The 224,730-nt window shown below is 65.7% G+C and carries 217 protein-coding genes and 1 tRNA gene (2 of these 218 only partly in view); 80 read left to right on the top strand and 138 right to left on the bottom strand.

Annotated elements, in window-relative coordinates:
• From Ga0102493_RS07430 to lexA, 6 genes are all read left to right on the top strand, one after another.
• Positions 1-597, top strand: the 3' portion of a protein-coding gene (locus tag Ga0102493_RS07430; RefSeq protein ID WP_034901618.1) for an anthranilate synthase component II. Its footprint begins 27 nt before the window's first position; only the last 597 of its 624 coding nucleotides appear in the window; its start codon lies off the left edge, out of view; it ends in the stop codon at positions 595-597.
• Positions 594-1,586, top strand: a complete 993-nt coding sequence (trpD, locus tag Ga0102493_RS07425) for an anthranilate phosphoribosyltransferase (RefSeq protein WP_034901621.1) — start codon at positions 594-596, stop codon at positions 1,584-1,586. The genes Ga0102493_RS07430 and trpD overlap by 4 nt, the downstream gene beginning before the upstream one ends.
• An 89-nt stretch (positions 1,587-1,675) precedes the next feature.
• Positions 1,676-2,464 carry an indole-3-glycerol phosphate synthase TrpC gene (gene trpC / locus Ga0102493_RS07420; RefSeq protein ID WP_034901624.1) on the top strand — a complete coding sequence of 263 codons (789 nt, stop codon included), beginning with the start codon at positions 1,676-1,678 and terminating at the stop codon, positions 2,462-2,464.
• Between the two features lie 113 nt (positions 2,465-2,577).
• A complete protein-coding gene (moaC, locus tag Ga0102493_RS07415) occupies positions 2,578-3,069 on the top strand; it encodes a cyclic pyranopterin monophosphate synthase MoaC (RefSeq protein WP_034901627.1) in 492 nt (163 codons plus the stop codon).
• Positions 3,069-4,289 carry a molybdopterin molybdotransferase MoeA gene (locus Ga0102493_RS07410; protein WP_034901629.1) on the top strand — a complete coding sequence of 407 codons (1,221 nt, stop codon included), beginning with the start codon at positions 3,069-3,071 and terminating at the stop codon, positions 4,287-4,289. The genes moaC and Ga0102493_RS07410 overlap by 1 nt, the downstream gene beginning before the upstream one ends.
• A 182-nt stretch (positions 4,290-4,471) precedes the next feature.
• Complete coding sequence (gene lexA / locus Ga0102493_RS07405) at positions 4,472-5,170, top strand: transcriptional repressor LexA (protein WP_034901632.1); 699 nt, start codon at positions 4,472-4,474, stop codon at positions 5,168-5,170.
• Positions 5,171-5,358: 188 nt separating this feature from the next.
• Here lexA and Ga0102493_RS07400 read toward each other — a convergent pair whose 3' ends face one another.
• Complete coding sequence (locus Ga0102493_RS07400; protein ID WP_081845546.1) at positions 5,359-6,684, bottom strand: ComEC/Rec2 family competence protein; 1,326 nt, start codon at positions 6,682-6,684, stop codon at positions 5,359-5,361.
• Positions 6,685-6,851: 167 nt separating this feature from the next.
• Between Ga0102493_RS07400 and istA the strand changes: the two genes are divergently transcribed.
• Positions 6,852-8,354 (top strand): IS21 family transposase, encoded by a 1,503-nt coding sequence (gene istA, locus Ga0102493_RS07395; RefSeq protein ID WP_034901634.1) that lies wholly within the window; start codon positions 6,852-6,854, stop codon positions 8,352-8,354.
• Complete coding sequence (istB, locus tag Ga0102493_RS07390; RefSeq protein ID WP_034901636.1) at positions 8,351-9,187, top strand: IS21-like element helper ATPase IstB; 837 nt, start codon at positions 8,351-8,353, stop codon at positions 9,185-9,187. The genes istA and istB overlap by 4 nt, the downstream gene beginning before the upstream one ends.
• 286 nt (positions 9,188-9,473) lie before the next feature.
• On the opposite strand, the gene Ga0102493_RS07385 is transcribed toward istB, so the two are convergent.
• Positions 9,474-10,148: a DUF4131 domain-containing protein gene (locus Ga0102493_RS07385; protein WP_069297484.1), complete on the bottom strand. Its 675-nt coding sequence runs from the start codon at positions 10,146-10,148 to the stop codon at positions 9,474-9,476.
• Positions 10,149-10,321: 173 nt separating this feature from the next.
• Here Ga0102493_RS07385 and gltX point away from each other — a divergent pair, with 173 nt between their 5' ends.
• Genes gltX through Ga0102493_RS07370 form a run of 3 tightly spaced genes read left to right on the top strand, consistent with a single transcriptional unit; the run spans position 10,322 to position 13,312 of the window.
• Complete coding sequence (gene gltX / locus Ga0102493_RS07380) at positions 10,322-11,737, top strand: glutamate--tRNA ligase (protein ID WP_034904631.1); 1,416 nt, start codon at positions 10,322-10,324, stop codon at positions 11,735-11,737.
• A gap of 55 nt (positions 11,738-11,792) precedes the next feature.
• Positions 11,793-13,079 (top strand): citrate synthase, encoded by a 1,287-nt coding sequence (locus Ga0102493_RS07375; protein WP_069297483.1) that lies wholly within the window; start codon positions 11,793-11,795, stop codon positions 13,077-13,079.
• A 20-nt stretch (positions 13,080-13,099) separates the two neighbouring features.
• The gene (locus Ga0102493_RS07370) at positions 13,100-13,312 is read left to right on the top strand and encodes a hypothetical protein (RefSeq protein ID WP_034904634.1); all 213 of its coding nucleotides are present in this window, start codon (positions 13,100-13,102) and stop codon (positions 13,310-13,312) included.
• Here the strand turns inward: Ga0102493_RS07370 and Ga0102493_RS07365 are convergent.
• The 4 genes from Ga0102493_RS07365 to Ga0102493_RS07350 all read right to left on the bottom strand — a co-directional run bounded on the left by Ga0102493_RS07365 (position 13,309) and on the right by Ga0102493_RS07350 (position 17,374).
• Positions 13,309-14,739, bottom strand: coding sequence for a sensor histidine kinase (locus Ga0102493_RS07365; protein WP_034904636.1), 1,431 nt, complete (start codon positions 14,737-14,739; stop codon positions 13,309-13,311). The genes Ga0102493_RS07370 and Ga0102493_RS07365 overlap by 4 nt on opposite strands.
• Entirely contained in the window at positions 14,736-15,719 is a 984-nt protein-coding gene (locus Ga0102493_RS07360; RefSeq protein ID WP_034904639.1) for a hypothetical protein, read from the bottom strand. Before Ga0102493_RS07360 ends, Ga0102493_RS07365 begins: the two co-directional genes overlap by 4 nt.
• A gap of 40 nt (positions 15,720-15,759) precedes the next feature.
• Positions 15,760-16,971 carry a hypothetical protein gene (locus Ga0102493_RS07355; protein ID WP_034904641.1) on the bottom strand — a complete coding sequence of 404 codons (1,212 nt, stop codon included), beginning with the start codon at positions 16,969-16,971 and terminating at the stop codon, positions 15,760-15,762.
• Between the two features lie 91 nt (positions 16,972-17,062).
• Positions 17,063-17,374 carry a hypothetical protein gene (locus Ga0102493_RS07350; RefSeq protein WP_034904644.1) on the bottom strand — a complete coding sequence of 104 codons (312 nt, stop codon included), beginning with the start codon at positions 17,372-17,374 and terminating at the stop codon, positions 17,063-17,065.
• 182 nt (positions 17,375-17,556) lie between these two features.
• Here Ga0102493_RS07350 and Ga0102493_RS16375 point away from each other — a divergent pair, with 182 nt between their 5' ends.
• On the top strand, positions 17,557-19,122 hold the full coding sequence (locus Ga0102493_RS16375; protein ID WP_236922325.1) for a hypothetical protein: 1,566 nt from the start codon (positions 17,557-17,559) through the stop codon (positions 19,120-19,122).
• A 900-nt stretch (positions 19,123-20,022) separates the two neighbouring features.
• On the opposite strand, the gene Ga0102493_RS07340 is transcribed toward Ga0102493_RS16375, so the two are convergent.
• The 23 genes from Ga0102493_RS07340 to Ga0102493_RS07235 form a co-directional block, all read right to left on the bottom strand.
• Positions 20,023-20,307 carry a DUF1467 family protein gene (locus Ga0102493_RS07340; protein ID WP_034904647.1) on the bottom strand — a complete coding sequence of 95 codons (285 nt, stop codon included), beginning with the start codon at positions 20,305-20,307 and terminating at the stop codon, positions 20,023-20,025.
• 5 nt (positions 20,308-20,312) lie between these two features.
• On the bottom strand, positions 20,313-21,962 hold the full coding sequence (locus Ga0102493_RS07335) for a ribonuclease J (protein WP_034904648.1): 1,650 nt from the start codon (positions 21,960-21,962) through the stop codon (positions 20,313-20,315).
• Between the two features lie 15 nt (positions 21,963-21,977).
• Positions 21,978-22,769, bottom strand: coding sequence for a type III pantothenate kinase (locus Ga0102493_RS07330; RefSeq protein ID WP_034904649.1), 792 nt, complete (start codon positions 22,767-22,769; stop codon positions 21,978-21,980).
• Between the two features lie 18 nt (positions 22,770-22,787).
• Positions 22,788-23,513 carry a biotin--[acetyl-CoA-carboxylase] ligase gene (locus tag Ga0102493_RS07325; RefSeq protein WP_236922324.1) on the bottom strand — a complete coding sequence of 242 codons (726 nt, stop codon included), beginning with the start codon at positions 23,511-23,513 and terminating at the stop codon, positions 22,788-22,790.
• On the bottom strand, positions 23,510-24,988 hold the full coding sequence (gene nuoN / locus Ga0102493_RS07320) for an NADH-quinone oxidoreductase subunit NuoN (RefSeq protein WP_034904651.1): 1,479 nt from the start codon (positions 24,986-24,988) through the stop codon (positions 23,510-23,512). The genes Ga0102493_RS07325 and nuoN overlap by 4 nt, the downstream gene beginning before the upstream one ends.
• Positions 24,988-26,538, bottom strand: coding sequence for an NADH-quinone oxidoreductase subunit M (locus Ga0102493_RS07315; RefSeq protein WP_034904653.1), 1,551 nt, complete (start codon positions 26,536-26,538; stop codon positions 24,988-24,990). Before Ga0102493_RS07315 ends, nuoN begins: the two co-directional genes overlap by 1 nt.
• Positions 26,539-26,552: 14 nt before the next feature.
• Positions 26,553-28,631 (bottom strand): NADH-quinone oxidoreductase subunit L, encoded by a 2,079-nt coding sequence (nuoL, locus tag Ga0102493_RS07310; RefSeq protein ID WP_034904656.1) that lies wholly within the window; start codon positions 28,629-28,631, stop codon positions 26,553-26,555.
• Between the two features lie 6 nt (positions 28,632-28,637).
• Positions 28,638-28,943 carry an NADH-quinone oxidoreductase subunit NuoK gene (nuoK, locus tag Ga0102493_RS07305; protein ID WP_034904657.1) on the bottom strand — a complete coding sequence of 102 codons (306 nt, stop codon included), beginning with the start codon at positions 28,941-28,943 and terminating at the stop codon, positions 28,638-28,640.
• Positions 28,940-29,563, bottom strand: coding sequence for an NADH-quinone oxidoreductase subunit J (locus tag Ga0102493_RS07300; protein ID WP_034904659.1), 624 nt, complete (start codon positions 29,561-29,563; stop codon positions 28,940-28,942). The genes nuoK and Ga0102493_RS07300 overlap by 4 nt, the downstream gene beginning before the upstream one ends.
• A gap of 143 nt (positions 29,564-29,706) precedes the next feature.
• Positions 29,707-30,195 (bottom strand): NADH-quinone oxidoreductase subunit NuoI, encoded by a 489-nt coding sequence (gene nuoI / locus Ga0102493_RS07295; RefSeq protein WP_034904662.1) that lies wholly within the window; start codon positions 30,193-30,195, stop codon positions 29,707-29,709.
• Positions 30,192-31,337 (bottom strand): NADH-quinone oxidoreductase subunit NuoH, encoded by a 1,146-nt coding sequence (nuoH, locus tag Ga0102493_RS07290; RefSeq protein ID WP_034904664.1) that lies wholly within the window; start codon positions 31,335-31,337, stop codon positions 30,192-30,194. The genes nuoI and nuoH overlap by 4 nt, the downstream gene beginning before the upstream one ends.
• Positions 31,334-33,367, bottom strand: coding sequence for an NADH-quinone oxidoreductase subunit NuoG (nuoG, locus tag Ga0102493_RS07285; RefSeq protein WP_034904666.1), 2,034 nt, complete (start codon positions 33,365-33,367; stop codon positions 31,334-31,336). Before nuoG ends, nuoH begins: the two co-directional genes overlap by 4 nt.
• Positions 33,367-34,659 carry an NADH-quinone oxidoreductase subunit NuoF gene (nuoF, locus tag Ga0102493_RS07280; RefSeq protein ID WP_034904668.1) on the bottom strand — a complete coding sequence of 431 codons (1,293 nt, stop codon included), beginning with the start codon at positions 34,657-34,659 and terminating at the stop codon, positions 33,367-33,369. Before nuoF ends, nuoG begins: the two co-directional genes overlap by 1 nt.
• Positions 34,646-34,858 (bottom strand): hypothetical protein, encoded by a 213-nt coding sequence (locus Ga0102493_RS07275; RefSeq protein ID WP_034904670.1) that lies wholly within the window; start codon positions 34,856-34,858, stop codon positions 34,646-34,648. The genes nuoF and Ga0102493_RS07275 overlap by 14 nt, the downstream gene beginning before the upstream one ends.
• Positions 34,855-34,995 (bottom strand): hypothetical protein, encoded by a 141-nt coding sequence (locus Ga0102493_RS16245; protein ID WP_169739057.1) that lies wholly within the window; start codon positions 34,993-34,995, stop codon positions 34,855-34,857. The genes Ga0102493_RS07275 and Ga0102493_RS16245 overlap by 4 nt, the downstream gene beginning before the upstream one ends.
• Before the next feature lie 3 nt (positions 34,996-34,998).
• Positions 34,999-35,667, bottom strand: coding sequence for an NADH-quinone oxidoreductase subunit NuoE (gene nuoE / locus Ga0102493_RS07270; protein WP_034904673.1), 669 nt, complete (start codon positions 35,665-35,667; stop codon positions 34,999-35,001).
• A complete protein-coding gene (locus Ga0102493_RS07265) occupies positions 35,667-35,879 on the bottom strand; it encodes a hypothetical protein (protein ID WP_069297482.1) in 213 nt (70 codons plus the stop codon). Before Ga0102493_RS07265 ends, nuoE begins: the two co-directional genes overlap by 1 nt.
• Complete coding sequence (locus Ga0102493_RS07260) at positions 35,879-37,090, bottom strand: NADH-quinone oxidoreductase subunit D (protein WP_034904675.1); 1,212 nt, start codon at positions 37,088-37,090, stop codon at positions 35,879-35,881. The genes Ga0102493_RS07265 and Ga0102493_RS07260 overlap by 1 nt, the downstream gene beginning before the upstream one ends.
• Positions 37,087-37,959, bottom strand: coding sequence for an NADH-quinone oxidoreductase subunit C (locus tag Ga0102493_RS07255; protein ID WP_034904676.1), 873 nt, complete (start codon positions 37,957-37,959; stop codon positions 37,087-37,089). Before Ga0102493_RS07255 ends, Ga0102493_RS07260 begins: the two co-directional genes overlap by 4 nt.
• 10 nt (positions 37,960-37,969) lie before the next feature.
• Entirely contained in the window at positions 37,970-38,509 is a 540-nt protein-coding gene (locus Ga0102493_RS07250) for a NuoB/complex I 20 kDa subunit family protein (RefSeq protein ID WP_051698191.1), read from the bottom strand.
• A gap of 50 nt (positions 38,510-38,559) precedes the next feature.
• Positions 38,560-38,934, bottom strand: coding sequence for an NADH-quinone oxidoreductase subunit A (locus Ga0102493_RS07245; RefSeq protein ID WP_034905099.1), 375 nt, complete (start codon positions 38,932-38,934; stop codon positions 38,560-38,562).
• Positions 38,935-39,053: 119 nt separating this feature from the next.
• Entirely contained in the window at positions 39,054-40,292 is a 1,239-nt protein-coding gene (locus tag Ga0102493_RS07240) for an SMP-30/gluconolactonase/LRE family protein (protein WP_034904677.1), read from the bottom strand.
• The gene (locus Ga0102493_RS07235) at positions 40,289-41,719 is read right to left on the bottom strand and encodes a coniferyl aldehyde dehydrogenase (protein WP_034904678.1); all 1,431 of its coding nucleotides are present in this window, start codon (positions 41,717-41,719) and stop codon (positions 40,289-40,291) included. Before Ga0102493_RS07235 ends, Ga0102493_RS07240 begins: the two co-directional genes overlap by 4 nt.
• Before the next feature lie 189 nt (positions 41,720-41,908).
• Here Ga0102493_RS07235 and Ga0102493_RS07230 point away from each other — a divergent pair, with 189 nt between their 5' ends.
• Entirely contained in the window at positions 41,909-43,105 is a 1,197-nt protein-coding gene (locus Ga0102493_RS07230; RefSeq protein ID WP_034904679.1) for a thiolase family protein, read from the top strand.
• A 153-nt stretch (positions 43,106-43,258) separates the two neighbouring features.
• Here the strand turns inward: Ga0102493_RS07230 and Ga0102493_RS07225 are convergent, their stop codons facing one another.
• The gene (locus Ga0102493_RS07225; protein WP_034904682.1) at positions 43,259-43,753 is read right to left on the bottom strand and encodes an SH3 domain-containing protein; all 495 of its coding nucleotides are present in this window, start codon (positions 43,751-43,753) and stop codon (positions 43,259-43,261) included.
• A gap of 106 nt (positions 43,754-43,859) precedes the next feature.
• On the opposite strand from Ga0102493_RS07225, the gene Ga0102493_RS07220 reads away from it, so the two are divergent.
• Positions 43,860-44,870 (top strand): 2-hydroxyacid dehydrogenase, encoded by a 1,011-nt coding sequence (locus tag Ga0102493_RS07220; RefSeq protein ID WP_034904684.1) that lies wholly within the window; start codon positions 43,860-43,862, stop codon positions 44,868-44,870.
• A 131-nt stretch (positions 44,871-45,001) separates the two neighbouring features.
• Here Ga0102493_RS07220 and Ga0102493_RS07215 read toward each other — a convergent pair whose 3' ends face one another.
• Positions 45,002-46,405, bottom strand: a complete 1,404-nt coding sequence (locus Ga0102493_RS07215) for an NAD(P)H-dependent flavin oxidoreductase (RefSeq protein WP_034904686.1) — start codon at positions 46,403-46,405, stop codon at positions 45,002-45,004.
• Positions 46,406-46,524: 119 nt separating this feature from the next.
• The gene (locus Ga0102493_RS07210; protein ID WP_034904689.1) at positions 46,525-47,250 is read right to left on the bottom strand and encodes a class I SAM-dependent methyltransferase; all 726 of its coding nucleotides are present in this window, start codon (positions 47,248-47,250) and stop codon (positions 46,525-46,527) included.
• An 86-nt stretch (positions 47,251-47,336) separates the two neighbouring features.
• Between Ga0102493_RS07210 and Ga0102493_RS07205 the strand changes: the two genes are divergently transcribed.
• Positions 47,337-47,951: a hypothetical protein gene (locus Ga0102493_RS07205; RefSeq protein ID WP_034904692.1), complete on the top strand. Its 615-nt coding sequence runs from the start codon at positions 47,337-47,339 to the stop codon at positions 47,949-47,951.
• Positions 47,952-47,957: 6 nt separating this feature from the next.
• On the opposite strand, the gene prfB is transcribed toward Ga0102493_RS07205, so the two are convergent.
• From prfB to Ga0102493_RS07185, 4 genes are all read right to left on the bottom strand, one after another.
• Positions 47,958-49,085, bottom strand: a complete 1,128-nt coding sequence (gene prfB, locus Ga0102493_RS07200; RefSeq protein WP_034904695.1) for a peptide chain release factor 2 — start codon at positions 49,083-49,085, stop codon at positions 47,958-47,960.
• A 92-nt stretch (positions 49,086-49,177) separates the two neighbouring features.
• Positions 49,178-49,708 carry a peroxiredoxin gene (locus Ga0102493_RS07195; RefSeq protein ID WP_034904697.1) on the bottom strand — a complete coding sequence of 177 codons (531 nt, stop codon included), beginning with the start codon at positions 49,706-49,708 and terminating at the stop codon, positions 49,178-49,180.
• A gap of 41 nt (positions 49,709-49,749) precedes the next feature.
• Complete coding sequence (locus tag Ga0102493_RS07190) at positions 49,750-52,263, bottom strand: penicillin-binding protein 1A (protein ID WP_034904700.1); 2,514 nt, start codon at positions 52,261-52,263, stop codon at positions 49,750-49,752.
• A 131-nt stretch (positions 52,264-52,394) separates the two neighbouring features.
• Positions 52,395-53,264 carry an N-acetylmuramoyl-L-alanine amidase family protein gene (locus tag Ga0102493_RS07185; RefSeq protein ID WP_034904702.1) on the bottom strand — a complete coding sequence of 290 codons (870 nt, stop codon included), beginning with the start codon at positions 53,262-53,264 and terminating at the stop codon, positions 52,395-52,397.
• Positions 53,265-53,718: 454 nt separating this feature from the next.
• On the opposite strand from Ga0102493_RS07185, the gene Ga0102493_RS07180 reads away from it, so the two are divergent.
• The gene (locus tag Ga0102493_RS07180; protein ID WP_034904703.1) at positions 53,719-56,550 is read left to right on the top strand and encodes a ribonuclease E/G; all 2,832 of its coding nucleotides are present in this window, start codon (positions 53,719-53,721) and stop codon (positions 56,548-56,550) included.
• 99 nt (positions 56,551-56,649) lie between these two features.
• Here the strand turns inward: Ga0102493_RS07180 and Ga0102493_RS07175 are convergent, their stop codons facing one another.
• Positions 56,650-57,285, bottom strand: coding sequence for a class I SAM-dependent methyltransferase (locus Ga0102493_RS07175; protein ID WP_034904704.1), 636 nt, complete (start codon positions 57,283-57,285; stop codon positions 56,650-56,652).
• A 154-nt stretch (positions 57,286-57,439) separates the two neighbouring features.
• On the opposite strand from Ga0102493_RS07175, the gene Ga0102493_RS07170 reads away from it, so the two are divergent.
• A complete protein-coding gene (locus Ga0102493_RS07170) occupies positions 57,440-58,456 on the top strand; it encodes a D-alanine--D-alanine ligase family protein (RefSeq protein ID WP_034904706.1) in 1,017 nt (338 codons plus the stop codon).
• Here the strand turns inward: Ga0102493_RS07170 and Ga0102493_RS07165 are convergent.
• Positions 58,453-59,916, bottom strand: a complete 1,464-nt coding sequence (locus Ga0102493_RS07165; protein ID WP_051698124.1) for a hypothetical protein — start codon at positions 59,914-59,916, stop codon at positions 58,453-58,455. The two genes, Ga0102493_RS07170 and Ga0102493_RS07165, sit on opposite strands and share 4 nt — an antisense overlap.
• 86 nt (positions 59,917-60,002) lie before the next feature.
• Here Ga0102493_RS07165 and Ga0102493_RS07160 point away from each other — a divergent pair, with 86 nt between their 5' ends.
• Positions 60,003-61,028, top strand: a complete 1,026-nt coding sequence (locus tag Ga0102493_RS07160) for a D-alanine--D-alanine ligase family protein (protein ID WP_051698127.1) — start codon at positions 60,003-60,005, stop codon at positions 61,026-61,028.
• 44 nt (positions 61,029-61,072) lie between these two features.
• Here the strand turns inward: Ga0102493_RS07160 and Ga0102493_RS07155 are convergent, their stop codons facing one another.
• Entirely contained in the window at positions 61,073-61,828 is a 756-nt protein-coding gene (locus Ga0102493_RS07155) for an SDR family NAD(P)-dependent oxidoreductase (protein WP_051698129.1), read from the bottom strand.
• 156 nt (positions 61,829-61,984) lie between these two features.
• Between Ga0102493_RS07155 and Ga0102493_RS07150 the strand changes: the two genes are divergently transcribed.
• Genes Ga0102493_RS07150 through zapE form a run of 3 tightly spaced genes read left to right on the top strand, consistent with a single transcriptional unit; the run spans position 61,985 to position 64,398 of the window.
• Positions 61,985-62,767, top strand: coding sequence for a succinate dehydrogenase iron-sulfur subunit (locus tag Ga0102493_RS07150; RefSeq protein ID WP_034904708.1), 783 nt, complete (start codon positions 61,985-61,987; stop codon positions 62,765-62,767).
• A gap of 42 nt (positions 62,768-62,809) precedes the next feature.
• Positions 62,810-63,280, top strand: a complete 471-nt coding sequence (locus Ga0102493_RS07145) for a PaaI family thioesterase (RefSeq protein WP_034904711.1) — start codon at positions 62,810-62,812, stop codon at positions 63,278-63,280.
• A complete protein-coding gene (zapE, locus tag Ga0102493_RS07140; protein ID WP_034904712.1) occupies positions 63,280-64,398 on the top strand; it encodes a cell division protein ZapE in 1,119 nt (372 codons plus the stop codon). The genes Ga0102493_RS07145 and zapE overlap by 1 nt, the downstream gene beginning before the upstream one ends.
• Here zapE and Ga0102493_RS07135 read toward each other — a convergent pair.
• The 13 genes from Ga0102493_RS07135 to Ga0102493_RS07075 all read right to left on the bottom strand — a co-directional run bounded on the left by Ga0102493_RS07135 (position 64,395) and on the right by Ga0102493_RS07075 (position 80,707).
• A complete protein-coding gene (locus Ga0102493_RS07135) occupies positions 64,395-65,321 on the bottom strand; it encodes a crotonase/enoyl-CoA hydratase family protein (protein ID WP_034904714.1) in 927 nt (308 codons plus the stop codon). The genes zapE and Ga0102493_RS07135 overlap by 4 nt on opposite strands.
• A 208-nt stretch (positions 65,322-65,529) precedes the next feature.
• Positions 65,530-67,428 carry an XrtA/PEP-CTERM system amidotransferase gene (locus Ga0102493_RS07130; RefSeq protein WP_034904716.1) on the bottom strand — a complete coding sequence of 633 codons (1,899 nt, stop codon included), beginning with the start codon at positions 67,426-67,428 and terminating at the stop codon, positions 65,530-65,532.
• A gap of 13 nt (positions 67,429-67,441) precedes the next feature.
• Positions 67,442-68,398 (bottom strand): exosortase A, encoded by a 957-nt coding sequence (gene xrtA, locus Ga0102493_RS07125; RefSeq protein ID WP_236922323.1) that lies wholly within the window; start codon positions 68,396-68,398, stop codon positions 67,442-67,444.
• Between the two features lie 46 nt (positions 68,399-68,444).
• The gene (locus tag Ga0102493_RS07120; protein WP_034904719.1) at positions 68,445-69,671 is read right to left on the bottom strand and encodes a TIGR03087 family PEP-CTERM/XrtA system glycosyltransferase; all 1,227 of its coding nucleotides are present in this window, start codon (positions 69,669-69,671) and stop codon (positions 68,445-68,447) included.
• A gap of 19 nt (positions 69,672-69,690) precedes the next feature.
• Complete coding sequence (locus tag Ga0102493_RS07115) at positions 69,691-70,758, bottom strand: FemAB family XrtA/PEP-CTERM system-associated protein (protein WP_034904721.1); 1,068 nt, start codon at positions 70,756-70,758, stop codon at positions 69,691-69,693.
• Positions 70,755-71,669 carry an XrtA system polysaccharide deacetylase gene (locus Ga0102493_RS07110; protein WP_034904723.1) on the bottom strand — a complete coding sequence of 305 codons (915 nt, stop codon included), beginning with the start codon at positions 71,667-71,669 and terminating at the stop codon, positions 70,755-70,757. Before Ga0102493_RS07110 ends, Ga0102493_RS07115 begins: the two co-directional genes overlap by 4 nt.
• A gap of 2 nt (positions 71,670-71,671) precedes the next feature.
• Positions 71,672-72,823: an XrtA/PEP-CTERM system-associated ATPase gene (locus Ga0102493_RS07105; protein ID WP_034904725.1), complete on the bottom strand. Its 1,152-nt coding sequence runs from the start codon at positions 72,821-72,823 to the stop codon at positions 71,672-71,674.
• Positions 72,824-72,840: 17 nt separating this feature from the next.
• On the bottom strand, positions 72,841-74,484 hold the full coding sequence (locus Ga0102493_RS07100) for a porin family protein (protein ID WP_034904727.1): 1,644 nt from the start codon (positions 74,482-74,484) through the stop codon (positions 72,841-72,843).
• Positions 74,485-74,488: 4 nt separating this feature from the next.
• Positions 74,489-75,454: a P-loop NTPase gene (locus Ga0102493_RS07095; RefSeq protein ID WP_034904730.1), complete on the bottom strand. Its 966-nt coding sequence runs from the start codon at positions 75,452-75,454 to the stop codon at positions 74,489-74,491.
• A gap of 10 nt (positions 75,455-75,464) precedes the next feature.
• Positions 75,465-76,988, bottom strand: coding sequence for an XrtA system polysaccharide chain length determinant (locus tag Ga0102493_RS07090; RefSeq protein ID WP_034904731.1), 1,524 nt, complete (start codon positions 76,986-76,988; stop codon positions 75,465-75,467).
• Positions 76,989-77,003: 15 nt separating this feature from the next.
• Complete coding sequence (locus Ga0102493_RS07085; RefSeq protein WP_051698133.1) at positions 77,004-77,669, bottom strand: XrtA/PEP-CTERM system exopolysaccharide export protein; 666 nt, start codon at positions 77,667-77,669, stop codon at positions 77,004-77,006.
• Between the two features lie 219 nt (positions 77,670-77,888).
• Positions 77,889-79,115 (bottom strand): pyridoxal-dependent decarboxylase, exosortase A system-associated, encoded by a 1,227-nt coding sequence (locus Ga0102493_RS07080; RefSeq protein ID WP_034904733.1) that lies wholly within the window; start codon positions 79,113-79,115, stop codon positions 77,889-77,891.
• Complete coding sequence (locus Ga0102493_RS07075; protein ID WP_081845680.1) at positions 79,112-80,707, bottom strand: acyl-CoA ligase (AMP-forming), exosortase A system-associated; 1,596 nt, start codon at positions 80,705-80,707, stop codon at positions 79,112-79,114. Before Ga0102493_RS07075 ends, Ga0102493_RS07080 begins: the two co-directional genes overlap by 4 nt.
• Before the next feature lie 56 nt (positions 80,708-80,763).
• On the opposite strand from Ga0102493_RS07075, the gene Ga0102493_RS07070 reads away from it, so the two are divergent.
• The 4 genes from Ga0102493_RS07070 to Ga0102493_RS07055 all read left to right on the top strand — a co-directional run bounded on the left by Ga0102493_RS07070 (position 80,764) and on the right by Ga0102493_RS07055 (position 83,711).
• Entirely contained in the window at positions 80,764-81,786 is a 1,023-nt protein-coding gene (locus Ga0102493_RS07070; RefSeq protein WP_034904735.1) for a GNAT family N-acetyltransferase, read from the top strand.
• Positions 81,787-81,856: 70 nt separating this feature from the next.
• Entirely contained in the window at positions 81,857-82,189 is a 333-nt protein-coding gene (locus tag Ga0102493_RS07065; protein ID WP_081845681.1) for an acyl carrier protein, read from the top strand.
• Positions 82,190-82,221: 32 nt separating this feature from the next.
• The gene (locus tag Ga0102493_RS07060; protein ID WP_034904737.1) at positions 82,222-82,932 is read left to right on the top strand and encodes a hypothetical protein; all 711 of its coding nucleotides are present in this window, start codon (positions 82,222-82,224) and stop codon (positions 82,930-82,932) included.
• Positions 82,929-83,711 (top strand): hydrolase 1, exosortase A system-associated, encoded by a 783-nt coding sequence (locus tag Ga0102493_RS07055; RefSeq protein WP_034904738.1) that lies wholly within the window; start codon positions 82,929-82,931, stop codon positions 83,709-83,711. Before Ga0102493_RS07060 ends, Ga0102493_RS07055 begins: the two co-directional genes overlap by 4 nt.
• A 3-nt stretch (positions 83,712-83,714) precedes the next feature.
• On the opposite strand, the gene Ga0102493_RS07050 is transcribed toward Ga0102493_RS07055, so the two are convergent.
• The 7 genes from Ga0102493_RS07050 to Ga0102493_RS07020 all read right to left on the bottom strand — a co-directional run bounded on the left by Ga0102493_RS07050 (position 83,715) and on the right by Ga0102493_RS07020 (position 91,807).
• Positions 83,715-84,926 carry a class I SAM-dependent RNA methyltransferase gene (locus Ga0102493_RS07050; RefSeq protein ID WP_034904739.1) on the bottom strand — a complete coding sequence of 404 codons (1,212 nt, stop codon included), beginning with the start codon at positions 84,924-84,926 and terminating at the stop codon, positions 83,715-83,717.
• Positions 84,923-86,329 (bottom strand): bifunctional ADP-dependent NAD(P)H-hydrate dehydratase/NAD(P)H-hydrate epimerase, encoded by a 1,407-nt coding sequence (locus Ga0102493_RS07045; protein ID WP_034904740.1) that lies wholly within the window; start codon positions 86,327-86,329, stop codon positions 84,923-84,925. Before Ga0102493_RS07045 ends, Ga0102493_RS07050 begins: the two co-directional genes overlap by 4 nt.
• Complete coding sequence (locus Ga0102493_RS15915) at positions 86,330-86,674, bottom strand: hypothetical protein (protein WP_150132440.1); 345 nt, start codon at positions 86,672-86,674, stop codon at positions 86,330-86,332. It abuts the gene before it with no gap.
• A complete protein-coding gene (gene ilvD, locus Ga0102493_RS07035) occupies positions 86,661-88,382 on the bottom strand; it encodes a dihydroxy-acid dehydratase (RefSeq protein ID WP_034904741.1) in 1,722 nt (573 codons plus the stop codon). The genes Ga0102493_RS15915 and ilvD overlap by 14 nt, the downstream gene beginning before the upstream one ends.
• A 43-nt stretch (positions 88,383-88,425) precedes the next feature.
• Positions 88,426-89,160, bottom strand: a complete 735-nt coding sequence (locus Ga0102493_RS07030) for an N-formylglutamate amidohydrolase (protein WP_034904744.1) — start codon at positions 89,158-89,160, stop codon at positions 88,426-88,428.
• Positions 89,157-89,963 (bottom strand): 4-(cytidine 5'-diphospho)-2-C-methyl-D-erythritol kinase, encoded by an 807-nt coding sequence (locus Ga0102493_RS07025; protein WP_034904745.1) that lies wholly within the window; start codon positions 89,961-89,963, stop codon positions 89,157-89,159. The genes Ga0102493_RS07030 and Ga0102493_RS07025 overlap by 4 nt, the downstream gene beginning before the upstream one ends.
• Before the next feature lie 197 nt (positions 89,964-90,160).
• The gene (locus Ga0102493_RS07020) at positions 90,161-91,807 is read right to left on the bottom strand and encodes an electron transfer flavoprotein-ubiquinone oxidoreductase (protein ID WP_034904746.1); all 1,647 of its coding nucleotides are present in this window, start codon (positions 91,805-91,807) and stop codon (positions 90,161-90,163) included.
• A gap of 119 nt (positions 91,808-91,926) precedes the next feature.
• Here Ga0102493_RS07020 and Ga0102493_RS07015 point away from each other — a divergent pair, with 119 nt between their 5' ends.
• The 7 genes from Ga0102493_RS07015 (at position 91,927) to Ga0102493_RS06985 (ending at position 98,388) form a co-directional block, all read left to right on the top strand.
• On the top strand, positions 91,927-92,697 hold the full coding sequence (locus tag Ga0102493_RS07015) for a uracil-DNA glycosylase family protein (protein ID WP_034904748.1): 771 nt from the start codon (positions 91,927-91,929) through the stop codon (positions 92,695-92,697).
• Between the two features lie 35 nt (positions 92,698-92,732).
• On the top strand, positions 92,733-94,472 hold the full coding sequence (locus tag Ga0102493_RS07010; RefSeq protein ID WP_418251665.1) for a lytic transglycosylase domain-containing protein: 1,740 nt from the start codon (positions 92,733-92,735) through the stop codon (positions 94,470-94,472).
• Positions 94,473-94,487: 15 nt separating this feature from the next.
• Positions 94,488-95,018 (top strand): molybdenum cofactor biosynthesis protein B, encoded by a 531-nt coding sequence (gene moaB / locus Ga0102493_RS07005; RefSeq protein ID WP_034904753.1) that lies wholly within the window; start codon positions 94,488-94,490, stop codon positions 95,016-95,018.
• A 64-nt stretch (positions 95,019-95,082) separates the two neighbouring features.
• Positions 95,083-96,117: a sodium:calcium antiporter gene (locus Ga0102493_RS07000; protein ID WP_034904755.1), complete on the top strand. Its 1,035-nt coding sequence runs from the start codon at positions 95,083-95,085 to the stop codon at positions 96,115-96,117.
• A 63-nt stretch (positions 96,118-96,180) separates the two neighbouring features.
• Complete coding sequence (locus Ga0102493_RS06995; protein ID WP_034905117.1) at positions 96,181-97,245, top strand: PA0069 family radical SAM protein; 1,065 nt, start codon at positions 96,181-96,183, stop codon at positions 97,243-97,245.
• Between the two features lie 58 nt (positions 97,246-97,303).
• Complete coding sequence (locus Ga0102493_RS06990; RefSeq protein WP_034904758.1) at positions 97,304-97,816, top strand: YbjN domain-containing protein; 513 nt, start codon at positions 97,304-97,306, stop codon at positions 97,814-97,816.
• A 38-nt stretch (positions 97,817-97,854) separates the two neighbouring features.
• Positions 97,855-98,388, top strand: a complete 534-nt coding sequence (locus Ga0102493_RS06985; protein ID WP_069297480.1) for a type III secretion system chaperone family protein — start codon at positions 97,855-97,857, stop codon at positions 98,386-98,388.
• 27 nt (positions 98,389-98,415) lie between these two features.
• On the opposite strand, the gene Ga0102493_RS06980 is transcribed toward Ga0102493_RS06985, so the two are convergent.
• Entirely contained in the window at positions 98,416-98,853 is a 438-nt protein-coding gene (locus Ga0102493_RS06980; protein WP_034904760.1) for a DUF1330 domain-containing protein, read from the bottom strand.
• A gap of 6 nt (positions 98,854-98,859) precedes the next feature.
• The gene (locus tag Ga0102493_RS06975) at positions 98,860-100,464 is read right to left on the bottom strand and encodes a long-chain fatty acid--CoA ligase (protein ID WP_034904762.1); all 1,605 of its coding nucleotides are present in this window, start codon (positions 100,462-100,464) and stop codon (positions 98,860-98,862) included.
• Between the two features lie 213 nt (positions 100,465-100,677).
• Between Ga0102493_RS06975 and Ga0102493_RS06970 the strand changes: the two genes are divergently transcribed.
• A complete protein-coding gene (locus Ga0102493_RS06970) occupies positions 100,678-101,808 on the top strand; it encodes an OmpA family protein (protein WP_034904765.1) in 1,131 nt (376 codons plus the stop codon).
• An 83-nt stretch (positions 101,809-101,891) separates the two neighbouring features.
• On the opposite strand, the gene Ga0102493_RS16370 is transcribed toward Ga0102493_RS06970, so the two are convergent.
• From Ga0102493_RS16370 to Ga0102493_RS06940, 6 genes are all read right to left on the bottom strand, one after another.
• A complete protein-coding gene (locus Ga0102493_RS16370; protein WP_236922322.1) occupies positions 101,892-102,359 on the bottom strand; it encodes a DUF4019 domain-containing protein in 468 nt (155 codons plus the stop codon).
• Between the two features lie 335 nt (positions 102,360-102,694).
• Positions 102,695-106,219, bottom strand: a complete 3,525-nt coding sequence (dnaE, locus tag Ga0102493_RS06960) for a DNA polymerase III subunit alpha (RefSeq protein WP_034904768.1) — start codon at positions 106,217-106,219, stop codon at positions 102,695-102,697.
• A gap of 74 nt (positions 106,220-106,293) precedes the next feature.
• The gene (locus Ga0102493_RS06955; protein WP_034904770.1) at positions 106,294-106,773 is read right to left on the bottom strand and encodes a glutathione peroxidase; all 480 of its coding nucleotides are present in this window, start codon (positions 106,771-106,773) and stop codon (positions 106,294-106,296) included.
• A gap of 81 nt (positions 106,774-106,854) precedes the next feature.
• On the bottom strand, positions 106,855-107,136 hold the full coding sequence (locus Ga0102493_RS06950; RefSeq protein ID WP_034904771.1) for a hypothetical protein: 282 nt from the start codon (positions 107,134-107,136) through the stop codon (positions 106,855-106,857).
• Positions 107,137-107,188: 52 nt separating this feature from the next.
• A complete protein-coding gene (locus Ga0102493_RS06945) occupies positions 107,189-107,878 on the bottom strand; it encodes an ABC transporter ATP-binding protein (RefSeq protein WP_034904772.1) in 690 nt (229 codons plus the stop codon).
• Positions 107,871-109,145 (bottom strand): lipoprotein-releasing ABC transporter permease subunit, encoded by a 1,275-nt coding sequence (locus Ga0102493_RS06940; RefSeq protein WP_034904773.1) that lies wholly within the window; start codon positions 109,143-109,145, stop codon positions 107,871-107,873. The genes Ga0102493_RS06945 and Ga0102493_RS06940 overlap by 8 nt, the downstream gene beginning before the upstream one ends.
• 221 nt (positions 109,146-109,366) lie before the next feature.
• Between Ga0102493_RS06940 and purF the strand changes: the two genes are divergently transcribed.
• The 3 genes from purF to Ga0102493_RS06925 all read left to right on the top strand — a co-directional run bounded on the left by purF (position 109,367) and on the right by Ga0102493_RS06925 (position 112,170).
• Positions 109,367-110,896 carry an amidophosphoribosyltransferase gene (purF, locus tag Ga0102493_RS06935; protein WP_051698139.1) on the top strand — a complete coding sequence of 510 codons (1,530 nt, stop codon included), beginning with the start codon at positions 109,367-109,369 and terminating at the stop codon, positions 110,894-110,896.
• 42 nt (positions 110,897-110,938) lie between these two features.
• Positions 110,939-111,652 (top strand): SDR family NAD(P)-dependent oxidoreductase, encoded by a 714-nt coding sequence (locus tag Ga0102493_RS06930; protein ID WP_034904775.1) that lies wholly within the window; start codon positions 110,939-110,941, stop codon positions 111,650-111,652.
• A gap of 170 nt (positions 111,653-111,822) precedes the next feature.
• Positions 111,823-112,170 carry a PilZ domain-containing protein gene (locus Ga0102493_RS06925; protein WP_034904777.1) on the top strand — a complete coding sequence of 116 codons (348 nt, stop codon included), beginning with the start codon at positions 111,823-111,825 and terminating at the stop codon, positions 112,168-112,170.
• A 27-nt stretch (positions 112,171-112,197) separates the two neighbouring features.
• Here Ga0102493_RS06925 and Ga0102493_RS06920 read toward each other — a convergent pair whose 3' ends face one another.
• From Ga0102493_RS06920 to Ga0102493_RS06900, 5 genes are all read right to left on the bottom strand, one after another.
• A complete protein-coding gene (locus Ga0102493_RS06920; RefSeq protein ID WP_330658986.1) occupies positions 112,198-113,418 on the bottom strand; it encodes a serine hydrolase domain-containing protein in 1,221 nt (406 codons plus the stop codon).
• 17 nt (positions 113,419-113,435) lie between these two features.
• Positions 113,436-114,698, bottom strand: a complete 1,263-nt coding sequence (locus Ga0102493_RS06915) for an SAM-dependent methyltransferase (protein WP_034904780.1) — start codon at positions 114,696-114,698, stop codon at positions 113,436-113,438.
• 117 nt (positions 114,699-114,815) lie between these two features.
• Positions 114,816-116,207: a cryptochrome/photolyase family protein gene (locus Ga0102493_RS06910; protein ID WP_034904783.1), complete on the bottom strand. Its 1,392-nt coding sequence runs from the start codon at positions 116,205-116,207 to the stop codon at positions 114,816-114,818.
• A gap of 15 nt (positions 116,208-116,222) precedes the next feature.
• On the bottom strand, positions 116,223-117,179 hold the full coding sequence (locus Ga0102493_RS06905; RefSeq protein ID WP_034904785.1) for a metal-dependent hydrolase: 957 nt from the start codon (positions 117,177-117,179) through the stop codon (positions 116,223-116,225).
• A 21-nt stretch (positions 117,180-117,200) separates the two neighbouring features.
• Positions 117,201-117,581 carry a hypothetical protein gene (locus Ga0102493_RS06900; RefSeq protein ID WP_034904787.1) on the bottom strand — a complete coding sequence of 127 codons (381 nt, stop codon included), beginning with the start codon at positions 117,579-117,581 and terminating at the stop codon, positions 117,201-117,203.
• Between the two features lie 120 nt (positions 117,582-117,701).
• On the opposite strand from Ga0102493_RS06900, the gene Ga0102493_RS06895 reads away from it, so the two are divergent.
• Both Ga0102493_RS06895 and Ga0102493_RS06890 read left to right on the top strand, forming a co-directional pair.
• Positions 117,702-118,646, top strand: a complete 945-nt coding sequence (locus tag Ga0102493_RS06895; protein ID WP_034904790.1) for an alpha/beta hydrolase — start codon at positions 117,702-117,704, stop codon at positions 118,644-118,646.
• A 6-nt stretch (positions 118,647-118,652) separates the two neighbouring features.
• The gene (locus tag Ga0102493_RS06890) at positions 118,653-119,144 is read left to right on the top strand and encodes an RNA pyrophosphohydrolase (RefSeq protein WP_034904792.1); all 492 of its coding nucleotides are present in this window, start codon (positions 118,653-118,655) and stop codon (positions 119,142-119,144) included.
• Positions 119,145-119,156: 12 nt separating this feature from the next.
• On the opposite strand, the gene Ga0102493_RS06885 is transcribed toward Ga0102493_RS06890, so the two are convergent.
• The 6 genes from Ga0102493_RS06885 to Ga0102493_RS06860 form a co-directional block, all read right to left on the bottom strand.
• On the bottom strand, positions 119,157-119,831 hold the full coding sequence (locus Ga0102493_RS06885; protein WP_034904794.1) for a glutathione S-transferase family protein: 675 nt from the start codon (positions 119,829-119,831) through the stop codon (positions 119,157-119,159).
• A 23-nt stretch (positions 119,832-119,854) separates the two neighbouring features.
• Positions 119,855-120,361 carry a tetratricopeptide repeat protein gene (locus Ga0102493_RS06880; protein WP_051698194.1) on the bottom strand — a complete coding sequence of 169 codons (507 nt, stop codon included), beginning with the start codon at positions 120,359-120,361 and terminating at the stop codon, positions 119,855-119,857.
• A gap of 59 nt (positions 120,362-120,420) precedes the next feature.
• A complete protein-coding gene (locus tag Ga0102493_RS06875; RefSeq protein WP_034904799.1) occupies positions 120,421-121,611 on the bottom strand; it encodes an RsmB/NOP family class I SAM-dependent RNA methyltransferase in 1,191 nt (396 codons plus the stop codon).
• Positions 121,612-121,620: 9 nt separating this feature from the next.
• The gene (guaB, locus tag Ga0102493_RS06870) at positions 121,621-123,075 is read right to left on the bottom strand and encodes an IMP dehydrogenase (protein WP_034904801.1); all 1,455 of its coding nucleotides are present in this window, start codon (positions 123,073-123,075) and stop codon (positions 121,621-121,623) included.
• Positions 123,076-123,205: 130 nt separating this feature from the next.
• Positions 123,206-124,699: a M20/M25/M40 family metallo-hydrolase gene (locus Ga0102493_RS06865; RefSeq protein ID WP_150132439.1), complete on the bottom strand. Its 1,494-nt coding sequence runs from the start codon at positions 124,697-124,699 to the stop codon at positions 123,206-123,208.
• Complete coding sequence (locus Ga0102493_RS06860) at positions 124,696-125,448, bottom strand: 3-hydroxybutyrate dehydrogenase (protein ID WP_081845698.1); 753 nt, start codon at positions 125,446-125,448, stop codon at positions 124,696-124,698. Before Ga0102493_RS06860 ends, Ga0102493_RS06865 begins: the two co-directional genes overlap by 4 nt.
• Positions 125,449-125,583: 135 nt before the next feature.
• On the opposite strand from Ga0102493_RS06860, the gene ypfJ reads away from it, so the two are divergent.
• Entirely contained in the window at positions 125,584-126,444 is an 861-nt protein-coding gene (gene ypfJ / locus Ga0102493_RS06855; RefSeq protein WP_034904804.1) for a KPN_02809 family neutral zinc metallopeptidase, read from the top strand.
• Positions 126,428-127,024, top strand: a complete 597-nt coding sequence (locus Ga0102493_RS06850; protein ID WP_174544534.1) for a hypothetical protein — start codon at positions 126,428-126,430, stop codon at positions 127,022-127,024. The genes ypfJ and Ga0102493_RS06850 overlap by 17 nt, the downstream gene beginning before the upstream one ends.
• Positions 127,025-127,088: 64 nt before the next feature.
• On the opposite strand, the gene Ga0102493_RS06845 is transcribed toward Ga0102493_RS06850, so the two are convergent.
• Entirely contained in the window at positions 127,089-128,792 is a 1,704-nt protein-coding gene (locus Ga0102493_RS06845; protein ID WP_051698141.1) for a M56 family metallopeptidase, read from the bottom strand.
• The gene (locus Ga0102493_RS06840) at positions 128,789-129,121 is read right to left on the bottom strand and encodes a BlaI/MecI/CopY family transcriptional regulator (protein ID WP_236922335.1); all 333 of its coding nucleotides are present in this window, start codon (positions 129,119-129,121) and stop codon (positions 128,789-128,791) included. The genes Ga0102493_RS06845 and Ga0102493_RS06840 overlap by 4 nt, the downstream gene beginning before the upstream one ends.
• Positions 129,122-129,318: 197 nt before the next feature.
• On the opposite strand from Ga0102493_RS06840, the gene Ga0102493_RS15710 reads away from it, so the two are divergent.
• The gene (locus tag Ga0102493_RS15710; RefSeq protein ID WP_081845683.1) at positions 129,319-130,884 is read left to right on the top strand and encodes an esterase-like activity of phytase family protein; all 1,566 of its coding nucleotides are present in this window, start codon (positions 129,319-129,321) and stop codon (positions 130,882-130,884) included.
• On the opposite strand, the gene Ga0102493_RS06830 is transcribed toward Ga0102493_RS15710, so the two are convergent.
• The 4 genes from Ga0102493_RS06830 to sdhC all read right to left on the bottom strand — a co-directional run bounded on the left by Ga0102493_RS06830 (position 130,850) and on the right by sdhC (position 134,716).
• A complete protein-coding gene (locus tag Ga0102493_RS06830) occupies positions 130,850-131,872 on the bottom strand; it encodes a C13 family peptidase (RefSeq protein WP_069297478.1) in 1,023 nt (340 codons plus the stop codon). The genes Ga0102493_RS15710 and Ga0102493_RS06830 overlap by 35 nt on opposite strands.
• Positions 131,873-132,137: 265 nt before the next feature.
• A complete protein-coding gene (gene sdhA, locus Ga0102493_RS06825) occupies positions 132,138-133,991 on the bottom strand; it encodes a succinate dehydrogenase flavoprotein subunit (RefSeq protein ID WP_051698143.1) in 1,854 nt (617 codons plus the stop codon).
• Positions 133,991-134,377, bottom strand: a complete 387-nt coding sequence (gene sdhD / locus Ga0102493_RS06820; RefSeq protein WP_034904807.1) for a succinate dehydrogenase, hydrophobic membrane anchor protein — start codon at positions 134,375-134,377, stop codon at positions 133,991-133,993. Before sdhD ends, sdhA begins: the two co-directional genes overlap by 1 nt.
• Positions 134,378-134,380: 3 nt before the next feature.
• Positions 134,381-134,716 (bottom strand): succinate dehydrogenase, cytochrome b556 subunit, encoded by a 336-nt coding sequence (gene sdhC, locus Ga0102493_RS06815; RefSeq protein ID WP_236922321.1) that lies wholly within the window; start codon positions 134,714-134,716, stop codon positions 134,381-134,383.
• A 162-nt stretch (positions 134,717-134,878) separates the two neighbouring features.
• Between sdhC and Ga0102493_RS06810 the strand changes: the two genes are divergently transcribed.
• The 4 genes from Ga0102493_RS06810 to Ga0102493_RS06795 all read left to right on the top strand — a co-directional run bounded on the left by Ga0102493_RS06810 (position 134,879) and on the right by Ga0102493_RS06795 (position 138,063).
• Positions 134,879-135,616 (top strand): SDR family NAD(P)-dependent oxidoreductase, encoded by a 738-nt coding sequence (locus tag Ga0102493_RS06810; protein ID WP_034905137.1) that lies wholly within the window; start codon positions 134,879-134,881, stop codon positions 135,614-135,616.
• Positions 135,606-136,532, top strand: a complete 927-nt coding sequence (locus Ga0102493_RS06805; protein ID WP_236922320.1) for a 50S ribosomal protein L11 methyltransferase — start codon at positions 135,606-135,608, stop codon at positions 136,530-136,532. Before Ga0102493_RS06810 ends, Ga0102493_RS06805 begins: the two co-directional genes overlap by 11 nt.
• Entirely contained in the window at positions 136,522-137,187 is a 666-nt protein-coding gene (locus tag Ga0102493_RS06800) for a TIGR02117 family protein (protein ID WP_236922319.1), read from the top strand. Before Ga0102493_RS06805 ends, Ga0102493_RS06800 begins: the two co-directional genes overlap by 11 nt.
• A 204-nt stretch (positions 137,188-137,391) precedes the next feature.
• Positions 137,392-138,063 carry an SDR family oxidoreductase gene (locus tag Ga0102493_RS06795; protein WP_034904810.1) on the top strand — a complete coding sequence of 224 codons (672 nt, stop codon included), beginning with the start codon at positions 137,392-137,394 and terminating at the stop codon, positions 138,061-138,063.
• Here Ga0102493_RS06795 and Ga0102493_RS06790 read toward each other — a convergent pair.
• The 4 genes from Ga0102493_RS06790 to recN form a co-directional block, all read right to left on the bottom strand.
• Positions 138,060-138,563, bottom strand: a complete 504-nt coding sequence (locus Ga0102493_RS06790) for a CinA family protein (RefSeq protein WP_051698145.1) — start codon at positions 138,561-138,563, stop codon at positions 138,060-138,062. The genes Ga0102493_RS06795 and Ga0102493_RS06790 overlap by 4 nt on opposite strands.
• Positions 138,560-140,686, bottom strand: coding sequence for an NAD-dependent DNA ligase LigA (ligA, locus tag Ga0102493_RS06785; protein WP_034904811.1), 2,127 nt, complete (start codon positions 140,684-140,686; stop codon positions 138,560-138,562). Before ligA ends, Ga0102493_RS06790 begins: the two co-directional genes overlap by 4 nt.
• 68 nt (positions 140,687-140,754) lie before the next feature.
• Positions 140,755-141,273, bottom strand: a complete 519-nt coding sequence (locus Ga0102493_RS06780) for a hypothetical protein (RefSeq protein WP_034904812.1) — start codon at positions 141,271-141,273, stop codon at positions 140,755-140,757.
• Positions 141,273-142,940, bottom strand: a complete 1,668-nt coding sequence (gene recN, locus Ga0102493_RS06775) for a DNA repair protein RecN (RefSeq protein ID WP_034904813.1) — start codon at positions 142,938-142,940, stop codon at positions 141,273-141,275. The genes Ga0102493_RS06780 and recN overlap by 1 nt, the downstream gene beginning before the upstream one ends.
• Before the next feature lie 113 nt (positions 142,941-143,053).
• On the opposite strand from recN, the gene Ga0102493_RS06770 reads away from it, so the two are divergent.
• Positions 143,054-143,497 (top strand): DUF1499 domain-containing protein, encoded by a 444-nt coding sequence (locus Ga0102493_RS06770; protein WP_051698146.1) that lies wholly within the window; start codon positions 143,054-143,056, stop codon positions 143,495-143,497.
• 13 nt (positions 143,498-143,510) lie between these two features.
• Here Ga0102493_RS06770 and Ga0102493_RS06765 read toward each other — a convergent pair whose 3' ends face one another.
• On the bottom strand, positions 143,511-144,305 hold the full coding sequence (locus Ga0102493_RS06765) for an outer membrane protein assembly factor BamD (RefSeq protein ID WP_034904814.1): 795 nt from the start codon (positions 144,303-144,305) through the stop codon (positions 143,511-143,513).
• A gap of 201 nt (positions 144,306-144,506) precedes the next feature.
• Between Ga0102493_RS06765 and Ga0102493_RS06760 the strand changes: the two genes are divergently transcribed.
• Entirely contained in the window at positions 144,507-145,013 is a 507-nt protein-coding gene (locus Ga0102493_RS06760) for a CC0125/CC1285 family lipoprotein (RefSeq protein WP_051698148.1), read from the top strand.
• A 77-nt stretch (positions 145,014-145,090) separates the two neighbouring features.
• Here the strand turns inward: Ga0102493_RS06760 and lepA are convergent, their stop codons facing one another.
• The 4 genes from lepA to Ga0102493_RS06740 all read right to left on the bottom strand — a co-directional run bounded on the left by lepA (position 145,091) and on the right by Ga0102493_RS06740 (position 154,424).
• Complete coding sequence (gene lepA, locus Ga0102493_RS06755; RefSeq protein WP_034904815.1) at positions 145,091-146,908, bottom strand: translation elongation factor 4; 1,818 nt, start codon at positions 146,906-146,908, stop codon at positions 145,091-145,093.
• Between the two features lie 97 nt (positions 146,909-147,005).
• Entirely contained in the window at positions 147,006-149,291 is a 2,286-nt protein-coding gene (locus Ga0102493_RS06750; RefSeq protein WP_236922318.1) for a putative bifunctional diguanylate cyclase/phosphodiesterase, read from the bottom strand.
• Positions 149,292-149,413: 122 nt separating this feature from the next.
• A complete protein-coding gene (locus tag Ga0102493_RS06745; RefSeq protein WP_051698150.1) occupies positions 149,414-152,125 on the bottom strand; it encodes an EAL domain-containing protein in 2,712 nt (903 codons plus the stop codon).
• Between the two features lie 100 nt (positions 152,126-152,225).
• The gene (locus Ga0102493_RS06740) at positions 152,226-154,424 is read right to left on the bottom strand and encodes a putative bifunctional diguanylate cyclase/phosphodiesterase (RefSeq protein ID WP_236922317.1); all 2,199 of its coding nucleotides are present in this window, start codon (positions 154,422-154,424) and stop codon (positions 152,226-152,228) included.
• A 190-nt stretch (positions 154,425-154,614) separates the two neighbouring features.
• Between Ga0102493_RS06740 and Ga0102493_RS06735 the strand changes: the two genes are divergently transcribed.
• Both Ga0102493_RS06735 and Ga0102493_RS06730 read left to right on the top strand, forming a co-directional pair.
• Entirely contained in the window at positions 154,615-156,309 is a 1,695-nt protein-coding gene (locus Ga0102493_RS06735; protein WP_034904816.1) for a PHA/PHB synthase family protein, read from the top strand.
• Between the two features lie 123 nt (positions 156,310-156,432).
• Complete coding sequence (locus tag Ga0102493_RS06730; protein ID WP_236922316.1) at positions 156,433-157,302, top strand: alpha/beta fold hydrolase; 870 nt, start codon at positions 156,433-156,435, stop codon at positions 157,300-157,302.
• Positions 157,303-157,353: 51 nt separating this feature from the next.
• Here Ga0102493_RS06730 and Ga0102493_RS06725 read toward each other — a convergent pair whose 3' ends face one another.
• The 3 genes from Ga0102493_RS06725 to Ga0102493_RS06715 all read right to left on the bottom strand — a co-directional run bounded on the left by Ga0102493_RS06725 (position 157,354) and on the right by Ga0102493_RS06715 (position 159,762).
• Positions 157,354-158,073, bottom strand: a complete 720-nt coding sequence (locus tag Ga0102493_RS06725; protein WP_236922315.1) for a COG3904 family protein — start codon at positions 158,071-158,073, stop codon at positions 157,354-157,356.
• A gap of 2 nt (positions 158,074-158,075) precedes the next feature.
• Positions 158,076-158,657 carry a hypothetical protein gene (locus Ga0102493_RS06720; RefSeq protein ID WP_051698152.1) on the bottom strand — a complete coding sequence of 194 codons (582 nt, stop codon included), beginning with the start codon at positions 158,655-158,657 and terminating at the stop codon, positions 158,076-158,078.
• A 163-nt stretch (positions 158,658-158,820) separates the two neighbouring features.
• Positions 158,821-159,762 (bottom strand): glycerophosphodiester phosphodiesterase family protein, encoded by a 942-nt coding sequence (locus tag Ga0102493_RS06715; protein WP_051698156.1) that lies wholly within the window; start codon positions 159,760-159,762, stop codon positions 158,821-158,823.
• A 114-nt stretch (positions 159,763-159,876) separates the two neighbouring features.
• Between Ga0102493_RS06715 and Ga0102493_RS06710 the strand changes: the two genes are divergently transcribed.
• Entirely contained in the window at positions 159,877-161,643 is a 1,767-nt protein-coding gene (locus tag Ga0102493_RS06710) for an N-acyl-D-amino-acid deacylase family protein (protein WP_034904819.1), read from the top strand.
• Between the two features lie 22 nt (positions 161,644-161,665).
• On the opposite strand, the gene Ga0102493_RS06705 is transcribed toward Ga0102493_RS06710, so the two are convergent.
• The 5 genes from Ga0102493_RS06705 to Ga0102493_RS06685 form a co-directional block, all read right to left on the bottom strand.
• A complete protein-coding gene (locus tag Ga0102493_RS06705; protein ID WP_034904820.1) occupies positions 161,666-162,748 on the bottom strand; it encodes a DUF2855 family protein in 1,083 nt (360 codons plus the stop codon).
• A gap of 69 nt (positions 162,749-162,817) precedes the next feature.
• The gene (gene dnaN, locus Ga0102493_RS06700; RefSeq protein ID WP_034904821.1) at positions 162,818-163,945 is read right to left on the bottom strand and encodes a DNA polymerase III subunit beta; all 1,128 of its coding nucleotides are present in this window, start codon (positions 163,943-163,945) and stop codon (positions 162,818-162,820) included.
• A gap of 183 nt (positions 163,946-164,128) precedes the next feature.
• Complete coding sequence (fabG, locus tag Ga0102493_RS06695) at positions 164,129-164,881, bottom strand: 3-oxoacyl-[acyl-carrier-protein] reductase (RefSeq protein WP_034904822.1); 753 nt, start codon at positions 164,879-164,881, stop codon at positions 164,129-164,131.
• A 74-nt stretch (positions 164,882-164,955) separates the two neighbouring features.
• Positions 164,956-165,897 (bottom strand): ACP S-malonyltransferase, encoded by a 942-nt coding sequence (gene fabD, locus Ga0102493_RS06690; RefSeq protein WP_034904825.1) that lies wholly within the window; start codon positions 165,895-165,897, stop codon positions 164,956-164,958.
• A 149-nt stretch (positions 165,898-166,046) separates the two neighbouring features.
• Complete coding sequence (locus Ga0102493_RS06685; protein WP_034905162.1) at positions 166,047-166,877, bottom strand: LD-carboxypeptidase; 831 nt, start codon at positions 166,875-166,877, stop codon at positions 166,047-166,049.
• A 56-nt stretch (positions 166,878-166,933) separates the two neighbouring features.
• On the opposite strand from Ga0102493_RS06685, the gene Ga0102493_RS06680 reads away from it, so the two are divergent.
• From Ga0102493_RS06680 to Ga0102493_RS06670, 3 genes are all read left to right on the top strand, one after another.
• The gene (locus Ga0102493_RS06680) at positions 166,934-168,376 is read left to right on the top strand and encodes a glutamate ligase domain-containing protein (RefSeq protein ID WP_034905165.1); all 1,443 of its coding nucleotides are present in this window, start codon (positions 166,934-166,936) and stop codon (positions 168,374-168,376) included.
• A complete protein-coding gene (locus tag Ga0102493_RS06675; protein WP_034904826.1) occupies positions 168,373-168,651 on the top strand; it encodes a hypothetical protein in 279 nt (92 codons plus the stop codon). Before Ga0102493_RS06680 ends, Ga0102493_RS06675 begins: the two co-directional genes overlap by 4 nt.
• A gap of 74 nt (positions 168,652-168,725) precedes the next feature.
• Positions 168,726-170,270: a class I adenylate-forming enzyme family protein gene (locus Ga0102493_RS06670; RefSeq protein WP_034904827.1), complete on the top strand. Its 1,545-nt coding sequence runs from the start codon at positions 168,726-168,728 to the stop codon at positions 170,268-170,270.
• Between the two features lie 135 nt (positions 170,271-170,405).
• On the opposite strand, the gene Ga0102493_RS15705 is transcribed toward Ga0102493_RS06670, so the two are convergent.
• From Ga0102493_RS15705 to Ga0102493_RS06650, 4 genes are all read right to left on the bottom strand, one after another.
• Complete coding sequence (locus Ga0102493_RS15705; protein WP_081845686.1) at positions 170,406-171,275, bottom strand: energy transducer TonB; 870 nt, start codon at positions 171,273-171,275, stop codon at positions 170,406-170,408.
• 249 nt (positions 171,276-171,524) lie between these two features.
• Positions 171,525-172,184, bottom strand: coding sequence for a glutathione S-transferase family protein (locus tag Ga0102493_RS06660; RefSeq protein WP_034904830.1), 660 nt, complete (start codon positions 172,182-172,184; stop codon positions 171,525-171,527).
• Between the two features lie 10 nt (positions 172,185-172,194).
• Complete coding sequence (locus Ga0102493_RS06655) at positions 172,195-173,142, bottom strand: DUF808 domain-containing protein (RefSeq protein WP_034904831.1); 948 nt, start codon at positions 173,140-173,142, stop codon at positions 172,195-172,197.
• A gap of 22 nt (positions 173,143-173,164) precedes the next feature.
• On the bottom strand, positions 173,165-173,545 hold the full coding sequence (locus Ga0102493_RS06650; RefSeq protein WP_150132438.1) for a hypothetical protein: 381 nt from the start codon (positions 173,543-173,545) through the stop codon (positions 173,165-173,167).
• 178 nt (positions 173,546-173,723) lie between these two features.
• On the opposite strand from Ga0102493_RS06650, the gene rpsF reads away from it, so the two are divergent.
• The 6 genes from rpsF (at position 173,724) to Ga0102493_RS06620 (ending at position 178,275) form a co-directional block, all read left to right on the top strand.
• Positions 173,724-174,089 (top strand): 30S ribosomal protein S6, encoded by a 366-nt coding sequence (gene rpsF, locus Ga0102493_RS06645; RefSeq protein WP_034905167.1) that lies wholly within the window; start codon positions 173,724-173,726, stop codon positions 174,087-174,089.
• Positions 174,089-174,313, top strand: a complete 225-nt coding sequence (gene rpsR / locus Ga0102493_RS06640) for a 30S ribosomal protein S18 (protein WP_034904833.1) — start codon at positions 174,089-174,091, stop codon at positions 174,311-174,313. The genes rpsF and rpsR overlap by 1 nt, the downstream gene beginning before the upstream one ends.
• A 14-nt stretch (positions 174,314-174,327) precedes the next feature.
• Positions 174,328-175,005 (top strand): 50S ribosomal protein L9, encoded by a 678-nt coding sequence (gene rplI / locus Ga0102493_RS06635; protein ID WP_034904837.1) that lies wholly within the window; start codon positions 174,328-174,330, stop codon positions 175,003-175,005.
• Between the two features lie 120 nt (positions 175,006-175,125).
• A complete protein-coding gene (locus tag Ga0102493_RS06630; protein WP_034904839.1) occupies positions 175,126-176,574 on the top strand; it encodes an AMP nucleosidase in 1,449 nt (482 codons plus the stop codon).
• 198 nt (positions 176,575-176,772) lie between these two features.
• The gene (locus Ga0102493_RS06625; RefSeq protein ID WP_034904842.1) at positions 176,773-177,384 is read left to right on the top strand and encodes a hypothetical protein; all 612 of its coding nucleotides are present in this window, start codon (positions 176,773-176,775) and stop codon (positions 177,382-177,384) included.
• 111 nt (positions 177,385-177,495) lie between these two features.
• Positions 177,496-178,275: a methyl-accepting chemotaxis protein gene (locus tag Ga0102493_RS06620; protein ID WP_051698158.1), complete on the top strand. Its 780-nt coding sequence runs from the start codon at positions 177,496-177,498 to the stop codon at positions 178,273-178,275.
• A gap of 175 nt (positions 178,276-178,450) precedes the next feature.
• Here the strand turns inward: Ga0102493_RS06620 and rimK are convergent, their stop codons facing one another.
• The 20 genes from rimK to Ga0102493_RS06520 form a co-directional block, all read right to left on the bottom strand.
• Positions 178,451-179,356, bottom strand: a complete 906-nt coding sequence (rimK, locus tag Ga0102493_RS06615; RefSeq protein WP_034904844.1) for a 30S ribosomal protein S6--L-glutamate ligase — start codon at positions 179,354-179,356, stop codon at positions 178,451-178,453.
• Between the two features lie 49 nt (positions 179,357-179,405).
• On the bottom strand, positions 179,406-179,873 hold the full coding sequence (locus Ga0102493_RS06610; protein WP_257784823.1) for an ATP-dependent zinc protease family protein: 468 nt from the start codon (positions 179,871-179,873) through the stop codon (positions 179,406-179,408).
• Positions 179,870-180,901 carry a YncE family protein gene (locus Ga0102493_RS06605; RefSeq protein WP_236922314.1) on the bottom strand — a complete coding sequence of 344 codons (1,032 nt, stop codon included), beginning with the start codon at positions 180,899-180,901 and terminating at the stop codon, positions 179,870-179,872. The genes Ga0102493_RS06610 and Ga0102493_RS06605 overlap by 4 nt, the downstream gene beginning before the upstream one ends.
• 259 nt (positions 180,902-181,160) lie before the next feature.
• Positions 181,161-181,925: an alpha/beta fold hydrolase gene (locus Ga0102493_RS06600; protein ID WP_034904845.1), complete on the bottom strand. Its 765-nt coding sequence runs from the start codon at positions 181,923-181,925 to the stop codon at positions 181,161-181,163.
• Entirely contained in the window at positions 181,922-182,383 is a 462-nt protein-coding gene (locus Ga0102493_RS06595) for an SAM-dependent methyltransferase (RefSeq protein ID WP_034905176.1), read from the bottom strand. The genes Ga0102493_RS06600 and Ga0102493_RS06595 overlap by 4 nt, the downstream gene beginning before the upstream one ends.
• A complete protein-coding gene (locus Ga0102493_RS06590; protein WP_034904846.1) occupies positions 182,380-183,039 on the bottom strand; it encodes a 2-hydroxychromene-2-carboxylate isomerase in 660 nt (219 codons plus the stop codon). Before Ga0102493_RS06590 ends, Ga0102493_RS06595 begins: the two co-directional genes overlap by 4 nt.
• A 13-nt stretch (positions 183,040-183,052) precedes the next feature.
• Positions 183,053-183,607 (bottom strand): hypothetical protein, encoded by a 555-nt coding sequence (locus Ga0102493_RS06585; RefSeq protein WP_034905178.1) that lies wholly within the window; start codon positions 183,605-183,607, stop codon positions 183,053-183,055.
• A gap of 5 nt (positions 183,608-183,612) precedes the next feature.
• The gene (locus tag Ga0102493_RS06580) at positions 183,613-184,638 is read right to left on the bottom strand and encodes an aspartate-semialdehyde dehydrogenase (RefSeq protein ID WP_034904847.1); all 1,026 of its coding nucleotides are present in this window, start codon (positions 184,636-184,638) and stop codon (positions 183,613-183,615) included.
• A 120-nt stretch (positions 184,639-184,758) separates the two neighbouring features.
• A complete protein-coding gene (locus tag Ga0102493_RS06575; RefSeq protein WP_034904848.1) occupies positions 184,759-186,984 on the bottom strand; it encodes a S9 family peptidase in 2,226 nt (741 codons plus the stop codon).
• A gap of 137 nt (positions 186,985-187,121) precedes the next feature.
• Positions 187,122-187,490, bottom strand: coding sequence for a 50S ribosomal protein L19 (gene rplS / locus Ga0102493_RS06570; RefSeq protein ID WP_034904849.1), 369 nt, complete (start codon positions 187,488-187,490; stop codon positions 187,122-187,124).
• Positions 187,487-188,236, bottom strand: a complete 750-nt coding sequence (gene trmD, locus Ga0102493_RS06565; RefSeq protein WP_034904850.1) for a tRNA (guanosine(37)-N1)-methyltransferase TrmD — start codon at positions 188,234-188,236, stop codon at positions 187,487-187,489. Before trmD ends, rplS begins: the two co-directional genes overlap by 4 nt.
• A complete protein-coding gene (locus Ga0102493_RS06560) occupies positions 188,233-188,562 on the bottom strand; it encodes a hypothetical protein (RefSeq protein ID WP_034904852.1) in 330 nt (109 codons plus the stop codon). Before Ga0102493_RS06560 ends, trmD begins: the two co-directional genes overlap by 4 nt.
• Positions 188,563-188,657: 95 nt before the next feature.
• Positions 188,658-189,557: a methyltransferase domain-containing protein gene (locus Ga0102493_RS16240; RefSeq protein ID WP_236922313.1), complete on the bottom strand. Its 900-nt coding sequence runs from the start codon at positions 189,555-189,557 to the stop codon at positions 188,658-188,660.
• The gene (locus Ga0102493_RS16235) at positions 189,547-190,365 is read right to left on the bottom strand and encodes a glycine/sarcosine N-methyltransferase (protein WP_034905183.1); all 819 of its coding nucleotides are present in this window, start codon (positions 190,363-190,365) and stop codon (positions 189,547-189,549) included. Before Ga0102493_RS16235 ends, Ga0102493_RS16240 begins: the two co-directional genes overlap by 11 nt.
• Positions 190,366-190,678: 313 nt before the next feature.
• Positions 190,679-191,371: a DUF5818 domain-containing protein gene (locus tag Ga0102493_RS06545; protein ID WP_034904854.1), complete on the bottom strand. Its 693-nt coding sequence runs from the start codon at positions 191,369-191,371 to the stop codon at positions 190,679-190,681.
• 39 nt (positions 191,372-191,410) lie between these two features.
• Positions 191,411-191,911, bottom strand: coding sequence for a ribosome maturation factor RimM (gene rimM / locus Ga0102493_RS06540; RefSeq protein ID WP_034904857.1), 501 nt, complete (start codon positions 191,909-191,911; stop codon positions 191,411-191,413).
• Between the two features lie 59 nt (positions 191,912-191,970).
• Positions 191,971-192,468 carry a 30S ribosomal protein S16 gene (gene rpsP, locus Ga0102493_RS06535; protein ID WP_034904858.1) on the bottom strand — a complete coding sequence of 166 codons (498 nt, stop codon included), beginning with the start codon at positions 192,466-192,468 and terminating at the stop codon, positions 191,971-191,973.
• Positions 192,469-192,514: 46 nt separating this feature from the next.
• Positions 192,515-193,957, bottom strand: a complete 1,443-nt coding sequence (gene ffh, locus Ga0102493_RS06530; protein ID WP_034905186.1) for a signal recognition particle protein — start codon at positions 193,955-193,957, stop codon at positions 192,515-192,517.
• Between the two features lie 132 nt (positions 193,958-194,089).
• Positions 194,090-194,165, bottom strand: a tRNA-Ala gene (locus tag Ga0102493_RS06525).
• Between the two features lie 163 nt (positions 194,166-194,328).
• The gene (locus Ga0102493_RS06520; RefSeq protein WP_034904859.1) at positions 194,329-194,664 is read right to left on the bottom strand and encodes a TIGR02300 family protein; all 336 of its coding nucleotides are present in this window, start codon (positions 194,662-194,664) and stop codon (positions 194,329-194,331) included.
• Between the two features lie 210 nt (positions 194,665-194,874).
• Here Ga0102493_RS06520 and aroA point away from each other — a divergent pair, with 210 nt between their 5' ends.
• Genes aroA through Ga0102493_RS06495 form a run of 5 tightly spaced genes read left to right on the top strand, consistent with a single transcriptional unit; the run spans position 194,875 to position 197,854 of the window.
• A complete protein-coding gene (gene aroA / locus Ga0102493_RS06515) occupies positions 194,875-196,197 on the top strand; it encodes a 3-phosphoshikimate 1-carboxyvinyltransferase (RefSeq protein WP_034904860.1) in 1,323 nt (440 codons plus the stop codon).
• 35 nt (positions 196,198-196,232) lie between these two features.
• On the top strand, positions 196,233-196,676 hold the full coding sequence (locus Ga0102493_RS06510; protein ID WP_034904861.1) for a DUF411 domain-containing protein: 444 nt from the start codon (positions 196,233-196,235) through the stop codon (positions 196,674-196,676).
• 16 nt (positions 196,677-196,692) lie between these two features.
• Entirely contained in the window at positions 196,693-196,983 is a 291-nt protein-coding gene (locus Ga0102493_RS06505; protein ID WP_034904862.1) for a CBU_0592 family membrane protein, read from the top strand.
• A complete protein-coding gene (locus Ga0102493_RS06500) occupies positions 196,980-197,222 on the top strand; it encodes a hypothetical protein (protein WP_034904863.1) in 243 nt (80 codons plus the stop codon). The genes Ga0102493_RS06505 and Ga0102493_RS06500 overlap by 4 nt, the downstream gene beginning before the upstream one ends.
• Entirely contained in the window at positions 197,219-197,854 is a 636-nt protein-coding gene (locus Ga0102493_RS06495) for a (d)CMP kinase (RefSeq protein ID WP_034904864.1), read from the top strand. The genes Ga0102493_RS06500 and Ga0102493_RS06495 overlap by 4 nt, the downstream gene beginning before the upstream one ends.
• Positions 197,855-197,884: 30 nt before the next feature.
• On the opposite strand, the gene Ga0102493_RS06490 is transcribed toward Ga0102493_RS06495, so the two are convergent.
• Entirely contained in the window at positions 197,885-198,493 is a 609-nt protein-coding gene (locus tag Ga0102493_RS06490) for a hypothetical protein (RefSeq protein ID WP_150132436.1), read from the bottom strand.
• Positions 198,494-198,794: 301 nt separating this feature from the next.
• Here Ga0102493_RS06490 and rpsA point away from each other — a divergent pair, with 301 nt between their 5' ends.
• From rpsA to Ga0102493_RS06475, 3 genes are all read left to right on the top strand, one after another.
• On the top strand, positions 198,795-200,498 hold the full coding sequence (rpsA, locus tag Ga0102493_RS06485) for a 30S ribosomal protein S1 (protein WP_034904866.1): 1,704 nt from the start codon (positions 198,795-198,797) through the stop codon (positions 200,496-200,498).
• 182 nt (positions 200,499-200,680) lie between these two features.
• Positions 200,681-201,436: a hydroxyacylglutathione hydrolase gene (gloB, locus tag Ga0102493_RS06480; RefSeq protein ID WP_034904867.1), complete on the top strand. Its 756-nt coding sequence runs from the start codon at positions 200,681-200,683 to the stop codon at positions 201,434-201,436.
• Between the two features lie 6 nt (positions 201,437-201,442).
• Entirely contained in the window at positions 201,443-202,417 is a 975-nt protein-coding gene (locus Ga0102493_RS06475; protein WP_034904868.1) for an NADPH:quinone oxidoreductase family protein, read from the top strand.
• A gap of 56 nt (positions 202,418-202,473) precedes the next feature.
• On the opposite strand, the gene Ga0102493_RS06470 is transcribed toward Ga0102493_RS06475, so the two are convergent.
• From Ga0102493_RS06470 to Ga0102493_RS06435, 8 genes are all read right to left on the bottom strand, one after another.
• Complete coding sequence (locus Ga0102493_RS06470) at positions 202,474-203,001, bottom strand: F0F1 ATP synthase subunit B family protein (RefSeq protein WP_034904876.1); 528 nt, start codon at positions 202,999-203,001, stop codon at positions 202,474-202,476.
• A complete protein-coding gene (locus Ga0102493_RS06465; protein ID WP_034904879.1) occupies positions 202,994-203,488 on the bottom strand; it encodes a F0F1 ATP synthase subunit B family protein in 495 nt (164 codons plus the stop codon). Before Ga0102493_RS06465 ends, Ga0102493_RS06470 begins: the two co-directional genes overlap by 8 nt.
• A gap of 73 nt (positions 203,489-203,561) precedes the next feature.
• Positions 203,562-203,789 (bottom strand): F0F1 ATP synthase subunit C, encoded by a 228-nt coding sequence (locus Ga0102493_RS06460; RefSeq protein WP_027442220.1) that lies wholly within the window; start codon positions 203,787-203,789, stop codon positions 203,562-203,564.
• 51 nt (positions 203,790-203,840) lie between these two features.
• Entirely contained in the window at positions 203,841-204,599 is a 759-nt protein-coding gene (locus tag Ga0102493_RS06455) for a F0F1 ATP synthase subunit A (protein ID WP_034905189.1), read from the bottom strand.
• Between the two features lie 51 nt (positions 204,600-204,650).
• On the bottom strand, positions 204,651-205,019 hold the full coding sequence (locus Ga0102493_RS06450; protein WP_034904881.1) for an AtpZ/AtpI family protein: 369 nt from the start codon (positions 205,017-205,019) through the stop codon (positions 204,651-204,653).
• 194 nt (positions 205,020-205,213) lie between these two features.
• Positions 205,214-205,606 (bottom strand): YdbL family probable chaperone protein, encoded by a 393-nt coding sequence (locus Ga0102493_RS06445; protein ID WP_034904882.1) that lies wholly within the window; start codon positions 205,604-205,606, stop codon positions 205,214-205,216.
• 32 nt (positions 205,607-205,638) lie between these two features.
• Complete coding sequence (locus Ga0102493_RS06440; RefSeq protein WP_236922312.1) at positions 205,639-205,815, bottom strand: YnbE family lipoprotein; 177 nt, start codon at positions 205,813-205,815, stop codon at positions 205,639-205,641.
• A gap of 89 nt (positions 205,816-205,904) precedes the next feature.
• Positions 205,905-209,129 (bottom strand): intermembrane phospholipid transport protein YdbH family protein, encoded by a 3,225-nt coding sequence (locus tag Ga0102493_RS06435; RefSeq protein WP_034904883.1) that lies wholly within the window; start codon positions 209,127-209,129, stop codon positions 205,905-205,907.
• 37 nt (positions 209,130-209,166) lie between these two features.
• Between Ga0102493_RS06435 and radC the strand changes: the two genes are divergently transcribed.
• The 4 genes from radC to pyrF all read left to right on the top strand — a co-directional run bounded on the left by radC (position 209,167) and on the right by pyrF (position 212,526).
• The gene (gene radC, locus Ga0102493_RS06430) at positions 209,167-209,964 is read left to right on the top strand and encodes a RadC family protein (RefSeq protein WP_081845689.1); all 798 of its coding nucleotides are present in this window, start codon (positions 209,167-209,169) and stop codon (positions 209,962-209,964) included.
• A gap of 70 nt (positions 209,965-210,034) precedes the next feature.
• Complete coding sequence (gene purB / locus Ga0102493_RS06425) at positions 210,035-211,345, top strand: adenylosuccinate lyase (RefSeq protein WP_034904885.1); 1,311 nt, start codon at positions 210,035-210,037, stop codon at positions 211,343-211,345.
• Positions 211,346-211,438: 93 nt separating this feature from the next.
• Positions 211,439-211,849, top strand: a complete 411-nt coding sequence (locus Ga0102493_RS06420; RefSeq protein WP_051698164.1) for a DUF1049 domain-containing protein — start codon at positions 211,439-211,441, stop codon at positions 211,847-211,849.
• Positions 211,850-211,851: 2 nt separating this feature from the next.
• Complete coding sequence (pyrF, locus tag Ga0102493_RS06415; protein WP_034905200.1) at positions 211,852-212,526, top strand: orotidine-5'-phosphate decarboxylase; 675 nt, start codon at positions 211,852-211,854, stop codon at positions 212,524-212,526.
• Between the two features lie 22 nt (positions 212,527-212,548).
• Here pyrF and Ga0102493_RS06410 read toward each other — a convergent pair whose 3' ends face one another.
• Positions 212,549-213,052 (bottom strand): hypothetical protein, encoded by a 504-nt coding sequence (locus Ga0102493_RS06410; protein WP_034904888.1) that lies wholly within the window; start codon positions 213,050-213,052, stop codon positions 212,549-212,551.
• A 106-nt stretch (positions 213,053-213,158) separates the two neighbouring features.
• Between Ga0102493_RS06410 and Ga0102493_RS06405 the strand changes: the two genes are divergently transcribed.
• Positions 213,159-213,803: a phosphoribosylanthranilate isomerase gene (locus Ga0102493_RS06405; protein WP_034904889.1), complete on the top strand. Its 645-nt coding sequence runs from the start codon at positions 213,159-213,161 to the stop codon at positions 213,801-213,803.
• A gap of 62 nt (positions 213,804-213,865) precedes the next feature.
• On the opposite strand, the gene Ga0102493_RS06400 is transcribed toward Ga0102493_RS06405, so the two are convergent.
• Entirely contained in the window at positions 213,866-214,324 is a 459-nt protein-coding gene (locus tag Ga0102493_RS06400; RefSeq protein WP_161490048.1) for an outer membrane protein, read from the bottom strand.
• A gap of 193 nt (positions 214,325-214,517) precedes the next feature.
• Between Ga0102493_RS06400 and trpB the strand changes: the two genes are divergently transcribed.
• The 4 genes from trpB (at position 214,518) to Ga0102493_RS06380 (ending at position 218,875) form a co-directional block, all read left to right on the top strand.
• Positions 214,518-215,735: a tryptophan synthase subunit beta gene (gene trpB, locus Ga0102493_RS06395; protein ID WP_034904890.1), complete on the top strand. Its 1,218-nt coding sequence runs from the start codon at positions 214,518-214,520 to the stop codon at positions 215,733-215,735.
• 177 nt (positions 215,736-215,912) lie between these two features.
• Positions 215,913-216,710 (top strand): tryptophan synthase subunit alpha, encoded by a 798-nt coding sequence (trpA, locus tag Ga0102493_RS06390; RefSeq protein WP_034904891.1) that lies wholly within the window; start codon positions 215,913-215,915, stop codon positions 216,708-216,710.
• On the top strand, positions 216,707-217,558 hold the full coding sequence (accD, locus tag Ga0102493_RS06385) for an acetyl-CoA carboxylase, carboxyltransferase subunit beta (RefSeq protein WP_034904892.1): 852 nt from the start codon (positions 216,707-216,709) through the stop codon (positions 217,556-217,558). Before trpA ends, accD begins: the two co-directional genes overlap by 4 nt.
• 9 nt (positions 217,559-217,567) lie before the next feature.
• Positions 217,568-218,875 (top strand): bifunctional folylpolyglutamate synthase/dihydrofolate synthase, encoded by a 1,308-nt coding sequence (locus Ga0102493_RS06380; RefSeq protein ID WP_034904897.1) that lies wholly within the window; start codon positions 217,568-217,570, stop codon positions 218,873-218,875.
• Here the strand turns inward: Ga0102493_RS06380 and Ga0102493_RS06375 are convergent, their stop codons facing one another.
• Complete coding sequence (locus tag Ga0102493_RS06375) at positions 218,876-220,591, bottom strand: AmpG family muropeptide MFS transporter (RefSeq protein WP_034904900.1); 1,716 nt, start codon at positions 220,589-220,591, stop codon at positions 218,876-218,878.
• An 88-nt stretch (positions 220,592-220,679) separates the two neighbouring features.
• On the opposite strand from Ga0102493_RS06375, the gene Ga0102493_RS06370 reads away from it, so the two are divergent.
• The 3 genes from Ga0102493_RS06370 to rsmD are packed head-to-tail and all read left to right on the top strand — an operon-like array spanning position 220,680 to position 223,192.
• Positions 220,680-221,852, top strand: coding sequence for an aromatic ring-hydroxylating oxygenase subunit alpha (locus Ga0102493_RS06370; protein ID WP_034904904.1), 1,173 nt, complete (start codon positions 220,680-220,682; stop codon positions 221,850-221,852).
• A gap of 18 nt (positions 221,853-221,870) precedes the next feature.
• Positions 221,871-222,647, top strand: a complete 777-nt coding sequence (locus Ga0102493_RS06365; RefSeq protein WP_034904905.1) for a pseudouridine synthase — start codon at positions 221,871-221,873, stop codon at positions 222,645-222,647.
• Positions 222,644-223,192, top strand: a complete 549-nt coding sequence (rsmD, locus tag Ga0102493_RS06360) for a 16S rRNA (guanine(966)-N(2))-methyltransferase RsmD (RefSeq protein ID WP_034904906.1) — start codon at positions 222,644-222,646, stop codon at positions 223,190-223,192. Before Ga0102493_RS06365 ends, rsmD begins: the two co-directional genes overlap by 4 nt.
• A 51-nt stretch (positions 223,193-223,243) precedes the next feature.
• On the opposite strand, the gene Ga0102493_RS06355 is transcribed toward rsmD, so the two are convergent.
• On the bottom strand, positions 223,244-223,528 hold the full coding sequence (locus tag Ga0102493_RS06355) for a hypothetical protein (RefSeq protein ID WP_034904910.1): 285 nt from the start codon (positions 223,526-223,528) through the stop codon (positions 223,244-223,246).
• Positions 223,529-223,701: 173 nt separating this feature from the next.
• On the opposite strand from Ga0102493_RS06355, the gene Ga0102493_RS06350 reads away from it, so the two are divergent.
• Positions 223,702-224,730, top strand: the start of a protein-coding gene (locus tag Ga0102493_RS06350) for an ATP-dependent helicase (RefSeq protein ID WP_034904913.1). The gene runs 1,278 nt beyond the window's last position; the window shows 1,029 of its 2,307 coding nt (coding positions 1-1,029); it begins with the start codon at positions 223,702-223,704; its stop codon lies off the right edge, out of view.

Below are 224,730 nucleotides of genomic sequence, written 5' to 3'. Positions count from 1 at the left end.
GACAATTACGACAGCTTCACCTTCAATCTAGTCCATTACCTGATGGAACTGGGCGCCGACGTGCGCGTGGAACGCAATGATGCGATCTCGGCGAGCGAGGCGCTGGCTACAGGTGCAAAGGGGTTCCTGATCTCGCCCGGGCCCTGCACCCCCGACGACGCAGGGGTAAGCCTCGATCTCGTCGCCGCCTGCGCGGACGCGAACGTACCCTTGCTCGGCGTCTGTCTCGGCCATCAGGCGATCGGACAGCATTTCGGCGGACGAGTCGTGCGCGGCGGGCTGATGCACGGCAAGACCAGTCCGGTAACTCATGACGCCAGCGGCGTGTTCGCTGGCCTCCCCTCTCCGTTCATAGCGACGCGCTATCACAGCCTGGAGGTTGTGGATGCGCCGGCCGTCCTCATCGCCAACGCCCATGCAGAAACGCCGGGCGGCGACCATGCATCGGTCATGGGCTTTCGCCATTCCGAATTGCCGATCCACGGGGTCCAGTTCCATCCCGAAAGCATCGCGACCGAGCACGGCCATGCCCTGCTTGCCAATTTCGCGAGGATCTGCGGAATCGAGGCGACCTTGCCGGAGCGGATCGCCTCATGAGCCTGCTGCCCGACATTTCCAGACCTCTTTCGGAGAACGAGGCCGAAACCGCTTTCGGTATCCTGCTGGACGGCAAGCCATCGGAAGACGAAATCGAGAGCTTCCTGATCGGACTCACCGAACGCGGCGAGACGTCAAACGAGATTGCGGGTGCCGCCCGGGCGCTGCGTGCGCGTCTGATCCCGATCGATGCGCCCGATGACGCGATCGACGTCTGCGGCACGGGCGGCGACGGGCACCACACGCTCAATGTATCGACCGCTGTCAGCCTGGTGGTCGCAGCCTGCGGCGTGCCGGTGGCCAAGCACGGCAACCGTGCGGCTTCATCCAAGGCGGGCGCGGCAGATACGCTCGAAGCTCTTGGCCTCGACATGGATGCAGCCGGACGCACGGCCGAAAAAACGCTGGCCGAACTCGGCATCTGCTTCCTCTTCGCAAAGAACCACCATCCCGCAATGGGACGCATTCAGCCCATCCGCAGAAAGATCGGGCGGCGAACGATCTTCAACCTGATGGGTCCGTTGTCCAATCCCGCGCGGGTCTCTAGCCAGCTGATCGGCATCGCCCGTCCGGCCTATGTTCCGATCTATGCGGGCGCGATGGCCAAGCTCGGCACGGGCCGTTCTCTGATCGTATCGGGTGATGAAGGTCTCGACGAGCTGTCCCTTGCCGGCGGAAACGAGGTCGCGGTCGTGACCGGGCACAATTTCGAGATGCAGCGTGCCGCGCCCGAGGATGCAGGCCTCCCCCGCACGCCGATCGAGGCGATCCGCGGCGACGATGCCATGCACAACGCGGCGGCCTTGAAGGCGCTCCTCATGGGCGCGCCCGGCCCATACCGCGACGCGGTGCTGTTCAACGCAGCCGGAGCCCTGCGCGTCGCAAAGCGCGGTCAGGATTGGCACGAGCGGGTCGCAATCGCTGCCGAAGCGCTTGATTCGGGCGCGGCGCATGGCCTGCTCGATCGCTGGATCGCCATGGCAGTGTGAAGTTTCCTCGGGCCTGAGAAACGCGATCGACACACGATTTTCCAAGCGCCTCTCGACTTCGCGGGGCGCGAACGGCAAAGGCTTCCTGCATGAACAAGCTCGAGGAAATCTGCGCGGCCAAGCGCGAGATCGTTGCAGCTCGCAAGAATGCGATCGCGCTTTCCGAACTCGAAACGGCCGCCTCGCGCGCCGCGCCGCCGCGCGGTTTCGAGACCGCCCTGCGAGAAGCGAGCGCCACGGGCTTCGGGCTCATCGCCGAGATCAAGCGCGCCAGCCCGTCCAAGGGCCTCATACGCGAGGATTTCAGGCCGGGCGACCATGCCCGCGACTACGAAGCGGGCGGCGCAGCCTGTCTCTCGGTCCTTACCGACGCGCCCTATTTCCAGGGCCATGAGGATTATCTCGTCGCTGCCCGGAGCGCCTCCGCGCTGCCGGTTCTGCGCAAGGATTTCATGGTCGATCCGTGGCAATGCATCGAGGCGCGCGCGATCGGGGCGGATGCAGTGCTGGTGATAGTCGCCGCGCTCGAGGACGGGCAGATGTCGCAAATCGAAGCCGCAGCTCTGGATCTCGGCATGGATGTGCTGGTCGAAGTGCACGACGAGCGCGAGTTGGAACGCGCGGCGAAGCATCTGAAATCGCGTCTCATCGGCGTCAACAATCGCGACCTGCGCAGTTTCGAGACCTCGCTCGCGGTGACCGAACGCCTCGCCCCGCTCGCGCCGCAGGATGCGCTGATCGTCGGCGAGAGCGGGATTGCCACCGCAGCTGATTGCGAACGGCTTGCCAGATCAGGTGTGCGCTGCTTTCTCGTGGGTGAAAGCCTGATGCGCGCGAGCGATATCGCCGCCGCCACACGCGAACTGCTCAGGGCCTGACACTTCCCCAAAAGCGCCACTGTTCCGGCTCGCCGCTTCGTGGCATTTTTCCATCCCTATCGCCTGATGCGATCGGGAGCGCTTGCTGCAAGCCGACGAGGGGAGCCGAAGATATGAGCGAAAACTCAAGCCGTCTCACGCATCTGGGAGATGACGGCGCAGCGCGGATGGTCGATGTGGGGGGCAAGCAGTCAAGCAATCGGGTCGCGGTGGCATCGGGCCGCATCGCGATGTCTGCTCAAGCTCTTGCAGCGATACGCGGGGGCGAGGCGCCCAAGGGCGATGTCCTCGCGGCCGCGCGCATCGCAGGCATCATGGCAGCCAAGCGCACGGGCGAGTTGATCCCGCTTTGCCACCCCCTTGCCCTCGATGCGATGACGGTCGAGTTCGACTTCGAGGAAAACGCGATCCGCGCTACCGGTACCGCTTCGCTGACCGGCAGGACCGGGGTCGAGATGGAAGCGATGGTCGCGGTCTCGGTCGCTTTGCTGACGATCTACGACATGGCGAAATCGATCGACAAGGCGATGGTCATTGGCGAGGTCCGCCTGCTCGAGAAGCAGGGCGGCAAGAGCGGCCACTGGCGTGCACCCGGGAGCGATTGATGAACGGCCCGCTTGCCCTGGAGGAAGCGCAGGAACGATTGCTTGCACTCGCTCCACCCGTTCGCATCGAGGAGGTGTCTGTCGACCAAGCGCACGGGCGAGTGCTCGCCGTCGACCTCCGGGCCGCGCGCACGCAGCCTCCGGCCGACCTTTCCGCGATGGATGGATATGCGCTGAGCGCCGACGCCGACGCTCACAGCGACAGCGGCAGCGGACCGTGGCGAATTGTCGGCGAGAGCCGCGCCGGGGTGCCGTTCGGCGGCGCGCTCGGCCCCGGAGAAGCGGTCCGCATCTCCACCGGTGCCCACATGCCCGAGGGTGCCGACCGGGTTCTGCTGCAGGAGGATGCGAGCGTTGAGGAGGCAACCTTGCGGGCCGGGGAAATTCCGCCGCCGGGACGTCATGTGAGGAAACGCGGCTTCGATTTTGAGGAAGGCGCGCAGGTGCTCTCGGCAGGCTCCATGCTCGGCCCGGCGCAGATCGCGCTCGCGATCGCCGCCGGCCATGCGAGTTGCATGGTCGCCGCCGTGCCGCGCATCGCGGTGCTCGACAGCGGAGACGAATTGGTGCGAGATCCAACGCGATGCGGGCCGGGCCAGATACCTGCCTCGAACGGCCCGATGCTCGCCGCACAGCTCGCTCCCCTCGGCGTGCGCGCGGCCCGGCTCGGTCCCGTCGCCGATGATATGGAAGCGCTCGCCCGGGCGCTGTCGCAGGCCGAGCAAGCCGATATCCTCGTTACCAGCGGCGGCGCCTCAGTCGGCGATCACGACCTACTTCAGGACGCTCTGAAACGCTGGGGGGCTGACATCGCATTCTGGAAGGTGGCGATCAAGCCGGGCAAGCCGCTGCTTGTCGCAACCCGTGACCGCCCGGATGCACCGCCGCAAGTGATCGTCGGGCTTCCCGGCAATCCCGTTTCGAGCTTCGTCACAGCGTTCCTGTTCGTCCTACCGCTGGTTCGCGCTGCGATGGGCGCTGCCGAGCCGCTGCCGCATTCCCTTTCGGTCCGCACGAGGGAAGACCTTCCGCCCGGCGGCAAACGCCGCGAATTCCTGCGCGCCGTCATGGAAGGGCAGCAGGTCCGGCGCTGCGCTACTCAGGATTCAAGCGCACTCATGGCTCTCGCCGGAGCGGATTGCCTGATCGACCGCCCCGCCGGGGCCGATCCGGTCGAGGCCGGAGAGGAAGTGTCGGTCTGGTCACTGCGAACCGGCTGAAAAGTCCAACTCTTGCGCGGTCAAGCGTCTTGACTTGCATTGCCGAGTTTCCTATTCGTTCCGCATTCGTTCACCTTTTCGGTGGCGAAAGCACGCGCAACGCACCAGTCAATCGGTGCCTCTTGCAGTTGCGTCTTTTCAGCATCCGCACCCATTGCGGATGCACCCGTGGGAGAATCCGCATGCTGACCGCAAAGCAGCACGAACTGATCCGCTTTATCCAGCAGAGGCTGGAAGAAACCGGCGTTTCGCCCAGTTTCGAGGAGATGAAGGAAGCGCTGGACCTCAAGAGCAAGTCGGGGGTTCACCGCCTGATTTCAGCGCTTGAGGAACGCGGCTTCATCCGCCGGTTGCCCAACCGTGCGCGCGCACTTGAAGTGATCCGACAGCCCGAAGATGCCGTGCCCGCCTCGCGCGGCGCTGCCGGGCTCGATGCGGCGAACGATGCAGTGGCCTCGGTTTCGCGCACGCTGCGCGACGCTCCGGAACCTGCCAATGACGTGATCGAGATCCCGCTCCATGGCCGGATCGCCGCGGGCGCCCCGATCGAGGCACTCGAGGGGCAGAACTCGCTCCCCGTACCCGCGGCCCTGCTCGGTCCGGGTGAACACTACGCGCTTGAAGTATCCGGCGATTCGATGATCGAGGCCGGCATCTTCGACGGCGATTTCGCGCTCGTAAAGCGAACCGACACGGCACGTGACGGGGAGATCGTGGTGGCGCTGGTGCGCGGCGAGGAAGCGACGTTGAAATACCTCCACAAGGATGGCGGGGCAGTCCGGCTCGATCCGGCCAATGCTGCATATGCACCGCAAGTCTACCGGTCCGAGGAAGTGCAGGTCCAGGGCAGGCTTGCCGGGTTGCTGCGACGCTATCACTAGGACCGGGAACTCCTGACACGGTGACATGGCGGTTTGCTGTTGCCCGCCAGAAGTCCCGCTGCTTCGTGAATGGCCGTGTTGGCAGGTGGCCAATCGGTCCCTGTTTCATGCAGCGTCCGCGTGCCGATTGTCGAAATCGGCACGCGGCTCTTCTTTGAAGCCTGCTTTGGGCGCCGGGAGCAAGGTGGTCAATCGCGCTCGCCGCGCCACCATCCGTGTTGGCCCTGCCCTTCGGCGACGCTCGTCATGCGGCCCTCATCAAGGTCGAGCGCAAGGCCGCCGCTTCGCAAAAGCAGCTTGCGGTCCGCCTTGAGCCAGGCGGGACGGCAGGAGCGTGGCAGAAACCTGTCGGCCACAACGATATCGGCCTGTGCGCAGGCCGCGGCGAGCCTGCGCTCCTCGATCCGGTCGCGATTGCGGGCCATCATGAGAGTCCAGGTCCGCCCGCCGCGCTCGATCCCGATCACGCAGAACGACCGGGAACATCGCGCGCCGGGCCACTCGGCAAGGGGGATCGGTTCGGCGGTGACGCTGGCGAGTTCAAGCAGGTTGTCGCGGCTGTAGGACGAGCGGGTATCCCGTAGGGAAAGCAGTCGGCGTTCCCCTTCCGGCGTTACCATGGTGATGCCGACATGACGGCCTTCGCGGCCGATGAGGATGTCCGGAATGGGGGTCGCGATCAGCATGACAGTGGCGAGCGCAGCAGGCGCGAGGCCCAGCAGCCGCGCCCGCCCGGTCCACAATGCGAGCCACAAGCCGCCGGCGGTGAAAAGTGCGATCGTCAGCCCGTCCATCTGCGGCATCAGCTTGACAGCGCCGGGCTGGCTTGCGGTGAAATGGGCAATGGCGAGGAGAAGGTCGAGCGATGCCTCCACCAGGTACCAGACTGGCGCTCCGAGACCGGCGAGATCGAGCAGGAGCGCCAGCGCGATCAGAGGCATCGATACGAATGTAACGAGCGGGATGGCGATCACATTGGCGATTGCGCCGTACAATCCTGCCCTGTGGAAATGATAGAGGACGATCGGCATCAGTGCGATTTCGATCACCAGGCCGGTGATGAACAGCATCGCGACGCGCCTTCCGGTGTGCTGCCACCATGGCTCCTCGCGCGGGGCGAGGAAGGCCCTTATCGGCTGCGAAGTGTGTAAGGCGACGATTGCGAGCACGGCGCAGAAGCTCATCTGGAAACTCGGTCCGATTACGCTCTCAGGCCACAGCAGCATGACGACGAGAGCGGCCGCGGCGACCATTCGCAGCGAAAGCGCATCGCGGCCCATTGCCAGCGCGATCAGGACCAGCAATGCGGCGACACAGCTTCGCACGGTGGGAACCTGGGCCCCCGTCAGCAAGGTGTAGGCGACGCCGGCCAGCGCGCCTGCACCTGCTGCAAGGACCGGCAGGCGGGCGCGCAGGGCTATCGCCGGAAACAGCGCGAGCAGCTTCAGCGCGGCGAGATAGGCGGCTGCGATCACCGCGCTGACATGCAACCCGCTGATGGTGTCGCGCGACAATCAGGATGAGAAAGCGCGACAATCAAGATGAGAATCCGGTGTGGGGGAACCGGCGCAGGGCGTAGCCCGTAGCCGGTTCCCCCACACCGGGGCGCCCTTTGCTGGGCTGCCGAGATGATCGCGGTGTCAGGTATGGTTGGGTTTTCCTTCTGCGGAGGACCTGCCGTGTGCCTGGCCGTCACATAACCGATCATCAGATGAGGCTGTTCATGACATTGAGGAAAGATCACTCGGTAGCGCAGGCTGCGGTGAAGGCCGGGATGAGTCCCGCGACGGGCTATCGGCTGTTGCAGGATCCGCAGCGGCCGTTGCAGACGAAAGCGCCGCGCGGGCGGCGGCGTCCCGATCCGCTGGCAGGATACTTTGACGAGGAGGTCGTGCCGTTGCTGGAAGCAGCGCCCGGGCTTCGTCCGATCGCGATCTTCGAGGAGCTGCGCCGCCGGCATGGCAGCCTGCCGTTTGCGCGCCGGACGCTCGAGCGACGGATCAGGGCCTGGCGTGCGCTGCATGGGCCCGAACGCGAGGTCATCTTCCGGCAGTTGCATGAGCCTGGCAGACTTGGCCTGTCGGACTTTACCGATATGGGCGATTTTGATGTCACGGTCGCCGGCGTGCCGCTTGAGCACATGCTCTATCACTTCCGGCTGACCTATGGCGGGTTCGAGCACTGCCATGTGATCCTGGGCGGCGAGAGCTTTGTTGCCTTGGCCGAGGGGCTGCAGAATGCCTTGTGGTCAGCGGGCGGCGCACCGCGGCTTCACCGGACGGACAGCCTGTCGGCGGCGTTCCGCAATCTTGCTGCTGATGCCCGGGCTGATCTGACCACGCGATATGATGCGCTGTGCCAGCATTACGGGATGGAGCCGACCCGCAACAACACAGGGGTGGCCCATGAGAACGGTTCGATCGAGAGCTCTCATGGCCATATCAAGGCTGCGGTGAGGGATGCCTTGCTGCTGAGGGGAAGCAGCGACTTTGCCGATCTGGCGGCGTATCGCTGCTTCATCGATGAGGTCGTGACCGCGCGCAACCGGCGTCATGCTCCCTCGATCGATGCCGAGCGCCGCACCTTGCAGCCGCTGCCTGACACGCGCACGAGTGATTACGAGGAGGTGCTGGTCGCGGTCACCTCATCGGGCGGCTTCACCTTGCGCAAGGTGTTCTACACCGTGCCCTCGCGGCTGATCGGACACAAGCTGCGCGCGCGGCTTTACGATGACCGGATCGACCTGTTCCTGGGCGGCACCCAGCTGATGACCCTGGTGCGCGGCCGCGCTGGCGACAATGGCAAGCATGGTCATATCGTCGATTACCGGCATGTGATCCACTCGCTCAGGCGCAAGCCGATGGCGCTCATGGGGCTGGTCTATCGCGACAGCCTGTTCCCCCGCGAAGCCTACCGGCGGATGTTCGAGCATCTGCTGGAGCAAGAAGGCGAGCGCTCGGCTTGCAGGATCACCGTTGATCTGCTGGCCATGGCGCACGAGCGGGCCTGCGAGGCTGAACTTGCCGGACTGCTCGAAGCCGATCTTGCCGCGCGACGATGCCCTGACATCGGCGCCCTGCGAAGCCGGTTCTCCCCCGATCCCGCTCAGCTGCCCGCGGTCACGGTCAAGCTCGGCGGGCTTGCATCCTATGACAGCCTGATCGGATGGGGAGAGGCGGCATGAGCACAGGTCCGATGATCGATGCCCAGCGCCTCAGCCTGATGCTGAACGAGCTGCGCTTGCCGGCAATCAAGCATATCTGGGGCGACTTTGCCGCGCGCGCAGACAAGGAAGGCTGGCCTGCGGCCCGGCTTCTGGCCGCGCTCGCCGAGCATGAGATCGCCGAACGGGATCGGCGGCGGACCGAGCGGCATCTGGCCGAAGCCAAGCTCCCTGCCGGAAAGACCCTCGATACCTTCGCGTTCGATGCCGTGCCAATGGTCTCCAAGGCGCAGGTCATGGCGATGTGCGCCGGCGACGGATGGCTCGAGCAGGGTGCCAACCTCATCCTGTTCGGCCCTCCTGGTGGCGGCAAGACCCATCTGGCCGCTGCCATCGGCCTCGCGCTGGTCGAGAATGGTTGGCGCGTCCTGTTCACGCGCACGTCCGATCTGGTGCAGCGGCTCCAGATCGCCCGGCGCGAACTGGCGCTCGAATCCGCGCTGGCAAAGCTCGACAAGTATCATCTGCTGGTGCTCGACGACTTCGCTTACGTCAGCCGGGACCAGGCCGAAACCTCGGTCCTGTTCGAACTGATCAGCGCCCGCTACGAACGTCGCTCGCTGCTGATCACCGCCAACCAGCCCTTCGGCGACTGGAACAGTGTCTTCCCGGATCCGGCCATGACGCTCGCCGCGGTGGATCGTCTGGTCCATCACGCAACAATCTTCGAGATGAACGTCGAAAGCTACCGGCGACGAACCGCCGAAGCGCGTCGCTCAGGCCCAGGCCGACCAGCGACCTACACGACGCCCAAGGTCCTCGAAGCCGTCCGCGACAATCAGGACGACAAATAGCCCTTGCCAGCGACAATCAGAATGCGCACAAACTGTCGCGCCGCGACAATCAACTTCTCATCCTGATCGTCGCGCAACTCTCACCTTGAATGTCGCGCTACATGATGGACAGGAGGTGCGTGAGGCCGGCATCGCGCATGGCTTCGTCGTCGGTCTTTGCGATCGCCCCGCGATCGCCGCTGGCGAATGCAGCGGCAATGGTGCCTGCCGATCCATCCACCCGCGCCCGCACATGCCGGGAAAGCCCACGCTGCACGGGGGCTATGCCCAGATCGCGCGCAGCAGGCTATACGATCTCGAGATCCCCGATCAGCCTTCCGGTCGCAGCGAGGCCCCGAAACCAGGCGGTGCGGGCGAAATCGTAGGCCCCGGGCAGCATCGGGCTGGCCGGAGGCATGAGCCGAACCCGCATTCGCACCACCGCCCCTTCCGCGGCGGCCCCCTCGCCCGCTTCGGCCCCCGCTTCTGCGAGCGCATCGAGCGGGACGTTGACGCGGATCTTGCGGCTCTCGCCTGTGGCGGCATCGCGGACCGCCAGGGTCAGGCGGACCCGCTCGTCGGAGGGCTGGTCCTCGCGATCGAGGACATAACCCTGCACGCGCTCGATCAGCGGGCGTTCGATCGGCTCGGCCCCGATGATTTCCGAGCGGGCCCAGATCACGGTCATGCCTGCGGCAAAGACGATGCCGAGCGCGATCATGGCGCGGCGCAGATGACCTCTCTCGTCGGCAATTGCCGATCCGCTCGGCCAGATCGCCAGCGCCGCAAGGGCAACGAGCAGGCTTGAACCGATGGCGGCGATCCATTGCCAGGGCCCAGGCAACGAGAACCAGGTGAGAATGCCGCAGGCAAAGGCCACCGCAAGCCACGGCGCACGGTCGAAACCGGCCTCCGCCAGGAACCTTTCGGCCTGCGAAAGGGCTATTCCGAACCATCCTGCGTTGCCACCGGTGCTGGACAAGCCGGGATGCGTTTGCCAAGGGCGCGCGGGAGAGTTTCCGGCGGCAGCCACGGCAGCATCGCTGCCATCGGCACCGTCCCCAATCGGTATGATCGGCGTGTTGCCCATCGGCCACCTCCCCCCAGGGTCCAGGCCAGTCGGATGACGCCGTATTGAAAAGGAATTCGGACCCCATGGCAAGCGAAAGCATCGCGCCCGTCATTACCCGCTTCGCCCCGTCGCCGACCGGCTTCCTCCATATCGGCGGTGCCCGTACCGCGCTGTTCAACTGGCTTTATGCGCGCCATCATGGTGGCAAGGCCCTGCTCAGGATCGAGGACACCGACAAGAAGCGCTCGACGCAGGAGGCGATCGACAAGATCCTGGAGGGTCTCGAATGGCTGGGCCTCGACTATGATGAGGAGCCCGTATTCCAGTCCGAGCGGGCCGAGCGTCATGCCGAGGTGGCACTCAAGCTGCTTGAGGCCGGCCATGCCTACAAGTGCTTCGCCACGCCCGAGGAACTTGAGGAAATGCGCGCCGAACAGCGCGCGCAGAAGAAGCCGATGCGCTACGACGGCCGCTGGCGCGACCGCGACCCTTCGGAGGCCCCGCAGGGTGCGCCCTACACGATCCGTCTCAAGACCCCGATCGCTGGTGTCATGACGATCGAGGACAAGGTCCAGGGCCGCGTCTCGGTCGCCAACGAGGAGATCGACGACTACATCATCCTGCGCGCCGACGGGACGCCGACCTACATGCTCGCCGTGGTGGTCGACGACCACGACATGGGCGTCACCCATGTCATCCGCGGCGACGACCATCTCAACAACGCCTTTCGCCAGCTGCCGATCTATGGCGCGATGCAGGAAATCGAGGGCGGCTGGGAGGATCCGGTCTATGCCCACATCCCGCTGATCCACGGGTCCGACGGAGCGAAGATGTCGAAGCGCCACGGCGCAGTCGGGGTGGCGAGTTATCGCGACGAACTCGGCATCCTACCCGATGCGATGTTCAACTACCTGCTGCGGCTCGGCTGGGGGTACGGCGACCGCGAGGAAATCAGCCGCGCCGAAGCGATCGAGCTGTTCGACCTGTCCGGTGTCGGCAAGAGTCCTTCGCGCTTCGACCTCAAGAAGCTGGAGAATCTCAACGGACATTACATCCGCGAGGCAGACGATGCGATGCTGGCCGATCTGGTCCTGCCGCGCCTGCCCGAAGGCGCTGACCGGGCGCTGCTCGTCGAGGCCATGTCAGTCCTTAAAGTGCGTGCGAGGAACCTGAACGAAATATCTGAAGGTGCAGGGTTTCTCTTCGCCACCCGGCCGCTTGAGATGACGGAGAAAGCGTCAAGCCTTCTGGATGATGAGGCACGTGCGCGGCTTGCACTGGTTTCCCGTGCTTTGGCGCAGGAAAATCACTGGACAAGCGAGGCTCTCGAAGCCACTACGAAGGCGCTTGCGGAGGAACTGGGATTGGGCCTCGGCAAGCTTGCGCAACCGATGCGCGCCGCACTCACCGGGACGACGACCTCGCCCGGTATTTTCGATGTTCTGGTCCTCTTGGGACGGGAAGAAGCCCTTGCACGGCTCGACGCGCAGGCGGCCTGACAGTCGCCGCAGCGCGAAGGCGCGAAGGGGCAAAGGATAGAGCAGGAGACACATCTTGGCAGACAAGCACGCGACACTCGAGCTTGGCGGCGAAACCCACGAATTTCCCGTCCTCAGCGGCAGCACCGGACCGGATGTCGTCGACATCCGCAAGCTGTACGGGTCGACCGGCCATTTCACCTTCGATCCGGGCTACAAGTCGACCGCCAGCTGCGAAAGCGCACTGACCTACATTGACGGCAATGAAGGCGTTCTGCTGCACCGCGGGTATCCGATCGGCCAGCTGGCCGAACATTCCTCCTTCATGGAGGTCGCCTATCTCCTGCTGAACGGCGAGCTTCCGAGCAGTGAGGAATTCGACGACTTCAATTACACCATCACCCGTCACACGATGCTGCACGAGCAGCTGCGCCAGTTCTACCAGGGCTTCCGCCGCGACGCGCACCCGATGGCGATCATGTGCGGCGTCGTCGGCGCGCTGTCGGCGTTCTACCATGACAGCACGGACATCTCGGACCCCGAGCACCGCAAGATCTCATCGCACCGCCTGATCGCCAAGATGCCGACGATCGCTGCGATGGCCTACAAGTACGCCGTCGGCCAGCCCTTCATGCAGCCGGACAACAACCTCAGCTATACCGGCAACTTCCTGCGCATGACCTTCGGCGTTCCGGCCGAGGAATACGAGGTCATTCCGGCGGTGGAAAAGGCGATGGACCGGATCTTCATCCTCCATGCCGACCATGAACAGAACGCCTCGACCTCGACCGTGCGTCTCGCCGGTTCGTCGGGCGCGAACCCGTTCGCCTGCATCGCCGCCGGCATCGCCTGCCTGTGGGGTCCGGCGCATGGCGGCGCGAACGAAGCCGCGCTCAACATGCTGCGCGAGATCGGTACGCCGGACAAGATCCCGCACTATATCGAGCGCGCCAAGGACAAGAACGACCCGTTCCGCCTGATGGGCTTCGGTCACCGCGTCTACAAGAATTACGACCCGCGCGCGACCGTCATGCAGAAGACCGTGCGCGAAGTGTTCGAGGCGCTGAACGTGCAAGACCCCGTGTTCGAAACCGCGCTCCGGCTCGAGGAAATCGCTCTCAGCGACGACTACTTCAAGGAAAAGAAGCTGTTCCCGAACGTGGACTTTTATTCCGGTATCATCCTGTCGGCGATCGGTTTCCCGACCACCAGGTTTACCGCGCTCTTCGCCCTCGCTCGCACGGTTGGCTGGGTCGCACAGTGGAACGAGATGATTTCCGATCCCGCCCAGGTTATCGGCCGCCCGCGCCAGCTGTACACCGGCCCGACAGAGCGCGATTACGTGCCACTCGACAAGCGCTAGGCGCTTACCGGTAAGGCACGATGGGGCGGTCCTTTCTGGTGCTTGCTGTGCAGGTGCTGGGGGCCGCCCTTGCCTTTTCGGGCGCGTTCTGGGCGCTACAGGGACTTGGAATTGTCATGTGGCCGCCGGGCAGCTTCATGCTCGCACAGCGCGAATGGGCGCTCTATGGCGGCATTGCAGCAGTGATCGGAGCGCTGTTAATCTGGGCGGGAAGCCGGATCGGCCGACGCTAGGCAGGCTTTCCGGCAGGATAGGCGGGAAGGTCGAGCCGAAAGACCGCACCACCCACTTCGGCCCCGCTCTCAGGTCCGGATACCGTAAGATCGCCGCCCATTGCCCGGGCAAGTCGGCGCGAAATGTAAAGTCCCAGTCCGGAACCGCCATCATTGTCGCGCCCAAGGCGCTCGAACTTGTCGAAGATGCGAGTTGCCTGCTGCTCGGTTACGCCCGGTCCCTCGTCGGAGACCGTGACGGCAACACGGTGCTGCCCTTCCTCGCCCTCAGCCCGGTGCGTGCGCACCGTCACGCGGCTCCCGGCAGGCGAATAGGCGATCGCATTGCCGATCACATTCATCAGGACCTGCAGCACCCGCCGGAACTCTGCCGTTGCAAGGCAATCGTCGCCTTCCCCCGGCAGGTCGAGGACGATATCGCGGCCCTGCGCCCGCACGCCCAGGATCCCTGCGGCCCGGCGCGCCGCATCGGCGAGATCGACCTTTTCCCGCGCGGTCGAGAAGCCAGGCGCCTCGACCACCTCGAGATCGGCGAGATCATCGAGCATGCCCGACAGGTGCTGGCCCGCTGCGGCTATGGTGCCGGCATATTCGGTGTATTCCTCGCGCAAGGGCCCCGCGAGGCGGGCGCGGATCGTCTCGGCATTGGCGATGATGCGCGCGATCGGCTGGCGCAGGACCGGGGTCAGCGCGCTGCCGATGAGTCTGCTGTGCCCAGAAGCCGCTTGCTTCTCCTCGTCCCCGTGTCCGAGCGATTCGGCCAGCGGCTCTTCGGGGACAAGCAGCCACTCGAACCCGGCCGGTGCAGTGCTCACGGAGCCCAGCGGGAGCAGTCGGATGCGCCAAGACCGCTGTGATCCGGGCAGAAGACAGTGCGCTCCGTCCAGCAGGCGCCAGTGGAGCGGTTGGCGGTGCGCGATACCCTGGAGCGTCACGTAATCGGTCCACACCCGGCCCGGCTCGCGCGCGATCGCCTGTTCGAGCTCTTGCGCATCGGGAGCACCGGCATTCACGAGCTGCACCCGCTGTCGCGCATCGAGCCGCCCACTCGCCTCCGCGCTTGCCCGGTCGATCGCATCGAGTTGCTCGGCGAATTCGCCGGCCCCGGCGAGCGTGCGCGGATGGCGCTGCCAGTTCTCCACCAGCACCTCGCATCCTGCCCCCTCGCTATCGGGTCGGGGTTGAATGCGCACGAAGCCGGTCACCAGTTCTTCGCCGTCGTGGGCGCCGAATTCGCGCGCGATGCGAAGCCCCATACCGCGCGCCTGCCGTACGAGTTCGAGCAATTCGGGAACCGCGAGCATACCCGGGATCCTGCCACCGCAAGCGATCTGAAGCTCAGCAAGCGGCTCGTCCGCATTGACCAGACGATCGTCCGCATCGGTCAGCCCGCGCGCTGCGAGCAAGGTATCGCCCCGCTCGATCATCGTTCGATGTCCATGACGCGCGCTTCGGACTGGGCCAGGATCGCCTGCGCCCGATCAGGCGCCAGTTTTCCGATCACCTCGGGGACGCTGATACCGGGTTCGAGCACAAGAAACTGCCTTTCGATCGCCGCCGCATCCATTCCGGCCGCGCGAAAGGCAAGCGCGAGCCGCGCGGCCTGGCTCTCGTGGCAGGCAATGACCGCATTGTCCCGCGGCTGGCGGGTCCGTGAGGCCAGTGCAGTGGCGAACAGGGCAAGGCCCGCATGTTCGAGCTCGAGCGCTGCGACCGCTCCATTTCCCATAGCCGACACGAGCCGCGCGAGAAGCCCGCCGCGGCTCGCACCTTCGTCATAGGAGCGCTTGAGGCGGTCGACTGCCCCTCTGGGCACGTCTTCACCGTTGCTTTCGCTGGCGGCATTCTGCCAGCATTCGATCACACTCAGGAAAAGTTCGGCGGGAAGTTCTGCCAGTGGCATGTCCATGCGGCGCTGGCTCTGGATGAAGCGGGACTGGGCGGCGAGGGTCGCCATCGCCAGTTCGGCGGTCGCGGGCTTTTCCGAGGCGATCAGTTCCTGCAAAAGCGGGCTCAGTACCGGATCGACCGACGCGCGTCGTTCAAGCCGTTCCGCAAGGTGGCTCTCCATCGCGAGGACATAGGAATGGCCAAGCACGACATGATCCGATGCAAGCCATGCCGCGAGCGCATCGACGTCTTCGGGTGGGTCGGCACTGCCGCGGGCGGCGTCCCCCATTCTTTCAGCCCGCTCGGCTGCGAGCAATTGCCGCGCAAGATGCTCTAGCATACCCCGCACCCGCGCGACGATCGCATCGGTGACCATCGCGTTGCCCGGGCTAGCGAGCATATGCGCGAGCACCGGGGCGACGCCGCGAAGCGAACGGTCCCCGCGTGCGAGTTCCTCCCTGAGGAGGCCCTCGACGCTGGTGAGATCCCCGGAAATGCTCGTTGCAGGCTGCGCCATATTTTGCCGCTTACAGGGGTATAGTTAAGTCTGCGTTAGCTCAATCGCGCCCGGAGCGCAGCAGCAATTGCGTGAGCGCGGCGAGCCCGACCAAGGCGATGACCGGCCCGAGCAGGCCGAAACTGCCAGCGAGCGCAAAGATCGCGAGTTGCACAGTGCGGTCCTGCCAGAAGGCCCGCGCGAGCGGACCGGAGATACCCGCCGCAAGCCTCGAGAGCCCGATTGCAAAAGGACCCAGCGCAGCCGCGCCAAGGCTGGAAATCGATCCGTCGCCGGACGAGATCACTGCGCCGATAAGGGCAACACTTGCAAGACCATCGAGCAAGGCATCTTGTCCGGCGTGAGATATCGCGCGTTTCCGCTCACCCGCGAGCTCGCGCGCCAGCTTCGACGCTTCATCCGACCATGCTGCGGCGAAGGCCCCCGCCGATGCCAACGCAAGGCCCGTCGCGCCCCAACCGAGCAAGGCCAGTCCTGCCCCCAGAACCATGAGAAGCGCCGCCAATCCGGCTCCGGCAAGCGGACCGATGGCGAGTCCTCTTGGCGCGATGCGCCGGGCGATCTCCTGCGCCAGCGCGCGCCCGGGTCCACTCCAGGGGGTCTCGTCCAGAGTACGGTCGATCAGCACCTGTTCGCGCGCCTCCAGCACCTCGCTCGAGGTCGCGAGCAGCCAATCGCCCTCCGCCAGCGCTTCGACACCGATCTCGCGGCACGGCGTGCCCGCCTGCAGGGCTAGGCGCAGGAGAAGCGAAACGGTCGAACCATCTCCGGGCAGATCCGCAAGTTGTTGCACTGGTGCCGCTCGCATCACTATCAGCCCTGCCCAGCTGCGTTCGCGGTCTATCCGTTCGAAAGCCTGCGGACAGCTTTGCGCCAGCGGGTGACTGGCGGCGATGGTCGCGACACCCTTCAGCAGAGCTCCATCCTGGCAAGCAACGGCTTCGATGGCGCCGCGCTCGGCGATCAGCCCGTCGAGCATCACGACCAGTTCATCCTCGGCCTTGATCAGGCCGGGCAATTGCAGTCCTGAGCGCACCGCATGGAATTCGCCGCCATCGGCTTCGACAGCGCGCTGGAGAGCGATGATCTCCTCGCCCAACCTGCGGATCAGGCAAACGACCTTTTCGCAACCCAGCGAGCGCACCGCCTCGCACTGCCAGGCAAGCACGCTCCGCCCGCCGAGCGCCAGTTCAGCGCGCAAGCCGCCTTCTTCGCTTTCATCGAGAGCTGCCAGAAGGGCTGTGCGAACCATGATGTCCCCGGACCGTGAAGGGACCTCGCTACGCCCCTGTCCCGCCCCGCTTCAAGCGCGCGGCGTGCGGTTCGTCGCGATTATGGACAGATCAGGCGTCGGAGCGACCCGAAAATCTGGCGATCACCTTGTCGATTTCGCGGATAGCAGCAGGATCGCCCGGTGCCGACGCAAGCGCGTTCTCGGCTGCTCCCAGCAAGTCCTGAGCATGGAAGCTCGCTGCCAGCCCCTTGAGACGCATCGCGGCGACATTCCAGTTTCCATCGCAGCGCGAACGCCGCAGCAGGTCGAGCTGGCGCGCGGCGCTGTCGAGAAAGGCCTTGCGCAGTTCCCCCATCAGCGCGGAATCATCTCCCGCTGCCGCCGCGATCGTCGCATCCAGGGCACCGCTTTCATACGCCATGCCCCCTCTTATCCGCGATGGAGTTAAAGCGGGGTTTATCATGTCACCGGGTATGGTATTGATTGTCTATGTCGGGTGGTCATCATATCAGAGCGATCGGCCGGGGCGCAGGCCCGCAGGAACCGAACGATGCGGCGCAAAAGTCTCTCCCTTCCGAGAGCAAGGGCGAAGAAGACACGGCCTTGCCCACAGAAGATGAGAACGACGATAGCTGGGCACAGCCGGAAGAGGACGACGGCATTGCCGCTTCGCCGCCTGTCCGTTTTGGCTGGGTCGGCCCGCTGCTCGCCGGCCTGGCTGTTTTTGGGTGGAGCGCCTTTTACGGCTGGGCCCTAAGAGACGAACTCTCGACCGCCGCCTCCGCCCCGCCCACCGAATGGACCCGCTGGATCATCGACTGGTCGGTTCCGGTGCTTCTCATCGGCGTCGCCTATCTCATCGCAATGCGCAATTCGCGGGCCGAAGCGAAACGCTTCGCCAGCTCCGCCGCGATGCTCAGCCGTGAGAGCGCCCAGCTCGAAGAGAGGCTTGGGGTCGTCAATCGCGAACTCAGCCTGGCTCGCGAATTTCTGGCCGCGCAATCGCGTGAGCTGGAATCGCTAGGCCGTATCGCAAGCGAACGGATTTCGAGCCACGCGGGCGAGCTGCAGCAGCTGATCACCGACAATGGAGCGCAGGTCGAAGCGATCGGCTCGGCCAGCGAGACCGCGCTTGCCAATATGAATCGGCTCCGTGACGACCTCCCGGTCATCGCCAATTCGGCGCGCGATGTATCAAACCAGGTCGGCAATGCAGGGCGAACCGCACAGGCGCAGCTCGACGCGCTCGTCGGCGGTTTCGAAAGGCTCAACCAGTTCGGTTCGGCAAGCGCCAGCCAGGTCGCGGCACTCGGCAAGAAGGTCGGGGAAACACTGGCAGACTTCGAGGAACAGCTTTCGGCAATCGAACAGCTGGCCGCCGGCCGCTTCGCGGCGCTGAGCGAGGAAGCGGGATCCTATCGCGAAACGCTTGAGGAAACCGAAGGCAGGGCGCTCGCTGCATTGCGTGAGCGTGTCGCCGCGCTGCGCGAGGAAACCGAGACCGCATCGGCAAGTCTGCGCGATGGCGAGGACGCGGCCCTGACGCGGCTGCGCGAGGCGAAAGAGCGTCTGCATGATGAGATCGCGGAGACCATCGCCACCGTCGAAGGGCTCGACAGGCAGGCGATGGAAGCCGCGCGCCAACGGCTCAAGGAACTGCACGAGGAAGCCGGGCGCTTCGACGACCGGCTCGAAATCCGTGACCGGCGTTTCATGGAAGAAATGCGGCGCCGGCAGGACGAATTCGAGACCCGCGAATCGCAGGCCAGCGAAGTGCTTGCCCAGCGGCTTGCCGATCTTGATGAAGCCATCGCACAGCGCCGCGAAGCGCAGGTGGAAGAAACCGAGAAACTCGTCGCCCATGGTCGTGACATGACGGCCGAGGTGGAGCGGCTCGGCAACCTGATCGGCGAGATCGCCCAGCAATCGCAGACCACCCGTGAGACCCTCGGCAGTGGTATCGGTGCGCTTGGCCAGCAATTGGCCGAACGTCGGCGCGAACTCGCCGAAACCGAAAAAACAGCTCGCCGAGTTGACCGATGCGGGGATTCGCCTGCTCGAAATCATCCAGTCCGGCGCGCGCCACGCACGCGAGGACCTGCCCGAGGCGATCGAAGTCGCGACCGGTGGCCTCGCCTCGGTCGAGCAGCGTGCCGAAGCGATCGGTGATCTGATGCTGTCCGCCAAGGGACATGGAAGCGAACTGTCGGACTATCTCGTGAAGACCCAGGGCGAGATCGACGCGGCCGAAGCTTCCATCGGGCAGCTGGCCGAGAAACTGGCGGAACAGTCGGAAGACACGCTTGCGCGGCTCGGCGGCCTGCGCGGCGGATTTGAGCGACTGGTCGAAGAGAGTGGCCGCCTCGGAGGCGAGAGCCAGGATCGGCTTCGCACCAGCCTCGACGAACTTCGCACCGCGACCGAGGCGGCATTCCGAACCCTCGATGAGGGTGCCCGTGAGCGGCTCGAACAGCTCGCCAGGGAAATGGGCGAACAGGCTGTCACCGCGCTCGAGCGCAGTCTGCGCAGCGAAAGCTCCGAGACGATCAGCAGGATCGAGCAGGCCGCGGCCCATGCTTCCGGCGTCGGGCGCGAGGCTGCGGCGCAGCTGCGCGACCAGCTCGCCCGGGTCAACGAGCTCGCAGGCAATCTGGAACAGCGGGTCGCCCGTGCGCGCGAACTGGCCGAGGAGAAGGTCAACAACGATTTCGCGCGGCGCATGGCGCTGATTACCGACAGCCTCAATTCAGCGTCGATCGACATTGCCTCGGCGCTGTCGACCGAAGTGACCGATTCCTCGTGGGACGCCTATCTCAAGGGCGATCGCGGCATTTTCACTCGCCGCGCTGTGCGCCTGATCGATGGGGGCGAGGCAAGACGCATCACCGAACTCTATCAGACAGATGAGGATTTCAAGGCAGCGGTCGCGCGCTACATCCACGATTTCGAAGCGATGTTACGAGCAATGCTCTCGACCCGGGACGGCAATGCGTTGGGGGTCACGGTGCTTGGGTCGGATGCCGGCAAACTCTACGTCGTGCTCGCCCAGGCGATAGAGCGCTTCCGCGATTAGCGCTGCAGGTCGGCGGGTGGCTCAGGCATCAGATCGATGTCCTCCGCAGTGATCCAGCCCTGCTCGTAATTGAGGACATAGATACCCGTCAGAACCGCAGCCAGCGCCGTCGCGCGCAATGCGAGCCGGCGGGGACGGAAATTGACCGGGGCGCTCTCAGCCTGGCCCGGCACCCGTTCCGCGCCTTCTTCCTCGGCGGTGCGCACGCCGAAAGGCAGCATCACGAAAGCAGTCGCGATCCAGACCAGGAAATAGATCGCGAGGATTGAGGTCCATTCCATCGCGCTCAGGCCCCCGGCATGAGCACGCGGACCTGCGGCTTCTTGCCCGACCAGCGTTGCGCGGCCCGGCGAGCGGCAAGACGCGCGGCTTCGTGGATTGCCGCGAGATCGCGCGCATCCTTGCCCTTGAGCCTGCCGACGGCCTTCAGGATATCTTCCTGCGCCTCGGCTACGAAATCCGCCATGTCTTCGTCGAGCGGCAGGCCGATCGCCTCGATCAGCGGGGTTTCGCCAGGGACGAGGACGACGATCAGCACCCCTTCATGCGCAATCCGGCGACGCATGACGACCGCGTCGCCATCTGACGGAGCGATGATGTCACCGTCGAGAACGAGGCGACCGTTGCGCACCTGGGCGAGCCGGCCCGGGTCACCCGGCGCAAGACGAACGATGTCGCCATTCGACTGCACGACCGCTTTCGGGATCTGGCATTCCTTCCCGAGCCGCGCCTGCTCGACCATATGCTTCATCTCGCCGTGGACCGGGACCAGCACGTGCGGGCGGAGCCATGAATAGAGCGCTTCGAGTTCGGGGCGCCCCGGGTGGCCCGAGACGTGGATGAGGCTCTGCCGGTCTGTCACCATCGTGATCCCGCGCGCGGCGAGCTGGTTCTGGACCTTGCCGATCGCGATCTCGTTGCCGGGGATCTGGCGCGAGGAGAACAATACGACGTCCCCACTTGCGAGTTCGAGCGGGTGGTTACCTTCGGCGATCCGCGACAGAGCCGCGCGAGGTTCACCCTGCCCGCCGGTCGCAAGGATGAGCACTTCGCCCCTCGGCAGGCCCATCGCGGTGTCGAAATCGACCGTTTCCGGAAAGTCCTCGAGATAGCCGTTGTCCTGCGCAACCTCGATGATCCGGTCGAGCGAACGGCCCGCGACGCAGACCCGCCGCCCGGTCTCGCGCGCGACCTCGCCGAGGGTCTGGAGCCGGGCGACGTTGCTCGCGAAAGTGGTGACCAGAACGCGCTTGCCGGAATGGCGCGCGACCTCCTCCATAAGTGCCTTGTGCACCGCGCCTTCGGAGCCCGAAGGGTTCGGGTTGAAGACATTGGTCGAATCGCAAACGAGCGCGAGCACGCCTTCCTCACCGATCGCGCGCAATTCCGCCTCGGTCGTTGGCTCGCCGATGATCGGGTCCTCGTCCAGTTTCCAGTCCCCGGTGTGGAAGACACGGCCATGCGGGGTGTCGATCAGCAGCGCGTTGCCTTCGGCGATCGAATGGGCGAGCGGGAGATAGGTGATCTTGAAAGGCCCGAGCTCGATCTGCCCGTGATCTTCCTCGATGATGTTGATTTCGACTTCTCCGAGCAAGCCCGCTTCCTCAAGCTTGCGCGCGACGAGATCGGCAGTGAAGGGCGTCGCGTAAAGCGGGACGCCAAGATCGCCTGCGAAATAGGGGACCGCGCCGATATGATCCTCATGCGCGTGGGTGAGGACGATCCCCAGAAGGTCCTTGCGGCGATCCTCGATGAATTCGAGATCGGCAAAGACGAGATCGACCCCAGGGTATTCGCCGCCCGAAAAGGTCATGCCGAGATCGACCATCAGCCACTTACCTTCGCAGCCGTAGAGATTGACGTTCATCCCGATCTCGCCCGATCCGCCGAGGGCGAGGAAGAGCAATTCGTCCTGAGGTCTGAAATTCTTGTCCATGTCTACGTAAAATCCTCAGCCTTGCTCGGTCTGTTCGGCGAGAATGCCGAGCCCTTCGATTGTAAGGTCGGCATCGACATGGTCGAACATGTCGGTCGCCTCGTCGAACAGGATCGCGAGCCCGCCTGTGGCGACGATCTTTGCAGGGCGACCGATCTCGGCCCGCATGCGTTCGACCAGCCCTTCCATCATCGCGACATAGCCCCAGAACACGCCGATCAGCATCTGGTCTTCGGTGTTGCGGCCGATCACGCTGGTGGTGTCGGGCGCCCGGATCGCGATCCGCGGGAGCTTTGCTGTCTTGCCGACCAATGCGTCGAGCGAAAGGTTGATCCCCGGGGCGATCGAGCCGCCCTTGTAGGTGCCGTTGAAATCGATCGCTTCGAACTTGGTCGCGGTACCGAAATCGATCACGATCAGGTCGCCGCCATATTTGTGATGCGCGGCAAGGATGTTGAGCGCGCGATCGGCACCGAGCGAGGAAGGCTGATCGACGTCGATCTCGAACCGCCAGCGCGCCGCCCCCTGCCCCGCGAAAAGCGGCGTGAGGCCGAAATATTTCTGGGCAAGGACCGTCAGGTTATGGTCGGCGCGCGGCACGACCGAGGCGAAGATGATCTGCGTGATGTCGGAGCGTTCGACCCCTTCGATCTTGAGAAGCTGCAGCAGCCAGACCGCGTATTCGTCGCCGGTGCGCCGCGGATCGGTTGCGATGCGCCAGCGCGCACGCACCTTGCGCGCGGCGCCCTCCCCGTCAAACAGGGCGAAGACGACATTGGTGTTTCCGACATCGGCGGCGAGCAGCATGGGTTTTCCGGCCTCTTCCTAGTCCACGTCGCCCGCGCGAATGACACGTTCCGATCCATCCGCCAAGCGCAGACGCAGCGCTCCGTCGCTCGTCTCCAGCCCGGCGAAGCGTCCTTCGACCGCCTCGCCCTCGCCGTCATGAACGCGCAGGTGCGATCCGGGAGCATAGATCGAAAGCGCGAGAAAGCGCTGCAGCGTTACTGACAGACCCTCGCTTCGCCATTCGGCGAGGCGCGAAGCGAAGGCCTCGGCAAGGCTGCGGGCGAAGTCTTCGGGCGATGGTGCAGGCGCATGATCCGCGATGGCGGCGGTACTTCTTTCCGGCAGATCCGGCGCGCGGGCGAGGTTCACGCCGATCCCCACGATGACATGCCGCCCGACCATTTCAAGCAATATGCCCGACAGCTTTCCGCCGGATAGCAGCACGTCATTGGGCCATTTTAACTCAAGATCGTCCGTCTTGCCGACGGCGCCGGCGGCCGCATCATGGACCGCAAGCGCAGCCACGAAACTCAGCGAAGCAGGAGGCGGATCGTTGTCGAGCCGCAGGACGAGGCTCGAGCCCATGAAATTGCCCGATCCATCGAACCATTCGCGCCCCTGCCGCCCCCGTCCGGCATTCTGTTTGCGCGCGATGAGCCAGTCGCCCTCGGCAGGCGCCCTGCCCTCGCGGATCAGCGAAGCGAGATCGGCATTGGTCGATCCCGTCTCCTCCAGAATGCGGATGGAATGTGCGTCGCTCAAACCGCAAAGAACAGCGAAGACGCAGCCTTGTCGGCGAGGTCGGTCAGGGATGGGGTCAAGAGATAGCCAAGCGGCGAGAGAAGCGCTGCCATCAGAAACAGCAGAGCCCAATGCCCTGTTCCGCTCTCGCCGGTAACGAGCCCCACCGGTTCGTCGAAGAACATCACCTTGACGAACTTGATGTAGTAGAACGCCCCGATGACGCTCGCCGCGATGGCGATGGCGCCGAACGCTATGAGGCCGGCATCGACCGTAGCCTGGAAGACGACGAACTTGCTGTAGAAGCCGAGCAGTGGCGGGATGCCGGCGAGGCTGAACATGAAGATCAGAAGACACCACGCGATCGCTGGCTGGGTCACCGAAAGCCCGCGAATGTCGCCGAAGGTTTCGTAAAGCCCGCCCTCCTCGCTCCTGAGCATCAGCAGCGCGACGAAGCTGCCAAGGCTCATTGCGACATAGATGAACAGGTAGACCAGCATTGCCGAGGCCCCGGCCTCGCTGGCGACCGCGAGACCGAGCAGGATGAAACCGACATTGTTGATCGAGGAATAGGCGAGCAGCCGCTTGAGGTTCTCCTGCCCGATCGCACCGAGCGCACCGAAGATGATCGATGCCAGCGCGGCGAACATGACGATCTGCTGCCAGGCGAGGACCTGCCCGCCGAACACGTCGAACACGACCCGCGCGGTCAGTCCGATCGCGGCGACCTTGGGTGCGGTCGAGAAGAAGGCGGTCACGGGCGTCGGCGCGCCTTCGTAGACGTCGGGCGTCCACATGTGGAACGGCACGGCGGAGATCTTGAAGGCGAGGCCGGCCAGCACGAAGGTCAGCCCGAAGAGCGGGCCATAAGTAAGGTCGCCCAGAAGACCGGCGCGCACCGTGTCGAAACTGGTCCCTCCGGTGAACCCGTATAGCAGGCTCATCCCGTAAAGCAGGATGCCCGAGGCGAGCGCGCCGAGCACGAAATATTTCAGCCCCGCTTCGCCCGAATGCGCATTGCGCTTCAGGATCGCGGCCAGGACATAGGCCGACAGGCTGTTCAGTTCGAGCCCGAGATAGAGCGACATGAAATCGTTGGCCGACACCATGATGCTCATGCCGAGCACGGCGAAGACGACCAGGACCGGATATTCGGCGCGCATGCCGCGGTCGAGGCCCGCCGCCTCACTGTCGAAAAACCGCGGCGCGACCATCAGGCAGGCGATCGCGGCAAGGTAGATCAACGCCTTGGCGAACAGCGCGAAGCTGTCGATCTTGAGCAGTCCGCCGAAAGCGAGCGTGCCGGGGCCATCCATGCCGGTATGGAGGCCGGGGACAAGCAGGAAGCCCGCCCCGAACAGGCCGGTCGCGGCGAGAATGGTGATGGGCCGCGCCGCCTTGTCGCCTGCCCATGCCGCGACGAGCAACAGGGCAAGGCCGGTCCCTACGAGGACCAGTTCGGGCGCGATCAGCGCGAAACTTGCGGGAAAGTCCATCAGTGCTCTCCCTCCTCGCCATCCGCTCCGTGGGGCAAGGCGTTGGCTGCCTCCTCACGGGGCGGGCCTGCCGCGAGCCGACTATCGCTCTCGGGCGCTGCAGAAGCGATCCGCGCGTCGAGCGCGGCAATGTCGGCCCGCATCGGGGCGATGAAGCTTTCGGGGTAGACGCCCATCCACAATACGACCGCGACGACGGGCACAATCATCGCCCATTCGCGGCCCGAAAGATCGTCCATGCGCGCGGCGTCCGCATTCTTCTGCACGCCGAAGGCAACGCGGCGATAGAGATAGAGCATGTATGCTGCGCCAAGGATAATGCCGGTGGTGCAGATCAGCGCGGCCCAGGTCGAGACCTGGTAGATCCCGGCGAGCGACAGGAACTCGCCGACGAAACCGCTCGTCCCCGGCAGGCCGATCGAGGCCATGGTGAAGAACAGGAAGAACATCGCGTAATAGGGCATGTTGATGGAAAGGCCGCCATAGCGGTCGATCTCGCGGGTGTGCAGGCGGTCGTAGATGACGCCGACGCACAGGAAGAGCGCGCCCGATACGAGGCCGTGCGACAGCATCAGCACCATCGCCCCCTCGAGCCCCTGCACGTTGAAGGCGAACAGACCGACCATCACGATCGCCATGTGCGCCACGCTCGAATAGGCGATCAGCTTCTTCATGTCGTGCTGAACCAGCGCGACGAGCGAGGTGTAGACAACCGCCACCATGGCAAGCGCGAAGACGAACCAGGCAAGGTCCGCGCTCGCTTCGGGGAACATCGGCAGGCTGAACCGGATGAAGCCGTAGCCGCCGAGCTTCAGCAGCACGCCTGCAAGGATCACCGAGCCTGCGGTCGGCGCCTGCACGTGCGCGTCGGGGAGCCAGGTGTGGAAAGGCCACATCGGCACCTTTACCGCGAAACTCGCGAAGAAGGCGAGCCACAGCCAGGTCTGCGCCCCCGCCGGGAAATCATAGGCCATCAGCGTCGGGATGTCCGAAGTGCCGGCCTCGGCCGTCATCCAGAACATCGCGATCAGCATCAGGACCGAGCCCAGAAGCGTGTAGAGGAAGAACTTATAGCTCGCGTAGATGCGGTTGTCCCCGCCCCACACGCCGATGATGAGATACATCGGGATGAGGCTCGCCTCGAAGAAGATGTAGAACAGGAACAGGTCTTGTGCGGCGAACACGCCGATCATCAGCACTTCCATCAGCAGGAAGGCGCTCATGTATTCGCCGACGCGCTTTTGAATCGAATCCCAGCTCGCAAGGATACAGATCGGCATCAGGAAGACGGAAAGCATGATCAGCATCAGGGCGATGCCGTCGATCCCCAGCGCGTAAGTGAAACCGGCGAACAACTCGGCCCGCTCGGTGAACTGCCACTGCGCGCCGCCGATATCGAAATTGAGCCACAGCATGGCGCCCAGCGCGAGCGTGACCATCGTCACCGAGAGCGCGATGCCGCGCGCGACGCTCGCACTGGTGAACAGGCAGAGGATCGCGCCGACGAGCGGCACGAGCATCATAGTCGTAAGGATGGGAAAGCCTTCCATGACAGCTTCGGCCCCTAGAGAAGAACGTAGGTCATGGCGGCGACGAGGCCGAGCAGCATGACAAGTGCATAGGTGTAGAGATAGCCCGACTGGATCGATTTGGTCGCGATCGATCCGCGCTGGACTGCCCAGGCGATGCCGTTGGGGCCGAAACGGTCGATCCCGCCGATATCGCCGATTTTCCAGAACTGGCGCCCGAACCAGAAGGCGGGCTTTACGAAGATCGCATCATAGAGCTCGTCGAAATACCACTTGCGATAGACGAAGTCGTGCAGCGCCGAGAAGCGCGCCACGAAGGCCGCCGGGATGCCGGGCTTCAGGACATAGGCGAGGATCGCTCCGCCCAGCCCGATCAGCATTGCGGCGGTCGCCGTCAGCTTGACCCACAGCGGCACCGCGTGGAGCGCGTGGATCAGGTTCTCGTTGAAATAGATGGAATTGCCCCAGAACCCGTTCGGGTCGACCATTTCCGAAGACCCGTCGATGAACGGATATTTGAAGACATACCCCGCGAAGACCGCGCCAATGGTCAGCACGCCAAGAGGGACCAGCATCGAAAGCGGACTTTCGTGCGGGTGGTATCCGGCGGTCCCGTCTTGTTCCTCGGTCGCAGGAACGTCGTGCGGCCCCTTCTGCGCTGCATTTTCGTGCGGTGCCGGGTGCGCGTGGTCGGATGTGTGCTCGCCGTGGTGGACGGCGTGCTGGATATGCTCGCTCTCGGCCCAGCGGGGCTTGCCCCAGAAGGTGAGGAACATCAGGCGCCAGGAATAGAAGCTGGTCAGCAGAGCCGCGATCGCGCCCGCCCAGAAGGCGAAATGCGCCGTGCCGGTGCCGCGCGCCCAGGCCGCTTCGAGGATCGCGTCCTTCGAATAGAAGCCCGCGAAGCCGAAGACGTAGAGCACGCCGACCCCGGTTATCGCCAGCGTACCCGCCATCATCGCCCAGAAGGTCACGGGGATCGCTTTGCGCAGCCCGCCGTAATAGCGCATGTCCTGTTCGTGGTGCATGGCGTGGATCACGCTGCCCGCGCCGAGGAAGAGCAGCGCCTTGAAGAAAGCGTGGGTGAACAGGTGGAACATGGCGACGCCATAGGCGCCAACCCCTGCGGCGAAGAACATGTAACCGAGCTGCGAGCAGGTGGAATAGGCGATCACTCGCTTGATGTCACACTGCGTCGTCCCGATGGTGGCGGCGAAGAAACAGGTCGCAGCGCCAACTACGGTGACGATGGCGAGCGCGGTCGGCGCGGTCTCGAACATGGGCGACAACCGGCAGAGCATGAAAACGCCCGCGGTCACCATGGTCGCGGCGTGGATCAGCGCGGAAACGGGCGTCGGCCCTTCCATCGCGTCGGGCAGCCAGGTGTGCAGGCCCAATTGAGCGGACTTCCCCATCGCTCCGATGAACAGGAGGATGCAAAGGATATCCATCGTGTAGAAGCGGAAGCCGAGGAAACCGATGGTCGACCCGCTCATGGCAGGTGCCGCGTCGAGGATTTCCGGGATCGAGGTCGTGTTGAACACGAGAAACGTGCCGAAGATGCCGAGCATGAAGCCGAGATCGCCGACCCGGTTGACGACGAAAGCCTTGATCGCCGCCGCGCCCGCGCTCGGCTTCCTGAAATAGAACCCAATGAGCAGGTAGCTCGCCAGCCCCACCCCTTCCCATCCGAAGAACATCTGGACGAGGTTGTCGGCGGTGACCAGCATCAGCATCGCGAAGGTGAAGAGCGAGAGATAGGCGAAGAAGCGCGGCTGGCTGTCGTCCTCCTCCATGTAGCCCCAGGAATAGAGGTGGACGAGCGCCGAGACCGAATTGATGACGACCAGCATGACGGCGGTAAGCGCATCCACCCGCAGCGCCCAGTCGAAGCTCATGTCGCCCGACTGCACCCACTTGAGCACGGGCACGACCCGCTCCGCCTCGCTCCCGTCGAGGAAACCGAGAAAGATCGGCCAGCTAAGCGCCGCCGAAACGAACAGCGCGCCGGTCGTCACGGTCTTTGCCGCTACGTTTCCGATCATGCGGTTGCCGAGTCCCGCGACGATCGCGGCGAGCAGCGGCAGGAAGACGATGATGGTGATCGATTGCACGGACGACTATCCCTTCATCCGGTTCACGTCGTCGACCGCGATCGTGCCGTGGCCGCGGAAATAGATGAAGAGGATCGCCAGCCCGATCGCCGCCTCGGCCGCCGCGACGGTCAACACCAGCATGGCGAAGACCTGCCCGACGAGATCGCCCATGAAGGCGCTGAAGGCGACGAGGTTGATGTTCACCGCCAACAGGATCAGCTCGATCGCCATCAGGATGACGATCACGTTCTTGCGATTGAGGAAGATCCCCAGCACGCCGAGCACGAACAGGATCGCGCCCACGGTGAGGTAATGCTCGATGCCGATCACAGCTCGACCCCTTTCCCGTATTCCGGGTTCTTCATGACTGTCGCCTCCTCGGGCCGACGCGCGATCTGCTTGCCGACGTTCTGGCGGCCGCGCGCGCCCGGCTTGGGCGGCTGGAAGGTTAGAACGATCGCCCCGATCATGGCGACGAGGAGGATGATCCCCGCGATCTCGAACAGCAGGATGTAATCGCTGTAAAGCAGTGCACCCAGCGCCTCGATATTGCTGAGGCCCAGCGGCGTTGCCCGCGATCCATCAGCCGTCCCGATATCGATCCCGCCCGCACCATAGGCTCCGACCACCAGCAAAAGTTCGGCGAGCAGGATGACGGCGACCGCCACGCCCAGCGGCATGTTGCGTATGAACCCTGCGCGCATCGAGGCAAAATCGATGTCGAGCATCATGACGACGAACAGGAACAGCACCGCAACCGCGCCGACATAGACGATGACGAGCAGCATCGCGATGAACTCGGCGCCGACCAGCACCATCAGCCCCGCCGCGTTGAAGAAGGCAAGGATCAGCCACAGCACCGAATGAACCGGGTTCCGCGACAGGATCACGAACACCGCGCTCGCGATCACCACGGCGGCGAAGAGATAGAAGGCGAGGACCTGTATCATGACGCTTGTGGCCGGCCACGGCCCGCCGCTGGCGAACCCGGTAGACCGGCGATCGGATCCCTTGTTAGTGGCCCCTCTCCCGCCAGGGACAGGGGCAGGCGGAGACTCGCTAAAGCCCCCTTGTCGTGATTTTCGCGATGCCCCTAGCGGTAGGGGGCATCCGCTTCAAGATTGGCCGCGATGGCCCGTTCCCATTTGTCACCGTTCGCGAGCAGCTTGGCCTTGTCGTAGAGCAGCTCCTCGCGGGTTTCGGTGGAATATTCGAAATTCGGACCCTCGACGATGGCATCGACCGGGCAGGCTTCCTGACAGAACCCGCAATAGATGCACTTGGTCATGTCGATGTCGTAGCGCGTTGTGCGGCGCGAACCGTCTTCGCGCGGTTCGCTCTCGATCGTGATCGCCTGCGCGGGACAAACCGCCTCGCACAGCTTGCACGCGATGCAGCGCTCCTCGCCGTTGGGATAGCGGCGCAGCGCATGCTCGCCGCGAAAGCGCGGGGAGAGCGGCGACTTCTCGAACGGGTAGTTGATCGTCACCTTGGGCTTGAAGAAATACTTCAGCGTCAAGGCGTGCGCCTTTAGAAATTCCCAGAGGGTGAAGGATTTGAGGAGTTGGGTTGCGGTGGTCATGACTGGCCTCTCACAGCAGCGGGCTGCGCGGGATTGTTGTTGACGAGTTCGGCAGGAGCGACGGCGGCGGGAGCCTCTTCGCTCAGGATGGCGTTCCGCTCGAAATGCCCCGTCGCCATAAGATACCCGCTGATCAGGGCGACGAAAATGAGGCTCATCGGCAGGAAGATCTTCCAGCCCAATCGCATGAGCTGGTCATAGCGGTACCGCGGAACGGTCGCCCAGATCCAGCTGAACATGAAGAAGAACGCGAAGGTCTTGATCAGGAACCAGAAGATACCCGGGATCGCGTAAAGCGGCGCCCAGTCGATCGGCGGCAGCCACCCGCCCCAGAACAGCAGGGTATTGAGCGAACACATCAGCAGGATGTTCGCGTATTCGCCAAGCCAGAACAAAGCGAAGGCCATGCTCGAATATTCTGTCTGGTAGCCCGCGACGAGCTCGCTCTCGGCCTCGGTCAGGTCGAAGGGCGCGCGCGCGGTTTCGGCCAGCGCCGAGATGAAGAACACCACCCACATCGGGAACAATAGCGGGTGCACGACGAAACCGTTGATGATGCCGAGCCCGAAGCCCTGCTGTGCCATCACGATCCCGCTCATGTTGAAGGTTCCCGCGAACAGCACCACGCACACGAGAATGAAGCCGATCGAGACTTCGTAGGAGATCATCTGCGCAGCCGCACGCATGGCGGAAAAAAACGGGTATTTCGAGTTACTTGCCCACCCGCTCATCACGACACCGTAAACGCCCATAGAGCTGATCGCCAGAATGTAGAGCAGCCCCACATTGATGTCCGCGACCACCCAGCCCGCATCGAACGGCACCACCGCCCAGGCGGCGAGCGCAACGGTAAATGTAACGATCGGCGCGAGCAGGAAGATGCCCTTGTTCGCGGCCGAGGGAATGATGGTCTCCTGCAGAAACACCTTCAGCCCGTCGGCGAAGCTCTGCATCAGCCCGAACGGCCCGACCACGTTCGGTCCCTTGCGCAGCATGATCGCGCCCAGCACCTTGCGGTCGACGAAAATCACCATCGCCACCGAGAACATGACCAGCAGCGAGATGATCAGGATCGCGGCGAAGGTGCCGACGGTCCAGGCCCATTCGTAGGAAAGGCCGAGCGATTGGAAGAAATCGGTCACTCCGCGGCCTCCTTGACCTCTTCGGCGTGAAGCAGTTCGGCCGAGCAGCGCTGCATCACCGCGCTGGCGCGGGCGATCGGGTTGGTGAGATAGAAATCCTTGATCGGGTAGGCCTCGATCACGCCGTCCGCCTTGGCGCTGGCGTCGGCCTTAGGAAGCTCGCCGTAATCGGCCAGCCCCTCTTCGCCCAGCGCGGGCACTTCGCGCATCATCGCCATTTGCAATTCGCCGAAGCTGTCGAAGCCGACCGAGACGCCCAGCGCGTCGGCAAGCGCGCGCAGGATCGTCCAATCCTCGCGCGCATCGCCGGGAGCGAAAACCGCCTTTTCTGCGAACTGCACGCGCCCTTCCGTGTTGACGTAGGTCCCGTCCTTCTCGGCATAGCTTGCAGCCGGCAGGATGATGTCCGCCGCGTGCGCGCCCTTGTCGCCGTGGTGGCCGATATAGACCTTGAGGGCATCGGCGAAGGGTTCGTAATCCATCTCGTCCGCGCCGAGGCTGAGCAGCACTTTGGGTGACGCCTTGGCGATGTCCGCCATGCCGCCTTCACGCGCGAAACCGAGCATCAGCGAACCCATCCGCGCCGCCGCCATGTGAAGCACGTTGAAGCCGTTCCAGGCGCTTCCGTCCTCCAGCACACGGACAAGCTTGAACTTGTCGACCAGCTTTAGCGCCGGAGCCAGCGCGCCCTTGGCCAGCGCCGCGCCGCCGAGGATCATCGCCGGACGCTTCGCCGCCTTCATCGCATCGCCCAGCGCCTTGGGCACGCGGTTCAGCACCTTGAGGTCGGAGCCGAGCCATTCGGCTTCGAAAGTCGTGTCCCATTCGGGCCCGACGAGGAACACCTTGGCCCCCGCCTTCACCGCCTTGCGCAGGCGCGGATGGACAAGCGCCGCTTCCCAGCGGATGTGGCTGCCGACGATCAGGATGCAGTCGGCTGTCTCGATGCCGGAAAAGCCAGTGTTGAAATTGACTGCGGCGAGGTTCGACACGTCATAGGTCATGCCGGTCTGGCGCGCCTCGACAAGGTCCGATCCGCAGGCCTTGAGCAGCGTCTTGGCCGCGAACATAGTCTCGCAATCGACCATGTCGCCCGCGACCGCCGCGATGCTCGACTTGTCCTTGCCGAGATGCCCGGAAATCGCCTCGAACGCCTCACCCCAGTTCGCGGGCAGTAGCTTGCCGCCCTTGCGCATCCACACGCGGTCGAGCCGGCGCTTCACCAGCCCGTCGACCTGATAGCGGCCCTTGTCCGAAAGCCATTCCTCGTTGACGTCGTCGTTGATCCGGGGAAGCGCGCGCATCACTTCGCGCCCCTTGGAGTGGAGCGAAATGTTCGCGCCGACCGCGTCCGACACGTCGATGGAGAGCGTGCGCTTCAACTCCCACGGCCGCGCCTCGAAGGCGTAGGGGCGGCTCGTCAGCGCGCCGACCGGGCACAGGTCGATGACGTTCGCCGACAATTCGTGCGCCGCGGCCTTTTCGAGATAGGTCGTGATCTGCATGTCCTCGCCGCGATAGAGCGCGCCGATTTCGTCCACGCCCGCGATCTCTTCGGAAAAGCGCACGCAGCGGGTGCAGTGGATGCAGCGGGTCATGATCGTCTTGATCAGAGGCCCCATGTATTTCTCGGTCACGGCGCGCTTGTTCTCGCGCGTGTAGCGCGAGCCGCCTCGGCCATAGGCCATCGCCTGGTCCTGCAGGTCGCACTCGCCGCCCTGGTCGCAGATCGGGCAGTCGAGCGGGTGGTTGATGAGGAGGAGCTCCATCACCCCTTCGCGCGCCTTCTTGACCATCGGCGTGTCGGTGCGGATTTCCTGGTTCTCGGCAGCCGGCAGCGCGCAGGAGGCCTGCGGCTTGGGCGGCCCGGGCTTCACCTCGACGAGGCACATGCGGCAATTGCCCGCAATGCTGAGCCGCTCGTGATAGCAGAAACGCGGGATTTCCTTGCCCGCCATCTCGCACGCCTGAAGGACGGTGGCGCCCGCCGGGACCTCGATTTCCTGACCGTCTACGGTGACCTTGGGCATTACTCGGCTGCCTCTTGGAATTGTGCGTTGTGTTCGGCGATCCGCCGCTCGAGCTCGGGGCGGAAATGGCGGATGAGGCCCTGGATCGGCCACGCCGCAGCATCGCCCAGCGCGCAGATCGTGTGGCCTTCGACCTGCTTGGTCACGTCGTGCAGCATGTCGATTTCCTCGATCGCCGCGTCGCCCGTGCGCAGGCGCTCCATCACGCGCCACATCCAGCCCGTGCCCTCACGGCAGGGGGTGCACTGGCCGCAGCTTTCGTGCTTGTAGAAATAGCTGATCCGGCTGATCGCGCGCACGATGTCGGTCGACTTGTCCATCACGATCACCGCCGCCGTGCCGAGGCCGCTGCCGAGCGCCTTCAGCCCGTCGAAATCCATCGGCGCGTCCATGATCTCGGCCGCAGGAACCAGCGGGACCGACGAACCGCCCGGGATCACCGCGAGCAGGTTGTCCCACCCGCCGCGAATGCCGCCGCAATGCTTTTCGATCAGCTCGCGGAAGGGAATGCTCATCGCTTCCTCGACCACGCAGGGGCGCTCGACATGGCCGGAGATCTGGAAGAGCTTGGTCCCGGCATTGTTCTCGCGTCCGAAGGAACTGAACCACGACGCGCCGCGCCGCAGGATCGTCGGGACGACTGCGATGCTCTCGACATTGTTCACCGTAGTCGGGCAGCCATAAAGCCCGGCGCCCGCCGGGAACGGGGGCTTCAAACGCGGCTGGCCCTTCTTGCCCTCGAGGCTTTCGATCATCGCGGTCTCTTCGCCGCAAATATAGGCGCCCGCGCCGCGGTGCATGAAGACGTCGAAATCATAGCCCGACCCACAGGCGTTCTTGCCGATCAGCCCGGCGTCATAGGCCTCGTCGATCGCGGCCTGCAGCGTTTCGGCCTCGCGAATGTATTCGCCGCGAATGTAGATGTAAGCCGCCCGTGCGCGCATGGCGAAACCGGCGATGAGCGCGCCTTCGACCAGCTTGTGCGGATCGTGGCGGATGATCTCGCGATCCTTGCACGAACCCGGTTCGGATTCGTCGGCGTTGATAACGAGGAAGCTCGGCCGGCCGTCCTTGCTTTCTTTCGGCATGAACGACCACTTGAGCCCGGTCGGAAATCCCGCCCCGCCCCGGCCGCGCAGGCCCGACGCCTTCATTTCCTCGATGATCGAATCCTGCCCGCGCGCGAGCAGCGCCTTGGTGTCGTCCCAGTCGCCGCGTGCCTGCGCCGCCTTCAGGCTCCAGTCCTGAAAGCCGTAGACATTGGTGAAGATGCGGTCCTTATCGGCCAGCATTGTCGCCATCCCTTTCACTGGCCGCCTGTGCGGCCCTTTTCTTCTCGGCCTTGATCCGCGCGAGCGAAGCGACCTGGAAGACCAGACCCACACCCATGAAGAATATGCCGAGGTAAAGCTGTTCGGTGGCCGATAGATAGGCCCCGATGAAGAAGCAGATGATCCCGCCGAGCGCGAAGGCCAAGGTGCCGCCGTTCATCCGATCGCTCCCTGCTGGAACAGCACGAACAAAACCCCAATGATCGCGACGATTACCCCGACGCGCACGAGCCCCATCAGCACCTTGTAGGCGATGAAGGCCAGCACCAGCGCACCGATGATCGAGACCACTTCCATGGATCACCATTCGCCCCGGTAATCGTGGTTTTCGCTGACCATTTCCCTGAGCGTGGTCGGCCCGCCGACCGGCTCGGAGGTGTGGCGCCCCGGCTCCTGCGTGCCCGTTTTCGGCTGCTCACCGGCGGCGAGCGCGTCGAGCACGGCGTCGAGGCGTTCAGGCGTCAGGTCCTCGTAATTGTCGTCGTTGATCTGGACCATCGGAGCGGTCGCGCAATTACCCATGCATTCGACCTCGGTGAGGGTCCACAGCCCGTCTGCCGAAACTTCGCCCTTCACCATGCCTCGGCTCTTGCAGGCGGCGATGATGTCGTCCGAGCCGCGCAGCATGCAGGGCGTCGTGCCGCAGACCTGCACGTGGAATTTGCCGACGGGCTTCAGGTTGTACATGAAATAGAAGGTCGCGACCTCGAGCACGCGGATCACCGGCATGTCGAGATAGGCTGCCACGTATTCGATCACCGGCAGCGGGAGCCAGCCCTGCGTATCGGTCTCCGCGCCGACCTGCCGCTGGGCGAGGTCGAGCAGCGGCATGACCGCCGATTTCTGGCGGCCTTCGGGATACTTGGCGATGTGCCAGTCGGCCTTTGTGCGGTTCTCGGGCGTCCATTCGAACGAGCCCCAGCGCGCGCGCAGTTCGGGGGTGTCGGGTGCGGGGGTGCGGTCAGCCATCAGACATCACTCCGATAGAAAGCGCGTGCGATGAAGAGCAGTTGAACCGACACAGTCGCACCGAAAATGAGAAGAAGGCCTAGATTTAGAGACGGATAATCCAACGGATCAAACGCGCGCAGGCCAACAAATGCGGGGATGCCGACCAGGAGAAACAGCAGTCGTGCCCAAACCGGTTGGCAATCCCAGAGAATTTGCCGGAAAAAGCTCATCACCGGTCGCACTCCCCGAACACCACGTCGATCGCGCCCAGAATGGCGGTCGCATCGGGCAGCATGTGGCCCTTGGACATGAAGTCCATCGCCTGCAGGTGACTGAACGCCGTCGGGCGAATCTTGCAGCGGTACGGCTTGTTGGTGCCGTCGCTGACGAGATAGACGCCGAATTCGCCCTTGGGGCTTTCGGTCGCGACATAGACCTCGCCCGCGGGCACGTGGAAGCCTTCGGTGTAGAGCTTGAAGTGGTGGATGAGGCTTTCCATCGACTGCTTCATCTCGCCGCGCTTGGGCGGGACCACCTTGCTGTTTTCCGCCGCGATCGGCCCACCGGGCATCTGCGCCAAGCACTGCTTGATGATCTTCGCGCTCTCGCGCACCTCTTTGACCCGAACCATGAAGCGGTCGTAGCAGTCCGAATTCGTGCCGACCGGAATTTCGAAATCCATCCGGTCATAGACATCGTAGGGCTGGCTCTTTCTGAGGTCCCAAGGAATGCCCGCCGCGCGGATCATCGGCCCGGAAAAGCCCCACGCCACCGCGTCCTCGCGGCCGACCACGGCGATATCGACATTGCGCTGCTTGAAGATGCGGTTGTCGAGCACGAGGCTCATCGCATCGTCGAACAGCTGGAAGAAACGGTTGTCGAGCCAGTCACCGATATCGACCAGCAGCTTTTCCGGCACGTCCTGGTGGACGCCACCGGGGCGGAAGTATGCGCTGTGCATCCGCGCGCCGGAAGCCCGCTCGAAGAAATTCATGCAGTCTTCGCGCAGGTCCATGATCCACAGGTTCGGCGTGAACGCGCCCACGTCGAGCACGTGTGCGCCCATGTTGAGCATGTGGTTGGAAATGCGGGTCAGTTCGGCAAACAGGACGCGCAGGTACTGGGCGCGCTCGGGCACTTCGAGATTGAGCAGCTTCTCGATCGCGAGGACGTAGGAATGCTCCATGCACAGCGGCGAGCAGTAGTCGAGCCGGTCGAAATAGGGCAGCGCCTGGAGATAGGTCTTGTGCTCGATCAGCTTTTCGGTGCCGCGGTGGAGCAGGCCGACATGCGGGTCGATCCGCTCGATCACCTCGCCGTCCAGTTCCATGACCATGCGCAAGACGCCGTGCGCGGCCGGGTGCTGGGGACCGAAATTGATCGTGTAATTGGTGATGACGTCGCCTTCGGTCGTCGGCGACTTTTCGATCTCGATGCTCATTCGTCACCGCCTTCGGGCTTGGTCGCGCCCTTGGTGTCGCGCACGCTGCTCTTGGCCGGGGCGCGGTCGGGGCTGTCCTCGGTCGCATTCGGAGCGCCGGGCGCGCCATTGCCGTCCTTCATCTTGGGCGGGTTCGCCGCCGTGCCTTCGGCCGCCTTCTCGTCCGCCTTCGGGCCCGCACCGGTATCGGTGGGCTTTTCGGTCACCTTGGGATCCTTCACCGGCGGCTTCTTTTCGTCGGCGAGCGGCGGCTGCTGCGCCTTCTCGTCGCCCGGCAGCTGGTATTCCGCACCCTCCCACGGGGAGAGGAAGTCGAAGGTGCGCATGTCCTGCGCGAGATCGACCGGTTCGTAGACCACCCGCTTCTCATCTTCCGAATAGCGCAGCTCGGTATAGCCGGTCATCGGGAAGTCCTTGCGGAAGGGATGCCCTTCGAAGCCATAGTCGGTGAGGATGCGGCGAAGGTCCGGGTTGCCGGCGAAGGTCACGCCGAACATGTCGAACACTTCGCGCTCGAGCCAGCCCGCATTCGGCCACAGCGTCGTGACGGTCGGGACGGGCGTCGCCTCGTCGGTCGAACACTTGACGATGATGCGGTGGTTCTTGGTCAGCGAAAGCAGCATGTAGACCACTTCGAACCGTTCGGGCCGCGAGGGATAGTCCGCGCCCGCGATTTCCATCAACTGCTGGTATGCATGGTCATCGCGCAGGACGCGCAGTACCCGCTCGATGTCGTCGCGGCGGACGGTGAAGATCAATTCGCCATACGCCTCGCTCGCGTCGATCAGCCAGACGCTGATCGTCTCGGCAATGCGATCGATAACGCCTTCGTGGGAGGCGATCTTCGGGGCGGAATGAAGGACTGCCATCAGCCTTGCCCTATCGCTCGATCGTGCCGGAGCGGCGGATCTTGCGCTGCAATTGCATCACGCCATAGAGCAGCGCCTCGGCCGTAGGCGGGCAGCCGGGGACATAGATGTCGACCGGCACGATGCGGTCGCAGCCGCGCACCACCGAATAGCTGTAGTGGTAATAGCCGCCGCCATTGGCGCACGAACCCATGCTGATCACGTATTTCGGGTCCGACATCTGGTCATAGACCTTGCGAAGCGCCGGGGCCATCTTGTTGCACAGCGTGCCAGCAACGATCATCAGGTCCGACTGACGCGGGCTCGCGCGCGGGGCGGCGCCGAAGCGTTCCATGTCATAGCGCGGCATGTTCACGTGGATCATCTCGACCGCGCAGCAGGCTAGGCCGAAGGTCATCCACCACAGCGAACCGGTGCGGGCCCACTGGAACACGTCCTCGGTCGAGGTGACGAGGAAGCCCTTGTCGTTGACCTCGGTCTGGAGCGCGTTGAAATAATCCTGGTCGGGCTGGCGCACCTCGCCGCCCTTCGCGGTCGCATATCCGGACATTTCCGGAAGCGCGCGCGGCGGGGTGACGACAGTGCTCTCGGAAGGCTTGCTCATTCCCAGTCCAGAGCTCCTTTCTTCCATTCGTATGCAAGGCCGACGGCGAGGATGAACAGGAAGGTCATCATGCCGATCCAGCCCACCCAGCCCGTCTCGCCGAGACTCACCGCCCAGGGAAACAGGAACGCGGCTTCGAGGTCGAAGATGATGAAGCTGATCGCGACCAGATAGAACCGCACGTCGAACTGGCTGCGCGCATCCTCGAACGCAGGAAAGCCGCATTCATATTCGCTGAGCTTTTCCGCGTCCGGATTGTGCGCCCCGGTCAGCCGCGAGACGCCCATGGGCAGGAACACGAAAAGAACCGAGAGCCCGAGGGCCACGAAAATGAATAACAGTATCGGCAGATACTGGCTGAGGTCGATCACGGCGATGTCCAAGCTTGCTTATCCCACGTGCCACCTAGGCCTGTCCCACACCGCGCGCAAGGGCGCGACTCGGGCAAATCGACGCATCGCACTTGCACGAATTCGAACAGTTGGTGCGATCAGCGCCCCCTCGCCGAGCCGAGCGGGAGACGGCGAATCTCGGTCGGCTTGGTTTCGCGCCCCTCGACAAGCTCGCCCGCGACATAATCGCGCCAATGGCCCGTCCCAACATAGACCAGCGCGCCATCTGCGATGCTGCCGCCGAGCGGCTCGGTCCATTTGGGGTGCGCCTGTTCGAGTACGCGCACGCCTGTGATCCGGCTGCCATCCGCGGACAGGGCTAAGGCGCTGATCCGCATCGGGCTGGTGCCGTTCTGCACCGCGATAAGCTCCGCGCCATGCAGCCAGAGCCCGTCGATCCCGTCGAGGATCGCGGGCACGTCGCTAGCAAGGCGTGAGACTTCGCCCGACGCAAGGTGGCTCATCGCAAGGCCATAGCGATAGTCGCTGACGAAGAGCCGCGCTCCGTCGGCGCTCGGCGCAAGGCCCTGCGGCGAGCGGAACGTGCCCGGTTCGACGAGCGGCGAGAACGCGCTCTCTCCGATTGCTGCGCGATAGATGCCGCCGCCGAGAGGATCGCTCGCGAAGACCGTCCCGGCCTCGTCGACCGCTATGTCGGACAGGGTCACGCCGGCAGGAACCGCAATGTGCAGCGGCGCGGCGATCAGCGGGGACGAACCGATAACACCGTTGAAAAGGTCCCCGTCCCCGCCGCTTTCGTCGATATCGGACGAAGCGACCCACCTGATGTTGCGCTTCGTATCCTGCGCGATGCCGGAAAGGTCCTTCGCCCCCGGAAACGAGACTTTCCGCCAGTTCCCATCCTCCCGGACCCACAGCGCCTTGCGCGTGACCGAAGTGGCGATGACGGTCGAGAGGTCGGGCGAGGCGAATACGCTTTCGACCAGGCCCGCCTGTGCCGGGACCCGGGCGACGACCTCGCTTGCAGTGATCGGGTCGGCATCAGGCAGCAACAGCGCCTTCGCCGCATCTGCATGTTTTTCGCCGACAAGACGCGGGATCTGCTCCCGCGCAGGAGGACTGAACACATAGCCCCGCTCTTCGAGCCAGTGCAGCACTTCGAGCACTCGCGCCCCCTCGCCCGCCGCGATCAGCGGCTCGAGCAACCGCAGCCGCACGCTGCCGCTGTCGGGGAAGGCCTGCGCGAGTGCCTCGAGCGCCTCGACCTCGCGCAACTGGCCGGTCGCGGCATCGACCGGGCGCCATTCGGGCGGTTCGCTTGCCACCGGCGCCGCGACCGCAAGCGCCAGCGCGGCAAGCCCCGCAAGCCGCCTCATTTCATCATCGTCTGCGCGGCCTTCAGCGTGCCCTTGCCATAGGGCGGCTTGAACCCGCCGAGCTTGGCGATGTCGATTTTCGGCTGGTGATAGACACTGCGGGCATGGCTGAATTCGCGGAAGCCCTCGACCGCGTGATAGCTCCCAATCCCCGACGGCCCCACCCCGCCAAAGGGCAGGTCCTCCATCGAGACGTGGAAGATCACGTCATTGGTCGTGACCCCGCCCGAAATCGTGCGGTTCAGCACGCGCTCCTGTTCGGCCTTGTCCTCGCCGAAATAATACAGGCCGAGCGGACGGTCGTGCTCGTTGACGTAGTCGACTGCCTCGTCGATGGCGCGATAGGTTTTCACCGGCAGGACCGGCCCGAAGATTTCCTCCTGCATCGCGGCCATGTCGTCGTTGACGTTCCTGAGAATGGTAAGAGGCATCTTGCGCTGGTTGGAGGAGCCGAAATCCTCACCGCCCGGATTTACCTCGATCACTTCCGCGCCCTTTTCCCGCGCATCCTCGACAAGACCCTTGAGCCGATCGAAATGGCGGTCGGATACGATCGAGCAGTAGTCGTCGTTCTCCAGCAGGGTCGGATACATCGCCGACACGCCGTTCGAGACGCCCGCGACCGCTTCGTCAGCCTTGTCCTCGGGAACATACATGTAATCGGGCGCAAGGCAGATCTGGCCCGCATTCATCATCTTGCCCAATGCGATCCGCTCGCCCGCCTTGGCGAAATCGGCGCTGCGGCCCATGATGACCGGCGACTTGCCGCCCAGTTCGAGCGTGACGGGCACGAGGTTCTTCGCTGCCGACTGCATCACAAGCCGCCCGGTGGCGGTCGAACCGGTAAAGACGAGATGATCGAACGGCAACGAGGAGAACGCCGACGCGACTTCCGGACCGCCGGTGACAACTGCCACCTCGTCGCGCGCGAAATATTTCGCTGTCAGCTCGGCCATGAGTTCGCTCGTGCGCTCGGTAAATTCGGATGGCTTGATCATAGCCCTGTTGCCTGCCGCGAGCACCTGCATCAGCGGGGCGAAGGCGAGATTTACCGGGAAATTCCACGGCGAGAGGATTCCGACGACGCCCTTTGGCTCATAGCGCACCTCAGCCTTCGCGCCGAGCAGGTTCAGAGGAAACTGGACCTTGCGCTTGTCCACCTTGGCCCAGCTGTCCATGTGCTTCAACGCATCCTTGCCAAGCCCGACCGTGCCCGCAATGTCCGTGATCATGCTTTGCTCCAGCGCACGATTGCCGAAATCGGCACTCATGGCGCGGCACAGTTCCTCGTCGTTTTCCTTGAGCAACGCGATCGCGCGCTTGATCCGGTCCTTGCGCAGGCTCATCGCCTCGGGCCGCGAGGCGGTGAAGGCGTCGCGCTGGTGCTGCAGCAGCTCTTCGAGTTCGTCGCGCCTGTCGTCAGCCATCTGTGTCTCTCCTGATCCCTGTATCGAGTGTCGGCATCCGTTTCGGTTTGCCACCGATACGGACACTTGCCCAAACCGGGGCCGATGACAAGGTAACACGAAAGCCCTCCCCGCGCGCGATTGCCAACCGCGCGGCTCGGGCCTAGACCCGCGCGCGAAATCACAGCCATCACGAAGGACTCTCACGCAATGCCCCAGTTCTCAGCCGAAGACCCGATCGTCATCCTCTCCTATGCCCGCACCCCGATGGGCGGGATGCAGGGCGCGCTGGCGGACGTGTCGGCGACCGAACTGGGCGCGGTAGCGGTCAAGGCCGCGATCGAACGCTCGGGCGCAAGCGGAGAGGATTTCGATCGCGCCTACATGGGCTGCGTCCTGCCCGCAGGACTCGGCCAGGCGCCCGCGCGTCAGGCGATGGTGAAGGCAGGCCTTCCGCTTTCGGTGGAGGCGACGACGGTCAACAAGGTCTGCGGATCGGGCATGCAGACGGTCATCATGGGCGCCGAGGCGCTCGCCAGCGGGACCATCGACATGGTCGTCGCCGGCGGCATGGAGAGCATGACGAATGCGCCCTACCTGCTGAAAAAACACCGTTCGGGCGCTCGGCTCGGCCATGACACCGCCTATGACCACATGTTCCTCGATGGGCTCGAGGATGCCTACGAGGAAGGCCGCGCGATGGGCACTTTCGCGCAGGAAACGGCCAACGATTACCAGATGACCCGCGAGGAGATGGACGCCTATTCGATCGAATCGCTCGCCCGCGCGAACAAGGCGATCGAAAGCGGCGCCTTCGCCGATGAGGTCGTCCCGGTGACCGTCACGACGCGCAAGGGCGACGTGGTGGTGGAACAGGACGAACAGCCCGGAAAGGGCCGCCCGGACAAGATCCCGACCCTGCGTCCCGCTTTCGCCAAGGACGGGACCATCACGGCGGCGACCTCGAGCTCGATCTCGGACGGGGCGGCGGCGCTGGTCCTCACCCGCGAAAGCGTGGCGAAGGCAAAGGGTCTCGCGCCGGTCGCAAGGATCGTCGCCACCGCCGCTCACGCGCAGGAGCCGGCCAAGTTCACCACCGCGCCGATTCCGGCGATCCGGAAAGTGCTCGCCCGCGCCGGATGGAGCGTGGAGGATGTCGACCTGTTCGAAGTCAACGAAGCCTTCGCCTGCGTCGCCATGTTCGCGATGCGCGATCTCGACATCCCGCATGACAGGATCAACGTCAACGGCGGCGGCACCGCGCTCGGCCACCCCATCGGGGCAAGCGGCGCGCGGATCATCGTCACGCTTCTGAACGCCCTCAAGAACCACGGAAAGACCCGCGGCGTCGCCTCGCTCTGCATCGGCGGCGGCGAAGCGACCGCGGTCGCAGTCGAACTGGTCTAGGTCGATAATGCCAAAGGCGCTTTTGTCTCTGGCCCTCACTGCCCTGCTGCTCGCAGGATGCGACGCACCCGTGCAGGACCCCGAGCCGCTGGAGCCGGCTCCGATTCCCCAGGGTGAGGCGGCAGGACCATCGGCGCCGACATCCGAATAGGCTCAGCCGCCTGCCGGTTCCTCGTCACCCCATAGCCGGTCGGCGAATACCCATCCGGTGCGCCCCGCCACGTCGATCTCGCACCAGTTGTCGCGGCAGCGCTGCAGTTGGCCGACCACTCCCGGTTCGGCCCGCCAGCGCAAGCCCGAGGCAGGGTCAGGGCCTTCGCGCATGTCGGCAAGCCCCTCGCCCACGATCAGCGCGCCGCGCGAGCGACTCAGCTGGCTTTCGGAGATCCAGCCCATCGTCCCCTCGGCATCCTCGACGAGCCGCCAGCCCTCGCGGATGCGCACGACCTTCACCGGCAGGCCCTTGCGCTGATAGACCCAGTCGATGCGATATTCCCGGCTCGGCCCGACGCGCAGGTTCACCTTGTCGAAGCGCAGCGTGGCCCAATAGGGCGTCTCGCGGTCCTGCGCGCTCGCCGGAGAAACGACGAGGCTCACGGCGGCAACGACCGCCAGAACAAGCACGGCGACAAGGCGAAGGGCACTCATGCACCCCGTGATAGCGTGCCGCGCGCAGGCTTCAAGCGGCGCATTCGAACAAGCCTCGCCGGAACCGCTTGACCGCCAAGCCCCTCACCCATTAGCGCAATTTCCCATGGCATCAACGAGCGCACCGCACTTCCCTTCAGGCAAGCCCCGCGTCGTGGTCACCCGCCACCTGATGCCGAATGTCGAGGCGCGCATGCGCGAACTTTACGATGCCGTCCTCAATGAAAGCGACACGCCGATGAGCCGCGAGGAGCTGTGCGCGGCGATGCGGGACTGCGACGTGCTGGTGCCGACCGTGACCGACCGGATCGATGCCGAAATGATCGACAGCTGCGGTGATCGGCTCGCCCTCATTGCCAATTTCGGCGCGGGAACCGAACATATTGACCTCGAGGCCGCGGCGAAGCGGCGGATCATCGTCACCAACACGCCGGGCGTCTTTACCGACGACACCGCCGATATCGCGATGGCAATGATCCTCGGCGTACCGCGCCGTATCCGCGAAGGGACGCAGCTCGTGCGGCGCGGCGAATGGACCGGGTGGGCGCCTTCGGGCCTGCTCGGCCGGAAAATCGGCGGCAAGGTGCTCGGAATCGTGGGTATGGGTCGCATAGGCCAGGCGGTCGCGCACCGGGCGAAGGCGTTCGGGCTCGACATTGCCTATTTTGCGAGGAAGCCGCTTCCCGAGGCGGCCGAACGCATGTTCGGCGCGCGCTTCATCGCCAATCTCGACGATCTGGTGTCCGAGACCGATATACTGACCCTGCACTGCCCCCTTACCGAGGAAACACGCGGGATGATCGACGCGCGCAGGATCGGGTTGATGAAGGCCGGCGCCAGCGTTATCAACACCGCGCGTGGCGAACTGATCGATCATGAGGCCCTGATCGAGGCGCTCCACGAAGGCCGCCTCGCCGGCGCCGGCCTCGACGTCTATCCGGACGAGCCGAATGTCGACCGGCGCCTGCTCGACCATCCGAACGTCATGACCCTCCCCCATATCGGCAGCGCTACCGCCGAGGGGCGCGAGGCTTCGGGCGAGAAGGTGATCGCGAACATCCGTTTCTGGGCCGATGGACACAGGCCGCCGGACCAGGTGCTTACCGGGCTGATCTAACCGGTCATGCGTAGTCCGCGTTGCCTGCCAGATGGGCCGCGATTCGGGACCATCCGCGCTCTAGATGCCTCCGGTCAAGCAGGCGTGAAACAGCCCGCATAGGCCACGAAGCGCGCGGCCACCGGGCCTCATCAATCCCCCGTGAGGATCCGCTCTACCAGTTCACCCACGGTCGGCGTGTAGCCGTTGGAATAGAACGGATCGGTCTTGAACCGGTATGCCGAATGCCCGGCGAAGGCGAGATTGTCCTGCGGGTCCTCGCCATGGGCGATTTCCTGGAGGGTCTTCTGGATGCAGAAGCTGCGCGGGTCGGCCAGGCGCCCGGTGGTGTAGTCGTCATGATCCTTCCAGCTCGAAAACTGGCAATGCGACAGGCAGCCCATGCAATCCTGCTGGTCCTTGCGGATCTCGTCGCGCTTGTCAGGGGTGACGAAGACGATCGTGTTGTCGGGAGTCTTCAAGGGCTCGGTATGGCCCTCGCGCATCCAGGTCTCGGCCTTGCGCTTGTCCTCTGGGCTGACCCAGAAACTCCTCGCCTTGCCTTCGTCGCCCAGTTGGACCGTGCCGTCCATCTCGCCGCGCTTGCGGAAGGGGATCTGGCGTTCCGAACGATGCATCAGATCGTAAAGGAAAGGCGTTTTCACCGCGCTCGAGTAAAAGCCTGTGGGCGAGAACTTGTGCAGCAGCACGTCGCCCTTCTCGACCGTCCGCAGCATGTCCTTCCAGACCTGCGGGATCGGGCTTTCCTGCGTCAGCAGCGGCCGCGTGCCGAACTGGAAGGCGATCTTGCCGAGTTCCGGATTATCGATCCAGTCGTTCCATTCGCGCAGGTACCAGACCCCGCCCGCCATGACGATCGGCACGTCTTCCGACACGCCTTCCTTACGCATCATGTCGCGCAGTTCCTTGACCCGGGGATAGGGGTCCTGCGGCTGGCGCGGGTCCTCGGCATTGGAAAGACCATTGTGCCCGCCGGCGAGCCACGGGTCCTCGTATACGACCGCGGCCATCAATTCGGGCACCTTGTGGTAGCTGCGTTTCCACAATGCGCGAAACGCTCGACCCGAACTCACGATCGGTAGGTAGCTGACATTGAAGCGCGCTGCGATCTCGGCCAGCTTGTAGGGCATGCCCGCCCCGCAGGTGACGCCCGCTACCATGCCGCGCGTGCGTTCGAGCACGCCTTCGAGCACGGCCTGCGCGCCGCCCATTTCCCACAGCACGTTGATGTTGATCGCGCCCTTGCCGCCCGAAATCTCATAGGCTCGGCGGACCTGTTCGCTCGCTCCGTCGATGGCATAGCGGATCAGCTGCTCGTGCCGTTCCTGGCGGGTCGCCTGCGGATAGACCTGCGGGATGACGTTGCCGTCTTCGTCATAGCTGTCGGCATTCACCGCGCTCACCGTGCCGATGCCGCCCGCAGCCGCCCATGCGCCCGAGCTTGCATGATTTGTCGCAGACACGCCCTTGCCGCCTTCGATAAGCGGCCACACTTCGCGCCCGCCATAGACGATCGGGCTCAATCCCTTGAACAATTAACAACTCCTGTTCGCAAGGCGCCTTTCCTTGCGCTGAATTTCCGGTGTCACATAAGGAAGCCGCAAGGCTGCGGCAATGACCTATCGGAGGCTTCTCCGCCCTTTTGCAGGTGGCATCAGCCTGCCCTGCACGGTTTGATCGCCTCGGGTTCGACGCGGGCTTGGCCCTTGCCGAAGCGGGCGAAATAACCCTTGATGTCGGGCCGTTCGAGATATTCGATGAGCGTATAGCCGACCGCCTCGAACTCGCAGAAAAGCAGGGCATGGGGCAGGCCATGACGCCCGACGGGGCGGTCAGTTTCGACGACGACGATCTCGCCTTGCGCGGTCAGCGCGGGCCACATCCGCCAGAGGAAGGCATAGGGCTCGGTCACCTCGTGATACATGTGAACGAGGAAGATCCGGTCGAAACTGTCGGGCGGCAATTGCGGATCGTCGGCGCGGCCGGGCTTGATCGAAATGTTCTCGAGCCGCTCGCGCTCGACCCGCTGGCCGAGCCGTTCGAGCGCTTCCCAGTCGATGTCCTGCGCCAGCACGCGGCCTTCCTCGCCCACTCGCTCGGCGAGGCGAACGGTGTAATATCCTTCGCCCGCGCCGATATCGGCAACCGTCATGCCGGCCTTGATATCGGCAAGGTCCATCACGATCCGCGCCTCGTCGCGTTCGTCGCGGGCATCCTCGTCGGCGAACTGGTTGGAGACGACGCGGGCAACGGGGCGGTCAGGCTCGGGAAAGTCCAGCGCGGTCTCGGGCCGGTCGGAAGTGGCGAACAGCCCGTCGCAGGCGGCAAGCGGTATCGCCATCAGGGACAGCGTCAGGGCCGGGAGCAGTCGCAAGCGCATCGAAGCACTGGCTTAGCCTCTGGAATCCGGCTTGGCAAAAGCGAAATTCGTCGGCAATCCCCTCCGGTCACTGAGGAAGCTTGCCCATGTCCCTGCGCGGTTTTCTGGCAGCGCTGCTGGCGCTCCTGCTCGGCGGATGCTGGATCGGCAACGGCGCGCTGTTCGCGCCCGACGATCTGGCCTCGGTCGAACTTGACGGACATTACGAGATCGGCGCGAATTTCCCCGAAGGCTCGACCCGGCAATTCGCGCGGTTCGAAGCGCTTGGCGATGGCAGGACCAGGATCGTGCCGCTCCGCTCGCCGGGCGAACCGGGGGCCGAATTCGCGGAAGACCGTGAAGCCCTGCTCTCGCTCGTCGCCATACCCGGGGCGGCCAACGGCTGGTATCTCGCCTTTGTCAGCGAGGACGAGACGGAACCGCGCGAGGTCCAGTTCTATATCGCGCGGTACGAGAGCGCCCGGCTCGCGCTCCATGCGCCGAACTGCGACGGCACGCCCCGGCGCGACGGCATGGAGCGTCTGTTCGAGGACGGCGGCTCGCGCACTTGCCGTTTCACGACCCGCGAAGCCCTGCTCGACGCCGCGCGCGAGGGGGTGGCCGAGCTTTCCGCGTCGCGGATCTTCCCGGTCGAACCGGTGGTGACGATCGTCCCCGCCGACAATGAGCATGAAATCGGCGAGGATGAGGCCCCCGAATAGCCCTGCCTATTCGACGTCCTCGATCTCGACCGTCTCGCCCGTCACCTGCTGCGCGAGCGCGGCCGATATGAACGGGTCGATCTCCCCGTCGAGCACGTTGTCGGGCGAAGTCGATGTGACCCCGGTGCGCAGGTCCTTCACCATCTGGTAGGGCTGCAGAACATAGGAGCGGATCTGGTGACCCCACCCGATCTCGCTTTTTTCCTGGTACTCGCCCGAAGCCGCCGCTTCGCGCTCGGCCATTTCGCGTTCGAACAGGCGCGCTTTCAGCATGTTCATCGCGGTCGCGCGGTTCTTGTGCTGGCTGCGGTCGTTCTGGCTCGCCACCACGATGCCGGTCGGCTGGTGGGTGATACGAACGGCGGAATCGGTCGTGTTGACGTGTTGCCCGCCAGCCCCGGACGCCCGGTAGGTGTCGATCTTGAGGTCGGCGGGGTTGATCTCGATGTCGATGTCGTCGTCGATGACGGGATAGACCCAGACGCTGGAAAAGCTGGTGTGGCGGCGCGCGCTGCTGTCATAGGGACTGATCCGGACAAGCCGGTGAACCCCGCTTTCGGTCTTGGCATAACCGTATGCGTTCTCGCCCTTCAGGAGCAGCGTCGCCGACTTGATCCCCGCGGCCTCGCCCGCCTGGTATTCGACCGTCTCGACCTTGAATCCTCGCCGCTCGGCCCAGCGCGAATACATGCGGAAAAGCATCTCGGCCCAGTCCTGGCTCTCGGTCCCGCCAGCGCCGGCATGAATTTCGAGATAGGTGTCGTTGCCGTCCGCTTCGCCCGAAAGAAGCGCCTGGACCTTGTCGGCGTCGGCCCGCACGGCAAGCCGTTCGAGGCTTTTCAGCCCGTCCTGGACGACGGCATCCTCGCCCTCGGCCTCGCCCATTTCGATGAATTCGATCGCATCGGACATCTCGCTCGAGATTTCGCGCACCGTGTTCACCGCGGTCTCGAGCGTCTTCTGCTCGCGGCTGATCGCCTGCGCTTCCTTGGGATCGTCCCACAGGGTCGGATCCTGCACGCGGGCATTGAGTTCGTCCAACCGCCGCAGCGCACGCTCCCAGTCGAGCGACTGGCGCACGAGCGCGAGTGCGGCTTCGATACGGTCGATATGGGCCTGGGCTTCTGCCCGCATGCATGGTTCCTTCAACGCTAGAGACGCCCGCTCGCCAGCGGGACGCCTCACCTAGCGAGCATCATGCGATTGTAAAGATCAGCGCGCCACCCTTACCGAGACAGCGCGCGCACCGCGGCGAGCGTTTCGGTGACGTGGCCGCGATAGTCGCTGTCCGAATGGACCGCAACGATCCGCCCGTCAGGCGCGATGACATAGGAGGTGCGGCTGGCAAGGTCAGTGGCGGCGTATTTAACGTCGTAATCGGCGATTACCTTCGCGCTCGCGACGCCTACCGGGAATGCGTCGCGGCACTCCTCTCGGCTGAAGCGCTTGAGCGTTGCGATGTCGTCATTCGACATGCCGATCACGCTCGCTCCTGCTTTCTTGAATTCGGGCATGGTCTCGGCGAAGGCATTGGCTTCGAGCGTGCAGCCCCGCGTGAAGGCCTTGGGGTAGAAATAGAGCACGACCGGGCCTTTCTTCAACGCCTCGCGCAGGGAAAAGGCGAATTCCTCGCCCGCGAGCGCGGCCTTGGTCGAAAAACCGGGAGCTGCGGCTCCAACCGGAAGTTCGGCCGAAGCGGGGGCAGCGACGACCCCGACGGCAAGCGCGGCGACCAAAAGGGTGCGGAAGCGGGTCATGACGGTTTCCTCCTGAATGCGAAAGCTACGCTTGGGCGGGCTCAATAGATGCCGCCCTGCTCCTCGACGAAATCGCTCGGCTGGCCGAACGCGTTTTCCTGCGCGCGCGGGACCGCGCCGAGGCGCCCGGTGCGGATCAGTTCGAGAATCTCGTCTCGGCGTGCGGCGACCGCGTCCTGGCGGGTGAAGCGTTCCGGCTCGGTATCGGGCTTGAACGCCTCCCAGATGATCGCCGACAGCGGATCGTCGCTCGGATAGCCGTCGAAGACGCGTTTGCCCGTTCGACGGTCGATCCGGACCATCCGCACGCCTTCGGGCGCGACCGGCGGGAGGTCGGACCAGCGCGTTTTCGTCTTCTGGATCAGGCTCTTGACGATCGGTGCTGCGATCGTCCCGCCATAGGCATAGCCACCCATGTTGCGCGGGGAATCGAAGCCCACATAGGCCCCCGCGATCAGTTCCTGCGTACCGCCGATGAACCAAACGTCCTTGGGCCCGCTGGTGGTGCCCGTCTTGCCGAACAGCGGCAGGCCGAGATCACGCAGGTTCGTCGCCGTGCCGCGTTGGACCACGCCTTTGAGCATGTGCATCACCTGAAACGCCGTGCGCGGATCCATCGCCTGTTCGCCCTTGAGGCCGAAGCGCGGCATCGGCGTGCCGTCCCACTCGGGCATGTTGCAGCCCGTGCAGGCGCGCTCGTCCGCCCGCCAGATGACCTTACCGCGGCGGTCCTGGACATAGTCGATCACTGTCGGTTCGTTGAGGCGGCCGTGATTGGCGAGCGCGGCATAGGCGGCGACCATCTTCGAAACCGTGGTCTCTCCCGCGCCCAGCGCGGTGGACGGATAAGGCTGCGCCTCGTCGCTGATGTTCATGCGTTCGATCGTTTCGACCACGTTGTCGAACCCGACGGTCGAACCGATCTGCACGGTCATGATGTTCTGCGACTGCTCAAGCCCGTAACGCATCGGGAACTGGCCCGCACGACCGCCGCGAATGCACTTCTCGCCGAGATTGGCGCCCTGGTAGTAACAGTAGCGGGTGTTATCGACCTGGGTGGAAGGGGTCATCCCGTTATCGAGCCCGGCGGCGTAAACGAAGGGTTTGATCGTGGAGCCCGGCTGGCGATTGGCCTGGGTTGCGCGGTTGAAATCGGACAGGCGGAAATCGAACCCGCCCTGCATTGCGAGCACGCGGCCATATTGTGCGTCCTGCACGACGAGACCGCCCTGCGCCTCTGGCACGGTGGCGACCGCGTACCCGGCCCCGGCAGGCTTCGCGACGATAACATCGCCGGTCCCAAGCGCGTTCGGAAGGCCGGTGAGCGGCGCTTCGAGCCCATCGGAAAAGCCGATCCGGGCCGAGGAGCCTTCGCGGCTGGTGACGACGCCGAGGCGCCAGTCCTTGTAACGGATGCCGAGCGGGGAGCTTTGCAGCTGGCGCGCCCAATTGCCCTCGCTGACATCGATGGTGGCGATCGCCCCGCTCCACCCGCGATTGCCGTGATAGCGCAGCAGGCCATCGCGCAGGGCCTCGCGTGCGGCATCCTGCATTTCCGGGTCGAGCGAGGTGCGCACCCACAATCCGCCCGCATAGACGCTGTTCGGACCGTCTTCGGCAGTCTCGCCGAATTGCGCGATCAGCTCGCGGCGAACTTCCTCGAGGAAATAGCCGGCATCGATGCTGCGCTCGCGCCGCTGGGTAACGAGGCCGAGCGGCTTCGCGGCGGCCGCGGCGCGTTCGGCCTCGGTGATGAAGCCGTTCGCTTCCATCTGGCCGAGCACGAAATTGCGCCGGCCCAGCGCCGCCTGTTCCTGACCCTTGCGGCCGTACCGTTCGGGCGCCTTGGGCAGGATCGCGAGGAAGGCCATTTCATGGAGTTCGAGATCCGCCACGTCCTTGTCGAAATAGGCCCGTGCGGCCGCCTGCACCCCGAAAGACCGTCGGCCGAGCGGGATCTCGTTGAGATAAAGCTCGAGGATCTCCTGCTTGCTCATCGCATCCTCGATCCGGCTGGCGAGGATCATTTCCTTGAGCTTGCGGGTGACCGAATATTCATCGCCCAAAAGCAGGTTCTTGGCGACCTGCTGGGTGATGGTCGAGCCGCCCACCGCGCGCTCGCCCGTGCCCATCTTGCGGGCATAGTCGAAGGCGGCATTGATCGTACCGGTCAGATCGACACCGCCATGGCTGTAGAAGGTCTTGTCCTCGGCCGAAATATAGGCCTGCTTCAGCCGCTCGGGGAAATCGGGATATTGCAGCTGGACGCGCCGCTCACGCGCATAGGAATGGACGATCTCGCCATCGAAACCGCGCACGACCGTGGGCAGAGGGGTCTCGTATTCGAGCAGTTTGTCCGCATCCGGCAGGTCGCTCGCAAGCCAGATCCACGCAGCCATCCAAAGCGCGACCAGCACCGCGAACGCGGCGGCGGCCAGCTTGAACAGGATGCTCCCGCGCCATTTCGCGCCGAACCATCCGGCAAGCCCCGTCAGATCGCGGCTGACGCGATAGCGAGCATAATCGGAAAAGGAGAGATTGGCGGGGTCGGTCATGGTCGATCAGGAAATGGGCACGGCCTACTAGCACGGCGTGCAAGCGACATGCCAGTCGCTTCGCGCATCCATCTGCCGCCTTTCGCGCGGGGCGGCTTACAGCGGCATGAACACGCCATCGGGAAAGCCGCCTAAAGCTCGGCGCGACGGGCGAAATAGACCCGGATTGCCCGGGCGAGGACCTCGGCATAGGCCTCGCGGCCTTCCTCGGTGGTGAGCCGCGCACGGTCGTCGCGATTGGTGACGAAGCCGCTTTCGAACAGGACGCCCGGCACGTCGGGTGCCCGCAGCACGGCGAGCTCGGCGGAGCGGCGGGCCTGCGGGTGGAAGGCGATTCGCCCCTCCCCCTCGCGCGCTATGAGTCCTGCGAACTCGGTCGCCTCATCCTGCGTGCGCGACTGGGAAAGCTCAACGAGGATCGCGCTGACCGCCTCGCTCTGCCCCTCGATCACGATGCCATTGACGCGGTCGGCGTTGTTCTCGCGCTCGGCAAAGCGGGCCGCCGCCTCGCTCGAAGCCTCGTTGGAAAGGGTGTAGATGCTCGCCCCGCCGACATCGCCCCGCTCGCCCGCGCTGTCGGCATGGATCGACAGGAAAAGGTCGGCACCCAGCTGACGCGCGATTTCCGGCCGATCGGCGAGCGGAACGATGCGATCGTCATCGCGGGTCATGGCGACGCGGATCCCGCCCGCCTCGAGCAATTCCGCGCGCAGCGAACGGGCAATGGCAAGCACGACGTCCTTCTCGCGCACGCCGCCTCCGACCGAACCGGGATCGCGCCCGCCATGGCCGGCATCGATCACCACAAGCGGGCGGGACGGGTCGTCGGGACCGGCAATGGCAGGCAGGTCGACGCGGCGCGCTTCCTCCCCCAGCGCAAAGCGCAGGACATAGTCGCGCCCCCATTCGGGCACCGGAATGGTAAGGCCCAGCAACATGGCTGCGCCCACCATGATCGCAGGCAAAGCGACGACCAGCAAAAACAGGGTGCGAAAGCTCATGACGCGGCGGGCTTAGGATGTTGCGCGCAAGGAGCGCAATAGAGTTGCGGGTGGAAACCCACGGTGCTAGCAAGCCGAAGTGGACGTAACTGTTTTCTCGGGACTTGCAGCCGCGCGGCGGCATCGAGCTTTCGGAACCATTGCGACGTTCATCAGATCGAACGGCCGGCCGGCAGCATCCGCGCCGCGCCCCAACAGGTTGATGCAGTGACGAGACGCCTCCCCCCGCATATCCATCAGGAACGCGCTTCTGCCGTTTCCTGTCTTGCGGGCCGAGGAGCGGGACAGTCCCGCGCTCTTTTCACAGCAGACACGAACAGCGCGCCAGCCTTCGCCAGCGAAGCGGCCGCGAACACCACTTGCGTCAGGGCCCATAGGCCTGCCGCATCATCCCACAATTTGCGTCCGCCCTGCCGCTTCAAGCGAAAGCGCGCGGGCGCCTGGAGATTACACAATGGCAACGCGCATGCTTATCGATGCGCGCCACTCGGAAGAGACCCGGGTGGCGGTGCTCAAGGGCAACCGGATTGAGGAATTCGATTTCGAATCTGCCGAACACAAGCAGATCAAGGGCAATATCTATCTTGCCAAGGTAACACGGGTCGAACCCTCGCTGCAGGCGGCCTTCGTCGATTTCGGTGGCAATCGCCACGGCTTCCTGGCCTTCAGCGAAATCCATCCCGATTACTACCAGATCCCCTACGATGACCGGCAGAAACTGCTCGCCGAAGAGGCCGAGGCGGCCGAGGAAGAGCAGCGCTTGCGCGACGAGGAGGAAAGCGAGGGGATAGCGCCCGGCGACGAATACGACGCCGAGGAAGAGAGCGGCGAAAGCCTTGCCGAGGATTTCGCTGAAGACGGGGTCGAGGAGATCGACGACGAGGACTCGGACAAGGTCTCCACGATCGAGGACGGCACGTCCGACGACGACGATTCCGACGATGAGGACGATTCCGACGAGGAAAACGGCGAAAACGGCGAGAACGGCTCGGGCAACCGCCGCGGCCGATCGCGTCGGGGCCGACGTCAGGGCAAGGCCCGGGGCAACGGCAATGCAAAGGGCGGACGCAGCCGGGCCAAGGAAGTCGATGAAGTCCGCGCCAAGCGCATGGCGCTGCGTCGCCGCTACAAGATCCAGGACGTCATCCAGCGTCGCCAGGTCCTGCTCGTCCAGGTCGTCAAGGAAGAGCGCGGCAACAAGGGTGCGGCGCTGACCACCTATCTCAGCCTTGCCGGGCGCTATACGGTGCTCATGCCCAACAGCAGCCATGGCGGGGGCATCAGCCGCAAGATCAATTCGACCAGCGACCGCAAGCGGTTGAAGCAGGTCGTCTCCGACCTCAAGCTGCCCAAGACCATGGGCCTGATCGTGCGCACCGCCGGGATCAGCCGCACCAAGCCCGAGATAAAGCGCGATTTCGACTATCTCGCCCGGCTCTGGGACGAAATCCGCGAGAGGACCCTCGCCTCGACCGCGCCCGCGCTGATCCATTCGGACAGCGACCTCGTCAAACGCGCCATCCGCGACATCTACAACCGCGAGATCGAAGAAGTCATCGTCGAGGGCGAGGAAGGCTACAAGGCGGCCAAGGGCTTCATGAAGCTGCTGATGCCGAGCCATGCACGCCGGGTTAAGGCGTATTCCGATCCCGTTCCGCTGTTCCAGCGTTATGGCGCGGAGGACCAGCTGCGCGCGATGTACGATCCGATGGTGCAGCTGAAATCGGGCGGCTACCTCATCATCAACCCGACCGAGGCACTGGTCTCGATCGACATCAACTCCGGTCGCTCGACCAAGGAACACGGGATCGAGCAGACCGCGCTTCACACCAATCTCGAAGCCGCACGGGAAATTGCCCGCCAGCTGCGCCTGCGCGACATGGCAGGCCTCGTCGTGATCGATTTCATCGACATGGAGCACAATTCGAATGTGCGAAAGGTCGAGAAGGCGATGAAGGAGGCGCTCAAGAACGACCGGGCGCGTATCCAGGTCGGGCGCATTTCAGGCTTCGGCCTGATGGAAATGAGCCGTCAGCGCCTGCGCACCGGCGTGCTCGAGGCGACGACCCGCGAATGCCCGCATTGCGACGGCACAGGGCTTGTCCGCACGGCGTCAAGCGCGGGCCTGTCGGCACTGCGACTGATCGAGGACGAAGCGGCCAAGGGCAAGGGCACGATCATCCGCCTGGCTGCAAGCACCGAAGCGGCAATCTACCTCCTCAACGAAAAGCGTGACGACCTCGTCGAGATCGAGCAGCGCTATGGCGTGCGCGTCGAAGTCCTGCCGGAGGGCGAGAACGAGGGCGCGAAGATGAACGTCTCGAGCGCGGGACCCAAGCCCGCCTCAGCACCGAGATTCGATCCCATCGTCGACGATGATGACGATGACGAGGACCTGCCCGAGGAAACGGACGAGGACGAGGACACTTCCTCCGACGACAATTCCACCGACGACACGTCCTCTGACGATGACGGCGGCCCGCGCAAGAAGAAGCGCCGCCGTCGGCGCGGCGGTCGCGGTCGCAAGAAGCGGCAGGAAAACGGAGAGAACGGCTCGGACGAAAATGGCGACGAGCAGGATTCCGGTTCCGATGAAAGCGAAGCGGAAAGCGGCGATGGCGAAGAGGGCGGCGACGGCACGAAAAGGCGGCGCCGACGCGGCGGTCGCGGACGTTCGCGCAGGCAGGGAAGCGATGAGGGAGCCGAGGGTTCGGACGAAAGTCTGGAACAGGCTGCCGATGAACTGGGCGACGTCGCCGAGCAGGTAAAGGAGGACATGACCGTCGTCTCCGGCCCCGACAATGCTCCCGAAACCGCCGAGGCGATGGCCGAAGAGCAGGCTCCCGCCGAGGAAAAGCCCAAGCGCAGGCGCGCGCCGCAAAAGAAGAAGGTGGAGGAGGCTCCGGCCGAAGGGTCCGCGGAGGCCGAAACGCCCGCAGCGCAAGAGGCAACCGAAGAAAAACCGAAGCGCAAGCGCGCGCCGCGCAAGACCAAGGCGCAAAAGGACGCCGAAGCAGCCGCAATCAGCGGCGATGCGGCACCCGCCGAGGCCGGGTCTGCGCCCGAAGCCGAAGCACAGGCCGATGCAAAGCCCAAGGCTCCGCGCCGGCGCAAGTCCCCCGCTAAGAAGGTCGAGGAGGCGGGTGAAACCGAAACGGCAACCGCCGAACAAACGCCCGCTGCCGAAAACGAGGCGGAGGAATCGGAAAAGTCCGGTGCGTCCGGATCTGGCGGGAAGTCCGCGCCAAGGAAGCGCGGCTGGTGGCAGCGCACGTTCGGCGAGTGATAGGACGGCGCTTGGCCTGACGGCATGTGAAACGCAGCTGACGGACCGGGCGGCGGGGGTTTCTTCGCCCGCCCGGTCCGAGCTTCTTTCGGTTTCGCCCTATACTCCCGGCTTGATCGCCGCGCCCCATTCCATCCAACCGGCGAATTTCGGGGCCTGCGGGGTGTAGCCCTGCCCGATTGGTGCGACATGAAAGCCCGCACCGCGAAACGCGCTGCCGATCGGGCGCGTGAGGTGGCAGCCGCCGGCCAGGCGCTTCCACACTGGCTCGATCCGGTCCTGCCATCTGGCAATCGCGGCATCGGGCGCGCGGCCATGCTCCAGAAACAGCGCCTGCCCGCCGGGCTTCAGAATGCGCGCAAACTCCGACAGGACCTGCGCCGGGTCATCGACCGAACACAATGTGAAAGTGCACACGACCGTGTCGAAAGATGTGTCGGGAAAGGGAATCTCCTCCCCCCGTCCCTGCCTGATATCGGCGGACCAGCCCTTTTCTCGCGCCGCATTGCGCGCGTCCTCGAGCAGCTTTTCGTGCGGGTCGATCCCGGCATAGGAGGTGATCGCGGACGCGTCGTAGAATTCGTGATTGATCCCGCCGCCACAGCCCAGTTCGAACACCGCGCCCCTCGCGAGCGGCACGACCGCCGAGCGTCGCTTCATCACTTGCCCCTGCGAACAGGCGCAGGTGATCAGCCGCGGCATTACGTGGCGATCGTACCATCGGCCGAGGCCCATCGGTTTTCTCCTCTTGCCCCCGCAGCCAGTCTTCCCCGAAACCGGCCCGCATGCCAAGCGCTTTCGCCGGACCACCTTTCCCTAGAATTGTGTGGCGGAGCGCCATGCGAAACGGTAATCAGCGCCGCTCGTTTCCCACACCACGGACATCTTCATGACCGACTCAATCGAACCGCTGCGCATCTCTGCACAAGACAAGGAGCGCGTGCGCCTTCTATACATGGCAAAGCACGCCAAGTGGGGCGGCGGGATGCATCCCGAAGACGGCAACCACGCGATCTATCACCACGAGGTGCGCCAGACGCTCGAGGGGCTTGGGCTCAACCTGCAGCTGGGCGCCAGCTACGACATCCTCTTCACGCGCCCGCCTGCCGATTTCGTGTTCCCGCTGCTCAATCGCGGCGGCTTCGTGAATTCGGAGATGATGGTGCCGCTGCTGTGCAACATGCAGCGCATCCCCTATCTCGGCGCGATGCCCTTCCTGCGCGGGCTGGGCGATGACAAGTCGGTCTCCAAGCTCGTCGCGCGCCATGCGGGCGTGCCGACCGCCGACTGGTTCTGCTACCGCCGCGGCGCCCCCGTGGGCGAGGCCGACCTTCCCGCCAGCCCCAAGGGCCGTTGGGTGATCAAGCCCAACGCCTCATCGGCGAGCTGGGGCATTTCCGATGCGTTCGACTTCGCCGGTGTCGCCAACGCCGTCGCCGACATTCACGGCCAGGGACACGACGCGATCGTCGAGCCCTATCTCGACGGCTACGACATCCAGTGCGCCTTCATCACGCTGCATGATACGCCCACCGCGCTTCCCATGCTGTGGTACGAGCGAGAGGACACGCAGCGGCTGTGGACCTATTACGAAAAGCGCGATCTCGTCCAGAACACCGAGAAGGCCGCGCTCAAGACCTTCGAACATCCCGATTTCGCCGAGCGCATCGGCGACATGGCAAAGGCCGTTGCGCGCGAATTCGTGCCGTTCGACTATGGCCGGATCGAATTCCGGCTCGACCTTCAGACCGGCGACATCAATTTCATCGAAATCAACCTGAACTGCAATCTGTGGTCGGAAAAGGTCATGGCCAAGGCCGCTGCGCGCGCCGGTTTCAGCCATGCGGACCTGCTTGAAACCCTGCTCGCCGAAAGCTGGCGCAGGAACGGGCTGATCGCGGGCTAGGCCGGAACGGCGAGCGCATCCGCAAAGCGTCCGACCTGTTCGAACATCGCTCTTTCAAGAGCATGGTCGGACAGCTCGGCAAGCACGCAGATCTGCGGCATCGAAAGCCCCGCCCGCAGCGTCCCCGCCCAATTGCCGTCCTCTCGCGGGACGCATTTGACAGGCTGCCCCAGCCTGAGGCCCTTCGCTTCGAGCGAAAGGTGCAGGACACGCGCATCCTCGAATGTGGCGGCCTGCGGATGCGCGCTCACGTCGAGCGTTGCGAGGGTGAGCATTTCGATCGGATGGTCGGCCGCTTCCTCGGCATTGCCGTTGCGGTAGGGCTCGATCCGGCGAAAGCCGTTGCGATGCAGAAGCAAGGCACGGATCGCGCGCTGGAAGGCAAGGATCACCCGCCGGGCAGCCTCGTGCCCCAACGCCTCGAACCTTTCGAGTTCGAAGATCGACGCGTCGAGCCGCAGGGCAAGACCAGGATTGGCGCTCTGCTCGAGGCCGTCGCGCCCCGGCCAGCGCGCGTCCCACTCGGCCCGGCGAAACAGCCCGGCGAAGCCTCGCGGCAGCGGGGCGGCCTGTTCGATCAGGCGAGCAGGGACAAGGGCAAAGCCCGAAAAGGGCGGGCCGCCCATGAATTTCGATCCGGTCAGCAGCACGATCGCTCCGCGCGCGAGATAATCGCGTACGGCCTGGGAAGTAATGCGGGCCTGGCAGGCATCGACGACAAGGCTGAGATGGTCACCGAATTCGGCCATCAGAACGTCGATTTCGCGCAGGCGCGGCAGGATCAGCCCGGTCTTAGAGCCGTGGACGACATGCAGCAGAGCGTGCTGCTCCTGCTCGCACGCATGGACGATCTCAGCGCGGATGACCTGCGCGATCTCGCTGCTGCTGCGCGCCTCGCCGTGCGCGCAGCGAACCGGCACGTCGCACAGCGTCACCGCGTCCATCCCCGCAACCGGTTCTCCCGCCTCGGTCGCATGGCCGAGAGCGGTGCTGTCGGCGAAATGGCAGCCGCGCGCGGAATGGACGCATCCGCTGCCCACTTCGTCCGCTCCGAGCAGGATGTTGTGCACCCCGCTTTTCGCCCGACCCTGCACCGCAGCGAGGGCGATGAATTCACAGTCGGTCCCCGAGGGCGCGAAGATGATCCCCGTGTCGCGGTCGAGGCTGTAGGCCGCAATGATCCTCTGCCTGAGTGCATCGAGATGCTCGGCATGCGAAGCCTGCCCCGCCGACTTCACGGCGAGCAGATGATCGAAGGCTGCGGGCGAGATGTCGTTGGCGGTCGAGGAAGCCAGCGCGAGCGTCCGGCGCGGATAGGGCGCAGCCAGATACCGATTGAGGCCCGTTTCAGGATCGAGCGCGATTCGCGCATCGCCCCCTGAACACAGCAGCGCGACAAGCTCCGCAACCCCCTCGCGCCCCTCATAAGCGGGGTCAATGTCAGGAAATCGTGCGACCACGAGGCGATTGCCCTCTTTCGGCTTGGAACCTTGCCCTAGCAGAATTATGCGACAGGGACATTTCCATAAGCACAGGTCGCACAGAATTGCCCAAACTCTCCCCGCTCGCGATTCCGTCCGAAGCGAAGGACAGGCTGACTGTCCTGTTCGTTGCCAAGAACGCGCTGTGGGAGGGCGACATCCATCCCGAGGACGGCAATCACGCGGTCTATCATCGCCAAATGCGCGAGGTGCTGCAATCGCTCGGCCTCAAGCTCGAAATCGCTCAGACCCACGAAGTCCTGTTCGATCCGCCCAAGGGTGTCGATTTCGTCTTTCCGCTGCTCAACCGTGCGGGCTTCTTCAATTCGGAAATGCTGCTGCCGCTGCTGTGCGAGCGTGCGGCCCTTCCCTATCTCGGCGCGAACCCGATCCTGCGCGGCACATCGGATGACAAGCATTTCGCCAAGCGGGCCGCCGAGGTCGCGGGCGTTCCGACAGCGCCATGGGCTGTCTATCGCAAGGGCGCCCCGGTGACGCGCGACAAGTGTCCGCAGGCCGTGCGTTACGTGATCAAGCCGAACAATTCCTCGGCTAGCTGGGGCGTCGCCGATGCGCATGACTGGCCCGGCGTCGAAGAGGCCGTGCACCGCATCCACTCCGATCCCGCGAATGGCGGACAGGACGCGATCGTCGAGCCGTTTCTCGAAGGCTCCGATGTCGAGGTGCCGGTCGTCACGGTTCGCGGCGAGCCGCAGATCCTTCCGATGCTGATCTTCCGCCAGGCCGATCCCTCCCATCTGCGGACCTATTACGAGAAGCGCGACCTCGTTGATCGCAGTCAGAAATATTCGCTCGATCCGTTCGAGGACGAGACGCTGACCGCTCGTATCGCCGAGATGACGCGGAAGGTCTGGGAGGAATACCGGCCGTTCGACTACGGTCGCTTCGAATTCCGGGTGAACGAGGCGACGGGCGAGGTGAATTTCCTCGAACTCAATCTCAACTGCAATCTGTGGTCACAGAAGGTGTTTGGCAGGGCGGCGCAGATGGCGGGCTGGTCGCAGAAAGAGCTGATCGAGACAATCCTCGCCGAGGCGCTGGCGCGGCACGGGCTGATCAAGCTCGATTGAAGCCCGCCGGTTCTGAGAGCCGGTTCTCCTGCGCGCGAACCGGCTCAGGCGGGCACCGCCTTCCCCGCATAATCGAACACCTTGCCGCTGTCCTCCGGCCCGAGACCCGCCAGTACGCGCAGCAGCTTACCCGCCGCATCGCCTGGCGCAGTGAGCTGGCCCTCGGGCAGGTTCTTCTGGAAGGGCTGCGAAAGGCTCGTATCCACCGTACCCGGATGCAGCCCGACCACCACGCCAGACTCATGCGTCCGGCCCATTTCGATCGCGTAGTTCTTGAGCAGCATGTTGAGCGCCGCTTTCGACGCGCGATAGGCATGCCACCCGCCGATCCCGTTATCGCTGATCGAACCGACCCGCGCGCTCAGCGCCGCGAAGACGAAGCGCTCCTTGCGCGGCATGAGGCGCAGGCAATGCTTTGCGACCAGCGCGGGGCCGATCGTGTTCAGGGCGAAGACCTCGGCCATGCTCGCGGCTTCGACATGGCGATAGCTGCGTTCCGGCCCTGTCCCGTCGGAGAGCGTCAATACCCCGCTCGCGACGATCACCCATTCAGGTGGCTCATCCTTCATCGCGTCGGCAGCGTCCTTGATCGTGTCTTCCCGCGTGAGGTCGAAGGCGAAAGGCCGATATGGCCCGCCCGAAGGCGCCTCGCCAACGCGCGAGCCAGCATACACGATCTCGCATCCGCCCTGGGCGAGGCCCTCGCACAGGGCTTTACCGATCCCACCGGAGGCTCCGAACACTGCGGCTCTGCGGGGAAAACCGGGTGCGGCGGCCCGCTCGTCTCGTTCCTGATCCATGTTAGGCACAAGGCGGCAGCCCGCCCGAAGTTCCCCACAAACCTCAAGGATGCCGGACGCTCAACCCATGTGTCAAAGCGCGCAACACGCCACCGGTTGCCTCGCCGCGCCAAGCCGCTAGATAGGACAGCCAGAGCAACCGGGATCACAGCGACAATGGCGACATTCACCCTTCCGAAGAATTCCAAGATCCGCAAGGACGGCAAGAAGCACAAGGCCGACGGCGCGAATCGGGTGAAATCGTTCAAGGTCTATCGCTACGATCCCGACAGCGGCCAGAACCCGCGTTACGACACCTTCGAGATCGACCTCGACCAGTGCGGCCCGATGGTTCTCGACGCCCTGTTCAAGATCAAGAACGAGATCGACCCGACGCTGACCTTCCGCCGCTCCTGCCGCGAGGGGATCTGCGGGTCGTGCTCGATGAACATGAACGGCAAGAACGGCCTCGCCTGCACTACCGCGATCGAGGAGCTGAAGGGCGAGATCCGCATTACGCCGCTGCCGCACATGGACGTGATCAAGGACCTCGTCCCTGATTTCACGCACTTCTATGCGCAATACGCCTCTATCAAGCCTTGGCTGCAGACCGTCAGCCCGACGCCTTCGGGCAAGGAGCGGCTGCAATTGCCCGAACAGCGCGAACAGCTCGACGGGCTTTACGAATGCATTCTGTGCGCGTGCTGCTCCACCGCTTGCCCGTCCTATTGGTGGAATTCCGACAAGTTCCTCGGTCCCGCGATCCTGCTGCAGGCCTATCGCTGGCTCGCCGACAGCCGCGACGAGATGACCGGCGAACGGCTCGATGCGCTGGAGGACCCGTTCCGGCTCTATCGCTGCCACACGATCATGAACTGCGCGAATGTCTGCCCCAAGGGTTTAAGCCCAGCCAAGGCGATCGCCGAAACCAAGAAGATGATGGCCGAGCGCGAGCTCTGACCCCGGCATGATCGGGAGGGGTATTGCGGGAGGGTCCGGCCTGTGAACGACGGCGGTCCTCCGTTCGACTATCGTGAGCTTTCGCCCGAGGAAACGGGCGGCGAAGACGGCTGGTACAGCTGGAATCTCATCGATCGCACGCGCTACAACACCGCCGTGCTCGGCGACATGCACGTCCGCCGCGAAGGGACCCGGTGCCGCCTGCGCATGTTTCCTGAACGCAAGCACACCAATCTCGGCGACAATATCCACGGCGCCGTGACGCTCGGCCTGATCGATATTGCCCTGTTCGCAACCATGCATGTGGTCGGCAGCGGCAATGCCGGGCCTTCGGTGACTGTCGAGCTATCCACCCAGTTCGTAGGCGCAGGCGATCCCGAACGACCGCTCGATGCAGTGAGCGAGATCGTGCGCGAGACCGGGCGCATGCTCTTCCTGCGGGGCCAGTGCATGCAGGGTGACGATGTCGTGGCGAGCTATTCTGGCATCGTGCGAAAGATGAAACCGCGCTGATGGCGGGGCTGCTTGCGCGCTACGAGCAACTGATTGCGAGCGGCGAATTGCGCGCCGATCCCGACCAGCGCGCCGCAGCCGAGCGGCTCGATCGATTGCAGCGCGACCTGGAGGCGGCACAGCCAGCGGGCGGGATTTTCGGCAAGCTTTTCGCAAGGGAGCCGGAGCGTCCCGAGGGCGTCTATATGTGGGGCGGCGTCGGGCGAGGAAAATCCATGCTGATGGACCTGTTCCACGCGACGCTCGGCATCGCCGAAAAGCGCCGGGCCCACTTCCACGCCTTCATGCAGGAAGTCCACGAAACGATGCGCGAGGTCCGCCAACGGCGCGAGGGCGACCCCATCCCGCGCATCGCCGAGCGGCTGTCAGATGGCGTGCGATGCCTCGCCTTCGACGAGATGGTGGTGAACAATTCGGCCGATGCGATGATCATGAGCCGCCTGTTCACCCAGCTCATCCGTGAGCGCGGCGTGGTGATCGTCACCACCTCCAACCGGCCGCCGCGCGATCTCTACAAGGACGGGCTCAACCGCGAGCATTTCGTGCCCTTCATCGACCTTATCGAGGCGGAGCTCGACGTGCTGCCCCTGAACGGACCCACCGATTACCGGCTCGACCGGATCGGCGGGCTTGCGACGTGGCACACGCCGCTTGGTGATGAAGCGACCGCGAAGGTGCGCGAAGCCTTCTTCCGCCTGACCGACTTCGCACCCGAGGATGCCGAGCACGTGCCGAGCGAAGAGCTGCCCATCGGCGCGAAACGTTCGATCCACGTGCCCAAAAGCCTCAAGGGCGTGGGGGTGTTCAGCTTCAGGCGGCTGTGCGGCGAAGCGCGCGGGGCGGCGGATTACCTCGCCATCGCCCGCGCGTTTCATACCGTCATCATCGTCGGGATTCCCCGCCTGGGCCCGGAAAACCGCAACGAAGCGGCGCGCTTCATCACCCTGATCGACGCGCTCTACGAAAACCGGGTCAAGCTCTTCGCCACAGCCGCCGCCGTGCCGGAGGAACTCTATCCTTCGGGCGACGGCGCGTTCGAATTCGAGCGCACCGTCAGCCGCCTCAACGAGATGCAGAGCGACGATTACATGGCGCTCGGCCACGGGGAAGAAGGCTAGGCTGCGGCGATCCGCTCCGCAAGGCGCGCCTGTGCCGCGACGAGGCGGTTCATCACCTTGAGATCGGTCTCGCTCAATTCCAGAGCGGTTTCGGCCCACATTTCGGTGATGCGGTTGAGCTCGGCCACGTCGAGCTTCCAGACCTCCTTGATCGCGCGGCGCGAGCCGACCAGCCCGGCATGGCGGCGGTCGGACTTCTTCAGGAAATCGCGAACCGCGTTGACCCCGTCACCCGGCTCGGCGAGCGCGTGGACGATCCCCATTTCGTACATCTCTTCGGCCGTGTAGGTCTGGTTCGAGACGATGATCCGGTCGGCCATCGCGCTCCCCAGCTTGCGCGCCAGCAGGGCATGCGCGCCCATGCCGGGATAGAGGCCGAACATGATCTCGGGCAGGCCGAAGGTCGCCTGTCTTTCGGCGATGATGTAATCGAACGACAGGAGCGCTTCGAACCCTCCGCCGAGCGCCGCGCCCTGAACCAGTCCCACGGTCAACATCGGGATGTCGAGCGTCCTGATATTGCGATCGAGGATGGCGCAGCAGCGGTGCCCGTACCGCACCAGCCCGTCGCGGTCGCGGTCGCGGATCAGGCGCTGAAACAGTTCGAGATCGCCGCCGAAACAGAACACGTCGCGCGCCCGGCTGCCGAGGATGAGGTAGCGCAGCGGTACCTTTCCGGGCCCGAACCCTTGACCGATCAGGTCCTGCCAGGCCTCGAAATCGCGCAGCATCGTCGGCGTGAAACTGGGCCGGCCGTCCGGATTCATGAAGGTCCACAGCGCCGCTGCGCGGTCATCGTAAAGCACATCGAGTTCGCCCAGTGCGAAAAGCCCTTCCGGGATCGCCGCATGGAGCGCGCTCTCGGCGAGAAGCTCTTCCCTCTCGCCCGACAAGGGCACTGCGCTTGTGGCACTGCTGTCCATAGTTCCGTTCTCCGACACGCCCCGTCATTGCCCGGCGGGCAGCCCCTCCGGCTCGGCTTCACGGCTCTTTGGCTCTGTTGTAGTGAATCTAAGCGAGGCAGGAGTCGCTTGGCAATCAAATATTTACCATACCCGCAGCGGTTGACCGAAAATCGGTTGAAAGGTTGCGCAAAGGACTCACCGGCTTGCGTGCGCGCGCAAAGCGCCGTCAGGAAGAAATGCCTAGTCGGGTGAGCGACTTCTCGAGCATCAGCAATTGCCAAAGGACGCGCGAATTGTCGCTGCGCCCGGCAATATGCGCCTCGGCCAGCCTCGCGAGCGCACGGGGCTCGAAAAAGCCGCTCTGCGCGATCACCGGACTTGCCGCGATCGCGCGCGCTTCTCCGGCAAGAGGGCCGCGCAGCCATTCGGCGATCGGCGTGACGAAGCCCTGCTTGGGCCGGTAGAGGATGTCTTGCGGCAGGTAGCGCTCCATGCACCTCTTGAGCAGATATTTGCCCGTGCCGCCCCTCACCCGCATCCTATCGGGCAGGCGCGCGGCAAATTGGACGAGGCGATGGTCGAGCAAAGGCTCGCGCGCCTCGAGGCTCACCGCCATGCTGGTGCGGTCGACCTTGGTCAGGATACCGCCGGGCAGCCAGAAGGCGAGGTCGGCATACTGCGCCCGGTCGAGCCCGCCTCGCGCAGGTGCCGAGCGCATCAGGGCAACAAGCTCGTCCTCGGCCCGGTATCCCGCGAGCCCGCGTGCGAATTCATCCGAATAAAGCGCTGCGCGCTGCTCCGGCGTGGTCACGGAAAGGCCGTGCGCATAACCCTCCTCGCCGCTTCCCGCGAGCGCCAGCAGGGTCGCCTTCGCGCGCAACGGACGCGGGGCCCAGTCCGCCTTGGGCCAGAGCGTACCGAGCCTCCCGAACAAATGCTCGCGAACCCCGCCCGGAAGCAGCGCACGCACGCGCTCCTCATTGCGATGGAACACCTGCCTTCGATAACCCGCAAACGCCTCGTCCGCCCCGTCGCCAGACAGCGCGACCGTCACCTGTTCCCGTGCGATCTGGCACACCCGCCATGTCGGAAGCGCCGAGGCATCGGCGAAAGGCTCATCGAACATCGCCGCAAGGCCATCCACGGCCGCGAAATCGTCATGCCCGACCCGGCGCGCTGTGTGGAGCGTCCCGAAGGTCCTTGCCACGGTCTCGGCGTGGCTCGTCTCGTCAAGCGCTGCGACGTCGAAACCGATCGAGCAGGTGCGCACCGGCGCGGCGCTCGCCTCGCTCATCAGGGCGACGACGGAGGAGCTGTCGACCCCGCCCGACAGGAACGCGCCCAGCGGCACGTCGGCGACCATGCGCGATTGCACCGCGTCCCGCATCAGGTGGAGAAGCTGCGCCGAAAGATCGGCTTCGCTGCCCTTTTCGCGCTGCGTGAAATCCATGTCCCACCAACGGCGCGGCTGCGGAACGCCCTTGCCCTGCTCGATCCACAGGAAATGGCCTGCGGGCAGCTTGCTCGTGCCGGACAGGATCGCGTGGCTGTCGGGCACGTAGCCCCAGGCGAGATAGGCATCGAGCGACTGCGGGCTCACCCGGCGACGCAGCAGCGGATGGGCAAGGAGGCCTTTCAGTTCCGAAGCGAAAGCGAGGCTCCCGTCTGAAAGCTGCGCCAGGAAAAGCGGCTTTACCCCGAACCGGTCCCGCGCGAGAAAAAGAGCGCGCTTGTCCCTATCGTAAAGCGCGAAAGCGAACATGCCGTCGAGCCGATCGAGACAGTCCACCCCCCAGCGATCATAGGCCGCGAGGATCACCTCGGTATCGCCTGAGGTTCGAAACCGCGCGCCGGCGGCTTCGAGTTCGCCGCGCAGTTCGCGGAAATTGTAGATCTCGCCGTTGAAAACGATGACCGAGCGCCCGTCGGCCGAATGCATCGGCTGGGGCGAGCCTTCGAGGTCGATAACCGAAAGCCGGCGATGGCCCAGCCCGACGCCGGGCCCGGTCCACACGCCCGAACCGTCCGGTCCGCGATGGACCAGCGCCTCGCACATGCGTTCGACCCGGACGGGATCGACCGGCTTGGGCGTTTCGGCATGGAAGATTCCGGCGATCCCGCACATGAGCGGTCTGGCGCTAGACCATCGTCGCAAAGGCCACAATCGCGGCGACGAGCGACAGGGCAAGAATGGCGATGAACATGCCGCGAGAAGCTGATTCGCCACTTTCGCTGCGCGCGAGGTAGGCGGAACCGGCGAGATCGGCGGCGCGCCAGCCATGATCTTCCGGTTCGCGCTCGAAGAAGCGCCAGGCGATACCGAGCAGAAGGGCGACGACCAGCGCGAAGAACACCCAGCCATAGACGATGTGATCGAACCCCTGCGCGAACTCGACCCCCCAGCTTTGGGCGACGAGGATCGTCCCCCATGCCCGCACCCCGTTGGCGAGGATCGGGACGAGGATCGCTGCAACCATGAAAGCGGCGCGCAGCTTCCAGCTTGCGAAACGGGTGAAGCACACCAGCACCGCGAGCGCAGTCATGGCGGCGAGGAACTTAACCCCCGAACAGGCCTCGGCGACGATGAACAGCGCGACGGGCGTCTGGATATAAATGCCGTCGATCTGTGCTGGAATGCCGCCAAGCCTGGTGAGAGCGGCGGCGATCTCGGCGGTGACGAATTGCAGAGGGGGGATGAGTTCGTCGCCGAATGGCACGAGAAAAACCGCGAAACAGAGCGGCAAAGCGAGCAGCGCGGCAACCCTCGCCCCGAGCAGCGCCACCACCGCCCCCTGCACCGCGCCAACTGCCCCGGCATGGGCGAGCAGGTTGATCCCGGTAAAGCGCCCCGCGACCCAAAGCCCGAGCGCGCCCGCAACCAGCGCCAGACCCGGAGCCCATTCGCGCGGTTCAACCTGCGCCAGTTCCTCGCGCTTCATCCAGACGAGCCAGACCAGGATCGCGGGCATCAGGACGATGTGGTTGTAGGTGTCGATATTCCACCATTGGTGGAGCATCTCGCCCCATTCCCTCGCGCTCGCGGCGATCAGCGCCGCGCTCGCGAGGGCAAGCCGGATGAGTGGTTCGCGCCACATCGCGCCAAGCGCCTGCCCGATGGCGGGCGCGCGCGAAGACCTCGGCTCAGGCTGCATGGCGCGCCTGTGCAGGATCTGCCGCAAGGATCGTCCCGAGCGGCTCGAGCAAAGCATCCCAGCCATGGCGGTCGAGCACGAAGCGCCGTGCCGCCGCTCCCATGGCCGCAGCGCGCGCCGGATCGGCAAGCAGGCAAGCGGCGGCGGCGGCCATCGCCCCGGGCTCTCGCTCGCAAACCAGCCATTCTTCGCCGTCGCGCGCGTCGATCCCCGCCGCGGCGGCGGGCGAGAGCAGGATCGGCCGCGCCATCGCCATCGCCTCGAGCACCTTGTTCTGCACCCCGCGCGCGATATCGAGCGGGGCGAGCACCATGTCCGCAGCCGCGATGAAGGGGCGCATGTCGGGCACCTCGCCCCACACGCTCGTGCCCGCTCGCGCGCCCAGCGCCTCGACCGATCGGGTCGGGCTGCGTCCCACGATGTGGAGTTCAGCACTCGGCAGCCGTCGCCGCAAAGCGGGCAGCAGTTCACGCGCAGCCCAGATCGCGGCTTTCTCGTTGGGCCAGTAATCCATCTGCCCGGTGAAGACGAATTGCGGACCCTTGCGCGCGGCAAGGGCCTGATGCGGCGCGCTGGCGGCAGGATCGAAGCGGGCCGCATCAATGCCATTGCCGATCACGCGCACCCTTTCCGCGAGGCGGGCGGGCAGCCGGGCGCGCAGCAGGTTCGCCTCAGCTTCGCTGATCAGGATCGTCGCATCGGCCCGGCCTGCGAGCCGTTCTTCCTCGCGGGCGAGCAGGCGGGCTTCGCGGCGGTTGAGCCAGACTCGCTGGCCTGCATCGGCGTATGCCGCGAACTTGGCGCTGTCGACATCGCACAGATCGATGACAACGCGGCCGGCAAAGCGCTCCGGGACATATTGCCCCATCTGGCCGGAGAAGACGACGATCGTTTCGATCTCGCGCGTCTCGATGGTCATGCGCACCCAGCGTTCGAGCGCGGCACAGTGGAACGCGGCAAGGCTGACGGGTTTGCGCGCGAGCACCGCTTCTGCTCCGGCAAGCGCGAGCGGCTTGACGCGCGGCGCGACGAAATGGCTCGCCGCGATGCGGGAAAGGTCGGCTTCGCCCGCACGGTCTGCGGCGCTTTCCGCAAGCGTGCCGACATGGACATTTGACAATCGCGCGAGTGTACGCAGCAGGTGGTGTGAGCGGATCTTGTCCCCCCGGTCGGGCGGGAACGGGACGCGGTGCGCCAGGAACAGGATATCGCCCATTCGGCCCTCCACCGCTGGCTCAGGCAAGGCCGCGCGCGATGGGCGGTCCGATGAGGTTGGCGACGGGCAGCGGCAGCTTCTTCCACAGCGCGATCCTGCGGGCATGGGCCGCGCTCGTCGGGTCGACATCGCGCGCGGCCTCGCCCGGTGCATCCCATGCGCCATAGGTCAGCGGTTCGGGCGTGAAGCCCCAGTTCTTCTTGAACCGGAACGGGCCGCTTCCGGTCTTTGACCGGCCGAAATCGAACCGTTCCATGCCCCGCTTTCGAGCATGGAGCATGAGTTCGTAGTACATGAGTTCGTTCGCCCGTCTGCTCCGCGCGGCGAAAGTGCCGCCGCCCCAGAAAGGCATCACCGCGCCCGCGTGATAGAAGGACAGAACGCTCGCGATCGGCGTGCCGCCTGCGTAAACGGTGAGAATGTCGCTTTCGCGCGGGAAGGCTGCGAGCATGGCGGCGAAGAGCTTCTTGGGAAAAACCGGCGTGCCGAGATTGCGCACGCTCTGCGAATAGACCGCGTAATGCGCCGCGAGATCGCGTCGCTCTCGCCCGACATGGACCCGCAATGCGTTGGCGATGCCCTTGCGCACCTCGGCGCGGGCCTTGCGCGGAATGGCCAGAAGCTCGGACTCGTCATCTTCGGCCAATCGGCGCTCGAAGCCGCAATGCCTGTCGCTCCATTGCCTCCAGCCTGGCCGTTCGGGAATCACACCGCCGCGCAGTTCCACCGAGCCGAAACCGCGCGCCGCAGCATGGCGCTCGGCCGCTTCGGCAAGGCAGATAATTGCGTCTGCGTCCCCGGTGCAGATGCCGCCGCCCACGCCGAAACCGCTCGAAACCAGCGCTTTTCCGAACAGCGCCGAGCGCGCCTCCGTGAGCGGGAGCCAGCCAGTGATCGTTCCCATGCGCTCGGCCACGAAGCCCGCCGCGCGTTGCCCGGTCCCCGCCTCCACACCAAGCAGCCAGGCAGGGCGGTGGAACAGGCTCGCGCCGTGTTCGCGCACGAAACCCTCGATCCGGCGGGCTTCGCCGGCATCGTGCAGGTCGACCGCGCGCACCGATTGCGTGAGGCGAACGGGCGCGTTCATGCGGCCTCGCTTTGCGGCAGCGATCGCGGAGCGAAGGCCTGCGCACGATGCGCCTCGCGCGCCGCCAGAGCATCCACCCGCCCCCACTCGAAATCGCCGAGCAATTTGCGCAGCTTGCCCGCCATCGACTCTAGCCCGGTATAATGCCTCAACCGCGAGCGCAGCGGCGCATGGTCCATGCGCGGCTGGTCCGGATCGACTTCCCAGGGGTGGAAATAGAACACTGCAGGGCGGCGCTCCCGCGCGTTGACCTGCCCGATCGCCCAGCGCGAGAACGAATAGGGGAGCACGCGAAAGAACCCGCCACCGCCTGCCGCCACCCGGCGCTGACCGAGCATGGCCGTGGTGACGGGCAATTCGACGAGCGGCGAGCCCGCGACCGGGCGGAACGCGAAACGCGGCGCTTCGGGCCAGCCGTAATGATCGTGCGCGACCGGCGCGACGCTGGAGGAATAGGCATAGCCCTGTGCCGCCAGTTCCTCGAAAGCCCAGGGCGTGCGCGCATCGATCGAGAAGCTCGGCGCCCGGTAGCCCGACACGCGCGCGCCCGATGCGTCCTCGATCAGGCAGCGCGCTTTCGCGATGTCCTGCGCGAAGATCCGTCGCGAAAGAGTGAAGACGCGCGCATGGTCGTATCCGTGGCTGGCGATTTCGTGCCCGCCCCCGGCGATGCGCCGCATCAGAGCAGGGTGCCGCTCGGCGACCCAGCCCAGGGTGAAGAAGGTTGCCCTTACCCTCGCTTCGGCGAACAGGTCGAGAAGGAAGTCGACATTGTCTTCGACCCGGCTTGCCATGCCCGCCCAATCGGCGCGGTCGATCACGCGCTCGAACGCGCCGACCTGGAACCACTCCTCCACATCGACCGACAGGCCGTTGACGAGCGGTGCCTCAGGATCGGGCGCCTGCCCCACGGTCAGGCCGCCTCCCGCGCGATGTCGTCCTCGAGCCATTCGATCAGCATGGTGAGAACGTGACGGAGCGATTGCTCCTGCTCCTCGAGCCGCGCTTCCAGCTTGCGGATCGTCTCGGCCAATGCCGGATCCGCGGCGGCGGCGTCCATGGAGGCACCATCCCCGTGCAGGGCAGAACCCGCCGCCTGCAATTCGCGGATAGCCGATTCAAGTTCGGAAGTGCGCGCATCGCGCTCTGCCAGAAGCGCAGCGACTTCGCCTGCCGCCCCCCCCTCTTCGCCGACCGCAATTTCGGCAGGTCGGGCGGCGGTATTCGGTTCCGGCGCTTTCGCGCCCTGCGCCTCGTCGCCTGCCATCTCCTCGACCACCGCTTCGAGCATGGCAGGGGTGAGCACCTCCTCCTCCTCGATCGCGCCGAGCAGCAGGAGCCGGTTCATGATTTGATTGATGCGCCGCGGGATCCCCTCGCTCGCAAGGTGGAGCGCGCTGGCCAGCACTTCGCCCAGAACGGGGCGCCCGTCCCAGCCGACCTGGCCGAGCCGGTGGGTGACGTAGGCCTCGATCTCGTCCTCTCCCAGCGCTTCGAGATGATGCGAGGCGATGATCCGCTGGCGCAGCTGGTCGAGGCCCGGGTGATGCGCAAGCGTGCGGCGGAATTCGGGCTGGCCCAGCAGCAGGCTCTGGAGAAGCGGGTGCGAGCCGAGCTGGAAATTGGACAACATGCGCAGTTCCTCGAGCGCGTCGAGTTCGAGATTCTGGCATTCATCGACCACCAGCAGGCAACGGCGACCGGCGCGCGCCTCGTCCTGGAGGAAACGCTCGATCGCACCCAGCGCCGATGCCTTGTCATGCCCTTCGACCGACAGGCCGAAAGCCTGCGCGACGACATGGACCACTTCCTCCCCGTCGAGCGCCGAAGTGACGATCTGCGCGACCGTCAGCGCCTCGCGGTCGATCCGCTCCATCAGGTGCGCCACCAGCGTCGACTTGCCCGCCCCGACCTCGCCTGTGACGACGATGAAGCCCTCGCCCTGGTTCATCCCGTAGCCGAGATAGCTCATCGCCTTCTTGTGCGTGATGCTCTCGAAATAGAATTGCGGGTCGGGCGTGAGCTGGAAGGGGCGAGCACTGAGGCCGTAGAATTGTTCGTACATGTCTGGGCTCCCCTGATTCAGAAGTTGTAGCGCAGGCCGATAAGCGCGGTGGCAAAGGCGAAATCCTCGGCGGAGAATTCGCTGTCGAAGTAATCGATCGCCAGCGCCGCGCGTCCCGACAGGCGCTGGGTAAGCGATCGGTTGTAGGAGGCCGAGGCGCCGAAGGCGGTGACATCGCCGCCCACGCTCGCGCTCTCGAACCAGTTGGCATAGGCATTCGCGGTGATGATCGCGCGCTGGCCGATCTGGCGGGACAGGGCGCCCGTGACGTAATAGCTTTCGTCGGTCAGGCCGTCCGCCGCTTCGAGCGGGGTCCCGGCCGCGGCAATGAAGGTGCGCCGGTCATAGCCCGCGCCGATAGCCGCATCGAGCCGGCCGATGCGCCGCTGATAGCTCGCCCGAACGCCGCGACCGCGGAACGCTGCCGAACGCACCGAACCGAGCGTGCCGACAAGGCCCGCCCCTTCGCCCCCGCTGACAAGGCCGCCGAAATCACCGGTGACGGGATTGCGAAACGCGGTGAAATCGCTCGACAGGCCCGCAAGAGCGTTGTTGAGTACACCGCCAAAGCCGCTGACCCCGTCATAGGCGACAACGCTGAGCGCACTGCGCGAGTTCGGCTGATATGTGAAATTACCGTAATAGGTTGTTGAATCGTAACGTTCACCCACTCGCGCCTCGAGCGAGGTGCGCGAGCTCGGTCGCCACAATACGCCGACATCCCAGAGCAGGCCGTCGACGTCGAAGGCGATCCTGCGGGGCCCCGAACTGTCGGTGACGAGCCGCCCGTCAGCTCCGATCACGGGATCGCCGCTTGCATCGCGAAGCGCGTCGCGGCTCGATATCTCGACATCCTCATAGCCCACCCCGCCCACGATCGCGAGCGAAGGCGTGACCGGAACGGTGACGTCGGCGCGCACGAACGCATCGCGCACCCGTTGGTCGAGATTGGAGATCTCTTCCTGAAAGATCCCGCCGGTGACGGCGAGACCGACCGGGAACGGGTCGCCAGATCGGGTCGAGGCAGTGACCCGCCCGTTATAGGTCACACTGTCATCGAACACGTCGACCGCGTTTCCGGCGGGATCGAATGCCGCGTTCTCGGTCTCGAAGCGATTGTAGCCGAACCGCGCAAAGCCATTGACCGCGACCCGCCCGACATTGGTGGCCAGCGTCGGCCCGGCATAGATCGAATAGATCTGGCTTTCCGCATCCTCGCGGACCAGCGGGTTGCTGGAGACACCGCCGCCACCATCGAGCCGGGTGCGGCTCGCAAGGCCGCCCGCTTCGAACGTAAGCGCGCGGGGGACCACGGAAAGATAGCCTCGCGCCACCCCGCTCAGCGTGTCGGTGTCGACCTGGTCGTCGCCCCAGGCGATGTTGCGTTCGTAGCGCAGCGAAACCGAGGCCCCGGAATTGCGACCCTGCGTGTTGGCATCGACCCCGGCGGCCAACTGGGTGAAGGTGAGCACGTCGTCGCCCGGTGTCAGCTCGGCGGAGAGGACCTGGCTCACCTCGATATAGGGCTGGATGACGGTGCGACCGTCGCCATTGCCACCTCCGGTGCCGAACGCATTGTCCCCCCGCCGGTCCTGGGCATGGGCCGGGACCGAGGCAGCAAGGCCGACAAGGGCCGCAAGAGCAAGGAGCGCGAAACGCATCGACCTAGCCCTTTGCCAGGCCGTAATCGCCGAAACGACGGCCCGAAGGGCTGTAGCGCGCGGCGTTGAGGAGGAGCTTGATATCGGCGCAGGCCGACAGCAATTGCTGCGCGTCCTCGAGCGCGGCGCGGCTCGTCTCGTCGGCGCGCACCACCAGCATCGCCTGTCCGACATGGCCGGCAAGCTCGGCCGCGGGGGATGCGGCGAGCGCGGGAGGCGTGTCGAAGATCAGGATGCGGTTCGGTGCTCCGCGGGTCAGCCGCTCCAGCACCACGCCGGTCCGGGCGCTCGAGAGATATTCGGCATCGCGCACGCTGGCATTGCCTGCGGGAAGCACGAAGAGCCCCTCGATATCGGTTCGGATGACGCAGCTTTCGGGCTCGATCGAAGGATCGGCGAGCGTGTCCATCAATCCCGCCCCGCCGGCGATGCCGAGCCGCCGCGTGACCGAGGGTTTCACCACGTCGGCATCGACCAGCACGACCTCGATATCGCGCTCGGCAGCCATGGCGATCGCGAGATTGGTTGCGATGTAGGTCTTGCCCTCGCCGGGATGCGGCGAGCAGACGAGGATGCGCCGGGAGAGCGGACCGGCCGCGCCCGCGCGCGCCTCGACGAGCAGCTCGCGCTTGACGATGCGGAATTCCTCGAGCTGCCCGGTGACCGGGTCCTCGGGTACGATCAGGCCTTCGGCACGGAGCCGCGCCCGGTCGATCGTCTGGTACGGCCCGGCGAGCCCGATACGGGCCTGTTCGCGCTGCTCGGGCGTGGTCGGAACCAGCGCCTTTCCCGGGCTTGCGGGTGCACTCGGCGCTGGCCGGGGCCCCCGGCGCGGCGGTTCGGGCAGGTCCGCGGGCACGCCGGCCGGGCCAAGACGGCCTTTCCCGAAGGTTTCCTCGGCCCGCTCAAGCAGCGAAGGGCGCTTCTTTCCGGGTTCGCCTGCGGGTGTGATCCTGCTGTGCTTGGTCATGATCCGCTCCTCATGCCACCGTCCCGACCGAGACGACCTCGATCGCGAGCAGGATCACGAATACCGCGCCCAGCCCCGCACAGGCCCCCGCGAACTGTTTCAGCCGCCGCCGCTCCAGCGCCTTCGCCGCATCCGACAGCGTCAGGGAAATCGCACCGATCACGGGGAGGTCGAAAGCGCGTTCGAGCTTCTGCGGCGTCGCGAAACCCGAACGCAGCTGGCCCAGTCCCCACGCGACGCCCGCACCCGCGCCAAGACCCACGACCAGCACGCCAAGCAAAAGGACCGGCCGATTGGGCGCAGCGGGCTTTTGCGGGACGACCGGCGGGTCGATCAGGTTGAACTTGTACTGGCTCGTCTCGTCCACAACGTGGCCGCGGGTCCTGATCTCCTCGCGGTTCTGGAGCAGATCCTCGTAATTCCTGCGCAGCACGTCGTAGTCGCGGCTGATCCGGTTCGCTTCGGCGGCGATCGCAGGCTCGCTCGCCTGGCTCGCCATCAGCGAGGCCAGTGTCGATTGCAGCGCCGCACGCCGCGCCTGGAGCGATTCCACCGCCGCCTGCCGGTCCGCGCGGATCGCGATGAGCGATGTGTAGGCAGGGTTCGGCGTGCCGCCGGCATCCTCGGGTCCAGCCGCTGCTGCCTGTTTCGCCAGCAGATCGACCTGACGCTTCGTCGCGATAACGTCCGGGTGAACGTTGGTAAGCCCGCGCGAGCGCAATTCGGCGAGCTGGGCCTGCGCCTGCATCAGCGCGCCGCGCGGACCCGTCGCCCCGCCGGGGCTGATGATGGTGCGCGGCGTGCCCGAAACCTGGCCCTCGATCGCGGCCAATGCGCTCTGCGCGGCGGCGAGGTCGGCATCGACATCGCGCAATTCGGTGCGGGCCTGCTGGACCTTGCTCGAAAGCGTCTGCGAGCCACCGATGAGATCGGGATACTGCGCCTCGAAGGACAGGCGACGCTCCTCGGCCGCTTCGAGCTCGGTCTTGCGCTCTTCGAGCTGGGAATCGAGTTCGGCCAGCGCCTGGTCGATACCCGCACGGTTTCCGGCGATGTGCTCCTCCCGGAAGATGTCGAGCAGTTTCTGCACCACATTGCGCGCCAGCACCGCGTTCTCAGCATCGGACAGGTCGCTTTTGCCGACCGTAGCGGTGATCGCGAAGAGATTGTCCTCCTCGCTTTGGACCGCGACCTGCTTGGCAAGGTCGGCGATCGCATTGTCCATCTCGCCGCGAGTCGAAATCCCCTCGCCCAGACGCGTCCCCTTGATCACCCGTTCGAGATTGACGTTGCTCGCCAGCGTCTGGCGCACGCGCAGGATTTCCTCTCGCCCGTCGCCCGCAATGCCGAGCTGTTCGGACAGGACATCTTCCACATCGACATAGATGCGCGCCTTGGATTCGTAGGAATTGGGGATCAGCGCGACCACCAGCCAGCCGAGGAGGCACACCCCCCACGCGACCGCGATCGCGATCCAGCGCCGGTGCCAGACCGACCAGAGCGCCGCGCGCACTTCATCGAAGAGTTCGTCCATCCGTGCCGCGCGCCCCTAGAAGCGGCTTTCGGGAATGATGATCGTGTCGCCGGGCGAAAGCATCACATTGGCGCTCGCATCCCCGCGCTTCAGAAGGTCAGCGAGGCGCAGGCGGTATTCCTTCTGCGTGCCGCTTTCGCGGTCGAGCCGGATCAGCTTGGCACGGTTGCCGCTTGCAAATTCGCCAAGCCCGCCGACCGCGATCATCGCGTCAAGCACGGTCATGTTGGCCTGATACGGCAGCGAGGCGGGCTGTTCGGTCGAGCCGACCACGCGCACGCGCTGATCGTAGGTCCCGCCGGGCGTGTTGACGATGACCGAAACGATCGGTTGCTCGATATACTGGGCAAGCTCGCCCGCGATGTAGTCCTGCAGTTCCGTTGCGGTCTTGCCGACCGCCGGGATGTCCTGGACAAGCGGGATGGTCAGCCGCCCGTCGGGGCGGACCTTGACCTTCTCCGCGCTCAGTTCCGGGTTGCGCCAGACATGGATCGTGATGTCGTCGAGCGGGCCGATGCGGTATTCCTCCGAAGGCTGCTCGGGCGCGGCTCCGTAGGTAGCTGGCGGCAGTTCCGGTCCTCCGGCAGCGCAGCCGGCAAGGCCGATCGGCACCAGCACGGCTGCCATGATCTGCGCTGCGAGGCGAGCGGTCGGAAAACGGAAAAGCGGCGGATTGAGCATCGATACCTGTCCTCGGGCCAAGGGTCCGCCTGGCCGGTCGGCTCCGGGCAGGAGCGACCTGCCCACGCACGGCCCGGCGAACATGGACTTCGCCTCTGCCCGAAAATGGTGAAGAGAGTGTTAGGAATAAGCCCTCAATCGAGACCCCATCCCGCCTTGGGACAGGGCAATTCGACAGGTTAACGAACGGCCTGGCCGGGCGCGCGCGCGGCCCGGCGATCAGACCAGTATTTCGCGCGCCAGACCATGACCGAGAAAGGCCGATGGCGATGCGGTCGCACCATAGGCTCCGGCACAGAACACCGCGACGATATCGCCCACATCCGCGCGCGGCAGCATCGCCTGGTCGGCGAGCCGGTCGAGAGGGGTGCACAGGCAGCCGACGATGTTGACCTCTTCGGCAGGCTCCTCGTCATAGCGGGTGGCGATGGCCGAAGGGTAGTTGCGGCGCACCACCGTTCCGAAATTGCCCGAGGCGGCGAGCTGGTGATGCAGGCCTCCGTCGGTGACGAGATAGGTCGTCCCATGGCTCTGCTTGCGGTCAACGACGCGGCACAGATAGACCCCGGCTTCGCCTGCGAGATAGCGCCCGAGTTCAAGGCACAGCTCGGTCCCGGCGAGCGCTTTCGGAAGGTCCGCGACCCGTTCGCCAAGGGCGCGCCCCACCTCGGCGAGATCAAGTGGCTCATCTCCCGGGAAATAGGGGATGCCGAAACCGCCTCCCATGTTGAGCTTGGGCAGGCCGTGGCCGATTTCATCGGTAAGATGTGCCGCCAAATTCAATACGTTGCCTTGCGTTTCTACGATGGCTTCTGCACTCAGGGCCTGGCTGCCCGTGAAGATATGGAGGCCGCGCCATTCCGCCCCCTGCCCGATCACCTCGCGGGCGAGCGCGGGGACCTTGTCGGCATCGACGCCAAACTGCTTCGCCCCGCCGCCCATCTTCATCCCCGACCCTCTGAGCTCGAAGCTGGGATTGACCCGGATCGCGATCCGCGGCCGCTTGCCGATACGCTCGCCGATCGCGAGCGAACGCGCCGCCTCGCCTGCGGATTCGCAATTGAGCGTCACCCCGGCGGCGATCGCGGCTTCAAGCTCGTCCTCGCGCTTGCCGGGGCCTGCAAAGCTGATGCGCGCGGGATCTATGCCGACCTTTTCGAGGATCGCCAGTTCCCCCGAAGAAGCGATGTCGAAACCGTCGACGAGCGGCGCCATGTGGGTGACGACAGCAGGCATGGGGTTCGCCTTGACCGCGTAGTTGATGCCGATCCGCCCGGGAAGCGCGGCGCGCAGGTCGGCGACGCGCCGGCTGAGGAGCGCACCCGAATAGACGAACAGCGGCGTGCCGCCCGCCTCCTCGACCAGCGCACTCGCGGTGCGCCCGCCTATCGTCAGCTCGCCGTCGAGGGTTTCGTAGCCGCTGGGGATCGGTCCGACGGGTTTCATTCGTTCGCGTCCTCGGCTGTAGCGGCGAGTTCGGCGGCAAGCGCCGTGCGGTCGATCTTGCCGTTGGGATTGAGGGGCATCGTCTCGCGCCAGTGGATGCGCTGCGGCTGCATGAAATTGGGCAGCGCCGTCTTGAGCGCCCTTGCGAGCGCATCGGCGTCGCCCGGCCCGCGCACGACGAGGTGCACCGCCTGGCCGAGCCGCGGATCGGCGATGCCGAGCGCGACCGCCTCGGAGGCGAGGCCGCTGGCGAGCGCGGCTTCCTCGATCTCCTGCGGGCTGATGCGGTTGCCCGCGCTCTTGATCATGGCATCGCGCCTTCCGACGAAATGGAGCAGGCCTTCTTCGTCGCGCCGTACCCGGTCACCCGACCACACGGCCGTCCCCCCATAACACGACGCAGAAGGGGCCGGTCGGAAGCGCTTGCTGGTGCGTTCCGGGTCCTGCCAATAGCCCTGCGCGACGAGCGGCCCGCAATGGACAAGCTCACCCTCCTCGCCTGGCCCGGCCACTTCGCCATCATCGCCGATGACGAGAATCTCTGCGAAGGGTATCGCCTTACCCATTGATGTCGGATATTTTTCTACCAAAGAAGGATCGAGGTAGGTCGATCGGAACGCTTCGGTCAGACCATACATCGGATAAAGATCCGCCTGCGGGAAGATCCTCCGGAGCGATTGTACAAGCTCAACCGTCAGCGCGCCTCCGCTATTGGTCAGGCGCCTGAGCGGGGCACTTTCCTCGACTTTCCAGTCAAGCTCGGTCAGTTGCACCCAGAGCGGCGAGACCGCGGCGAGCGTCGTCACGCCATGCTTCGCGCAGGCCTTGGCCACGTCGCGCGGAAAGAGGAAATCGAGCGGCACAACGCTTCCTCCCGCATACCATGTCGAGAACAACTGGTTCTGCCCGTAATCGAAGCTCAGCGGCAGCACGGACAGCGTCACGTCGTCGCCCCGCATCCGGAGGTAATGGGCAACCGAAACCGCCCCCAGCCACATGTTCGCATGGGTCAGCATCACGCCCTTGGGCCGCCCGGTCGAACCGCTGGTGTAGAGGATCGCCGCCAGCGCTTCCGGATCGGCAGAGGATGGCCCCGGTCCCGGCCCCGCATCGGATGCCCGGGCCAGGGCCTCGGCCTCCTCGATCGTGCGGCAGCCTTCCGGCAGGTCTTCCGGTTCGAGCGAGGCAAGCCGCGAGCCCGTCCCCACCACCATTCGCGCGCCGCTGTCGGCAAGGATGTGCGCCACCTGAAGACGCTTTAGCAGCGGGTTGATCGGCACGTGAACGAGCCCCGCACGAGGCGCGGCGAGCGGCATCAGACATGTAAGCTCGCCTTTCGCCGCCCAGCTCGCCACGCGCGCGCCCTTTTCCGGCACCTCCCGCATGAGCCACGCGGCAAGATCGTCAACACGCAAGTTTAACGCATCATGATCCATAACCCCCGAGCGCAGCACGAGCGCGGGGTCCCCGCCCCGTCCACGCTGTCCGGCCAGCACCGCCAGGTGGTCGATCGGACACGGCGCAGGATCGGGCGGCGTATCGGCGCAATCGGCCGCTTGCGCGTGGGTCTCTGGATGAAAGAGGCTTGGCATCAGGCTTTCTGCGCGGGCGGACGGAAGCGATCGGAGAGGCGTTTGGGACAACTATAATGATCGTTGCGACCTGTCACGATAGCGTTAACGCACTTCAGGGCCTTGCTAGCGGCGAAAGCATTCCCGCGCCCTCCCCCTTCGACCGCGCGGAGTGGTATGCGCTGCTCGCCGGGACCGGGCTCGCCCCCCTGATTGCCATTGCCAGCGACGGGGACGGGCAGGCCGCGCTTGCGCTGACCGAAAAGGCCGGCCGGATCGCCCCCTTGCGCAATTGGTACAGTTTCACCTGGCGCCCGCTCGCCCCTCCCGGAGAGCCCGGCGACCGGCTGCTGACCGAGATCGCGCGCCAGCTTAAGGCCAGGGGCCACCGCGTGACGCTCGCCCCGGTGCCTGAGGAGGACGGCTCCGCGAGCCGCGTTTCCGAGGCCTTTCGCTCTGCCGGCTGGCGGGTCGAGGTGACGCGCTACGACATTAATCACGTGCTCCACCTGCGCGGCCGCAGCTTCGCCGAATATTGGGCGGGACGCCCGGGGCGGATGCGCACGACATTGAAACGCAAGGCGAGAAAGGTCGAGACCCGGATCATCGAACATTTCGACGCCGAACTCTGGGACGCCTACGAGCGGATCTACGCCGCGAGCTGGAAGCCGCAGGAGGACTTTCCCGAAATGCTGCGCGACTTTGCCCGCGCGGAAGGGGACGCGGGGCGCCTGCGCTTCGGAATGGCATGGCACGATGGCGAACCCGTCGCGGCGCAATGCTGGACGGTCGAGAACGGGACGGCCTTCATCCACAAGCTCGCCCATCTTGAAAGCCACCGGCATCTCTCGGCCGGCACGACGCTGACGGCTGGCCTGTTCGAACACGTCATCGACCGCGACCGGGTTGCGACGGTCGATTTCGGGACGGGTGACCAGCCCTACAAGGCCGACTGGATGGAGGAAATCCGCCCACGCTACCAGATCGACTGTCTCGACATGGGACGGGCACGCGGCTGGATCGATCTCGCGCGGCTTACGGCCCGCCGGCTGGCCTCGCCCCGCGTGCCGGAGCTTGCACCCGCGCCGCCCGCTGGCTAAGGCCGCGCTCCACGAACGGGCCTCGCTCTGGCAATGGCTGCGCAGGGCCCGAACAAGGGATCCGCATCGCATGAGCACCAATCCGGCCATCAACTCCGCCGCGACAGATGCAGGCGACAGCCAGACGGGAACGGGAATGGACCGGACCGAAATCGACAGCGAACTGAAGGCGATCATCGCCGACGTTCTGGGCATCGACGCGGCGCAGGCGGCTGCACTTGGGCCGGATTCGGGCCTGTTCGGCCACCTGCCCGAACTCGATTCGATGGCGGTCGCAGGCTTGCTTACCGAAATGGAAGACCGGCTGAGCATCGTGATCGAGGATGACGACGTCGATGGCGAGATGCTCGAGACCTATGGCGGGCTGCTTGCATTTGCCGAGGCAAAGCTCGCGCAGGGTTGAATCAGCGTCAGCCACAAGCACAGGAGCCTATCGTGATCGGCACCTGGACGGCCCCGCTTCAGGGCGGAGAAACAGCCGAGGAACTGCTCTTGTCGTTCGACCGGGACCGTGCGAGCCGCCTGCTCGTGCTGCCCGCATGGTTCGACGAGGCGAACAAGCTGCGCCGTTTCACGCTCGAGGTCATGCGCGGGCTCGACGAAAGCAGGATCGACAGTTTCCTGCCCGACCTGCCGGGATGCAATGAAAGCCTGGTACCGCTGGAGACGCAGACGATCGCGGACTGGCGCGCGGCGGCCCTTGAGGCAGCCGAGAAATTCGCCGCGACCCATGTGCTTGCGGTCCGTGCCGGCGCGCTCATCGCGCCGCCCCAGCTTCCCGGTTGGCGTTACGCCCCGCAGAGCGGCCCCAAGCAGCTGCGCGGCATGATACGCGCCCGCACCATCGCCGCGCGTGAGGAAGGGCGCGAGGAAAGCTCGGAGGCCTTGATGGGAGAGGGACGAAACACGGGCCTCGTCCTCGCCGGATGGCCGCTCGGCGCGGAGCTCTTCCGCGAATTGGCGGTCGCCGGGGCAGAACCTTCGCAGATCCAGCGGGACATCCCCCAGTCCCAGATCGGAGGTGCCGGACTGTGGCTGCGGGCCGAGCCCGACCATGATCGCGCACAGGCCGCCGCTCTTGCTGGGATCATCGCCTCCTCGCTCGGCGAAAAGCCGGGCGAGCCATCCGGGGAAGGCGTTGCATGACCCGGCTCCCGCTCGATTTCGGCTGCGGCAGCCTCAAGCTCGTCGGCACGCTCGACACGGCGCCGGGCACGACCGGGCTCCTCATCGTCAGCGGCGGAAACGAGATCCGCTCTGGCGCCTTTTCCGGCCAGTCCCTGCTTGCCTCGCGCATCGCGCGGGCAGGTTTTCCGGTGTTCCGTTTCGACCGGCGCGGGATCGGCGACAGCGAAGGCGAGAACCGGGGGTTCCGCCGCAGCGCGCGCGACATCGCCGCAGCGCTCGAAGCGTTCCGCGCGCTGGCGCCGCAGGTCGACCGGGTGATCGGTTTCGGCAATTGCGATGCGGCCTCTGCGCTGATGCTGGCGAAGGGAGCGGGGCTAGATGGACTGGTCCTGTCCAATCCATGGACGGTCGAGGACGATGGCAAGGACGATGCCAGCCCTCCCCCTTCGGCGATCCGGGCGCGCTATGCCGAAAAGCTGAAGAACCCCCGCGAGGTCGCGCGGCTCCTGCGCGGCGGAGTGGATATGGGCAAGCTCGCGCGCGGATTGGTCCGATCGCTCAGGCCCGCGCCCGCCCCTTCGAGCCTTGCCGAGGAAATGCGCGCAGGCCTTGCGGCTTACGAGGGGCCGGTTCGCATCCTCCTTGCCACCGCCGATCGCACCGCGCAGGTCTTTGCCGAAAGCTGGGACGGTAACGACGCGCGGATCGCCCGGTGCGAAGGCGCAGGCCATGCCTATGACCGGCCCGAACACCGCGACTGGCTCGACGCTCAGATCCTCTCGGCGCTCAGGGCGTGAAGGTCAGGCGCGCTCGAACAGGCTGACCAGTTCGACATGGGTCGACCAGCGGAACTGGCCGACCGGGCGCAGTTTCGTGAGGCTGAAGCCGCCCTCGACAAGCCGCGCTGCATCGCGCGCCCAGCTCGAGGGATTGCAGCTGACATAGCAGACGCGCGGGACGGCGCTGGCGGATATCTCGGCGACCTGCGCCTTTGACCCGGCGCGCGGCGGGTCGAGCAGCACGGCATCGAAACGCGCGAGTTCGCCCGCCTGGAGCGGCGCGCGGAAGAGGTCGCGATGGAGCGCGAGCGCGCGCCCCCCGGTCCGCCCCCCGGCGGCCTTGAAGGCGAGATGCGCCGCGCGGTCAGCCTCTACGCCGAGTACCTTGCGGTTGGCAGGGCCGCTCGTGAGGAGGGAGAAGGCGAAGGTGCCCAGCCCTGCAAAGAGATCGGCGACAATGGCCGCATCGTCGATCCACGCGCCCGCATCGGCGGCCATGCGGGCCTCGGCGTCTTCGGTCGCCTGCAGGAAAGAGCCGGGCGACAGTGCCACGGGAATCCCGGACAGGGTGACCGTGACGGGGTCCGGCTCCCACACGGTTTCCGCGCCATAGCCCTGGTCGATCGACAGCCGCGCAAGGCCGTGATCGCGCGCGAAATCGAGCGCGGCCTCGGTCGCCGCGAGGCTGTCGAGCGGCATATTGGTGAGCGCGAGATCGACCCCCTGATCGGCCAGCGTCATCCGCGCCTCGATCCCGCCCTTGCCGCCATGTGCGGCGATGAAGCTGCGAAGCGCGGGAACGAGCGTGGACAATTCCTCGCGCAGGACCGGACAGGCTTTCATGTCGACGATCCTGTGAGAGCCGCCTTCCCGAAAGCCGATCACAGCGCCTCGCGCCGTGCGCAGGGCGTGAAGGCCCGCCCTGCGGCGGCTCGCGGGGGGCGAGAGATGGACCGGAAGGACCTCGCCCGGCTCGATCCCCTGCCCGCTTGCGGCATTGAGCACACGGTCGCGCACGAATTCGGCCAGCACCGTGTCATCGGCATGCTGGAGCTGGCATCCGCCGCACGGGCCGAAATGCGGACAGGGCGGGGCCGCATGGTTCGGGCCCGGCGTAATCGTCCCGTCCGGCGCGACGCGGTCGCCCGGCACGGCGCCTGCGACATGGCGTCCGTCGCCTGTCAGACCGTCGCCCTTAGCGGCAATGCGCACGATGTCGGCGGGGTCGCTCACGGCATGCCCGGGACAAGCGCGGCGGCAAGGCTGCGCGAAACGGCGCGGGCGAGTTCCGCTGCCGTGAAGGCCGGCCCGCAAAGCCGCGCCGCCTCGCCGTGGAGCCAGACTGCCTCGCAGGCAGCCCCGAACGCGTCGCCTCCGGTGGCGAGCCGGCTTGCGAGAATGCCGGCAAGGACATCGCCCGTTCCCGCGACCGACAGCCAGCTTGGCGATGGAACCGCGATCGCGAGCCTGCCATCGGGTGCAGCGACGACAGTGTCCGGGCCCTTGGCTACGACGACCATCGCGCTCGCCCTCGCCAGCGCCCGGGCCCGGTCGCGTCTACCGTCGGCGCGGACAGCGAAGCTGTCGCACAGGGTCGCAAGTTCGCCGTCATGCGGGGTCGCGACGAGATCACCTCTTTCGGCGACCATGCCGGGCCTGAGCAGTACGAGCGCATCGGCATCGAGGACGGTCGGCTTCGCAGCGTCCAGAACCGCTGCCAGGCGCTCTGTCGCCCTATCTTCGCGCCCGAGACCGGGGCCGCACAGCAACGCGTCGATCCGCTCGTCCCCGAGCGCTTGCGCCAGCGGGCGCGTGTCGATGACGAGATCGGGCGGCGCGGCGGCGGGTTCGGTTTCGCTCAGCAGCTTGACATAGCCCGCCCCGGCGCGCTGAGCGGCAAGGGTCGCCAGCAGGCTCGCCCCCGGCATGGAGCCTGCGACAACGGCGCATAGGCCGCGGCGGTATTTGTGGCTGTCGCGCTCTGGCGGCTCGATCCGGGGCCGCGTGATCAGCTGCGCCGCACTCTCGACCGGGTCGATACCTATGGGCACGAGCCGCTTGCGTCCCATTTTCGCGCGGCCCGGCAGGCTCCAATGGGCGAATTTCCATGCCCCAAGCGCGAGCGTGGCGTCGTATTCAGGCAGGTTTTCGTTCAGCAATTCGCCGCTGTCGCTTGAAATGCCAGAGGGCAGGTCGACCGCGATGCGAACCGGATGCCGCGCGGCAAGATCGCGCAGCAGCAGCACGAGTTCACCCGAAAGCGGCCGGGCAAGCCCGGTCCCGAACAGGCAGTCGACCAGCACTTCCGCTTCGACCTCACGGCCCGAAGACCGGACCTGGCCGCCGAACCGGTCCCGCGCCGTTCGCGCCGCATCGGTCTTGGGCTCGACGGGAGCGACGACCGTGACATCGTTGCCTGCCTCGGCGAGGTGCCTCGCGATCACATAGCCGTCGCCGCCATTGTTGCCGGGGCCGCACAGGACCGTGACCGAGCGCCCGGCGGCGATCCGTCGGATCCACTCGGCCGCGCCGCCGGCGGCGGTCTCCATCAGATCGGAAACGCTCGTGCCGGCATCGAAGATCGCCTGTTCGGCTCCGCGCATCTGGTCGGCGGTCAGGATCTGGCGGTCGACCATTCAGAGCTCCGGATCGGGATCGTTCGGCAGGCGGTAACGGTCGCCTGCGACGGAGAATTCGAGAGCCCCTTGCGAATAGTCGGCATTCACGACCAGCGGTTCGGCTCCGTCAAGCGGCAGAAGCGTCGACCTCTCCATCACGAAACGCCGGAAACCCCCGCCCGGATGGTGGATGACGAGCATTTCGCGCCCCCCCTCCATCGCCAGTTTTTCGAGCACGCACAGTTCCTCGAACTGCGCCCCCGGCCCAATCGCACAGGCGATGGCGTCGCCTTGAGGAACCCCCGCTTCCGGCCCGCAGGAAGCGAGACAGACCGTCAGCAGGACCGCGCTAGATATCCGCAAAGCAGTGAGTCTCCGCCTTCGCCCCCGGATGGGTGAGCGCGCCGTAGCGCGCCGAACCGACGGTCCGCGAATAGCGCCAGAGCGTGCCCGACTGGTAATCATGCTCGCGCGGTTGCCACGCCTTGCGCCGATCTTCCAGCACCGTTTCCTCGACTTCGAGATCGATCGTGCCCGCTTCGGCGTCGATGGAGATGGTGTCACCGTCCTCGACGAGGGCGATCGGCCCGCATTCGGCGGCTTCGGGTCCGACATGGCCGATGCAGAAACCGCGCGTCGCGCCCGAGAAACGTCCGTCGGTGATCAGCGCGACCTTCTCGCCCATGCCCTGGCCGTAAAGCGCGGCGGTGGTCGAGAGCATTTCGCGCATTCCGGGGCCGCCTTTCGGCCCTTCGTAACGGATGACGATCACGCTGCCTTCGGCGATGTCGCGCGCTTCGACCGCCGCGAAGGCGTCCTCCTCGCGGTCGAACACCCGTGCCGGGCCGCTGAACTGCAGCCGCGCCATCCCCGCGACCTTCACGATCGCCCCGTCGGGCGCGAGGCTGCCCTTGAGGCCGACGACGCCCCCGGTCGGCGTGATCGGATTGGAAACCTCGTAGAACACCTTCTGATCGGGGTTCCAAGTGATCTCCTCGATGTTCTCGCCCAGCGTCCGGCCGGTCACGGTGATCGGTTCAGGGTCGATGAAGCCGCCGTCGAGCAGGGTCTTCAGAGCCATGTAGACCCCGCCCGCCTCGTGCATGTCCTTGGCGACGTATTTCCCGCCAGGCTTGAGATCGGCGATGTAGGGCGTCGTCTTGAACACTTCCGCGACATCGAACAGGTCGAAATCGATGCCCGCCTCGCTCGCCATGGCTGGCAGGTGAAGCGCCGCATTGGTCGAGCCGCCTGTGGCCGCGACGACGCGCGCCGCGTTCATGAAGGCGGCACGGGTGGCGATGTCGCGCGGGCGCAGGTTCATCTCGACAAGGGTCATCACCTGCTTGCCGGCGGCGCGCGCGATTTCCTCGCGCGACTTGTAAGGAGCGGGCGCCATGTTGCTGTTCGGCAACGACAATCCGATCGCCTCACCGACGCAGGCCATGGTGTTGGCGGTGAACTGGCCGCCGCATGCGCCGTGGCCGGGGCAGGCGACCTTCTCAAGCGCGATCAGCTCCTGCAGCGGGCAATTGCCCGCCGCGTGCTGGCCGACCGCCTCGAACACGTCGACAACGGTCACGTCCTCGCCCTTGTAGGTGCCGGGCAGGATCGATCCGCCATAGACGAAGATCGAGGGCACGTTGAGCCGCAGCATCGCCATCATCATGCCCGGCAGGCTCTTGTCGCAGCCCGCAAAGCCGACCAGCGCATCGTAGCAATGGCCGCGCACCGAAAGCTCGACCGAATCCGCGATCACCTCGCGGCTGACGAGCGAGCTTTTCATGCCCTGGTGGCCCATCGCGATCCCGTCGGTGACGGTGATCGTGTTGAAACGGCGCGGGGTCCCTCCCCCGGCGATCACGCCCTCGCGCGCGATGTCGGCCTGCGCGTTCAGGGTCGTGTTGCACGGCGCCGAGTCATTGCCCGCGCTGACCACCCCGACGAAGGGCTGGTTGATCTCTTCCTCGGTCATGCCCATCGCGTAGTAATAGGACCGGTGCGGCGCGCGTTCCGGGCCGACGGAGACATGGCGGCTGGGCAGTTTCGACTTGTCGAAGCGTTCGGACATATTCTTTCCCGTCACTGGCTGTTTCGCGCAACAGCCCCTGCCTTCAGGAAAGCGCCAGCGCAACCCTTCCGACGACGTCCGAGAGCATGTCTGCCCAGCGCGATTGCTGGACGCGGGTCGTGATGTGGTCCTGGCGGATCTCGAAGAAGCAATAGGGCCGCCCATGCGCCTCGGCGTGGCGGTTCATCGTCGCGTTGAGTTCGGCTCCCGAATAGGGTTCGTTCTCGCCGACATTCAGCCCCTCGTCGCGCAGGAATCGGATCGCGTGGCGCGCCGCGCGGTCGTCGGTGTTCCATAGGAGCGAGACGTCCCACGGGCGTGCCTCGTCAGTGGACGCCATCCTCGGCGTGAAGGAGTGGAGCGAGACGATGAGGTCGGGTTGCGCCGCCTCGAGCCATTCTTTGAGCGCGGCGTGATAGGGACGATGGAAGCGGGCGAGGCGCGCTTCGATGTCGGCCCCGATATTGCCGGGGATGAGATATCCGTCGCTTTTTTCCGGTACGACGCCGGGATGGTCCTCCTCGCGGTGGAGATCGCAGACGAGGCGGCTGACCGTGGCGAGATGCGCGGGGATGGAGTGGCGGCGCGCCATGCGGGTCGCGACCCCTGCGACGCCGATGTCGATCGCGACATGCTGATCGAGCAATTCGGGCGCGATGCCGAGTTCGATGTCTTCAGGCACATGGTTGGAGGCGTGGTCGGCGACGCAAACGATGGTCGGCTCTCCGGACACAGGGCGCGGCTCGCCCAAATGGCGATAGGGCTGGCCGTCGATCATCTGAGGCTTCCAGCGAGCTGCCACCAGTCGGGGTGCGTCTTCGCGATCTGCGCTGCGGCGGCGTCGCGCTCGGATGCGCTGTCGTAGAGCGCGAAGCAGGTCGCGCCAGAGCCGGACATGCGGGCGAGCCACGGATCGGTGTCCCGAAGCGCGTCCAGCACCTCTCGGATCACCGGGCAGAGCGAAATGGCTGGGGCCTCGAGGTCGTTGCGCCCCTCAAAGGAGATGTGCCGCGCGGGGCCTTCGGGCAGAGCGCCGCGATCTTCGCCGTCCCACGCCTTGAACACCGGGCCGGTCGAAAGCGGCACTCGCGGATTGACGAGGAGGACCGGAGTTCCGACGAGGTCGTCTTCCACCTCCTCCTGCTCGGTCCCGGTGCCTCGCCCGATATGCGTCTGGCTGAGGACGCAGGCGGGCACGTCCGCACCGAGTTTCGCGGCGCGCGCCTGCCAGTCGTCGGGTAGGCCTTGGAGCCCTTCGACGATGCGGAACACCGCACCCGCATCAGCCGAGCCGCCTCCGAGACCAGCCGCGACGGGGAGGTTCTTCTCCAGCGTGATCGCGAGGCCCTGCGGGCGCGGAAGCGCGGAGAGCGCCTTGGCGACGAGATTGTCGAACGGATTATCCAGCCCGCCCGCGAATTCACCGAGGGTGGTGACACTGTCGGCATCGGCAGGCGCGGCGTTCAGGATGTCCCCCGCATCGACGAAGGCGAACAGGGTTTCGAGCTCGTGATACCCGTCCTCCCGCCGACTGCGAACGTGCAGTGCGAGGTTGATCTTGGCGTAGGCGGTTTCCTTCATCCCACACCCTCGTTGTTGCGCGGTGCATCCTCAAACGGAGCGCCGACGCAGTAGGAGCCGACGTATTCCCAGCGCCCACCTGCATCGAGACAGTCATCGATTGCCATATGACCACGCAACCACCACCCCGCGCTCAGCGAAGTAAATGCGGTTGCGATAAACGCGGCAATCAGGAGTGTCCGCCGCACCGTGTGCGATCACATATTCGGATAATTCGGCCCGCCACCGCCTTCCGGCGTCACCCAGTTGATGTTCTGGTTGGGGTCCTTGATGTCGCAGGTCTTGCAGTGGACGCAGTTCTGCGCGTTGATCACGAATTGTGGCTCCTTGCCCTCTTCCTCGACCCATTCATAGACGCCCGCCGGGCAATAGCGCGCCGAAGGCCCGCCATAGACTTCCAGCTCGCTTTCCTTCTGCAGCTCGCGGTCCTTGAGCTGGAGGTGGCAGGGCTGGTCCTCGGCGTGGTTGGTGTAGCTGAAGGCGACATTGGTAAGCCGGTCGAAGGTGATCTCGCCGTCGGGCTTGGGATAGTCGATCTTCGGATAAAGGTCCGCGCGGCCCGTCATTTCGTGATCGCGGTGGTGCTTCATCGAGATCGGAAGGCCAATCTTGAGCGTGCGCATCCACATGTCGATGCCGGCAAGCGCGGTGCCGATGTCGCCGCCATACTTGGCGACGGCGGGCTGCGCGTTCTGGACCTTCTTCAGTTCGTCCGCGATCCAGCTAGACCGCAGCGTGCTGTCGTAGTCCGAAAGCTCAGTCTTCTCGTGACCCGCCGCGATTGCCGCGGCGATGCTTTCGGCGGCGAGCATCCCGCTCTTCATCGCGGTGTGGCTGCCCTTGATCCGGGGGACGTTGACGAACCCCGCCGCGCAGCCGATCAGCGCGCCGCCGGGGAAGGCAAGCTTCGGTACGGACTGCCAGCCGCCCTCGTTGATCGCGCGCGCGCCATAGGCGACGCGCTTGCCGCCCTCGAGATATTCGCGGATCGCCGGGTGCTGCTTCCAGCGCTGGAATTCCTGATAGGGCGAGACCCACGGGTTCTTGTAGTCGAGCGCGGTGACGAAACCGATCGCGACCTGACCGTTCGCCTGGTGGTAGAGAAAGCCCCCGCCCCAGGTGTCGCTTTCGGTGAGCGGCCAGCCCTGCGTGTGGATCACGCGGCCGGGCACGTGCTTCTTGGGATCGATGTCCCACAATTCCTTGATGCCAAGGCCGTAGACCTGCGGCTGGCAATTCGCCTCGAGGTCGTATTTCGCCTTCATCTGCTTGGTCAGCGAACCGCGCGCGCCCTCTGCAAACAGCGTGTACTTGGCGAGGATTTCCATGCCGGGTTCGTATTCCGGCTTCTTCTCTCCGTCCGCGCCCACGCCCATGTCCTGCGTGATCACGCCCGCGACCGCGCCGTTATCGTCGATGATGACCTCGGCCGCCGGGAAACCGGGGAAGACCATCACGCCCAGTTCCTCGGCCTGTTCGCCGAGCCAGCGGGTCATGTTGCCGAGCGAGCCGGTATAGCAGCCGTGATTGCTCATCAGCGGGGGCATGATCGCATGCGGGAGCGATGTCTTGCCGCCCTTGGACAGCATCCAGTGCCAGTTGTCGGTTACCGGGGTTTCAGCCATCGGGCAGCCATTGTCGCGCCAGTCGGGCAGCAGTTCGTCCAGCGCCTTGGGATCGACCACCGCGCCCGAAAGGATGTGCGCCCCGATCTCGGAGCCCTTTTCCAGGACCACGACCTCGAGTTCCTCGTTCAACTGCTTGAGCCGGATCGCGGCCGACAGGCCGGCCGGGCCGCCCCCCACGATGACGACATCGCAGGGCATTGATTCACGTTCGCTCATGCGCTTCTCTTGTAACCCTTCGTTTCTGGCTCAACGCCCGCGGGTGTCTTGAGTGCCCGCCCTTGCCTATTGCACTTGCTAACTGCCCCCCGGACAGTCAAGACCCGCATTGGAAGAGCATGACCGCAGCCGACCCTGATCTTGCCCGCGAAATGGCGGCCCACCGCGAATGGTGGAGGCTGGCCGGGGTCGATCTCGATTTCGCCGATGACGCTACGGCATGGCTCGCCGAGCCGGAGCCTGCGGCGTCCGCGTCCGACCCAGGGGAGGACCGCGATCGCCCCCCTGCCCGGCCCAGCGAACCGGCAATCGAGGAAAAAGCGCCGCCGCCTGATCTTCTGGGCGATTCGCCGCCCGAAACGCTCGCGGCGTTCCGCGAATGGTGGATGAGCGCGCCGGGCCTCGACGCGATCGGGCCGCGCGGGCGCGTACCGCCGCGCGGAACTGCCGAGGCGGCGCTGATGGTGCTGGTCGTCCATCCCGAGGAAGGCGACCGGGAGCGATTGCTGGCGGGTCCGCAAGGCAGGCTGCTCGAAGCGATCCTTGCAGCGATGGGAACCGCCTCTGAGGAAATCTATGTCGCATCCGCCCTGCCACGCTTCATGCCGATGGCCGATTGCGCCGCCGAAGCGCAGCGCGGCATGGCGCAAGTGCTCTCGCATCACATCCAGCTCGCAGCCCCGCAGCGAATCGTCGCATTTGGTGCAGGGCTGGGCGCGCTTATGGGCGCTCACGGCAAAAATGATTACGGGAACTTACCCAATATTCACCATAAGCACTCCACAAACCCAGTACTGATGAGCGAGGATCTCGAAAGCCTGATGGCGATGCCCAAGCTCAAGGCCCGATTCTGGCGGAGATGGATGGAATGGTCGGCCAAACAGGCGTGACGAAGATTTCAGCGGTGAAGAGGATCGGCGCAACGATGCTCGTCCTGGGCGCGCTTGTCGCTGCCCCCGCCCCGCTTGCCGCACAGCAATCGGGCAGCATGGTCGCGCATTATGACCGCACGCCGCGTGCGGCGACCGTCCTTCCGGCCGTGCTCTCAGAGCGCGAGCGCGAGCATTACCGCGCCGTGTTCGCCGCGATCGATCGCGAGGACTGGGAGACGGTCGATCGTTTGCTCGGCGACGACGAAGGTATCCTGAAGCAGGTTGCGCTCGCCGAATATTACACCCATGCGCGCAGCCCCAGGGTCAGCGCCGAACAGGTTTCGCGGTGGTTCGCGCTCGGCGTCGAATTGCCGCATGCCGAACAGCTCGGCCGGCTCGGCGCGAAGCGTGGGCTCGAATATGTCCCCGATTTTCCTTCGGGCCAGGCGCTCAGCCGGCAGCCCGCCGCCCCGAAACGGGTCCGGCCGCGCACGATCGAGGACGGGACCATGCCCGGCGAGGTGCGCGCAGCGATCCTTGATGCGATCAGGAACGATGATCCCGGCTCGGCCCAGCGCCTGCTCGACGAAGTCGATTTCGGCCTCAGCCCCGAGGCGCGCGCCGAATGGCGCCAGCGCGTTGCCTGGAGCTACTACATCGAAAACGACGATACCTCCGCGCTCGCGCTCGCCGAACGGGTGGCAGAGGGAAGCGGTCCCTGGGTCGCGGAGGGCGAATGGGTCGCAGGGCTTGCCGCGTGGCGATTGGGCTATTGTGCCCTGGCCGCGGAAAACTTCGCCGAGGCGGCACGCGGCTCCACCAATGAAGAGCTGACCACCGCCGCCCATTACTGGGCCCACCGCGCGCTGGTCCGCTGCCGCGAACCGGGCGAAGCGCAGGCGCATCTCGCCGCCGCCGCGCGCCATCACGAAACGCTCTATGGCATGCTCGCCGCCCATCAGCTCGGCATCGAACTGCCTGCCGAAGCCACTCCGGAACCCTTCACCGAAAGCGATTGGCGCGACCTTGAGCGGCGGGGCAATATCCGCGTCGCCGCTGCGCTGGTCGAGATCGGACGCTATTCGCTCGCCGACGAGGTCTTGCGGCACGAGGCCCGGATCGGGCCGCCGCGCGATTATCCCGCCCTCGCCCGGCTTGCGCGTGAGTTGGGCCTGCCATCGACACAGCTGTTCATGGCCCATCACGCGCCCTATGGCATGCGCAGCGAAGCGGCGTTGCGTTTTCCAGTGGCGCGCTGGCAGCCGAGGACCGGCTGGCGGGTCGATCCCGCGCTTGCCTTCGCCCATGCGCTGCAGGAATCGAATTTCCGCGCGGCCGCCGTCAGTCCCGCCAATGCGCGCGGCCTGATGCAGATCATGCCCGGCACCGCGCGCGACCACGATCGCCGCCTCGAACTGGGCGCAAGCTATGAAGATCTCAACGATCCCGAGGTCAATCTCGCCTACGGCCAGCAGCATCTCGAAATGCTGCGCGACAGCGGCGCGACGGGCGGCCTGCTGCCCAAGATCATGGCTGCCTACAATGCCGGGCTGACCCCGGTCGATCGCTGGAACAGCGAGATCAACGATCAGGGCGACCCGCTGCTCTGGATGGAATCGATCCCCTATTGGGAAACGCGCGGCTATGTCGCGATCGTCATGCGCAATTACTGGATGTACGAGCGCGCGGCCGGCGTTCCCTCGCCCAGCCGCCGTGCGTTGGCACAGGGGCGCTGGCCTGTCTTCCCGCAAATGTCTACGGTCCGAACCGCAAGGGTCGAACAGGACGACTGAAAGGGGCGCAAGGCAATGGCGATCGACGAGGCGAAGCAATTCGTGCCGATCAATATCGCCGTCCTCACGGTCTCCGACACGCGCACGCCCGACAACGACACGTCGGGCGACCTCCTCGCCGACCGGATCACCGCCGCCGGGCACTCACTCGCCGCGCGCGCGATCGAGCGGGATGATGCGGGGCTGCTGGTCGAGCGGCTGAACGGCTGGATCGACGATCCCGCCATCGACGCGGTCGTCTCGACCGGGGGGACGGGGCTTACGGGCCGCGACGTGACGCCCGAAGCGCTCGCGATGATAGAAGGCGCGCGCGAGATCCCGGGGTTTGGCGAACTGTTCCGCTGGATCAGCTTCGGCACGATCGGCACCAGCACGATCCAGTCGCGCGCCTGCGCTGTCGTCGCGCGCGGCACTTACATCTTCGCCCTTCCCGGATCGAACGGCGCGGTGAAGGATGGCTGGGACAATATCCTCGCCGAACAGCTCGATGCTCGCAACCGGCCCTGCAATTTCGTCGAGCTGATGCCACGCCTGCGCGAAAGCTGAAGCCGGAACAAAGCCCGTCCGCCCCGGATTGGTCAGGCATCACGCCGTCCATTCGGGAGCTTCCTTGCTCGATCTCGCGCAATATTCGACCACGACGCTCGCCGCCGCGTTCGCCGCCTGCGCGGTGGTGATCGCCGTCTTCGGCTCCAAGATGGCGGGCTATGCCGACGTGATCGCGGACCGCACCGGGCTTGGCGAAGCGCTGATCGGATCGGTCCTGCTGGGCGCCGGGACGAGCATTGCAGGCATCGTCACATCGACCAGCACCGCCGCCAGCGGAGCGGCGGATCTCAGCGTCTCGAACGCGCTTGGCGGGATCGTCGCGCAGACCATGTTCCTTGCCCTTGCCGACCTGTTCTACAAGCGGGTCAATCTGGAACATGCCGGGGTGAGTGCGGTCAATCTCGGGCAGGCGACGGTGCTGATCGTGCTGGTCGCGCTGCCCGTCATGGCATGGGCTGCGCCGCCGATCACGCTGTGGAGCGTCAACCTGCTGAGCCCGGTGCTGATCGCGGTCTATCTCATCGGCCTCCACAATGCGCACCGGATCCACCAGGAACCGATGTGGCTACCGAAACAGACCGACGACACGCAGGAGGACGAAGCCGGAGAGGACGACAAGAGCGAGTCCCTCGCCATGCTGTTCGCACTGTTCGGCGGGCTCGTGCTCATCGTCGGCTCGGCGGGCTATGTCGTCGGCGAAACCGGCCTTGCCCTGTCGGGACGGCTTGGCCTCAGCGAGAGCCTGGTCGGCTCGCTCGGCACCGCGACCGTCACTTCGCTGCCCGAACTCGTCACCACGATCGCCGCGGTCCGCAGGGGGGCACCGCAGCTCGCAATCGGCGGGATCGTGGGCGGCAACATGTTCGATTCGCTTTTCGTTGCCGCCAGCGACTTCGCCTATCGCGACGGCAGCATCTATCACGCCATTTCCGACGCGACGGTGTTCTGGATGGGGCTGGTGATCGTGATGACGGCGGTCCTGCTGCTCGGCCTGCTGCGCCGCCAACGCGAGGGGCCGGGCAAGATCGGGTGGGAATCGGTGACGCTCATCGGGTTGTGGGCGATCGGAGCGGGCCTGCAGATCTACCGCGGATAGCACTCGACAGGGCATGATGTTCTTATTATGTTCCTGCCCATGTCCGACCCCCAACGCACCGCCATGAAAGGACGCGGCGCCGCCTCTTCGCGAATGCCCGGGCGATTCGGCCTTGCAGCGCGCGAGGCCTACGGCGACTGGCGCGATAGTGCGGCCACGCTGGACGGCCCTCCCCCCGGATTGCGCACGACCGTTACCGAGGAACGGCCGCGCTCGATCCTGAGCTTCAACCAGAGCCCTGACGTGCCGTTCGACCGTTCGGTCAATTCATATCGCGGCTGCGAGCACGGGTGCATCTACTGCTATGCGCGGCCCACCCATGCCTATCACGACCTTTCGCCCGGGCTCGATTTCGAAACCCGCCTGTTCGCGAAGCCCAATGCGCCCGAATTGCTGCGCGCGACGCTGGCGAAACCCGGCTATCGCCCGCGCCCGATCGCGCTTGGCACCAACACCGATTGCTATCAGCCGATCGAGCGCGACTGGCGGATCACGCGGCAGGTGCTGGATGTGTGCCTCGAAGCGCGCCACCCGGTGACGATCACGACCAAGTCGGACCGTGTTCTCGACGATCTCGACCTTGTCGTCCGGATGGCGCGGGAGAACCTGGTGGCGGTGGCGATCTCCGTGACGAGCCTCGATCCGGACCTATCGCGCAAGCTCGAACCGCGCTGCGCCGCCCCGGCGAAGCGGCTTGCCGCACTCGGCCGGCTGGTCGAGGCCGGCGTGCCGACCCATTGCTCCGTCTCGCCCGTCATTCCGGCGATCACCGATGAATTCATGGAAGGGATCGTCGCCGAAGCGGGCCGGATCGGCGTGCCGAGCGCCGGCTGGATCCCGCTGCGCCTGCCGCACGAGGTCGCGCCGCTGTTCCGCGAATGGCTCGATGTCCATTACCCGGAACGCGCGGGAAAGGTCATGAGCATTGTCCGCTCGATCCGGGGCGGGCGGGACAATGATCCGAATTTCGGCACCCGCATGAAGCCCGAAGGCGTCTGGGCGGACCTGTTCCGCAGCCGCTTCGCGATCGCCTGCAAACGGGCCGGGATCGGCAAACACCGTTTCGAACTCGATTGCACCCGGTTCCGCAGGCCTTCGACGCATGGCCAGCTCGACCTTTTCGCGTGAGGGATATTCGCTTGAATGACAGGCCCTTGCGCACTACGCCTCGGCGGCGGGGGTACAGATGAGACGGATTTTCGCGAAGACTGCAGGCGCAGCGCTGCTGGGGGTGCTGAACCCGGCGGCGGGATTGGCTGCCGACACGCACGAATCCGCGCGCGCGATCATCGAGACCATCGACGAGGCTACCTTGCGCGAGGCGCTCCTTGCGCTGGGTGCCCAAGCGACCCCGCTCGACGAGGAGGGACGCGTTGTGAGAGTGGGTTTTCCCGGCGGCGGTGTCGCGGTCCTGCGCCGCTCGGCCTGCGAGGAAGGCCCGTGCCGGGGCCTGCTGATGACGAGCCTTTTCGCGCCGCCCAAGGCAAGCGAAACGGACACTGCAGCGCGCATTGCCCGGCGTTTTTCGTCGAGCTTCAACCCTGCGAGCGTCATCATCAATGAACGCGGCGAGCACCTGCTGAAAGCATATCTCGTGCTCGATGGCGGAGTAACCCGCGCCAATCTCGTCACGGCGATCGGCCTCTTCGGCCTTGGCATCGCGCAATACAGCGAAGCGCTCTATGGCGCTGCGGAATGAAGACGGACCCGCCTTGAGGGCTGAAAGGGAGTAATGGAATGAAGCATCTGGGGGTTTTCGGGGCACTGGCGGCACCGTTGGCATTATCGCTCGGCGGGCCGGCTGCGGCGCAGGACACCGCACCGCTCGGGACATTCAGCCGCGCCGATCTCCTGACCGCGCTCGACGCGATCGAGGCCAGTCACGACGAGCTTGCGGACAGCCGCAGCATCAACGTGACCTTCGCCACCGGCCTCTACGCCAATGCGCTGCTGCTCGCATGCACCGACGACGATCTCGAAGCCGAATGCCTCGGAACCTCGCTGCTTGCGACCTTCAATCGTGAAGGCCGTACCGAGGCCGAGGTGGCCGAGGCGATCAACGCCTACAATTATCGCGAGAATTTCGGCCGCGCCTATATCGATCCCGAGGGCACCATCTCGGTGCGCCTCTACATCATCGCGGATGGCGGGATCAGCCGCGAGAATTACCGGCGCCAGATCGAGCTGTGGGAGAGCTCGCTGAACGATTTCTTCGACTACCTCTACGGCGAAGAGGAAAGCGAAGAAGAGGCGACGGGCGACGAGGCCTGACCCCGCCCTTCCTTTCGAGCGCGAGGTTCAGCCAAAGCCCTCGCCCACCTCGCCGGGGCTGAACCGCACCAGACGGCTGTCGACCAGCGCGGCCGTGCGGTTCACCACAGCGTGCGCATAGTCGGGGTCCTTGATCATCTCGAAAAAGGCGCCCGCATTTGGATATTCGGCGACGAAGCCGTCGTGCCAGCTTTCGAATTCGGGTCCGGTCACCATCGTGCGGAACGCGCCGCGCCAGACGATCCTGCCGCCGACGCGGCGGAAGATCGGGCCGGACGTCTTGCCGTATTCCTCATAGGCGCGGCGGCCCGACCAGCCCTTGCCAGCATGTTCATGGCCTTCGGGATAGTCCGCCTTTTCCCGGTATAGCAGGAGGTTGAGCATGTGGATCGGTTCGTCGCGCGGCAGTTTCTTGAACTGCTCGAAATTCTCCGGCGAGGGGTCGATGAAGGTTTCGCATTCCATCGCCGATCAGGCCTCGAGCCGATAGTCGGAAAAACGGTCGCGGAGGTCCTTCTTGGATATCTTGCCGGTCGCAGTGTGGGGGATTTCATCGATGAACTCGACCGCGTCGGGGAGCCACCATTTCGCGACCTGGCTTCGCAGGTGTTCGATGATGTCCTCCGCGCTTACCTGGGCATCGGCCTTCTTCACGACGAAGAGCACAGGGCGTTCGTCCCACTTGGGATGCGGCATGCCCACGCAGGCGGCCTCGGCCACCGCAGGATGGCCGCCCGCGGCGTTTTCAAGCTCGACCGAGCTGATCCATTCGCCGCCCGACTTGATCACGTCCTTGGTCCGGTCGGTCAGTTGCAGCGTGCCATCGGGATGCAGGATGCCGACATCGCCGGTGTCGAACCAGCCTTCGTTGTTCACCGCGTCCTTGTCCGACTTGAAGTAGCGCTTGATGATCCAGGGCCCGCGGATCTGGAGCGCGCCCGAGCTTTTCCCGTCGCGCGGCAATTCGGTGACCATGTCGTCGAGATCGACCGTGCGCAGTTCGACACCGAAGATCGGGCGGCCCTGCATGGTCGTCTTCTGCACCTTCTCCTCGAAGGAAAGCTCCTCCCAGTCCCAGGTGGGCCCGCCGACCGTGCCGATCGGGCTGGTCTCGGTCATGCCCCAGGCGTGCTGGACGCGCGTGCCGTTCTTCATCAGGCGCTCGATCATGAACTTGGGCGCGGCCGAACCGCCGATTGTCGCGGCCTTCAATGGCGGCAGGTCGAGCCCGTTGGCATCGCAGTACTGGAAGTGCGCGAGCCACACTGTCGGAACGCCCGCGCTGTCGGTCACCTTCTCGTCGATCATCAGCTGGTGGAGCACGGCAGGATCGTTGACCGCGGAAAAGACGAACTTGATCCCCGCCATCGCGCCCGCATAGGGCAGGCCCCAGCTCGCCGCGTGGAACATCGGCACCACGGGAAGCATGACCGAGGATCCCGAGAAATTGAACGCCGCCGGCTGCAGCCCCGCGATCGCGTGCAGCACGGTCGAGCGGTGTTCGTATTGCACGCCCTTGGGATTGCCGGTCGTCCCGGACGTGTAGCAGATCATGCACGGATCGCGCTCGTCGCCCGTGACCCATTCGAAATCGCCGTCCTCGGCGCCGATCCAGTCCTCGAAAGCGGGCGCGTTCTCACCGCTATCATAGCAGATGTAATGCTCGATCGTGGTCCAGCGGTCCTTCATCTTGTCGACGATCGGCTGGAACGCGGCATCGTAGAGCAGCACGCGGTCCTCGGCGTGGTTCACGATGTAGTCGAGCTGGTCATCGAACAGGCGCGGGTTCACCGTGTGGAGCACCCCGCCCATGCCTGCGACGCCATACCAGCTCACGAGATGGCGCGAATGGTTCATGGCAAGGCTCGCCACTCGCTCTCCCGGCCTGATCCCGAGCCGCTGGAGCGCCTGCGCCATCTTGAGCGCATCGCGCCTGACCCCGGCCCAGTCAGTGCGCGTCACGCTGCCATCGGCCCAGCGGGTCACGATCTCGCGCGTTCCGGCCTCGCGCGCGGCATGATCGATCACGCTGGTGATGCGCATGGTCCAGTCCTGCATCGCTCCGAGCTTCGCCATTCTCGTCTCTCCCCTATTCAATGAAGACTGTCTCGATTGCCGGGAATCCCTGCCCGGCGTGAATCCTTGAAGGTCGGTGTTCATGCCGAGCCTATGCGCGCTTGGCAATCGCCGGATGATCGCATTTGCGACAGCTTCGCGAACATCTGTCACGGCTTTGCCACGCAGGTTTCCTAAGCCTCGGCGCACAGGATCACTGACGAGAGGACGGACATGACCAGAATTGCGATGCTTCTTGCGGGCTGTGCCGCGATCGTCGCTGTCCCGGCGCAGGCGCGCGACGGGCGGCTTTATGTCGGCGTGGACGGCGGCGTCATGCTGGAAGACCAGGTCGATGTCGACATCGACCTCGCCCGTCCCGACGGGCTGCAGGAAAACGCAGCATTCGCCGACACCAATACCGGCATCGATGCCGATATCGTCGTCGGTTACGATTTCGGCGCCTTCCGGCTCGAAGCCGAGGGCGGTTACAAGCGCGCGGGCTATGACAGCCTGACGGTGGTGAACCCCGAACTCGTCCCCGGCGCGGGCATCGTGCCCGGCACGGTCGTCCAGAACGAGGAAGACCTCTCGATCTTCAGCGGCATGGTCAACGGCCTGTTCGAATTCGGCAAGGATTTCCAGATCTTCGCCGGCGGCGGGGCGGGCTTCGCCAATGTCGACCTGCCGGTCGAGGTGGCGGGCGTCGGGACCATCATCGACGATTCGGCGACCGATTTCGCCTGGCAGCTCATCGGCGGCTTTCGTTACGCCGTCAGCGACAAAATCGATCTCGGCGTCAAATACCGCTATTTCGTGATCGACGAATTCGAATTCGAAAGCGCTTTCGGCGACCCGCTCGAAGCGGACTTCCAGAGCCATTCGATCCTTGCGAGCCTGCGCTACAATTTCGGCAGCGCGCCCGAACCGGCGATGGCGCCCGCACCCGAACCGGCCGCTCCCCCGCCGCCGCCTCCGCCGCCCCCGCCGCCGCCTCCACCCCCGAAGCCGGTCTGCAACACCGGGCCCTACATCGTGTTCTTCGATTTTGACCAGTCGACGATCACCGCCGAAGCGGCGAGGATCCTCGACGGCGCGGTGACGGCCTATGCGAATTGCGGCGCTGCCGATGTCATGCTCGCAGGCCATACCGACCGCGCAGGGACGGTCACCTACAACATGGCGCTCGCCGGGCGGCGCAATGCATCCGTGCGCGAATACCTTGCCCGGCGCGGCATTCCCGAAGGCCGCATCTCGAGCGAAGCCTTCGGCGAATCGCAGCCGCGCGTTCCCACCGTCGACGGCGTGCGCGAGGCGCAGAACCGCCGGGTCGAGATAACCTACGGTCCCAATTCGGGCATGTGACAGCGCCGGGCGCAGCCCTTATGGCAAAGGGCCGGGAGAGCGATCTCCCGGCCCTTTTTCCTTGGCTCCTGCGGCATTGCCGATCAGGCGATGAAATAGCCGCTGATCTCCCAGCCCTGCGGGCCCATCTTCATCACGATGGTTTCGACCGAGTGCCCTTCCTCGTTCTCGAAACGGGTGCGGAACTGCATCACCTGGTATTCCCCATCAGCCGCTCCCGGCAGGCTCGAGGCGCGCTCGATCGTGGCGACTTCGCGCGAGAGCACCCTGCCGAGCGGGGCGCGCACCGGTGCCACCTGCTCCCGCCATTCGCGCGGCGATATTTCGGAGCGGATCGGCGTGCCGGTCAGTTCCCAGCTCCCCTCCCAATCGCCCGCGTCGATCCGCGCGAGAAACGCCTCTGCGCGCTCGATCGAGACGGCGTCGGCCTGGTCGACCGGATTGGCACTGCCGCGATCCTGCGCCGTGCTTTCGGCTTCGGCGATGCGGGCGGGCTCTGCCGGTCCGTCGGCGAGAAGAAAGATGGCGGCGGCTGCAATTGCCATGGACATGATAAGCATTCCTCCTGTCAGCCATGCGGCCCGCGAAAGGCCGGCACGGCGGGTTTCATCGAGGACTGCAATGTCGTGAGATGCCGGCCCTGCGGACATCCCGGAATCTGTGTGCGCAAGATTTTGGGGGTCTTCGCTCTCGGTCTCACCCAAAATTCTTGCGGCCTCTCGGCTGCTCGACACGCCCAGCTTGCGGCGTGCACCCCGCAGCCGATCGTTCAATGCGTGGACGGAAATGCCGAGTTCATTAGCGCTCGACTTCGCATCGTGGCCCGCGAGCAGGAGACGCAGCGCATCCTTTTCCTTGTCGGTGAGGTCGGAAAGCGCGCGGTTCACTACGCCACCAGCTTGAGCCGTGCCTTGCCACGCTTCGGCCCCAGTTCGACATTGTCGATTCCCGGGATCGCCGCCAGCCGCTCGGCCAGTTCACCGTCGAGCATGTAATCGCCGCCGAGCCGCACCGCGACATGGCCGCCGTGCTCAAGCGCGAGACGGACGAGCACTTCGCCGCAACCCGATTGCCATTCGCCCTGCGCGATATCGAGCTCGATCTTGAGCTCGAGCAGCGCATCCATGCTCGATATGTCGGCGCTCAGCTGCATCGGTGTCGCTCCGCTCACGCCTGCGAGCTCGCGCGCCCCGCGGATCGTCAGGCGCGGAGGTTCGGACGGGGCGGGCGCGTCGAGCTCGACATTGAGCAGCAGGCATTCCCCGCTCGCGGCCCAGCGTTCGAATTGCGGCACGAGCGATTCCTCGAAACAGGCCGAGGAGAACTGGCCCGACAGGTCGGAGAAATCGGCACGGATGAATTCCTTGCCGCGCTTGGTGCGGGCCTTGACGGCATTCTCGACCATCGCGGCCATCACCGCGGTGCCGCTGGCGGCGGCTTCAATCAGGCTCTGATAGGTGCGTGCCCCGTTCGCTAGCGCCACGGTGCGGAATTCCTGGATCGGGTGGCCGGAAAAATAGAAGCCGAAATTCTCGCGCTCCTTCGCCATGCGATCGGCCTTGCTCCATTCCTCTGTCGGGGAGAGCCGCAGCGTCTCACCAGGCGTATCCTCGCCGCCGAACAGCCCAGCCTGCCCGCTGGTGCGCTCACGCATGGCGGCTTCGGCAACGGCCAGCAGGTGTTCGGCATTGGCGTGGACGAGCGCGCGATTGGGTTCGAGCCAGTCTAGCGCGCCGGCGCAGGCCAATGCCTCGAACTGGCGGCGGTTCATCGCGCCGTGGGGAATGCGCTCGCAGAAATCCTGCAGGCTCGCGAACGGCCCCTTCGCCTGCCGCTCGGCGACGATCGCCTCCATCGCCTTTTCCCCGACATTGCGGATCCCGGCGAGCGCATAGCGCACCCCATAACCGCGCTCGGTCTGTTCAACGGTGAAGCGCGCTTCGGAGGCATTGATGTCGGGCGGCAGCACCTCGATGCCGCCTTCTGTCCCCGGATAGCGCCGCGCATCGTCGACGAAGACGGCGAGCTTTTCCGACTGGTGCATGTCGAAGCACATCGAGGCGGCGTAGAATTCTTCAGGATAATGCGCTTTCAGCCACGCGGTCTGGTAGGCGAGCAGCGCATAGGCGGCCGCGTGGCTCTTGTTGAAGCCGTAGCCGGCGAACTTGTTGATCAAGTCGAACAATTCGTTCGCCTTCGCCGCCTCGATTCCCGAAACGCGCGCACAGCCCTCGATGAAGATGGCGCGCTGCTTGTCCATCTCGGCCTGGTTCTTCTTGCCCATCGCGCGGCGCAGCAGGTCCGCATCGCCGAGCGAATACCCGGCAAGGATCTGCGCGGCCTGCATCACCTGTTCCTGGTAGACGAAGATGCCGTAGGTTTCCTCGAGGATGCCGGCGAGCTTTTCGTGCGGGTATTCGATCGGCTCGACCCCCGCCTTGCGCCTTCCGAACAGCGGGATGTTGTCCATCGGACCCGGCCGGTAGAGCGAGACGAGCGCGATGATGTCGCCGAAATTGGTCGGCTTCACCGCTTTCAGCGTGCGCCGCATCCCTTCGGATTCAAGCTGGAACACGCCCACCGTGTTGCCGACCTGCATGAGTTCGTAGACCGCCGGATCGTCGAGTGTCAGGGCCCCCAGATCGATGTCGATGCCGCGCAGGGCGAGGAGGTCGACCGCCTTCCTCAGCACCGACAGCGTCTTGAGGCCGAGAAAGTCGAACTTGACGAGGCCGGAGCTTTCGACGTGCTTCATGTCGTACTGCGTGACCGGCATGTCCGAGCGGGGGTCGCGGTAGAGCGGGACGAGCTGCGACAGCGGCCGGTCGCCGATCACCACGCCCGCGGCATGGGTCGAGGAATTGCGCGGCATCCCCTCCAATTGCATGGCGAGGTCGATGAGGCGCCTGACCTCGTTGTCATTGTCGTATTCGCGCTTGAAATCGGGCGCGCCGTTCAATGCGCGCGGCAGGGTCCACGGGTCGGTCGGGTGGTTGGGGACCATCTTGCACAGCCGGTCGACCTGGCCGTAGCTCATCTGCAAAATGCGCCCGCAATCGCGCAGCACCGCGCGCGCCTTCAGCTTGCCGAAAGTGATGATCTGCGCGACGTGATCGTGCCCGTATTTCTTCTGGACATAGCGGATGACCTCGCCGCGCCGGGTTTCGCAGAAATCGATGTCGAAGTCCGGCATGGAGACGCGTTCGGGATTGAGGAAGCGTTCGAACAGCAGGCCTAGGCGAATCGGGTCGAGATCGGTGATGGTGAGCGCCCAGGCGACCAGCGAGCCCGCGCCCGAACCGCGCCCCGGCCCCACCGGAATGCCCTGTTCCTTGGCCCACTTGATGAAATCGGCGACGATCAGGAAGTAGCCGGGAAAGCCCATCTTGACGATGATCCCGATCTCGTAATCGAGCCGGTCGAAATAGGCTCGGCGCTCTTCCTCGGCCATTTCGCCATAGGGTTCGAGCCGCACCTCGAGCCCCCGCCGGGAATCCTCGGCCAGCATTGCTGCCTCGCCTTCGAGGTCGCCCGCAAGGCTCGGCAGGATCGGCGCCCGGTCGGGCGGCGCGTAGGCGCAGCGCTGTGCGATGACGAGGGTGTTCGCCGTCGCTTCGGGCAGGTCGGCGAAGATTTCGGCCATCATCCGATCGGACTTCACGAAGGCCTGCGGGTTCGAATGGGGGCGGTCCTCGGCCTCGATCTGGGAGGAATGGGCGATGCACAGCATGGCGTCATGCGCCTTGTGCATGTGCGGTTCGGCGAAGTTCGCCGGATTGGTCGCGACCAGCGGCAGTTCGCGGGCATAGGCGAGGTCGATCAATGCCTCTTCCGCCGCCTCGCAGACCGGATCGCCGTGGCGCGCAATCTCGATATAGAGCCTGCCAGGAAACAGCCGGTCGAGCCGGTCGCACAGCGCCTTCGCCGCGCGGTCCTGCCCTTCGGCGAGCAGGCGGGTCAGCCCCCCCTCGCCCGCCCCGGTCAGCGCGATCAGCCCGTCGGTGCGGCCCTCGAGGTCATCCATCGTGACATGCGGATCGAATTCGAGCGGGCGGTCGAGATGGGCGCGGCTGACGAGGTGGCACAGGTTGTCATAACCGCGCTCGTCCTGCGCGAAGAGCGGCAGGTAATCGATCGGGATCTTGTTGGAGCCGATCGCCCCCTGCGAGGCCGCGCCCGAAGGCCCGTCGCGCGCGACGCCCAACAGCGCGCCGATGATCGGTTGCACGCCCTCGCCCTTGCAGGCCGATGCGAACATGACCGCGCCGTAGAGCCCGTCCCGGTCGCAGATGGCGATGGCGGGAAAGCCGCGCTCCTTTGCCAGTTTCGCGATACCCTTGGGGTCGATCGCCCCTTCGAGCATCGAATAGGACGACAGGACACGCAAGGGGACGAAAGGGGCGTAACGCATGCGCGTAATCTAGGAAATGATCGCGGATTCGATAAGCGCCCCGGCCGCCTACTTCTCCACAGCCGGCCCCCCGGTCACAGCAGCTTCTCGATGTCCTTGGCGATGGCCTCGGGCTTGTCCTGCGGGCCGTAGCGCTTCACCACCTTGCCATCGCGGTCGATCAGGAACTTGGTGAAGTTCCACTTGATCGAGGTAGAGCCCATCAGGCCCTTTGCCTCTTTCTTCATCCAGTCGAACAGGGGCGAGGCATCGGGGCCGTTCACGTCCACTTTCGCCATCAGCGGAAAGGAGACGCCGAAATTGACCCGGCAGAATTCCGCGATTTCGTCGGCGCTGCCGGGCTCCTGCGCGCCGAACTGGTTGCAGGGAAAGGCGAGGACTTCGAAATCGCGTTCCCTGAACTGCTGGTAGATCGCCTCGAGCCCGTCATATTGCGGGGTGAAGCCGCATTTCGACGCCGTGTTGACGACGAGCAGGACCTTGCCCTTCTTGCTGGCAAGGTCGAGCGGTTCGCCGCGATTGGTGGTGACGGTGAAATCGGCGATGGTGGTCATGGATGATCCCCTGCTTGTGAAGCGCTGACCCCTTGCTCCGCCAGCCGGAGGCCGGGTGTCAAGCGCCAACACCGCCTGCCGTCAGGTGCGGCCGGGGAAATCCGACCGCTTGCTCAGCTCCACCGCCTCGGCCGCCGAATATTCGCGGTCGCCCGCCTTTTCGATGACGTAGCGGCCGCGATCTTCCTCCGGCAGCGATACGATGTGGCGGATCATCTCGGCGAAGGTCCCGCGGCGGATCGCCTTGGCCCCGTCGAAAATGCCGTCGCCGTCATCCGCGGCGTGAAGCGCGGCGCGGTCCTGCCACGCGGTCTCGTCGCTCTTTTTAGGCGTGCCGTCATAGGTGCTGGGATGGTCTGACATGTTTGTTCCTCCTTCCCTTCACCAACAGTCAGGAGCCACTTCGGGTCCGCACCTATTCGAGATGGCCTTCCTTCAGGCGCACGACGCGGTCCATCCGGGCGGCGAGCCGTTCGTTGTGGGTCGCGACCAGTGCCGCGCTGCCTTCGCCCCGCACGAGGTCGAGGAACTGGGCCAGCACGGTGTCCGAAGTCGCCTCGTCGAGGTTGCCCGTCGGCTCGTCCGCCAGAACCAGTGTCGGTCGGTTGGCGAGCGCGCGGGCGACGGCCACGCGCTGCTGCTCGCCGCCCGAAAGCTGGCTCGGCCGGTGGGTCAGGCGGTGGCCGAGGCCGAGGCTCGAGAGCAGGCTGTCGGCGCGCTCTTCCGCCTCGGCGCGCGTAGCGCCCGCGATCATCTGCGGCATGACGACGTTCTCGCGCGCGTCGAAATCGGGCAGCAGGTGGTGGAACTGGTAGACGAAGCCGAGATGTTCGCGCCGCAGCCGGGTGCGCCCGTCGGTCGGCAGTTTCTCGGCCTGCTGCCCGGCAATGGCGATCGACCCCGAAAAGCCCCCTTCGAGCAGGCCCACCGCCTGCAACATGGTCGACTTGCCCGATCCCGACGGCCCCAGCAGCGCGACGATCTCGCCCGGCATGATGTCGAGATCGACCCCGCGCAGAACGTCGATGCGCTGGCCGCCCTGCTCGAAACTGCGCGTAAGGCCGCGCAGCGCAACGATCGGCGTGCCTTCATTGCCCCTATTCATAGCGCAGCACCTGCACCGGATCGGTGTTCGCTGCCTTGAGCGCGGGATAGAGCGTCGCAAGGAAGCTCAGCACCAGCGCGAGCGCGGTGATTGCGATGATCTCCACCGGATCGGCGCGCGCGGGCATGGTCGACAGGAACCGCACCTCCGGGTCCCACAATTCCTGGCCCGTCACGAAGGCGATGCCCTGGACGATCTGTTCGCGGAACAGCAGGACCAGCGCGCCGAGCAGCAGCCCGGCAATCGTCCCGATCGCGCCGATCGTGGTTCCGGTGGTGACGAATATCTTGAGCAGGCTGCGCCGCGTCGCGCCCATCGTGCGCATGATCGCGATGTCGCGGGTCTTGGCACGGACCAGCATGACGAGGCTCGAAAGAATGTTGAAAGCGGCGACCAAAACCATGAAACTCAGTGCAAAGCCCATCGCGGCACGCTCCACTTGCAGGGCCTCGAAGAGAGCCGCATTAATCGTTTTCCAGTCGGCGACGACGGCGCGTCCGGCGAGGCTTTCCTTCACCGGGGCAAGGATTTCGCCGACCTGGTCCGCATCCTCGACCGTGACCTCGATCATGCCGATGCTGTCCTCCATCAGCAGCAGGGTCTGCGCGGTCGGGATCGGCATGATGATGAACTTCTCGTCATAGTCGTAGACGCCCACCTCGAAGATCGCGCCGACTTCGTAGGGGACCTGCCGGATCGAAGTGCCGAACGGGGTCGAGCGGCCCTGCGGATTGATGATCGTGATCGTGTCGCCCACCCGCGCGCCGATATTCTGGGCAAGCCGCGAACCGATCGCGACCGCGCCCGCTTCGGGGCCTTCATCGCTGCGCAGGCTCGGGCCGGCATCGAAGGTGAGCGCCTCGATCTCGCCCGCGACGACCTTTTCGCCCAGCTCGTCGATATCCTCCTGCGTCTGTCCGCGTACGAGGATCGCAACGGTCCGCCCGTTGAAGCTGACCAGCAGCGGCTGTTCGATCAGCGGGCTCGCGCTCGTCACGCCGTCGGTCTCGCGCACTTCCTCGAGGACGCTTTCCCAATTGTCGAGCTTGCCCCCATAGGCCTGGACGATCGCATGGCCGTTCAGGCCCACGATCTTGTCGAGCAATTCGCCGCGAAAACCGTTCATCACGCTCATCACGATCACCAGCATGGCGACCGAGAGCATCACCACGCCGACCGAGATCCCGGCGACAAGCGCGATGAAGGCCTCGCCCTTGCCGGGCCAGAGGTAGCGCTTGGAAATCATCCATTCGAAAGGGGAAAGCATTGTGGGTGGAATATCTCGCCGGTGACTGCTGAACGCTGCCTGTAGGCGCTGGCCCTTTTTCCCGCAATGCCGCGCGGCGATGGCAGGGCAAAGCGGGACGCCCGTAGGAAAGCTGTCATGAAAAAGCAGGGCATGGGAGGGGTCCGCACCCTTGTAATCCAGCGGTAACATCGCCATTGGGGAGGCGACGGTCGGGGGGCAGCTGAGCGGGTTCGAACACCATGACCAATTCCACGCAGAAGAGCGAGGCTCCCGAACGGGTCCGGGACCGGCTAGACGCGAATCTCACTCATCCCTTCCTCGATGCGGACGGCGACAAGCTGCGCGAGGAATGCGGCGTGTTCGGCGCGATCAACGCCGCCGATGCTTCGGCTGCGACCGCATTGGGCCTCCATGCGCTCCAGCATCGCGGACAGGAAGCGGTCGGCATCACAAGCTTCGACGGGCGCGAATTCTATTCGCGCCGCGGGCTCGGCCATGTCGCGGAAAATTTCTCCTCCTCCGAAGCGATCGGCGAACTGCCCGGCCACATGGCAGCGGGGCACGTGCGCTATTCGACCACGGGCGGATCCGGCCTGAGGAACGTGCAGCCGCTCTATGCCGAACTCGCGAGCGGCGGTTTTGCGGTCGCGCATAACGGCAATTTCTCGAATTCGCAGGCCCTTCGCTCCGATCTCGTGAACAAGGGCTCGATCTTCCAGTCGACCTCCGACACCGAGGTCATCATCCACCTCGTCGCGACCAGCCGTTATCCGACCATTGCCGACCGGCTGATCGACGCACTGCGCCTCGTCGAAGGCGCCTATGCGCTGATCGTGATGACGCCCGAAGGCATGATCGCCTGCCGTGACCCGCTCGGCATCCGTCCGCTCGTGATGGGACGGATGGGGGATGCAATCCTGTTCGCTTCCGAAAGCGTCGCCTTCGACGTGGTCGGCGCGGAACTGATCCGCGAGGTCGAACCCGGCGAAATGCTCCAGGTCGGCTTCGACGGGGAAATCCGCAGCGTGCGCCCGTTCGGTTCGCCCAAGGCGCGGCCCTGCATTTTCGAACATGTCTATTTCAGCCGCCCCGACAGCTATTTCGCCGGACGCAGCGTCTACGAGGCGCGAAAGGCGATCGGCACGCAGCTTGCCATAGAGGCGCCCGCCGACGTCGATCTGGTGGTGCCCGTCCCCGACAGCGGCGTGCCCGCCGCGATCGGCTATGCCCAGCAATCGGGCCTGCCGTTCGAGCTCGGCATCATCCGTTCGCACTATGTCGGGCGCACCTTCATCCAGCCATCGGACAGCGCCCGCCATTCCGGCGTCAAGCGCAAGCACAACGCCAATCGCGGCCTTGTCGCGGGCAAGCGGATCGTGCTGATCGACGATTCCATCGTGCGCGGCACGACCAGCATGAAGATCGTCGAGATGATGCGCGAAGCGGGCGCGAGCGAAGTCCATTTCCGCGTGGCCAGCCCGCCGACGGCGCATTCGTGCTTCTATGGCGTCGATACGCCCGAACGGTCAAAATTGCTGGCGGCGCGCATGGAACTCGAACCGATGCGCGAATTCATCAAGGCCGACAGCCTCGCCTTCATATCGATCGACGGGCTGTACCGGGCGGTGGGGCAGAAGGACCGCGACAAGGCGTGCCCGCAATTCTGCGACGCGTGCTTCACCGGCGAATATCCCACCTCGCTGACCGATTTCCGCATGACCGAACAGCGCGCCGCGCAGCTTCCCTTTGCCGATCCCAAGGCGGCCTGATAGCAGCGCTCTTCCCGACGTTTCCAAGGCACAGCGAGATCCATGACCGACGCAAAACCCCTCGCGGGCAAGACCGCCCTCGTCACCGGCGCCAGCCGCGGCATCGGTGCCGCCACCGCGAAAGCGCTCGCCGAAGCGGGCGCGCATGTCATCCTCGTCTCGCGGCGGGTCAAGGCTCTGGAAGAGATCGAGGATGCGATCCATGCGATTGGCGGGACCTCGACCATCGCCCCGCTCGACCTCACAGAAGCGGACAGCGTCGCGCGCCTCGCCGGCGCCATAGGGGGGCGTTGGGACACGATAGATATTCTCGTTCTTTCAGCGGCCTACATGCCAGACCTCACACCGCTTTCGCAGGTTGATCCGAAGCAGTTCAACCAGGCGATCATGACCAATCTGGTCGCAACGCAGGCGCTGCTCGCCGCGTTCGATCCGCTCCTGCGCAAGGCCGAAGGTGCGCGCGTCATCGGCCTCACCAGCAGCGTCGGATCGGACCCGCGGCCCTACTGGGGCGCCTATGCCGCGACCAAGGCGGCCTTCGACAACCTGCTCGAAACCTACGGCGCCGAGGTCGAGAGGTTGAGCCCCGTGCGCGTTGCGGTGCTCGATCCGGGCGCGACGCGTACCGAAATGCGTGCCCGAGCCTATCCGGGCGAAGATCCCGAAACGGTCAAGCCGCCCGAAACGGTGGCGACGCGAATCGTCGAGCTCGTGCAGGAGGATTTCCCCTCGGGCCACCGCGAGAGGGTCGACTGAAGGACGCACCGGCTCGTTTCGGCAGCGTGACGGCACGGCCCGTCGCTTTCACGGGGCTCTTACCGTCTTGTTAACCAACCGCTGAAATGAGGCATTAAGTCTCATAGGTGAATGTGTTGCCTGAGACCAACCGGCAAGAGACCAAAGCTGATTGGACAAGGGATAACGCAATGCCCCTCGACACCGACCGCTACCGCGTCGTCGCGCAGGAAGATCGCTGCGGCGAGCGCACCAAGCTTACGATCCCCGCCACGCTGAGGGCGTCGGGTGGCCGCGCGTTTCAAAGCGTGGTCCACGACCTGTCGATCTCGGGCTTTTCGGCGGCCTCGATCAACCGGATGCATGAAGGCCAGGTCTGCTGGCTCACCCTGCCCGGCCTCGAATCGCTCCAGGCCGAAGTCGTGTGGTGGGACAATTGCATTGTCGGCTGCGCCTTTTCGGAGCTGCTGAGCCCGATCGTGCACGACAACATCCTGCAGCGTTACAGCAATACCGGCGTCTATCGCCCGATGGCATAAGGCGGGGCCGGCGGCCCCGCCCCGCACCTATTGCGCCGCGGCGATCCGGGTGATCAGCCGGAACCATTGCCCGCGATATTCGCTGCTCGCGCTCGGCCAGTTGCTGACGATCGCGACGACCATGTCGCGCTCGGGTACGAGCGTGATCGATTGGCCGAAAATGCCCTGCGCGCCGAAATTGCCGCCCGGATAGGTCCACCACTGGTAGCCGTAGCCGAAGCCGTTGCCAAACTCGGCCTGTGACGCGCTCGCTTCGGCGAACCAGCCTTCGGGGACGACCTGACCTCCGGAAACACCCTCACCGCCTTCGAGCACGAACTGACCCATGCGGGCATAATCGGACAGGCGCAGGCTGAGGCAGCAGCCCCCGATATTGCCGCCGCGCGGATCGGTCATCCAGAACATTCCCCCCGCGAAACCGGCCGGCTCGACGATCTTTTCCTGCGCATATTCTGCAAGCGGGAGGCCGACGGCGTTCTCGACCAGCAGGCCGATCAGGTTGGTCTCGCCCGTCTTGTAGACCCATTTCTCGCCCGGCTCGGCCTCACGCGGGAGTTCCTTCATCTGGGCGACGATCGCGTCCTCGCCATAGCGCAGGACGAATTCGTTCATCCGCGCAACGTCGCTTTGAGGGTCGGTGTAATCCTCGTTCCACGCGACCCCGCTCGTCATGGTGGCGAGCTGGCGCACGGTGACGCCGTCATAGGCCGAGCCTTCGAGGCCGGGAATGTACTGCGTCACGGGATCGTCGAGACTGGCGATGAAGCCGTCCCGGATCGCCGCGCCGAGCAGGGTCGAGGTGAAGCTCTTGGCGACCGAGAAACTGGTCCAGCGATCGTCCGGCCCGAGGCCGAGCCCGTATTCCTCGAACCGGACCCTGCCACCATCAAGCACCATGACGCCCGCAGCCGAGCTTTCTTCCATCAGTGCACGGATTTCCTCTGCAAGCGCGGCGGGCAGCGGTTCGCCGCGAGCCAGCGTGCGGGTCTTTGAGGCAGCGGGGACTTCGTGGCCCTCGAACCAGTTCTCCATCGCCCGGAAACGCGCCGAACGCTGCGCGTCGTTCCAGAACAGGACCTGCAGTTCGGACGGGTCGCGTGCGGGCGGCGTGATCCGTTCGACCTCGGCCAGCGCCGCAGGCGCGCTCGCCATCGCGTTGTCGGCGCTTCCATAGCTGCCCGTGCAGGCCGAAGTGCCGGCAAGGCATGCGGCAAGGAACGCGCCAAGCGCGCCGCGATTGATGGTCATGTCTTTCATCCCCTCTCTTATTCCCCGATCAGCGTCACCTGGTGCACATCGATCGTGCCGGCGCGAAAGCCGCCCTCGCAATAGGCGAGGTAATAGCGCCACAGCCGCACAAAGCGATCGTCGAACCCGCTCGGCAGGCGGTTTTCCGCGACCGCAGCATCGAAACGCTTGAGCCAGGCCTTCAGAGTGCGCGCATAATCCTGCCCGAAATCGGCCTGGTCGTGCCATGCAAGCCCGCGCTCAGCGGCAAGGCGGCGAAATTCGCTTCGCTTGATGAGCAGGCCGCCCGGAAAGACATAGGCCTGAATGAAATCGGCGCTTTGCGCATAGGTTTCGAACAGGTCGTCGGCCATGGAGATGAACTGGATCGCGGCACGCCCGCCTGGCCGCAGGCAGCGCGCGATGCAGTCGAGAAATTCGCTCCAGTATTCGCGGCCCAGCGCCTCGACCATCTCGACGCTGACGATGGCGTCATACTGCCCTGTGACGTCACGATAATCCTGCAGCCGAAAGTCGATGGCGTCATCGCGGCAAGCCTGCGCCCAGTCGAGCTGTTCGCGGCTGAGGCTGATCGCCGTCACCGCGACTCCGCCGGCTGCGAGACGGTGGGCGAGGCCGCCCCAGCCGCAACCGATCTCGAGCACGCGGGCAGGCTTTCCCAGGCGTGCGGCGATGGCATCCATCTTGCGCGCCTGCGCCTCGACGAGAGAGTCCGCGCCGCTTTCCTCATCGACATCGAGCGCGCTTGAATAGGTCATGCCGGGATCGAGCCATGCGGCGTAGAAATCATTGCCGATATCGTAATGCGCGGAAATGTTGCGCGCCGCGCCCGCGCGGCTGTTGCGGTTGAGCCGGTGGGCGGCCATTGCGAGCAGGCGAAAGGGCCCGGACGAACGCGCCGTATCGCCCAAACTGCGGGCATTGGCCGAGAACAGGGCAAACAGAGCGACCATGTCGCTCGCTTCCCACTCGCCAGCTTCGTAGGCGCGGTACCAGCCGATCGAACCCTGCGTCGCCAGCCTTACGAGGGCGCGCCAGTCCTTGAGCCGCACTTCGACCTCGAAACCGGGCGCGTGGCCGCCCAGCAGGCGGGTCGTCCCGTCGGGAAGGTATGCGCGCAGCGAACCGGCCCGAAGCCCGGCGTCGATCCGGTCGAGAATGGTGCGAAAGGCAGGCGCCAGCAGGCGGGCGAAAAGGGGCGAGGCCAATAGCGAGGGCGACGGCGCAAAGCGCGCTCCGCCGGCCAGAAGCCGTTCTCCCCTGATCTCTCCCGCCTTCATGCGGGCCTACATAGGCTCGCCCCGCAGCCGGGAGCAAGCCGGGGCATGTCCCAATCGTCCCGCCACATTTGGCCAGCCCGATCCCACAGGCCGATTTCACAGGCCGATCCGACCGGCCTATTCGCCTTTCATCGCCTTGTAGGCCGACATGGCGCGTTCGCGACCTGCCTTGTGCGCGATGATCTTGCGCGGATAGCCCTTCGGCCGGCAGCCATGCGCTTCGGGGTCGTGGATATGGGGCGCATCGAGCCCCGAAAGCTCGGGCACGTAACGGCGGATATAGCCTGCAGCATCGAACTTCTCGCTCTGGGTGAGCGGGGCCATGATGCGCACGAACATGTTGGAATCAACGCCCGTCCCCGAATTCCATTGCCAGTTGACCGAGTTCGAGCCGTAATCGGCATCGACGAGGCAGTCCCAGAACCACTTTTCGCCTTCGCGCCAGTCGATCAGGAGGTGTTTGATGAGAAAGCTCGCGGTGATCATGCGCACGCGGTTGTGCATCCAGCCGGTCTCGTAGAGCTGGCGCATCCCGGCATCGACGATCGGATAGCCGGTCATGCCCTTCTGCCATGCCTCGAGATCGCGCGCGGCGTTTTCGTCGCCGGATGGGTCGCGCCATTGGAGCGCGTCGTAATCCTCGCGGTAATTGCGGCTGCCATAGCCGGGAAACTGGCAGATGACGTTCTGTGCGTAATCACGCCAGACCAGCTCGCTTTCATAGCTCTGCCAGCCTTCGGAGCGGTGGTGCTTGAGCGCGTGCCAGATCTGCACCGGGGTGATCTCGCCATGGTGCAGGTGGGGCGACAGGCGCGAGGAGCCGTCGACGCTCGGCAGATTGCGCTTCGCCTCGTAATCGCCGACATCCGCGTCCCATTCGGCGAGCCGATGGTGCGCGGCCTTCTCGCCCACGTCCCAGAAGGCGGCGATCCCGCCGGACCAGTCGGGCTTCGTCGGCAGCAGGTCCCAATCCGCGAGATCGTCGCTTTCCGGCCATTCATCAGGCGAGGACAGCGTCTTCGGTTCCGGCACCGCGTCGCGCGGTGGGAATTGTGCGCGCATCGCTTTGTAGAAAGGCGTGTAGATCTTGTAAGGCTCACCCGACCCGGTCGTCACGTGGCCCGCCGGGAAGAGATAATTGCCGTCGTGCAGCGTCAGGTCGAGCTTTTCGGACAGGGTGCCCTGCGCCTTTCTCCACCATGGTTCGTAATGGCGATTGGCATGGACCGTCCGCGTGCCGAGTTCGCCGGCCAGCTTGCACAATTCCTCCACCGCATCGCCGCGCCGCAGCACGATCCGGGCATTGCGCCGGCCGAAGCTCTTCGACAGGCTTTCGAGCGAGCGGTGGAGCCACCAGCGCGACGCACCGCCCATGGCATGGTGGCCCGCTGCGGCATCGTCGAGCACGTAGACCGCGCAGACGGGGCCCAGCTTTGCGGCTTCGTGAAGGGCGGGGTTGTCGGCCATGCGCAAATCGCGCCGCAGCCATACGATCTGAACGTCACTCATGCCGGCAAAAGCGCATCAGGGCGCGTCCAGTTCCTCACATTTGTGTGCCGGAAGGGCGACGCTGAAACGGTCGCGAGCGCGCGGATCGTAGAAGCGTGCATCGCGCAGGATGACCGACCCGTCCTCCGCCTTTTCGGCGAAGGGCGCGCGCGACCAAGACAGAAAGGCGCGCGCTTCGTCCGAAGCCTCCGCGGCATTGGCGGGCAGGCGGCAGATCGTCGCAAGCGGGGCGTGATAGCCATTGCCGAAAGGCTTGCCCTCCCATTCGGTCGAATACCAGCGCCCGTCCTCGGTCCGGATGATCCGCTCGCGTTCCCAGAAGAACAGCGGCACGGGCGAGGCGATCGCGATCTCGGGCTCGGGGTCATAAAGCATCGACTTGTGATAGGCGGCATAGTCCGAGATCAGCCCGTTGAAGGCGACATAAAGCAGCGTCACGCCAAGCGCGGTCTGCGCGATGAGTTCGCCCCTGCCCGGCCCTTCGCGCTTTTCCCGCCGCAGCGAACGCCACAGCGAGAAACCGAGCAGCGCCCACAGCCAGACATCGATGATGAACAGAGTGTCGCCATAGAACCACGCGGAGGAAAACGGCTCGAAGATACGGATGCCGTAGACATTGAGCCAGTCGAGCGCGGGATGGGTCAGGCAGCCGATCAGCGAGAGCCAGTAAAGCCATGCGAAATCGATCGGCGCGCGCGCCTCGGGCCGCTTGCCGCGATTGTCCTGCCAGCGATCGAAGCCCCACAGGACGGCGGCAAGGAGGAGCGGCAGCACCATCCATGCGATCGGGCCATGAGTGATCCCGCGGCGAAAGCCGAGATGCTCCGCCCCGTCGAGCCAGAAGAAACATGCCGCGTCGATATCGGGCAGGTTCGCGCCGATCACCAGTGCCGGCATGGCAAGCCCGGTGCGGCGCTTCAGCCCCGCCTGCCCGACCAGTGCCCCGACGAGGCTGTGGGTAAGATTGTCCATGTCCCCCTCGCCCCTCGCGCCCTATCGCCGGGCCTCGAAATCGCCGCGCGACAGCGGCGTCGCGGCGGTCGTCCCGGCGAGATAACCGCCCAGCACCGTGAAGGGCGTCGCCAGCCAGTCGGCGAAAGCAAGGATGCTGAGAAGCATCAAGAGCAGCCCGAAAACCAGCTTGGACAGGGCAAGTGCAACGACGATCCGGCGCTTCACACCCGCCGGCGCATCGGGCGGATCGAAGCGCCGCTCAACCGCCCCGCGCGAGGCGAAGCCGGCAATCGCGCCCACCGCGATGCCGAAGATCGCTGTCTGGACCTGGTTCGCGAACGGCAGGAAATAGGCGACGAACATCGCGCTGGGCGCGAAAAGCAGCGGCAGCCGCGTTCGTGTCCGGACCGAATATTTCATTGCCTCGCGTATCTACCTCGCTTGATTCTGGCCGCCTTGCGCGATTGGGCGCGATTGGCCAGTGGAAATGCGCCTTGCCCCGGCCTATCAGCCTTGGCCGAAACAGGGAGAGAAAACACCATGAACGATGCCGCCCCCTTCGTCAGACCCGACATGCGCGCCTTTCTCGATGCGCTCGCCGCGATGGAGGGACCGGCGATCGCCGACATGACTCTCGAAGAGGCGCGTGCCAGCTACGTGGCCCTTCATGCCATGGCAGACAAGCCCGCGCGCGAACTTGCCGTCATCCGCGACCTTTCCTGCCCCGGCCCGGCGGGGGACATTCCGCTCCGGCTCTACGATGCTCGCGAAAGGCGCGAGGCCGGCCCGTTGGTGACTTTCTTCCATGGCGGCGGCTTCGTCATCGGCGATCTTGAAACGCATCACGCGCTTTGCACCGAGCTTGCCCACCTGCTCGACCTGCCGGTGGTCGCGACGCATTATCGCCGCGCTCCCGAAGCCCCCTTCCCCGCCGCGATCGACGATTGCGAAGCGGCGGCGCGCTGGATCGCGGGCAGTCCCGGCGCGCTGGGCCGCGAGGCGACGGGGCTTGTCACGATCGGCGACAGCGCCGGGGGCACGGCGACCATCGCGGTCGGGCAATTGCTCTCCGCGAACCCTGCCGATGTGCCGGTGGTCCTTCAGGTCCCGCTGTTCCCGCTCGCGGCCGACGCAATGGGTTCGGCGAGCCTCGATGCCTTCGCCGACGGGTTCGTCCTGACCAAGGCCGCGGTCCAATTCTTCGATGCCGCCTATCAGGGCGACCGCACGGACCCGCGCGCCTTTCCGATCCTTGGCGACCATGCGAGCGCGCCGCCGACAGTCATCGTGACCGCGGGCCTCGATCCGATCCGCGATTCGGGCCGCGATTACGCCAAGGCGCTGGCCGAGGCGGGCCGATCCCACGTCTTCCTCGAAATCGAAGGCGTCACCCACAGCTTCACCAATCTGCGACAGGCCGTGCCCAGCACTCAGGCCGACCTCGAACGGGTTGTCGCAGCGATGCAATTCATGCTCGGAGCCTGAGCCAAGATGACCACTTCTCCCGGCGACCTGCCCTATCGCCCCTGCGCGGGCTTCATGCTGCTCAATGAAGAGAACCGCGTATTTGTCGGCCAGCGGATCGAAAAACGCGCCCACGGCACGTGGCAGATGCCGCAGGGCGGGATCGATCCGGGCGAGGACAAGCAGTCCGCCGCGCTGCGCGAACTGGGAGAGGAGACCGGGATCACGCCCGACCTGGTCGAAATCATCACCCCCGCTTCGAAACCGCTGCGCTACGACCTTCCGCCCGAACTGCTCGGCAAGGTGTGGAAGGGCAAATATCGCGGGCAGGAGCAGCACTGGTTCCTTGGCCGCTTCCTGGGCAGCGAGGGCGACATCGATCTCGAAGCGCACGACCCGCCCGAATTCAACGCCTATCGCTGGATCGAACCGGAGCAGCTTCCCGAGCTCATCATCCCGTTCAAGCGGCAGGTCTATCGCGAGATCCTGGGGGAATTCCGCGATCACCTACCCCGCTAGAAACGGCCGATACTAGAACCGGAAGGTGATCCGTTCGCGATCGTCCTTGGCGCGTGCCGCCCTGAAGCTCTCCATGGACTCGACCCGATCGAACCACCTGCCGATATTGGGATAGCCCAATTCGAACGCACCTTTGTCGCGCGCGGCGAACATCGGATAGACAAGCGTGATGTCGGCGGCGGTCAGGTTGTCGCCGCCGAAGAAGGGCTTTTCAGCGAGATCCTTCTCCATCTGGCCGAACAGCGCATCGAGCCGCGGATTGACGAACAGCTTGCGCACCTGGCCGAAGATCGCCTTGAGAAGCGCGCTGATCGGCCAGGGTGTGCGGGTTTCAAGCAGGGTGAGGACCATCGAGACCATCTGGGTCGACATCAGCGAACCCTGCGCCGCGTGGAACCAGAACAGGTGCCGCGCACGGTCCACGCTGCCGGGTGCGGGGCGAAGCGCGCTGTCGGGATATGCGTCGAGAATGTAGTCGATGATGGCGTTGCTTTCGGCCAGAACAAGATCGCCATCGGTCACGACCGGCGCGGTGCCGAGCGGAGACAAGGCCTTGTAATCATCGGGCGCAAGATTGCTCTCGGGATCGCGCCTATAGCTTTTCAGCTGATAGTATGCGCCCAGTTCCTCGAGCAGCCAGAGGATGCGAAAGCTCTGCGAATATTCGAGATGGTGCAGCGTCAGCATGGCAATGCCCGGCAAGCGGATCGTCAGTTGGCGGCCGCGGTGCCTTCGCCTGTGTCCACTGCAAGCCGCTGTCCGGCGGGCGGATTGGCGCCTGTCGCAATGGTCGAACGCAGCGCGACCGTTTCGGGGCAGCTGTCGCCGCACATGCTCTGCAGCCGGGCGAGATTGCGCTTGGCCTTCTCGATCGCGCCCTTTTCGACAAGCGCCGCGCCCTCGCCCGAAATGGCGGCGAAATTGTCGGGATCGCGGGCCAATGCCTCGCGGTAATAACGGATCGCCTTGCCCTGAAGGCCGTTCTGGCGCGCGGCTTCGGCAAGATGGACGAAAATCGGGGTATAGGCAGGGTCGACCGCCAGCGCCGCTTCGAACGCATCGATCGCGCCCTGCGTGTCACCTGCGGCGAGCGAAGCCTCGCCCTGCTGGATCAGCGTCTCTGCCCGCACATCCGGTGCCTTGTCCCCTGCGCTCGTCACGCTTGCCGTGGTGGCGAGAAACAGCGAGAGGGCGGCGGCAGCGGGCGCAAAACGCATGAACAGCTCCTTGATTGCAGCAGGCCAGGATCGGGCAGGCTCAGCCATAAGGCATAGGGCTAACACGCCGAGCCGCAATTGGCGACAAAAAACCCGTCTGTGCCGTGATGGAACGGGTCGAGCCGGGTGCCCTCCGCGCGCGGTGTTCCGAGCGGAAGGTTAACGGCGCGCGGCTCGAAGCCTTCATGGCGGGCGAGAAATCCATCGATGCGCTTTGATCCTTCCTCGTCCAGCAACGAACAGGTAACGAAGACGATCCTCCCGCCCGGACGAACGAGCTGGGCCGCGACGTCGAGCAGGCGATCCTGCAGCGCGGCGTATTTCTCCAGCGCGCGCGGGGTCAGCCGCCATTTCGCCTCGGGCTTGCGGCGCCAGGTGCCGGTGCCCGAACAGGGCGCATCGACGAGCACGAGGTCGGCCTTGCCCGCGACATCCGCCAGCGCCTCGATCTCGCGGCCCGGATCGAGCAGCAGCGGTTCGATGAGCCCGGCCCCTGCCCGCCCGGCGCGGGGGGCGAGGTTTCCGAGCCGACGCTTGTCGGTGTCGCAGGCGATGAGGCGGCCCGAATTCTCCATCGCGGCGGCAAGCGCCAGCGACTTGCCCCCCGCGCCCGCGCAAAGGTCGATCACCGTCTCACCCGGCCGGACGCCGGCGGCAAGGCAGGCGAGCTGGCTGCCATGGTCCTGCACTTCGACCAAGCCCTCGCGGTAGGCGTCCCATTCCTCGACCCGCGTGCCCGGCGAAAAGCGCAGGCCCTGCGGTGCGGCGAGATGCTCGCCCGGTTCAGGCAGGTCGATCGCGCCTCGATCCGCCTTGAGCGAGTTGACCCGCACATCGAGCGGCGCGCGCCCCATCAGCGCCTGCGCCGCCTCGCCCCTAACGCCCGACCGCGCCAGCGCCGCGACCAGCCAGTCGGGTGCGAGGCCCGGTTTCGCCTCGATGGCCCCTGCTTCGATCGGCGCGGGACCGTGCGGCGAACCATCGAACAAATCGAGCACATGGTGATTGGCAGGCTCGGCCCGGCCAAAGGCGAGCATCGCATCGCGGCCATTGCCCGGCACCGGCCCGATCGCGCGGATCACGGAATAGACCAGCTCGCGCACCGCGCGGCGATCCTTCGACCCGGCATAACGGCGAGCGCGGAAATATTCGGCGACGATGCGGTCGGCAGGCGCACCCTCGCCCTTCGCCGCCTCGATCACCGCATCGAGCACCTCGATCGCGGCCTGAACGCGCGCGGCGGGTGTCATGGAAGAACCCTAGCGCGTCGGATAGTTCGGCGCCTCGCGGGTGATCGCGACATCGTGGACGTGACTTTCCGACAGGCCCGCATTGGTGATCCGCACGAATTGCGAACGCGTCTGGAGGTCGTCGATGGTCGCAGCGCCGGTATAGCCCATCGCCGCCTTGATCCCGCCGACAAGCTGGTGGATCACGTCGGCGACCGGACCCTTGAACGGCACCTGCCCTTCGATCCCTTCGGGCACCAGCTTCATCGCGGAGACGTCCTGCTGGAAATAGCGGTCGGCGCTGCCGCGCGCCATCGCGCTGACCGAACCCATGCCGCGATAGGCCTTGTAGGAGCGCCCCTGGTAAAGGAACACCTCGCCCGGGCTTTCGGCGGTCCCGGCAAGCATCGATCCGACCATCACCGTGCTCGCGCCCGCGGCGAGCGCCTTGGCGATGTCGCCGCTGGTGCGAAGACCGCCATCGGCGATCACGGGCACGCCGGACTTCTTGGCCTCGGCAGCGCTTTCCATGACCGCGGTCAGTTGCGGCACGCCCACGCCCGCTACGACGCGGGTGGTGCAGATCGAACCCGGGCCGATCCCGACCTTCACCGCGTCCGCCCCCGCATCGATCAGCGCGCGGGTCGCCTCGGGGGTGGCGACATTGCCGGCGATCACCTGCACCACGTTCGACAGCTTCTTCGCCCGCTCGACCGCGCGCGCGACCTCGCGGTTGTGGCCGTGCGCGGTGTCGATCACGATCACGTCGACCTCGGCATCGATCAGCGCCTCGGTCCGGGCAAAGCCCGAATCGCCAACCGTCGTGGCGGCGGCGACGCGCAGGCGCCCGGCGGCATCCTTGGTCGCATCCGGATAGGTCACGGCCTTTTCGATATCCTTGACCGTGATGAGGCCGATGCAGCGATAATCGTCGTCGACGACAAGCAGCTTCTCGATCCGGCGCTGGTGGAGCAGGCGGCGCGCCTCTTCCTGGCTGGTGCCGATCGCGACGGTCGCAAGGTTGTCGGTCGTCATCAGCTCGCGCACGGGCTGGGCCGGGTTTTCGGCAAAGCGCACGTCGCGATTGGTCAGGATACCGCAAAGCTTGCCATCGCGGTCGGTCACGGGGATGCCGCTGATGCGGTGCTGTTGCATCAGCGCCTGCGCCTCGCCCAGCGTCGCATCGGGGCTGATGGTGATGGGGTTGACCACCATCCCGCTCTCAAACCGCTTTACCGCGCGCACCGCGGCGCATTGTTCGTCGATGTCGAGATTGCGGTGGAGGACGCCGATCCCGCCCAATTGCGCCATGGCGATCGCCATGTCGGCCTCGGTCACGGTGTCCATCGCGCTGGAAAGGATCGGGATGTTGAGAGCGATTTCACGCGTCAGGCGCGTCTTGGTGTCGGCCATGGAGGGCAGGACCTCGCTTTCGGCCGGACGCAGCAGCACGTCGTCGAAGGTAAGGCCGAGCGGGATGTCCATGAGCGTCACTTTCCTGAAGAATTGCAGACCGGGCGCAGGCCCGGACCGGGAGAATCGTGACGGCCCATGTAATCGCGCATCGGCGCAAACGCTAGGGCGCTTTCGAATGCTATCGTCGCTTGCCAGCGATTCAGCTGCCCGCAGGCAGGAATCCGGTGTCCGCAAGGCGGCGCACCAGTTCCTCGTGCAGCAACAGGTCCTCGATCGCCCCGCCCAATTCGATCCGGCCCGGCTCGTCCGAGGGACGGTGGTAATCGCTCGAAAGATAGGGGCCCAGAACCTTGCGCGAGGAGAAGGCGCTCGACAGCAGCACGGCCGGCACGCCCTTTTCGAGCAGCGCCCAGCCATCCTGCCGCCTGAGGAAGCTTTCGGCGAAATCACGGTCGCCGGTAGGTCGCCCGCGCTCGGCGAGGAATGCCCCGACGACACCATCGAGCGCGGTCCGCCCCTCGCCCACGAAGCCGAGCGGGGTCCCGGCGGGCGCAACCGCAACGGTGTCGAAATTGAACGCGGCGACAATGCTCGAAAGCGGGATCGGCGGGTTCTCGGCAAAGGCCTTGGCGCCGAGAAGGCCCGCTTCCTCGGCGCTGGTGGCGAGCACGTAGATGTCGCGCTGATGCGGGCCGGAAGCGGCGAGGCGGCGCGAGAGTTCGAGCATGGCGGCAATGCCCGACGCGTTGTCGACCGCGCCGTTGCAGATCGGATCGGGCGCCTCGCCGCATTCGCCAAGGTGGTCCCAGTGGCCGAGCAGCAGCACCGCGCCTGCTCGCGGCTTCGTTCCGGGCAGGAGGCCAATGACATTGGCGCTGGTGAATTCGCGCCGCTTCGAGGTCGCCTCGATCGTCACGCGCGCCGGGATGGTGGTCGGGGTGAAACCCTCGCTCCGGGCGCTGCGTTCGAGCGTGCGCCACGCTTCCTCGCCGAGCACGCGGGCCATCGCCCCCTCGGTGACGAATGCGGACAGGCGCACCTCCTCTTCGCTCGCCAGCAGCAGCCGCTCGCGCCCCTGGGCTTCGCGGGCGGCGGCGATCTCCTTCTCGTCATCGACCACGGTGACTATCGCCACCGGGTTTTTCGCAAACAGCGCCTCGCGCCGCTCGGGACTGACACCGGGCTCGCCGAGCATGACGAGGATCTGCCCCGCGGCGGTTTCTGCGGACACGCTATCGGCCTCGCGGCCGACGAAGACCAGTTCGCTGCCGAGATCGGGCCCGGCCTGCACCAGCACGCGGCGGCGGGTGGTGAAGGCGACGCCTTCCTCGTCGGGGACCAGCACGCCGCGCGCGCCCATCTCGAACGACAGGCCGCTCGCCTGCGGGGTGGTGGCAACGAGCTCGACCGGCGCGCGCCAGGCGCTGCCCGGATCATTCGTGCCCGAAACGAGCCCCGCCCCTTCGAGAGCGGCAATGATGAATTCGACCGTCTTCACCTCGCCCGCGGTTCCCGGCTTGCGGCCGCCATATTCGTCGCTCGCCAGCACGTCGATGTCGCGCACCAGATTGGCGCGGATCGCCTCGATCTCGGCGTCGGGGACGCGCGGCGCGGGCATGGTCGCGCAGGCGGCCAGGGCGGCAAGGCCGACCACCGTCGCGGCGAACCGCATCAGGCGTGCGGGAAGGCTCATTTCGCGGTCCACCCTCCGTCCATGCTGAAATTGGCGCCGGTGATGTTGTCGGCCGCCTGCGAGCACAGGAACACGGCCATCGCGCCGACGTCTTCGGGCTGGACGAATTTCTTGGTCGGCTGCCCGGCGAGCAGCACGTCGTTGATGACCTCTTCGCGCGTCATGCCGCGTGCGGCCATCGTGTCGGGGATCTGGTTCTCGACCAGCGGGGTCCACACATAGCCGGGCGAGATGCAGTTCGCGGTCACGCCGTGTTCGGCAAGTTCGAGCGCGATCGTCTTGGTGAAGCCGGCAATGGCGTGCTTGGTCGCAACGTAGGCGCTCTTGAACGGCGAGGCGGCGAGCGAATGCGCGCTCGCGGTGTTGATGATCCGTCCCCAGCCCGCCGCTTTCATCCCCGGCACGGCGAGGCGCGTGGTGTGAAAGGCAGCCGTGAGGTTGAGCGCGAGGATCGCGTCCCATTTCTCCGGCGGAAAATCCTCGACCGGAGCGACATGCTGCATCCCGGCATTGTTGACGAGCACGTCGACAACACCGACCTCCTCCATCATTGCCGCGATGGCGCCAGGGTCCATCAGGTTCGCGCCCTTGAAATCCGCGTCCAGTTCCTCGCGCAGCCGCTCGATCTCGTCCGGGTCGCCAAGCCCGTTGAGGACGATCGAGGCGCCTTTCGCCTTCAGGGCGCGCGCGACCGCAAGCCCGATGCCCGAGGTCGAACCCGTCACCAGCGCGCGCTTGCCCGCCAGCATGGATCCGTTCGCGGCATCGCCCTTGAGCATTTCGTCCTTCTCCTGCAGTCGGTTCGTCATGGCGCAGGCTTTCGCCAAGCGCGGCCCGCCTGTCCAGCGATTTGCGGGATTTGCGGTGCGGTAGGAGAGGAAACAATGCGGCTCGATTCTCACGACACGTCGAACATCAAGGTGCGTTCCAGCAGCGGCGGCCGCGCGCGCAAGGCGGGCGGCCTCGGGATCGTCGGGATCCTGATCGCGCTCGCGGCGGCGTGGTTCCTCGATCTCGACCCGCGCCAGACGATCGGCATGGTCGAGGGCGCGCAGCAGGCGCTGCCGCAGCGGGGCGCCGAGCCGAACGCGATGAGCCAGGCCGAGGTCTGCGCGATGGGCCCCTATGCGAGGGAGGCGTGCGATGCGCTCGACAGCCTCAATGCGACCTGGGAGCCGGTCTTCGCCCGGGCGGGCGCACGTTTCGAACAGCCGGTGCTCGACCTCTATCGCGGCGGGCAGGTGACGACCGAAGGCTGCGGCAGCGCGTCATCGGCGGCAGGCCCGTTCTACTGTCCGGCGGACATGGGCATCTATATCGACACGGGCTTCTACGAACAGCTTGCGACAATGTCGGGCACACGCGGCGATTTCGCGCGTTTGTATGTCATCGCGCACGAATACGGCCACCACATCCAGAACCTGACCGGTATTGCCGGTGCGGTGCGGCAGGCCAAGGCGCAAAATCCCAGCCGCGCAAATGGCCTGCAGGTGCGCATGGAATTGCAGGCAGATTGCTATGCGGGCGTCTGGGCCGGGCTCAACCGGGACCGGATCGAACCTGGCGACATGCAGGAAGGCATGGCGGCGGCAAGTTCCATCGGCGACGACACGCTGATGCGGCAGGCCGGACGACGGATCGACCCGGAAAATTTCACCCACGGCACCAGCGCCCAGCGCATGGCGGCGCTGCGGCTGGGAATGGAGGGAGGCGATCATGCGGCTTGCGATGCTTATTTCGAATAGGGCGCTTGCGTTCATCGCAGCCGCCTGCCTGGCCGCCCCGTCATACGCGCAGGTGGCAAAGCCCGATGCCGATGTCGAGGATATCGCCCGCACCCCGCTCGAAGACCTCAATATCGACGGGGACGAAATCCCGCCCGTGCTGATCGAGGCGGCCGAGGACCCCTATGCCCGAGAGGCGCTGACCGACTGCAACGCGATCGTCGCCGAGATCGCGCGGATCGACCGCGTGCTCGGCCCGGATTACGATTATCTCGGCCGGCCCGAAGGCGGATTGAAGCCGGGCCGGGTGGCCAAGGGGCTGGTCGGCTCGCTGATCCCCTTTCGCGGCATCGTGCGCGAAGTGACCGGCGCGGCGGGCGAAGAGCGCGAGCTTATCTATGCGATAACGGCGGGCATGGTGCGGCGCGGCTTTCTCAAGGGGCTCGGAATGGGGCGCGGCTGCGACTATCCGGCCACCCCGCGCACGATGACGATGGAGGAGGAACTGGCGGCGGACGAACAGGCTTCGAAGGCACAGGCCGCCGAGGAGCAGGCCGCCGAGGAGCAGGCCGCGCAAGAACCCCCGGCCGATCCGCGCTGAACGCATGAAGGGGCGGGCACGCCTCAAGGCCGCCCGCCCCTCCCCTTGCAGGCCTGCCTCCGGATCAGCTGGCCGCGTCTTCCCAGCTGTCGATCTGGCGGTCGAGTTCCCTCAGAACCTTCTTGCGCATCGAGGCCGACATCTCGTGGTTTTCCGCAATCGATCGGCGCGCTTCCCTGATTCCCTCTAGCGCCTGTTCCATCACCCGCGGCTGGCACAGCCTGACCACGGTGACGCCGTCCGCATCCGTCGATGTGGTCGCGACCTCGTCGCTGGCGGGATCGCATTTCATCTCGATCACGGTGCGCTGCTTCACCATGGTGTCGCTGCCCGCTTCGGCCATGGCCTCGGCGACGATCGCGGGGACGTCCTTCAACGCCCTGTCCGCCGCGGCGAGGCCTTCGCGGACCTCGACCATGATCGCCTCGATCTCCTCCTCGCTCATTTCGCCGTCGGCACGCTTGGCGCGGATGACTTCGGTGTGCGTGCCGAGCGCGATCGCGCGTTCATCCTTGCTCACCGTCTTGCCGTCACCATCGGTCACGCGCTTGATGATGACCTTGCGGCGCTTGCCGTTCTTGTCCTCGGATATCGTCACGTATTCGGATTCTTCCTCGTAGAAGACCTGCGGGGTTGCCGTGTCGGGGTCGACCGTCTCGATCGCCTCGGGCGCGGGCGCGGGCGGCGCCTCGGGCGGCTGGGGAGGAGCAGGCGGCTGGGGCGGCTGGGGCGCATCGCCGGGGGTTTGCGGTGCCTCGGGCGCGACCGGCGCTTCGGGTGCGCTGGCTTCGGCGTAGCTGATCGAGGCGGTCAGCGGCAGGGCCAGCACCGCCGCGCCCAGCGCAAGGCGGCCGGCCAGTCGGCGGCGGGGTGACAGGTCGGACATCTTGAGGCTCCTCAAACGGTGGATGATCGATTGCTCGCCCAGCACCGGGCAGGCCATGGGCGCGGCAAGCGCGACATTCGGTCCGGCGGCAAAGCTCGCGATGAGGCGGGCATAGGCGGCGCGTTCGCGCTGCCCGCGCGCAGCCAAGACGCGCGCATCGCAGGCCGCCTCCTGGTCGCGCCGCAGCGCCAGCCAGCCATAACGGCCGAGCGGATTGAACCAGTGCAGCGCGAACAGCGGCTGCACGGCGACATTGATGATAAGATCGAGCCCGCGATGATGGGCGAGTTCGTGTTCGAGCGCGAGATCGCGCGCAGTGCGGTCGGGCTGGGCCATGAAATCGGGCGGCAGGGCGATCACCGGATCAAGCACTCCGAAGGCGAGCGGCGCGCGCGTCCCTTCCGTCTCGAGCAGGCGGATCGGCGCAATCGGCCCGGCGATGCGGCCTACCTCACGCCCCTCTTCGATGAGTTCGTCGCGCAGCGCGAAATAGTGCCGGAAACGGATCGCCAGGAACACGGCCGCCCCGGCCAGCCACAGCGCCAGCGTTGCGGAGGCGAGCCATTCCCAGTCGATCGCACCGAGCTCCGGCAGCGGCGCGGATGCTTCTTCGGCGGGTTCGGCCATAGCGGCAGGCTCGAAAGCGACCGGGGCGAAGTCGACCGAATTCGCCGGCGGCCCGGCCTCGACCGCCACGGGTTTTTCGGGGGCGAGCCAGGCGGGCAACGTGATCGGCGGCATCACCAGCCGCCCCATCGGCAGCGCCCACAGGGCATAGGCCATGCCCGGCCCGAAGGCCTTCGCAACCGGGCGGCGGATGACGAGGACGAGCGCGATCAGCACCCCGGTCCAGATCAGCGTATCGATGAGCCAGCCACTCATTTGCGCATCTCCTTGAGGAGCGCCTCGATCTCTTCAAGGTCATCCTCGCTGAGTGCTTCTGCCTCGGCGAGATGAGCAAAGAGCGAGGCGGGCCGCCCGCCGAACAGGCGGTCTACAAGGCGGCGGGATTCGCCGCCGACATAATCGGCGCGCGCGATTTTCGGGCTGTAGAGATAGCGTCGCCCGTCGGGGCGGGTGGCGATCGCGCCCTTCTGCACGAGGCGCGAGAGCAGCGTCTTGACCGTCGCGAGGCTCCAGTCGCGGGTTTCGCAGACGGCATCGCAGACCTCGGCCGCGGTCAGCGTCCCGCGCGTCCAGAGCGCCTCCATGACGGCGTGTTCGGCGTCGCTGATCCGGTCGGGCGCGGGAAGGTGTTCGGGTTGGTTGCGATCGGTCACGGGAAAAACGCACTCCCTGTTTGCGACTACATCTGTAAGCGTAGCGATTACGGCTGTAAACATTAAACCCGGATGAACCGGGTCCAACGCCGCTTGCGCCTCGACGAAGCGCCGATATCATCGGACGGATGACGCATCGCACCCCGCCTTCCGGCTTTCTCGTCGCCCTCGTTGCCGCGCTGTTCGTCGCGCTGCCGGCCAGCGCGCAGGAATTCTTCCCGCTCACCAACCCGGCCGATCCCGGCATTCAGGATGAAGAGGAGATCGGGGAGCTGATCTTCCGCGGCGCGCTGGAGATCGAACCGGACGAACAGGAGATCGGCGGCATTTCGGGGCTCGAATGGCACGAGGGCAAGTTTCACGCGGTGAGCGACGACGGCCGCTGGCTGACGATCGTTCCCGACGACATCAATCGCCGCCTCGTCGATGTCGCGGCGATGGAAATCGGCCCGCTGCTCGACACCGATGGCGACGAGATGAAAGACAAGGCGCGGGCCGATGCCGAGGCGATCGCGCGCCTGCCGTCGGGCGAATGGCTGATCGCCTTCGAGCGCGAACAGCGCATCTGGCGCTATTCCGATTACCGCGCCGCGCCCATTGCGACCGAGGATCGCGCGGCGATATTGCTCGAACAGGCGTCCGGCAATAACGGGATCGAGGCGCTCGCCGGGTTCGAGGACGGTTTTCTCGCCTGCGGGGAATGGGTGGGCTCCGACCGGCCGAACTGCGTGCGGGTGACGGGATCGAGCGCCAGCCTCTTTCACCTGCCCGCCCCCGAAGGCATCGCCGAAGCGGGCGGCGTTCCGACCGATGCGGCCTGCAAGGCGGACGGCACGTGCTATGTGCTTTTCCGCAGCTATCGCCCGGAGGAAGGAAATCGCGCGGCGATCGTCGAGGTCGCAGACGGCGTCCCGCCGAAAACGCTTGCCGTGCTGCGCCCGCCGATGAAGCTCGACAATTTCGAGGGACTCGCCTTGCGCGAACAATCGGGCAAGACCTATCTCTACCTCTTCAGCGACGACAATTTCCGTAATTGCGCCGAAGACGACGCGCCCGGCTGCCAGCGCACCCTGCTGATGAAATTCGAGGTGAAATCGGACGCGCCGCCTCCTCCTCCGGCCGCCGCGACCGTCGCGGATGACTACGAGACGACGCTGGTCGTGATCGAGACCGAGCTTGGCGACATCACGGTCGCACTGGAAACCGAGCGTGCGCCGATCACCGCGGCGAATTTCCTGCGCTATGCCGCAGAAGACCGCTTCGACGGGACGGTGTTCTACCGCTCGATGAAGCTCGACCGCGATCCCCAGCCCAACGGCCTCATCCAGGGGGGAACGCAGCAAGACCCGGACCGCATCCTGCCCGGCATAGAGCATGAACCGACGAGCGAGACGGGCCTGTCCCACACCAACGGTGCGCTATCGATGGCGATGGGCAATCCGGGCACGGCGAACGGCGATTTCTCGATCATGCTGCAGGACCAGACCGGCCTCGACGCGCGGCCCGACAGCGACAATCCCATGTGGCGCAATGGCTATGCCGTGTTCGGCTATGTCGTGGACGGGATGGACGTGGTCGCCCAAATCCACGCGCGGCCCGGGGATCCGGACAAGGGCGAAGGGGTGATGAAGGGCCAGATGCTCGCCGACCCGGTGACGATCATCGACGTGCGGCCGGCGGAGCAGGCTGACTAGCGAGCTTCGCCTTCGCGGCTTCGAAGGTGGAGCGCCCGACCGGCTCGCCCGCCGTCGCGGGCAGGTTCGCCTCGAGTTCGGCAAGCCACGCCTTCGCCCCGTCGCCAATGCTGAATTGCGGCAGCGAGGCGAACAGGCGCAGGTTCGCCTCCCACCCGGCGATCGTGCGGTTCGCCTCCTGCGCTGCCTCGGCGAGCGGCAGGGGTTTGCGCAGCGCGCGGTTGATCATCGCATCGCCGTAGAAGGTCCAGTCATTGTCCGCCTCGCAGCCGAAACTGGTGCGGTTGCCTGCCGCCGCGGTCATGATCGCGCTGTCGGGGCTGGCCAGTTCGGGGATGAAGATGCCGGAATAGCAGGCCGAGACGATCAGCACGCGCCGTTCGATCCCGAGCTCCCCGAGCACGGCCTTCAGCCGCGCCGGGCTGAGGATGCCGTAGCCGGTATCGCCGTAATGATAGGTCAGGCCGAAAGGCGCACCGTGGCTGGTGGTATAAAGGACGAGCGCGTCCTCGTTGCGGTCCATCAGCTCGGCAATGCGGGCAAGCACAAGGACGAGCGCGCGAATCGAGCCATGCGGCCGGTCGTCGCGTGCGCCATCTGGCCCGGCGAGCACCAGCGTACGCCCCTTCGCGCCATAGCGCCGTTCGAGCACCCGTCCCGCCTCGCGCGCCTCGCGGGCGAAGACCGGGTCGCTGTCGAGAGCAACGGTGACAACATAGGCATCGAGAATGCCGCGCCTTTGCGGCTGGAGCGCTCCCAGCGCCGCATCGAGCCGCTCGCGCTGTTCGAGCACTTGAGCGACGCTGATCCCGCGCTGCATGTGCGGCCCCAGATCGAAGCTGGCGCGCGCTTCGTTTCGGTCCTTGCCGGTCGAGAGATCGGGAAAGGGAGCGGTGTGCGGCGGGGGCTGGTTGGGGTTGGCGGCAGACGGCGCGGCCAGCGCAAGCAGGCTTGCCCACACCCCCACCGTGATCGCGCCCCGCTTCATGGAGGAGCAAGCTGCCCTTTGGTCGCAGAAGGGTCAAGCGCCAAGCATCGCGTCGTTGGGCGCGCGGCGGTCAACTGTCATCGCCGCCTCGGCAGGTGAAGAAGCTGTGGCCGACAACCTCTCCCCGCGCCGTTATGCCGACGCGATCAAGCCTAAGCGGTAAAATCGATCCGAGATTCTGGTCGCAGAAAAGGCGATTATCCCTGCGGCCAAGGTCGCCAGCAGGGCATAACCGGCCAACTTGGGAAGGATGACCTCCCCTATCTCAGTAAACCCGCGCCTTGGGCTCGATATAGGTCGCGTCCTCGGTCAGCGTGTATTCGTGGACCGGGCGGTAATCGATGCGGATGTTCGACCCGCGCCCGCCCCAGCCGTCGAACCAGGCGATGGTGTGCTTCATCCATTCCTTGTCGTTGCGCTCCGGATAGTCCTCGTGCGCGTGGGCGCCGCGGCTTTCCTTGCGGTTGGCCGCGCTCGCCATGGTCACGTTCGCCTGCGCCATCAGGTTGTCGAGTTCGAGCGTCTCGATCAGGTCCGAGTTCCAGATCAGCGACTTGTCGGAGACGTTGATGTCCTCCATCCGCTTGTTCTGTTCGGCGAGCTTCTTCACGCCCTCGTCCATCAGTTTCTGATCGCGGAACACGGCGGCGTGCTGCTGCATCGCCTTCTGCATGTCGGCGCGGATTGCCGCGGTGGGCGAGCCGCCTTCGGCATAGCGGAAATGGTCGAGCCGGGTGAGCGCGAAATCGGCGCTGTCGGTCGGCAGTTCGGGCTGGCTCGCACCGGCTTTCAGGTTCTCCCTGAGGTGGATGCCGGTCGCACGGCCGAACACGACGAGGTCAATGAGCGAGTTCGAGCCGAGACGGTTCGCCCCGTGGACCGAAACGCAGGCCGCTTCGCCCACGGCATAGAGGCCGGGGACGACCGTATCCGGGTTCCCGTCCGGGCCGAGGGTGACGACCTGTCCGTGATAGTTACACGGGATGCCGCCCATGTTGTAATGCACGGTCGGTGTCACGGGCAGCGGTTCGCGGGTCAGGTCGACGCCGGCGAAGATCTTGCCGCTTTCGGTGATGCCCGGCAGGCGCTCGGCCAGCACCTTGGGATCGATGTGGTCGAGGTGGAGGTAGATGTGATCGCCATCCGGCCCGACGCCGCGCCCTTCGCGCATTTCGAGCGCCATCGAGCGGCTGACGACATCGCGCGAGGCGAGGTCCTTTGCCGACGGGGCATAGCGTTCCATGAACCGCTCGCCCTCGGAATTGGTGAGGTATCCGCCCTCCCCGCGCGCGCCTTCGGTGATGAGGACGCCCGCGCCGTAGATGCCGGTCGGGTGGAACTGGACGAATTCCATGTCCTGCAGCGGCAGGCCTGCGCGCAGCACCATGCCGCCGCCATCGCCGGTGCAGGTGTGGGCGGAGGTGGCGGTGAAATAGCACCGGCCATAGCCGCCGGTCGCCAGCACCACGCTCTGCGCGCGGAAACGGTGGATGGTCCCGTCGTCGAGGCACATCGCCATCACGCCGACGCACTTCTTCTCGCCGTCGACATCGGCCATGATGAGGTCGAGCGCGAAATATTCGATGAAGAAATCGGCGTCGTATTTGAGGCTCTGCTGGTAAAGCGCGTGGAGCATTGCGTGCCCCGTGCGGTCGGCGGCCGCGCAGGTGCGCTGCACGGGCGGGCCTTCGCCCATGTTCTGCATGTGCCCGCCGAAGGGCCGCTGGTAGATCGTCCCGTCCTCGTTGCGGCTGAAGGGCACGCCTGCATGTTCGAGTTCATAGACCGCCTGCGGAGCCTCGCGGGCGAGATATTCGATCGCGTCCTGATCGCCCAGCCAGTCCGACCCCTTGACGGTGTCGTACATGTGCCAGGTCCAGTGGTCGGGCGTGTTGTTGCCGAGGCTCGCCGCAATCCCGCCCTGCGCGGCAACGGTGTGCGAGCGCGTCGGGAAAACCTTGGAGATGTTGGCGGTGCGAAGGCCAGCTTCGGCCGAACCCATGGTCGCGCGCAGGCCGCTGCCGCCCGCGCCCACGACAACCACGTCATAGGAATGGTCGATGATCTTGTACGAACCCTTCAGCGAAGGGCCTGCATCGTTGGCGGGTGCGCTTGCCATTAACCTTGTGCTCCGAATGCGAGGGTTGCGACGCTGAAGATGGCGAATGCCGCGCCGCCGATTGCCGCGAGATTGAGCGCCGTGATGAGCGCGAATTTGGACCCGGGTTCGTGGATATAGTCCTCGATCACGACCTGCAGGCCGAGCCGGGCGTGCCAGAACAGGCTGATCGCGAGCAGCGCCATCGGCACCGCCGCGATCGGTTGGGCGAGCCAGGTCGATACGCTGGCATAGCCGAAATCTGGCAGCATCAGGAAACTTGCCAGCAGCCAGGTCATGACGATGAGATTGCCCGCCGCCGTGGTCCGCTGCAGCAGCCAGTGATGCGCGCCTTCGTGGCTGGGGCCGAGGCCGCGAACGCGGCCGATCGAGGTACCGTTACCCATTGTTCAGATCCCCTTCGCCAGCAGCAGCCAGGACCACAGCGCGATCGTCAGCGCCGCGGCGATGATGGGCGAGGCGACTGACCAGAAACGGTTCACGTCAAGATCGTAGCCCGCCCCGATATCGAGCACGAAATGCCTGAGGCCGCTCATCATGTGGTTGAAGAAAGCCCAGGAAAGGCCGAACAGCACGACATAGCCCGGCAGCGTGCCCATGATCCCGGCAAAGGTCGCATAGGCTTCCGGCCCGCTTGCTAGCGCACCCAGGAACCAGGCCAGCAGCGGCAGGCCGACCAGCGCCATGGCCGATCCCGTCACCCGGTGCAGGATCGAAACCAGCATGTGCGGTCCCCACCGCCAGATCTGGAGATGCGGAGAAAGCGGTCTTTGGCTCATGGTCATTCGTGCTCGCATTGATATCCCGGCTCTCACTTAACGATGCTGTGCCTTGTGGCAAGCGGCCAGCGCTCGACAGCGCTTGCAAATTTCGGGATAGGGGATTGCATGAGTGTCATTCTTGTTACGGGTTCGAGCCGGGGTATAGGCGCGGCGACGCGGCAATCGCTGGCGGCGCGCGGGGTCACGGTGATCGGCCATTCGACGCGCGGCAGAGCCGGCGATGAAGGCGGCATCGAGATCGCCGCCGACTTCACCGATCCTGCCGCGCCGCAAATGCTCTGGGAGCAAGCGCTCGAAGCGGGCGGCGGGCGGATCGATGCGCTGGTCAACAATGCCGGACTGTTCGAGGCTTCGCGGCTGGAGCGTTCCGATATCGAATGGCTCGATGCGTGGGAGGACACGCTGCGCATCAACCTGACCGCGGCGGCGCAGCTGTCGCGGCTCGCCGTGCTCCACTGGCTCGATGGCGATGCGGGGGAGGACGGGGTGCGCGGGCGGCTGGTCCATGTCGCCAGCCGGGCCGCCTATCGCGGCGATTCCCCTACGCACTGGCACTATGCCGCGGCCAAGGGCGGGATGGTCGCGATGCACAAGACGATCGCGCGCGCCTATGCGAACATGGGCGTGCTTAGCTACGCGATCACGCCCGGCTTCACCGATACGAGCATGGCAGGCGACTATCTCGAAAGCCGGGGCGGTCCGGGCCTGCTTGCCGACATCCCGCTCGGCCGCGTGGCCGAGCCGGAGGAGATCGCGTCCATCGCCGCCTTCTGCGCACTCGACGCGCCTGCCAGCATGACGGGCGCGGTGATCGATGCGAACGGGGCGAGCTTTGTCCGCTGACGCCGCCTCCGGCGAGACCTGGAAGCTCACCGCCCATGCCGGAAAGCGCGCGGTGCAGCAGGCGCTGCTTGCCCATGACATGATCGACGAATGGGACGCCGAACTGGTCATTGCGGGCCGCGAACTGGCCGAGGACCGGCCCGAGGACTGGGTGCTCGAAGGCTGGTATCCGCGCGAGCCGGGCGCCGAACAGGAAGCGGCGCTGGCGGGCCTCTTTGCCGATAATCCGCCCGAGATCGCGGTCGAGCGCCTGCCCGCGCAGGATTGGCTGACGCTCTCGCAGCAGAACGTCCAGCCGATCCGCGCCGGACGGTTTCACGTCCACACACCCGAATTTCCCACAGATCCGGATGCGATCGATTTCGTCATCCCGGCAAGCCAGGCCTTCGGCACCGGCCAGCACCGCACCACGGCGGGCTGCCTCGAAATGCTGGGCGAGATGAAGGCGCGCGGCGTCGTCGCGCGGCGGATCGCCGATATCGGCACGGGGACCGGGCTGCTCGGCTTTGCCGCGCTGCGGCTGTGGCCACTCGCCCATGCCACGGCTTCTGACATCGACGAGGTCTGCGCCGGGGTCGTGGCCGAGAACGCCGCGCTCAACCGTATCGCGCTGGGCCCCAGACCCGGCCAGATGGCCTTCGTCGTCGCCGAGGGGATGGATCACGAATTGCTGCGCGTGAATGCGCGCTACGATCTGCTGATCGCCAATATCCTTGCCGGCCCGCTCGTCGAACTCGCCCCCGATTTCGCGCGCCACACGGCGCCGGGCGCAAGCGTGCTGCTGGCGGGGCTTCTTGCAGGCGAGCAGGAGACCGCAGTGCGCCGCGCCTATCGCCGCACGGGATTCCACCTCGTCGCCCGCATCCAGCGCGGCGACTGGGCGATCCTGTGGCTGCGCAAGCGCCGTGGCCGCTAGGGACCTGCGCCGCTGGCTGCTGCGGGCCGCGCTCGCCCTTGTCGCCCTGCCCGTCCTCTTCGGGCTTACGGCATGGATCGGCTCTTCGATCCCGCGCAATGCGCACTGGCAAGAGCCCGGAACCGGTGTCACGATCATGGTCGGCGACAACGGTGTCCACACCGAAATCGTCATGCCGATCCTTGCCGAGGGGCATGACTGGCGCGCGCATTTCCCGCCCGCGGACATCACTGCCAGCGCGCGCCCCTACACCCATGTCGCGGTGAGCTGGGGCGAGCGCACCTTCTTTCTCGAAACCCCGACCTGGGCCGATTTCGAGCTCGGCAATGCGCTGGGTGCAATCACCGGAGGCGAAGGCCTGATCCATGTCTCCTGGTATGTCCGCCCCGCCCCTTCTGAAAACTTCCGGCGCCTGCGCATCAGCCCTGAACAATATCGCGCGCTCGCCGCGAATATCGCCTCCGATCTCGCACCGGATGCACGAAGCTTTGCGGGATATGCGCGACACGACGTGTTCTATTCCGCGCGCGGCACCTACCATCTCGGGCGGACCTGCAACCAGTGGACCAGCGACCGGCTCGCGCAGGCGGGCATTCGCACGGGCTGGTGGACGCCGCTTTCCGGCGGGGTGATGAAGTGGGTGCCTGAAAGCTAGGGCGTGAACCCGGCGCGGCCTCGCACGAGCCATGGCCGCCCGGCGCGCGGCGGGACCGGGATCATCCGCGCCCCGTCCTCGCCCGAAGACGCGCCTGCCCGGCCGGATTCGACACCGGTGCGAAAATCTCTCCGCCGGAACCGCGCCCGGTCCCGCTCGCTTGAAAGGCAAGGAACCAACACAAAACGATAGGGAGACATTCGCATGACCCGAACCCTTCTCATCACCGGAGCTTCCTCCGGTATCGGCGCGGCAACCGCGCGTGCGGCGGCAAAGGCAGGCTGGAACGTCGCGCTGGTCGCGCGCTCCGAAGACAAGCTGGGAAAACTCGCGGACGAAATCGGCGAGCATGCTCTCGCGCTGCCCTGCGACGCGACGGACCGCGACGCGATCAGGGATGCGCTCGCGAAAACGGCGGAGCATTTCGGCGGAATCGATGCGGTCTATGCCAATGCGGGCACCGGCGCGAAGCAGCCCGGCATCGAAAACGGCGATCCCGAGGACTGGCACAAGATGATCCACATCAACGTGCTCGCCGTGCTCTATGCTGCGCACGAGGCGATCCCGCACCTGAGAAAGACCAAGGGCCATTTCCTCGTCACCGGGTCCAAGGCCGGGCGCGACAACATGAAGGGCTCGGTGTATTCGGCGACCAAGTGGTTCGTCCACGGTTTCGGCGAGAACCTTGCCGAGGAAATGCGCGAATGGGGCGGACGCTGCACGGTGATCGCGCCGGGCATGGTCAACACCGATTTCTTCGACGACGAGATGCCGACCAAGATCCAGCCCGAGGACGTGGCGAACGCGGTGGTCTATGCGCTCGAGCAGCCGAAGACGGCAGCGGTGCGCGAAATCTACATCATGCCCAACGACTAGGCTTCGGCGAGCGAGCGTTCGAGCAGGTCGAGCGCATTGCGGGTGAAGTCGGCCATGTTGGCGATGCGATCATCGCTGGCGGTTTCGATCGGGGCGGTCCGCTCGAACCCGTCGGGGCCGGCAATGGCCGCCACGCTGCGGCCCGCCGGAGCGCCCGTGGGGTGGTTCGATCCGCCGACCGAACCGCTTTCGGCAAGGCCCCATTCGGCGCCGAAATTGTCCCTAATCGCGCGCGCCTGGAGCGCGGCATAATCCTCGCTCGCCCCGCGCATACCCCGATAGGCCTCGCGCGGGAGAGCGAACAGGACATCGCGTGCCCGCAGGGAATAGACCACCCCGCCCCCGACGAAGAAATCGAGCGCGCCCGGAACGGTCAGCAGGCTCGCCGCAATCAGCCCGCCCGTGGACCCGTCGGCGACCGCGACCTTCTCGCCGCGCGAGCGCAGCGCCCCGGCGATGCGGAGCGCCTGCGGGTGAAGGTCGCGGAGCAGGTCGCTCACACGCCCGCCCCTGCATCGGCCCGGGCGACGATTACCGCCCAGCCCGCCTCGTCGACCACTTCGATCCCGAGTTCCTCGGCCTTCTTCAGCTTCGACCCCGCCCCCGGCCCCGCGACCAGCAGATCGGTCTTGGCCGAGACACTGCCCGCCGCCTTCGCGCCCAAACGCTCGGCCTGCGCCTTGGCCTCGTCGCGGCTCATCGTCTCGAGCTTGCCGGTGAAGACCACGGTTTTCCCTGCGACGGGACTGTCTAGTGTTTCGACCTCGTAGCGCGGCGGGCTGACTTGGGAGAGAATGTCCTCCCACACCGCAACATTGTGCGGTTCGTGGAAGAAATCGCCCAGCGCCTCGACCACGCTCGGCCCGATCCCGTCGATTGCGGTGAGTTCTCCGGCCGCTTCCTCGTCCCCGGCGCGGGCCCTTTGGGCAAGATCGCGGATGACGCGGAGTTCGTGGAAGTTCTTTAGGAGGTCGCGAGCCGTCACCTCGCCCACGTGGCGGATGCCGAGGCCGAAAAGCAGCCGCGCGGCGTCCGGCTCGCGGCGGTTCTCCACTGCTGCCAACAGGTTATCCACAGACTTGTCCTGCCACCCCTCCAGCGCGAGAATGTCGCTGCGCCGCTGTTTCAGGCGGAAGATGTCGGCCGGGCTTTCGAGCCAGCCGAGTTCGAAGAACTGGGCGATGGTCTTGGTCCCGAACCCGTCGATGTCGAGCGCCTTGCGGCTGACGAAATGTTCGAGCCGCTGGGTGCGCTGGGCGGGGCAGATAAGGCCGCCGGTGCAGCGCACGTCGACCTCGCCCTCTTCGGCCACCGCCTCGCTGCCGCAGCGTGGGCAATGGTCGGGGAAGTGGAAGGGCTCGCGCGTTTCCTCGCGCGTCAGGTTCTCGACCACCTGCGGGATCACGTCGCCCGCGCGCTGAATCACCACCCGGTCGCCGGGACGGACGCCGAGGCGCGCGATCTCGTCGCGATTGTGGAGCGTGACATTGGTCACCGTCACCCCGCCCACCAGAACGGGGGCGAGGCGGCCCACCGGGGTCAGTTTGCCGGTGCGCCCGACCTGGATGTCGATCGCCTCCAGCACCGTCTCGGCCCGCTCGGCGGGGAATTTGTGCGCCAATGCCCAGCGCGGGGCCTTGGCGACGAAGCCCAATCGCTGCTGGTAGTCCAATCGGTCGACCTTGTAGACGACCCCGTCGATTTCATAGGGAAGGTCCGGGCGCGCTTTGCCGATACGGTCATATTGCGCGAGCAGGCCCTCGACGCTCTCGACCCGCGTGAACAGCGGCGAGATCGGAAAGCCCCAGCGCCGCAGGGCCTCGACCACATCTTCCTGCGTCTCGCCCGGAACATCGCTCACCGCGCCCCAGCCATGCGCCCAGAACCGCAAGGGGCGTTTCGCGGTCACGCTCGCATCCTTCTGCCGCAGCGAGCCGGCCGCCGCATTGCGAGGATTGGCGAACTGGCGGACTTTTGCGGGGTCGAAGTCCTCGCCCTTGTCCTCGGCGGCAGCGCGCGCGTCCTCCATCAGCCGGGCGTTGAGGTCGGCGAAGGCGGCGCGCTCCATGTAGACCTCGCCGCGCACCTCGAAGACGGCGGGAACGCCTTTCGGGAGCTGCTGCGGGATGTCGGCGATATGGCCGACATTGGGCGTGACATCCTCGCCCACCTGCCCATCCCCGCGCGTCGCGGCGCGCACCAGCACGCCGTCCTCGTAGCGCAGCGAGCATGAGAGCCCGTCGATCTTGTCCTCGGCGGTGAAGGCGAGCGGGTCATCCTCGGGCAGAGCAAGATAACGCCGCACCCGCGCGGCCCATTCCTCGACCTCTTCTGCGCTGAATGCGTTATCGAGGCTCATCATGCGAACCTCGTGGGTGACCTTGCTCAAGGGCGAGGCGGCGACCGCGTGGCCGACCTTCTTCGAGGGGCTGTCCTCGCGCACGAGATGCGGGAAAGCTTCCTCCAGCTCGGCATTGCGGCGCACCAGCGCGTCGTATTCGGCGTCGGAGATCTCGGGCGAATCCTCGGCGTGGTAGAGCCGGTCGTGCTTCGCGATGGCCTTGGCGAGCCGCATCAGCTCGTTCGCGGCTTCGGCTTCGGTGAGGTTGGCGGTGTCAGTCATCAACAAATCGGCCTCATCCGTTCAATGAAGGCGGCCGGACGAGCGCTCCGATCCTTCTTTCTTGTCATTCAGACCACCCAGCGCATCTTGTGCCATTTCGCCATCCATCTGCCATCTGAACGTATCGCCTCGTAACGATTGCCGCCGCCTCGGTGGTCGATATCGACGAAGCAGCGCGAGGGCGTTGGGCAACGGACCGCAACTACGTCGATCTTCCCAGCCTCCGCGCCGTCCTTGTCGAACCAGTAGGTCAGCGCGGTGAACATCCCGAAATCGCCTTCGACGGTTTTGCTGGTGCAATCCGCAACCGGTATCGGGTGTAGGAAACTGTCCGCGAGCCGATCCGCGAGGATTGGGTAATCGAGCAATTCTTCGGTCTGGATACAAATCGCGGCCTTGTCGATCCCGGCTTCCGCCCTTCTGACTGGATCCTTCAGATAGGGGATATATTCGGAAAAATCCGCCTTGATCGCTGCGGCGACCGGCTCGGTCGGATCGGGGCTGCGGTCCAGCAGGGCGGAGAGCCAAACGCCTCCCGCCACAAATCCGGCAATTGCGGTTAGGCCGACGACCGATGTCTTGTCCATCACACCCCCTCCAGCAGCCGATCCGCCTGCGCCCTTGCCTCCGGCGTGACCTCCGCCCCGGAAAGCATCCGCGCGATCTCCTCCTGCCGCCCTTCAGCGCCGAGCAGCACCACGCTCGTCTTCGTCACCGTGCCGGACGACGCCTTGGCAATGAGGTAGTGCTGGCCCCCGCGCGCCGCGACTTGGGGCGAGTGGGTCACCGCCAGAAGCTGCCCCTCATCGCTGGCCAGCCGCGCCAGCCGTTCGCCGATGGCGCTCGCCACTGCGCCGCCCACGCCGCGGTCGATTTCGTCGAAGATGATCGTCGCCGCCCCGCCCTTTTCCGCCAGCGCCACTTTCAGCGCGAGGATGAAGCGCGACAATTCGCCGCCGCTCGCGATCTTGGCGAGCGGCGCGAAATCGGCGCCGGGATTGGTGGCGATCAGGAATTCGACCGCGTCGCGGCCCAGCGCGCCCCACTTGTCCTCCGGCAGGCCGGTGATCGCCGTCCTGAACCGCGCCGCGTCGAGTTTCAACGGCGCTAGCTCGGCCGCCACCGCCTTGTCGAGCCGCGCCGCCGCCTTGGCGCGCGCCTCGTGCGCCGCATCGGCCGCTGCGAGGTAAGCCGCGCGCGCCTCTGTCGCGGCGCGTTCGAGCGCGCCCAGTTCCGCCTCCCCGCCCTCGATCGCGGCGAGCTTGCGGCGCATTTCCTCCATCAGTGCGGGCAGTTCATCGACCTCGCAGCGGTGCTTGCGGGCGAGCGCGCGCAGGTCGAACAGGCGCGTCTCCGCCGCCTCGAGCGCGGCAGGGTCATGCACCAGCGCCTCGGCCGCGCGTTCGAGCGTTTCCTCCGCCTCCCCCGCCTCGATCACCGCCCGGTCGAGCGCGGCCAGCGCCTCGGCCAGCAGCGGGTGTTCCTCGGCGATCCGGTCGAGCTTGCGCGCCGCCACCCGCAGGCTCGCGAGCGGCGAATCCGAACCCTCCCAGATGTGGCGCAATTCCTCGAGTTCGCCCGACAGCCGCTCGCCCTTCTGCAGGTCGATGCGCTGGGCGGCGAGGCGTTCTTCCTCGCCCACCTCGGGCGTGAGCGCGTCGAGTTCGGCGAGATGCGCCGTGAGCAGGTCCTCGTCCGCCTTCGCCTGTTCGACCTCGGCCCGCGCCTCGGCCAGCTGCGCCTCGGCCTTCGCCCAGTCGCGCCATGCGGCGGCGAGCGCGGCAAGGTCGGTGCCGGCATAGCGGTCTAGCAATTCGCGGTGGCCGCGCGGGTTTACGAGGCCGCGATCGTCGTGCTGGCCGTGCAGTTCTACCAGCGCCGGGGCAAGCGCGCGCAGCAGGGCGACACTGGCGGACTGATCGTTGACGAAGGCCTTGGAGCCGCCATCGGCCTTGACCTGCCGCCGGATCAGCAGCGGCTCGCCCGGCTCGATCTCGATGCCCGCATCGTCGAGCGTTTCGGCTATCCCTGCGGGAAGCGCGGGAAAGACGAAACTCGCGGTCACGCTCGCCTTGTCCTCACCGGCGCGCACCAGCGCGGTTTCCGCGCGGTCGCCGAGCACGAGGCCGAGCGCATCGAGCAGGATCGACTTGCCCGCCCCGGTTTCGCCGGTGAGCACGCCGAGCCCGCCGCGAAACTCGAGATCGAGCGCTTCGATGAGGACGATGTTGCGGATCGAAAGCCGGGTCAGCATGGCGCGATCCTGTTAACCCAAGCTTGGCCGCCGGTCACGCGTGGAGAGGCCCTTTGCGAACAGCTATCGAACCGCGCCGGGAACGGTTACGATCGCCGGTATTTGGAGAATGCATGAGCATCATCCGAACGGGCACCGTCACGCTGATCGGCCTTGCGGCGCTGGCCGTGGGAGGTTTCGCCGCGCTCGGGCAGTATTCGAAGCGCGGGAGCGCGCCCGGACGGGTGGACGGCGCGCTGGCGCCCTGTCCCGACAGCCCCAATTGCGTCTCCAGCGAAGCGGGGACGGCGCCGGCCAGGCGAACCCCGCCGCTCCCGCTGGAAAACTGGGAGGTCCTGCCCGGCGCGATCGCTGAAATGGGCGGCACCGTGACCCGGCAGGAGGCGGATTACATCGCGGCCGAATTCACCTCGCGCACCTTCGGCTTCGTCGATGACCTCGAACTGCGCAGGGCCGAAGACGCGGTGCACGTGCGCTCGGCCTCGCGGGTCGGTCATTCGGACAATGGCGTCAACGCGGCGCGCGTCGAAGACCTGCGCGCGAGGCTCGCGGTGTGAGCGTGAAGGGAACCTAGCTCGGCCTGACGCCGTCGGCGTGCTTGTCGATCAGCTTGTACGCCTTTTCATACCACTCGCTGCCGGGATAGTTCGCCCCCAGCACCGATGCGTATTTCACCGCTTCGTCCGGGATGCCGAGCGCGAGATTGCTTTCAGTCAGGCGATAGAGCGCCTCGGGCGTGTGGCTGGTCGTGTCGAATTCCTCGATCACGTTGCGGAACCGGATCGCGGCGGCAAGCCACTGGCCCGAACGCTGGTAAAATCGCCCGATCTCCATTTCCTTGCCCGCGAGGTGATCGGCGACGAGATCCAGCTTCAGCCGCGCATCGGCGGCGTATTCGCTCTGCGGAAAGCGGCGGTTGACCTCCTCGAGCGCGGTCTGCGCCTGTTCGGTGATCTTCTGGTCGCGGTTCACGTCGCTGATCTGTTCGTAATAGGACAGCGCGATCAGGTAATAGGCGTAGGGCGCGTCCTTGTTCCCCGGGTGGATCGACAGGAAACGCTGCGCGTTCTGGATCGCCTTGTTGTAATCGCGCGCGAGGTAATAGCTGAACGCGCTCATCAGCTGCGCACGGCGCGCCCAGGGCGAATAGGGGTGCTGGCGTTCGACCTCGTCGAACAGGGCCGCGGCAAGGATCGTATTGCCGCGATCGAGCCGCCGCTGCGCTTCGGCATAGAGCGATTCGACGTCGCGCGCGACATAGGCGACATCCTCGTTGGCCGAGCCGCCGCCGCAGGCGCTCGTGGCAAGGACGGCGGCGCCGAGAAGAGCAGCGCGCGAAAGCTTGGTCGTGATCCGGGTCGTCATGGGGCGAGCGTATAGCTGCGCCCTCGCTGAACGCCAAGTGAAGGTTGGCGAGCGGTGCGGGGACATTCCCGATCACCTTTCCCCTGACGGATTTCGGAACTTCGCCCCTCCCGATCTCGTTCCTGAAAAAGAATGTTATATTTCAGGAGGTTACATATTTTAGGAACCCGCAACGCACTCGCTGCCGCCACCGCGCTTGGAATGACCGTCTCGCTCGGGGCCTGCGCCACCTCGACGCCCTACCAGTCGGCCGAAGTCGCCGGCCAGCAATTCGGTTACCAGAGCGAGCAGATCGCCGCCGACCGTTACCGCGTGAGCTTTTCCGGCAACGAGGTGACGGCGCGCGAGACGGTCGAGGAATATCTCCTCTACCGCGCCGCCGAACTGACCCGGCAGAAGGGCTATGACGGCTTCTATGTCGTGCGAGAGCAGACCGAGGCGGATATCGATATCGACACGCTGCCCACGACCTATCCGGGCTGGGCTCCCGGCTGGCGCTATTACAACGCCGATTTCGGCTGGGGCGTGTACAATCCCCTTGGCGGGACGCCCTTCCCCGCCGCGCGGATCAGCGCGAGCGACCAGTACAGCGCCTCGGCCGTGATTGAGATGTATCGCGGGAACGCCCCTGCAAGCGCCGAGGACACGTTCGATGCGAGCGCGGTGCTGGCGCGGCTGGGCGACTATGTGGAGATGCCCGAGGGCTGAGGCGGGTTAGCCTGCTACGGAAGTGAAGCCGTCCCGCGGCCCGATTGCCGATTGCCGCGCAATCGAGGCGCGGGGCGCTATTCCTCGCCCATCCTCAGCGCCGCGATGAACGCTTCCTGCGGGATCGACACATTGCCGTATTCCCGCATCCGCGCCTTGCCCTTCTTCTGCTTGTCCAGCAGCTTCTTCTTGCGGCTGATGTCGCCGCCATAGCACTTGGCGGTGACGTCCTTGCGCAGGGCGGCGATGGTTTCGCGGGCGATGATCTTGCCGCCGATCGCGGCCTGGATCGGGATCTTGAACAGGTGGCGCGGAATGAGGTCCTTCAGACGCTCGCACATGCCGCGCCCGCGCTCCTCGGCGACCGAGCGGTGGACGATGAGCGAAAGCGCATCGACCGGCTCGTTGTTGACGAGGATGTTCATCTTGACGAGATCGCCCTCGCGATTGCCGATCTGTTCGTAGTCGAAGCTCGCATAGCCGCGCGAAATGCTTTTCAGGCGGTCGTAGAAATCGAACACCACTTCGTTCAGCGGCAATTCGTAGGTCACCTGCGCGCGCCCGCCGACATAGGTGAGGTCGGTCTGGACCCCGCGCCGGTCCTGGCACAGTTTCAGGATCGCGCCGAGATATTCGTCGGGCGTGTAGATCACCGCCTTGATCCACGGCTCCTCGATCATCTCGATCCGGTTGACGTCCGGCCAGTCGGCGGGATTGTGGATGTCGATGACCTTCGCGTCCTCGGTCTTGGTATGGCCGAGATGGACGCGGTAGACGACCGAAGGCGCGGTGGTGATGAGGTCGAGGTCGTATTCGCGGCTCAGCCGCTCCTGGATGATTTCCAGGTGCAGCAGGCCGAGAAACCCGCAGCGGAAGCCGAAGCCGAGCGCTGCGCTCGATTCCATTTCGTAGGAAAAGCTCGCGTCGTTCAAGCGCAGCTTGCCGATGCTCTCGCGCAATTTCTCGAAATCGGCGGCGTCGACCGGGAACAGGCCGCAGAAGACGACGGGCTGCGGTTCGCGGTAACCGGGCAGCGCCTTGTCCGCGCCGTTCTTGACCGTGGTGATGGTGTCGCCGACGCGGGCCTGTTCGACTTCCTTGATCTGGGCGGTGATGAAGCCGATTTCGCCGGGGCCGAGTTCGGGCAGATCGGTGCGCTTGGGGGTGAAGCAGCCGACGCGGTCGACGAGATGCTGCGTGCCGCCCTGCATGAAGCGAATGCCCATCCCCTTGGTGAGCGTTCCTTCGAGCACGCGCACTAGGATGACGACGCCGAGATAGGGATCGTACCAGGAATCGACCAGGCTCGCCTTGAGCGGAGCCTCGCGCGTGCCGACAGGCGGCGGGATGCGCCTGACGATCGCCTCGAGCACGTCCTCGATGCCGATGCCCGATTTCGCGCTGGTGAGCACCGCATCGGACGCATCCAGACCGATGATGTCCTCGATCTCGGCGCGGACCTTGTCCGGATCGGCGGCGGGCAGATCGATCTTGTTGATGACGGGGACGATCTCGTGGTCGTGCTCGATCGACTGGTAGACATTGGCGAGAGTCTGCGCCTCGACCCCCTGCGCCGCATCGACCACCAGCAGCGCACCCTCGCACGCGGCGAGGCTGCGGCTGACTTCGTAGGCGAAGTCGACATGGCCCGGCGTGTCCATCAGGTTCAATTGGTAGGTCACCCCGTCGCTCGCGGTGTAGTCGAGCCGGACGGTCTGCGCCTTGATGGTGATACCGCGCTCGCGCTCGATATCCATGTTGTCGAGGATCTGCTCCTTCATCTCGCGTTCGGTGAGGCCCCCGCAGACCTGGATCAACCGGTCGGCGAGCGTCGACTTGCCATGGTCGATATGCGCGATGATGGAGAAATTGCGGATCTTTGAAAGGTCGGTCATTTGCGCACGCGAATAGCGCCGCTCTCGCGCAGTGTCATGCGAGAAAAACGCAAGTCAGCGCGCGGGGCGTTTCAGGGGGAAGCTTCGGAGGTGCGTATCAGGCCTGTTCGACCCGCGCGCTTTTCGCATAGCCGAATTGCGGGATCGACTGGCCTTCGCCCTGCCCGCCTTCGCCGTGCCCCCCTTCGCCGTGCCCGCCTTGGCGCGACATTCCGCCCATCGCCTTGTAGCTTCCCGGCGACAGCGCGGCGAGCGGCGCCCCGGCGGCGGCGAGCGCATAGGGACTGACGCGGTTCCTCGTGACGAGACCGCCCGAGCCGTCATCGACGAGGTGCTGTTCGAATTCGAGCCCCTGCGTGTCGCCATTGGTGCGCGTCACGGTCGCAACGGCAAGCTGCCCGCCGCCAAGGTCGACCACGAACTGCGTCCCCTTGGGCACGTCCATCAGCCCCTGGATCAGAGCCCCCGTGCGCGACAGGTTGCGCAGGGTCACCTCGTAGGAATGGTCGTCGTGGATGACGTTGATCTTGCGCAGCACGGTGCGGCGGCGCGCGCGGGCGGTGCGGTCGCTCGACGGGTCGATCCGCCAGCCCTCGCCCATGATCTCGGCCTCGACCGTCTCGCGCGGGGCGGCCTCGTAATAGATCGGCCCCTGCACGAAACCGATCCCGCATTCGGTCAGTGCATGGTTGAGCGACATCGTCTCGATCCCGCCTGCCAGCGTGTCCATGCCAAGAGCGCCCGCAAGCGCGACGATCGCACGCACAAGGCCCAGTTCGCGGCTCTCGCCGCCATTGGTCTCGCGGTCGGCCTCGGCGACGAGGCGGCTGTCGATGCGGATCGTGTCGAACGGCGCGCGGCGCAGATAGGCGAGGCTTGAATAGCCCGAGCCGAATTCGTCGAGCGTCAGGCGCACGCCGAGCTTGAACAGGCGCCCCAGCGTGCGGTCGACCTCGTTCGCATCGCCGAAGAAGACCGCCTCGCTGATTCCCAGTTCGACCCGGTTCGCAGGCAGATCGGCCTCCGAAAGCGCCTCGGCGACCGTGTCGACGAATCCTTGCTCGCTGAACAGAGCAACCGGCACGCCGATCGCGACGCGCACGCTTTCGGGCCATAGCGCGGCATGCGAACACGCCTCGCGGATCGCCCAGCGTCCGACATCGCCGACCAGCGAGGAGCCGTCGAGGATGCTGGCGAATTCCTCCTCGTCGATCTCGCCGCGCTGCGAATGATTCCAGCAGATCTTCGCCTCGAGCGTCGTCACCTTGCCGCTCTTCGCCTCGATCACCGGCTGGTATTTGACGAAGAGCTGGTTTTCCGAAAGCCCCGTGCCGAGATCGGCCTCCAGGCGGCGGCGGAAGATCGTCTCGTTCTCGAGTTCGCCCGAATAGAACCGGAACTGCCCGCGCCCGCCATTCTTCGCGGCATAGAGCGCAAGGTCGGCCGAACGCACCACTTCCTCGCGCGTGACCCCGTCATGCGGCGCAATCGCGATGCCGACCGAGGATCCGATCACGCAGCGTCCTTCGGCGAGGCTGTAGGGCTGCTTGAGCATGGCGATGACCTTCATCGCGATCTCGCCCAGAACGCCGCGATCGTCGAGGTCGGGCAGCATGACCTGGAATTCGTCGCCCCCAAGCCGCCCGATTTCGCATTCGCGGTCGATCGCGCGCTTGAGGCGGTCGGCGACCTGTTTGAGCAATTCATCGCCGGCCGCATGGCCGAGCGTGTCGTTGACCTGCTTGAACCGGTCGAGGTCGAGCATCATCACCGCGCAATTGCGCTTGGCCGCCCTGAACGCGGTGAGAGTCGATTCGATGAACTGCGCCATGCGGTGGCGATTGGCGAGGCCGGTGAGCGAATCGAACTTGGCGAGGCGCTCCGTCTCCTCCTCGCGGTACCATTCCTCGGTGATGTCCGCGCCCGTGCCGCGAAAGCCGAGGAACCGCCCGGACGGCTCGAACACCGGATGCCCGGCAAGCCGCAGGACCGCGCCGTCGGGACGCCTCGCGGCGCGCACGGCGAGGCCGGTGAACGCCTTGTGCGCGCCGAGCCTCAAGGCGAGCGGCTTTTCGCGCCCGTCGCTCGCGGCCGGCTGGAATATCTGCGCGACCGGGTGGCCGACCAGTTCGTCGATCGGCACGTCGAGCCGTTCGGCGATGGTCGCGGAAAGATAGGCGAGGCGGCCATCGGTATCGCTTGCCCAGAACCAGCCTAGGCCCGAGCGTTCGAGATCCTCGAGCATGGCGAGCTTCTGCGCGTCGGACAGCGACGATCCGGCCCCGGCGCCTCTTGCGCCCGGGTTCGCGGCAATGTTCCCGCTTCTCGAAGACAGCAGACCCTTCAAGGGCACGTCGCCTATGTCCTCCCGGCTTTGGTCCACCGCGCACGCGGCCCCCTTTCCGGGGCATGGCGCGCGCGAAAGCTGTTCCTGATCTCACCCCGGCGTAAAGGCGGTTGGTTAGTTTTTCGCTAAGACGCCGGCGCCAATCCGGGCGCCAAATCTCATCCGGCGAGCCGCGCCGGAGCGCCGGCGAGGATGGCGAAGGAGCCGTCCGTGCGGCGCTCAAGAGGCTGGTCGAACTCGATCCCGGTGCGCCCGTCGCGGTTCCAGCGGATCACTCCGCTCGCGCGCTGGCCGCCGGCGAATTCGATTTCCACCTCGCTGCCCGCCGGGATGTTCCGGACCCCATCGAGCAGCAGGCCGCCTTCGGAAATGTTGCGCAAGGTGGCGCTCACCGTGCCGCCTGCATGCATGATCAGCACGCGGCGCAGCAGGTTGGTCCGCGACGAGCGGGCCGCGCGCGGGCCTTCGGGGCAGACCGCGGTGTCGCTCTCGACCAGCTTTCCGGCCTCCGATGCGTCCATCGCCCGGTGATAGACATGGCCCTGGACGTGGCTGCATCCCAGCACCCTGACCAGTTCGAGCTCGTCCAGCGTCTCCACCCCTTCCGCGGTCGTGTCCATGCCCAGGGCATCGGCGAGGCTGGTGATCGAGGCGATGATCGCGCCATTGCGGCTGCCCTTCTCGCTTGCGCCGCGCACGAAGCTCTGGTCGATCTTGATACGGTCGAAAGGCGCTTTCTTGAGATAGCCGAGCGAGGAATAGCCGGTCCCGAAATCGTCGAGCGCGAGCCGCACGCCGACGCGTTTGAGCGCCGCGAACATCGACTCGGTGGCGGAGCCGTCGCCGACGAAGACGTTTTCGGTGATTTCGAGCTCGAGCCGCGCAGGTTCGATCCCCGCATGGGCGAGCGCATTGGCGACGACATTGGGCAGTTCGGGATTGGCGAATTGCAGCGGCGAGACATTGACCGCGCAGCTTGTTGCGACGGGCCAGCGGGCGAGGTCCTCGCAGGCGGTGCGCAGCGCCCACTGGCCGAGCTGGTCGATCAGCCCGGCATCCTCGGCGATGGGAATGAACTTGTCGGGCGCAAGGCTCCCGCGGCGGGGGTGGTTCCAGCGCATCAGCGCCTCGAACGCGACGATCGTCTCGCTCGCGGCATGGACGACCGGCTGGTAGTGCAGTTCAAGCTCGCCGCGCGCGATCGCCTCGCGCAGGTCCTTTTCGAGCTCGGCACGCTCCTCGGCCGCCGAATGCAGTTCATCGGAATAGAACCGGTGGCAGCCGCGCCCCGCATCCTTGGCGGCATAGAGCGCAAGATCGACATTGCGCATCAGGTCCTCGCTCGTGGTGCCGTGATCGGGGGCGACCGCGACGCCGACCGAGGCGCCGATCACCACCGCATGGCCTTCGACCGTATAGGGCTGCGAGAGCGAGGCGATGATCTCGCGCGCGACATCGGCGAGATGCCGGCGGGTCTGCGGCGCGGGTACGATGACCTGGAATTCATCGCCGCCCAGCCGCCCGCAGCGCCCGGCCGGGCCGATCACCCGTTCGAGCCGCTGCGCGACCTGTTTGAGCAGTGCATCGCCGACCGGATGTCCGAGCGTGTCGTTGACCTGCTTGAACCGGTCGAGGTCGAGCAGGAAGAGCGCGCAGGCCCGGTCGCGTTCGCGCGGGGCGGCAAGGATCTGTTCGAGCGCGCGGCTCATCTGCACCCGGTTGGCAAGGCCGGTGAGCGAATCGTAATGGGCGAGGCGCGAGACCTGCTGCTGGCTCCGCCGCTTTTCGGTGAGATCGGTGCCGTGGCCGCGGAAACCGCAGAAATTCTTGTAGGAATCGTAGACCGGCCGCCCCGTCAGCGCCCAATAGCGCGCGTCTTCGCGATCCTCGCCGCCCGAACCCAGGGTCGCCGCGCGAAGCTCGATGTCCTGAAACGCAGAGCGCGCCGAAAGGTGGAAGGCAAGCGTGCGCTCGGCATCGGACGCGCCGGGCGCGGGATGAACGATCTCGGTCAGCGGGCGGCCGATCACCTGACCCGGCCGCTTGCCCAGCACATGCGCCGCCTTGGGCGAGATGTAGGTGAGCTGGCCGCGCCGGTCGGTTTCCCAGAACCAGCCCTCGCCCGTCTCCTCGAAGCTCCTGAGGATGTCCTCGGCCCGCGCCGCGACCCGCTCGCGTGCCTCGCTGCTGGCCCGGCGGCGCTGGGTGTCCTTCCATTCGAAGCGCGCGATCAGCATCAGCGCGATCCCCGCGGCGATCATGGCCGAAATCGTCAGCCGGCTCGGATCGACAAGCGCAAAGGGCACCCAGGTCGCGATCTTGGCCGCGAACAGCGAGATGACCCGCGTGCGATAGACCGTCGCCGAGGCGGCATTGATCGACAGCAGCGTCGCCACTGCCCATTGCCACGGCAGGCCGTCGGCAACCCAGTGCGCGACCGTGTAGCCTGCGCAGCCCATCGGCAGGACCACGCCGACCCCGACCAGCGCGAGCCGCAGGGCAAGCCCCGTGCCTTCGCGCCGCTCGATCCGGGAAAAGACCGATCCGATCGTAAGCAGGATCACCGAGGCGAAGCCCGCCGCAAGCGCGATGCCATCGGGCAGGCCGCCCGCGACGATCGCCGAAGGCACGTAGGCGAGCCCCAGAAGCAGCGCGAGCGCGCGCGAATGGCGCGGCAGGAAATGTTCGTGGCTGCGCCTGACCGGCGCGGGATGCGCGGCTCTTAGCGTGGTGTGCCGCTCGCCTGCGCGCAGCGTCTCGCGTCGTTCGCCTTCGCGACGCTCGCAATCGGGGGATTCGGGCGCGCGATCGGGTACGGGGACGATCTGTCTCCCCCCTTCCGATCCAGAAATGCCTGCACGCGCAACCATTGCGCAGTCCTAGGGCAAATCCTTTTGCATTCTGGCTAAGACCAAGAGTTAACGCGCCGTGAAGACCGACCCTTTTCCGGGGTTTGCGGGGCAAAAGGAGTTAATTCGGCTGCACTTCCATGAAGGCCTTGGGGGTGCGATTCTGCATCGTCATCAGCGCCGCATAGGGATCATCGCCCAGCGCCTGGAGCGGCTTTCCGGCAAGCTCGATCTGGTAGGGCGAGACCCGGTGGCGGGTGCACAGCCCGTCGGCCCCGTCGCTGATCAGCGGGGTTTCGAATTCGACCCCCTGCGCCGCCCCTTCCGAACGCCGCACCACCGCCACGGCAAGCTGCCCGCCGCCCAGGTCGAGCACGATCTCGGTCCCGACCTCGACGCCCAGCAGGCCCTCGATCTTGGCCCCGGTCTTCGACAGGTTGCGCAGGAACACGTTGTAGCGATGATCGCCATGGATCAGCCCGACGCGGCGGAATTCGGTGCGTCGTTCGGCGCGGTATTTCTCCGGTCCGCGCGGGGTGAGGATGAGGTCCCCCTCCTCGAACCGGCGCAGCGCCTCCTCTCCCGGGATGGCGCGCGAGAAGAGGATGCCCTGGACATGGCTCGCCCCCTGCCGGGTGACCACGGCGAGTTCGTCCTGGGTCTCGACCCCTTCGGCGACGGTTTCCATTCGCAGCGCGTCCGCCAGGCTGACGACGGCGGCGACGATGGCGAGATTGTTGCTGTCCTTGCCGGCGCAGCCGCGCACGAAGCCCTGGTCGATCTTGATCTTGTCGAACGGCGCATCGCGCAGATAGCTCAATGACGAATAGCCGGTCCCGAAATCGTCGAGCGCGAGCCGCACGCCGAGCTTCTTGAGCGCGGCGAAGACACGCTGCGAACGTTCGACATCGCCCATGAAAACGCTTTCGGTGATCTCGAGCTCGATCCGCGCCGGATCGACGCGCGAGCTTTTCAGCGCCTTGCGCACGATATCGACGAAATCGTCGGCGGCGAATTGCACCGCCGAGACATTGACCGCAGCCTTGACCTTGCCCGGCCACGTCGCGGCCTCGCGGCAGACCTCGTTCAGCGCCCAGGTGCCCAGTTCGCGGATAAGGCCGACTTCCTCGGCGACGGGAATGAAATCGGCAGGCGAGATCATGCCGCGTTCCGGGTGTTCCCACCGCATCAGCGCCTCCATGCAGGCGACCTCGTGGGTCTTCGCATCGACGATCGGCTGGTAATGCATCCGCAGCTGTTCGCCGACGAGCGCGTCGCGCAGGTCCTGTTCGATCTGGTGACGAAAGCTCGCCTGGTCGCGCAGGTCGCGCGAATAGAACCGATGCTGGCCGCGCCCGCCCCCCTTCGCCGCGTAGAGCGCAAGGTCGGCGGCCTTGGTCAGCTCCTCGGGCTCGACCCCGTCATAGGGCGCGACGGCAATGCCGACCGACACGCCGATGACCGCGCGGCTGCCGTTGATCGAATAGGGCTGCGAGGCCATCTGGATGAGCTGCTGGGCGATGTCGCCCAGATCGCCGCGATCGTCGTGATCGGGCAGGATGACCTGGAATTCGTCGCCCCCCAGCCGTCCGATCTCGATCCGCTCGCCCAGCACGCGGCGAATGCGCGCGGCGACCTGTTTGAGCAATTCGTCGCCCGCCGGGTGGCCGAGCGTGTCGTTGACCTGCTTGAACCGGTCGAGATCGATCATCAGCAGCGCACAGGACCGCTTGGCATGGGTGAAGGCCTTGAGCGTCTGTTCGAGCTGGCGGCTCATGCGGTAGCGATTGGCCAGGCCGGTGAGCGAATCGTATTGCGAGGCGCGCTCGGCCTTGCGGCGTTCCTCGTGCGTGCCGGTGATGTCCCTTGCGGTCCCGCGATAGCCGGTGAAGCTGCCGTCCCCGGCAAAGCGCGGCTTGCCCGCGATTTCCCACCAGGTCTCGCCGTTGCCCAGCTTGACCCGGACCGGCGTCGGGCCGAGCGTGGCGCGCGCGGCGAGGAGGAACTTGAGCGGGCGGGCGCTGCCCTCGCCCTTGCCTTCCTCCTTGCGTTCCTGTTCGAACATCTGGTTGATCGTGCGGCTGGCGAGTTCATCCGGCCCGATTTCGAACGGGGCAAGCGCGGCGGGCGAACAATAGATCATCCGTCCTTCGGCATCGCTCGCCCAGAACCAGCCGACGCCGGTTTCCTCGAGGCTGTCGAGCAGTTCGACCCGGCGCGCAAGGTCGCTCGGCACGATCGGGACGGCCGCTGGGGGCGCACGACCGGCGGCTGCGGGCTCATCGCCCTGCTTCCTGATCCGTGAGAAAAGCCCTGCCACCTGAATGAAGTCCTGTTCGATTAGGCGCGATCCGGGGCCGTGCTAGACCATCATGGATAAAAAAACGGTAACGCCCCCGGGGCCAGCGCGGCATCGGGCGCGAGACGCTTGCAAAGCGAAGGGGGGCGCGCCACTCTGCCGGGCGTAGAGCGGCCCGGTGGGCACGCCGAAAACAGGATGCAAGGGGACCATGGCGGACAGTGTCAGGCTGGAGAACGAGGCGGCGCAATCGACCAATGCGCTCGGGCCGCTGATCGGCGTCGCGCGCGAGGATTTCGTCGGCGCGGTCGCGCTGCTGCTGCGCGAGACGGCGTCGGACCCGGCGCGCACCTTTCGCCACGCGCAGGCGATGGGCGAGGACATGGTCAAGATCATGACCGGCAAGAGCGAGCTTGCCCCCGATCCCCGCGACAAGCGGTTCATGGACCCGGCCTGGCAGTTCAATCCGTTCTTCCGCGCCGGGGTGCAATATTACCTCGCCGTGCAAAAGGGGATGCGCGGCTGGCTGGAGGACCTCGAACTCGACGAGCTGGAGCGCAACCGGGCGAATTTCATCGCGCAGATCATCCTCGACGGGCTCAGCCCCACCAACACGCTCGCCGGGAACCCGACCGCGCAGAAGCGGCTGATAGATTCGGGCGGCCTCAGCCTCATCAAGGGCCTGCAGAACGCCTACAACGACATCGTCCACAACAAGGGGATGGTCAGCCAGGTCGACAAGCGCCCGTTCAAGCTGGGCGAGAACATCGCCACTTCCAAGGGCGAAGTCGTGCTGCGGACCGAGATGATGGAGCTCATTCACTACGCGCCGACGACGGACGAGGTCTACGAGATCCCCCAGCTCACCATCCCGCCGCAGATCAACAAGATGTACATCAACGACCTCAGCCCCGAAAAATCGGTGGTCAAATGGCAGGTCGACAACGGCATCCAGACCTTCGTCATTTCGTGGCGCAACCCGACGAAGGAACAGGGTAAGTGGGGCATGGCGGATTACGTCGCCTCCTGCGCCGAAGCGATGGAGGCGGTCGCAGCGATCACCGGCTCGAAGACGGTCAACGTGTCCGCGGGCTGTTCGGGCGGACAGACCGCGAGCGTGCTGGCCTCGAAACTCGCCGCCGAGAAGTCCGACCTCATGGGCACGCTCACCCTGATGGTCTGCGTGCTCCACCCCAAGGCGACCGACATCGAGGCAGGCTCGCTCGTCTCCGAGAACGGAATGCAGCTCGCCCGTCAGCGCGCGATGAAAGCGGGCGTGATCGAGGCGGACGACCTCGCGCGCGGCTTCGCCTGGCTGCGGCCCAACGACCTCATCTGGAACTACGTCATCAACAATTACCTGCTCGGCGCAGATCCGCCCGCCTTCGACGTGCTGTTCTGGAACGCGGACGCGACCAACCTGTCGGCGAGCCTCATGGCCGATTTCCTCACCCTCTACGAAACGCTCGCCTTCACGAAGAAGGGCGAGGTCGAGATGGCCGATCACAAGGTCGACCTGTCGAAGGTGACGAGCGACCTGTTCATCCTCGGCGGGGTGACCGATCACATCACCCCGTGGAAGGCGACCTATCGTTCGACCCAGCTGTTCGGTTCGAAGGACGTGACCTACGTCCTTTCGCAATCGGGCCACATGCAGGCGATCCTCAACCCGCCGACCAATCCCAAGGCGAAGTATTTCGTCCAGAAGAAGGCGGGCAAGCTCCCCGCCACCGCCGACGACTGGCTCAAGGGCGTCGAGGAGGTCAAGGGAAGCTGGTGGCCGTTCTGGATCGAATGGCTGCAGGCGCGCGCCGGAGAGAAAAAGGCGGCGCCCGCAAAGCTCGGCAATGCGAAATACAAGCCCGTCGGCCCCGCGCCGGGACTCTACGTCGTCGAGGAAGTCTGATAGAGGCCGCCCGCAACACCTTACGGGAGGCACAGGCGCGAGGGATCCGCGCGCGTGCCTCCCACCCCAATGAATGCGCCCGACCGGGGGATCGAAAGGCGCGCACGAAAGGACGGAAAATACTTGTCTGAGCCCATGAAAGACGCGGTCGTGACCATGGAAGAGGTCGGCGGCCGGACGCTACGGACCGCTGCGTGGAGGCTCGACAAGCCCTCCGATCATCTGCCCATCCTGTTCTTCAACGGCATCGGCGCGAACATCGAGGCGGTGGCCCCGCTGGCGGACGCGCTGCCCGAACGCGGCTTCATCATGTTCGACATGCCGGGCGTGGGCGAATCGCCCGAACCGCTGATCCCCTACAACCCCTTCACGATGAGCTGGACCGCGGCCCAGATCCTTGGCCGCTACGGTCTTGGCGAAGTCGATGTGATGGGCGTGTCCTGGGGCGGCGCGATGGCGCAGCATTTCGCGCTCCAGCATCCTCAGCGCACCCGCCGGCTCACCCTGATCGCGACGACACCGGGCATGGCGATGATTCCCGGGAACCCCGCCGCCTTCACCAAGATGGCGAACCCGCGCCGCTACATCGATCCCGAGTTCATGAACGAACATTTCGCCACGCTCTATGGCGGGGTCGACAAGGACGGGGCCGAGCACCAGAAGGACAGCCATATCGGGCGGCTGAAGCCTCCTTCCCCGCGCGGCTATCTCTACCAGCTGATGTGCATGATCGGCTGGACGAGCCTTCCGGCACTGCCCTTCATGAGCAAGGAAACGCTGATCATGATGGGAGAGGACGACCAGATCGTGCCCTTGGCCAACGGCAAGATCCTGAAAGCGATGATCCCCAATTCGCGCCTCGTCACGGTCGAGGGCGGCGGGCACCTCTTCCTGCTGACCCATGCGGACGAAAGCGTGGCGGCAATCCGCGAATTCCTCGACGCGCCCGAAAGCGAGAAGGAAGCGGGCCGCACGAGCGCCTTCGCGGCCTGAGGATACGGAGCCCCGCGCGCTCCTGGCTGCGCCGAATACCTCGCGCGTGTTTCAGCCGGCGGGCCGTTCGACCGGGACGACGTTGTATTCGCGCGCTTCGGCCTGGCTCAGGCAATAGCGGGTCTGGCTGTCGCGTTCGCTTTCTACCGCCTGCACCCGGTACATGATGTCGGTCAGAAGCTTGCGGCTCACGCCCATGCGGATCAGGAAATCGTTGTCCTGGCTCGCCAGCAGGGCCGAGGACTGTTCGATTTCCGCGATCAACTCGGCTGTCGCACCCTCACCTTCGCGGACCGCTTCCTTGATGGTGAACCGGTCCTGGGTATGGGTGAACATGTGGACCATGAAGATCCCGCCCTCGTCGATGTGGCGGCGGTCGCCCCCCATGAAGATGAAATTGCAGGCAGAAAAGCAGGTCCAGCCCGCCGGAATTCGGGTCAGCATGCCGGGAAAGGACCGGATCACCTTGCCTGCATCGTTGCCCGCGACCGCATCCCCGCCGGGCGAGCGCAGCCATATTTCCGAAATCCTTTCGTCGGCTTCGATCGCCTCCCTCAGCCGCCGGGGCAAGGTGAAATCGATCACGCCTTCGGCAAGCAGTACGCGCTTGCCGTCCCGGTCAGCGGGGGTCAGCGTCATGCGCTCGGCGGGACCCCAGTCAGGCTCGGCCGGGCAGGTGGGATTGTCGGGATCCATCTCGCCCGCACCCACCAGCATGGCTGCCGCCGCGATCGCGGCGAACGGGCGGAACAGGAGGCGATGGGGTCGCATGATCACGCGACGATCGAATAGCGTGCCGATCCCGGAGGCCGGCACATGCGCTTTTCGGCGCGGGTTTCCTCGCCTTTCACGATCACGACGTCGGTGACGGTGATGCAGTCGGCATCTTCGCTGAGCTCCTCGACCCCGGTAACGGTCGAGGTGCCGCTGACCGCGTCCCGGCTTTCGGATTCCCAAGAAGCGCTCGATCCGACTGCGGGGCGAAGTTCGGTCTCGGAGCCGCGGGTCGCGTTGATGGTCGCCTCGGCGGCCTGTTTCTGTTCTTCGGGATCGAGCTTACAGGCGATCGCGGTGGTGAGCTCGCCCGAGAATTCCGCGACCGGGGTAAAGCTGGGCAGGCGCGCCTTGCGGGCCGTCCTGCGCGCAAGGCCGCCCAGGATGCCCCCGAGAACCTTGCGCCCGGTATCTGCCTTTTCGCCATCCTCGCAGGTTTCGACCGATTGAGCCCCGCGCACGCCATCGCGCACGATGCTCTCAAGCTGCGCGTGTGCCGGAAGGGGTGCGATGCCCATGGCCAAGGCGCCGAACAGCAGCGCGAGACGACCCGTCACTGGGCGGCGGCTTCTCTTCGACATTCTCATCCCCCTTGTTATATTGCAAAAAACTAAACGCAGCCGGATCGATCGTCAAATCGCACGGCGCTAAAGCGCGACGCACCGTTGCCCCGCCCCGCCCTGTCGAGAAAAACCTGCCCTGCCTCATGGGTTTGCCGGCGGCGCTTGCATTTGTCCGCGCAGATTATCCGCCCTGTTCCACCCCGCACACTCCCGCCTCGGGCAGCCGCTCCGCTGCGGCCAGAGCGGCGGCCGCTTCGCGCGGGCGGTCGGTGGCGATCACGTCGACGCCCCCCTGCGACAATTCGGCATAGCGTTCGTCCGTCCCGAAGCGCGCGATCACGTTGTCGATCGAGTTCGGCGAGCGGCCCAGCGTGCCGAAGATCACCTCGACATCCGCCTCGTCCAGCGCCGCGTAGAGATCGGGCCGCGCCAGCCGCGTGCCGGTGAAGGCGATGATGCGTTCCGCCGGGATGCCCGCGGCAACCGCCTCGGCGAGAGCGCCGGGGCTTTCGACCGATAGCGAGATCATGGCTTCGGGGGCGAGGTCGTGGAGCTTTTTCGCGGCAGGCACGGAATAGGCGATCAGGATGACGCTGTCCTCCATGCCCTTTTCGCGCACCATGTCGATCACGGCCTCGTGAGGGGCGGAGCGCTTGAAATCGAGCTGGAGCACGGTGCGGCCCTTCGCCCAGTCGAGCGCCTTGGCAAGCGTGGGGATGCCATAGGGCGTGACCCAGCCCGCGCCGTCGGTGAGGCGGAGCGCGGCAAGATCCGCCCACGGCTTTTCCGCAGCGACCCCCTCGCCCGTAGTGGTCCGGTCCAGCCTGTCGTCGTGAAGCAGGAAGAGGACGCCGTCCGCGCTCTGCGCGACATCGACTTCCATCACCGCCGGGATCGCCGTCAGCACCGCGTCCATCGTCGCGATGGCGTTTTCGGGAAGGCCCGGCGAAGGCCCGCCGCGATGCGCGGACACCAGCGTGCGCCCTTCCGCCTCGAGGCAGTCGAGCATGGCCGAAAGCGAGGTTTCCGGCACCAGCCGCCACCCGCCGCGCGCGTTGGATTCGCCCGGGGCCAATCCAGCAAGTCCTACAAGCGCCGCCGCCGCGACAAGCCTCGCAATCATTTTCGTCCTCCTTGAGGGGGTATGACTTTCGTCAACCAAGGTCCGGTCCGCGATCGCCCCCTTGTAGGCAGGCGCGCTTTGCGACATCATTTCAGCCAATAAGGGAGAGAGACAATGGCGCAATATGATCTGATCATTCGCGGGGGGACAATCGTCGACGGCAGCGGGGCGCAGGCCTTCACCGGCGACGTGGCGGTCAAGGACGGGCTCATCGCCGGCGTCGGCCGGATCGAGGGTTCGGCCACGCGGGAAATCGACGCCGCGGGCAAGGTGGTCGCCCCCGGCTTCGTCGACATTCACACCCATTATGACGGGCAGGCGACCTGGGACCAGGAAATGGCCCCGTCGAGCTGGCACGGCGTCACGACGGTCGTGATGGGCAATTGCGGGGTCGGTTTCGCGCCTGCCAAACCCGACCGCCACGAATGGCTGATCAGCCTGATGGAAGGGGTCGAGGACATTCCCGGCACGGCCCTTGCAGAAGGGATCACATGGGACTGGGAGACCTTCCCCGAATATCTCGATGCGCTGGAAAAGCTACCGCGAACCGTCGATGTCGCAACCCACGTGCCCCACGGCGCGGTGCGCGCATACGTGCTGGGCGAGCGCGAACAGCCCGGCGCCGTGCCTACGCCGGAGGACATCGAGCAGATGGCCCGGATCGTCGAGGAAGGCGTTCGCGCGGGCGCCCTCGGCTTTTCCACCTCGCGCACCGTCCTGCACAAATCGGTCGACGGCGAACTTGTCCCCGGCACCACCGCGACCGAGGAGGAACTGGTTGCGATCGGCCTCGCCATGGGCCGCGCCAAGGCGGCGGGCGGCCATGCCGTTTTCGAAATGGCGAGCGATCTCAACCGCGAATGGAACGAGTTTTCCTGGATGGGCAAGCTGAGCCGCGAGGCGGGTATCCCCGTCACCTTCGCCGCGCTCCAATCGATCGCGAAGGAACTCCCGCTCGACGAACAAATCGCCGAAATGCGCGCGGAAAACGACAACGGCGCGAACATCGTCGCCCAGATCGCTCTGCGCGGAAACGGCGTCATCATGGCCTGGCAGGGTACGGTGAACCCCTTTGCGTTCCGCCCGAGCTGGCAGGCGATCAAGGACCTTTCGTGGGAAGAGCAGAAGGCGAAACTGCTCGATCCGGCTTTCAAGAAACAGCTCCTGTCCGAACCCAACGACTACACCGAGGCGCCCAAGGACATTCTCGGCGTGGTCATGGTCATCACCCAGGGCTGGGCGCTGCAATACGAGATGGACCCCGATTTCGACTACGAGCCGGGGCCGGAGGCAAGCGTCAATGCCCGCGCCCAGAAGGCCGGGATGGACCCGCAGGAATACGCCTATGACATGCTGTGCCGCGATGACGGGCGCGGTTTCATCTACCTGCCGATCCTGAACTACGCCGACGGCAATCTCGATTTCCTCCACCCGCTCCAGCTCGCCCAGGACACGGTCAATTCGCTGTCCGACGGCGGCGCGCATTGCGGGACGATCTGCGACGCGGCCTCGCCAACCTTCATGCTTGAACACTGGGTCAAGGGGCGCCGCCGGGGCGAGCGCATTGCCCTCGAACACGCGATCAAGCGTCAGTGCCGCGATACGGCGGTTCTCTACGGGCTCGAGGATCGCGGGCTGATCGCACCGGGCTATCTCGCCGACATCAACGTGATCGACATGGATGCCCTGAAACTCGGCAAGCCGTGGCTCGCCTTCGACCTGCCCGCAGGCGGCAAGCGGTTGCTGCAGAAGGCCGATGGCTATTGCTTCACGATCAAGTCAGGCGAGGTGACCTTCGAGAACGGAAAGTGGACCGGCACGACGCCGGGCGGCCTCGTTCGCGGGCCGCAGCGGGTCGAACTCGCCGAAGCGGCCGAATAGCGGGCTCGGGCAAGGCCCTGGCCTAGGGCTCGATCACGATGCCCCGGGCCGGGTCGACCTTTCCCGCGACCATTTCGAGCCACACCTCGCGCGCGGCGGAAAGGCCTTCGCGCCGGTCGATCTCGACCGTGCCCGCGACCTCGCCCAGAAAGGTGCGCCACGCCTCGGCAACAAGGCGCGAGGCCTCCTCGCGGCCATGGTCGCGGGCGAAGGCGATCATGTGGTCGGGCGCAAAGAAGAGCTGCGGCTTCGGCCCCGTCATTGCCTCGCCCCCGCCAAAGGTGCTGCGCGCCTCCTTGTGGGTCGCGCCGACGAGGCAGCTGTATTCGAGCGCGTCGGAGAAATGATCGTGGACCCGGCCCAGCAGCGAGGCATTGCCGGCGAAATCGACCACGACGCTCGCGCGTTTCTCCATCTGCTCCAACTCGTCATAGGCGACCACGTCATCGTAAAGCCCGGTCGCGCGCACGAAATCGACGTTCCCCTTCGAGGTAAGGCCGACCCGGCGGATCGCGGGCGAATTCGCCTTCGCCACGCTGGCAAGGGCCATGGCTGTCTTTGACGAGGCGCTGGTGAGAAGCACCTGGCCAGCGCCGAACCAGTTCTCGCGCTTCATGAAGTCGGCGATCAGGAAACCCGTGCGGAAAAGCGGCCCGAAAATCATCCGCTCCGCCTCTCGCGCAGGATCATGCTCGGGATCGTCGGCGAGGCGCGAATACTGGTTGTAGACCGGGCTCATCGGCTGGCGATGCTCGCTCATGTCGGTGAAGCCGGAGGCGCTCACCTTGCCCGGCACCATGTCGAGCGAGCTTCCCATCGGCAGGTAGCCATAGACCCGTTCGCCCACGGCGATGTCGGGATGATTGCTTTCGACCACCCGCGCATGGCCCCACATCGGGACGATGCCATAGGGGTCGGGCGCGGGGAAGAAGTCCCAGTATTTGAAGCCGTCGCCGACGACCGCATAGGTCACGTTGTTGGCAGTGACCGAAAAGCTCTCGATCGCAAGCCGGACCGCGCCGTCGGCAAGGTCCATCGGCTCGACATGGACGAGTTCGGCGCGCTCTAGCGCGTCCTTGCGGACATGGATGCGGGTGGTGGTCATGGGCTCTCCTCTTGCGGAGAACCCCTTACAGCCTTGCGGGCGGCTTTCCCACCCGCGAGGCGCCCGAAATCACACCCGCATCGGCATCAGCACATAGAGCGCGGGGCTGCTTTCATCCTTGCGGATCAATGTCGGCGCGCCCGCATCGGCAAGGTGCAGTTCGACCTCATCGGCATCGATCTGGTCGAGAATGTCCTTGAGGTAATTGGCGTTGAAGCCGATCTCGAAGCTCTCGCTCGCATAGGAGGCAGCCAGTTCCTCGGTCGCGGTGCCGTTGTCGGGCGAGGTGACCGAAAGCGTCACCTTGTCCGGTTCGAGGCCCATCTTGACCGCGCGGGTTTTCTCCGTGGCGATCGTCGCGACGCGGTCGACGCCGGCGAAGAACAGCTTGGGATCGACCTTGAGGAGCTTGTCGTTCCCGGTCGGGATGACGCGGCTGTAATCGGGGAACGTCCCGTCGATCAGCTTGCTGGTGAGGACCACCCCGCCCTCACCGCCAAGGGTGAAGCGGATCTTGCTCGCCGACAGGTCGACGAGGACGTTGCCGTCCAATGCCTCGTCGAGCAGCTTCCTGAGTTCGCCCACGGCCTTTCGCGGAACGATCACGTCGGGCATTCCGGAAGCGCCCTCGGGCCGGGCGATGGTGAAGCGGGCGAGGCGGTGGCCGTCGGTCGCGGCGGCTTTCAGCACCGGCTCGTCCTCGTCGGTGACGTGGAGGAAGATGCCATTGAGGTAATAGCGCGTTTCCTCGGTCGAGATGGCGAAACGGGTGCGGTCGATCAGTTCGGCGAGCGTTCGCGCGGGCAGTTCGAAACTGGTCGGCAGGTCGCCCTCGACGATGACGGGGAAATCGTCGCGCGGCAGGGTCGGAAGCTTGAAACGGCTGCGCCCGGCCTTGACCTCCATCCGGTTGTCGGCGGTCTCGAGGCTGACCTGGCTGCCGTCGGGCAGCTTGCGGGCGATGTCGAACAGGAGATGGGCGGAAACGGTGATCGCGCCCGGGCTGTCGACCGATGCGGCGGTCATGGTCTCGACCACCTGCAGATCGAGGTCGGTCGCCATCACCTTGACCGCGCCGCCTTCGCTGGCCTCGATCAGGACATTGGAGAGAATCGGGATCGTGTTGCGGCGTTCGACCACCGACTGCACGTGGGACAGGCAACGCAGGAGCGTCGCGCGTTCGATCGTAGCCTTCATGTGCCCCTAGCCTTCATTTGTGGAACCTATCGCTTGTCTCGTGGTGGCAGGGAGAGAGCCGGAATCGCCCCTCCAGCGCCGGAACAGTCCGGAAAACCTTAGCGCGGTCAGTGTCCCGGGCAAGATCAATGCCTTCGCGCGGGTCGATTCGTTTGGGGATAAGGGGCGCGAGCAGCAGGACTCCTAGCCCGTCATCGCCATCCCGCCGTTCACGTGGAGCGTCTGGCCGGTGACATAGCCGGCCTCGCGGCTGGCAAGGTAGACGCAGGCAGCCCCGATATCCGAACCCTCGCCCATACGTCCCATCGGGATGCGGGCATTGATCGCGTCGGTCTGCTTTTCATCGAGCGCCGCCGTCATCGCCGAACGGATGAAACCGGGAGCGAGGCAATTGGCGGTTATGCCGCGCGAAGCCACTTCCTGCGCGAAACTCTTGGTCATGCCGGTAAGACCCGCCTTGGCGGCGCAATAGTTCATCTGGCCCGGATTGCCCGTCGTGCCGACGACGCTGGTGATGTTGACGATCCGGCCGAAACGGGCCTTCATCATCGGACGGGCAGCGGCGCGCATCAGGCGAAAGGCGGCTTCGAGGTCGACGCGGATGACATCGTCCCATTCCTCGTCCTTCATCCGCATGGCGAGGTTGTCGCGCGTGATCCCGGCATTGTTGACGAGGATGTCGATGCTTCCCAGCGTATCGAGCGTCGCGGGGATCAGCTCCTCGACCTGCGTCGTGTTCGACAGGTCGCAGGTGATCTCGACATGATCGCCTCCGATCTCCTCGTGCAATTGTTCGCGAAAGCCGCGCAGCTTCTGCCCGTTCGAGCCCGACAGCGCGACCCGAGCGCCCTGCTTCGCCAGCGCGGTCGCGATGGCCGAGCCGATTCCCCCGCTTGCGCCGGTCACCAGCGCGTTCATCCCGTCGAGCGAAAACATGGCCTTCCTCCTTCAAGCCTTTCGGCTGTCCCTGTGCGCCCGGCAGGCCGCAGGGTCAACCGCGCGCCGGTCGGTCAGCCGAGCGACTTGGCGAAATTCTCGCAATCTTCCATGGAGATGAGGCTCACCGTCTCCGCCTCCTTGTCGATCCGGCCGATCATCGGGACAAGCACCTTGCCGCCCAGTTCGACGAAGCTCTCCACCCCGTCCTCGCGCATCGCCATCACGCTTTCGCGCCAGCGCACGCGGCCCGTGACCTGCTCGACCAGCAGCGCGCGTTCCTCTTCCGAATCCTCGACCCTGCCTGCGGTGACATTGGCATAGACCGGCAGCGCCATCGCGGCGGGCGGCGTGTGGGACAGCGCGTCCGCCATGCGATCGGCGGCGGGCTGCATCAGCGAACAATGAAAGGGCGCGGAAACCGGCAGCAGAATGCCGCGCTTGATCCCATGCTCCTTGACCATGCCGACCGCCCGTTCGATCGCCGCGCGGTGACCGGAGATGACGACCTGCGTCGGGTCGTTGTCATTGGCGATCTCGCACACCTCGCCCTCGCCCGCGGCGGCTTCGGCAAGCGCCCTTGCGCTTTCGATGTCCGCCCCAAGCAGCGCCGCCATCGTGCCCTCGCCCACCGGGACCGCCGCCTGCATCGAACGCCCGCGCAGCTTCAGGAGCCGCGCCGTGGTGGCAAGGTCGAACGCGCCGACCGCGCACAGCGCCGAATATTCGCCGAGCGAATGGCCCGCGACGCAGGACGCATGGTCCGCGATCCTCACCCCGAATTCGCGCTCCAGCACGCGCAGCACCGCGATCGAATTGGCCATGATCGCGGGCTGGGCATTCTGGGTCAGGGTCAACTCGTCCTCGGGCCCTTCGGCCATCATGCCGGAAAGGTTCTGGAGAAGCGCCTCGTTGACTTCCTCGAACACCTCCCTCGCGGCGGGGGATGCTTCGGCTAGGTCCTTGCCCATGCCGACCTTCTGACTGCCCTGCCCGGGAAAAACGAATGCGCGCATTTCTGTTCCTTGTCTCGCCGCACCGCCAGCGTCCCCGAAGCCGTCCCCGCCCCGGCGCTTCGCTGCTTGGGGGCGGTCCGCCCGGATAAGCGAGAGCGGGACATAGGAGCTCGGCGGCGCGCGGCCTGCTTCCGAAAATTCCGCGCGGGTTAGGAGCCGCTGGGCGGGCTGGCAAGCCCGAAGGGTACGACCCTGTTGGCAGGCGTATGGCCGATTTCGGCCCGGCCGAGATAGCGGATGCCGGCGCGGTCGCACCAATAGCGCGCGATCTCTTCGGGGCTCTGCCCGAATTCGACATAGTTCTCCGGAACGTCGGTAATCGCGCCGAGCCTCAGGCCGGCAATGCGCGGCAGGGTCCCGGCCAGGTGGAAGAACAGCCGGTCGACCGCATAGAGATGCTCGCTCACTTCCTCGACCATGACGACATGGCCCGAAAGGTCCGGCATCATCGGCGTGCCCGCGACCATGGCAAGAGTGATGAGATTGAAGGCGACCGCGGGCGTCGTCCCGTCGAGGCTGGGTTCCACCCCGCTCGTATCGCCGCCGATCCAGCGCATCACCCGGCGCACCGCCTCGCGCCCACGTTCCGACCTTGCACTCACCGGCATCGAGCCGTGGACGCATTGTCCCACGCCCGCCTTGTACAGCGCGGCGAGCAGGTATCCGCAATCCGAAAAGCCGACAAAAGTCTTGGCCCGCGCGGCGGCGTTCATGCGCACCATGGCGGCTTCGGCGATGCGATTGGACCCGTATCCGCCCTTCGCGAACCAGACGACGTCGAAGTCGGGATCGTTGGCGCATTCGACGAAGGCGGTGAGGCGCGCCAGATCATCGCCCGCGAAATGACCCGCCTGCATGAAGCACTGTTCGTGGAAATGGACCCGATGCTGCGGGAACTCGGCGGCGACGAGTTCCTTCAGCGCGCGCGCATGGTCGCGGGTTATCGGGGTCGCCGGGGCGCAGATCGCGATATTCGTCACGCGCACGACCCTATGCCGCTTGTCTTGGGCTCTGCAAGTCCATAACCATGAAGACCATGGTTGACGGGGTCGAGGTTGAGAGCGTCGGGTCGGGGTCGCTCGCGGAGCGCCCCCTGTTCTTCTGCGGGATCGGCGGATCGGGGATGCTCCCGCTCGCCCAGATCGCGCATGGCCGGGGGCACCCGGTCGCAGGCTCCGACCGCAGCCGCGACCAGGGCCGAACCCCCGAAAAATTCGCCTGGCTGGAGAGCCACGGCTTCGATCTCTTCCCGCAGGACGGCAGCGGCATCACCTCGCGCGATCAGATCCTGATCGCCTCAGCCGCGATCGAGGACACGGTCCCGGAGGTCGCGCGGGCGAAGGAACTGGGCTGCGAGCGAATGAGCCGGGCCGAGCTGCTTTCCGCGCTGTTCAACGAAGCGGATTATTCGATCGCGGTCGGCGGCACGAGCGGCAAGTCGACCGTCACCGGGATGATCGCCTGGATCCTCCACGAAGGCCGCCACGATCCGACCGTCATGAACGGGGCGGTGATGAAAAACTTTGCCCAGGCCGACAATCCTTTCGCCAGCGCGCGTGTCGGCTCATCGGGCCTGTTCGTGAGCGAGGTCGATGAAAGCGACGGTTCGATCGCGCTCTACCGGCCGACCATCGGCGTGCTGCTCAATGTCAGCCTCGACCACAAGAGCATCGAGGAGTTGCGCGTGCTCTTCGGCAATTTCCTCAAGGCTTCTGGCCGCGCGGTCGTCAACACCGACAGCGAGGAGGCGCGATTCCTCGCCGAAAAGTTCGCGAATCGCACCAGTTTCGGGCTGCGCGATGCGAAGGCGGACATCACGGTCGAGCCGGATTCGATCGACCAGAGCGCCTTCGGCATCCGCGCGGCGATCATGGACAATCGCAGCCGCCGGGTTTTCCCGCTGATCCTGCCCATGCCCGGGCTGCACAACCTGTCCAACGCGCTCGCCGCGATCGCCGCTGCCGATGCGGCGGGGATCGATGTGGCGAAATCGACCTATGCGCTGCGCAGCTTCGAAGGACTCGCGCGCCGTTTCGATGTGGTGGGGACGAGCGAAAGCGGCATCACCGTGATCGACGATTTCGGCCACAATCCGGAGAAATGCGCGGCAACCCTGCGCACATTGAAGGCGACGCCGGGACGGGTCATCGCGTTCTTCCAGCCGCATGGCTATGGCCCGCTCAAGCAGATGGGAGCCGAACTCGCCAAGACATTCGCCCGCGAACTCGATGACGAGGACGTCACCATCATGTGCGACCCGGTCTATTTCGGCGGCACGGTCGACCGCAGCGTCGGGATCGAGCGGATCGTCGAACTGATCGCGGCGGCAGGCGGAAAGGCCGAACATGTCCCGGCGCGCGAGGATTGCGGCACGCGGATCGTCGACATTGCCAAAGCAGGCGACCGCGTGGTCATCATGGGCGCGCGCGACGACACGCTGAGCGATTTCGCGAAGGATGTGCTGGGACGGCTTTCGTGACCATCTATGATCGCGCGAGCCGGCATGCCTGGTGGATGCTGGGCGCGCTGACTGTCTCGGTGCTGTTCGTCGCCGTGGTCGACCGGTTCTACGGCCATTCCACCCTCGCTTTTGCCGCCGCGATCGTCGGGCTCGTCGTCGCCAACCGGCGGATGCTTTCGTACAATTGCCCGCATTGCGGCAAGAACCTGTTCTTCCGCGGGCTGTTCGTCGTGCCCTGGCCCAACCGGACGTGCGGGAAATGCGGCGCGGCGCTCGACCGGACGCGCCCCTGAAATCCCCCCAAAACCGCGAATGGAAGCCGTGCGCCTTTCCTGACTAATTCATGTCCAAAGGAGATGCGAGCGCCATGTCACACGTCCCCGCTTCCCATCCGCGCGATCTGTCGATGGACACGCTGCTGCGCGCCTGCGCCACCCGTCTCGCAGGCCGCGAGGCGGCGGTCGACGGCTCCCAGCGCCTGACCTATGGTGATCTCGACGCGCGGGTCGAGGCGCTGGCGCGCTGGCTGCTGGCGAAGGGCATCGTTCCGGGCGACCGGGTTGCGCTCCTCCTGACCGACGGCGCGCCCTTCCTCACCGTGCTGCTCGCCTGCGGCAGGATCGGCGCCATCGCGGTGCTGCTCAACTGGCGGCTCGCCCCCGGCGAAATCGCTTGGATCGCAGGCAATGCCGAACCCGCCATGACCTTCGCCAATCCGCGCTTCCTCGCTCTGCTGGCCGAGGCCGAGGCGGGCGAAATGATCGAGGTCGACGAGGGTCACGACCCGCATGGCGCGTTCGAGGAGATCGTCACCCGCACTTACGACCCTCCGGCCTGGCCCGACCTCCCCCCCGAACGGCCGCTCTACATGATGTATACGAGCGGCACGACCGGCCGGCCCAAGGGATGCCTGCAGGCGGGAAGCGCGGTCGCCTCCTCTGCCTTGGGCTTTTGCGTGCGCCGCGGTTTCTCGCCCGCCGAACGCCTGCTCTCGGTCAACCCCATGTTCCACGTCGTCGGCATGCAGCAGGTCGCCGCCATGCTCGCCTGCGGAGGGACAAGCGTGTTTGCGGGCCGCGACGACGACAGCGCGGCGATCCTCGATCTCCTCCACCGCGAAGGCTGCACCACGACCAGCGCTTTCCCGCAGATTTCCTTCCCGTGGCAGGCCATGCAACCGATCCGCGAGGGGATCATGCCGCTCACCAATTACACCGGCGGGTCGGGGATGGGGCGCCCGCAGATCTACGAATTCATCGAAAGGGACTGGGACGCGCGCGTCGTCGGCGGCTACGGCCAGACCGAGGTGTGCGGCTTTGCGACCTTCATCGACTATCCCGACATGCTCGACCACCCGCGCTCGATCGGCTGGCCGATGCCGCACGTCGAGATGACCATACTCGATCCGGACGGCAACCAGCTTCCCCCGGGCGAGGAAGGCGAGATTGCCCTGCGCGGGCCTTCGGTCATGCTCGGCTATTGGCGCAACCAAGAAGCGAGCGAGGCGGCGCTCGGCCACGGCTGGCTGCGCACCGGCGATCTCGGCACGATGGACTCGGCCGGGCTCGGCTACCTGCTGGGGCGGGCCAAGGAGCTGATCAAGACCGGAGGCGAGAACGTCTATCCAGCCGAGGTCGATGCGGTCTTCGCCGAAATGCCCGAGGTCGCCGATGCGGGCTGCTGCGGCGTGCCCGACAGGCAATGGGGCGAGGCGGTAAAGGCTTTCGTGGTGCTGAAACCCGGCATGGAGCTGACGCGCGAAGAGATCACGGCGCGCTTCAAGGGAAAAATCGCGGGCTACAAGCGCCCGCGCTACATCGAGTTCGTCGACAAGCTGCCGCGCGACCCAATCGGCAAGCTGCTGCGGCGAGAATTGTCGGCGCGGCCCGTCAGCGAGGACCAGGCGGCGTGAGCGCGCATATGACGGATTTCGCGGAAGTTCGCTTGAAACAGGGCTTTCCGCCAGCGAATGGGGAGAAGAAGCCTTCGCGCATGATGAAGCTGCGCGGACATCCGGCGAAGCCAGCGCTCTCGCCCCCCTCTAATCTTACTCTGGCAGATGAAAGAAGGTCTTGATCATGACCCATTCGTCATAGATCCGCCGCCCGGCCTGGTTATGAACACGGACCCGCATCCCGCGCTCGGTCCTGAGCGCCGCCTTGCCGAATCCATAGCCGGCAGGTTTCTCCGCGACGAGCGTACAATCGCGCACACGGTCGCGGCGCAAAACGAAACATTCGAGCAGGACCACACCCTCGACACCTTCGCGCCGCGCCCGTGGCGGATAATATCGATAATTCAGGGAGAAATCCATCTGGGGCGCCCACGAGGCGATCAACTGGCTGCCGCTTCCCTTGCCCTCGCCCGCGCCGCCGCTGCCGTCCCCGGCGATACCATCTCCTCCCTTGCCGCCGCGGCCTGGCGAACCCAGCCGGTCGTTGCCCTCGCTCTTTTCCGCGATAATGGTATTCAGCCCTTCGTCGCTGATCTGGACCTGTGGTCGCTCAAGAGTGATCAAATCGATTGCAGGTGGAGGCATGACCGGGAGAGAGGGGGCAGGAGCAAGGGTGTGCGGGCGGCTGGCCGGTGCAGCTTCCTCGGGACTGTCGGCGAAGACTTCCTCTTGCTGAACTGGTTCCTCTTCCGGCCTTGCGCTGTCCTGCGCTGAAATGTGTTTCGCGCTGAACAAGACCGGCGTCTCTGGCAACGGGCTCGCGCGCTCGTTTCCGACTGACACGAAAAGCATGAGGCCGAACAGCCCACCGCTGACGAGCAAGGCAAACAGAAGGGCGAGAGGCCTTGGCCGGGATCTATTCCGCGCGAAACCGCCGACAAAAGGAGGCGAGGCGGGAGAAACATCATCTCTCGCAGCCATCCTTGAAGAGAAAGGGGTTTTTCCGAAACCCGTTTCGCTCATCAGGCCTGGCCTCCGCTAACGATTATCGATCCTGTCAAAATGCCCGATGGACGCTTTCAAGTCTATGAACCGCAACGCGGAATACGCGTGGCCATAGGTCGCGACGAGCGTTTGCGGCTCACTTAAGGACAAGGTCATTCGCTTTGACACGCGGTCCGGATGGTCACTGAGCCGGACGGAGCGGACGGATGAGAGCCCACTTCCGGCCTTAACCGGGCCACGCCTCACTTGACGAACGGAGCCGTCGCCCTAGCCATTCGCCTCCAGCGCCTTGCGCTGCTCTTCCTCGCGCTCGAAAGCACGCCTGTAGGCAGGGCGCGCGGTCAGGCGTTCGCGGTAGGCCTTGAGGCTGTCCGGCACACCCTCGTCGAGACCGACGCTCTGCGCGAGGATCAGCGCATAGCCGACGCAGATATCGGCCACGGTGAAACGGTCGGCGCACAGGTATTCGCGCCCCTCCAGCCGCTGCTCGACCTTGACGAGCCGCTTGTGGAACCACTTGGCATAGGCGTGGCCCGCTTCCTCCAGCCCCTTGTCCTTCTCGAAGATGGCAAAGCGCATGAAGACCGTCTGCGGGAAGGTGATCGTCGCATCGGCGTGGTAGGTGTAATCGCAGTATTCGGCGTAGTCCCGCTCGCCCGGCGCAATCGCGAGGTCGGTGTAGCCCTCGCGCGTCGCAAGGTAATGCGCGATGGCGCAGCTTTCGGTCATGCGCGCACCTTTATCCCCTGGGCCGTCGATCAGCAGCGGCACCGTGCCGAGCGGGTTCTCCTCGAGGAACTCGGGCGCCCTGTAGCGCGGCGGGAACGGCAGGATGCGAAGGTCGATGTCCACTCCCGCCTCCTCGGCGGCCCAGGTGGCGCGAAGCCCGCGCGAACGGGCGCAGGTCCAGAGGATCGGCTCGGTCATGGGATTTGTCCTAGTGCGCTTCCTCCGCGCCCACACCCAGCACTTTGTGCAGGACGAAGGCGATGACCGCGCCCAGCACCAGCCCGATCAGCGCCGAGACCGCGGCATAGCTCGCCCAGCCGAGAACGCCCGAAAGCGCGCCGGTCGCGCCCTTGACCGCATATTCGACCCCGTGCGCGAAGTCGTAGAGCACGTCGAAACCGACTTCGTGTGTCCCGTGGACGATGATGCCGCCTCCGACCCACAGCATCGCCACCGTACCGACCACAGAAAGCAGCGTAAGCAGCTTCGGCACGGAATCGACAAGGAACCGGCCGAAGCGCTGCGATGCCGGGTTGTCCCGCTTGGTGAGGTGCAGGCCGATATCGTCCAGCTTCACGATCACCGCGACCGCGCCATAGACCGCGACCGTCACCGCGACGCCGACCAGCGCGAGCGCGAGCGCACGCTCCCACCAGCTCGGCAGGTCGAGCTCGTTCAGCGTGATCGCCATGATCTCGGCCGAGAGGATGAGGTCGGTGCGGATCGCGCCGGCGACGCGCTTCTTCTCGAATTCGGCGGGGTCTCGAATCTCGTCCTCGACCGTCTTGCCATGCTTGGCTCCGCCCAGTTTCTCCATCACCTTTTCGGCGCCCTCATAGGACAGGAAGGCTCCGCCCAGCATCAATATCCAGATGATCGCGCCCGGCAGGAATTCGGACAGCAGGATCGCGCCGGGCAGCAGCAGGACGAGCTTGTTGAACAGGCTCCCCTTGGTGATCGACCAGATGATCGGCAATTCGCGCGATGGCGACAGGCCGGTGACATAACTCGGCGTGACGGCGGCATCGTCGATCACAACGCCCGCGGTCTTGGACCCTGCCTTGCCCGCCGCGACCGAGATGTCATCGACCGAGGCGGCGGCGGCGCGGGCGATCACCGAAACATCGTCGAGGAGCGCGACAAGACCTGTGGGCATCAGACTTCCTTACAACTGGGGCTTACGATTGCGGGCGTTCGCCGGGGAAGGGTCCGAAAGTGTGCCGTTCGCCGAGGATGCCGAAGCCCGTTTCCGTGACCCAGCGATGGCTTGCGGTGCGGTTCGATTCAGGCAGGAACGCTGCAACCGGTCGGCCTAGGTCGTCGGATCGGCAGACAAGGCCGCTTTCGGGATAGTGCGCGTAGGTGAACGAGCCGATCTCGACCGGTTCGTTGGCGATCGCATCGCCTGGATCGCGCGCCATTTCGACGCAGCGTTCGACTTCGGCCTCGGCGAAATACATCGTCGCCCGCGTGCGGCCCGTGTCGATCACGTCACCGGCCGAACAGCCCGCGGCAAGGCACGCGAGGCAGGCGGCGGGGGTTAAACGCGAGCGGGTCATCACCGGCGTCATGAAGAAACCGCGCGCGCGAGACAAGCGGCCATCCGCGCTTGCATTCCCCGACGAAATCGGTATGTGGCGCGCTTCGCTTCAACTGGAGCGGAACGAAGAAAGCCGGAGGGGCCCCGTCATCCGGACGGACAAGCCAGCGATCGGCAGGAAAGTGAAAGGAAAAGGCATGGCTCTCTACGAGCATGTGTTCCTCGCGCGTCAGGACCTCTCGCAGGCCCAGGTCGACGCGCTGGCGGCCACGGCGACCGAAATCGTCGAAGCGAACAACGGCAAGGTCACCAAGACCGAGACCTGGGGTCTTAAGTCGCTCGCCTACAAGATCGACCGTAATCGCAAGGCGCATTTCGTCATGCTCAACATCGACGGGCCGGGCACGGTCGTCGAGGAGCTCGAGCGCCAGACCCGCATCAACGAAGACGTCATCCGCTACATGACCATCCGCGTCGACGAGCACGAGGAAGGCCCCAGCGTGATGATGCGCAAGAACGAGCGTGACCGTAAGCGCCGTTCCGACAGGGAGGATCGTGACTGATGGCACGCCCGTTTTTCCGCCGCCGCAAGTCCTGCCCGTTTTCCGGCAACGACGCTCCCAAGATCGATTACAAGGACGTGCGCCTGCTGCAGGGCTTCATGTCCGAGCGAGGCAAGATCGTGCCTTCGCGCATCACCGCCGTTTCGGCCAAGAAGCAGCGTGAACTCGCCAAGGCCATCAAGCGCGCGCGTCACATCGGCCTGCTGCCCTACATCGTGAAGTAAGAGGAGAGGCAATCATGGATATCATTCTCCTCGAACGCATCGAGAAGCTCGGTTCGATCGGCGACATCGTCACCGTGAAGGACGGCTATGCCCGCAACTTCCTGCTTCCGCAGAAGAAGGCGCTGCGCGCGAACGACGCTAACAAGAAGGTCTTCGAAGCGAACCGGGAACGTCTCGAGAAGGAAAACGCCGAGCGCCGCGAAGCCGCCGAAAAGCAGGGCGAAAAGGTCGCCGGTGCAGAGGTCGTTCTGATCCGCGCCGCGTCCAATGCCGGCCAGCTCTATGGCTCGGTCAATGTCCGCGACATGGTCGCCGGACTCGAAGCGCAGGGCCACGGGATCGACAAGAAGCAGGTCATCATGGGCGCGCCGATCAAGACGATCGGCATGCACGAGGTGACTGTCGCCCTCCACCCCGAGGTCCACGTCACCGTCAAGGCGAACGTGGCGCGCTCGGACGACGAGGCGGAACTGCAGTCGCAGGGCGTCGATGTGCTCGCCCAGCTGTTCGAGGAAGAGCAGCGCGAAATCGAGGAACAGGCCGAGGCGAATCGCGTCGACCCGAACCTCGAACCCGGCGAGATCCCGGCCGAACTGCTCGAGGACGGCGTCGACACGCCCGAGGGCATGAGCGAGACCGAGGCCAAGATCGAAGCGACCGATCCGGACCGCGACGACGAGGAAGAGCTGTAAGCCTCCTCGCCTTACGACGAACACGGGACGGGCGCGGAGGTCGATCGGCTTTCGCGCCCTTCTTGTAAACGGGCCCCCTCCCCTTCGATCCTTCACATTCCAGCGTTAGGCTTTGCGCCCATGACCCCGATCTCCAGCATCCTCGAACAATTGCAGCAGCATTATTCCGACGCGGTGAAGACCCTGCGCGAGGACGTGATCGCCTTCGGCCGCGACGGTACGATCCCGCCGGCACGCAAGCGGCAGGACGGAAGCTATGCCTATCCCGAACTCACCCTGCGCTATTCGGGCCGGGATTCGAGCGGAGCCGACGCCGACGACCGCACCCGCGCTTTCGGGCGGCTCGAAATGGCGGGGACCTATACCACGACGATCACCCGGCCCGACCTGTTCGCGCCCTACCTCAAGGAACAGCTCGACCTGATCGCGGCCGAATACGAGATCAATGTCACCGTCGGCCGGTCGCGCCAGGAAATCCCCTTCCCCTATGTCCTCGACGGCGAGGCGGGTGCGGCGATGGTCGGCATCGCGCCGCAGGAAATCGCGCAATATTTCCCGTCGACCGACCTTGCCCTCATCGGCGACGAGCTCGCCGACGGGATCGAGTTCGACGAGGAGCGCGACATGCCGCTCTCGCTGTTCGACGCTCTGCGCACCGACTATTCGCTTGCCCGGCTCGCCCATTACACCGGCACGCGGGTCGAGGATTTCCAGGATTTCATCCTCTTCACGAACTATCACCGCTATGTCGATGAATTCGTGAACTGGGGCGCGAAACAGATCGGCAAGGGCGGCTACACGGACCTGACCGGCGCGGGCGGCTTGCACATTACCGATGCGGCCGAGAACGCGCAGGAGCAGCTCAGCGACACCGCCTGGCGTCGCCACCAGATGCCCGCCTATCACCTCATCCGCGAGGACGGGCGCGGCATCACGCTCGTCAATATCGGCGTGGGTCCGTCCAACGCCAAGACGATCTGCGATCACCTTGCCGTGTTGCGCCCCCATGCCTGGCTCATGATCGGCCATTGCGGCGGGCTTCGTTCGAGCCAGAAGATCGGCGACTTCGTTCTCGCCCATGCCTATTTGCGCGACGATCACGTGCTCGACGACGTGCTGCCGCCCGAGATTCCCATCCCGCCCATCGCCGAAGTGCAGCAGGCGCTTGCCGGCGCGGCGGAGGAAGTGTCGGGCGTCCAGGGCGCGAACCTCAAACAGCGCATGCGCACCGGCACGGTCGTCACCACCGACGATCGCAACTGGGAACTGCGTTATTCCTCTTCGGCCTTCCGCTTCTCACAGAGCCGCGCGATCGCGATCGAGATGGAAAGCGCGACCATCGCGACGCAGGGCTATCGCTTCCGCGTGCCCTACGGCACGCTGCTGTGCGTCTCGGACAAGCCGCTCCACGGAGAGATCAAGCTGCCGGGGCAGGCCAACAAGTTCTACGAGGAAGCGATCGCGGCGCATCTCCAGATCGGGCTTGAGACGTGCAAGCGCCTGCGCGACGAAGGCGACCGGCTGCACAGCAGGAAACTGCGCGCATTCAACGAACCGCCTTTCCGGTGACGCCGGCTGCGGTGTGGCGAGCCCGCAGGCCGCCCCACACCGCAAACATACGCAGGACCGCGGCTCGGGCGCGCTAACCCGATTGCGTCACAATGGGCCTGTCCGGGGTATCCGGGCGGGCCACTCGATCCCCTGCAGGGCCCGCCCGCCCGGCGCTCATCACGAGATGGGCAAGCCAAAGGGTGGGAGGCGGACAGGATGGACAGCGAAGTGGGGCGCGTCAGGCAGCGCGGTCTCGTCTCTATCGTCATCGCGGGCTGGACGGTCACCGCCATGCTTGCCGTGCTGGCCTTTCCGCTTGGCCGCGAGGCGATCATTGCCGCCCTCCTGAGCGCGCTCGCCAACGCCCTGCCTACGCTTCACCAGCGCACGGGCCGCACGGACGGCGCCGCCCGGCTTGCCGTCGCGGTGGTGCCCGCGGCCCAACCGGCCCTCCTCATCGCCGTGATGGATGCAGGCGGGCTTCAGATGGAGATGCATCTCTATTTCTTCCCCGCCCTCGCCGCGCTCGTCTGGACGTGCGATTCCCGGCCCATCATGCTGTCCGGGGCGCTTATAGCGTTCCACCACGTTGCGCTCGGCCTGCTCGCGCCCGAATGGACCTATGGCCGCGAGGTCCACATGGGCGACATCTCCATCCACGTGATCGCTCTCGCCGCCGCGTCGGTAAGGCTGGCGCTCATAGCGGACGTGCTGCGCCGTTCGCTCACCGTATTGGGAGAGACGCGCGCGAATGGCGTCGAACTGGCCGAACAACTCAGCGAAAAGGGCGCTGCGCTCAGGGAAGCGCGCAAGCTCATCGCGCACTAGCGCGAGGCACGCGAAGAAGCTGCACGCGCCGCCAAAAAGGAACGCCGCAGCACCCTTGCCGGCATCGCGCGCGATTTCGAAAACACGATCGGCGGACTTACGAACTCGCTGGTGGCGACTGCGCAATTGCTCGAACGCACGACCAAGGCGCTCGACGCGGTGGCGCGGGAGGCGGGCGTGCGCGCGGGCGAAGTCGCAGGGGCGGCCGAAAAGGCGAACAAGGCGGCAGGTACCGTCGCGCGCGGGATCGCGGACCTTTCGGGCGCGATCGCCAGCATTGCAGGCAATGTCAGCCAGCAGAAGGAACTCACCGCCCGCGCGACCGAGCGTTCCTCCTCGGGCGGTGAGGCGGTGGGCTCGCTTGCCCAGCATTCCGACACGATCGGCGAGGCGACCCGCGCCATCGCCCGCATCGAAGAGCGCACCAATCTGCTCGCTCTCAATGCCGCGATCGAGGCCGCCTCCGCAGGTGCGCAGGGCAAGGGTTTCACAATCGTCGCCCAGGAGGTGAAGTCGCTCGCCCGGCAGGCCGGCAACGCTGCGACCGAGATCGACGCCTTTCTGTCCGGCATCCGCTCTGGCACGATGGATGCGCAGACCAGTTTCGACAATATCGCCGAGGTCATCGCCGAACTCGATCAGGCCGCGCACGCGATCCGTTGGGACGTGGAAGGCCAGCGCAAATCGGCCGACACGATCGAGAACTACGCCCGCAGCGCCGCCGAGGATATCGGCACGATGGCACAGCGCAGCCGCTCGCTCGAAGGGACCGCCGAAACGACGCGCGAACTCGCCGCCGAAATCGACCGCGCCGCCGCCGCCCTGCTCAAGCATGTCGAGGGGCTCGAAAGCTCGACCACGCGGTTCGTGGGGCAATTGCGAGCGGCATGATCCAAGCGTTCCGCTTGCGCATCAGCGCTCGAAGGAAACCGGCATGAAGCCGCTCGCGAGCGCCATTCATGCTCATTTCAAGACGCGAGCTGTCGGGTCCGGTCTGGACCGCCCGGCGCTGGATGACCGTTGGATAGACCGGCCAGGGCTCGGGCGGAGAAGGCGCCCCGGCCCCTTACCCCTGACCGCGCGTCTTGGTCCTGCCTACCTTCGCGTTCGCCTCAATGAAGGCGATGATCTGGCCTGCAACGTCCTTCCCCGTCGCGCTTTCGATGCCTTCGAGGCCGGGTGATGAATTGACTTCCATGATGACGGGGCCGTGATTGGACCGCAGCATGTCGACCCCACACACGTTCAGCCCCATCCGCTTGGCCGCGCGCACGGCGGTGGAGCGTTCCTCTGGCGTGATCTTGATGACCTGCGCACTGCCGCCGCGATGGAGGTTGGAGCGGAAATCGTCCGCCGCCCCGGTGCGCTTCATCGCGGCCACCACCTTGCCCCCGACGACAAGCGCACGGATGTCGGTCCCGCCCGCTTCCTTGATGAATTCCTGCACGAGGATGTTGACGTTCGCGCCGCGGAACGCCTCGATCACCGACTTCGCGCTCGACATCGTCTCGGCGAGCACGACGCCGATACCCTGCGTTCCCTCGAGCAGCTTGATGACGACCGGAGGGCCCTTGACCGCCTTGATGATCTCTTCGGCCTGCTTGGGATCATTGGCATAGGCAGTGAGCGGCAGTCCTAACCCGTGCTTGGCGAGGATCTGCAAGCTGCGCAGCTTGTCGCGGCTGCGCCCGATCGCGACGCTTTCATTCAGCGGCCAGCAGCCGCGCATCTCGAACTGCCTGAGGATCGCGAGGCCGTAATTGGTGATCGAGGCCCCGATACGCGGGATCACCGCGTCATAACCGATCATCGGCTCGCCGTTGTAATAGACCTCCGGCCGATGGCTCGCGATATGGACCGTGCAGCGGGTCGTGTTGAGAATGTCGAGCTCGTGCCCGCGCTGCTCCGCCGCTTCCTTCAGCCGGATATGCGAATAGAGGTTCGGATTGCGGGCCAGCATCGCGATTTTCATGAAGGCAAACCTTGGTCTGAGTGAAACGGGGGCGAATCGGGCCGGCGGGTCAGGGCCGATGTCCCTTCACCGCCTCCATGCCGCGAGATTGCAGCCATGAATATCCGCTATCGACGACAAAGCGGCGACGCAGCGACGAGCGGCCGACCAGCATCGGGAATTTCATGTCCGACCGGTCGGCCAGGCTGATCTCGGCGCGGAAGCGAACCTCGCCGATCGTCAGCGGGGTCTTGATGACATAGCGGCGCTGGGTTTCGCCATTCGAACTGGTGACACCGCGAATATCGACATGAACCGCCTCGCATTCGTGCCGCTCGCCGTCCCAGTCGACCGCGAAACGCACGTATTTCTCGCCGTTGCGCGCGAATTCGTCGATCACCTGCCCGTGAAGCGAAGATGTGCGCGCGCCTGTGTCGATCTTGGCCGGTATCCGCGCAAGGCCGAGCTCGGGCAGATCGACCATTTCGCGCCAGCCGACGACGGGCAGGATGCGGGGGGGATCGGGAAAGGGGTTCACGGCAGGATGGCCAGCCCGTCCCCGCCCTCACCTGCCGCAAGGCGGCGCAGGACGGTGCCACTGGCGTAATCGACCTCGGCGATGGTGTCGCTCGCGGTCTCCGCGACATAGATGCGCCGGCCGTCGTCCGACCACAGGATCGTCACCTGGAACCGGTCCTGCGCCGCCTCGGGACCGGAGACGCGGATCGTACGGATCACCTCGGCCCCGTCGAGGTCGATGACCGAGAGCGAGCCGTCCATCAGGTCCGACGTGACCGCGACATCGCCCTGGGGCCGGATCGCGATCCGCAGCGGGAAGCGCCCGGTCGCGACCGTCTCGCGCACTTTCATTGTTACGGGATCGAGCGCGAAGGCCTGGTTCGATCCGCGCGCTGAGACCCACAGTGCGCCTCCGTCAGGGGTGAGCGCGATACCTTCGGGCTCCTCCCCCACCGTCACCGAAAAAGGCGCGCGGCGGGTGACGAGGTCGATCCGCGTCACCGTGCGCGAGCCGAGATCGGTGGTCCATGCCGTCTTCGCATCAGCGCTGACGGCGAGCATGTGGTTGCCTTCCTTGCCGGTGGCGAATTCGAACAGGGCCCGTTCGTCCGTCAGCGGGCCCGCGATGCGGAAAAGGGAGCCTCGTCCCTCGGCGGTGGCGAAGATGTCGCCGCTTTCGTGCCACACGATCCCGTGCGGGCGGGCATTTTCGCCGAGATCGATGCTGGCGACCCGTTCGAGCGTGGCTGCCGAGAACAGGTCCACGGTCGTCCCGCCATAACAGGCGAGCGCCACGAACATGCCATCGGGCGAAGTCGCGAGTTCGTGCGGATTGGTGCAGCTGTCCTTGCGCAGGACTTCCTCGCCGCTTTCAAGAGCGATTTTCGACAGGGTGTTGCCGCGCTTGCCCGCGACGAACAGCGTCGCCGGGGCGGAGACACTGCCCGCGCCCGCCGCCCCGTCCGGCTTTGGTGCGGCTGCGCATCCGGCTGCTAGCAGCATTGCCCCCGTCAGTGCGAGCAGCCCCGGCATGTCCCTCGATCTCATGGAGATGAGCATAACGGGTGACGGAGCCGCGTCAAAGCGCAGTTCGCGAACGCCCTGTCTCTATTGCTAAGCAGGTCGCATCGCATTTTGCTGGATTCCTTGAATGACATGAGATAATGTTGCTTCCACTGGACAACGAAAACTGATACCGATCCTTGCGACGATCGGTACGCTCACCGGCCATAGCCCCCGTGAGGCCGGAGAGCCCGGGCCCCCGCCGATCCGTCTGCGGCGGGGGCCCACTAATTTCCCTTCGACGTCAGTCCTTCAGGAAATCCACGATTGCCTCGCCCAGTTCGGGCCGGGTCGCGCTGTCGAGATGTGCGCCGGGCACTTCCTCGTAGCGCGCATCGGGCAGCAATTGCGCAAGGTGGCTCGCCGAACCGTTGTCGCGGTCATCGACGCCGCACACCACGAGTGCGGGGCAGGCGACGTTCTCGAGCGCCTCGAGTTCGAGATCGCCCATCGCATCGAGCAGCAGCCGCGCCGCGACCCGATCGACGCCCTGCGATTTGAGGAATTGCCGCGATTGCCAGGCGGGATCGCCGCGCTCGATCGTGTCGAACTCGTCGATCACCCGCTTGAAGAACGCCGCGCGCTGCTGCCACCCGGTCAGCCCGGTGACGCCCATCCCGCACACGACCATGCGCCGGGGCGACAGAACCCCGCGTGCGGCGACATGAAGCGCGGTGCGGGCGCCGAGGGAAAAGCCGACGAGGTCGAAGTCGCCCTCCTCCAGCCCGAGATGTTCCGCCAGGGCCGCGACGTCGCGCACCAGCACGTCCTTTGGATAACGTTCCGGCTCGCGTGGGCTTTCGCTTTCGCCATGGACCCTGAAATCGAGCATGATCGCCTCGAAACCAGCACCGGCGATCCGTGCGGCATGGCCCCATTTGAGCCAGTTCATCTGCGCGCTCGAGAACAGGCCGTGGAGCAGCAGGACGGGCCGCCCCTCGCCCTGCCGGTGAAGCGCGAGCTTCGTGCCGTCGAACGAGGCGAAATGGGTGGTCGTGTGATCGCTCACCAGTAATCCTTCATGATATCGCGCGCCCATTGCGGCTCACGCAGCTCTCCGCGCGGGCGGAAGCCGCTCATCACCGGCTTGAGGTCGAGAACGGGCGTGCCGTTCACCGCATCGAGCCCGCGCACGGAAACGGACAGGCCCTTGATCCCGATGACCTCGCAGGTGGTCAGGCCAAGCCGGTTGGGACGGTCCTTTCCGCGCTGGGCGAAAATACCGACGCACGGCCAGTCGCTCATCCCGCGCGGGTGACGCGCGCCGGTGTGAACCGCGTTTTCGTCGACCCGGTCGAAGAGGAAGATCACCTCGACATGGCTGAATTCGTCGAGCCCCTCCAGCGCCTCTGGCCCGAAACGGGCGGGGTCGAGTTCGATGACCGCCTCGACATGGCCCCATTGATCGTCCTCGACCCTATCGCGCCCGCCGCGCACATGGCCGATCGCAAAGAGGCTGACGTTCACTGCTCCGCAGCCCTCGGCGCGAGGCCCTTCTGCTTCATCCGCCATTTCACAATCTCGATCCTGTCCTGCCCGAAGAACGGTTCGCCCTCGAAGACGAGGGTCGGCACGCCCCAATGGCCAGCGGCTTCGAGCGCAGCCTGATTGGCGGCGATTTCGACATCGAGCGCTTCGGCATCGTCCACGGCCTCGGCCTCCATCTGCGCGAAATCGAGCCCGGCCCTCTCGGCCGCGCCTTTCAGATGCTCGCCCTCGTTCCAGCCCGTGGCCCCGCCCCAGATGAGCTTGCCCGCCTCGTGCGCGAAGGCGATCCCCCTGCCCCGCCGCGCCGCAGCCTGACCGAGCCGGGTGATCCGCCTGATATGAGGCTGGTCGGCGCTGATCTGGCGGGTGTTGACGTCCTGCACGATCGGATCGGGCATGGGCGGACCGAAGGGAATGTCGTGAAACTGCGCCACCCGCATCATGTCGCGCATCGTGTAACCGAGCCAGTTGGGGTGATTGCGCTCGAAGAAATCCGGCTGGCGCACGGCAAGCGGCCAGACCGGACGCAGCGTAATGTCGAGATCGTATTCCTGCATCATCGCGCGGTAGCGGCCGATCGCAAGATAGGAATAGGGCGAACGGAAACTGAAATAGAGGTCGCAAGCCAGTGTCATCGCCTGTCCCGCCTCATCGCAAGAAGCATTGGGTTCCGGCGTGCAGCATCGCGACCTCGCCTTCCTCGATGAAGCCGCCCACACCGCTGGCGAGCACGAATTCCTCGCCCAGAGTGCTGCCTTCGACAAGCACGAAACCCTCGCGCCCCTCGACCGAGGCGCGCGAGGCGCCGAGGGTTTCTCCGCCCGCAAGCGCGACATTCTCGGCCGTGGGAGCATCGCCCTCATAGGGCAGGTGCCAGTTCCACCCGACGAGCGCAGCCTCCTGGAAATGCAGCGTCAGCCCGCCGTCGAAATCGGTGAAATCGATCGGGCCTGCACCGCATTCGGTGTTGGTGTCGCTCCGGCTCGGCTCACCCAGCACTTTCGCAAGCGCGGTCTCGACCTCGTTTCGTCCGGCATTGAAGAAGAACGCCTCGCCCCCGACCGCCAGGCCCTCGCCAGAAAGGCGCACGGCATTGGCCTCGATCGCCTGCCGGGCCGGCGTCTCCTCGAGCGACGCTTCCTCGGGTTCGCTTCCGCAGGCGGCAAGCGCCAGCATGGCCCCGGCAAGAATGGCAGGCCGCATCGCGCTCACCCTTTCTGGAGATGCCGCCGCCCGAGCAGTTCGGCGATCTGCACCGCGTTCAATGCCGCGCCCTTGCGCAGGTTGTCGGAAACGCACCACAGGGTCAGCCCGTTATCGACCGTCGGGTCCTCCCGCACGCGCGAGATGTAGGTCGCGCTGTCGCCCGCACATTCGACGGGGGTGACGTATCCCTCGTCCTCGCGCTTGTCGACGAGCATGATGCCGGGGGCCTCGCGCAGGATTTCCTGGGCCTGTTCCGCGGAGATCTCGTTCTCGAATTCGATGTTGATCGCCTCGGAATGGCCGACAAAGACCGGCACGCGCACGCAGGTCGCGTTCAGCTTGATCTTGGGATCGAGGATCTTCTTCGTCTCGACCACCATCTTCCATTCCTCCTTGGTCGAGCCGTCCTCGAGGAAGACGTCGATATGGGGAATGACGTTGAAGGCGATCTGCTTGGTGAACTTGGCCGGGGCCACGGGATCGCCGACGAAGATCGCGCGCGACTGTTCGAACAGCTCGTCCATCCCCGCCTTGCCCGCGCCGGAGACCGACTGGTAGGTCGAGACCACCACCCGCTTGATCGTCGCGAAATCATGGAGCGGCTTCAGCGCGACCACGAGCTGCGCGGTCGAGCAGTTGGGATTGGCGATGATGTTGCGCTTGGTATAGCCGTCGATCGCGTCCGGGTTCACCTCGGGCACGATCAGCGGCACGTCGGGATCCATGCGGTAGAGCGAGGAATTGTCGATCACGACGCATCCCGCCGCCGCGGCCTTGGGCGCGTATTCCTTGGCCGGGCCGCTTCCGGCCGCGAACAGCGCGATGTCCCAGCCCGCGAAATCGAAATGCTCGATGTTCCGGCATTTCAGCATCTTGCCGGTGTCGCCATATTCGACCTCGGTCCCGGTGGAGCGACCGGAGGCTACCGCAGCGACCTCGTCCACCGGAAACTCGCGTTCGGCGAGGATCTGCATCATTTCACGCCCGACATTGCCGGTCGCCCCGACGATGGCCACCCGATAGCCCAATTCGCATTCTCCTTTTGTGTTGCCGTGAGCGAGATAGCGACTCGCGCCGCTGCGACAACCATGTCTTGCGCGCCTCAGGTCATTCCGCCCGGATAATGGGGCAGCAGGCACCTTCGCGCATCATTCCGGCGGCGTCACATCGTGGCTTTCGAGGAAGCGGAAGATCGTGTTCCACAGATGGGGCGAGATGTTCTCGCCCGATACGCGGTGCGTGTAGCCGGGATAGAGCATCATTTCGAACGGGACGTTGCCTTCCTGCAGCGCGGCGATGATCTCCGAGGAATTCTCGAATACGACGTTGTCGTCCGCCATTCCGTGGACGATGAGCAGCGGGTCGCTGATCGTCCCCGCATTCGCGATCGCGCTCGCCGTTGCATAGGCTTCGGGAACCTCGTTCGGATCGCCCATGTAGCGCTCGGTGTAATGGGTGTCGTAAAGCTCCCACTTGGTCACCGGCGCGCCCGAAATGCCCGCGGCGTAGAGGCCCGGATCGGCCTGGAGCTGCTTGATCGTCATGTAGCCGCCATAGGACCAGCCATAGATCGCTATCTTGTCGGGATTTACGAAGGACCGACTTTTCAGCCATTCGGCCCCGGCCTTCTGGTCACGCACTTCGACGCCGCCCATCGCACGGTAGATGGGCTGCTCGAAATCGACGCCCCGATTGGCCGACCCGCGATTGTCGAGCGCGAACCAGATATAGCCGCGATCGACCACCGCCTGCGCGAGCGCGCCGGTCCAGCCCTTGTTCACCAGCTGCGGGCCCGGGCCGGAATAGTGGTAGTAGAACACGGGATATCGCTTCCCCGGCTCCATCTCGGGCCTGAGCATCATGTAGTGAAGTTCCGTCCCGTCCTCGGCCGGAATCGTGCCGTATTCGGGCATGACATGGCTCAATAGAAACGGCGTGTAGGGGTGATCGGCGTCGAGCGCGTTTTCTTCTATCCAGGTGATCCGCTGCCCTTCGCGCCCTGCGAGATAGCTCTGCGGCGGCTGGTCGGGTTTCGACCTCGTCACGAGCAATGCGCGGCCCTTTGCGTCCATGCTGGCGCTGTTGGTGTAGTCGGGATCGGTCAGACGCTGGGGCTCCACCGCCATATCGAGTGCGGCGCGGTAGACCTGCGTCGTCAGCACGTCGTCGACCCGGGTGTAGAACAGCGCGTTCTCCTCCTCGTTGACACCGTCGAGGCTGGTCGCGGGCGCATTGCCTTGGGTCAGCTGGGTCCATTCGCTGCCATCGAAGCGATAGAACTGGCCAAAGCCCGACCGCTCCGACCACCACAGCAGGCTGCCGTCTTTCAGAAAGCGGTAATTGTCCGACAGGTTGATCCAGTAATCGGGCCGGGCGGATTTCTCCGTGAACCAGATCTCGCTTGCGCCCGTCTCGGGATCGACGCGCAGCATGTCGAGCCTTGTCTGCGCGCGGTCCTGGCGCTGCACATACAGATAATCGTCCGGTCCCCAATCGACGCGGGCGAGATAGATGTCGGTTTCCTCTCCCAGATCGACCTTGACCCGGTTGCCGCCGTCGGGGTCCATCACGTAAAGCTGGACGATCGCATTGTCCGAGCCCGCCACCGGATATCGCTGATCGAACACTTTCGTACCCGTCGCCCCGATCGCGGCGCGGGTGACGATGCCGACCGGGCTTTCGTCGGTGCGCTGGACGGCAATCCTGAGGTCGTTGGGCGACCACCAGTAACCGGTGAGGCGGCCCATTTCCTCCTGCGCGACGAATTCCGCTTCGCCCCAGCGGATCGTGTCCGCTTCCCTTGGCGTGATCGGGCGCGCTTCCTCTCCGAACGGGCCGACCCACAGCTGGCGGTCGCGCACGAAGGAGACGTACCCGCCCTTGCTCGAAAGCTTGGGATTGAGTTCGCTGCCCTCGGTGTCGGTCAGCCGCGTCACGCTGCCGTCGAGATTGGCGAAATAGAGGTCGCCGTCCAGCGGCACGAGCACGCCCGACCCGTCGCTTGCCCATTGATAGGAGATGATGCCCTTGAGGTTCCCGACCCGCGCGCGTTCGCGCTGCATCTTCTCGTCCTCGGACAGTTCGCGGCCCGTGCCGATCGCCTCGCTGTCGACCAGCATGCGCCATTCGCGCGTCGCGGTGTCGTAGCCCCACAGGTCGTACCGTTCGAGGTCGTCCTCGCGATTCCTGAGCAGCGTGAGGTACTTGCCGTCAGGCGACAGCTTCGCCTGGCGCGGCGTGGGGCCATTCAGGGAGGGCGAGGCGAAGACCCGCTCGAAGGTGAGTTCGGGCTCTGCCATCATGGTGTCGTCGGCAAGAGCGGGCTGGGAAGAAAGGATCGCAGCACCTGCGGCTGCAAGTATCGACAAGCGCATTTCAAGGACGGCCCCTTCGTTTCGTCATTGCTGGCAGCCGACATGACGAAAGCGCGCGCGAATTGCAAAGGCTCGCGCACGAAAAAGGGCGGCCCCTCGCGGAGCCGCCCTTTTTGAATTCGCTTGGAGCGCGAGGCTTACGCCTTGGGCGCGTTCTCGCGGCGTTCGGCGATGCGCGCGCGCTTGCCGGTGCGGCCGCGCAGATAATACAGCTTGGCCCGGCGCACGACGCCGCGGCGGACCACGGTGATGTCGTCGATGATCGGCGAGTAGAGCGGGAAGACGCGCTCGACGCCCTCGCCGAAGCTGATCTTGCGCACCGTGAAGTTCGAGCCCATGCCGCGGTTCGAACGCGCGATCACCACGCCTTCGAAGTTCTGCACACGCTCGCGGTTGCCTTCCTTGACCTTGACGCCGACACGCACGGTGTCGCCGGCCCGGAAGCTGGGAATTTCTCGTTCGACCTTGCCGATTTCCTCGGCTTCGATTTGCTGGATCAGGTTCACTGGTCCCATTCCTTCTTTTCACGCTGCGCGCCAGAGGCAGACCGGTCCGGAGCGTCCCCATGACGCTCCCATAGATCGGGCCTGCGTAACCGTGTCGTCTCGCGCGCCATGGACTTGCGCCAGGCGGCGATTTTCGCATGATCCCCCGATCGCAGCACTTCGGGGATCGTGCGCCCTTCCCATGTCGCAGGTCGGGTGTAATGCGGATATTCGATGAGGCCGTCCTCGAAGGATTCCTCCTCGCCGCTAGAAGCCGCGCCCATTACGCCGGGAAGCAGCCGAATGCAAGCGTCGAGTATGGCGAGCGCGGCGGGTTCTCCGCCCGAAAGCACGATGTCGGCAAGGCTCACTTCCTCGATTTGCGGGCGGGCCTCGAACAGGCGCTCGTCGAAGCCTTCGAACCGGCCGCACAGGATCGTGACGCCCGGCCCTTCGACGAGTTCCCGAATGCGCGCCTGCGTGATCGGTCTGCCACGCGGGGTCATGGCGAGGATCGGGGCTTGGGGTTGCAGCGCGGTGGCATGATCGACCGCGCGCGCGATCACGTCGCACTTGAGCACCATTCCCGCCCCGCCGCCTGCGGGCGTATCATCGACCGTGCGGTGCCTGTCGGTTGCGAAATCGCGGATCTGCACCGCCTCGCAGGTCCAGTCCCCCCGCTCGAGCGCGCGGCCCGCCATGCTCGTGCCGAGCGGCCCCGGAAACATCTCGGGGTAGAGCGTCAGGATAGTGGCGGCGAAACTCATTCGGCTTCGGTCAGATCCTGCGGCGGCCGCCGCTTGGCATCCTCGCGCCGCAGCCAGTCGACATAGCTCGCCAGCGCCGCGCCGACCGTGCTGCCCCAGACCGCAAGCACGATAAGCGCAAAGACGAACCCGCCCCCCAGCCCGCCCTCTCGGGTCGCGGCCATGAACAAAGCGAGCGGAACCGCACCCAAAGCGCCGATGCCCATCATCGCGCCGAACCCGGGCCGCTCCTTGGCGCGGGCAAGCGCGATATTGGCGACGATCGGCGTCAGGATCAGCGGCGAGACCAGCATCACCCACCACAGCCATTCGGGCGCTTCGAACATGGCGGCTTTCCTCCTCGGAACACGAAACGGGCGGGGCGCGCCCAAGCGCTGCCCCGCCCGTTCCTTAGCCTCGGACGAACGGTGTCGCCAGCCCGTCAGATCCTACGGAAGAGCATGATCCCCCACGTCAGCCGGCCCTCGTCCGCTCCGCGCACCCAATGGCCGAGCCCGGCGATCATCCGGTCGACGAATTCGTCGCTCGCCGAAAGTTCGCCCCGGCGCGAGTCGAGTTCCTCGGCGACGCGGGCATAGTGGTTGCGCAACTGGCGCGAGCGATCCTGCACTTCGACCTCCTGAAACCCGCGCGCCTTCAATCCTTCGCGGTAGAAGCCGAAGCTGGCGAGGTTCTGGAGATGGATGCGGTCATAGATCGGTTGGAGTGCGCTGGGGTCGGAAAGCCCGTCGGCCTGCATCGGGTCGGTGAAGATGAAGCGCCCCCCGGGCTTCAGCACCCGCGCGACTTCGTCCAGAACCGCGCCGCGGTCGGGTGCGTGCAGGATCGCGTCCTGGCTCCACACAACGTCGAAAGCCCCGTCATCGAAAGGCAGCGCGTCGAACGAGCCGTCGACGACATCGATCCGGTCGAGCAGCCCCGCCTCGCCGGTGAGCTTGCGGTTGCGGGCGTTCTCCTCCTCCGCGATGTTGAGGCATGTGACATGACCTGCGCCGTGTTTCGAGACGAGCCGCCGCGCCCCGCCACCATAGCCCGAACCGATGTCGAGCACATGGGCCTGCGACAGGTTGCTCCCTGTCTCACTGGCCCCTCTATCACTGGCCACTCTCTCACTGGCCCCTGTCACACTGGAAAGCAATCGCGCCATGGTATCGACCGTGGTCGCGCTCGCCTCGCGGATGTCGCGCGTGTCGTCATAGATGCCGACATGAATGTCCTCGCCGCCCCAGATGGTGGAGTAGAACTCGATCGCATCGCTGCTGTCGTAATAGTCGCGCGCGACCGCGACGCCCGCTTCGCCCGTCATCGCGTCACTCGTCATCTGCAAGATATTCCTTCTCGGCGACATGGATGAAGAAGTCGGGACACGCATCCTCGTGGTCATCCTGGAAGTCGCCATAGGTGTGGATGCGCTGGAAGCCGACATCCCTCAGCAGCCCGCGGACATATTCCTTGCGCAGCGGGAACATGTTGAGATGATAGTCTGAACCGTCTGGGAAGGAATATTTGAACCGCGCGAGGCTGTCGTCCACATATTCAGGCTCGGCCGTGACCTGGTCGCCGCAATAGTAATATTTGTGCTTCGAGCTGAAGCCGTTGTCGAGGATCTCATCGTAATTGCGCTGATCGAGGATCAGCACCCCGTCATGCTTCAATGCGGCGTAGAACTCGGCAAGCGTGCGGCGGCGGTCCTTCTCGTCGTGCAGGTGGGTGAAGGAGTTGCCGAGGCAGATGATCGCGTCGAACTTGCCGTGCACGTCCTTGTTCAGCCAGCGCCAGTCGGCATGGACGGTCTTGAGCACGAAATCGTGGTCGGCCGCGTTCTGGAACGCCATGGCGAGCATCTCGGCCGAACCGTCGGCGGAAAACACGTCGAACCCGGCCTTGAGCAACTGGACCGAATGGAACCCCGTGCCCGTCGCGACATCGAGCACCGATTTCTTGCCGCGCGCGCGCAGAAGGTCGATGAAGAACTTGCCTTCGCTCTCGGCGCGGGCTTCCCAGTCGATCAGCTCGTCCCACTTCTCGACGAAGCCGCGGACATATTCGTTCACATAGACATCGGATTCGCGCACTGCATGAGGATCCTCCCCGTAATCCTGCTGGCGTTCGGGCGCGAAGGTGCTCATCGTGGTCTTCTCCACAGTCCATTCCCCGTTCTGACAAAGCGTTGCAGGCGCGTGGGAACACGCTCCGGCGGAGGCTGCCCTCGCGAAGCGATGATCCCGAATTGTCGAGTGCGCGAATTAGAACACGGTGCCGCACTTATCTCAACCGAAGCGGAGCCTTTCGGGAAAAACGCAAGATAATTGCGTCTGACGCAATCACCTTATGACGCGCCGCAAGCATCTTGGCCGAGACTGGTCTCTCGCGAAGCAGGATTACGCGGTGTAACAAAGGTTAAATCTTTGAATTTGCGAGAATCGCGTCCTTCTTGACGCATCAGCCTGCGCATTTCACGAAGACCGCCCCATCGCCCGCGATCCTGTGCCCGGCAATCTCCATCGAATCATAGGCCGCGTCGGTCGCGGGGCGCAGCACGGCGAGCCCGTCGGGGCCGCGCGCCTCGATCGGGGTGTCGGGAAGCGGGTCGTCCCAGTCGATGCGCGGATAGTCGCCCAGAACGACGCGCGCGGTCTCGGGCGTCCCGTTCACCCGCGTCTCGATCACGATCGCGCCGGGGCTTTCGCTGATCTCGAAATCGGGCCGGTCGCAGGTCGCATCGACCCCCTTGGCGGCCCAGGCCCCGGTGACATAGGCGACGTCGAGCGCGATGCCTCCCGCACGGGCCGGGTCGCGGTCGCGCGCGGGAGGATCGATGCTTTCTATATAGTCGGGCGTTAGGGTCGCCTCGCCTTCCATGCAGACACTCGCTTGGGCACGCGGGCCGGTGAAGCGAACATAATCGCCGGGGCCGAAGTCGGCTTCGCCCAGCGCAAGGGCATAGCGCGCGCCGTCAGGGGTCACGAGGACCGGGCATTCGGTCCCTTCCATGATCCGCTCTTCGACGGTGATCATCTCTGCCTCAACAGGGCTGGGCGAAGGTTCGACGGATTGCTCGCTCGGGGCGGTGTCGCAGCCGGTCACGCCGATCGCGAAAAGCGCGCTGGCAAGGGCGGCGGGGTTGGGTCTCATGCCTCACCAGCGCATGCGCGCGGCCCCGGGTTCCCGAAATCATTCGGCAAAGGCGGCGGCAATCACCATCCGTGTCTCGTCCCAGCGCAGCACCGCCTGCTCCGTCATCGGCACCATGAAGGTCGCCGGCCCCTTGTCAGGAGCCGGGTCGCGGCGGATCTCGACGATATCGGTGGCGCCGAAGTTGGCGACCGCGATAACCTCGCCCACGTTCTCGCCCGCATCGGTCTCGACCGCGAGGCCGATCAGGTCCGCATGGTAATATTCGCCTTCCCCGAGAGGGGGGAGCGCGGCCCGCGGGACGGTGAGCGCGGTGCCGCGCAGCCTCTCAGCCTCGGTGCGAGTGGCGATCTCGGCAAAACGCGCGATCGCGCCGCCCTTATTGTCGGAGCGCAGCTTGGCAAGGGTCAGCGCCCCCCCGTTGAAGGTGTGATGCGCGGCGAGGGCCTCCATGCCCTCGCCCAGCAGCTTGAGCCGGACTTCTCCGGCAACGCCATGCGCGCCGGTGATCGCGGCGAGTTCTATCCGGTCTGTCGCCACAGCGCGCTCCCCACCCCCGCCGGGCCGTCATCCGGCCCGGCGCGAGCGGATCGAGGGGATCAGCCCTCGGCCTTTTCCTCACCCGCCTCTTCGGCCGGAGCCTCTTCGGCGGCAGCTTCTTCGGCCGTAGCTTCTTCAGCCGGAGCCTCTTCAGCCGGCGTCTCTTCGGCCGGGGCCTCGCTCGCTTCGGCTTCGGCGGCTTTGGCGGCTTCCTCGGCCTCGCGGGCCTTCTCGGCCTTCTCCTCGGCGCGCTCCTTGGCCTTCTCGCCCGGCTCGGCCTTCTGCGGGTTGTTGCGGGCCTTGCGCTCCATGATGCCGGCGGCATCGAGGAAGCGGGCGACGCGGTCCGACGGCTGCGCGCCGACCGAAAGCCAGTGACGCGCGCGGTCCTCGTCGAGCTTGATGCGGGCGGGATCGTCCTTGGCCAGCAGCGGATTGTAGGTCCCGATCTGCTCGAGATACTTGCCGTCGCGCGGGGCGCGGTTGTCGGCGACGACGATGCGATAATAGGGACGCTTCTTGGCGCCGCCGCGCGAGAGCCTCATTGCAATTGCCATTTTATCTTACCTTTCGAATGGAAGTGTTTGTAATCGTGAACTGAAACTATTTCTTCTTTGGCCCGCCAAGGCCGGGGAGGCCGCCCTGCCCGCCGATACCGCCCGGCCCGCCAAGCCCGGGCATACCGCCGGGACCGCCCGGTCCTCCGCCGCCGCCGAACATCGCGGCGAGGCCCTTCAATCCGCCCATCTTCTTGATCTGCTTCATCGCCCGGCCCATTTCCTGGTGCATCTTGAGCAGCTTGTTGACGGTTTGCACGTCCGTCCCGCTGCCGGCCGCGACGCGCTTCTTGCGCTTGGCGTTCATCAGCGCGGGATTGGCGCGTTCCTTGGGCGTCATCGAACCGATGATCGCGTCCATGTGAACCAGCACCTTGTCGTCCATGTTCGAGGCGGCCATCGCGGCCTTCGCCTTCTTCATGCCCGGGAGCATCCCGGCGAGCATGCCGAGCCCGCCCATGTTCTGCATCTGGCGCAGTTGCATGCGCAGGTCGTTGAGATCGAACTTGCCCTTTTCGAAATTGCGCTGGAGCTGTTCGGCCTCTTCCTCCTTGATCGTCGCCGCCGCCTTTTCGACGAGGCTGACGACATCGCCCATGCCGAGGATGCGGTCGGCAACGCCCTGCGGGCGGAAGGTCTCGATCGCGTCGAGCTTTTCGCCGGTCCCAGCGAACTTGATCGGCTTACCCGTGACCGCGCGCATCGAGAGCGCCGCGCCGCCGCGCGCATCGCCGTCCATCCGGGTGAGGACCACGCCGGTGAGCGGGACCTCTCCGCTGAAACTCTGCGCAACATTGACCGCGTCCTGGCCGGTGAGGCTGTCGACGACGAGGAGCACTTCATTGGGTGCGGAGACGGTGGATACGGCCTTCATTTCGGCCATCAGCGCTTCATCGACATGCAGGCGCCCCGCGGTGTCGAGCAGGAGCACGTCGACATTCTGGAGCCGCGCCGATTCCATCGCGCGCCGGGCGATGTCCACCGGCTGCTGCCCCGCGACGATCGGCAGCGTCGCGACGCTCACCTGCTCGCCCAGCACCGCAAGCTGTTCCTGCGCCGCCGGACGGTTGACGTCGAGCGAGGCCATCAGTGCCTTCTTGCCATGGCGTTCGCGGATCAGCTTGGCGAGCTTGGCGGTGGTGGTCGTCTTGCCCGAACCCTGAAGCCCGACCATCATGATGACGACCGGCGGCTTCGCCTCGAGGTTCAGTCCCTCGACATCGGCCCCGCCGAGCATCTCGACGAGTTCGTCGTGGACGATCTTGACGACCTGCTGGCCCGGCGTGACCGATTTGAGAACGTCCTGGCCAACGGCCTTTTCGGTGACCGAATCGATGAAGCGGCGGGCGACGGGAAGTGCGACGTCGGCTTCGAGCAGGGCCACGCGCACTTCGCGCATGGCATCGCGCACGTCCTGCTCCTTGAGCGCGCCGCGGCCCTTGAGACGATCGAAGACGCCGCCAAGCCGGTCGGACAGATTGTCGAACATCGCCTCGTCACTCCTCGCGGACCATCCAGAAGGCCCGGTAAACGCGAAAACGCCGGCGGACGAAACCTCGTCGGCCAGCGTGCGGATCACTGCCGCATTTCCCATGCGGCTGTCACCACGAATGTCTTTGACTGGTGGAGCCTAGCGGGATCGAACCGCTGACCTCAACACTGCCAGTGTTGCGCTCTCCCAGCTGAGCTAAGGCCCCGAGCCAGTCAGATTGCGAACATGCCCGAATAGGGCCCGCCCGCGGGAAGCGGCCATTATAAGCGCGCTTTCCCATTTGCAAGAGGTATTTGGGGAGGCGGCGGCTCCGATCAAGCCCGCCGCCCGCCGATCCCGCCCCCGCGCGATGCGGATGGGCGGCCCGATCAGCTGTCCTCTTCCTCGTCGTCGCCCTTGCCCTTGGACACGCCGAGATCGTCGTCGCCGCCGAGATCGACATCGTTGTCGGGCGAATCGTCATCGTCGTCGATGTCGATGTCCTCGAGATCGTCATCGCCGGACAGATCGGAATCGGATTCGGTATCCTTTTCTTTCTTCTCGGTTTCCTCGAAGGGGATCGGCTGCTTCGACTTCAGAACCGGCTCCGGCGTCCACTGCTCGCCGCATTCGATGCAGGTCACAGGGTCTTCCTTACCCAGGTCATAGAAGCGTTCCCCGCATTTGGGGCAGGTACGCTTGGTACCCCATTCCGGCTTAGCCATGCTCTTATAGTCCTCGAATTGGCCTCGCCCGATGTCCTTGCGAGTGCCGTTGTATCCGTCAAGTCAGTCGTGGAAAGTGGGCGCGCCCCCTGCCTGAATCAAGCACGGGCCTGCACGTGGCGGCGCGCCTTGCCAGAAGGGGGAGGCGCTGTCAAAGCACCGCCGCAACCAAGATCCGCCCCGCGCGCGCCAAGGAGCCCCACGCAGACGATGCCCGCCCACACCTTCCTTCCCGCGATCGCGCCGCTCACCGGCAGGATCGCCGTGCCCGGCGACAAGTCGATCAGCCACCGCGCGCTGATGTTCGCCGGGCTCGCGGTCGGGCGCAGCACGATCGCGGGCCTGCTCGAAGGCGAGGATGTGCTCGCCACGGCGGCGGCGATGCGGGCTTTCGGCGCACATGTCGAACGCTGCGAGGGCGGGACCTGGATCGTCGAGGGCGCGGGGCTCGGCAGCCTGCTGGAACCCGCGCAGGCGCTAGACATGGGCAATTCGGGGACCTCGACGCGGCTCCTGATGGGCCTCGTCGCGAGCCATGGCATCACCGCGACCTTTGCCGGAGACGCCAGTCTTTCGCGCCGGCCGATGGAGCGGGTCATCACGCCGCTGGCGCAGATGGGCGCGAACATAACGGCATCGCCCGGCGGCACGCTGCCGCTGATGGTGCGCGGCGCCCTCCCCGCCGTGCCGATCGCCTACCGCCTGCCGGTCGCGAGCGCGCAGGTGAAAAGCGCCGTGCTTCTCGCAGGGCTCAATACGCCCGGCATAACCCGCGTGATCGAGCCTGTGCCGACGCGCGATCACACCGAACGGATGCTGGAAGGCTTTGGCGCGCGGCTCGAGATCGGCGAGGAGGACGGAGAGCGGGTGGTCGGCGTGCATGGCGAGGCGGAACTGACCCCGCTCGACGTGACCGTGCCGGGCGATCCGTCGTCCGCCGCCTTCTTCATCGTCGCAGCAACGCTCGTTCCGGGAAGCGACCTTGTGGTCGAAAATGTCGGCATCAATCCCACCCGCGCCGGCCTGATCGAGGCGCTGCGCAGCATGGGCGCGGACATTGCCGAGGAGAGCCGCCGGGAGGTAGGCGGCGAACCGGTCGCGGACCTGCGCGTGCGCCACGCGGCGCTCAAGGGCGCGGCGATCGACCCTGCCCTTGCGCCTGCCATGATCGACGAATTCCCGATCCTTTTCGTCGCCGCCGCGCTGGCTGAGGGAACCACGACCACCAGTGGGCTGGAGGAATTGCGCGTCAAGGAGAGCGACCGTCTTGCGACCATGGCCGCCGCGCTGACGCTCGCCGGCGCGCGGGTGGATGAGCGCGGGGACGGGCTCGTCATCCAGGGCACCGGCGGCGAGCCGCTTGCCGGCACGCCCGAGGGCGCCGAGATCGCGACACGGCTCGACCACCGCATCGCCATGAGCATGGCCGTGGCGGGGCTTTCGAGCCGCAGCGGCGTCGCGGTCGATGACGTCGCGCCGATCGCGACGAGCTTTCCCGGTTTCGCGACACTGCTTGAACAGGCAATGTCCTGACCCCCATCTTCGCCCTGCCCAATCGGAGAACCTGGATGAAACACCCCCTTCTCGCTTCCGCCCTGCTCGCGCTCGCCGCCTGTTCCTCGGCGGTGCAGGCCGCGACCTACGAGATGTTCCGCGACCCCAATTGCGGTTGCTGCGGCAAATGGGCCGAGCACGTCCGTTCCGAAAACGAGGTCGCTGTAGCCGAAACGATCACCCCGGACATGGCTTTGGTGAAGGCCGAACACGGCGTCCCGCAGGACCTGTGGAGCTGCCACACGCTGACGGTCGGCGGCTATGTGATCGAAGGCCACGTCCCCGCCGCCGAGATCGAGCGCCTTCTCGAAGAGCGCCCCGAGGGCGTGGTCGGCCTTGCCGTTCCGGGCATGCCGATCGGCTCTCCGGGGATGGAGATGGGCAATCGGGTGCAGCCCTACGAAGTCATCGCCTTCCGCGCAGACGGCAGCCGCTTCGTTTTCGCGCGCTACGGCTGAGGAGAGCTCACAGCCGATGACCACTCCGCTCGACATCTATTCGCTGATGGGCTTTTTCGGGACGGCCTGCATCATCGGCGCCTATGCCTATCTGACGCTGGCCGAGCGGGCCAATCCGTTCCTCCTTCATGGCACCAATCTCACCGGGGCGGCGCTGCTCACCGTCAGTCTCGTCGTGCACACCAACTGGCCAAGCCTCGTGCTCGAAGGCTTCTGGGCGGCGATCGCGATCACCGGGCTGATCAAGGCGGTGCAGGCGCGCCGCACCGATGGAACGGGCGAACCGGTCGAGGTAGAGGAGAGGTGAAGCGCACGCTGCTCCTGCTCGGACGCACGCCGCTGGCCCGCCGGCTCGTCGCGGCGCTCCTTCTGATCGGCACGGCCATAGCGGTGTCGGTGCTGCGCACCGGGGGCGATCCGGGCGGGATCGACCTTGCCTTCAACCTCCTCGCCGCGCTCGCGGCTCTCGTCTTTCTCCATTTCCGCTGGCGCAGGCGCGAAAAGCGCGCGCTCACGCCGCGGACTATCAGGGACACTTTCCGATGATCATTGCCGTCGACGGACCGACTGCTTCGGGCAAGGGGACCATCGCAAAGCAGCTCGCCGCGCATTTCGGCGTGCCGCATCTCGACACCGGCCTGCTCTACCGCGCGGTCGGGCAGCAGGTCGCACTTGGCGGCGGCGATCCCGACCGTGAGGCGGACGCACTTTCAGCCTGCGCCTTTCCGGACGCGCTGCTGGCGGATCCGATCCTGCGCAGCGAGGAAGTCGGCGGCCTCGCCAGCCGGGTTTCGGTCCATCCTGCGGTGCGCGCAGCCTTGTTCGAGCGCCAGCGCGCCTTTGCCGAACAGCCCGGCGGCGCGGTGCTGGACGGGCGGGATATCGGCACGGTGATCGCGCCCGATGCCGACGTGAAGCTGTTCATCACCGCCAGCGTGCAGGAGCGCGCGCGGCGCCGCTGGCTCGAGATGACGAGCGCGCATATCGGCCGGGAGGACGAGATTCCGCTGGCCGAGATCGAGAAGGACATCGTGCGGCGCGACGCGCGCGACATCAACCGCGCGGACGCGCCGCTCAAGGCCGCGCCCGATGCGATGGTCATCGACACGACCCGCTTTGGCAAGGAGGAGGCCTTCGAGACGGTGCTCGAGGCGGTCGAGGAGAAACTGCGGGGCTAGGCTCCCCTGGCCAGCTCGACCTTGGCCAGCTCAATCGTTCCAGCCGTCCATGGCGGAGGCATCGTCGCCCCAGCCATCCTGCTGGTTTTCGACCCGCTGGATCGCCGCCGATCGCTGCTGTTCGACCCAGTCGGAATCGGGCCTGAAGCCTTCCTTCTGCATGGCCGGCATGTTCTTGGCCATGACCACCGCCATCCTCTTGCCGAGCGCCTCGCCGTCGATCGGCTCCCCGGTCAGGATCTTGCGGACATGCGCCGCGACCTCGAGCTCGAAGAACTCGGCGAGCATATCGGTCGTGGCCGCCCCCGTGGATCCGCAGTCCGGAATGACGCGCGTCCGGCGGTCGTCCACGGCCTCGAACCGAACCGTGCATGCCGAACCGAACGCGCCCGAATTCGCGAGGCTGACGCGTACGCCGCCCGCGAGGGTGCCGGCGGGACGCATGGTGCGCAGTCCCGAACCGGTGTCGTATTGCGACTGGGTCCGCCCGATTTTCGCCTTCGCATCAGCAAGCTTGATCTCGTAGACGTTCTGCTCCGCCTCACCCGAACAGGCCGCGACCGCCAGCAGCGCGAGCGGCATCGCAAGCGCTCGCGTCCATCCCTTCGCACTGTGCGAGCCTGCGCAAATCCTCGTCATGGTCGGTCCCCGATTGGCCATTTCGATGCACGGGAGGCTAGCCTCAATGGCTTACAAACCGATTACCGGCGGGCTGCCGGCGCGCGATTCGCCTTGCCTTTCGGACCACTTTGGCCTACGCGCGCCGCCGTCCCGAGCCGTCATGAAAGATGGCCTGCGGACCTTCGCATGCGCATCCGGCGCTGCGAAGACGAACGGCCTCTTGCCCCGTCAGCCACCGCAATGGTGCGATGGAGACGGAGAAAGACCCCGGAAAAACCGGTGGCCGGTAGCAAAACGAACCTTAGGAAGTAACAACCTTATGGCGACTTCGCCCAACCCCACGCGCGACGATTTCGAAGCGCTCCTTAACGAACAGCTCGGCGGTGCAGACGATGGCGGCTTCGAAGGCCGCGTCGTCAAGGGTACTGTGACCGCGATCGAGGCCGGGATGGCCGTGATCGATGTCGGCCTTAAGTCCGAAGGCCGCGTCAACCTCAAGGAATTCGCCCGCGGCGAGGACGACCACAACCTGTCGGTCGGCGATGAGGTCGAAGTCTATGTCGATCGCGTCGAGAACGCCGACGGCGAAGCGATGCTCAGCCGCGACCGCGCCCGCCGCGAAGCCGCCTGGGACAAGCTCGAAAGCGAATTCGGCGAAGGCAAGCGCGTCGAAGGCCGCATCTTCGGCCGGGTCAAGGGCGGCTTCACCGTCGACCTCGACGGCGCCGTGGCCTTCCTCCCCGGCAGCCAGGTCGATATCCGCCCCGTGCGCGACGTCACCCCGCTGATGGAGGTGCCGCAGCCCTTCCAGATCCTCAAGATGGACCGTCGCCGCGGCAACATCGTCGTCTCGCGCCGAGCCGTGCTCGAGGAAACGCGCGCCGAACAGCGCAGCGAACTGATCGACAAGCTGGCCGAGGGCCAGGTGATCGACGGCGTGGTCAAGAACATCACCGATTACGGTGCCTTCGTCGACCTCGGCGGCATCGACGGCCTGCTCCACGTCACCGACATGAGCTACAAGCGGGTCAACCACCCCAGCGAAATCATCAATATCGGCGACACCGTCACCGTGCAGATCGTCCGCATCAACACCGAAACGCAGCGCATCAGCCTCGGCATGAAGCAGCTCGAAAGCGATCCGTGGGACGGCGTTTCGGCCAAGTATCCGGTGGGCATGAAGATCACCGGAACGGTCACCAACATCACCGAATACGGCGCGTTCGTCGAACTCGAGCCGGGCATCGAGGGCCTTGTCCACGTTTCGGAAATGAGCTGGACCAAGAAGAACGTCCACCCGGGCAAGATCGTCAGCACTTCGCAGGAAGTCGAAGTGATGATCCTCGAGGTCGATTCCGAAAAGCGCCGGATCAGCCTCGGTCTCAAGCAGGCCCAGCGCAACCCGTGGGAAGAGTTCGCCGAAAAGCATCCGATCGGCTCCGAAGTCGAAGGCGAAGTCAAGAACGCCACCGAGTTCGGCCTGTTCGTCGGTCTCGACGGCGACGTCGACGGCATGGTCCATATGTCCGACATCGCCTGGGGCATTTCGGGCGAGGACGCGCTGGCGCTTCACCGCAAGGGCGAGATGGTCAAGGCGGTCGTGCTCGACGTCGATGTCGACAAGGAGCGCATCAGCCTCGGCATGAAGCAGCTCGAAAAGGGCGCGCCCTCCGCCGAAGGCGCCGATACGAGCTCGCTGCGCAAGGGTGCGGTCGTCACCGTCACCGTGCTCGAGGTCCGCGACGGCGGTCTCGAAGTGCAGGTCGGCGAAGACGGCGCTACCGGCTTCGTCAAGCGTTCGGATCTCGGCCGCGACCGCGACGAACAGCGCCCCGACCGCTTCCAGGTCGGTGCCAAGGTCGATGCGATGGTCACCGGTTTCGACCGTTCGAAGAAGCCCAACTTCTCGATCAAGGCGCGCCAGATCGCCGAAGAGAAGGAAGCCGTGGCGCAGTTCGGTTCGTCCGACAGCGGCGCCTCGCTCGGCGACATCCTCGGCGAAGCGCTCAAGAAGGGCGATTGATCGTGTGAGGCGCGCCCATCCGGGCGCGCCTCCTCGGCGCAGTTCCCGTGCTTCGCTCCGGCGGCCGGGCGGCCTTGCGACACCTGCGGTGTCGATCGCGACCCGGGACATGAGAAAGGCCCGCCTGCCCCATCGGCAGGCGGGCCTTTTCTATGCGCGCATGAGCGCGTAGACTGCGCGACATGCTGCAAGTCCACCAATTCCCCTGCCTCTCCGACAATTACGGCTTCCTGCTGCACAATTCGGTGACCGGAGAAACCGCCGCGATCGATACCCCCGATGCAAAGGAATATCTAAGGCAGGCCAAGGCGAAGGGGTGGACCATCACCCATATCTGGAACACCCACTGGCACCCCGACCACGCCGGCGGCAACGCCGAAATCGTCGCGGCGACCGGCGCGAAAGTGATCGCTCCCAAGGAGGTCGAGCGGCTCTCGGCCATCGACGAGGTCGTGGAGCATGGCGATACCGTGAGCCTGGGCGAGCATATCGCAAGCGTGATCGACGTGTCCGGCCACACCAATGGCCACATCGCCTATCACATCCCCGAGGAAGGCCTCGCCTTTGTCGGCGATTCGGTCTTCGCGCTCGGCTGCGGGCGGATGTTCGAGGGCCAGCCCGAGCAGTTCTGGACCAGCCTCGACCGGATCCGCCGCCTGCCGACGCGCACGACGCTTTACTGTGCGCACGAATACACCGCGGCGAACGCAAAATTCGCGCTCCATGCCGATCCCGAGAACGAGGCGCTCAAGGCCTATGCCAGGGAGATCGAAGCCAAGCGCGCGCGCAGCGAGCCGACCGTGCCGACGGTGCTGGAGCGCGAGCTCGAGACCAACCCCTTCCTGCGCGCGGACGACCCGGCCCTCGCCGCACGCTGGGGCGGGAATGCGCCGCATGAAACCTTCGCGGCGCTCAGGGCCGCCAAGGACGCGTTCTAGCCCCTCATGAAGGCTCTGCTGGTCGAGCGCCTTTCGGGCGACCTGTCGGGCGTGTCGCTGGCCGACGTGCCCGAACCCCAACGCGCTTCGGGCGAAGTGCTGGTGCGGGTCCGTGCGGCCTCGCTCAATTATCCCGACCTCCTGATGACGCGCGGCGAATACCAGTTCAAACCGCCATTGCCCTTCGTAAGCGGGCTCGAATGCGCAGGCGAGGTGATCGAGGCGGATGCCGATAGCGGCTTTGCGATCGGCGACCGGGTGATGGGCGGCAACAAGACCGGCGCTTTTGCCGAAATCGCCGCCATTCCCGCGCGCGGGCTCTCGCCCATACCGGAGGGATTGTCCTTCGTGCAGGGCGCGGCAATGGGGGCTGCCTACTCTACCGCCTATACCGGCCTCGTCGAATTGTGCGGACTGGAAGAGGGCCAGTGGGTGCTCGTTCACGGGGCGAGCGGCGGAGTGGGGCTTGCGGCCTGCGATCTCGCGAAAGCACTCGGCGCGCGGGTGATCGCGGCAACGGGCATGGCGGCAAAGCGCGAGGGCATCATGGCCAGGGCCAGGCCGGACCGTGTCATCATCGCCGAGGGCCGCTTTCGAGAGGCCGTCAGCGAGATCACCGAGGGCGCGCTTGCGGACATCGTGATCGATCCCGTGGGCGGCGACGTGTTCGACGAATCGACCCGCTGCGTCGCCTTCGGCGGAAAGCTCGTCGTGGTCGGATTCACCTCAGGACGCATCGCCGAGATCGCGACCAACATCCCGCTGATCAAGGGCTTTTCCGTGGTCGGCCTGCGCGCGGGCGAATATGCGCGGCGCTTTCCCGAACGGGGCCGGGCGATCAACGCGGCGGTGCGCGAGCTGGCCGAGGCTGGGCGCATCTCGCCCGCGGTCGACCGCACCCTGCCGCTGGCCGACTGGCGCGCGGGCTTCGAGGCGATGGCCCGCCGCGAACTCGTCGGCAAGGTCGTGTTCGAACCCTGAATGCAAAAAGGGCGCCCCGGTGGAGCGCCCTTCCCTTGTTCCTATCGGCTATTCGCTCAGAGCGAGCCGATTACCTCGTCGGCGAGCTTTGCGTCGGCTTCGCTGTCGTGCCTCGCGGCGATAAGCTGGCCGGAGGCGGCGGTCGCCGCTTCGACAGCACGGGCGCGCACGTCCTCGATCGCCTCGCGCTCGGCGGCGGCGATCTTGTCTTCGGCCATCCGCTCGCGGCGGGCGACCATGGCGGCGGCGTCCTCCTCGGCCTTGGCGAGGACCGCGTCGGCCTCGCGCCGGGCGCCGTCCATCATGGCCTCGGCGTCCTTTTCGGCATTCGCGATCTTGGCGGCATATTCGTCGCGGAGCGACTCTGCCTCGGCGCGGAGCGATTTGGCCTCGTCCAGCTGCTGGCGGATCTCGGCGATGCGCGCATCGAGCCCGCCGGTGACGATACCGGGAACCTTCTTCCAGATGAAGACGGCGAGCAGGACCAGCATGGAAAGCCCGACCCACTGGTAGGAATCGAGCCCCATCGCCGCCGGTTCGGCATAGTCGGAGGACGTGGCGAGGATCGTGAGGGTGTCACGCATGGGTCATTGCCTTCTTCACCGCCGAGCGGGCCGAACGCTTGTCCACCTTCGCGCCGGTGAGGCGGGCGACGATGTCCTGGCTCGCCTCGGTGGCAACGTCTTCGAGTTCGGCCAGCGCCTCGGCGCGGGCAGCCTCGATCGTGGTTTCAGCCTCGGCAAGACGCGCATCGAGCCGCTCCTGCGCCTTGGCGAGCTTCGCCTCGGTCTCGGCAGCGGCTTTCGACTTGGCTTCGGCGATCAGGCCCTGGGCGCGGCTGCGGTTTTCGGCCTCGCGGGCCTTCCATGCCTCTTCCTGCTCGTCGGCGGCATCGCGCGCAGCTTGCGCGGCGGCGAGGTCGTCGGCGATCTGGCGGTCGCGCAGCTGCACGGTGTCCATCACCTTGGGCACCATGCCGCGCCCGATCAGGAAGAAGGTGATGCTGAAGAACACCAGCGTCCAGAGGATCTGGCTGGAGTAGAATTCGGCGAGCTGGGATATCTGAGGCATGGGCCGGTCCCGGTCAGCGTGAGGAAATACGAGGGGGCGCTCGGCGCGATGCGCCTCGCGCCCCCGAAAGGCGTCAGGCGACGAAGATCAGGATCATCGCGACGACGAAGGCCAGGAGGCCCAGAAGTTCCGCCGCGGCGAAGCCGATGAACAGACGACCCTGCTGACCGTCGGCCGCACCCGGATTGCGCAGCGCGCTTTCGAGGAACGAACCGAAGACGTTGCCCACGCCGATCGCGGCCATACCGGCACCGATCGCTGCGAGGCCGGCGCCGACGAGCTTGGCTGCTTCTGCTTCCATTTTGAAAAACTCCTTTGGATTCAAAACTGTTTGGAGGGGAAAGGGAGTGACTTAGTGAAGGTTCTCGGCGTCGTTGATGTACAGCGACGTGAGCAGCGCGAAGACATAGGCCTGGATCCCCGCGACGAGGATTTCGAGCGCGCTGATGGCGATCATCAGAACGAAGCTCGGAATGCCGATGAATCCGCCGAAGATCGGCCCGGCATTGACGCTGTCGATCACGAAGCTGGACAGAACCTTGAGCAGGACGTGGCCCGCCATCATCGCCACGAACAGTCGCAGTGCGAGGCTGAAGGGGCGCACGAGGAAGGAAATGAGCTCGATCACCGGAATCAGCCAGATCAGCCAGAGCGGCGTGCCGTGCGGCACGAACAGCGAAAAGAAATGCAGGCCGTGCTTCCAGAAACCGACAATCAGGACGATCGAGAAGCTGAGGATCGCGAGGACACCGGTAACGGTGAAATGGCTGGTGAAGGTGAAGGGATGCACCCCGAACACGCCGATCGGCAGCAGGCCGAGCAGGTTGGCGAACAGGATGAACATGAACAGCGAGAAGATGTAGGGCACGTATTTGCGCCCCGCCTTGCCGACGTTCGCTTCGAGCATGTCGTCGATGAAGCCCGTGAAGCTTTCCACCGCCATCTGCCAGCGTCCGGGCACGAGCTCGCGCTTCATGCCGCCCGCGACGAAAGCCCATAACAGGACGACGGTGACCGCCATCCACAGCGCGGAATTGGTGAACGCGATGTTGAAGCCCGCCAGTTCCCAGCCTTCCGAGCCGAACAGGGGCTCGAGCATGAACTGCTTCATCGGATCGACTTTGCCTTCTTCGGCTGCCACGATGTCGGTCCCTGATCCCTATTATGAACCGCGCCCCGCGTCAGGCTCGTCCCCGTCCGGGTCCTCTGCCTGCATCTCGGGGCGCTTGTTCGCCGAAAGAATAATGTTCCTGAAGGCCACCACCGTCCCGAGGAACAGGCCGACCAACAGACCCCAGGGCGATGTCCCGGCGAGCGCGTCTACCGCCCAGCCGATCACACTGCCACCGATCAATCCGCCGAGCAGGTCCGCCAGTGCGCGGTTCCCGGCGCGGTAATTCGCGTCGGTCCCCTGCACCTTTGGCCGGTTGCGCTTTTCCTCGCGCTCGCGTGCGGCTTTGAGCCGCGCTTCGAGCGCGTCGATCCGCGCATCCTCGGCATTGGATTCTCGGGCGGGTTTCTCGTCGTTCATGCCTGCTTTCCTGATAGGGCCGCGAGACACGTTCTAGGAGGTGCCCGCCGAGGGCGCGGACCCCTTAGAAGGGGGCCAAACCCAAGTCAACCGTGGGACCCGTCAAGCCGGGCGATTATCTTGCGGTGCAACAAAAAACGAAACGGCGGGCAAGCGCCTGGAATGACGGACCCGCCGATGCGGGTGCGCACGGACTAGGGACATCGCGGGTCACGTTCGGGCGGCGCGCTCGTGCGGGTCTTCCATGATCCATCGGGTGCCTGGTACTTTTCCCCCGGCTCGGTCCGCGCAATCGCCTGGCACCCGGCAGTGAAGGCGAATTCCTCGATCGTCGCGTTGTTTTCCTGCGCCTTTCGCGCATAGACCGCGCGGCGCTTGATGTTGATGTCGTCGACGAGCCGCTGGAGCGCGGGCGTCGGCTGAGCGACGATGCCGAGATAGCCGTCCCTGCCCTCGCCCACCTTGCCCTCGGCACGCGCTGCGGCATAGGCCGGGTCGCGCTGGGCCATGGCCGGGGCCGCGATCCCCACCGCCAGCGCCGCGCCAGCAGCCGCCGCCAGCATTCCGCCTCGAACAAAATTGCGCATCACGTTCCTCCAAGCCGCGAACCCTCCCAAGATCAGAAGATGTCCGCATTTTCCTCGATCGTGTCAGCCGCGTCCTCGGCCAGCCGGTAGATCACTTCCTGCCGGATATTGATGTTGAGCTCGATCACGATCGGCTTGTCGGGAGCGTTCACATTGATGCACCCGCCGAGCATTATCGCGGGCAGCAAAACCGCGCAGAGCCCTCTCATCCTTTGCCCCGCCATCGCTGATCCCGCTCCCGTATCGATCGAGGCACGGGTCTTGGCAGCGGCGGCGGGTCCGGTCAATTTCGCAACTCTCATAGGGTGTCTTCGCTTTCTGGCGGTTGAACGGGTGGATCGTCGGGGCGTGTCGCATCCGGAGAGGTTTCGGGCGCTTCGCCGGGTTGCGGCGCGCGCGGCACGAAGCGGCCTTCCCCGGTGGTCAGCAGGCCGCGATCGACAGGATTGCGGATATACTCCGCGTCCCAGAACGAGCGCACCATGGTGGCGAGTTCGTGGAAGTTCTCCGAACGGACATTGATCTTGAAGCGGATCGGCAGGCGCGACAGGCGACGGGTGATGAAATTGCGGCTCGCCCCTTCGCCCTGGCGCACGCCGTCGAAAGTGAAGCGGGTGATGATCTCGCCCGCGAGGTTCCCCTCCAGCGCGACCGCCATCTGCGTGTAGTCGAGCGAGCGCAGCGCCTGGAAGGCGAAATTCGCCATAGCGCCCATGTCTTCATAGGTGAGCTCGCCGATATAGGAGACATTGCCCCCCGGCGGTCGCGATATCAGCAGACCGCCCTCGATCCGCCCATTGCCGTTGGAATCGAACACGATCGGCACCGCCCCGTCGAATGTCCCGGTGGCCGAGAGGTTGCTGAGCTCCATTTCGGCAACGAAGCGATCCGCTTCCAGCCCGACGATCTCGAACACATAGGCCTTTTCCCCCGAACTGCCGTAATCGAGTACCACGGGGCGCATGATCAGGGTGCCGCCCATGAAGGGCCAGCGCGCATCCTCGACGGAGATGACCTGCCCGTCGGTCAGTGCATAGACCACGCGCCCGCCCAACACCTCGACGCCGGGGTTGATCGTATCTATCGTGACGACCTGCCCGGGCGCGGTGGTGAGCGCGAGGAGGTCGGTGAAGACGATCTCCCCAGCAAGCCCGGTGAGAGGGCCGAAAGCTGCGGCAAGATCGATGCCGTCGGTGGAGAAACGGCCCGAACTCGTCACTTCCTCGCCGTCCCATTCGATCAAGCCTTCGCCGCGCACCGTTCCCTCGACCTCGGCGACCACGCCCTTGGCGAGATAGGTCAGGTCTTCCGGCGCGAGCGCGTCGCCGAACACGACACCGGGCACGTTCAGGACGGCCCGGCCCCTTGCGGCGGCGAGATCGTGGCGAATCGCGACGTTCGTGACGATTGCGTCGGAGGCGGGATTGCGCAGATCGGCTTCGGCGCGGATCGCATTGTTCTCGAGTGTCAGCACCGCATCGCGAGCGATCAGCGGTTCGAAGCGCGCTTCGCCATCGATGCGTTCGGACAGAACAAACGCCCCGCGCTCGACGACCAGCGCGCCATCCTGATACCGCCAGCTTCCGCCGAGCGCCGCAAGGTCGAGCGGGACAGCGTCCAGCGCCGCCGTTCCCCCTGCGAATTCGCCCGACAACGTGTCACCGATGTTTCCGGTCACAGTGGCGGCGGCAAGGCGCACCGCGGCGTCGTCCTCGCCGAGAGTGACATCGAGACCGTCAAGCGCGAAGCCGCCCGGATAGCCAAGCCGCGCACGGCCTGCCGCAAGGCGCAGTCGGGTCTCGCCGAGATTGCCGTTGAGATCGAGTTCCTCGGCGGCAATCGCGACGCGCAGGTCTTCATCGTAAACGATCATGGCGCGGGCTTCGTCAGGGCACAGCGTAAGACGCTCCGGCCCGAGTGCGAGGTCGTAATAGGACAGGCCCTCGAACCGCGCCTCGGTGCAGCGCGGGCCGAGCGCGAGGCCGCGCGTGCCTGTCCAGTTTCCGACAATCGGAAGGCTGAGCGAATCGACGGCTCCGCCCGGGATCGGCCCGCTCGCCTCGGCCAGTCCGGCAAAGGCGAGGCCGCCCGAAGTCTGGCGCAGTTCCATGCGCGGCACGGCGATCCTCGCGGTTCCAGATTGGGAACGGGCTTCGTAAGGCGCCATGGCAAGGCGAAAGACCAGTTCGCCGGCCCTTCCGCCTGCCCCGCCCGACTGCTCCATCCGCCCGCTGATCCGCGGCAGGCCCGCCCCTCCCGTCATCAAATTGCCGCGCAGCGCGCCGTCGGCCCAGCTGACACGCGAGGCGGCGAATATCGTCTCGCCCGCCCCGCTCGCAAGCCGCGCTTCGGGCAGGACCAGCGACAGTCCTTCCCCGTCCTGCCGCACGGTGAGGTCGGCGCGCAGTGTCCCGTCCTCCATCGCGGCCTCGAAATTGCGCGCGAACCGGGCGAGCAGCGGGGCCAGGAGCGTGCCTTCGAACGCATCCCCGAGCGCGGCGAGCCCGGCCCCTTCGAGCGCGGCGAGTGCGATTCCCCCGCCCGCGATCTGCGCGTCCCATTCGCTACGCGCAAAGCCATCGACGCTGCGCACCGCGCCGTCCGCGCGGATTTCGGCGAAGCGGGCGAATCCGAGATCGACATTGCCGAGACCGAGATCGTGGCGCAGGTTGAAGACGCCGTCCGACCAGCCGACCCGTCCGCTTCCGGAAACCGTCGCCGCCGCGATCCCGCTGCCCGAAAGTCCCCGGGCGGCGAGGTCGAACCCCCCGTCCAGCGCGTCGAGCGCACGCGGCAGCGAAAGCCGCGCGGCGATGTCGGCGCCTGCGAGCGCGGCTCCGCCGCATTCGAGCCCGCGCACCCGGATCGGGCCGACAAAGGACGGCGCACCCGCCTTCGTTGTGACCTCGCCATAGAGGGTCGCCCGCTCCGCCCGGCATTCCCCGGTGCCGATCCCCGGCGCTGTCGCGGCGATCGTGCCGGCGAAACCGTCATCGAGCCGGCCGGAGCCCTGCGCCCTGATCCCGATCGGCCCATAATCGCTCTTTATCAGCGCGCGCGCGTCGACCAGTTCGAGGTCCAGTGCGGGCAGGCCCGGCTCACCCTCGCCCGGCTCCAGCAGCGGGTCGAGCGCGCCGAGGCTGACCGTGCCGTCCCTGAACGTGCCGTAAAGCCGCGGGCGCACCAGCCTCACCTCGCCGATCGCGGGCAGGCCGAAGGAATAATCGATCGCGACGACCGCGCGCTCGATCACGAGGTCGGGCCGCTGCGGATCGCCGACGACGATATCGGCAAGCACCTGTCGCTGCGGGCCGATTTCCACGATCTCGTAGCTTGCCGGGATGTCGTATTCCTCGAGCAGATCCTCGATGACGATGCCGGCGATGTCCTCGCGCGTGAACCAACCAGCGGCGAGCGCGATCAGGAGCGCGATCAGCACGCCCACGGCGATCCGCAGCCCCCACCGCGCGGGCCGGGCGCCTTCGGAATCGCCGGGGGAGCCTGTTTCGGGCGCGCTTGCCATCGTCCCGCCCACTTGCGCCACAAGCGCGGCAAAGGCAATGAAGCAGGAGCGACTTGGGCGCGCGAGGGACGTGTCGAACAGCGACGACAGCTTCGATTTCGGCGAGGAAGGCAGGATCGTGCCCTTTCCGGGCCGCGGCGCGTCCGCCCGATCGGATGCGGGCAGCCATGCCGGTGCCGGCCACCGCGCCCGCCTGCGCGAGCGACTGCTCAAAGGCGGGGCAGAAGCGCTCGCCGATTACGAAGTGCTCGAATACCTCCTGTTCGCGGGCATGCGGCAAGGCGACACGAAACCTGTGGCGAAGGAATTGCTGAAGACGTTCGGCTCGCTCTCGGCGGTGCTCAATGCCGATCCCAAGGCGCTGCAGCGCGTGAAAGGCGTCGGCGAGACAAGCGCCGCCGCGCTCAAATCGGTCGCCATTGCCGCCCGCCGCATGGCGCGCAGCGAAGTCGCCGACAAGCCTGTCCTTGGCAGCTGGCAGGCGCTGATCGACTATCTCGCCATCGACATGGCGCACCTCACGGTCGAGCGTGTGCGCGTGCTCTATCTCGACACCAAGAACCGGCTGATCGACGATCACCACCTTGCCGACGGGACGATCGACGAGGCGAGCCTGCACCCGCGCGAAGTGATCCGCCGGGCGATGGACGTTGGCGCGAGCGCGCTGATTCTCGTCCACAATCATCCCAGCGGCAATCCGGAACCGAGCCGCGCCGATATCGATATAACCCGCCGCATCGCCGAAGCCGGGCGATTGCTGGGCGTCACCGTTCATGATCACGTCGTGGTCGGGCGCGAAGGCCATGTCTCGCTGCGCGCCAAGGGGCTTATCTAGGCGGGGCTTGATTGAATCGGGCGCGCGGCCTAGCCGCCCCTCATCCTTCCCTTGTCCCGGAGCCCGCCCCATGGTCCCCCGCTACGCTCGCCCCGCCATGACTGCCCTGTGGGAGCCGGAGGCGAAATACCGCATCTGGTTCGAGATCGAGGCGCACGCGACCGAGAAGCTGGGCGAACTGGGCGTCGTCCCGAAATCCGCCGCCAAGGCGCTGTGGGACTGGTGGGCGACCCAGCCCGAAATCGACGTCGCCGCGATCGACGCGATCGAGGCGGTGACCAAGCACGACGTCATCGCCTTTCTCACCTGGGTGGCGGAGCAGGTGGGCGACGAGGCGCGCTTCATGCACCAGGGCATGACAAGCTCCGACGTGCTCGACACGACGCTCGCGGTGCAGCTCGCCCGGGCCACCGACATCCTGCTCGCGGACATGGACGCCCTGCTCGCAGCGCTGAAGACCCGCGCCGAGGAACAAAAGTACACGCCGACGATCGGCCGCAGCCACGGCATCCATGCCGAGCCGGTCACCTTCGGCCTGAAACTGGCGCAGGCCTATGCCGAGTTCGACCGCTGCAGGCAGCGCCTTGTCGCCGCCCGGGAGGAAATCGCCACCTGCGCCATCAGCGGCGCGGTCGGGACCTTTGCCAATATCGATCCGGCGGTCGAAGCCCATGTCGCCGAAAAGCTCGGCCTCACCCCCGAGCCGATCAGCACGCAGGTGATCCCGCGCGACCGCCACGCAATGTATTTCGCGACGCTGGCCGTGATCGCGGGCAGCATCGAGCGGCTGTCGGTCGAAATCCGCCACCTCCAGCGCACCGAGGTGCTCGAGGCGGAGGAGTATTTCTCGCCCGGCCAGAAAGGCTCGTCGGCGATGCCTCACAAGCGCAATCCGATCCTGACCGAAAACCTCACCGGACAGGCGCGCATGATCCGCGCCTATGCCCTGCCCGCGCTCGAGAACGTCGCGCTGTGGCACGAACGGGACATCTCGCATTCCTCGGTCGAACGCTTCATCGGTCCCGACGCAACGATCACACTCGATTTCGCGCTCGCGCGGTTGACCGGCGTGGTCGAAAAGCTGCTCGTTTATCCCGAGCGGATGCAGAAGAACCTCGATGCGATGGGCGGTCTCGTCCATTCGCAGCGCGTGCTGCTCGCGCTCACGCAGGCCGGGGTGAGCCGCGAGGACGCCTATGCGATCGTGCAGCGCAACGCCATGAAAGTGTGGGAATCGGCCGGAACGCTCTCCCTGCTCGACCTGCTCAAGGCCGACGGGCAGGTGACGGCTGCCCTCTCCGAGGATGAGCTCGAGGAGAAGTTCGACCTCGATTATCACTTCAGGCAGGTCGACACGATCTTCGCGCGGGTGTTCGGCTAGGCCTCTTCGGATGAAGCGGCAGGCGGGGCTGGACCTCGCCGCCAGATCGCCTAGGCTCCACCACGCAGCGCAACAGGAGAGGACATAGGCCGCATGCAGATCGTGAGAACCATCGCCTGGGTGCTGATCCTGTTCGCGATCCTGGCCTTCTCCTTTTTCAACTGGGAGCCGGTCGAGGTCACGTTGTGGGACAATCTCGTGCTCGAGACGAAGGTCCCCGCGCTCGTCATCGTCGCCTTCCTGCTCGGCCTGGTGCCGATGTGGCTCTATCACCGCAGCGTGAAATGGAGCCTCCAGCGGCGCATCCGGAGCCTCGAGAACTCGATCAAGTCGAACGCGCTTTCGCGTCGGCACGAACCCCATCAGGAGGACGAGCGCGCGCCCGGCTCCGCGGCTGCGCCTTCCCCGGCTGCGGCATCGAAAAATGTGGACAGCACGCCGGCGAGCGGCGACACGCTGACGCCGACGGGGCGTGATCCTGCCTCGGGCAATCCCTCGGAGTGAATGTGAGCAACCCGGTCTATCTAGCCCTCGATGTTCCCCAGATCGAGCCGGCCAAGGCGCTGCTGTCCAAGGTCAAGGCGCATATCGGAGGGGTCAAGCTCGGCCTCGAATTCTTCTGCGCCCATGGCGCGCACGGCGTCCACGAGATCGCCCATATGGGCCTGCCGATCTTCCTCGACCTGAAATTTCACGACATCCCCAACACCGTCGCCGCCGCGATGCAAGCGATCCATGTCTACGAACCCGCCATCGTCACCGTCCATGCATCGGGCGGGCGCGCGATGATGGAGGACGCGAAGGCCGCCGCCGCCGAAGGGTGCAAGGTGGTGGGCGTGACCATGCTCACCAGCCTCGACACGAACGATCTTGCCAAGACCGGCATCTACGGCAGCGAGGAGACGCAGGTCATGCGCCTTGCCGAACTCGCGCACGAGGCGGGCCTCGACGGGATCGTGTGTTCGGGCCACGAGGTCAGCCGCGTGAGAAAGGCGTGGAAGGATGGCTTCTTCGTCGTGCCCGGCCTGCGCCTGCCCGGCAGCGGGACCGGGGACCAGAAACGCGTCGTCACCCCGCGCGCGGCGCGCGATGCGGGGGCGAGCGTGCTGGTAATCGGCCGCCCGATCAGCCGCGCAGAGGATCCCGAGGCGGCGGCACGGGCGATCGAGGCGACGCTGTAGGACGCGCGGCAGAGTTTCCCGTTCATTCGCCGGATCGTTCGGGAACGACCCTGCGTTCGGGTGGGTCGGGCCGTTCGCGCGGGTCCACTTCCGAAAGCATCCGCATTTCCTCCGGGCTCAGCATCAGGCGCGGCGAATTAACCGTCCAGCCGACCAGTTCCATGTCCTCGCCTGTGCCGTGGAAAACGAAGATCTCGGTCCCCGCACCCTGTTCGAACTGGGTCTCCATCGTGATGGTCGTGATGTTGAGCCCGTTCTTGAACTGGGAGTTGAAGCCGGTCCGCTCGCTTGATTCGATCCGCCCCAGACGGCCGGAGAAAAGTGCGACAAGGCCATCCATCTGTTCACGCGTCGTCGCCGTGCGGAAATCCTCGCCCGTCATGCGATAGAGCACGCCGGCATCGCCGTCATTGTAGCGCGCCTGGAAGGCCTCGATCTTCTCCTCGGCGGTACCAAGCTGTTCCATCGGATTGCAGGCTGCGATGACGAGTACCGCCAGAACCATCAAGAAGTTGCGGAATTTCATGGGTCTGCGTCCTTCCCTCTGAGACGGCGAGATTGCCGCGCCCTGCAAAAGCAATCAAGCAATTCGCCCTTCACGCGCGTTCGCGCTGGGCCTAGAGCGGCTTGCGATGACGAGAGAGATAAAGATCTGCGGGCTCTCAACCCCCGAGACCGTCGCCGCCGCGGTGAAGGCGGGCGCGAGCCATGTCGGCTTCGTCCATTTCGAGCCGAGCCCGCGCCATGTGAGCCTGAAGGAGGCGGCGAGCCTGCGCGCGGACCTGCCGGGCGGCGTCAAGGCGGTGCTGCTGCTCGTCAATGCCGATATCGAGACGACCGCGACGGCAGTCGAGCTGGTGCGCCCCGACGTGATCCAGTTCCATGGGTCCGAAACGCCCGAATGGATCGCCCTCGTGCGCGAGAAGACCGGCGTCGAGGCATGGCGCGCTATCGGCGTGCGCAGCGCGGAAACGCTCTCGAAATCCGCTCGCTACAGGGGCGCGGTCGACCGCCTCCTGTTCGATGCGCCCCCGCCCGAGGCGAGCGCCTTGCCCGGCGGCAACGGCGTCGGTTTCGACTGGCGGCTGCTCGCGAGCCATGACCACGCCGTTTCCTGGGGTCTTGCAGGCGGCCTCGACCCGGACAATGTCGCCGAAGCGATCCGTGCGACCGGAGCGCCGCTGGTCGATGCTTCCTCCGGCCTCGAAAGCGCGCCCGGCGTGAAGGACCCGGCCAGGATCGCCGCCTTCTGCGAGGCGGCGCGCACCGCCGGATAATGCCGGTTCGCCGTGCATGAGGGGGCGGGCGAACGCTGAGAGCCCACCCGCCCCGGCATTGGTCAGAACTTCAGCCCGACACCCGCGACGAAGCTGTCCGCGTCGTCGAAATCGGAGAAGAAGTGGCGGTATTCGCCCTTGAGGTACACTCGCTCGGTCAGGTTGTATTCGAGACCGCCGCCGAGATGCGGCACATCCTCGCCTTCGCCGACCGTATACCCGCCCGCGAGGAACAGCTTGGCGCTTTTCGAAAGATGCGCGCCGACGCGGCCGGTCAAGCCGACATAGATGTCGCTGTCGTCGACCAGCACCTTGTCCGCCGATACCTCGGCGCCGACGAACAACGTGTCGTTGAGATCGAAATCATAGCCGGCCGCGATCCCTGCGGTGGCTTCCTCGGTATCGGCGACCGAGATGATGCCGCCGCGCACTTCGACGCGGGCTTCGTCGGCAAAGGCGGGAGAGGCCGCCAGCGCCACTGCGGCAACCATCGCGCCGCCGGTAGTCCTGAGCATTTTCATTGTCATCGTCCTCCAGGGACCCCGGGCCTGCTGCCCGTGTTGTCCCGGCGCGCCGACTAGCTCCGGCGCCCTCGCGGCAAATCGCCAAGTCGACAAACCGCCTCGCCGAAACGAGCAATGCCGCCCACCCGCCGACGCCGAACGACGAACGGCATCTGGACAGCGCTTTGCACCTCTGCCAACGCCGGATGCGATGAACGACGCAATCCCAAATTCCTTCCGCACGCTCCCCGACGAACGCGGCCATTTCGGCGATTATGGCGGGCGCTATGTCGCCGAAACGCTGATGCCGCTCGTGCTCGATCTGGAGCGAGAGTACCGCAAGGCGCAGGCCGATCCCGAATTCGCCGCCGAATTCGACGATCTGATGAAACACTATGTCGGCCGCCCCTCCCCGCTCTATTTCGCCGAGCGGCTGACCGAGGCGCTCGGCGGAGCGCAGGTGTGGTTCAAGCGGGACGAGCTCAACCACACCGGCGCGCACAAGATCAACAATTGCATCGGCCAGATCCTGCTTGCCCGCCGCATGGGCAAGACCCGCATCATCGCGGAGACCGGCGCGGGCCAGCACGGCGTCGCCACCGCGACCGTCTGCGCGCGTTTCGGCCTCCCTTGCGTCATCTACATGGGCGCCGAGGACGTGCGGCGGCAATCTCCCAATGTCTTCCGCATGAAGCTCTTGGGCGCCGAAGTCGTCCCCGTCACCAGCGGGCGCGGGACATTGAAGGACGCGATGAACGAAGGGCTGCGCGACTGGGTCGCGAACGTCCACGACACCTTCTACATCATCGGCACGGCGGCAGGCCCGCATCCCTACCCTGAGATGGTCCGCAACTTCCAGAGCGTGATCGGGACCGAGGCGCGCGCGCAGATGCTCGATCGCGTCGGGCGCCTCCCCGATCTCCTCGTCGCCTGCATCGGCGGCGGGTCGAACGCGCTGGGGCTGTTCCATCCCTTCCTCGACGATGCCGAAGTGGCGATGCTCGGCGTGGAAGCGGCGGGCCACGGGCTCGACGGTGACGAACACGCCGCATCGCTCCTCGGCGGCGCACCGGGCGTGCTTCACGGCAACAAGACCTACCTCCTGCAGGACGAGGACGGCCAGATCACCGAGGGCCACTCGATCAGCGCAGGGCTAGACTATCCCGGCATCGGGCCGGAGCACGCCTGGCTCAAGGAATCGGGCCGCGTCGAATACACCGCAATCACCGACGAGGAGGCGATCGAAGGCTTCCAGCTGCTCTGCCGCACCGAAGGTATCATCCCGGCGCTCGAACCATCGCACGCAATCGCGGCGGTGGCGGAGCGGGCGAAACAGATGGACCGCGATAAGATCATCCTCATGAATCTGTGCGGCAGGGGCGACAAGGACATCTTCACCGTCGCGGAAAAGCTGGGAGTGGAGATGTGACACGGTCGCGACGATTTGGGTTCGTCTTCTGCGGCTGCGCTGTCGGTCTTGTCGCCGCTACGCTTGTCGCGAGTTGGCAGAGCAGCGAAGCTCCCGCGTTTTCGGGAAATGGTCTCGCTATCCTGACCGGCGCAGCCCTCGGCAGCGCAGCGGGAGCATTTCTTGGAAGGCGCGCAAATGACTGATCGCCTCTCCACCGCCTTCGCCAAGCCCCACGCCGCCTTCGTCGCCTTCATCACCGCAGGCGACGGGGACACCGCCGCCAATCTCGACGCGCTCGCGCGCGGCGGCGCGGACGTGATCGAGCTGGGGATGCCCTTCACCGATCCGATGGCCGATGGACCCGCTATCCAGAACGCCAATCTGCGCTCGCTCGGCGCGGGGACCACGACCGCCGACGTGCTGCGCATGGCCACCGACTTCCGCGAGCGGCATCCCGACATCCCGCTCGTCCTGATGGGCTATGCCAACCCGATGATCCGGCGCGGGCCGGAATGGTTCGCCGACCAGTGCGCGAGCGCAGGCATCGACGGGGTCATCTGCGTCGACATTCCGCCCGAGGAGGACGAGGCGCTAGGCCCCGCCCTGCGCGGGCGCGGCATCGCCCCCATCCGCCTCGCCACCCCCACCACCGACGCCGCGCGCCTGCCGCGCGTGCTCGAGGGCTCGGAAGGCTTCGTCTACTACGTCTCGGTCGCCGGGATCACGGGCAAGCAGCAGGCTGCTGTCGACTCCATCGAAGCGAACGTCGCGCGGATCAAGCAGTCCACCGACCTGCCCGTCGCGGTCGGCTTCGGCGTGCGCACGCCCGAGCAGGCCGCCGACATTGCCAAAGTTGCGGACGGCGTCGTGGTCGGCTCGGCCTTCGTCGATCTCGTCGGCGAATTTGGCAAGTACGCGCCCAAACGGCTAGAGGAGCTCACTTCGGCAATGGTGGGCGCGATCAGATCCGCGCGCGAGAGGCAAGAGACATGAACTGGTTCACCCGCGTCCGCAATTCCCTTGGCTTCGGCTCGGAAAAGAAAAGCACCGAGAAGGACCTGTGGATCAAGTGCAAGTCCTGTCAGGAAATGCTCTTCTTTCAGGAATTTGAGGAGAACCTGTCGGTTTGCCCGCGCTGCGACCATCACGGGCGGATCGGGGCCGATGCGCGGCTGGAATTGCTGCTCGATCCGGGCTTTGAAGTGTTGCCCCTGCCAAGGGTTACCGAAGACCCGCTCAAGTTCCGCGATACCAAGAAATACACCGACCGGTTGAAGGCCGCGCGGGCGGCGAACCCGCACGAGGATGCCTTCGTCGTCGGTTCGGGCACGATCGAGGAACGGCCCGCCGTCGTCGGCGTGCAGGATTTCGCCTTCATGGGGGGATCGATGGGCATGGCCGTCGGGCAGGCTTTCGTCGAAGGCGCGGAAAAGGCGATCGAGCGGCGCTGCGCCTATGTCGTCGTGACGGCAGCGGGCGGCGCGCGGATGCAGGAGGGGATCCTCTCCCTGATGCAGATGCCGCGCGCGACCGTGATGACGCGCCGGCTCAAACAGGCCGGCCTTCCCTATATCGTCGTCCTGACCGATCCCACGACCGGCGGTGTCACCGCGAGCTATGCCATGCTCGGCGACGTGCAGATCGCCGAACCCGGCGCGCTGATCGGTTTCGCGGGCCAGCGCGTCATCCAAGACACGATCCGCGAGCAATTGCCCGAAGGTTTCCAGCGCGCGGAATATCTTTTGAAGCACGGCATGGTCGACATGGTGGTGCATCGCCGCGACCTGAAGGCGACGCTGGCGAACGTGCTCGACTATCTCCAGCCGGTGAAGGCGGCGTAAGGCAACACGATGCTCGATTTCGGGCTCGATTTCGGGCGGTCGGACGATCCGGGCGTTCAGTCCCAGCTCGACCGACTCGCCCGGCTGAGCGTCCCGCAGGGGCGATTGGGGCTCGACACGATCCGCGCCCTGATGGACCGGCTGGGCAATCCGCACCGCGCCCTGCCCCCCGTTTTCCATGTCGCCGGGACCAACGGCAAGGGATCGGCCTGCGCCTTCCTGAGGGCGATGCTGGAGGCGCAGGGACAGCGCGTCCACCTCACCACCTCGCCCCACCTCGTGCGCTACAATGAACGCATCAGGCTTGACGGAAAGCTGATCGGCGACGCCGAACTCGCCGCCCTGCTCGCCGAAGTGCTGGATGCGGGCGAGGACCTGCATCCGAGTTTCTTCGAAGTGACCATCGCCGCCGCCTTTGTCGCCTTCGCGCGCGCGCCCGCCGATGCCTGCGTGGTCGAGGTCGGGCTCGGCGGGCGATTCGATGCGACGAACGTGCTGGAACCGGACGTGCTCGCCGCCTGCGGGATCGCCGCGCTCGGGCTGGATCACGAACGCTTCCTGCTCGCCCCGGAGGACGGGACGCCACGGGAACCCATGGCGCGGATCGGGTTCGAAAAGGCGGGCATTGCAAAGGCGGGCGTGCCGCTCATCACGCTGCGCCACGATGCCCTGCCCGCAGGCGCGGTTGCGGCGCAGGCGGAGCGTTTCGGCGCGCCGCTTTTCGCAGAGGGTACCGCGTGGGAAGCGCGCGAGGAGGACGGGCGGCTGGTCTATCGGGACGGCGCAGGCACGCTCGACCTGCCGCGCCCCGCTTTGGCCGGCGCGCACCAGATCGAGAATGCGGGCCTTGCCATCGCCATGCTGCGCCACCAGCGCAGTATCGCAATATCCAGCGAAGCGATCGAAGCCGGCCTCGCGAGCGCGAACTGGCCCGCGCGGCTTCAGCGACTGGCGCCCGGCCCGCTGGTGGGTACGCGCCAGACATGGCTCGACGGGGGTCACAACCCGAGCGCGGGGGCGATGCTGGGCGCGCATTTCGCGGGGAGCCGCGTCCATCTCGTGCTCGGAATGCTTGCGAACAAGAACCCGCTGGCGCTGGTCGAACCACTTCGCGACAGCATCGCCTCGCTCACCGCCGTCCCGGTGCCGGGGCACGAGGCGCACCCGCCGCAGGCTTTCGGCCCGCGCGCCAAGGCCGCGAACGACCTTGCCCATGCGATGGAAGCGATCCCCGATGACGGGCTGCCGGTGCTGATTGCGGGGTCGCTCTATCTGGCGGGCGAGGCGCTCAGGCTCAACGGCGAATTGCCCGACTGATCACTCGGCGGGCTGCGCCTCGGGCGTGACCACGCCGCTTGCCCCCTTGAGACGCGATTGCCGCCACCATTCGGCAAGGCACAGCACGACAGCGACGAGTCCGATGAAGGTCGTCAGCACGAAAACGTCGAAATAGCCGCGATCCTCGATCATCTCGCCCAGCGCGCCGCGCCCGAGCGTGCCGACCAGCAGTGTGAGCGAGGACAGCAGCGCGTATTGCACCGCGCTGTAGCGTTTCGACACTATCGAGGAGAGGTAGGCGACGAAGGCCGCCCCGGCGAGCCCGATCGCGAGATTCTCGAAGAAGATCGTGAAAGTGAGCTTGGCAAGGTTCGCGCTGCCGATCACCGGGACCTGCGAAATCGCCCACGAAAAGCCGACCGCATCGCTCACCATCTGCATGTTCGCGCCGCCGACGGCGAGATCGGCGTAAAGCAGGTTGGTTAGCGCGGCGAGCAGTGCGCCGATCGTCAGCGTTGCCATGCGCCCGATCAAGGTCAGCATGAAGCCGCCCACCGCGAGCCCCGCAAGGATCGCGAAGACTCCGAAGAATTTCGAGGCGAAGGCGACCTCGTCGTTCGAATATTCGAGTTCGCCGAGGTAGAACGGATAGGCGAACGTCCCCCAGATCTGGTCGCATATGCGGTAGGTCAGGACGAGCGCGAGGATCAAAACGAGGCTCCATCCCATCCGCCCGACGAATTCGACCAGCGGCAGGACGAGCGCACGGTAGAGGTGGTCCATCACGAATCCGCCGCCCTGCGAAGGCGGCTCGTCGCTTGTCAGCAGGTTCTTGCCGTCGCGCTTCTGTGCGGCGAGCCAGCCGGCGATGAGCGCGGGGACGACCACGGTCGCAATGATGATCCAGGGGCCGAAATTGAGAGTGAACTCGGTCGGATTGGGACGCTCCTCGGGCGGAAAGGCGAGCGACATGATCATGAAGGTCAGCACCACCGCGATCGCGCCTGCCCACAGCAGCGCGACCACGCCTAGAGCGCGCGCGCGGATTTCGGGCCGCAATTCGCCGGTCTTGCGCAGGGCGAGCAATTGTTCGTCCGCTTCTTCGTCGACCTCGCCCTTGCCCGAAGGCGTGTCCGGCGCGAACAGGCCGACCGAGCCGATGGCAAGCAGGATCGCACCCATCAAGGCATAGGTTTCCGGCCAGCCGATCCGCGCCGCGATGATGAGCCCGAAAGCCCCGCCGACCAGCGCGGCCAGCCGGTAGCCGAGCTGGTAGACGGTCGAAAGGATGTCGAGCGTCGCCTTTTCGTCGGCCACGTCGATCCGCCAGGCATTGATCGCGATGTCCTGCGTCGCCGATGCGAATGCCCCGATGCCTGCCAGCAGTGAGAACCAGCCAAGCTGGGTTCGCGGTTCGAGCAGCGACAGCGTCACGAGGATCGCGCCGAGCAGCAATTGTGCCGGGACCATCCATTGCTTGCGCCGCCCCAACCGGTGGAATCCGGCGATATTGACCTTGTCGATCAGCGGCGACCACAGGAACTGGAAGGCATAGGCAAGCCCGATCAGCGAAAACACGCCCATCGTCTCGAGATCGACCTCGGCTTCGGACAGCCAGGCGTAGAGCGTGCCGAGAAACAGCGCGAACGGCAGGCCGCTGGCAAAGCCGAACAGGGCCATGTAGCCCGTCTTGGGCTGGCCCATCGCCCGCACCAGTTCACGCCAGCCGGGTTTTTTGCCCGTCGCTTCAGCCATTTGCCTTCAATCCGCTATTCGCCATGCTTGTCGTGATCCCCGATTTCCTCCACCATTAGGGGCTGAGAGAGGAAATAGGAACGCCGCTATGAACACCGGCACAACCGCATCAACAGATTCGCCGCCGCGCAAACGGCCCACCGCAGGCCAGCTCGCGCTCGCCGAGGCGATCCGCCACGGAGAGGGCCGCGCGGCCGAAGGCATCGGCAAGGTCCCGGCGGCCAATTACACCAGCCCCGATCACTTCGCGCGGGAGAAAGCCGCGCTGTTCGACCGGATGCCGCAGGTGCTGTGCCCGTCCGCGCTGCTGCCCGATCCCGGCATGGCCGTGCCGCATGATGCGACCGGGCGCCCGCTTCTCATCACCCGCGACGCGGATGGCCGCGCGCACGTCTTCCTCAATGTCTGCCGCCACCGGGGCACGCGGCTGGTCGAGGGCAATGAGGCGGTCTGCGCGAAACGCCTCGTGTGCCCCTACCATGCCTGGACCTACCGGCTCGACGGGAAGCTCCTCGCCCTGCCGCGCCCGGAAACCTTCCCCGGCCTCGACAAGGGCGAATACGGTCTCGTCGAATTGCCCAGCGTCGAGGCGGGCGGGCTCGTCTGGTTCGCGCCGCAGCAAGGCGCGGATTTCTCCCACGCGCAAAAACTGGGCGAGGATTTCGCCGCTTTCGGAATGCCCGAGGCGTACCTGTTCCGCCGGAAAACGCACACGGTGAAGGGCAATTGGAAGCTCATCATGGATGCCTTCCTCGAAAGCTATCACGTCACCCGGCTCCACGCGAAGACGATCGGGCCGTTCTTCAAGGACGGGATCACCAGCGGCGATCTCGTCGGCCCGCACCAGCGTTCTGCGGTCGGGCGGCTGGAGGAGATGGAGGCGATCGACCTTACCGATATGGCGCAGCTTCGCCGGGTCGTGACCTTCGCCTACCAGCTGATGCCTGCGACGGTGATCGTGCCGAGCCCCGATTACGTGAACGTGATGGTGCTGATGCCGCAGGCCCACGATCTCACGCTGGTCGAGGATTTCATGCTCATCCCCGAGGCGCCCGCAACGGACAAGGCGCGCGACCACTGGGAAAGAAGCTGGGCGCTGCTCGATGGCGGGGTGTTCGCCGCGGAGGATTTCCGCGCAGCGGAGCTCGGCCAGCAGGGGCTCGCTTCGGGGGCGGTGCCGCATCTCACGCTCGGGACGCTCGAAGGCGGGATCGTGCGTTTCGACGAACTGGTGCGCGAGGCGTTGCGCAGCGCGAACTGAGCGCGTAACCCGCGCGCCATGCCGACCAAGCCCCCCCGCACCGAGGATCGCCCCGAAGGCGATCGCATCGCGAAGCTGCTCGCTCGCGCAGGCATAGCCAGCCGGCGCGAAGTCGAGCGCATGATCGCAGATGGGCGCGTGACGATCGATGGCAAGGCGGTCGAAAGTCCCGCGACCTTTCTCACCGGCCTGCGCGGCGTCGCCGTCGATGGAAAGCCCGTCGCCGCGCCCGAGCCCGCGCAGCTTTTCGCCTTTCACAAGCCGGTCGGCCTCATCACGGCAGAGCGCGATCCGAAGGGACGCTCGACGATCTACGATGCGCTCGTCAACGCGCTGCCCAAGGATGCGCCCCGGGTGATGCCGGTGGGAAGGCTCGACATCAACACCGAAGGGCTTCTGCTGCTCACCAATGACGGCGAACTGAAACGGCAGATGGAACTGCCTTCGTCCGGCATCCCGCGCACCTATCGCGCCCGCGCGTTCGGCGAAGTCAGCCAGGCGCAGCTCGACGATCTGATCGAGGGAGTGGAGATCGAAGGCGTGCGCTACGGGTCGATCAACGCCAATCTCGAACGCGGAAAGGGCCGCAACATCTGGGTTGAGATGACCATCACCGAAGGCAAGAACCGCGAGGTGCGCCGGGTGCTCGAATGGCTGGGCCTCAAGGTCAACCGGCTGATCCGCACCGCCTATGGTCCATTCGAACTGGGCGACCTGCCGCGCGGGGCCGCCGCACGCATCCGCAAGCAGGACCTGGGACGCTTCATGAGCACGCTGAAGCGGCCGGAAAAATGAGGATCATCGCGGGCGAATGGCGCGGGCGGCGGATCGAGGCGCCGCGCGGCGAGGCGACGCGCCCGACGGCGGACCGTACGCGCGAGACGCTGTTCAACATGCTCACCAGCCGCCTCGGCAGTTTCGAGGGGCTGAAGGTCGCCGACCTTTTCGCAGGATCGGGCGCGCTCGGCCTCGAGGCGTTGTCGCGCGGCGCCGCGCATTGCCTGTTCGTCGAACAGGACCGCGGCGCGCTCGATGCGATCCGCACCAACATCCGCAACCTCGATGCCGCCGCCCGCACGAGCGTCGAGGCGGGTTCGGTCATGGCGCTCAGGGCGGCGCGCGAACCGCTCGATCTCATCCTTCTCGACCCACCCTATGGGACTGGCGCCGGGAGCGTCGCGCTCGACCGGATGCTGCGGCTGGGTTGGATCGGCGAGGCAACCTGGATCGCTCTCGAAACCGGCAGGGCGGAGGACGTGGAGGTCAAGGGCCTCGACGTCGAGACCGAACGCCGGATCGGCAAGGGCAAGGGAAAGCTAACGCTTCTGACCCGCGCATGAAAAAGGGGCGGCAAGGCGCCGCCCCCTTTCGGTGTCGTTCGTCTGTCGGGATTATCCGCGGCGGTTTTCCGGGAAGTCCATCGCGGGATAGTCGCCCCAGTTGAGACCCGCAGCGCGCGGCTGGATGCAGGCATCCTGCGATTCGCGCATGCAGACTTCGTAGACCTTGCCCTCGACGCGGACCTTGGTGGCCTTGCCCTGCGCATTGCGCTCGACGATCTCGGGCGACTGCGCCTTCCAGTCGGCGCGGTCGTTCTTGTGATCATCGGCCATGGCGGGCGCGGAGATACCGACCGAAAGTGCGGCGGCGGCGGTGATGGCGAGAATATTCCTCATGATTTCAGGTCCTCCATTTCTTTCGTTCACACCGAATCAATGGAGGAACGGGGGACGAGGTTCCGAATTCACATGGTTCCACCGCCCGCCGCGTGTGACCAAGCAATGGTCGAAAACCAGCCGCGCCGGGTTGCGGCATGCGGCCGCGTTCCCTACCTGTTCACAGGGATAGCATGACCGAAAACAGCCCCCTCCCCGCCCCTTCGCAATCCGGCGTTCCGCCCTATGCGGCGCGATTGAATCCGCCGCAGCGCGAGGCGGTGCTGACGACCGAAGGCCCGGTGCTGATGCTGGCAGGGGCCGGCACGGGCAAGACCGCCGCTCTGACCGCGCGCCTCGCACATCTGGTCGCGACGCGCCGCGCCTACCCTTCCCAGATCCTTTGCGTGACCTTCACCAACAAGGCCGCCCGCGAGATGAGGGAGCGGGTCGGCGCGCTGCTGGGACAGGGCGCGGAAGGTATGCCCTGGCTGGGCACCTTCCATTCGATCTGCGCCAAGATGCTGCGCCGCCATGCCGAGCTGGTCGGGCTGCAGCACAACTACACGATCATCGACACCGACGATCAGATCCGCCTGTTGAAACAGCTCATCGCCGACAACGACCTTGATGAAAAACGCTGGCCTGCGCGGCAACTGGCCGGGCTGATCGACCGCTGGAAGAACCGCGGGCTCAACCCCGACGATCTCGATGCAGCCGAAAGCGAAGCCTATGCCAACGGGCGCGGACAGGCGCTCTACCGCGCCTATCAGGACCGGCTGAAGGCGCTGAACGCCTGCGATTTCGGCGATCTGATGCTGCACGTCCTCAACATCTTTCGCGCCCACCATGACGTGCTGGCCGAATACCAGCAGCGTTTCCGCTACATCCTCGTCGACGAATATCAGGATACCAACGCGGTCCAGTATCTCTGGCTCCGCCTGCTCGCGCAGGAGCGCAAGAACATCTGTGTCGTGGGCGACGACGACCAGTCGATCTATTCCTGGCGCGGGGCGGAAGTCGCCAACATCCTTCGTTTCGAGAAGGATTTCCCGGGCGCGCACGTGGTCAAGCTCGAACAGAATTACCGCTCCACCCCGCATATCCTCGGCGCGGCATCGGGCCTGATCCGGGCGAACAGTCAGCGCCACGACAAGACGCTGTGGACCGAGGCCAATGGCGGCGACAAGGTTCGCGTGATCGGCGTGTGGGACGCGCCCGAG

It is taken from the genome of Erythrobacter litoralis, assembly GCF_001719165.1.
GTDB classification, from domain to species: Bacteria; Pseudomonadota; Alphaproteobacteria; order Sphingomonadales; family Sphingomonadaceae; genus Erythrobacter; species Erythrobacter litoralis.
The sequence above is the reverse complement of the archived record's forward strand: the minus strand, read 5'-3'. Positions and strand labels throughout refer to the sequence as shown.

Bases quoted from the DNA above. Each gene is read 5' to 3' on its own strand.
- trpD (WP_034901621.1), top strand. From the start codon at position 594: ATGAGCCTGCTGCCCGACATTTCCAGACCTCTTTCGGAGAACGAGGCC.
- trpC (WP_034901624.1), top strand. From the start codon at position 1,676: ATGAACAAGCTCGAGGAAATCTGCGCGGCCAAGCGCGAGATCGTTGCA.
- moaC (WP_034901627.1), top strand. From the start codon at position 2,578: ATGAGCGAAAACTCAAGCCGTCTCACGCATCTGGGAGATGACGGCGCA.
- Ga0102493_RS07410 (WP_034901629.1), top strand. From the start codon at position 3,069: ATGAACGGCCCGCTTGCCCTGGAGGAAGCGCAGGAACGATTGCTTGCA.
- lexA (WP_034901632.1), top strand. From the start codon at position 4,472: ATGCTGACCGCAAAGCAGCACGAACTGATCCGCTTTATCCAGCAGAGG.
- istB (WP_034901636.1), top strand. From the start codon at position 8,351: ATGAGCACAGGTCCGATGATCGATGCCCAGCGCCTCAGCCTGATGCTG.
- gltX (WP_034904631.1), top strand. From the start codon at position 10,322: ATGGCAAGCGAAAGCATCGCGCCCGTCATTACCCGCTTCGCCCCGTCG.
- Ga0102493_RS07370 (WP_034904634.1), top strand. From the start codon at position 13,100: ATGGGGCGGTCCTTTCTGGTGCTTGCTGTGCAGGTGCTGGGGGCCGCC.
- Ga0102493_RS07365 (WP_034904636.1), bottom strand. From the start codon at position 14,739: ATGATCGAGCGGGGCGATACCTTGCTCGCAGCGCGCGGGCTGACCGAT.
- Ga0102493_RS07360 (WP_034904639.1), bottom strand. From the start codon at position 15,719: ATGGCGCAGCCTGCAACGAGCATTTCCGGGGATCTCACCAGCGTCGAG.
- Ga0102493_RS07355 (WP_034904641.1), bottom strand. From the start codon at position 16,971: ATGGTTCGCACAGCCCTTCTGGCAGCTCTCGATGAAAGCGAAGAAGGC.
- Ga0102493_RS07350 (WP_034904644.1), bottom strand. From the start codon at position 17,374: ATGGCGTATGAAAGCGGTGCCCTGGATGCGACGATCGCGGCGGCAGCG.
- Ga0102493_RS07340 (WP_034904647.1), bottom strand. From the start codon at position 20,307: ATGGAATGGACCTCAATCCTCGCGATCTATTTCCTGGTCTGGATCGCG.
- Ga0102493_RS07335 (WP_034904648.1), bottom strand. From the start codon at position 21,962: ATGGACAAGAATTTCAGACCTCAGGACGAATTGCTCTTCCTCGCCCTC.
- Ga0102493_RS07330 (WP_034904649.1), bottom strand. From the start codon at position 22,769: ATGCTGCTCGCCGCCGATGTCGGAAACACCAATGTCGTCTTCGCCCTG.
- nuoN (WP_034904651.1), bottom strand. From the start codon at position 24,988: ATGGACTTTCCCGCAAGTTTCGCGCTGATCGCGCCCGAACTGGTCCTC.
- Ga0102493_RS07315 (WP_034904653.1), bottom strand. From the start codon at position 26,538: ATGGAAGGCTTTCCCATCCTTACGACTATGATGCTCGTGCCGCTCGTC.
- Ga0102493_RS07300 (WP_034904659.1), bottom strand. From the start codon at position 29,563: ATGATACAGGTCCTCGCCTTCTATCTCTTCGCCGCCGTGGTGATCGCG.
- nuoI (WP_034904662.1), bottom strand. From the start codon at position 30,195: ATGACCACCGCAACCCAACTCCTCAAATCCTTCACCCTCTGGGAATTT.
- nuoG (WP_034904666.1), bottom strand. From the start codon at position 33,367: ATGCCCAAGGTCACCGTAGACGGTCAGGAAATCGAGGTCCCGGCGGGC.
- nuoF (WP_034904668.1), bottom strand. From the start codon at position 34,659: ATGCTGGCCGATAAGGACCGCATCTTCACCAATGTCTACGGCTTTCAG.
- Ga0102493_RS07275 (WP_034904670.1), bottom strand. From the start codon at position 34,858: ATGAACGGCGGCACCTTGGCCTTCGCGCTCGGCGGGATCATCTGCTTC.
- Ga0102493_RS16245 (WP_169739057.1), bottom strand. From the start codon at position 34,995: ATGGAAGTGGTCTCGATCATCGGTGCGCTGGTGCTGGCCTTCATCGCC.
- nuoE (WP_034904673.1), bottom strand. From the start codon at position 35,667: ATGGCTGACCGCACCCCCGCACCCGACACCCCCGAACTGCGCGCGCGC.
- Ga0102493_RS07265 (WP_069297482.1), bottom strand. From the start codon at position 35,879: ATGAGCTTTTTCCGGCAAATTCTCTGGGATTGCCAACCGGTTTGGGCA.
- Ga0102493_RS07260 (WP_034904675.1), bottom strand. From the start codon at position 37,090: ATGAGCATCGAGATCGAAAAGTCGCCGACGACCGAAGGCGACGTCATC.
- Ga0102493_RS07255 (WP_034904676.1), bottom strand. From the start codon at position 37,959: ATGGCAGTCCTTCATTCCGCCCCGAAGATCGCCTCCCACGAAGGCGTT.
- Ga0102493_RS07250 (WP_051698191.1), bottom strand. From the start codon at position 38,509: ATGTCCGGATATGCGACCGCGAAGGGCGGCGAGGTGCGCCAGCCCGAC.
- Ga0102493_RS07240 (WP_034904677.1), bottom strand. From the start codon at position 40,292: ATGAGGCGGCTTGCGGGGCTTGCCGCGCTGGCGCTTGCGGTCGCGGCG.
- Ga0102493_RS07235 (WP_034904678.1), bottom strand. From the start codon at position 41,719: ATGGCTGACGACAGGCGCGACGAACTCGAAGAGCTGCTGCAGCACCAG.
- Ga0102493_RS07230 (WP_034904679.1), top strand. From the start codon at position 41,909: ATGCCCCAGTTCTCAGCCGAAGACCCGATCGTCATCCTCTCCTATGCC.
- Ga0102493_RS07225 (WP_034904682.1), bottom strand. From the start codon at position 43,753: ATGAGTGCCCTTCGCCTTGTCGCCGTGCTTGTTCTGGCGGTCGTTGCC.
- Ga0102493_RS07220 (WP_034904684.1), top strand. From the start codon at position 43,860: ATGGCATCAACGAGCGCACCGCACTTCCCTTCAGGCAAGCCCCGCGTC.
- Ga0102493_RS07210 (WP_034904689.1), bottom strand. From the start codon at position 47,250: ATGCGCTTGCGACTGCTCCCGGCCCTGACGCTGTCCCTGATGGCGATA.
- Ga0102493_RS07205 (WP_034904692.1), top strand. From the start codon at position 47,337: ATGTCCCTGCGCGGTTTTCTGGCAGCGCTGCTGGCGCTCCTGCTCGGC.
- prfB (WP_034904695.1), bottom strand. From the start codon at position 49,085: ATGCGGGCAGAAGCCCAGGCCCATATCGACCGTATCGAAGCCGCACTC.
- Ga0102493_RS07195 (WP_034904697.1), bottom strand. From the start codon at position 49,708: ATGACCCGCTTCCGCACCCTTTTGGTCGCCGCGCTTGCCGTCGGGGTC.
- Ga0102493_RS07190 (WP_034904700.1), bottom strand. From the start codon at position 52,263: ATGACCGACCCCGCCAATCTCTCCTTTTCCGATTATGCTCGCTATCGC.
- Ga0102493_RS07185 (WP_034904702.1), bottom strand. From the start codon at position 53,264: ATGAGCTTTCGCACCCTGTTTTTGCTGGTCGTCGCTTTGCCTGCGATC.
- Ga0102493_RS07180 (WP_034904703.1), top strand. From the start codon at position 53,719: ATGGCAACGCGCATGCTTATCGATGCGCGCCACTCGGAAGAGACCCGG.
- Ga0102493_RS07175 (WP_034904704.1), bottom strand. From the start codon at position 57,285: ATGGGCCTCGGCCGATGGTACGATCGCCACGTAATGCCGCGGCTGATC.
- Ga0102493_RS07170 (WP_034904706.1), top strand. From the start codon at position 57,440: ATGACCGACTCAATCGAACCGCTGCGCATCTCTGCACAAGACAAGGAG.
- Ga0102493_RS07155 (WP_051698129.1), bottom strand. From the start codon at position 61,828: ATGGATCAGGAACGAGACGAGCGGGCCGCCGCACCCGGTTTTCCCCGC.
- Ga0102493_RS07150 (WP_034904708.1), top strand. From the start codon at position 61,985: ATGGCGACATTCACCCTTCCGAAGAATTCCAAGATCCGCAAGGACGGC.
- zapE (WP_034904712.1), top strand. From the start codon at position 63,280: ATGGCGGGGCTGCTTGCGCGCTACGAGCAACTGATTGCGAGCGGCGAA.
- Ga0102493_RS07135 (WP_034904714.1), bottom strand. From the start codon at position 65,321: ATGGACAGCAGTGCCACAAGCGCAGTGCCCTTGTCGGGCGAGAGGGAA.
- Ga0102493_RS07130 (WP_034904716.1), bottom strand. From the start codon at position 67,428: ATGTGCGGGATCGCCGGAATCTTCCATGCCGAAACGCCCAAGCCGGTC.
- xrtA (WP_236922323.1), bottom strand. From the start codon at position 68,398: ATGTGGCGCGAACCACTCATCCGGCTTGCCCTCGCGAGCGCGGCGCTG.
- Ga0102493_RS07120 (WP_034904719.1), bottom strand. From the start codon at position 69,671: ATGGGCGATATCCTGTTCCTGGCGCACCGCGTCCCGTTCCCGCCCGAC.
- Ga0102493_RS07115 (WP_034904721.1), bottom strand. From the start codon at position 70,758: ATGAACGCGCCCGTTCGCCTCACGCAATCGGTGCGCGCGGTCGACCTG.
- Ga0102493_RS07105 (WP_034904725.1), bottom strand. From the start codon at position 72,823: ATGTACGAACAATTCTACGGCCTCAGTGCTCGCCCCTTCCAGCTCACG.
- Ga0102493_RS07100 (WP_034904727.1), bottom strand. From the start codon at position 74,484: ATGCGTTTCGCGCTCCTTGCTCTTGCGGCCCTTGTCGGCCTTGCTGCC.
- Ga0102493_RS07095 (WP_034904730.1), bottom strand. From the start codon at position 75,454: ATGACCAAGCACAGCAGGATCACACCCGCAGGCGAACCCGGAAAGAAG.
- Ga0102493_RS07090 (WP_034904731.1), bottom strand. From the start codon at position 76,988: ATGGACGAACTCTTCGATGAAGTGCGCGCGGCGCTCTGGTCGGTCTGG.
- Ga0102493_RS07085 (WP_051698133.1), bottom strand. From the start codon at position 77,669: ATGCTCAATCCGCCGCTTTTCCGTTTTCCGACCGCTCGCCTCGCAGCG.
- Ga0102493_RS07080 (WP_034904733.1), bottom strand. From the start codon at position 79,115: ATGAAACCCGTCGGACCGATCCCCAGCGGCTACGAAACCCTCGACGGC.
- Ga0102493_RS07075 (WP_081845680.1), bottom strand. From the start codon at position 80,707: ATGCCAAGCCTCTTTCATCCAGAGACCCACGCGCAAGCGGCCGATTGC.
- Ga0102493_RS07070 (WP_034904735.1), top strand. From the start codon at position 80,764: ATGATCGTTGCGACCTGTCACGATAGCGTTAACGCACTTCAGGGCCTT.
- Ga0102493_RS07065 (WP_081845681.1), top strand. From the start codon at position 81,857: ATGAGCACCAATCCGGCCATCAACTCCGCCGCGACAGATGCAGGCGAC.
- Ga0102493_RS07055 (WP_034904738.1), top strand. From the start codon at position 82,929: ATGACCCGGCTCCCGCTCGATTTCGGCTGCGGCAGCCTCAAGCTCGTC.
- Ga0102493_RS07045 (WP_034904740.1), bottom strand. From the start codon at position 86,329: ATGGTCGACCGCCAGATCCTGACCGCCGACCAGATGCGCGGAGCCGAA.
- ilvD (WP_034904741.1), bottom strand. From the start codon at position 88,382: ATGTCCGAACGCTTCGACAAGTCGAAACTGCCCAGCCGCCATGTCTCC.
- Ga0102493_RS07030 (WP_034904744.1), bottom strand. From the start codon at position 89,160: ATGATCGACGGCCAGCCCTATCGCCATTTGGGCGAGCCGCGCCCTGTG.
- Ga0102493_RS07025 (WP_034904745.1), bottom strand. From the start codon at position 89,963: ATGAAGGAAACCGCCTACGCCAAGATCAACCTCGCACTGCACGTTCGC.
- Ga0102493_RS07020 (WP_034904746.1), bottom strand. From the start codon at position 91,807: ATGAGCGAACGTGAATCAATGCCCTGCGATGTCGTCATCGTGGGGGGC.
- Ga0102493_RS07015 (WP_034904748.1), top strand. From the start codon at position 91,927: ATGACCGCAGCCGACCCTGATCTTGCCCGCGAAATGGCGGCCCACCGC.
- Ga0102493_RS07010 (WP_418251665.1), top strand. From the start codon at position 92,733: ATGCTCGTCCTGGGCGCGCTTGTCGCTGCCCCCGCCCCGCTTGCCGCA.
- moaB (WP_034904753.1), top strand. From the start codon at position 94,488: ATGGCGATCGACGAGGCGAAGCAATTCGTGCCGATCAATATCGCCGTC.
- Ga0102493_RS06995 (WP_034905117.1), top strand. From the start codon at position 96,181: ATGAAAGGACGCGGCGCCGCCTCTTCGCGAATGCCCGGGCGATTCGGC.
- Ga0102493_RS06990 (WP_034904758.1), top strand. From the start codon at position 97,304: ATGAGACGGATTTTCGCGAAGACTGCAGGCGCAGCGCTGCTGGGGGTG.
- Ga0102493_RS06985 (WP_069297480.1), top strand. From the start codon at position 97,855: ATGAAGCATCTGGGGGTTTTCGGGGCACTGGCGGCACCGTTGGCATTA.
- Ga0102493_RS06980 (WP_034904760.1), bottom strand. From the start codon at position 98,853: ATGGAATGCGAAACCTTCATCGACCCCTCGCCGGAGAATTTCGAGCAG.
- Ga0102493_RS06975 (WP_034904762.1), bottom strand. From the start codon at position 100,464: ATGGCGAAGCTCGGAGCGATGCAGGACTGGACCATGCGCATCACCAGC.
- Ga0102493_RS06970 (WP_034904765.1), top strand. From the start codon at position 100,678: ATGACCAGAATTGCGATGCTTCTTGCGGGCTGTGCCGCGATCGTCGCT.
- Ga0102493_RS16370 (WP_236922322.1), bottom strand. From the start codon at position 102,359: ATGTCCATGGCAATTGCAGCCGCCGCCATCTTTCTTCTCGCCGACGGA.
- dnaE (WP_034904768.1), bottom strand. From the start codon at position 106,219: ATGCGTTACGCCCCTTTCGTCCCCTTGCGTGTCCTGTCGTCCTATTCG.
- Ga0102493_RS06955 (WP_034904770.1), bottom strand. From the start codon at position 106,773: ATGACCACCATCGCCGATTTCACCGTCACCACCAATCGCGGCGAACCG.
- Ga0102493_RS06950 (WP_034904771.1), bottom strand. From the start codon at position 107,136: ATGTCAGACCATCCCAGCACCTATGACGGCACGCCTAAAAAGAGCGAC.
- Ga0102493_RS06945 (WP_034904772.1), bottom strand. From the start codon at position 107,878: ATGAATAGGGGCAATGAAGGCACGCCGATCGTTGCGCTGCGCGGCCTT.
- Ga0102493_RS06940 (WP_034904773.1), bottom strand. From the start codon at position 109,145: ATGCTTTCCCCTTTCGAATGGATGATTTCCAAGCGCTACCTCTGGCCC.
- purF (WP_051698139.1), top strand. From the start codon at position 109,367: ATGACCAATTCCACGCAGAAGAGCGAGGCTCCCGAACGGGTCCGGGAC.
- Ga0102493_RS06930 (WP_034904775.1), top strand. From the start codon at position 110,939: ATGACCGACGCAAAACCCCTCGCGGGCAAGACCGCCCTCGTCACCGGC.
- Ga0102493_RS06925 (WP_034904777.1), top strand. From the start codon at position 111,823: ATGCCCCTCGACACCGACCGCTACCGCGTCGTCGCGCAGGAAGATCGC.
- Ga0102493_RS06920 (WP_330658986.1), bottom strand. From the start codon at position 113,418: ATGACCATCAATCGCGGCGCGCTTGGCGCGTTCCTTGCCGCATGCCTT.
- Ga0102493_RS06915 (WP_034904780.1), bottom strand. From the start codon at position 114,698: ATGAAGGCGGGAGAGATCAGGGGAGAACGGCTTCTGGCCGGCGGAGCG.
- Ga0102493_RS06910 (WP_034904783.1), bottom strand. From the start codon at position 116,207: ATGAGTGACGTTCAGATCGTATGGCTGCGGCGCGATTTGCGCATGGCC.
- Ga0102493_RS06905 (WP_034904785.1), bottom strand. From the start codon at position 117,179: ATGGACAATCTTACCCACAGCCTCGTCGGGGCACTGGTCGGGCAGGCG.
- Ga0102493_RS06900 (WP_034904787.1), bottom strand. From the start codon at position 117,581: ATGAAATATTCGGTCCGGACACGAACGCGGCTGCCGCTGCTTTTCGCG.
- Ga0102493_RS06895 (WP_034904790.1), top strand. From the start codon at position 117,702: ATGAACGATGCCGCCCCCTTCGTCAGACCCGACATGCGCGCCTTTCTC.
- Ga0102493_RS06890 (WP_034904792.1), top strand. From the start codon at position 118,653: ATGACCACTTCTCCCGGCGACCTGCCCTATCGCCCCTGCGCGGGCTTC.
- Ga0102493_RS06885 (WP_034904794.1), bottom strand. From the start codon at position 119,831: ATGCTGACGCTGCACCATCTCGAATATTCGCAGAGCTTTCGCATCCTC.
- Ga0102493_RS06880 (WP_051698194.1), bottom strand. From the start codon at position 120,361: ATGCGTTTTGCGCCCGCTGCCGCCGCCCTCTCGCTGTTTCTCGCCACC.
- Ga0102493_RS06875 (WP_034904799.1), bottom strand. From the start codon at position 121,611: ATGACACCCGCCGCGCGCGTTCAGGCCGCGATCGAGGTGCTCGATGCG.
- guaB (WP_034904801.1), bottom strand. From the start codon at position 123,075: ATGGACATCCCGCTCGGCCTTACCTTCGACGACGTGCTGCTGCGTCCG.
- Ga0102493_RS06865 (WP_150132439.1), bottom strand. From the start codon at position 124,699: ATGAGCCTTCCCGCACGCCTGATGCGGTTCGCCGCGACGGTGGTCGGC.
- Ga0102493_RS06860 (WP_081845698.1), bottom strand. From the start codon at position 125,448: ATGCTGGCGGGCAAGCGCGCGCTGGTGACGGGTTCGACCTCGGGCATC.
- ypfJ (WP_034904804.1), top strand. From the start codon at position 125,584: ATGCGGCTCGATTCTCACGACACGTCGAACATCAAGGTGCGTTCCAGC.
- Ga0102493_RS06850 (WP_174544534.1), top strand. From the start codon at position 126,428: ATGCTTATTTCGAATAGGGCGCTTGCGTTCATCGCAGCCGCCTGCCTG.
- Ga0102493_RS06845 (WP_051698141.1), bottom strand. From the start codon at position 128,792: ATGAGTGGCTGGCTCATCGATACGCTGATCTGGACCGGGGTGCTGATC.
- Ga0102493_RS06840 (WP_236922335.1), bottom strand. From the start codon at position 129,121: ATGGAGGCGCTCTGGACGCGCGGGACGCTGACCGCGGCCGAGGTCTGC.
- Ga0102493_RS15710 (WP_081845683.1), top strand. From the start codon at position 129,319: ATGACGCATCGCACCCCGCCTTCCGGCTTTCTCGTCGCCCTCGTTGCC.
- Ga0102493_RS06830 (WP_069297478.1), bottom strand. From the start codon at position 131,872: ATGAAGCGGGGCGCGATCACGGTGGGGGTGTGGGCAAGCCTGCTTGCG.
- sdhA (WP_051698143.1), bottom strand. From the start codon at position 133,991: ATGGCAAGCGCACCCGCCAACGATGCAGGCCCTTCGCTGAAGGGTTCG.
- sdhD (WP_034904807.1), bottom strand. From the start codon at position 134,377: ATGGGTAACGGTACCTCGATCGGCCGCGTTCGCGGCCTCGGCCCCAGC.
- sdhC (WP_236922321.1), bottom strand. From the start codon at position 134,716: ATGCTGGTTTCGATCCTGCACCGGGTGACGGGATCGGCCATGGCGCTG.
- Ga0102493_RS06810 (WP_034905137.1), top strand. From the start codon at position 134,879: ATGAGTGTCATTCTTGTTACGGGTTCGAGCCGGGGTATAGGCGCGGCG.
- Ga0102493_RS06795 (WP_034904810.1), top strand. From the start codon at position 137,392: ATGACCCGAACCCTTCTCATCACCGGAGCTTCCTCCGGTATCGGCGCG.
- ligA (WP_034904811.1), bottom strand. From the start codon at position 140,686: ATGACTGACACCGCCAACCTCACCGAAGCCGAAGCCGCGAACGAGCTG.
- Ga0102493_RS06780 (WP_034904812.1), bottom strand. From the start codon at position 141,273: ATGGACAAGACATCGGTCGTCGGCCTAACCGCAATTGCCGGATTTGTG.
- recN (WP_034904813.1), bottom strand. From the start codon at position 142,940: ATGCTGACCCGGCTTTCGATCCGCAACATCGTCCTCATCGAAGCGCTC.
- Ga0102493_RS06770 (WP_051698146.1), top strand. From the start codon at position 143,054: ATGAGCATCATCCGAACGGGCACCGTCACGCTGATCGGCCTTGCGGCG.
- Ga0102493_RS06765 (WP_034904814.1), bottom strand. From the start codon at position 144,305: ATGACGACCCGGATCACGACCAAGCTTTCGCGCGCTGCTCTTCTCGGC.
- Ga0102493_RS06760 (WP_051698148.1), top strand. From the start codon at position 144,507: ATGACCGTCTCGCTCGGGGCCTGCGCCACCTCGACGCCCTACCAGTCG.
- lepA (WP_034904815.1), bottom strand. From the start codon at position 146,908: ATGACCGACCTTTCAAAGATCCGCAATTTCTCCATCATCGCGCATATC.
- Ga0102493_RS06745 (WP_051698150.1), bottom strand. From the start codon at position 152,125: ATGGTTGCGCGTGCAGGCATTTCTGGATCGGAAGGGGGGAGACAGATC.
- Ga0102493_RS06735 (WP_034904816.1), top strand. From the start codon at position 154,615: ATGGCGGACAGTGTCAGGCTGGAGAACGAGGCGGCGCAATCGACCAAT.
- Ga0102493_RS06725 (WP_236922315.1), bottom strand. From the start codon at position 158,073: ATGCGACCCCATCGCCTCCTGTTCCGCCCGTTCGCCGCGATCGCGGCG.
- Ga0102493_RS06720 (WP_051698152.1), bottom strand. From the start codon at position 158,657: ATGTCGAAGAGAAGCCGCCGCCCAGTGACGGGTCGTCTCGCGCTGCTG.
- Ga0102493_RS06715 (WP_051698156.1), bottom strand. From the start codon at position 159,762: ATGATTGCGAGGCTTGTCGCGGCGGCGGCGCTTGTAGGACTTGCTGGA.
- Ga0102493_RS06710 (WP_034904819.1), top strand. From the start codon at position 159,877: ATGGCGCAATATGATCTGATCATTCGCGGGGGGACAATCGTCGACGGC.
- Ga0102493_RS06705 (WP_034904820.1), bottom strand. From the start codon at position 162,748: ATGACCACCACCCGCATCCATGTCCGCAAGGACGCGCTAGAGCGCGCC.
- dnaN (WP_034904821.1), bottom strand. From the start codon at position 163,945: ATGAAGGCTACGATCGAACGCGCGACGCTCCTGCGTTGCCTGTCCCAC.
- fabG (WP_034904822.1), bottom strand. From the start codon at position 164,881: ATGTTTTCGCTCGACGGGATGAACGCGCTGGTGACCGGCGCAAGCGGG.
- fabD (WP_034904825.1), bottom strand. From the start codon at position 165,897: ATGCGCGCATTCGTTTTTCCCGGGCAGGGCAGTCAGAAGGTCGGCATG.
- Ga0102493_RS06680 (WP_034905165.1), top strand. From the start codon at position 166,934: ATGGTTGACGGGGTCGAGGTTGAGAGCGTCGGGTCGGGGTCGCTCGCG.
- Ga0102493_RS06670 (WP_034904827.1), top strand. From the start codon at position 168,726: ATGTCACACGTCCCCGCTTCCCATCCGCGCGATCTGTCGATGGACACG.
- Ga0102493_RS15705 (WP_081845686.1), bottom strand. From the start codon at position 171,275: ATGAGCGAAACGGGTTTCGGAAAAACCCCTTTCTCTTCAAGGATGGCT.
- Ga0102493_RS06660 (WP_034904830.1), bottom strand. From the start codon at position 172,184: ATGACCGAGCCGATCCTCTGGACCTGCGCCCGTTCGCGCGGGCTTCGC.
- Ga0102493_RS06655 (WP_034904831.1), bottom strand. From the start codon at position 173,142: ATGCCCACAGGTCTTGTCGCGCTCCTCGACGATGTTTCGGTGATCGCC.
- Ga0102493_RS06650 (WP_150132438.1), bottom strand. From the start codon at position 173,545: ATGACCCGCTCGCGTTTAACCCCCGCCGCCTGCCTCGCGTGCCTTGCC.
- rpsF (WP_034905167.1), top strand. From the start codon at position 173,724: ATGGCTCTCTACGAGCATGTGTTCCTCGCGCGTCAGGACCTCTCGCAG.
- rpsR (WP_034904833.1), top strand. From the start codon at position 174,089: ATGGCACGCCCGTTTTTCCGCCGCCGCAAGTCCTGCCCGTTTTCCGGC.
- rplI (WP_034904837.1), top strand. From the start codon at position 174,328: ATGGATATCATTCTCCTCGAACGCATCGAGAAGCTCGGTTCGATCGGC.
- Ga0102493_RS06630 (WP_034904839.1), top strand. From the start codon at position 175,126: ATGACCCCGATCTCCAGCATCCTCGAACAATTGCAGCAGCATTATTCC.
- Ga0102493_RS06625 (WP_034904842.1), top strand. From the start codon at position 176,773: ATGGACAGCGAAGTGGGGCGCGTCAGGCAGCGCGGTCTCGTCTCTATC.
- rimK (WP_034904844.1), bottom strand. From the start codon at position 179,356: ATGAAAATCGCGATGCTGGCCCGCAATCCGAACCTCTATTCGCATATC.
- Ga0102493_RS06605 (WP_236922314.1), bottom strand. From the start codon at position 180,901: ATGAGATCGAGGGACATGCCGGGGCTGCTCGCACTGACGGGGGCAATG.
- Ga0102493_RS06590 (WP_034904846.1), bottom strand. From the start codon at position 183,039: ATGACACTGGCTTGCGACCTCTATTTCAGTTTCCGTTCGCCCTATTCC.
- Ga0102493_RS06585 (WP_034905178.1), bottom strand. From the start codon at position 183,607: ATGCGGCCTGCCATTCTTGCCGGGGCCATGCTGGCGCTTGCCGCCTGC.
- Ga0102493_RS06575 (WP_034904848.1), bottom strand. From the start codon at position 186,984: ATGCGCTTGTCGATACTTGCAGCCGCAGGTGCTGCGATCCTTTCTTCC.
- trmD (WP_034904850.1), bottom strand. From the start codon at position 188,236: ATGAGTTTCGCCGCCACTATCCTGACGCTCTACCCCGAGATGTTTCCG.
- Ga0102493_RS06560 (WP_034904852.1), bottom strand. From the start codon at position 188,562: ATGTTCGAAGCGCCCGAATGGCTGTGGTGGGTGATGCTGGTCTCGCCG.
- Ga0102493_RS16240 (WP_236922313.1), bottom strand. From the start codon at position 189,557: ATGACGAGTGACGCGATGACGGGCGAAGCGGGCGTCGCGGTCGCGCGC.
- Ga0102493_RS16235 (WP_034905183.1), bottom strand. From the start codon at position 190,365: ATGAGCACCTTCGCGCCCGAACGCCAGCAGGATTACGGGGAGGATCCT.
- Ga0102493_RS06545 (WP_034904854.1), bottom strand. From the start codon at position 191,371: ATGAGACCCAACCCCGCCGCCCTTGCCAGCGCGCTTTTCGCGATCGGC.
- rpsP (WP_034904858.1), bottom strand. From the start codon at position 192,468: ATGGCAATTGCAATGAGGCTCTCGCGCGGCGGCGCCAAGAAGCGTCCC.
- ffh (WP_034905186.1), bottom strand. From the start codon at position 193,957: ATGTTCGACAATCTGTCCGACCGGCTTGGCGGCGTCTTCGATCGTCTC.
- Ga0102493_RS06520 (WP_034904859.1), bottom strand. From the start codon at position 194,664: ATGGCTAAGCCGGAATGGGGTACCAAGCGTACCTGCCCCAAATGCGGG.
- aroA (WP_034904860.1), top strand. From the start codon at position 194,875: ATGCCCGCCCACACCTTCCTTCCCGCGATCGCGCCGCTCACCGGCAGG.
- Ga0102493_RS06510 (WP_034904861.1), top strand. From the start codon at position 196,233: ATGAAACACCCCCTTCTCGCTTCCGCCCTGCTCGCGCTCGCCGCCTGT.
- Ga0102493_RS06505 (WP_034904862.1), top strand. From the start codon at position 196,693: ATGACCACTCCGCTCGACATCTATTCGCTGATGGGCTTTTTCGGGACG.
- Ga0102493_RS06495 (WP_034904864.1), top strand. From the start codon at position 197,219: ATGATCATTGCCGTCGACGGACCGACTGCTTCGGGCAAGGGGACCATC.
- Ga0102493_RS06490 (WP_150132436.1), bottom strand. From the start codon at position 198,493: ATGACGAGGATTTGCGCAGGCTCGCACAGTGCGAAGGGATGGACGCGA.
- rpsA (WP_034904866.1), top strand. From the start codon at position 198,795: ATGGCGACTTCGCCCAACCCCACGCGCGACGATTTCGAAGCGCTCCTT.
- gloB (WP_034904867.1), top strand. From the start codon at position 200,681: ATGCTGCAAGTCCACCAATTCCCCTGCCTCTCCGACAATTACGGCTTC.
- Ga0102493_RS06475 (WP_034904868.1), top strand. From the start codon at position 201,443: ATGAAGGCTCTGCTGGTCGAGCGCCTTTCGGGCGACCTGTCGGGCGTG.
- Ga0102493_RS06470 (WP_034904876.1), bottom strand. From the start codon at position 203,001: ATGCGTGACACCCTCACGATCCTCGCCACGTCCTCCGACTATGCCGAA.
- Ga0102493_RS06465 (WP_034904879.1), bottom strand. From the start codon at position 203,488: ATGCCTCAGATATCCCAGCTCGCCGAATTCTACTCCAGCCAGATCCTC.
- Ga0102493_RS06460 (WP_027442220.1), bottom strand. From the start codon at position 203,789: ATGGAAGCAGAAGCAGCCAAGCTCGTCGGCGCCGGCCTCGCAGCGATC.
- Ga0102493_RS06455 (WP_034905189.1), bottom strand. From the start codon at position 204,599: ATGAAGCAGTTCATGCTCGAGCCCCTGTTCGGCTCGGAAGGCTGGGAA.
- Ga0102493_RS06450 (WP_034904881.1), bottom strand. From the start codon at position 205,019: ATGAACGACGAGAAACCCGCCCGAGAATCCAATGCCGAGGATGCGCGG.
- Ga0102493_RS06445 (WP_034904882.1), bottom strand. From the start codon at position 205,606: ATGCGCAATTTTGTTCGAGGCGGAATGCTGGCGGCGGCTGCTGGCGCG.
- Ga0102493_RS06440 (WP_236922312.1), bottom strand. From the start codon at position 205,815: ATGAGAGGGCTCTGCGCGGTTTTGCTGCCCGCGATAATGCTCGGCGGG.
- Ga0102493_RS06435 (WP_034904883.1), bottom strand. From the start codon at position 209,129: ATGGCAAGCGCGCCCGAAACAGGCTCCCCCGGCGATTCCGAAGGCGCC.
- radC (WP_081845689.1), top strand. From the start codon at position 209,167: ATGAAGCAGGAGCGACTTGGGCGCGCGAGGGACGTGTCGAACAGCGAC.
- purB (WP_034904885.1), top strand. From the start codon at position 210,035: ATGGTCCCCCGCTACGCTCGCCCCGCCATGACTGCCCTGTGGGAGCCG.
- Ga0102493_RS06420 (WP_051698164.1), top strand. From the start codon at position 211,439: ATGCAGATCGTGAGAACCATCGCCTGGGTGCTGATCCTGTTCGCGATC.
- Ga0102493_RS06410 (WP_034904888.1), bottom strand. From the start codon at position 213,052: ATGAAATTCCGCAACTTCTTGATGGTTCTGGCGGTACTCGTCATCGCA.
- Ga0102493_RS06405 (WP_034904889.1), top strand. From the start codon at position 213,159: ATGACGAGAGAGATAAAGATCTGCGGGCTCTCAACCCCCGAGACCGTC.
- Ga0102493_RS06400 (WP_161490048.1), bottom strand. From the start codon at position 214,324: ATGAAAATGCTCAGGACTACCGGCGGCGCGATGGTTGCCGCAGTGGCG.
- trpB (WP_034904890.1), top strand. From the start codon at position 214,518: ATGAACGACGCAATCCCAAATTCCTTCCGCACGCTCCCCGACGAACGC.
- trpA (WP_034904891.1), top strand. From the start codon at position 215,913: ATGACTGATCGCCTCTCCACCGCCTTCGCCAAGCCCCACGCCGCCTTC.
- accD (WP_034904892.1), top strand. From the start codon at position 216,707: ATGAACTGGTTCACCCGCGTCCGCAATTCCCTTGGCTTCGGCTCGGAA.
- Ga0102493_RS06380 (WP_034904897.1), top strand. From the start codon at position 217,568: ATGCTCGATTTCGGGCTCGATTTCGGGCGGTCGGACGATCCGGGCGTT.
- Ga0102493_RS06375 (WP_034904900.1), bottom strand. From the start codon at position 220,591: ATGGCTGAAGCGACGGGCAAAAAACCCGGCTGGCGTGAACTGGTGCGG.
- Ga0102493_RS06370 (WP_034904904.1), top strand. From the start codon at position 220,680: ATGAACACCGGCACAACCGCATCAACAGATTCGCCGCCGCGCAAACGG.
- Ga0102493_RS06365 (WP_034904905.1), top strand. From the start codon at position 221,871: ATGCCGACCAAGCCCCCCCGCACCGAGGATCGCCCCGAAGGCGATCGC.
- rsmD (WP_034904906.1), top strand. From the start codon at position 222,644: ATGAGGATCATCGCGGGCGAATGGCGCGGGCGGCGGATCGAGGCGCCG.
- Ga0102493_RS06355 (WP_034904910.1), bottom strand. From the start codon at position 223,528: ATGAGGAATATTCTCGCCATCACCGCCGCCGCCGCACTTTCGGTCGGT.